Here is a 230,686-nt window from a genome sequence, read left to right on the forward strand (position 1 = left end):
ATCGGGTGCGGTTGCCGGTCCAGACGGGTATCGGTGCTGTTCCGGCGTGCATGGCGAACGCGGCCGAGGACCGGAACCTGGCGGCGCCGGCGGTCCGACGCCCGCGCCCTCGTGGCATACGCCGGATCGGCGCCAGTCACGCGCGCCTCGGGGCGCAGCATCTCCATCACCCGCCGAATCGTCAAGAACGACCGGCTCAACGCCCTGGGCTTCCTATGGGCAATGGCGAACCTTCCCAGGAGCGGGCCAGTCCGAGATCACTACGACAACCGTCGCGCCCGAGGCGACCGGCACGCCGCCGCCCTGCGGCACCTGTTCAACCGGCTGCTCGGACAGCTCTACCACTGCCTACAAACCGGACAAATCTACGACCCGATCAAGGCATTCGGAACACCGACAATGACTGCAAAGCCCACCGCAGCTTGACACTTCGCGAGATCGGAGGTCTTCTTCGACCTCGATTGAGCCTTCAGCCTGCGGCTCGTTCCCGGGTGAGGTCCAGGCGGGTGTTCATATCGAGCCGGAATCGACCGTAAGGATTGATATTCGACCAGAACAGGGGGCTCAGCGCGCGGCGTTCGTTGTCGCCGATCAGGTCGTGAAATTCCGAATTCTCCAGGACGGTTTGTAGCAGAAGGGTATTGATGTGCACGATCGCCGATTGGAGCAGGTGCAGCGCGAGCATCGACACCTCCGTGTGTTCGCGGTCGGCCCCGGTGAGCTGGGAATCCTTGCCGTAGAACACGACGGTGTTGGCGGAGTTCCAGTTCTCTACCACTTGCAATCCGCTGTTGATCTCCCGCCGCAGTTCTTCCGGGGCGAGAAAGCCGCAGGCGAAGATTGTGCGCACTGCCCTTCCCAGCTCTTCGAGGGCCTGATAGGTGGGGTGTTTCGGGCCGCCGCGGGTGAATCGCCGCAGGATCGATTCCGACTCGGCCGTTCCCAGGCACAGCGCGGGATGAAGCAGGTCCGCGAGCCCGGCTACCCGAACTCGATCCGTTCCTGCGCGGCCTCGACCAGGACCACGGGCTCCGATCCTCACCGTTTCCGCAGGTCGATCTCTGTGGTTAGCGCATGTGTCCCCCTGGGGTTCGGTGCCCCAGGTCTGAGTGTCTGCGGTGGTGGTTGTAGTCGGATTTCCAGTCGCTGATCACGACGCGGGCGTGGGTCAACGACCAGAAACTGTTGATGTTTAAGCATTCGTCGCGCAAGCGGCCGTTGAACGATTCGATGTAGCCGTTGCGCCAAGGCTGACCGGGCGGGATGAACGCCAAATCGACACGCTCACCGGCCGAATCCCGCATGCCCGCGCACGCCAGTTCCGGTTCGTTGTCGCAACGCAACGCCGCCGGGTAAACCCGGCCGACGGGCGATCCGGTCGAGTTTCTCGTCAATCGATCAGCGGTGATCGAACGCTCTACCAACCCGGCCAAGCATTCGCGAGTGTGTTCGTCGACGATCGAGACGATCTTCATCGGGCGCCCGTCCTGCGTCGCGTCGAACTGACACAACGGATCAGCTGAAGTGGTTCCCGAACAATCCACCACTGGAAACCGAACGGAATAGAACCACCACGTATGCCGACCTCCACCGAGATCCTGATCTTCATCGGACTGGTTCTGCTGGCGATCATCGCCGGGCACATGGCCCATGCCGATGGCGCCACCATCCGCGCTGGCGCCATCGGCTTCGCCGGTACGTTGACACTGCTGCTGGCGATCTACACCGCCTACATCGTGGTCTGGCCCGAACTCTCGATCCGGCCGCGCCGTCTGCACCTGTAGCGGCGCGGCCGCTCGACTCGGCTGTGCAGCGGCAGGCAGGAGATCGAGGCGAGCCTGTCTCGCCCGGGCGGGCATGTGCAGCAACGTCTGCTGCGGTTCCCGGCCGAGTTCTTCACCTCGGCCAAGCGCGCGGATTTGTCGTCAGCCAGTGTCGATGTGGTTGCCTTCTTCAGCCGCGCCAGCTCGGCCGAATCCGCCGGGCCGGGATAACTGAGCGCACTCAGCGCCTACCCTGCGCGCGACAGCCGCTTGCGTGCAGGTGCTGCTGGATGACCAGCAGCCAAGGGACCGCTCACGGTCCCTTGGACCAACGCCACGAAATCTCGCATCCGGCGAGACTGATTCGCCGAGTGGTTGCTGGACCGGCAAACCGGCTGGCGTGTCGCTCGGGGACACGCCGAGGCGGCCATCGCTGCGAACGCGCTCCCAAACATATCAATCCTGAACGTCCGTGCAGCCGACCTCTGCAACGGTCGGGATCCTCGACATCACAGCGATGGTCGGAATCTCGGAATCGCTTGCGACCACGATCGCGCCGTCTCGTCCTCCGCAGACCGCTGGGCGTAGCTCGATATGGCGCCGGGCCCATAGCCAACGCGAAGTTTTTGTCGGCGGCCTCCTGATTTATCACGACACTTCATGTCCGCACGCCACGACCGTACTCATCAAGGATGGCGGCAGCCATCGGCGCTGGTAGGGCATCGCTTTCTGACACCGACCGCATTTTCCCGCATGTGACCGTTTTTGTGACCGTTTTGAGCGTGACAGGCCGGTATCCAAGCTGATCTCCAGTGATAACAGAGGCCTCTCACCTGGTGTTCCAGGTGAGGGGCCTCAAATCGAAAAGAGCTGTCAGAAGCTACTTTTCAATCACTGAACATCACTCACTTGCACGCGGCCTTGGCCTCACGACGACGCCGGTGCAGGATCGGCTCGGTGTAGCCGTTCGGCTGCTTGGTGCCCTCGAGCACCAGCTCCTTGGCCGCCTGGAACGCGATGCTGCTCGCGAAGTCCGGCGCCATCGGCCGGTAGCTCGGGTCGCCCGCGTTCTGCTTGTCGACCACCGGGGCCATCCGCTCCAGGCTGGCGAGCACCTCGTCGGCGCTGACCACGCCGTGGCGCAGCCAGTTCGCCATCAGCTGGCTGGAAATGCGCAGGGTGGCGCGGTCCTCCATGAGGCCGACGTCGCGGATGTCGGGCACCTTGGAGCAGCCGACGCCCTGGTCGATCCAGCGCACCACGTAGCCGAGGATGCCCTGCGAGTTGTTGTCCAGCTCCTGCTGCTTCTCCTCGGCCGACCAGTTCGGGTCAGCGGCCAACGGGATCTCCAGGATCTGATCGACGGTGGCGCGCGGGCCGCCCTTGGCGATCTCCTGCTGCCGCTTGAACACATCCACCAGGTGGTAGTGGGTGGCATGCAGGGTGGCGGCGGTCGGCGACGGCACCCACGCGGTGTTGGCGCCCGCCTTCGGGTGGCCGACCTTCTGGACCAGCATGTCGGCCATCAGATCCGGCATGGCCCACATACCCTTGCCGATCTGCGCCTTGCCGGGCAGGCCCGCGGTCAGACCGGTGTCGACGTTCCAGTCCTCGTAGGACAGGATCCACTGCTGGGCCTTCATATCGGCCTTGCGGACCATCGGCCCGGCCTCCATGGAGGTGTGGATCTCGTCGCCGGTCCGGTCCAGGAACCCGGTGTTGATGAAGACCACGCGCTCGGCGGCGGCCTGGATGCAGGCCTTGAGGTTCACCGTGGTGCGGCGCTCCTCGTCCATGATGCCGACCTTGAGGGTGTTGCGGGGCAGGCCGAGGACGTCCTCGACCCGGCCGAACAGCTCGTTGGTGAAGGCGACCTCGTCCGGGCCGTGCATCTTCGGCTTCACGATGTAGACCGAGCCGGTGCGGCTGTTCTTCAGCTCGGTGTCGCCCTTGAGCGAGTGGGTGGCGATCAGCGAGGTGATCAGACCGTCCATGATGCCCTCGGGAACCTCGTTGCCCGCGGAGTCGAGGATGGCGTCGGAAGTCATCAGGTGACCCACGTTGCGCACGAACAGCAGCGAACGGCCGTGCAACACGAGCTCACCGCCGTCGAGCGCGGTGTAGACGCGGTCCGGGTTCATGGTGCGGGTGAAGGTCTTGCCGCCCTTGCTGACCTCTTCGGCCAGCGAGCCCTTCATCAGGCCGAGCCAGTTGTGGTAGCAGAGCACCTTGTCCTCGGCGTCGACCGCCGCGACCGAGTCCTCGAAGTCCATGATCGTGGTGACCGCGGACTCCAGCACGACATCCTTGACGCCCGCGGTGTCGGTGCTGCCGATCGGCGAGGACGGGTCGATCTGGATCTCGATGTGCAGACCGTTGTGCTTCAGCAGGATCGAGGTCGGCGACGCCGGGTCACCGAGGTAGCCGACCAGCTGCGAGGCGTCGGCCAGGCCGATGCTGGTGCCGTCCTCGAGGCCGACCTCCAGCTCACCGTCGACGATCGTGTACGAGGTGGAGCCGATATGCGAACCGGTGATCAGCGTGACGGAATCGTCGAGGAAGTTCCGAGCCCACTCGATCACCTTGTCGCCGCGGACCTTGTTGTAGCCCTTACCCTTCTCCGCGCCACCGGTCTCCGGGATCGCGTCGGTGCCGTACAGCGCGTCGTAGAGCGAACCCCAGCGCGCATTGGCGGCGTTGATCGCGAAGCGCGCGTTCATCACCGGCACCACGAGCTGCGGGCCCGCGGTGGTGGCGATCTCGGCATCCACGTTCTGGGTGGCGATCTGGAAATCGGCCGGTTCCGGGCGCAGGTAACCGATCTCGGTCAGGTAGCTCTTGTAGGCGGCCTTGTCGTAGTTCGCGCCGGGGTGCTCGGCGTGCCAGGCGTCCAGCTTGCCCTGAATCTGGTCGCGTTCGGCCAGCAGGGCACGGTTGCGGGGCGCCAGATCATTGATGACCTGTTCGGCACCGGCCCAGAACGCGGCGGAATCTACGCCGGTACCGGGGAGCGCCTCGTTCTCGATGAACTCGTGGAGAACGCTGGCCACCTGCAGCCCGCCGACCTGAATCCGCTCTGTCATCTACTGCCTCACTTTTGAGAAAGCCGGGTGTGAAAAGACGGGACCGATGTTACCCGTCGGTAGTACTCGCATCGTGCGAAGGGTGGCGCAGGCCGATGCGCGTGGGTCAACGCACTGCCAGCACATTCTGTTCCGCCACGCCGATAGCCAGGGTCATTCGCTCAGCGCGTCGCACGGGTCGTCGGCGGTCGGCCGAACATCCTCTTGATCCTATCGTCCCGCGCATTTAATGTACTGATCGGAACATTTAGCGAGTCAGACGGGAGTTCACGTGTCGCTCACCGACAAAGTCGTCGTGGTCACCGGCGGCAGCCGGGGCCTGGGCCGGGAGATGGTGCTGGCATTCGCCGCCGCGGGCGCCGACGTCGTCATCGCCAGCCGCAAGCTGGACGGATGCGCGGCACTCGCGGACGAGGTGAAGAACACCCTCGGCCGCCGTGCGCTGCCGGTGGCCTGCAATGTCAGCGACTGGGGGCAGTGCGACGCACTGGTGGAGACCGTGTACGCCGAATTCGGGCGGATCGACGTGCTGGTGAACAACGCGGGCCTGTCCCCGCTCTACCCCAGCCTCGAGCAGGTCTCCGAAGCCCTCTTCGACAAGGTGATCGGGGTGAACCTCAAGGGACCGTTCCGGCTCTCCGCGCTGATCGGCGCCAGGATGGCCGCGTCGGGCGGCGGGTCGATCATCAATATCTCGTCGATCGAGGCGGCGAACCCGGAGCCGTACGCGGTTCCGTATGCCGCGGCGAAGGCCGGACTCAACGCGCTGACCGGCGGTCTCGCGCAGACCTATGGGCCGACGGTGCGGGTCAACACGATTCAGTGCGGGCCATTCGCGACGGATATATCCACGGCGTGGCCGGATGAACTGCGCGAAGCGCTCACCGAACACAATGCGCTGCGCCGGGTCGGTGAACCGAACGAAATCGTCGGCGCCGCGATGTTCTTCGCGACCGACGCATCGGCCTTCTGCACCGGTGCCACGCTGGCCCTCGACGGCGGATGGCGGTGACGGCGGTGATGGGCAATCGCCATTCCGAGCCGGTGGGCGCGGGACCGGCCCTACGCACCGGCCACCCCGGACGAGCGGGCGGGGTCTGGCTCGAGCGACGGCCGAGCGGCGCGACGATCTCCGGGAACGGCGGTGGCACGCGATGAAAGCACTGACCTACGCGGGGCCGCAGCAGATTTCGTTCGGCGAGATCGCCGATCCGGTGCTGCCCGGCCCGGACGGTGCGATCGTCCGGGTCACGGCCGCCGGAATCTGCGGCAGTGATCTGCACATCTACGCCGGACACGGGTTCGCCCAGGGCATCGGGTACGGCGTCGGGCACGAGGCGGTCGGCGAGATCGTCGAACTCGGCCCGCAGGCACACGGATTCGCGATCGGCGACCGGGTACTGGTACCCGCCTCGGCGGGCTGCGATCGGTGCGGTAACTGCCGGGTCGGCATCGTCGCCGCCTGCGAGCGGCAGCCGCTGCCGGTCGACGCGTGCTACGGACTGGGTGGATCGCTGCCCGGCGCGCAGACCCAACTGCTCGCGGTCACGCACGCCGCCGGGAACCTGGTGCGGCTGCCCGACGCGGTGAGCGACGAGGCCGCGATCGTACTGACCGATAACGCGCCCACCGCATGGTACGGCGCCAGGCGCGCGCGCATCGCGCCCGGTGAGACCGTCGTGGTGATCGGACTCGGCCCGGTCGGACTGATGGCGGTGCAGTCCGCCTTCGCCATGGGCGCGGCACGGGTGCTCGGCGTGGACCTGGTCGATGATCGCCGCGCGCGGGCCGCCGAACTCGGTGCGGAGCCGGTCGAATCCGACGATCCGAAGTCCGCCGTGCGCGACCTGCTCGGTGGCGGCGCCGATGTCGCGATCGAGGCGGTCGGCGCGGACGCCACCATCAAGCTGGCGACAAGCGTGGTCGGGCATCGCGGGCGGGTCAGCGTGGTCGGAGTCAGCCAGAACCGCGCCTACCCGTTCCATATGCCGCTGGCACAGGTGAAGGAGCTGGAGTTCCATATCGGCCTGTGCTCGATCCAATACGAGCTGCCCGCACTGCTGAAGCTCACCGCCGCGGGCCGGTTGCGTCCGGAAGCGGTTGTCTCACATCGCTTCCCGATGTCGGACGGACCCGATGCCTATCGCATGTTCGCCGAGCGGGCCGACGGCGTCTGCAAGGTCGTCCTGGACCCGCGGCAATGACAGCGGCGGCGCGCGACGATTCGACGCGGGGCGGCGACGCGTGACGGGCGGGCCCGATATGGCCCCCGCGCGCAGACGCGGCCGACCGCCCGCCTCGGAATCGACGGCGGGAGATACCCGCGGGCGCATCGTGCGGGCCGCGGTGGAACTCTTCGCGGAGAAGGGTTTCCACGGCACCGGTGTCGCCGAAATCGGCGATCGCGCCGATGTGCAGCGCGGGGCGCTGTACTACCACATCGGCTCCAAGGAGGAACTGCTCTGGCAGATCCTGCGCGACTACATCCAATTGATGCTGATCGACGCGGAGCGGATCGCCGACGGCGCCGACGACCCGATCACCAAACTGCGCATGCTGATCCACAGCCACGTGCGGCTGATTGTCGAACACCGCCGCGAGGTGGCGATCCAGTTGCGCGATGTGACCGCGCTGACCGGCGAACGCGGCGCCGAACTCCAGGAACTGCGCGACCGGGTGCAGCACTGCTGGCAGCGGGTGATCGATACGGGTCACGCCGCCGGCCTGCTGCGCACCGACGACCACGTGGTCACCAACAGCGTGCTGGGCATGCTCAACACGGTGACCTTCTGGTACCGGCCGCACGGCGGCCACTCCCCCGACGAAATCGCCGCCATTCTGGCGGCCACCATCCTCGATGGCGTCGTCACCACGACCGATACGAAAGGCTGATCATGGCTTGGGATTTCGAAACCGACCCGGAGTTCCAGAGGAAGCTGGACTGGGCCGCGGAATTCGTCCGCACCGAGGTGGAACCCCTCGATCTGATCTACCCGAACCCCTACGACCGCACCGATAAAGAGGCCATGGCGCTGATGCGCCCACTCAAGGAGCAGGTCAAGGCACAGGGCCTGTGGGCCTGCCACCTCGGCCCCGAACTCGGGGGACCCGGTTACGGACAGCTCAAACTCGGTCTGCTCAACGAGGTGCTCGGCACCTCGGTCTGGGCGCCGTCGGTATTCGGCTGCCAGGCACCGGACTCCGGCAATGCGGAGATCCTGGCGCACTACGGCACGCCGGAGCAGAAGGCGCAGTACCTCCAGCCACTACTGGATGGGGAGATCGGCTCCTGTTACGTGATGACCGAGCCCACCGGCGGATCCGACCCCACACTCTTCAAGACCCGCGCGGTGCGCGACGGCGACCACTGGGTCATCAACGGCGAGAAGTGGTTCAATTCCAACGCCCAGTTCGCCAGCTTCCACATTGTCATGGTCGTCACCAACCCGGATGTCAGTCCCTACCAGGGCATGTCGATGTTCATCGTGCCCGCCGACAGCCCCGGCCTGGAGATCGTGAAGAACTTCGAGGTGCACGGCTTCAGCGAGCACGAGGGCCACCTACGTTTCACGGACGTAAGGGTGCCCGCCGACCATCTGCTCGGCGAGGAGGGTATGGGCTTCATCGTCGCGCAGACCCGCCTCGGCGGCGGCCGGGTGCACCACGCCATGCGCACGGTCGCCCTGGTGCGCAAGGCTTTCGACATGATGTGCGAGCGCGCCGTCTCCCGTCCCATGCGCAAGGGCCCGCTCGGCGGCCTGCAGATGACCCAGGAACGCATCGCCGACAGCTGGATCGAGATGGAGCAGTTCCGTCTGCTGGTGCTGCGCACCGCGTGGCGTATCGACAAGGAACAGGACTACCTGAAGGTCCGCAAGGATATCGCCGCCATCAAAGTGGCCATGCCCAGGGTCATGCACGATGTCGCCCAGCGCGCACTGCACCTGCACGGCGCCATCGGTGTCAGCCAGGACCTCCCCTTCGTCGACATGATGAACTACGCCGAGGTCATGGCGATCGCCGACGGCCCCACCGAGGTCCACCAGATCACCCTCGCCAAGGAAGTCCTGAAGGACTACGCCCCCGGCGACCCGGTGTATCCCTCGGGCTACCGCCCCGCGCTGCGCGAGCAGGCACGGGAACTCCTCGCTCGCCGACTGGAACATATCGTCGGGAATCTGTAGTCCGCCTACGCCGAGGCTTTCGCGAATTCGCGCGACGGCACCGAATCCGAGTACGGAGCAACGGGACTCAGCTTCAGCACGGCGGGCATGCGGCGGGTCAGCGCGGACGGGCCGAGGAATTGCACCCGGCCCGTGCGCAGGGCGTGCGGCACCGGGATCCGTCCCAGCCAGATCTGGTACAGCGAGCCCACGTCGGAGTTGATGGTGACGTCGACCGGGAAGCCGGGGTCGGTGATGCATACCGAGGGGGAGCCGGATTCGACGACGATCCAGTAGCGGCGGACGTCGTCGGTGAATCGGATGGCGAGGACCTGACGTTTGCCGGGGAAGGATGAGGTGTCGAGGCGGGTATGCATCCACCAGACCAGAAGGTCGGCGTCGAGTTCGGCGGGGTCGGGGGCGCCGAATGTCCAGCGGGCGCCCCAGGCGCCGAGGCCGAACAGGATCGGCTCGAGGTCTCGGCCCGCCTCGGTCAGCAGGTAGCTGCCGCCGATTTTCTCGATGAGCCCGGCCCTCTCGAATTGGCGCAGACGCTTGGTGAGCAGGCTGCGGGACAATCCGGGCAGGCCGCGGGCGAGGTCGTTGAACCGCGTGGTCCCGGCGGTCAGGTCGCGCAGGATGAGTAGCGACCATCGCTCACCGAGGATGTCGAGCGCGCGGGAGATCGGACAGTACTGGCCGTAGCCCTGGGTCGTTGCCGACACGGTTACCTCCGGGAACCGAGGTCCAGTCTCTGGACCGGGTGAGTCCACTTTCTGGACTATTCGGTTATCGCGAGGATTCGTAGCTTCGAAACATGACCACATCCACTGTTCCCCAGACCACCGCCGACCGAGTCGCCCTGGCCCGCCGGATCGGCACGATGCTGCGCCCCGAGGTCGCCGAACGCGACCGTACCGGGGAGATCTCCGTGACCGCCTTCGACACCCTGCGCGAGTCCGGCCTCTCGGCCGCACTGGTTCCCGCCGAGTTCGGCGGTGGCGGCGCGACGCACCGCGAGATGGGCGAGATCCTGCGCGAACTGGGCAGGCACGATCCGTCCACGGCGGTCACCTTCGCCATGCATTCACATCTGGTCGCCACCCAGGTGTGGCGGCACAATCACGGCAACGATGCCTCCGCCGTCTTCGAGAAGGTGGTGGCCGGGGCGATCCTGGTGAGTACGGGCGCTTCGGATTGGGTCGGCTCGAACGGACGGGCCGAACGGGTCGAGGGCGGCTACCGCGTCCATGCGCGCAAGGCCCCTGCCAGCGGCTGCGAGGTGGGCACGGTGCTGGTGACGAGCATCCGCTGGGAGGCCGCGCCGGGTGGCCCGCAGGTGCTGCACTGCGCGATCCCGATGGCCGCCCCGGGCGTTCGGATCGAGAAGACTTGGGACACCCTGGGTTTGCGTGCCAGCGGGTCGCATTCGGTGGTGCTCGAGGATGTCTTCGTGCCCGATGCCGCGATCTCCCTGGCCCGTCCCGCCGACCTCTGGCCGCCACTGCTGAATGTGGTGATCGGCGCCGCGCTGCCGCTGGTGATGGCGGCCTACCTCGGCATCGCCGACGAAGCGCTGTATTTCGCCACCGCATTGGTCGCCGGACGCACCGACCCGCACATCTTCCAGTTGGCGGGCGAACTCACCAATGCCCATACCGCGGCCGCCGACCTGATCGAGGCCATGTTCATCGGCTCGGACAACCTGCGTTTCGCCAATACCGACGACTATGCCGCCCGGACCCTGAGCCGCAAGACCGTGGCCGCGGAGACCCTCATCGAGACCGTCCGTCTCGCGATAGAAACCGTTGGCGGCGTGGGCTATTCGCGCACCTGCGAACTGGAGATGCGGTATCGCGACGTGCACGGCTGCCTGTTCCACCCGCTGCCGCGGGCGAAGCAGACCCAGTTCACCGGCCGCGTGGTGCTCGGATCGGGTCCGCTCGGCTGATCCGCGAAACCATGACGGAACGGTGACCGTCGGCGATAAGACGAGACGCGGACCGCATCGGCGGGGTTGGATGGTCTCGAGAGTCGTCACACAGTCCCGGAGGTAACCATGGTGTCCGCAGGCAAGGTAGCTCGGTCTCCGTTGACGTGGCTCGTCACGGCGGTGGTCCTGATCGCCGTGGCGGGCGCGCTCGCACTGTTCCAGCCGTGGAAGCTGTTCACCGATACGACGGTGAACGAGGCGGCGCCCACCGTGGTGCCGTCCGCCGCGCCGAACGGAACACCCGCCGCCGACCCACCGCGGCCGGAAACGCTGAGCCAGGGCACCTTGATCTCGCACGAGCACGCCACCACCGGCACCGTGCACATCCTGCGACTCCCCGACGGCAGCCGTGTCCTGCGCCTGGAGAATCTCGATACCTCCGACGGCCCCGACGTGCACGTGTGGCTCACCGACCAACCGGTGACCGACAGCGCCGCCAGTTGGACCAGCTTCGACGACGGCGATTACGTCGATCTCGGAAAGATGAAGGGCAACAAGGGAAGCCAGAACTACACCATTCCCGCCGAGGTCGACCTGTCCAGGTTCCGGAGCGTGGATCTGTGGTGCGACCGTTTCAATGTGTCCTTCGGGGCGGCCACACTGCACGGCCTCTGAGTTCGATCGGCGCACCCCGAAAAAAATGGGCCGACAGCGGTAGGCCCCCTGTGCCACCATGTAATTCGATGATGATCACCCCGAATCGCGGGGTGATCCTTTTGAGCATCAGGAAAGGAGGAGGTGGCCTGTGAATCCGCAGAACCCGATCGCGATCGGCGCGCTCGGACGGCCCTCGCGCGTAGCGAGTGTCGATACCGCATCCGGCCACCTCCCGGCCGGTCGCTGACCCGCCGTAACCGCCTTCCGGACGATTCCGCTCTTTCTTCACGAAACATGGTGATCCCCATGATATTCCGCCGTGCCACCGATTCGGTGGTCTTGACCGTAGACAACTGGATACACACCGGCGTACTGGTACTGAACGCCTCGTACGAGGCGCTGGACGAGATCGGCGCCGATCGGGCCGTCGTACTGCTCATCAGCGGCGCCGCGGAGTCCGTCGCCGACCGCGAACCGTACTTCCCGATCCGATCCAAGCAACTGGAGATCGCGCTGCCGGAAACCATCCGGCTGTTGCGCTATGTCTACATCGAGCACGCCGCGCTGGTGCATGACGAGAGCCGCGCGACCCTCGCCGGCGTGCTGCGGCGCGATAACCATCGCTGCGGTTACTGCGCGAGCTGGGCTCGCACCGTCGACCACATCCGGCCACGCAGCCGGGGTGGCCCGAACACCTGGAGCAATCTGGTCGCCTGCTGCGCGCCGTGCAACTCGACCAAGGCCGACCGCACGCCCGAGGAGGCGGGCATGCGCCTGCTCTGGCAACCGAAGGCACCCGACCACCTGGCGAAGCGACAACGCCGCATCTGGAAGCAACTGGCCACCACCTGACCGCCGAGAGGAGAAGATCAATGACCGTCCAAACCACACTGTCCGCCGTCGACGAGTTGACGCTCGTCGACCTGCTCCCGCTCTCGGACAGCCGAGAGTGGCACCGCGCCGCGTGCCGGGGTGATCCGAACCACGAGGCGTGGTTCCCGTACCCGTCGCAGGACTTCGACTACGCGCGAAAGATCTGCGCCGGATGCCCGATCCGGGTGGCCTGCGCCGAATTCGCCTCGAACACCGGACAGTCCGGCGTCTGGGGTGGGCACGAATTCGACCGCGGTCGCATGATCCGGGAGTGAGCGGGCGTCGCCGGGACGCCCACACCGGTCGGTGTGGGCGACTCGCCGCGCGCTCGAATCCAGCGTGAACATACACTGACCGTCGTGGGCACTCATCGCAGCGGAACCAGATCCCGGGGCGTCAGCAAAGGTCCGGTTATCGCAGCGGTAGCAATTGTGCTGCTAGTGGTGGCGGTCTTCGCGTGGTTCCAATTCCGGGACCGCGCCGACGCCAGGGACAGCGCGGCGGCGGCGGAATGCGTCGAAGGCGAATCGACGCTGTTCGTCACCGTCGACCCCGACATCGAAGCACCCGTGCGGGCGATCGCGGACAAATACAACGCGGGTAAGCCGCAGGTACGCGATCACTGCGCGAAAGTGCTGGTCACGGCCCGACCGTCCGCCGCGGTCGTCGCGGGATTCACCGCGGGCGGCGCGTGGAACAGCGCACTGGGACCGCAGCCCGCGCTGTGGATCCCGGAATCCTCCCGTTCCATCGAAGCCACCCGGGTGCCCGGCCTGATCGAGGGTGATCCGACACCTATCGCGGCCAGCCCCATTGTGTTGGCGGTCACCGAGGAGCTGCGTCACTCTCTCGACGAGGCGAAGGTCACCTGGGCCGATCTGCCCCGACTCCAGCAGGGTTCGCTGAGCGAGATCGGCCTGTCGGGCTGGGGCGGGCTGCGCATGGCGTTGCCGCCGGGCGACCCGACCCTGGCCACCGCGACCGCGGTCGGTTCGGCGGTCTCCGGCGCGGATCCACTCGGCACCGAGGCGGCGCAGTCCGGTCAGGTGGTCGCCGCGGTCTCCGGACTCGCCGCGGGCGCACCGGAGGCGGCGACTATCGGCGCTGCCCTCGACACCATCGCGACCGCGCAACAACCGGCGGATGCGACCATCCACGCGGTGGCGGCTACCGAGCAGCAATTGAATTCGCATGTGGGACTTGTGGCTTACCATCCGGCGGGTACCACGCCGGTCGCCGATCATCCGGTCGCGATGATGTCCGGCGCGTGGGTCGATCAGACGCAGAACCTGATCGCCAGCGTGTTCGCCGAATACTTGCGCGCGCCCGAGCAGGCACAGCTCTTCACCGCCGCGGGGTTCGCCACCAATCCGCCCGTCACGGGTCCCGGCGCCTCCCGCGCCGCACTCGAGAAGGTGAGCGCGACCCTCGCGAACCCGATACTCGGTGTGCAGTCCACGGTGCTGCTCGACATCTCCGCCTCGATGTCCGACACCAACACTTCCAGCACCCGGCTCGCGAATACCCTCGGCGCGCTGCGCTCCACCATGAATGTGATGCCGCCCGACTTCGGCCTCGGCGTCTGGACCTTCGCCAAGAACCTGGACGGCACCAGCCCGTATCGGGTGCTCGCGCCCACCGCACCGCTGAGCACCACGCAGCGCAGCGCCATCGACACCGCGCTGACTTCGGTGCGCGCCACCGAAACCAAGCCGGACCAGGCATACCCGACCCTGCTCGCGGCATACCGGAACGCGGTCTCCAATTACGCCGCGGGCCGCACCAATTCGATCCTGCTCATCACCGACGGCCCCGACGACGACTCCACGCTGACCGGTGCCGAATTGGTCGCCGGTATCACTGCCGCGACCGATAAAGCACGCCCGGTCCGCATCGACGTCATCGTCATCGGCGGAACCGGCTCGGGCGCTCAAACCTTGCAGGGTCTGGCTCAGCAGACCCACGGCACCTACACCCGCGTCACCACCTCCGACGACCTCACCTTCGGCACCGCCATGGTGCAGGCGCTGACCAGTCCGTAGGCCGGCCTCGCTGGTCAGCCGATCTGCTCCACTTCCCGTTGCATCCCCCGGAATCGACCACGCAGCGCGCGATCGTGGGTCACCACGACCAGCGCACCGGCATAGTCGCGCAGCGCCGACTCCAACTCCTCCACCAGCGTCAACGACAGGTGGTTGGTCGGCTCGTCCAGCAACAGCAGGTCGTATTCCTCGGCGAGCAGCCGGGCCACGGCCAGCCTGCGCCGCTGCCCCTCGGAGAGCGCACCCATTCGCAGATCGAGGGCATCGCGGTGGAACAACCCCGTCGACATCAGCGCCGCCCGCCCGTACCCGTATACCTGCGCGACCGTCTGTTCGGGATCGAGGGCGATGTCTTGGCGCAGATAGCCGACCCGCCCGCGAGCGCTGGCGTAGATCTTGTCCAGCAATGTCGATTTGCCCGCGCCGTTGGGCCCGTGGATCAGCAGCCGGTCCCGGGGACCGAGGGTCAGGGACCCGACCTCGAACGAACCGGGACCCCCGCCCGTCCCGAAGCGGCCGGTGAACCTCAACGGTTTCGGCGGCTCCGGTACCGGATCCGCCCGTAGCCTGCGCAGCCGCTCAGCGGACTGGCGCACCCGTGAGGACACCGAGTTCTGCACCCGCCCCGCATTCCGGTCATAGGCCATTTTGTTGTTGTCTTTCATTGCCCGCCCCGCCGCGACCCGGTGCGCGGTGGTCTCGGAGAACTCCTCCAGTCGCTCGATCTCCTCCCGCCACTGCGCGTAGGCCTGCTCCCAGCGCTGGCGGGCCGCCGCCTTCGCGGCACGGAACCCGCTGTAGCCGCCGCCGAACCGGGTCACCCCACCGTCGTCCACCTCGATGATCGCGGTCGCGACACGGTCCAGGAACGTCCGATCGTGCGAGACCACGACGACGGTCTCATGATGGGACCGCAGCCGGTCCTCCAACCAGGTCAGCGCGGATTCATCGAGGTGATTGGTCGGCTCGTCCAGCAGCAGCACCTCCGGTGAGGCCGCAAGCAGGCAGGCGAGCCCGAGCCGGGCCTGTTCACCGCCGGACAGACTCGACAGCGGCCGGTTCCGCGCGATATCGGCCAGACCGAGTCCGTGCATGGATTTGTCGACCCGGGTCTCCGCGCCGTAGCCGTCCCTGGCCTCGAAGGCGGTCAGCAGCTCACCGTAAGCAGCCATATCCTCGGCCTCGGCGGCCGCTTGCATCCGCCGTTCGATATCCCGCAGTTCGGCGAGCGCCAGATCGATCGTGTCGGCGACGGTTCGACCCGCTAGAGTCTGCGCCAGATGCCCGAAACCGCCGGGCGCCGACCGCGTGACCACGCCATCGTCCGGCGCGTCCAGTCCCGCCATGATCCGCAGCACAGTGGACTTCCCGGAACCGTTTTCGCCGACGATGCCCGCCCGTTCGCCCGGGCGGATGGACAGCGTCACGTGGTCGAGCACGGTGCGCTCGGCATAGGACTTCGAAACTCCCCGAAGGGTCAGCTGTGTGGTCAGGCCGAACTCCAATCACTACTTGAGTAGACTTAAGCTAACAAGTTCTCGAATCTAATGCAACAGGAGTTGTCTTTGGAGATTCAGCGGCGCCCCGGTGGGCGTAGCGCCCGCGTCCGCGACGCGGTTCGGCAGGCGACCCTGGTCGAGCTGACCCAGCACGGCCACCAGGGCCTCACCGTGGAGAATGTCGCGAAACGCTCCGGCGTACACAAGACGTCGATCTACCGGCGCTGGGGCAGCCCGGAGGGCCTGATCGCCGACGCGCTGGAATTGGCCGCCTCCGAACCGTGGCCGATCCCGGACACCGGCACCCTGGTCGGCGACCTGCGCGCCATCACGGAGTTGGTGCGCGCCGGATTCGCCGATCCACGGGGCGGACCGGTCGCCTCGGCCTTCATCGTCGCCGCCATGCAGAACAGCGCCGCCGCGGACGCCATGCGGATCTTCACCACCTCCCGCCGCACCCAATCGGCCGAGCTGGTCCGCCGCGCCGTCGCGCGCGGCGAGCTCGCGGCGGAGGTCGACGCGGAGGAACTGGTGCGCTACGCCGTGGCGCCGATCTACTACCGGCTGTTCATCACGCACGAGCCGGTGACCGCCGAGGATGCCGTCAAAGCCGCCGACGCCGCACTGGCAGCGGCACGCGCCGGAGTGCTCTGATCGTCCGATACGCCACCGCCCAGCGGGTATCCCACTGGGCGGCAGGCGGTTACGGCGAATTCAGTCGGTGTAGGCGTCCAACGGCGGGCAGGAGCAGACCAGATTGCGGTCACCATACGCGCCGTCGATGCGACGAACCGAGGGCCACACCTTGGCCCGTGCGTGCGCCGAACCCCGCGGATAGACAGCGGTTTCGCGGCTGTAGGGGTGCTCCCACTCCTTCACCAGGCTGGCCGCGGTGTGCGGTGCGCCGCGCAGCGGGTTGTCGGTGACCGGCCAGACGCCCGCAGCGACCTGGTCGATCTCCTTGCGGATGGCGATCATCGACTCGATGAAATCGTCGATCTCGGCAAGGTTCTCGCTCTCGGTCGGCTCCACCATGAGCGTGCCCGCAACCGGGAAACTCATGGTCGGCGCGTGGAATCCGTAGTCCGCCAGCCGCTTGGCGACATCGTCGACGGTGACGCCGGTCTGCTTGGTGATTTCGCGCAGATCCAGGATGCACTCGTGCGCGACCATCCCGTTCTCGCCCGTGTAGAGCACCGGGAAGTGCTCGTTGAGCCGCCGCGCGATGTAATTCGCCGAGGCGATGGCCGACAGGGTGGCCCGGCGCAAGCCGTCGGCGCCCATCATCCGGATGTAGGCCCAGGTGATCGGCAGAATCGAGGCCGAACCGTACTTCGCCGCCGAGACCGCGTGCGAACCGGTCTCGAGCGGATCGCCCGGCAGGTACTGCGCCAGGTGCGCGCGCACCGCGACCGGCCCGACCCCTGGACCGCCGCCGCCGTGCGGGATGCAGAAGGTCTTGTGCAGGTTCAGATGGCTGACATCGCCGCCGAATCGACCCGGCCGAGCCAGGCCGACCAGGGCATTCAGGTTGGCGCCGTCGACGTAGACCTGGCCGCCCGCTTCGTGCACCAGCCCGCACAGCTCGGCGACCTCGTGTTCGTACACGCCGTGTGTGGACGGGTAGGTGATCATGATGCAGGCCAGCCGATCGGCGTGGTCGGCGATCTTGGCGCGCAGATCGTCCAGGTCGACGTCGCCGTTGTCGCGGCACTTCACCATCTCGACCCGCATGCCGACCATGGCGGCGGAGGCGGCATTGGTGCCGTGCGCACTGGACGGGATCAGGCAGGTATCGCGGTGCGAGTCACCGCGATCCAGATGGTAACGCCGGATGGCGAGCAACCCGGCGTACTCGCCCTGGCTGCCCGCGTTCGGCTGCAGGCTCACCGAATCGTAGCCGGTGATTTCGCAGAGCCAATTCTCCAGATCCGCAATGACTTTCAGCAATCCGGGGGCATCCTCGACCGGCGCGTACGGGTGCACCCGCGCGAAGCCGGGCCAGGTGATCGGCTCCATCTCGGCGGTCGCGTTCAACTTCATGGTGCAGGAGCCGAGCGGAATCATGCTGCGGTCCAGCGCGATATCCCTATCCGAGAGCCTGCGCAGGTAGCGCAGCATTGCCGTCTCGGTGTGGTAGCTCGTGAATGCCGGGTGGGTCAGGAATTCCGAGCTGCGCGTTTCGATGCCGGCACTGGCCGGGGCCGAATTCGACGTATCCAACGAGCGCGCGGTGCCGAAGGATTCGAGTACCGCCGTGACGTGTGCTTCGGTGGTCGCTTCATCGCAGGCGATGCCGACGTGGTCGGCGTCCACCAATCGCAGATTGATGCCGCGCGACTTCGCCTTCGCGACAACGGCTTCCGCACCACCGGGGACATGCGCAAGCACGGTGTCGAAGAAGGTGTCGTGCACCACCGCACCGTCCAGCCCCGACGCGATGGCGGCCGCGTGTCCGTGCACCCGGCGCGCGATCGCACGCAAACCGTCGGCGCCGTGGTAGGAGGCGTACATTGCGGCCACGATGGCCAGCAGCACCTGCGCGGTGCAGATATTGGAGGTGGCCTTCTCTCGGCGGATGTGCTGTTCGCGAGTCTGCAGCGCGAGCCGGTAGGCCAGATCACCGTCCGCATCCACCGACACACCGACCAGCCGGCCGGGCAACTGACGCGCGTGCGCCTGGCGCACCGCGAGGTAGCCCGCATGCGGCCCGCCGAAGCCGAGCGGCACGCCGAAGCGCTGGGTGGTGCCGAAACAGGCATCCGCACCCTGCTCGCCCGGCGCGGTGATCAATGTCAGCGCCAGCAGATCCGCGCCCACCGCGACCAAGGCGCCGCGCTCGTGCGCCGCCGCGATCACCGCGGTCCAGTCGACGATGCGACCGGAGGCGCCGGGGGCCTGCAGGAGCACGCCGAAGAACTCACCCTCGGGCAGTTCGCCGGTGGCGAGATCCGCCTCGACGATCTCGATGCCCAGCGGCTCGGCGCGGGTGGTCAGCACGGTCCTGGTCTGCGGGAACAGATCGGAGTCGATGAGCAGCCGCGCGGATTTGGAGCGGCCCGCACGACGCAGCAGCGTCATCGCCTCGGCCGCCGCGGTGGCCTCGTCCAGCATGGACGCGTTGGCGACCTCCATACCGGTCAGGTCCGACACCATGGTCTGGAAGTTGAGCAGCGCCTCGAGCCTGCCCTGACTGATCTCCGGCTGGTACGGCGTATAGGCGGTGTACCAGGCCGGGTTCTCCAGCAGATTGCGCACCAGCACCGGCGGGGTCAGCGTGTCGTAGTAGCCGAGCCCGATCATCGACGTGGCCACCGTATTGGAGTGCGCAAGGGCCGCGAGTTCGTTGAGCACCTCGTGTTCGGTTGCCGCGGGCGGCAATCCGGCCAGCGGTGCGGCCTGGGGATGGAGGTCGGCGGAGCCGGCGGGGTGGGTAGGCACGGCGTCGTCCAGGATGCTGGCCGGGACCGCGGCGGTCGCGAGTTCGTCCAGCGACCCGACGCCGATAACGGGCAGCATCCGGGCGAGTTCGCCCAGGTCCGGTCCGATGTGGCGGTCGGCAAAAGATCGAGTCACGGCAGCTCCAAGGTCGGGCGGGTCGACCACGGGGGTCGATGGGTACCAGCCCTCCCCCTCTGTCGTGGAGCCTGAGAGATTCGGGAGTTGTCATCCCTTTCCCCATGGGCGGGCGGCACGCGACCACCACTTTCCAGAGGCGCCGAAGCCCGTACGGTCCCTGTTGCCTGAGAGATTGACGGGGAGGTGCTGCTCCTTCGGCGCCCGATCTCATTTCGAGTCCGGAACTCTCCCGCACGGCGGCGACGCACCGCCCAGTTTATGCGGAGTGCCCCCCGAACAATGGCACCAGGTCGGTGTCGCCCTCGTCACTTACCGTCCCTCGGCGCATCGACCGCGCCGCTCAGATCGGCATGCCGTCCCGGAGCCAGGTCGCGGCGAGGACGATCGCCCTCGCCTGAAGCGTCACCAGCCGATCCACAGGCATCAGTTGCTTCCGCTCGGCGCACCATTCCTCGAGGATCACCCCGAATCGCGCGCTCCTATTCCAGCACCGGCAGGGGTTCGCGAGCGGCCTCCGCATCGGGCATGCGCAGCAGCATGCCGCCGATCCGCGGGCGCACCGTCGCGAGCCAGACGTACCGCTCGGTGAAGGTCTCCCCCCAACGGCCGCGAGCCGGTCCGAATCGGCCCCACCGCCTCGGCCGCCGCCATTCGCTCGAGATCCTCCAGGGAGGCCCGGACCGAACGTTCGAACGGTGTGCGTCCACCCGAGCTACCGGCCACCCGATCCAAAGCCTCGCCGACGATCCGCGCCGTCTCGCGATAGGCCGCCGCAGGCCGCGAACACCTCACGCAACGATTGCGCACCGGGTGACCGATCGGCGATGCGAGGATCGACCAGGAACGGCAGTTGCAGACCGACATCGCGGCCCCGTACGGCGCCCCGCAATCCTGGCTGCCGCCTCCGCCGAGCGACGCCGCCAGATCCACGCTCTGCCCGCTCGAATGCCTCCGCCATCGTCGCCCACGGCACGAAATGCCAAGTGGCCCCGCAGGTCAGCGTGTCGTCGGCGGCGAATCTGGTGAGCTGATGGCGAATCGTCGCCATGCCGATGGGTTTCGTCGAATCCGAGGGCAACGAAAAGGCCGCCCCGGATATACCGGGACGGCCGGGGCCGATGCCTAGCCGGTCTTGGCGTTCATCCGAGCCTTGCGCCGGTAGGCGAGTTCGTCCTCGGGCCGCTCGGTGGCGGCGGAGGCCCGCTCGGCGGGGAAATTGGCGATGGCGCCGGTCAATTCACGCATGGCACCGCTGACCGCTATACCGAACACTCCCTGTCCGCCCTGCAGTAAATCAACGACCTCCTCGGGCGAGGTGCACTCGTAGACCGAGGTGCCATCGGAGAACAGGGTGATCCCGGCCAGATCCTGCACGCCGCGGCTGCGCAGGTGGTCGACGGCGATCCGGATGTTCTGCAGCGAGATACCCGCGTCGAGCAGTCGCTTGACGATCTTCAGGACCAGGATGTCCTTGAACGAGTAGAGCCGCTGACTGCCGGATCCCGCGGCGCTGCGGATCGAGGGCACGACCAGTCCGGTACGCGCCCAGTAGTCGAGCTGCCGGTAGGTGATTCCGGCGACCTGGCATGCACTGGGAACGCGATATCCGACGAGATCGTCGGGCACCGAGTCGTCCGGGAACAGGCCTGGCTGTACCACATCCTGCGATTGCTCTGCCACTGACCACTCCCTTGCTTCGCCGACGCCTTGCCTCATCGATGACCCGGCTCCGTAACGACCATCAACCCGCCGTAACGGACGTGGCCCAACTATCGAGGTTACTCCCACTGATTCTCCCGGGAGCAGCATCATCGATCCAAACGCGACGCGCGGTAAATGTCTCGACCTGTACTTCAGGTACAGAAATATGCTATAGCGCGCCGCTATAGCATTTTGGCGATCAGCTATCGGTCGCCTTGAAGTCGTCCGGGGAGACCGACTCCAGGAACTCCTTGAACTTCTCCACTTCGTCCTCGCGTTCGTCCGGCATGACCAGCCCGGCTTCCTCGAGGACAGCCTCCTCGGCATAGATCGGGCAACCCACCCGCAAGGCGATCGCTACCGAATCCGAAGGACGCGCCGAGATCGTCAGCTCGTTCTCGAATACCAGATCCGCGTAGAAGGTGCCCTCCTGCAGATCGACGATCCGCACCTCCTTGAGGGTATGCCCCAGCTCGGTGATCAGGATCTTGATCAGATCGTGGGTCAACGGGCGGATCGGGGTCACCCCCTCCTGTTCCAGCACAATCGCGGTGGCCTCGGCCTGTCCGATCCAGATCGGTAGGTACCGATCACCGGACACCTCGCGGAGCAAGAGCACGGGCTGGTTCTGCGGCTGCTCGACACGAATGCCGATTACGCGCATTTCACTCATCGCACTGCCTCCCATACTCGCCGGCCGCCCGGCATGACCGCTGCGGAGCTCGCCGTACCACGAGTCTAAGCGAACTCGGAGCAGTGCTGCGATCGGTGTGCACAGCCGAAATCAGCGTGTTGCCGCGGTGGAATACGAACGCCGGTCACGGTGTCGGATCCGACCGCGGGCTCAGTTGCCCAGCGAGTTCCGCACCGACGCCTTGACCAGGCAGGTGTGCAGGGTCAATGACAGGGCCGCGAGCTCACGCACCATTTCCTCGGCCCGCGCCCGCGCGCCCGCGTCGCGACTTTTCGCGATCGGCGCGGCGATCTGCGCGACCAGCGCGGCCTCGCGGTCCGCGGCGAGCTTGAAGGCGCGCAGATGCCGTGCCTCCAGGCCGAATTCGGCCATCGCCTTGGCCGTCCTGGCCAGGGTGACCGCATCGGCGTCGAAAAAGCCCGCGGCACCCGGGGTGATGAGGTTCGCCCGAATCAGATCGTTGAGGAACTTCTCGTCGATCTCGGCCTGCGTCAGCAGATCCGCTCGGGTGAGCCGGATTTCGTGATCGAACCGAAGCTCGTCGGGTGAGATCTCACCGGGCACGACGCCGAGCCTACGGGGCGCGACGGCTCCCGCAACCCGACCGGCGCGACCTGCGGATTCCACAACGGAATCGGAGTCGGCGACGAGTGCAGGCTCCGCACCGTTGCGGCCGGAGACCGCGCGGGCGCGCGCCTCGCGCACGCCCAGCGTCGCCGCACCACTGTCGATCGCCTCGAGCTGTTCCTTGATCACCTTCAACGGCAGGTACTGGTCACGTTGCGCGGTCAGGACGAACCTCAGCCGTTCGCAATCCGCGATCGAGAACCTGCGGTACCCGGAGGGTGTGCGCTCCGGGCGGATCAGTCCCTCGGCCTCGAGGAACCGGATCTTCGAGATGGTGATATCCGGAAAGTCGGGGCGCAGCAGGTCGAGCACGGAGCCGATCGACATGCCTCCGCGTGCCCACTGCGCCGCGCCCGTCACAGCGCCGAGCCGTTCATGATCGTCGGACCGTCCTGCTCATGCCCGCACCGCACACTCGGCTTCGGCATACGCACCGCGGACTGGCACATGATTCACTCGCCGCGCCCGCTCATAGGCTGCCGGCACCCGCCGACGGCTCGTTCACCTGTGCGCGCGGTCCGGTCAGGAACACGAGCCGGAACTTACCGATCTGCACTTCGTCGCCGTTCTGCAGCTCCGAGGAGTCCACCGGCTCCCGGTTCACGTAGGTGCCGTTCAAGCTGCCCACGTCGACCACCTGGAACGTATCGTCGTCCTGCCGGAATTCGGCGTGCCGACGGCTGACGGTGACGTCGTCGAGAAAGATGTCACTGTCGGGGTGGCGGCCTGCCGACGTGGTCGGCTGGTCCAGCAGGAACCGCGAGCCCGCGTTCGGGCCGCGTTTGACGACCAAGAGGGCCGCGCCAACCGGCAGGCCCTCGACCCCTTGGACCGGCTGTTCGCCGGTCACCTCTGCGGAGCGCGACGCGTCGACCTCGTTCAGGAAATCCGCGCGGAAGACCGACGTCGTCTCGGCCGCGGTCTCCTGGTAACCCGGGTCTTTGTTCTCGCTCACCGTTTCTCTCCTCCTCGAACCTGATTATCCATGCAAGCTGGTGATGCCTTCACCGACACGACGCGTCGTACCGGTGGAACACCGGCATCGACCGCCGGACATCTGTTGGCATTGACCGTACCCTGCCGGGGCGTGCCCGTGCAGGTAGAACTGGGAAGGCTGCCTCAGCCCCCGATAACTCCTTGATAACCTGCGGCATCCAGCAGTTCACCGAGCGTCGAATCGAGGCCGCCGGCGTCGGCGACCTCCAGCTCGAACAGCCAGCCCGCGCCGTACGGATCGGTATTCAGCGTCTCCGGGGCCTGCACGAGTTCCTCGTTCACCGCAACAACTTTCGCGGTCAGCGGGGCATAGATATCGGAGACACTCTTTGTCGACTCCACCTCGGCGATGCTGTCACCGGAAGCCACGTCCTTGTCCGAGTCCGGCAGCTGCACGAACACGACGTCACCGAGTTGTGACTGGGCGTAGTCGGTGATGCCGACCCGGACCGTGGTCGGACCGATCCGGCGCACCCATTCGTGCTCCTCGGTGTAGCGCAGATCCTCGGGGGTCTGGGTCACAAGGCCGTCCTTTCTTCGTGAAGGTTGCACGCAACTCTATGCGAGGGTCGTCCGTGTGTCCGACCCGACGTCTCCGCTACGGGGAGCGCTGCGGCACAGCCGGTATCGCGCGCGCCACCGCGATGGCCTTACCCAGGTACAGGACGCCCGTCCAGACGTAGACCGCCGTACCCCAGACCAGGAATGCCCCACCGAAGGCCCGCCCGAAACCATCCAGCGGCCAATCCATCTGACCCGCCAGCAGCCAGGGCAACGCCGACATCAGCGCGAACGTCGCGGCCTTCCCCAGGTAGATCACCTCGGGCGGGTCCAGCTCCCGGCGCTTGTAGACCCCGAGGGTGAGGGTGAGCACCAGATCGCGGCCGATAAGAATGACGGCCACCCACCACGGAATCAGCCCGCGGATGACAAAGGCCAGCAATGTCGTCACCAGGTACAGCCGATCCACGAACGGATCGAGTAGCGCGCCCAACCTCGAGGATTGGTCGAGCAGCCGCGCCAGCTTTCCGTCCAGGAAGTCCGTGACGCCGCTGGCGACGAGCAGGGCGAACGCCCAGCCGTCGGCCTGCACCACCAGCAGCAACCACAGGAACAGCGGAACACCCAGCAGACGCAGCACGCTCAGCACGTTCGGGACGGTCAGGATGCGGTCGGCGAAGATCGCCCGTACGCCGGTTTCGGCGCCGGAGTCGGCTCGCCCGTCCGGTCCGGTCGTCCCCGATTCGGTTGTCACAGCCCAGTGCTTACCGCACAAACCCCCGACAACGCCATCCGGGCACGCCGATGTCCGCGACGCGAGCCGCCGATCGATCGGGTTATGTCACATCCCACCCGATGAAAGAATGACTATGAAACCATCTCATCTGTCGGCACGGTGAGCGAGAGGAAATCATGCCCGCATTCGACTACGACGTGGTGGTGATCGGTTCCGGGTTCGGTGGCAGTGTGAGCGCCCTGCGGTTGACCGAGAAGGGATATCGAGTCGGCGTGCTCGAGGCGGGCAGGCGCTGGACGGCAGCGGATCTACCGCGGACCAATTGGAATGTGCGCAAATCCATCTGGGCGCCGCGCCTCGGTCTCACCGGCACCCAGCGGATCAGCATTCTCGGCAAATGCGCGGTCTTCTCCGGTGCGGGCGTCGGCGGCGGCTCGCTCATCTACGGCAATACGCTCTACGAACCGCTGCCGAACTTCTACACCGACAGGCAGTGGGCGCACATCACCGACTGGCGCGCCGAGCTGGCTCCCTACTACGACCAGGCCCAGCGCATGCTCGGGGTGGCGCCGAATCCGCGGATGACCCCGGCCGACGAGGTGATCCGGGAGATCGCCGATGACCTCGGCGTCGGCGACACATTCCACCCGACGAAGGTCGGGGTGTTCTTCAACGAGGCCGATCCGGGTACCGAGGTCGACGACCCGTACTTCGGCGGCGCCGGTCCGCGCAGGCGCGGCTGCGTGCATTGCGCGCAATGCTTCACCGGCTGTCCGCACAACGCCAAGAACACCACCCCCAAGAACTATCTCCACCTCGCCGAACAGGCGGGCGCCGAGGTGCACCCGCTGACCACCGCGACCGCGGTGCGACCACTCTCCGGTGGCGGCTACGCCGTGGAAACCGCCCGATCGGACCGTTGGATCCGCAAGCAGCGCAGGACCTTCACCGCCGAACAGGTGGTATTCGCGGGCGCCGCGCTCGGCACCCAGAAGTTGCTGCACAAGATGCGTGACAAGCGGGTCCTGCCCCATCTGTCCCCGCGGCTCGGCGAACTGACCCGGAGCAACTCCGAGGCGATCCTCAATGTGGTGAGCCGCTCGCGCAAGGATTTCGCCGAAGGTATCGCCATCACCTCCTCCATCCATCCGGAGGCCGACACCCACATCGAGGTCTGCCACTACGGAAAGGGCCAGAACGCGCTGTTCCCGATGTCGGTGCCGATCGTGGACGGCGGCGCATTCCGCTTCCTGCGCTTCCTGCTCGCGATGGTGCTGCACCCGATCGTCTTCTTGCGCAGCCTCGATGCCAGACACGCGTCGGAGAAGTCGGTCATCCTGCTGGTGATGCAGTCGCTGGACAACTCGCTCACCTCGTTCCGCAAGCGCGGGCAGCTCAAAACCAAGGCGGGCACCGGCGAGCCGAATCCCACCTGGATTCCCCTGGCGCACGACATCGGGCGGCGATTCGGCGCCAAGGTGAACGGTGACACGCACGGGCTGATCATGGACGTCTTCAATATCCCGGCCACCGCGCATTACATCGGCGGCTGCGTGATCGGCGAAACCGCCGAGACCGGCGTGGTCGACCCGTATCAGCGGATCTTCGGACATCCGGGGCTGCATGTGGCGGACGGGTCGGCGGTCACCGCCAATCTCGGCGTCAATCCGTCGCTGACCATCACCGCCCAGGCCGAGCGGTCGATGGCGTTCTGGCCCAATAAGAACGAGGCCGACCCGCGTCCGGAACTCGGTGCCGCCTACCGGCGGATCGAACCGGTCGCACCGAATCGCCCGACCGTCCCCGATGCCGCTCCCGGCGCGCTGCGGCTGCCCATCACCCCGGTCGACCCCCCGGTACCGGCGGTCTGACATCCCGACCGTCATCCGGACGTGGCGTAGACGACAGCCCACGCCACATCCGGGCACGCTAGCGTGAGCGCTGTGTCAGACAGTGGTATCGATCTACGCACCTACGTCGCGGCCGACGAGGTGCGGGCCCGCGGACGCGCGCTGCGCGACCGGGTCCCGGTCACCGTGCGCGACCGGGACGCCACCGGCGAGCGGCGACCGGACGTGCTGGAATTCATTCGGGCGAGCCACGCCGACCGGCTGCCGCACCTGGTGCCGCTGCGCGTCGGCCGGATGATGTCCGGGCCGTTCACCTTCTACCGTGGCGCGGCCGGGTTGATGGGCGCCGATCTGGCGGGCGGGCCGGTCAGCGGGTTGGACGCGCAGATCTGCGGTGACGCGCATGCCGCGAATTTCGGCCTGTACGGCACACAGCGCGGCGAAATCATCATGGATATCAATGATTTCGATGAGACCATCGTCGGCCCGTGGGAATGGGATCTGGAGCGTCTCGCGGCCAGCCTGGTGCTGGCGGGCCGCGAGTCCGGTGTCGACGAGGACGGGTGCCACAAGGCGGCCCGCGACGCCGTCACCTCCTATCGCCTGGCCACCGACCAGCTCGCCGATTTGCCGTTCATGGAGGCGTGGACGGCGCTGCCGGACGAATCGGTGCTCAGCCGAGCCAAGGCACAGGACCTGCTCGACGATTTCAAGAAGGCCGCGAAGAAGGCGCGCAAGAACACCAGCGCGAAGGTGGCGGCGAAGTGGACCGAGCATATCGACGATCACGAGACCGGAATCCGCAAACATCGATTCGTCAGCGACCCACCGGTTCTCGCCGCCGTCGACGCGGGGGTGACCGAGGCGGTCATCGACGGCCTGGAGCGCTACACCGGCACCCTGCGCGAATCGCGACGCAATCTGGTGGGCCGATTCGCGGTGTCCGACGTCGCTTTTCGCATTGTCGGCACCGGAAGTGTCGGGCTGCACAGCTATGTGGCGCTGCTGCACGGCAATGACGGCGAGGTGCTCGTACTCCAGCTCAAGCAGTCCATCGCCTCGGCGTTGGCGCCGTATCTGTCCCCGCGGCCGGTCCGGCACGAGGGTGAGCGAATCGTGCAGGGCGCCAGACTGGTTCAGTCCGAGACCGATATCCTGCTCGGGTGGACGACGCTGCGGCTGGGAACGCGGGAGCTACCGTTCATCGTGCGCCAGTTCCGGAACTTCAAGGGCAGCATCGACCCGGCCGGGCTCAGCGCGGACGATCTCGACGACTACGGCAGGCTCGCGGGCTCGCTCTTGGCGCGGGCGCATTCCCGTTCCCTCGATCCCCGCCTGATTGCGGGCTATCTCGACGGCGACGAGGCCTTCGATGACGCGGTCGCCGCCTTCGCGGTGCGGTACGCCGACCGCACCGAGGCCGATCACACGGTATTGGTCGAGGCCGTGAAGGCGGGCAAGCTCGCCGCCGAAGTGCCGCAATAAGAATCCGATGTGTCCCGGACACGGAACAACACGCCGTGTCCCGCCGCAGGCACGGCGAATCCCGCCCGCTTGCTCGTATCCTGTCCACTGTCGAGTGACGACGTGAAGGGCGGTCGCGAATGCTCGTACGAGTACAGAACCCCGCAGGCACGAATGCCGAACGGGCACTGATCGACTGGCTGCGCACCTGGAAGGATCCGGCCAGTCCGCACGGCGTGGCCACGATCAACTGCAGTCTGTTCCACCAAGATCGGCTGCACCAGTTCGATGCGGTGGTCTGGACCCCCACCAGCTGCGTGGTGATCGAGGCCGAGGCGTTGGTGGCCCGTCAGGACGGGGTGCTGGATATCCCGCTCAACGGTCCGTGGACGATCAACAGCGAGCCCGCCGCGATGGAGGGCCGGGACCGGCGCACGCCGCTGGACAAATCCCGCGAGCACACCTTCGCATTGCAGAACTGGCTGTCCGCGCGCGGCCTCGGCCAGCGCGCGGTGCACGGGGTCGCGCTCATCGTGCCGCTACGCGGTGCCGAGCTGAAGATCCAACAGGAGTGGAGCGACCCGAGTTTCGATGTCATCCTGGGCAACGACCCGGGGCGGCTGCGGCACTATTTCGACGCACTCGCCGAGTCGGAGAAGCATCTGTGGACGGCAAACGATATCGCGGTGGCATTCCGCGGGCTGGGCATCCTGCCGTATCTGCCCGCACCTCAGGAGCTGCTCAACGAGGGCTTCCTCGGGCCGATCGACATCACGCTGTGGCACGGCGGCCCACAGCAGGCGCAGGCCGAGGCCTACGCCGAGGAACTGGCCCAGGCCGAGAAGGAGGCGCACACCCCCGCGTACGCCATCGAAGCGCCCTGGTACAGCCCGTGGAAGCTGTACCCGCGCGAGACCGGCGACATCGATATGGGCCGCGCCTTCATGCGGGCCGCGCTGACGGTCGGCATGGTCATCGCGTTCGTCTGGGCGATCTGGTTCGTCGTCACCGCGATCACGACCTACGGCCCGGGCTGAGCGACAGGCGCCGGTGGCTAGGCTGCAGGACGTGATCGCTGCACCGCGCGCCTTCGGCACCATACGGCTCACCGTGGTCGCGCTGTGTGTCGCCATCGCGGCAGCGGTACCGCTCAGTTTCCCCGCCGACGGTGGGGCGACGGATGTGGACCGCGGCGTGTCCGCGCCGATCCACGAGGCCCTGGACCGGCACCACAACCTGTACCACGCGTTGGTCGTCCCGAGCGACGCCTACATCCTGCTTCCACTGCTGCTGGCCGCGGGCGCCTGGTTCGCCGCGCACCTCCGATGGTGGCGTGCCGTGACGATGGTTGTGGTGCCGGAGCTGGTCGTCGCGATCAATACCTGGGTTCTGAAGCCGCTGTTCGACCGGCCGCTGCACGACTACCTCGCCTACCCGAGCGGACATACCGTGCACCTGATCGCGATCGCGACCACCTTTGCGCTGCTGACGGATTCGGCCGCGGTCCGCTACTCGGTCGCTACGGTGACGGCGGCGGCGCTCGGGGCGGTCGCCGTCGGCATGATCGGGCTCGGCTACCACCTGCCGACCGATATCGTCGGCGGGGTGAGCGCCGCGATCGCCATGGTCGTCATTCTGTGCTGGGTCGCCCAGCGGATAGCGCACCGGATCCAGCGGGCCCCGGGGTAGGACCCAGCGACCGGCTGGGGCAAGCTCTCCCGGACGGTTCGCCACCGAGTGCGGCGGGCCCGCGATCCCAGGAGCTACCGCCGTTCGACCGGGTCGCCGACCCGAGCGGGCGTTCAGGACGGGCGGCGGGCGGGGAATTCGGCGGCGAGTTCGGCGAAGACCGCGGTATTCAACGCGAACGCCCGTTGCCCCTCGTCGAGTACGCGACGGCGTTCCAGCTCGTCCACCGCCAGGCGGTCGAGCAGGCCGCGGTACTCGCGCTTGAACGCGGCCGGATTGCCGATGTCGTCGAAGACGTAGAAGCGCACCCCGTCGCCGCGGCGCGGCAGGTCCCACAGCTTTTCGGCGGTGCCGCGGATGACCTGTCCACCGGAGAGATCGCCGAGGTAGCGGGTGTAGTGGTGCGCGATGTAGCCGGCGGGCCACTCGCGGGCGCACTTCTCGATGCGCGCGGCGTAGGCGGCGGTCGCAGGCAGCGCGGTCAGTTCGGTGCGCCAATCCGGTCCCACCAGGTGGGCGAGATCGCTCTCCAGCGCGGCGGTCCTGGCCAGCTCGGTCCGGATGAACGGACCCGCGATGGGATCCGCGGACAGCGTGTCCCAGCGGGATTCCAGGGCGCGGTAGATGAACCAGAGCTGGCCGGTGTAGCGCCTATAGGAGTCGATGCCGAGTCCGCCGCCGAGCATATCGCTGATGAACGAGGAGTTCTCGGCCTCGGCGTGCTGGCGTTCCGTCGCGGTCCGGATCTGGGTGGAGAAGGGCTGGGTGGAGAAATATCCTGCATCCGACATTCCGAATCACCTCGCCATCGCCCGCGAGCAGCCATCTTGTTTGGCTACCCTAACTAGTCGCACCGACCATACCGGCTCCCCCTCCACGATGCATCCGAGTCGGACCGTTCGGCTCACTGAACGGATGGGCCACGCCGACGACGACGCACGATCGTCGGCCTGCGCAGCGAGCCGAAACGGCGCAGGATCCGCGGACGCAATTGGGTGCGGGCGAACCATTCGCCGAGGGTGACACCCGCCGCGAGCGCGCATCCGACACCGAACGCCGCGAGCAACTGGTTCATACCGAGCACCAATTCGTCATTGAGTACGGCATAGAGCCCGCGGTACACATTCAGGCCGGGCAGCAGCGGCGTAATGCCCGCGACCGCGACGACCAGCGGCGGCGTCAGCGACCGCCGCGCCATCAGACCACCGGCCAGACCGACGACGGTGGCGGCGACGCCGGAGGAGACGACCGGACCGAACCCGGCCTCCTGCACCAGCAGAAAACAGATCGTGCCCACGGCGCCGCCGAACGCCGCCGCGGCCAGCGCCCGCTTCTCGGCGTAGCAGGCCAGCGCGAAGGCGAATGCCGCGACCGCGCCCGCCACCAGCTTCAGCGGCAGGTCGGTGATATCGCGACCGGAGGTCATCTCGATCGACGGCACCGTCGCGTCCACCGCCAGCGCCAGGCGCAGCGCCAGAACGATGCCCGCGACAATGCCACCGGTCATCATCACGACCTCCAGCAGGCGGGCCGTCGCGGTGATCGGCGCACCGGTGATGGCGTCCTGTACCGCACCGACGAGCTGTAAGCCACTGAGCAGCACCGTGATTCCGGCCGCGATGATCAAGGTCGGGTCGACCTCGATACCGAGCGGCCCCGCCAGCGTGGACAGTGCGATCGCCGGTGTCGCCGCGATGGCGCCGCCGGCCATGTGCTGGAAGAAGAAGGGAAGGCCATAGCGATTGAACACCCGGTTCACCCGGTCGATCAGCGCGGTGGTGCCGAAGCTGACAGCGGCGACCAGCCAGCCGCCGCCGAGCAGCGCTCCGATGGCCGCCGCGAGCAGCGACCAGCCGAAGGTCGCGGTCCAGCGGTGATACGGGTGCGGCGCGGTGGTGATGGCGTCGAGCGCGGCGCGCGCGTCGTCCGGAGCGACCAGCTGGGTGCGGATGCGCCGGGTGAGCCGGTCCACCGCGGCCAGCCGGGTGAAGTCCAGCGCCCGGTAGTGCACGACACGCATGGTGCTCGCGGGCGGGAGCAGCGGACCGCGATCGGCCCAGATGCGGATCGCGTCGTAGGTGACATCGATATCGCAGCGCGCCAATCCGTAGGTGGCGGCGATGAACCGGACCTGGGCGGTGGTATCGATGACGCCGGTACCGGAGGCCAGCACCACCTCGCCGACCCGGACGGCGAGATCGAGTACCTCGGCGACCCGGGCGTCGTCGGCGAGGTCGATCGGTTGCAGTGGCGTCGGCGCCGCGACGATGGTGTCCGCGGTCGCCTGCCGATCCGCGACCAACATCCCGACGGCCTGGGTCACCACCGGTACCCGCAGTGGCTTGCGTGGCCACAATCGACCGCGCTGGCCGACGTGCTCGGGAGGTGGATTCGTCTGGTCTGCTCCCGAAAGTGCGTCAAGACCCATGGCCGCGAACGTAGTCACCTACCCCGGGCTCTCGCATCCGCACTTGTCAGGCGCGTGTCGGCACGACCTCACCGGCGTCCGGCGTCGACGCCGCTTCGAACGACTGTCGATCGCGGGCGGCGGTGTGCGAAACCTTGGTACGAACCGCGATCCGTGATAGAACTTGTTCTAATTTCGGCGATGGGAGCGCGTACAGTGCGGTACGGAATTGTCTTGTTCACCAGCGATCGGGGCATCACCCCCGCCGTCGCGGCCGCCACCGCCGAGCGGGCCGGCTTCGATTCGTTCTACGTGCCCGAACACACCCATATTCCGGTGGTGCGCGCGGCCGCGCATCCCACGACCGGGGATGCCACCCTCCCCGACGACCGCTACCTGCGCACCCTCGATCCCTGGGTGGCACTGGCCACCGCCGCCGCCGTCACGGATCGGATCACCCTGTCCACCGCGGTGGCGCTGCCCGCCGAACACCACCCGATCACCCTCGCGAAAACCATCGCCTCACTCGATCACCTGGCCGGCGGACGGGTCAGCCTGGGCGTCGGATTCGGTTGGAACACCGACGAACTCGCCCATCACGGCGTTCCGGCGAATAAGCGCCGCACCGTATTGCGTGAGCACCTTGACGCCATGCGGGCCCTCTGGACCACCGAAGAGGCAAGTTTCGACGGCGAATTCGTGCGATTCGGGGCAAGCTGGTCGCGGCCGAAGCCGACCCAGAAGACCATTCCCGTGGTGCTCGGGGCCGCGGGCGGCGAGAAATCCTTCACCTGGCTCGCCCAGCACGCCGACGGGTGGCTCACCACGCCGACCGAGGGCGTACTCGACACCAAGATCGCACTGCTGCACCGCATCTGGCGCGACCACGGCCGCGAAGGTACCCCGCAGATCATCGCGCTGGCCGGGCGTCACGACGCCGCCCAGCTCGCCGAATGGGCCGAACTCGGCGTCACCGAGGTCGTTTTCGGCTTGCCCGACAGCGGCGCCGATACCGTCCGAAGCTACCTGCACAAGCTCGCGGGCAAACTCGGTCTCACCACATACGACGGACCGGAGCGGCGCTGGGCCGAATACGCACCCGAACCCGACTGAGCCATGGACGCCGGTGCCCCGCCCGGAGTCCGGGCGGGGCACCGTTGTCTGTCAACGCAGATCGCGACGGCGGAAGGCGACGATGCCGACGGCGAGCAGCCCGCCCGCGATGCCGACCAACCAGAGTATGGGCTGCCACTGGAACGGCGCGCCGGGCAACTTGGGCGGGTGCGTGAACGGCACGAAGTCCACCAGCCACTGCGGCAGGCCGTCCAATGCCCCGAGGAAGTAGATGACCAGCATGCCGCTGAGCACGCCCCAGGCGACCGGGGTGAAGCGCGGAGCAATCCCGAACATCGCCATCGTGATGCCGGTCAACACCCAGATCGCGGGCACCTGGACCAGCGCGGCGCCGAGTGAATCGCCGAGCTTACCCACCAAATCACCGTCCATCGCACCGTAGACCACGCCCAGCGCCGCACCGGCGATCAGCAGCAGTACCGCCGGACCGAGCAGCGCGAAACCGAGGTGGCTCAGCGCGTATCGCTCGCGGCTCACCGACCCGGCCAAGGTGGTCTCGGCGCGCTGGGTGGACTCCTCGTCATGCAGCCGTAGCACGGCCGAGATGGAGTACGCCGCCGCGGCCATCGCCAGGAAGGACACCGCAAAGGTGATGAAGGAGTTCTGCAACACCTCGGTGCCGCCCATCCTGGCCAGCATGTCGAGGATCTGCTGGCTGTCCTCGAGCATCTCCCCCACGCTATCGATGGCGCCACCCATCAGTAGTCCGTAGAGCAGGAACCCGATGGACCAGGCCAGCAGGGTGCCACGCTGTAGACGCCAGGCCAGGCCGGCCGAACCGGACAGGCCGGATGCCGCGACCGACGGGCCGGGCCGTTCGGCGAGCAGACCCGATCCGGTATCCCGGCGACGCAGCAGCGCGTAGGCGGCGGCGACGGTCACCGTGGCCACGGCGAACAGCGGCAGCAGCACCCACCAGCGCTCATCCGCGTACGGTCGCATATTGATACACCAGCCGAGCGGTGAAAACCAGGACAGCACACCGTTTCCCGCGTCACCTACCGCGCGCAGCGCGAATGCGGTGCCCAGCGCGGCGAATGCCACCCCGCGCGCGACCCGCGCGCCGGTGCTCAGCTGCGCCGCGACGGCGGCGACCCCGGCCCAAGCCATTCCGGACAGCGCCAGGGTGGCTCCGTACGCGACCGATCCCGCGGCGGGTAGATCGCTCCCGTACAGCGCGCCCGCGGCGAGGACGCCGACGAACAGGCAGCCCACCATGGTCAGCACCAGGGCGGCGGTCAGTCCGGCGAAGCGGCCGATGCTGGTGGCGCCCACCAGCTCCGCACGTCCGGTCTCCTCCTCGACCCTGGTATGCCGGACAATGGTGAGGATTGTCGCGATCGCGATCAGCGCGTAGAACGGCCCGGCCTTCCACAGGCCGATCGAACCGGCCTCGGTGCCGAATACCGGTCCATACATCGCGATCAGAGCCGGGCTGTCCATAATGGACTTCGCGTAATTGTCCAGTTGGGCCTGGGTGTCGTAGAGGCCCGTGGTGCTCTTCACGTAGAAGGACGGCAGAAGCCCGAAAGCCAGCACCCACAACGGCAGGACGATTCGATCCCGCCGCAGATACAGCCGCAGCAGCTGTCCGGTACCCGCGAAATCACCCCCACCGCCGAAAGCCGGTGCGGCAAAAGCGCGATCGGCGGTTGCGGTGGTCATGCCCGCACCTTCTCCCCGGATGCCCCGACGGATTCGGGGGTCGCGCCGTCGACGTGGTAGTGCCGCAGGAACAGCTCCTCCAGGGTCGGCGGCGCACTGGTCAGGCTGCGCACCCCCGTGTCGCCGAGCACCCGGATCAGTTCGCCCAGGTGTTCACCGTCGACCTGGCAACGCAGAGTGGCTCCATCGCGCTCGATATCGTCAACCCCCGCGATGCGGCTGAGATCGCCGGGGTCGCCGAGCAATTCGGCGGTGATCGAGGTGCGCGACAGATGCCGCATTTGCGCCAGCGACCCGCTCTCCACGGTTCGCCCGGCGCGGATGATGGTCACCCGATCGCAGAGCACCTCCACCTCGGACAGGATGTGGCTGGACAGCAGCACCGTGGTGCCGCGCTCCTGCGCCTCCCGGGTGCATTCGCGAAATACCTGCTCCATCAACGGATCCAGACCCGAGGTCGGCTCGTCGAGCAGCAGTAGCCGCACGTCCGAGGCGAAGGCGGAGACCAGCGCGACCTTCTGCCGGTTGCCCTTCGAGTAGGTGCGTGCCTTTTTCCGCGGATCCAGGTCGAACCGTTCGATCAGCTCGGCGCGGCGCTCGGCGTTGATGCCGCCGCGCATCCTGGCCAGCAGGTCGATGGTCTCACCGCCGGACAATGACGGCCACAGCGTGACATCGCCGGGCACATAGGCGAGTTCGCGATGCAGATCGACCGCGTCGGTCCACGGATCGCGGCCGAACAATGCGGCGCGACCCGCGGTGGCGCGCAGGATGCCGAGCAGGACTCGGATGGTGGTGGACTTCCCCGCGCCGTTGGGGCCGAGGAAGCCGTGGATCTCGCCCTCTTCGACGGAAAGGTTCAGTCCGTCGAGGGCCTTGACGTGTCCGAAAGTCTTATGGAGATCTGTGATCTCGATGACGGGCTGGGTGGCTCGATTGGCCATCATTGCTCCTCGATCAGTGCGTCCAGCAGAGTCGAATCGGTCAGCATTCCCTGGGTGTAGAGCTCCAGTGCCGGGAGGGTGGTCTCCTCGGCGAGGTCACGAATGGCCTTGCGGTAGTCGATTTTTCCCTCGCGCTGTACGCGCAGTTGCAAATAGAGGTTCATGGCTCCGACGTGGCAGAGCACGAGGTAGCGGGCACGGGCCGCGTGATCACGGCTCGGCTTGAACTGTCCGGCGTCCACGGCGACCTGCATGTATTTTTCGGCGTCGTCGATCATGTGCTCGAGCAGCGATTCCGCCAAGGCGCCGCCTGCCTGGAAGCTGCGCAGCATATAGGCGACCACCGGGGCGTAGACCTCGATCTCGGCGAGCGCGTTGATCATGCCGGTCGGCCCTGGCGAGTTGATGGCCTTGACCTTCTCGACCCGGATGATCTCGAGCACCCGCTCGTCGCAGACGGCGCGCAGCCCCTCCTTGGAGCCGAAGTGGTGATTCACCAGCCCCGGAGAGACACCGGCCGCCGCCGCGATGGCACGGACTCCGACCTGGAATCCGTGTTCGCCGAACACATCGATCGCGGCATCGCGGATGCGTGCGGCGGTCGTCAGGTCCGAGGCGGTCATCTCTTCGGCGGGTCCTTGCGATACGGCATCTCGGCTAAACACATGTTCAACATGTTAAACACTTGTTCAGCCCGCGGCAAGGGGTTCACTGCACTTGTCGCGTCGATCGGTCGCGGTCGAACCCGACTTCGGTCGATCACCGGACACGGTGCCGCACGATGTCTACGCTTCTCAGGTGTCGGCGCCGCCACCGACCGGAGTTCGAATCGTTCGTCTCGGGAGGAGCTGGTCATGCCACAGATGCGTTCGTACGAGCCGGGGGTTCCCTGCTGGGTGGATCTCGCCACGCCGGACCTCGAATCCGCCAAGGCGTTCTACGGCGATCTGTTCGGATGGCACGCCAATGTGTCGCCGGATCCGCAATACGGCGGGTACACCATGTTCACGCTGGAGGGCACCGAAGGGCACGAGGTCGCTGCCGCGATGCCGGCGATGAACCAGTCGCAACCGCCCGCGTGGACCACCTATGTCAGCGTCGTCGACGCGGACGCCACCGCCGAGGCCGTGCAGACGGCGGGCGGCCGGATCTACGCGGAGCCCATGGATATCCCGAAACAGGGCCGGATGGCGGTCTTCGCCGACCCCACCGGCGCGGTGCTCGCCGCCTGGCAACCGTACGACTTCGCCGGCGCCGGATATGTGAACGATCCGAATACATACTGCTGGAGCGAACTCAACAGCCGTGACGTGGACGCCGCGAAGGATTTCTACGGTGCGGTATTCGGCTGGGAGGGCGCCACCAGCGAGTTCGGTACCACGACCTACACCGAATGGAAGGTCGGCGGCCGATCCATCGCGGGCATGGTGCAGATGGACGATCAGTGGCCCGCCGACCTACCGGCGCACTGGATGGTCTACTTCGCGGTCTCCGACACCGACGCGTCCGCGGCCAGGACATCGCAACTGGGCGGCACCGTCTCGGTGCCGCCGACCGATATCCCGATCGGGCGCTTCGCGGTGCTCGGCGACCCGCAGGGCGCCTACTTCTCCGTCATCCGATTGAACGGCTGATCCGGCCGCCTCGATGCGGTAACCCGCAGGTCGGCGCCGAGACAAGATTCGACGGCTATGGTCGGGAGTATGGCCACCGGCAGCTCATCGACGGCAGATCATCTTCGTGCGGCGCTCGACGGACCCTGGCGGGACGTGCGGGACAAGGCTCGGATCCAACTCGCGGAGGACCGGTTCACCGGGGATCCGTACCTTGACTACAAGGCGGCGCGGGCCCGGGTTCTGGACCAGATGCGGGTCGTCGCGACCATGGGTTACGCCGAACGCGGGTTCCGGAGGGAGAACGGCGGCACCGGTGAGCCCGGCGCGGCGGTGACGGGGCTGGAGATGCTGGCCTACGCCGACCTGTCGCTGTGGGTGAAGTCCGGGGTGCAGTGGGGATTGTTCGGCGGCGCGGTGGAGAACCTCGGCACCGAACGGCACCGCGACTACATCAAGCGTCTGCTATCCCTCGACCTACTCGGCTGTTTCGCGATGACCGAGTCCGGACACGGCAGCGACGTCGCGCATGTCGAGACCACCGCGACCTATGATCCGGCCAGCCAGGAATTCGTCATCCACTCCCCGACTCCGTCGGCGCGCAAGGACTATATCGGCGGCGCGGCCGAACACGCCAGGATGGCAGCGGTTTTCGCGCAGCTCATCACCGGCGGCGAGAACCAGGGCGTGCACTGCCTGCTGGTGCCGATCCGCGACGAGCAGGGCGCGGACCTGCCCGGCGTCACCACCTTCGATGACGGGCTCAAGGGCGGACTGCCCGGGGTCGACAACGGGCGCATCGTCTTCGACCACGTCCGAATTCCGCGCGAGAATCTTCTCAACCGCTACGCCGACGTCGCGCCGGACGGGACCTACAGCTCCGAGATCGAGAACGCGAGCCGCCGATTCTTCACCACCCTGGGCACTTTGGTGCGCGGGCGGGTCAGCGTGGGCGGCGCGGCGGCCGCCGGCGCGCGGGTCGCGCTGAGCATCGCGGTGCGTTACGCGCTGAAGCGGCGTCAGTTCTCGGATCCGGATACCGGCGCGGAGACATTGCTGCTGGACTACCGCAGTCACCAGCGCAGACTGCTTCCCTTGGTCGCGCGTTCGTTCGCGCTGGCCTTCGCGCAGAACGACCTGGTACGCCGAATGCATCTGGTGCAGACCGGTCAGGATCTCGATCCGAGTGCGCAGCGCGCACTGGAGAAGCGGGCCGCGGGTCTCAAGGTGGCCCAGACCCGGCATGCGACCCGGGCCATCCAGGAGTGCCGCGAAGCCTGCGGCGGCGCGGGCTATCTCACCGAGAACCGGCTGGTGACACTCAAGGCCGACACCGATGTATTCACCACCTTCGAGGGCGACAATGTGGTGCTCACCCAGTTGGTGGCCAAGGAACTGCTGACCGCCTACTCGGACGAGGTGCGTGACCTCGATGCGCTCGGCTGGGTGCGCTTCGCCGCGACCATGGCCGGTGATGTGGTGCGCAAGCGGTCCGGGGTGCGTCAGATGATCCAGACCCTGCGCGACCGCTCCGACGAGGGCGTCGATGAGGGCGATCTGTCCCGGCGCTCGGTGCAACTGCAATTGTTCGCCGACCGGGAGGACTATCTGGTCCGCACCGCCGCGCACCGGCTGCGGGCCCGCGCCAGGGAAACCGGCCCGTTCGAGGCGTTCAACAACGCACAGGACCACATCCTGGCCGCGGGCACCGCGCATATCGACCGCCTCGTCCTCGAGGCGTTCATCGACGGCATCGCCGGTATCGAGGATGTGGACGCGCGCGCCCTCGCCGAGGCGGTGTGCGATCTGTTCGTCTACTCGCTGGTGGAGGAGAATTCGGCCTGGTTCATCATGCACCGGTTCATGTCGGTGGAACGCGCCAAGGCAGTCCGCCGCGGCGTCAACGAACTCGTCGACCGTCTCCGCCCGCAGGCGTCGACCCTGGTGGAGGCGATGGGTGTACCTGAGTCGATGCTGCATGCGGCCATGCTGGAGGACGCAAGCGTCTACGAGCGGGACTGAGTATCGGGCGGGGGCGTCAGTAGGCGCCCTCACCGCGGGCCACCGCGCCGATGGTCTTGGCGATCAGCAGCAGATCCAGGACCATGGACCAGTTTTCGACATAGGACAGGTCGAGGCGCACGGAGTCCTCCAGGGACAGGTCGGAACGTCCACTGACCTGCCACAGGCCCGTGACGCCGGGTTTCACCAGGAGCCTTCGGCGCATTTCACCGTCGTAGGAGTCGACCTCTCGTTGAACTTGGGGTCGAGGTCCGACGACGCTCATCTCGCCGCGCAGTACGTTCAGGAACTGTGGCAGTTCGTCCAGGCTGAACTTCCGGATGAAGCGGCCGACCGGGGTGACCCTGGGATCGTCCTTCATCTTGAAGAAGACGGGATTGCCGCCGTTGCGTTCGATGAGTGCGACGACGCCGCGGTCGGCGTCGGTGTACATGCTGCGGAATTTGATCATCTGGAATGGTTTGCCGCCCCGGCCGATTCGCTCCGATAGATAGAACACCGGGCCCGGACTCGTCAGTTTCACGGCCACCGCGATACCCACCAGGACGGGTGCGATCGCGATCAGTACGCAGGTCGCGAAGCAGAGGTCGAAGACGGCCTTGCCGGTCGACTTCGCCCGGTCGTATTGCGGCTTGGCGATATGCAGCATCGGCATGCCCGCGACCAGCCGGTTGGTCAGGCGCGCGCCGGAGATGTCGACGACGCCGGGGGCCACGACGAGTTCTACTCCGAGCGGATCGAGTTCCCATGCCATGCGACGCAATTCGACCGGACCGAGGTAGTCGGTCGCGGTGACCGCCACCGTATCGGCGCCGCTGCGCCGCACCGCGTCCAGCACCGAGCGATCGTCGCCGACGACCGAGAATGTCCGCCCCGAGGCTTGCAGACCGCGGCCCGCTTTTCCGAGTATTCCATCCGGAATACACACGCCCACAACGCGATAACCGGCATCCGGATCGCGCGAGAAGGCGGTTGCCATTGCCTGCGCGGCCTCCGGCGGTCCGACAACCAGCACCGCGGTCAGATACTGGTCGCGGATGCGACGCCGCGCCCGCGCGTGCAGCCGCCAACCCAGCCTGCTGAGCATCAGACCGAACAGGCCGAGCGGAAGCGCGATCGCCAGATACCCACGCGCGAACTCGATCTGGAAGATCAGCGACACGATCGCCAGTAGCCCGAACAACCGTAGTGTCGCGGAGACCAGTCGCCGGTATTCCTCCGAACCGCTCCCGACCACCTGGGGTGATCGGCTGTTGCCGACGGCGAGAATCACCACCCAGACCAGTGCCAGCAGGACCGAGACACCGGTGTAGCCGACCTCATAGGGCAGCGCCCACGCCAGTGGGGGCGCCACGGGCCCACCGAACCGGATGATCTGCGCCAGCAGCACCGCCGCCGCGATCACCATCGAATCCGTTGTACCCAAACGTTTTACGTACTCGGCCTGCCAGCGTTCCCGTTCAGAACGCGGCAAGACATGGGACGGACCCGGAAGATCCAGATCGTCGCCATCGGTGAGCTCGTAGCTCATGAACACGCACCTCCCCCTGGGAGAGAATTTGTCACCCCCGATCCCCATCGACCGGTCCCCGCGGCAAGCATTGGCCGCCTCGGGTGTTCGGTCATTCGGCGCCCAACAGAAGATTGTTACAGAACACAATCCTTTTCACATATCGAATCGCAAGGGCCGCAAAGTATTCCACGAAATAGCCGACAGAGGGACGGTTGGTTTCATTCCCTTAATCCGACGGATACACAATCGAGAAGCATGCTGGTGGCACATATCCCGCCACACGAGTCCCTCACTCCCGGAAGGGGAGATACCACCAAGCATGTCGATAACCCGTTGGATGCCGCCCCCCGGAAACCCCGCGAACTCGTCCGGAAACCGCTACTACACAGCCGATTTCGGCAGCGGCACGCAGGCGCTTGGTTGTAACGTCTCCCTGGATCGTGTCGACGTCAGGGGCGTGCCGGAGGACGTCCGGCCGATCAACTCTCGGCAGAAGGTGGGGCCACATGCGTTGTCGATTGTGCGATTCGGAGCGATTGTCGAGCGTGCTCGATCTCGGAGCGACACCGCCGTGCGAGAAATTCCTCGCGGCGGACGAACTCGATCTTCCCGAACCGACGTATCCGCTCCACCTACGGCTCTGCGACGACTGCCTCCTGCTCCAGATCCCCGCGTTGATCACGCCGGAAGAAACATTCACCGAATACGCGTATTTCGCATCATATTCCGAAAGTTGGGTGCGCCACGCCGAATACTTCATTCTGCAAGCCATCGATAGGCTCGGTCTCGGATCGGAGTCCCTCATAGTGGAGGCCGCGAGCAACGACGGGTACCTGCTGCGGCACGCGGTGGCCGCGGGCATCCCATGCCTCGGCATCGAGCCGTCGGTGAATGTCGGCGCGGCAGCGCGCGCTGCGGGGGTGCCGACCGAAACCACCTTCCTGGACGAGGATTCGGCCGCGAAGGTGCGCGCCGCCTATGGACCGGCCGATCTGGTGGTCGCCAATAACGTCTACGCGCACGTGCCCGACCTGCGCGGCTTCACCCGGTCGCTACGTACCCTGATGGCCGATGACGGCTGGCTCTCGATCGAGGTGCATCACGCGCTGAATCTGGTGCGGCTCGGGCAATTCGACACCATCTACCACGAACATTTCCAGTACTACACGGTGCTGTCCGCGCAGCGCGCTCTGGCCACCGCCGGGCTGGCCGTGGTGGATGTCGAGCTGCTGGCGACCCATGGCGGCTCCATCCGCGTATGGGCGCGCCGGGAGGCGATCGCGGGCACACCGACCGCTCGGGTCGCGGAGGTGCTGCGCCTGGAATCCGAAGCGGGACTGCACCATCGGGATGGTTACCTCGATCTGAAACCACGCGCCGAAGCGGTGCGACAGGAACTACTGCGGTTCCTGCTCGACCGGCGCGCCGCAGGCAAACGCGTCGTCGGCTACGGCGCGCCGGGCAAGGGCAACACACTGCTCAACTATTGCGGTATCCGTCCCGACCTGCTCGAATACACGGTCGACCGAAATCCCTACAAGCACGGCAGATTCACACCCGGCACTCGGATTCCGATCCATCCGCCGGAGCGTATCGATGCGGACCGGCCCGATGTGGTGCTGGTGCTGCCGTGGAATCTCGAAGCCGAGATCACCACGCAATTGAGTCATCTCACCGAGTGGGGCGGCGAACTCGTCTACCCGCTCCCGACACTGCACCACGCCCACCTCGGCGACGCTGCCGAATCGGTCGATGCCGACCGCGATCCCGGTGCCGGGTCCACCGGAAATCCCGAAACACCTCACGCAAACCTCACGGGGAGGGAACCCCAATGAAAGTTGTGCTGTTCTGCGGCGGCTACGGCATGCGAATGCGCGACGGCTCCGACGACATCATCCCCAAGCCCATGCAGCTGGTCGGTCCGCGACCGCTGATCTGGCATGTGATGCGCTACTACGCGCACTTCGGTCACAAGGACTTCATCCTGTGCCTCGGCTACGGCGCCGAGCACATCAAGAACTTCTTCCTGACCTACGAGGAATCGGTCTCCAACGATTTCGTGATCCGCGACGGCCGGGTCGAGCTGATGCGCGAGGACATCAGCGACTGGTCGATCACCTTCGTGGACACCGGCGTCGAATCCGCCATCGGGGAGCGCCTGCGCCGGGTGCGCCAGTACCTCGACGACGACGAGATCTTCCTGGCCAACTACGCCGACGTACTCACCGACGCACCACTGGACACCATGGTCGACCGATTCACCGCCTCGGGCGCGGCCGCGTCGATGCTCGTGGTACCGCCCCAGCAGTCGTTCCACTGCGTAGATCTGACGCCGACCGGCGAGGTCAAGGAGATCCTGCCGGTTTCGCGCATGCCGCTGTGGGAGAACGGCGGGTATTTCGTGCTCAGCCAGGAGGTTTTCGATCTGTTGCCGCCGGGCGGGGATCTGGTCGCCGACGCCTGCGGCACCCTGGCCGGACAGGGCAGGCTCTTCGGCTATCAGCACCTGGGCTTCTGGAAGCCGGCCGACACCTTCAAGGAGCGCGCCGAACTCGACGCGGGGTACCGCAGCGGCGACCGACCGTGGATGGTCTGGGAGCACGCGTGATCCGACTGACCGCCGCGGCGGTGGCGGAGATCGCGGTGATCGGCGCGCACTGCGACGATATCGCGATCGGGATGGGCGCGACATTGCTCGCGCTCACCCGCACCCGCCCGGGACTGCGGGTGCGCGCGCTCGTGCTCTCCGGCGCGGGCACCGCACGGGAAGACGAGGAACGCGGGGCACTGGCCGCGTTCTGTCCGGACGCCGATCTCACCGTGACGGTGCTCGACATCCCGGACGGCCGCGCACCCGCGCACTGGGATCGAATCAAGAATGCGCTGGCCGACTTTCGCCGCGGGACCGAACCGGATCTGGTGTTCGCACCGCAGCGTGGGGACGCGCACCAGGATCACCGGCTGCTCGCGGAGCTGGTGCCCACCGAATTCCGCGATCAGCTGATACTGGGCTACGAGATCCTCAAGTGGGAGACCGATACCCCACGGCCGACCATATTCCACCCGGTGCCAACGGAACTCGTCGAAGAGAAGTCCCGGCTGCTGCACAAGTACTACCCGTCGCAGATCGGACGCGACTGGTTCGACGAGCAGGCGTTCATCGGGCTGCCCCGGCTGCGTGGGGTGCAGTGCCGGACCGGGCACGCCGAAGCATTCGTTCTGGAGAAAGCCATCATCGAGCTGGGAGGAAGCTGAATGCGGGTACTCGTCACCGGACACCAGGGGTATCTCGGCACGGTCATGGTGCCGGTGCTGCGGGCCAACGGCCACCAGGTGGTCGGCCTCGATATCGGATATTTCGCCGATTGCGTACTGGGCAGCTTTCCCGGCGATCCCCCGGGCGTCGTCGTCGATCTGCGCGATGTGACGGTCGAGCAACTGCGCGGCTTCGACGCGGTGATCCACCTGGCCGCGCTGTCCAATGATCCGCTCGGCGCGCTCGCGCCGGAGATCACCTACGACATCAATCACCACGCGTCGGTACGGCTGGCTCGGCTCGCCAAGGAAGCCGGCGTTCGGCGTTTCCTGTACGCGTCGACCTGCTCGGTCTACGGGGCGGCCGGGGACGAGCTCGTGACCGAGGACGCGCCGCTACGGCCGATCACGCCGTACGCCGAGAGCAAGGTGCGAGTCGAGGACGATGTCGCGGCGTTGGCCGACGACGACTTCTCCCCCGTATTCCTGCGCAATGCCACGGCATTCGGTTTCTCGCCGCGGCTGCGCGCCGATATCGTGCTCAATAATCTGGTCGGCTATGCCGTGCTGACCGGCGAGGTCAGGGTGCTCTCCGACGGCACGCCGTGGCGGCCGCTGGTGCATGCGGGCGATATCGCGTGGGCATTCGCGACCTGCCTGACCGCACCCGAGGCCGCGATCCACTGTCGCGCCTTCAATATCGGCACCGAGCAGAACAATCTGACCGTCGCCGAGATCGCCGAGGCGGTGGTCGCCGCGGTGCCGGATTCGACGCTGGTCATCACCGGGGAAAGCGGTCCGGATCCGCGTTCCTATCGCGTCGATTTCACGGCCGCGCGCCAGGCCATCGGGTTCCGGGCCTGGTGGAGCGTGCCCGCGGGCGCGACCCAGCTGTACCAGGAGTACGTCTCGAGGGGGCTCACCAGCGCCGAGTTCTTCCACCGTTTCACTCGCCTCCCGCATCTGGAGCGGCTGCGCGATACGGGGGTGCTCGACGCGTCGATGCGCCGGACGGGCTCGGTCAGCGACCCTGCCACACGATTCTGAGCAGATGCTCCCAGCTGCCCGCGGCCGCATCCCTGGCCGAGACGACGCTCGGCGGCAACGGCCACTCGATGCCGAGATCCGGGTCGTCGTAGGCGACGCCGATATCCTCGGCCGGGTCGTGCGGGCGGTCGATCCGGTAGCACACGTCGGCGGTCGCGCTCAGCGCCTGGAAGCCGTGCAGAAATCCCGGTGGTATGTACAGGTGCCGGAATTCGGTGTCGTCGAGCCGAAACGCCTGCTGGCGTCCGAAACTCGGCGACCCCGGCCGGATATCGACGAGCACGTCGTGCACCGCACCGTTGGCGCAGCGCACCAGCTTCGCCTCGCCGCGCCCCGAGCGCCCGTGCATACCGCGGATAACCCCGCGCACCGAACGGGATTGGGAGTCCTGGACGAACGCCGCGCCCACGCCCGGGGCGCCGAGGTACTCGTCGAAGAGATCCGCATCGAAGGTCCTGGTGAACAGACCGCGGTCATCGTGGAAGGGCCGAGGAATCAGCAGCAGGACATCGGCGAGCTCGGTCTGCTCGATACGCACCGGGTCATCGTGCCATGAAGCGAGGAGTGTCGCCATGACCGAATCCGCACGCATCCGGTGCCGTGGCTGTCGGGGCACGACCATGACGACGGTGCTCGATCTCGGAAAAATGCCTGCGGCCGACCACTTTCCGTCGATCGTTACACCCATTTCGGCGTCCGAGACCGGCCATTCGCTCCGCATGGATCGCTGCTCCGGCTGCGGTCTGGCACAGTTGGCCCAGGACGATACCCGCGCGGCGGAACCGCACGGGGTCGAGCCACAGGCGCTGCGCGACCAGGCCGCCGACGCGGTGGCCAGGGTCGCGGCCGCGGGATTGCTGCACGGGGGCACCGTTCGCGAGTTCGGCAGTCCGCACGGCGGAACCTGGCTTCCGTTGCTGGCGCGGCGGGATTTCACCGTCGCCGCCGCGGGCGCCGCCGATGTGGTGCTGGACTGCTTCGGGATCATGCACGAGCCGGATCAACGTGCCGCATTCCGGGAGCGGGCCGCCGCGACCGCCGAGAACGGCCTATTGCTGATCCAATACCACTCCCTGGCCACGATCGTCGCGTCCGGTCAGTGGAATGCGCTGCGGCACGGCCACTTTGCCTACTATTCGCTCTCGTCGCTGCAACGGTTGCTGGCCGATGCCGGGATGACCGCCGTTTGGGCCTGGCGGTTCGACCTGTACGGAGGCACGGTGCTGGTAGGCGCGGTGCACGGCCCCGCTCAGCCGGACGACTCGGTCGGCGCCGCACTCGCCGCCGAGGCACCGCATGTGCATCCGGCCGCACTGCGCGGATTGCAGCGCACCGCCGACCAGCATGCCGCGGCGCTGCGCGGCTGGTTACACACCCAAGCGGGGCGTGGCCTCCGGGTCTACGCCTACGGTGCCGCGTCCCGCGCGGTGGCGTTGTTCAGTCTGGCGGGCGCGCACCGCGGCGTGCTCACCGCGGTCGCCGACGCGTCGTCCGGCAAGCACGGCCACCGGATGCCCGGTACCGATATACCGATCATCGCGCCCGCCGAACTCATCGCGGCCCGACCGGATTTCGTCCTGTTGACGCTGGCCGATCTGCTGCCCGAGGTGCGAGCGTGCTACCCCGAACTCGATGGCCGCTGGGTCGTTGACGATCCCCACGGACCGAGGAAAGGAGATTAGCCGACAGACCCGAATTCACTGCGCCACAGCGGATTTACTGCTGAAATTTACCAGTAGCCTTCCCACCCTGGACGATTGAGTAGCTTGTCGGCCCCCCGGTCCAGGGGGCCGGACGCCGAGCCTGGCAGGGCGCTCGACAGGGTGCGGGGAACAGAGGGGAGAATTCTGATGAGGGAAACCAAACGGCTCCGATCTCGGGGCGTACGCATTTTCGCCATGGCCTCGGCGGTGGCCTCCGGCCTGGTGTTCGGGAACGGGGCGGCCGCCGCGGCGATCGACAGCAGCACCACCATCGTCGACCGCGGCGATCGAACGATCGAGGCCATCCAGGCCGACACCCGCATCGATTTCGTGCCACCGCTGGACGGAAACCCGTTGACCCGTGAATGGTTCCACCACGGCGAGGCGGCGTTCAAGATCTCGGGACCGCGCGCCGAGGACTGGAGCGGTCATATCACCATCGGCTACCAGGTCGGGTACCCGGCAACCCTGAACGGCAAGATCCGATTCGAGTACTCGACACCGGGACTCGGGCTGGATCTCGGCGGCTCCGACGGCGGACTGCTCAAGCTGGACGGCCTCATTCCTCGGGCGGGGATCCAACTCGAGGTCGGCTTCGGCCCCGGCATTCAGACCATCGAATGTGCGGGCGGCGACATCTCCGGCACCGATGGGTTCATCCGGATGTCGGGATTCCACGGAACTGTCACCGGGGTGCTCGGCCAAACCAATATCCGGCCGTTCGTAATGATCGTCAGCTCCAGCGGTGACACCGTGATCACCTACGGCAAGCTCTGGACCATCTGAGCGGCCGGCCCGACCGCCACCGCCCGGATCTCACACCACGAGGTCCGGGCGATTGCGTACCGTGGCGACAGTCCGCACGCGCAACCGGTGCAGCGCCGCCTTGGCCAGCCGAGTGTCCCCGGCCAGCACGTCGCCGCGACTCACCAGATCCGGGTAGTCACCCGCGAGGCGATGATGGAACCGGTACATATCGGTCAGCTTGCTCACCGTCGAGGTCTGACTACACAGGTTGAACGACGAATTCCGCCAGGCCGCCAGGATTTCCGTCATCCCGAAGAAGACGCCGAACGACGCGACCCTGGCGAACAGATCCACGTCCATCGGGAACACCAGATCCCCGCGCAGCCCGCCGACCCGATCGAAGTGTTCGCGGTAGAACATCGCCGCCGCGGTCGGGCCGAAATCCGCGGGACCGCGCCGCACGATGGTGCCGGCCAGCGCGCGCGGGGTCTGCCTGCCCTCCAACCCGGCCAGCCCGAGTCCGCTTTCCAGGACCTCCCCCGCTTCGTCGATCACCTCGAACCGGCTGGAGGAAATCGCGATGGATCGGTCGGCCATCACCGCGAGCTGGGTGGTGAGCGCGTTGGGGCGCAGCACGTCGTCGGCGCAGACGACCTTGACAAGGGTGCCGGTACAGGCCCGGATCGCGGTGTTCCAGTTGGCGCCGATCGGTAGGACGGTGTCATTGCGCAGAATTCGGATCCGTCGATCGTCGAAGGAGTGCGCGATCTCCCCCGTATCGTCGGTGCTGGCGTTGTCGAGTACCAGCAATTCGAAATCGACGTCCTGCGCGAGCACCGAGCGCAGCGTCGTGGCCAACGTGCGGGCCGAGTTGTACGCCGGAACGCATACCGACAGTGACGTCATGGCCTAACCCCCTAGCCGTCTGACCGGCCGAACCGGTCCTTTCTCCACCAATCCGAATACTCGCTCCAGCCCCGCCCGGCTGGCATCGATCTGCTCCATGGCCTTCTGCTGCAAGGGATCCCGCAGCGCGGGCGCGGCATCCCACAGTTCGCCCACCGTTCTGCTCAGCCGCGCGTCCAGATCCGGATCGTCCAGGTGTACGACTCGCAGTCCGGTGCCGAACATGCCTGCCAGGCCGTGGAATTTGTCGTCGTAATACTCCGAGGCGGTAACGCCCACCGCCGGAATGCCCTGGGACAGCGCGAAGACCGCCAAGTGGTAGGCGCTGGTCACCAGCACCCGGCAGTGCGCGACCTGCCTGGCCACATCGTGTGCCGTCGCGCCGCGGCCGACCGGGGGCAGCGTCCGGTCCGCGCCCGCCAGCAGCGGCAGCGTGGACAGCCGGTCCTCCGAGGCGTATTCGGAGATGATCAGCGGCACCACCCGGGCATCCCGTTCGGCGGCACGGTCTCGGACCACCCGACCGAGCGTGTCCTGCGCCGCGGCGCTGACCCGCGAATAGTCCGCGACGCGCAGGCACACACCGATATCGGTGCCGATCCTGGCATCGCGCAGGCGATAGCCGAACTCGACCGCGTCATCACCGGTGACCATCATCTGGTCGGGGGAAACACCGAGCTGCGCCAGCAATTCCGGCCCACGGCGGCCCTCGCGCAGTCCGACGAAATCGACCCCGGGCAGCACCTCGGCGGCCCGGCGCCACAGCCGCGCATCCCGCAGCGGCCCCATTCCCTGGCCGACCAGCGCGGTCGGAATGCCGAGCCCGCGAGCGTATTCCAGCAGATTCAGCGTGCGATGGGCCTGGTAGCGGTCGACGTCGGTCATATAGCCACCGCCGAGCGCCAGGACCAAATCGGCCCGGCGCACCGCCTCGGGAATCTCCACCGGGAACTCGATCGTCTCGGGCTCGGCGATCGACTCGGCCACGGCAGTGGATCGGGCGCCGGTGCGCATGGCCCGCAACCGATCCTTCGGACCGTCGGTCGCGGCCCGCCACCGTAGCGCGGTGGGACCGACCAGTTTCGTTGCGGCGGAACGAGATAGCCGACCGGACCAGCCATCGGAGCCCCAGCACCAGTCCGGGCGGCAGATCGGCTCCGCCTCCGGCAATAGTCCCCGCAGTACCGCGGGCTGGTGCGTGAGCACCCCGATGCGCGCCCGCAGCCACCGCGCGCGAATCCGCTCCACGGTGACCGCCATCATCGCGATATCACCGCGGTTGCGCAGCCAGTACTCACCATTCTCGACGAGCACACGAATTTCACGCTCCGCGGCGTCGGTACGCCCGGCCACGGAACTCCCGATCCCCACAGTCCTGGTCCTCCCGCTGGTCCCCCCGCGGGTCGGCTCGTGCCGAGCACGAACTCGCTGGCAAATCTACCCCACCCGACCGCCCGAGGGCCAGGATTCGGTTGCCCGTCACGGCGCGCCACCGTGACCTACACTGTTGCGCGGGAAGCGAGTTCGGGTGGAAGGGCTCGCACGACCTGTGGGTAGGGATTAGGGGGCCGGGTGACGGCAGAGCCGGGATCGGTTCGTGTGCACATGACGGGATCCGAATGGTTCGCGTCGGCCCCGGGCGGTCTCAACCGCTATTTCACCGAACTATTCCAGGCGCTCACCCGGCAATCCGGGGTATCGGTCTCGGCGGCCGCGTTCGGCTCGGTCGCCGAGGCAGCGCTGCCAGGCGCCCTTTCCTGGGGCGGACCGGGCGGATCGACCATGCGCCGGGCCCGCACCGCCTTTCTCGATCGTGCCGCGCTGCGCGAGGCGACGGTGCTGGACCGCCACTTCTGCCTGTACGGTCCCGCGGCGGTGAATCGGCGTGGCAAGCTGCCGCTCGTCGTGCATTTCCACGGGCCGTGGGCCGCCGAGAGCAGACTCACCGGAGCGCCCGAATTCGCCGCTCGTGCAAAGTATTTGATCGAACGCGTGCGCTACGCGGGCGCCGACCGCTTCGTGGTGCTCTCCACGCACTTCCGCGATGTACTGAGCAGCGACTACCGGGTACCCGCGGACCGGATCGCGGTCATCCCGCCGGGGGTCGATCTCACCCGATTCCGCGCCGCGCCGATGCCGACCGGCCCGACGACCCGCACCGTACTGTGCGTGCGCAGGCTGGAGCGCAGGATGGGGATCGATACCTTGTTGCGCTGCTGGCCGGAGGTGGTCGCCGAACATCCGGACGCGCGGCTGGTGATCGTCGGAACCGGTACCGCGGAAGGTGAATTGCGCCTGCGCGCAGCAGGTGCCGGGCTCGGCGATTCGATCGTCTTCGCCGGGCACGTCACCGACGCACGACTGACCGAACTCTACGAACGGTGTGAACTCACCGTCGTTCCCACCATCGCTCTGGAAGGCTTCGGCCTGATCGCATTGGAATCGCTGGCCGCGGGCAGGGCGCCGATCGTCACCGACTGCGGCGGGCTGCCGGATTCGGTACGCGGACTCGATCCCTCACTCGTCGTGGCATCCGGCGACCCGGATGCGCTCGGGGCGCGGATCAGTGCCGCACTGCACGGTAACCTGCCCGCGCCCGCGCAGTGCCGGGCCCACGCCGAAACCTTTTCCTGGGATGTCACAGCGACACGCCATGTGGCGATGTACCGGGATATCGGACGATGACCCGGGTTCTGTTCCTGGCGCATACCGCCGCCCCCTCCGGTGCCGAATTGGCAACCTTGCGGCTGGTGTCGGCGCTGCGCGACCTCCGGCTCGTCGACCCCACCATGATCTATACGGAGGACGGCCCGATGGTCGAGCGCATGCGCGCACGCGGAATCGAAACCCGTGTGCTGCATGGCGATTTCGACAGCCGGGCGATGACCATCGGCTCCGGTCCGCTGCGGCTGCTCGCCGGTTTCGTCGCGCTGCTGGGTATGGGCTGGGCGCTCGGCGCCGTCGCCCGCGACTCGCGCGCCGAGGTAGTGGTCGCCGAGAGCACCAAGGCACTGGCGATGGGCGCGGTCGCTGCCCGGCGCGCCCGGATTCCGCTGGTCTGGCAGGTGCACGACCGCGTAGCCGTGGAGTATTTCGGCAGACTGCCCACCCTGGTCATCCGGCTGCTCGGACGGCTGGCCGCACACGGGTACCTCGCCAACAGCCGCGCCACCCTCGCCACGCTGCGCACCGGGCGCGGACCCGCCGTGGTGGCCTACCCGGGGGTCGAGCTCGGCGACCACCCGGCCGGGCGAGCCGAGCAGCGCCACCCCGATCACACGGTCATCGCGGCGGTCGGGCGGCTGAGCCCATGGAAGGGACAGGATCTGTTGCTGCGGGCGATCGCCGATACGAAAGTCCGCCCGCACCGGATACTCCTGATCGGCGGCACCTTCTTCGACGAAGAGCCCTATCGCGCCGAATTACTGCGGCTCGCCTCCGAACTCGCGTTGCCGGTCACTTTCACCGGGCATGTCGACGATCCCGATACCTATCTGCGCGACGCCGACATCCTGGTGCATTGTTCGGTGCTGCCCGAGCCCTTCGGTCAGGTGGTCGTGGAGGGTATGCACGCGGGCTGCGCGGTCATCGCCAGCGGGCCCGGCGGGCCGACCGAAATCGTCGACCCCGATATCAACGGGCTCTTGGTACGCGGCGGCGATCGCGCCGAACTCACCGCCGCACTGGACACTCTCATCGGCGATCCGTGCCTGCGGACCCGGCTGGCCGACGCGGGACGTACGCGCGCGGCCGACTTCGATATCACCGTCACCGCCCGCGTCGTCGGCGACTTCCTGCACGAGTTGGTCCGAACCACCCGAACCGCTGGACAGCGTGGTCCGCGAGAGCGAGCACCCCATGCCTGACCGCAGACACGCCGCGGGCCACACCACACCCGTCGACCCACCCGTGCCGACCGGCCCGGGCGGCACACATCGCAGACACGACGGCGCCCGCGGACCTGCGGGCGGCGGCGCCCACCGATCCCAGGGCATTCTCGGGGTGCTGCGCGATATCGGCTACGTCAGCTTCGGCAAATACGGCCAGTACGTCATCACCGTCGTGACGGTGCCGCTGATCGCCCGCGTACTCGGCGCACACGGCATGGGCCTGCTCGCGATCGGTATGTCGTCCTACTTCATCGGCTCGCTGCTCGTCGATCTGGGCATCACCTCCTTCCTCGCGGCGCACGTGCAAGGACAGCATCGGCCGGGCGCCGAGCAGAGCGCCGAGCGCCTACGACACGTCAATCAATTGCGCGGCGACTATCTGGCGATCCGAGCCACCGGCCTCGGAATCATCGGGGCGGCGCTGTTGATCAGCCTGCTGGCGCAGGTGCCGGAACTCGGTCTGTCGGTGGGGATTCCGGAGTGGGTGGAAATGATCCTGCTCGGACTGTTCGCCGGCGGATTCTGGTCGGTCTCGGAGGACTGGCTGCTGATCGGGCAGGGCCGGTTCGGTACCTCCACCGCGTACCAGGCCGTCGGCCGGATCGGCTATCTGATGCTGTTGGTCGGACTGCTGCCACGGCTGCCGAGCGCGCAGGTCGCACTACTGTGCCTGCTCGTCTCCTCCATCCCGACCGTCGCGCTGACCTGGTGGGACTCGCTGAAAACCTTCGGTCGGCCGTCTCGCCCCCGGCTGTTCAGGACGGTGCTGCGCACCGGTGCGCCGATACTCACCTCGCGGCTGCTCATCACGCTCTACGGGCAGGGCGCTGCGGCGATCTACGCCGCGGTCCTCAATGCGGCCGCGCTGGGCCTCTACTCGGCCAGCGATCGGCTGGTGCGCGCCATCCAATCCACGTTGGACCCCATCGGTTTCGCGTTGCTGCCACGGATGGCTCGGCGCAGCGCCGATCATCGGTTCTGGCGCCACGCCATGACGGCATTGCTCGCCTGCGTCTGTGTCGCCACCCTGGCGGCGGCCGCGGTGTGGGCGGCGGCGCCGGTGTTGATCCGCCTGGTCTTCGGCGACGAATTCACCACCGCGGTGGGACTGCTGCGGGTCGAGATCTTCATCCTGCCCGCCACCACGGTTACCTCATTCGTCACCACCGCCGTGTTGCCGGTACGTCAGGACACCACAGGCGTGCTGATAGGGGCGGTGCTCGGCACCTGCGTGGCGCTCGGCGCGCTCGTCGTCGCCTTTCGCACCCACTCGGTATGGACCCTGGTGTACGGCACCGTCATCATCGAATTCACCGTTGCCGCCTGGTATCTGCTGCGCGTGCGCCGTCTTGTGGTGCGGGAGCGGCGGCTACCCCCGGCGATGAGCCCCGCGGTCGCGCTGATGCGTGAGGACGGGTAAGCATGAGAATTCTGTTCGTCGGCGACGATTGGGTGGGCAGCAATGCGCGCTCGCTGGCCGACGGGTTCCGGCAGGCGGGCCACGACGTGGTGGTGATCGACTCGACGCCGGTCACCCTGCCCGCCCGGCTCTCGCCGCCATGGGTGTATTCGAAGGTGGCCCGGCGCCGCGCGCCGTGGCGGATCGAGCGGGTGCACGCCGAGATAGAGCGGGCCGCCGCGGCTTTCCGGCCGGACGTACTGTTCGCGTTCAAGAGCGTGTACCTGGACCAGCGCAGGCTTCTGGACACCCCGGCGCGCACGTATGTGCACTACAGCCCCGACGACGTCGCCAACCCCGCGAATATCAGCGCGGACTACCTTGCCCATGAAGCGGACTGGGATCTGGTGGTGACGACCAAGCGGCACAATGTGACCGAGCTGTGCGAACGTGGCGTCCGCGCCGTGGGTTTCGTACGCAGCGCCTACGATCCGGCGTGGCACCATCCGGCCGCACGGCGCGGCGGCCGGGAGTATCTGGTCGGTTTCATCGGTGTGTGCCGCCCAGACCGGCGCGATGACCTGGTCGAACTGGCCCGCGTCTACGGGGAACGCATGCTGATCCGCGGCCCCGGGTGGCGGCGGGTGCCGGAACTGCGGGCCACCGCGGCCACGGTGGCGGGACCGATCTACGGGCAGCACTACTCCGCGGTGATCGCCGATATCACCGCCAACCTGGTTCTGCTCAATTCCGACAACCGTGACACCCACACCTGTCGAAGTTTCGAAGTACCGGCGGCGGGCGGACTTTTCGTCGGCGAACGCACCGACGAACACGCCGAACTGCTACGCGATACGGTCGAGTGTTTCCTGTATTCCGATCGGGCCGAACTGCGCGAAATCCTGGACTGGTGCGCGGCACACCCCGAGAAGGCCTCAGCCATCGCCGCGGCCGGATATGCGCGCATCACCACCGACGGTCACCGCTACGTCGATCGGGCGCGCGAAATCGTGACCGCCATCGAGACACTCATATGACCGCAACCACCGAAGTCCTGTCGATCACGGGCGCACTGGCCACGCTAGTCCTCGCGGCGGCCTGGATACCCGGCGTCGCACGGGTTTTCCTCATCGCGCAGGCGGCGTTCTGGTCGCCGTCCTATGTGGCTCGGCCACTGGTGCTGCTGTCGGTGCAGCCGCAGCCACACTACGGCGACAATGTGCCCGACCCCCGGCTGGCCGAACTCGGCTATGACCGCGGCATCGGGCTGGTATTGGATCATGTCGTCTTCGGCCTGTGGATCTACGCGGGACTCGTTGTCGCCTACGCGATCTGGTCGCGACATCGGCGCGTCGAGAATGTGCCGGCGATGCTGTCGGATCCGGATTTCGTGCCCACCCTCGTCACCATGTACGCGATCGGGTTGCTCGGCCGCGCCGCCTCGGTCGCGACCGGCTCCCTGGGCAACGCGGGCGATGTCGACAGCGCCAATCCGATTCTCAACTTCTTCGCGATCCTCGCCACCATCGCCGCGCTCGGATTGATCATCTTCCTTCGGTTACCGCGCCCGCAGACCACGGCGCTGATCATCGCCGGGCTACTGGCCGTGGAGTTGATGTGGACCGTCGCGGTCGAATCCAAGACTCCGATCACGGGCGCCGCCATGGCGGTCGCGGTGCGCTTCGCGCTCGTCGGCTGGACCAAGGCCAAGGCATTGGGGGTCGCGGCCATCGGCGTCGTCGGCATCGCGGGATTCGGCTGGTTGCAGTCGTTCAAGGTCAGTGAACTCGCCAAAAGCGAATCGGCGCTGATCGATTCGGACTATCCATTGGCCGTGCGACCCTTCCTGAGCATCCTTCGGCGTTTCGATCTGCTCGAGGCGGCCACCGACGCCTATTTCCATGGCCCCGGCGACTGGCTGACATCCGGCGAGGTATTCCACCACGCCGCCTTCAGCCTCATTCCGGGACAGCTGCTCGGCACCCAGAAGTTCCAGTCCGGCACCGCGTGGGCCGATGACGTGCGCGGCGCCTCGGTGGATATGACGCGGGTCTCGGTATCGCTGGCCGAGGGAAATCTCAACGAGGGCTATGTTCTCGGCGGCTACCCCGGCGTGGCGATCGGCGCCGTCTTCACCTTCGGTCTGCTGCTGGCCTGGGCCAGGGCGCTGTACTCGCACTACTTCCCGGTCGTGGTGCTCGGCTTGGCCATGACCGGCGCTTCGGCCCTGTTCGAACGCGGCATCCTCGGCAGCATGGAGAACCTCGGCAAATTCCTCCAGGCCGCGGTGCTGGCGTGGTTGATCTCGCTGGCGGTCAAGGAATTCCGGCGACGCGCCCACCCGCGGGCCCCGGGGAAGAAACAGTCCGGGCCGTACGGCGATGCACCAGTAACAGGGGGCGGTGGCCGGGTGCTGGTCCGTACAGCCGAGGAGAAAAGAGGGTCCGGGCAATGGGATTGACCGAGTACTGGCGTATCGCACGCAGGCGCTGGCCCGTCATCGTCGGGGTCGTCGTGCTCTGTGTGGTCGCGGCGGGGCTGTATCTGCGCACACTACCCACCACCTATGCCGCATCCAGCAGTATGTATGTCTCCATGGCAACCGGCACCTCGGTGAATGACTCGTATCAGGGCGGGCTCGCCGCGCAACAGCGGGTGCGTTCCTATCTCGACGTGGCCACCAGCGCCACCCTGGCCAAGCGGGTCATCGACGATCTCAGCGTCACCATGTCCGTCGGTGAGTTGCAGGGGAAGATCACCGCGGCCGCACCCCCGGCCACCACGATCATCTTCATCACGGTGACCGATGACAATCCGCAGCTGGCCCGTGATCTCGCCAATACCGTGGTCGCCCAATTCCGCCGTCTCATCGGTGAATTGGAGACCATCGAGCGCGACGCCGCACCCGCGGCCCGTGTCGAGGTCATCGATAGGGCCGAGGTGCCGACCGACCCCACCGGACCGCAGTCCTCGCGGATCCTCGCGCTCGGACTACTGGCGGGACTCGCACTCGGCTGCCTGGCCGCCTTCCTTCGCGATCGCACCGACCGCACCCTGCGGACCTCGAACGATCTGGAGGCGGTACTTCCGGTGCCGATTCTCGGCATCATCGATGAGGGCAGGCCGGGCGCGGTGGACGAGATCCGCCGGATGCGCACCAGGCTGCTGCGTGACGGAGACGCGAGCACCGTGCTCGTCACCGGCCTCTCCCCCGACTCGGAACCGGAAGTCGCACTGGGACTGGCGAAATCATTCGCCGACACCGGCCGCGATGTGGTGCTGATCGATGCCGATACCTCCGGCGGTGGCGGCACCCAGCGATTCGCGAGCGAACGCAATCCCGGACTGGCGGGCGTCCTGCGCGGTTCGACCCCGGTCGCCGAGGCACTGACCGGCTGGCCGGAGACCGGCATTACCGTACTACCGCTGGGCAATATCGATCTGCGGACCGCCGACCTGCTTGCCTCCGAGCGCTTCGTGGACGTTATCGCCAAACTGCGCACCGATTTCGAGCACATCGTGGTGCAATCCGCTCCGGTCGCCAGCGCCGCGGACGCGATCGCGCTGGCTCCACAGTTCGAGCACACCATCGGCGTCGTCACACTCGGCACCACGACAATCCCCCAATTGCGCGGTGCGCTGGCCACATTCGGAGACAGCCGGCTCACCGGCGCGGTAGCGTACAGCAGGCCGGGCAATCGGCTGCAACGCTTGGCCGGGAGACTGCGCAAATGAGTGGTGCATCGCACAGCGATTCGTTGGGGGGTGGTGGTCGGGCGACGGGTGGGCGTGGTGCATCGCAAAGCGATTCATTGGGGGGTGGTGGTCGGGCGACGGGTGGGCACGATGACGCCATCCGCCGACGAGGACTTCTCGCCGCATCCCTCGGCATCGCCGCCGCGCTACCGCTCGCCGCGTGCACCACGGCCGACGCACCCGGCGTCGAATTCCGGTCACCGCATGTGACCGACGCACCCTCGGCCCGCAATGTACGGGACTTCGGCGCGGTCGGCGACGGCACCGCCGACGACACCGCCGCGATCGCCGCGGCTGCCGCCGTGGGCAACGGTCCGTTGGTGCTGTACATCCCCGCGGGCAAATACAAGGTCACCGCCTTCCCCGAACTGCCCGACTTCGCTACCGTGCTCGGCGACGGTGCGGATGTCTCGGTGCTCGTCTGCGAGGCCGAGACCACGCTGATCGCGCTGCGCACACGCAATCGCGTGCGATTCTCGCGGCTCGGCATCTATATGTCCGGGCCCCGCTCCACGGCCGTGGACCTGTCCGAATGCTTCCGCTGCTCGTTCGAGGCGGTGGTGATCCGCGGCAACCATCTCAGCATCAACCACCCGCGCTATCTTCCGCAGCGCGGGGTGGTGCTCCGGGACAACACCGGCGGCACCGCATTCATCAACTGCGATATCAACAACTTCGGCGTCGGCCTGGTTACCTCCTGCATTCAGAACTACGTGACCTCGTCGAAGCTCACCAGCAATTACATCGGCGTACTCGGTACCGGCAACGACCACAACGCCGGATTGGCGCTGACCAATGTCGAATTCGTCTCCGATCACGACGCACGCACCACCGATAAACACATAGCCATCGACGGCGCCGCCAACGACTGGTGGCTGACGAACGTATGGTTCGAGGGCGCCGATATCGCGGTGTCGGTCGGAGATCGCGAACGCGGTGGACCCGCCCAGTTCGGCATGATCAACTGCAAGATCGCGGCCCGGTCGATCGCGTTGGACCTCGTGTACTGCCGCCAGCCGTATCTGGCGAACGTACAGTTCGACAAGGACCTCGACCGGCACCCGACCGAATTGCGGATCGACCCCATCGGTTGTCCAGAAGGCACCGCCATCAACCTGATCTCCAGCGCCAGCGACGATTTCCCACCCGGACGGTTCCCGGACGGCTGGCACATCATCAGTCGCGACAGCATGCGCGCGCCCCGCTTCGACGGCACCATCATGGGCCGAGCCGGACGCGGCGATGCGGATATCTTCCAGGCCCAAGGGCCCGACGGCGCCGTTCGTGCGGCCGTATTATCGAGTGGAGCATGGTTTTCCGACCGTCAGGACGGCGGGGTTGTGTTGAAGGATCCGGCCGGGGGCTACTGGCGGCTGACCGTATCCACCGACGGCGCCGTCAAGACCACCTCTCTAGGCCGCCAGCGACCCAGGGAGTAGCCATGCACGACCACCCGACCACCCTGTCTCAGGTTCGGCTCGGACCGGTCACCCTGCACGGCGTCACCGTCATCCTGCGTCCGCCGCGCATCGACGACTACCCCCGGTGGCGTCGGATCCGGTTGCACGACCGTCGCTATATCGAACCCTTCTGGTCGAGTTCACCGCTGGACTGGACCGCCCGGCACAGCGGAAAGCATTGGGTGCACGAATGTCTCGCCGGACGCGCCGACGCACGGGCCGCGCGCAGGCTACCGCTGGTGATCGAGGTCGACGGCCGCTTCTCCGGTCAGATCGAGCTCGACCACATCGATGTCGGCACGGGCAGTGCCGAAATGGGGCTCTGGATGCACTCCGCGGTGGCCCGGCTCGGCATCGGCGGCCTGGCCACCGCGCTGATGTTGGATTTCGGCTTCGGGGAGGCCGGGCTCCAGCGCATCACCGCCCCGATCTCCCCCGCGAACGCGGCCACCGCGGGCGGTGCGGCGCAGCTCGGATTCCAGCGCGAAGCCACGATGACGCGGTACTTCGATGTCGGTGGCGCGCCGCGCGACCATGAATTGTGGGCGGTCACCGCCGCCGCTATGCCGCCGGAAGGATTTGCCGCGCAGTGGATCCGGCGACGTGACGGGCGAAGTTCCGGAGATGCGCCGCAGACGACGACCGTATGCGAGGACAGGCCGCTGACCCGCGTCGAGGTACTCGGCGCGATCGCCAGATACCACGCGGGCCGGATCCGGCATCTGGCCGATCCGCTGCGCCGCCCGTATCGCATCCGGCTCACCGATCCGGAAAATCCGGCGGTGGTGGCACGATGCCGCAGGCTCACGGATCGGGTACCGCGTCAGGCGGCGTGGTTGCGACTCTCCTCGAATTCCGCAGTCCCCGAATCGGTTCACGGCCAGGGCGCCGACCGGGTCCGGTGGGTCCGCGAACTCTTCCGGACGTGGCCCGGACTGTGCTCGGCACCGGGTCTGGTGCTCGCGGTCCAGATCGACGGCGAATACGCCGGCGAGATCAGGCTCTTCGAGGCGGACCTGTTCAACCGGCACGCGCGGGTCGACGGCTGGATCGATCCGGGGCTCGCCGGACAGCGACTTCGGGTCGCCGCCACCCGGCTTGTGGTGGACTACGCCTTCACCACCCTGGGTTTGGTCCGGATCGCCACCGCCATCGAACCCGACGATATCGACGCGGCCGAGGTCGCCGCCCTGGTCGGTATGGTTCGCGAGGGGCGTATGCGCGACTTCGTCGGCGTCACCGGACACCGCGCCGACCACGATCTCTGGGCCGTCACGACACCGCGGTGACCGCCGTGACGAGTGCTCCGCTCGCGAGGACACCTCCGCCCAGGCGACGTACAGTTGTGCGGAGAATCCCTTGCGCACAGTGCGATTCGTGACTGGTGCGCTCTGTGCGCGTGCGTTTTCCCATCCCCCAGGAGCCCACCATGGCCGATATCCCGGTCGAAGGACCGCCATCCCGCCAGCGCAGCTTCACCCACAGCAATGAACTCCAGTCCCGTTTACACGATCTGGTCCCCGGCGGCGCCCACACCTATGCGCGCGGCGCCGACCAGTATCCCGAATTCATGGCGCCGATTCTGGTGCGCGGCAGCGGTTGCCGGGTCTGGGATGCCGATGGCAACGAGTATGTCGAGTACGGGATGGGTCTGCGTTCGGTGACCCTCGGGCACGGATTCGCGCCGGTGCTGGAGGCGGTTCGCCTCGCCATCGCCGACGGTGTCAGTTTCAGCCGCCCGACGGAGCTGGAACTGCTCGCCGCACAGGACTTCCTGAAGCTGGTGCCCGGTGCGGATATGGTGAAGTTCGCCAAGAACGGGTCCGACGCCACCACCGCCGCCGTCCGCCTGGCTCGGGCTGCCACCGGGCGGACGGTCATCGCGGTCTGCGATCAACCGTTCTTCTCGGTGGACGACTGGTTCATCGGCACCACCGCGATGGATAGCGGTATCCCCGCGACCTCCGTCGCAGGCACCATGCGATTCCGCTACAACGACCTGCCGTCCTTGGCCGCCGTCCTCGACACCGGCGCGATCGCCGCGGTGGTGCTCGAAGCCGCGACCGCGCTCGCCGAGCCGGAACCCGGCTTCCTGGAAGGAGTTCGGGATCTGTGCGACCGATACGGCGCACTGCTCGTCTTCGACGAGATGATCACCGGATTCCGCTGGTCCGCGGGCGGCGCCCAGGCCGTATACGGCGTCCGGCCGGATCTGTCCTGCTGGGGTAAGGCCATGGGCAACGGCTTCCCCATCTCCGCGCTCGCGGGTAAACGCGAGTACATGGAACTCGGCGGTCTGCGCACCGATCGGGACCGGGTGTTCCTGCTGTCGACCACGCACGGTCCGGAATCGGGCTCGCTGGCCGCCTTCCGCGCGGTGGTCCGCGAGTACACGACCGGCGACCCGATCACCCGGATGGAACATGCGGGACGGCTGCTCGCGGACGGCGTCAACGCGATCGCCGCCGACCTGGGCATCACCGAGTATTTGCAGGTCCTCGGCCGCCCCTCCTGCCTCATCTTCGCCACCCGCGATCCGGAAGGCCGGCCGTCCCAGCCCTTTCGCACCCTGTTCCTGCAAGAACTCCTCGACCGCGGTGTGCTCGGCCAGTCCTTCGTCACCTCCGCCGCCCATACCGAGGCCGATGTCGCCGACACCATCACGGCCTGCCGGGAGGCGGCGATCGTGTACCGCAAGGCGATCGAACAGGGCAGCGTCGATGGTCTGCTGCACGGCCGCCCCGTCGCGCCCGCCATCCGCAGACATGCGGCCCCGCGCCGCATCGAATCGGACGGCGCATGAACGCGATCCGTCGCGGCCGGGACAACGACAGGGGGTATCTCAGGTGAGCGAACCACGCGTAGCGGTGGTACACGAGCGGTTCACCGAATTCGGCGGATCCGAGGCCGTTGTCGGCGAGTTCGTCGAAACCTGGCCGGATACACAGGTATTCGCGCCCATTGTCGATCCCGCGGGCGTGCGTCCACCGCTGGCCACCGTGCACGACACCTGGCTCAGCCGGGCGCATGCGGCCACGGGGCGCCGTTCGCATGCGCCGCTGTTGCCCTTCGTCCCCCGCGCGCTGCGTGGGCTGCCACTGCGCGACGGCTACGACGTGATCCTCATCAGTCATCACGCCTTCGCCACCCAGGCCGTCTTCGCCACGGACGCGCCGGCCATCGCCTACGTGCACAGTCCGGCCCGCTGGGCCTGGGATCCCGAATTCCGGGCGAGGGAGGCGGGCGGGCGCGCCGGTCAGCTCGCGCTCACCGCACTGGGTCGCCTCGCCCGCCACGCGGAACTCCGGGCGGCTCCACACCTGACGCATATCATCGCCAACTCCCGGGCCGTCGCCGATCGGGTCCGCGACTGCTGGGGGTTGTCCGCCTCGGTCGTGAACCCACCGGTCCGGATCGACCGCTTCACCCCCGATCCCACGGTCGAGCGTGAGGACTTCTTTCTGTGCGCGGGCCGCCTCGTCCCCTACAAGCGTCCCGACGTCGCCATTCTTGCCGCTCGTAAGGCGGGCTGCCGCCTGGTGATCCTCGGTGACGGCCGGTTCCGGCCCCAGCTCGAGGCTCTTGCCGGGCCCGAAACCACTTTCCTCGGCGGCGCGCCCCACGACGTCCTGCTCGATATGTACCGCCGCTGCCAGGCCCTGCTGATGCCGGGCGTCGAGGATTTCGGCATCGTCCCCGTCGAAGCCATGGCCTGCGGCACCCCGGTGCTCGCGGTCGGCACCGGCGGTTCGCTCGACACCGTCCGCCCCGGCGTGACCGGCGAATATGTCGATCATGGCCCGGACGCGGCGGTCGTCGACGGTTTCGCGAAGGCCATGCGGGCATTCGCATCCACCGCGTACGACCCCGGCGTCATACGCGCCCACGCGGTCACCTTCTCCCCCGACGCCTTCCGCATTCGCATCGCCGAGACGGTGACCGAAGTTCTGTCCCGCTGACCGCCCTATCTGCCGATGGTGAGGGTCGGACAGTAGTGCCGGATGGTCGCCATGATCGCGTCGGTCGAGGTGCGCAGTTCGGCGGCGTCGATGGTGTAGGGATCGAGCAGCCCCGGAATGACGACCAGTTGCCCGTGGCTGCCGCCGATGACTCGGATCAGCGCGATCTCCGACCAGGCGAAACCGGTGTGGAACCCGCCCCGGGAATGGATCAAACCGTCCGGGGTGATGACCAGCCGGGCGGTCGCGCGTCGAATTTCCCGGGCCACCCACAGACCGCCGCCGCCGATACCGCACCAGAGCAGTCCCAGGGCCAGCCCGTACAACGCGGCCGCGCGATCATCCGAGGCTCCGACCGCGGGCAGTGCGGAGAGCACGACGACTATTCCGACACCACTGAACACCAGCCCCGCGAGCAGGCAGAACCATCCGCCCCACCACTCCGTCGGCGGTTGCCGATATGTTGTCGACGACATCGGGACCCACCGTCACAGCCGAAACGAATCACCGCACCCGCGTCGGGCCGAAACCCGGCCCAACGCCCCTCAGTCTACGGCGATACGGCCCTTCGAAAAGCTCTCGCGGGCACCGACGATCGGATGCGTATTCCGCCGTCGCGTGGGAAAGTCTCGACTATGAGCGCGCACCGTCGCATAGCCGTCGTCCTCGCGGGGCTGCTCGGCCTCGGTCTCCTCACCGGATGCGAGACCAGTGCGGACAATGCCGGGTCGACCGCCTCCACAGCACCGGGGGTGATTCCGCTGATCTCGACCGACAATCTGGTGGGCGCCAGGCCCGACGAGGTGCATTTGTTCGGGCTGAACGATCTGCACGGGAATCTGCAACCACCCGGCGGGTCGACGGGCAGAATCGCCGGGTACGAGGCAGGTGGCGCGGTCTATCTCGCGACGCATATGGCGCGGTTGAAGGCCGCCTATCCGGCGAGTGCGGTGGTCGCGGCGGGCGACAATGTGGGGGCGAGTCCACTGATATCGGGGCTGTTCCACGATGAGCCGACGATCACGTTCATGAATTCGCTCGGGGTCGCGGCATCGTCGGTGGGAAATCACGAATTCGACGACGGAGTACTGGAATTGGCGCGGCTACAGCGGGGCGGCTGTGCGTATGACGCCTGCTCGCCCGGTGCGCCGTTCACCGGCGCGGCCTTCCCCTACCTGGCCGCGAACGTCACCGATGCGAGCGGGCAGCTGCCGCCCGGGCTGCGGCCCTGGACCATGCTGAATGTCGGTGGACGCAAGATCGGCGTGGTCGGCACGGTCACCCCCGATACCGTGAATATCGTGATGCCGGAAGGCATTCGGGGTTACACCTTCGGCGACGGGGTGGCGGCGATCAACGCCTACGTTCCGGAGATCCGGGCGGCGGGCGCGGAGGCGATCGTGGCGCTCGTACACGACGGCGGCATGCAGCGGGTGCCCGCGAACGTTACGGCCGACTACAACGGATGCGCCGAGATCGGCCCGGAGGTCACCGCGCTGGCGACCCGCACCGACCCGGCGGTTCGAGCCGTGATCACCGGCCACACCCACCAACCGTATGTCTGCGCCATCAACGGCAAGGTGGTCACCCAGGCCGCGTCCTACGGCAGGCTGATCACCGATATCACGCTGCGCTTCGGCGCCGACGGCGTACAGGCCTCCGCGGTGAACCGGGTGGTGACCCGCGAGGTCACCCCGGACGCGCCGACAGCCGCACTGGTGGACTTCTACACCGCGCAGGCCGAACCGCGCGCCGACCGGGTGGTCGGCGCCGCCACCACCGCACTCCCGCACAGTCCCGCTCCGTCCGGTGAGTCACCGCTGGGCAGCGTCATCGCCGATTCGATGCTCGCGGTCACCGCAGGCGAACCCGCCGCCGCCGTCGCGGCCTTCATGAATCCTGGCGGCGTCCGCACCGACCTCAAACCCGGCCCGATCACATTCGGCGATATCTACACGGTTCAGCCCTTCGGTAACCAGGTGGTCACGGTCACACTCACCGGACAGCAGGTGCTGCGCCTGCTGGAACAGCAGTGGAGCAACGCCGCCAAGTCCACCGTGCTGTCCCCCGCAGGCCTCACCTACACATACGTGGACACCGCGCCGAAGGATCACAAGGTGGTCGCCGACAGTGTCCGGATCGCGGGCCGACCACTGAATCCGGTCTCCACCTATCGGATCACCACCAATAGTTTCCTGGCCTCCGGCGGCGACGGTTTCACGGTCTTCGCCGAGGGGACGGATAAGACCGTCGGACCGACGGATCTCGATGCGTTCGAGAATTTCCTGACATCCCGTCCGCCGTTGCAATCCCCAGCCGCCCGGGTCGAGAAGAAGTAATTACAGTCCGGCCGCGGGAAACACTTTGTGGCGCCGGTCTCACGAATCGTGATGCCCCGCCTCGGATATCATCACACCCGCGGTAGGACTCGCGTTCGGCGTTCTCCGGAGATTGATGTACGCGATACCCGCGTTCACCTGGCCCACCCGCGACGTTAACTGAAAACTGTTGTAACACACAAAATTCACCAATACCCCTTGGTGACGATTCACACATCACACTCGGATCGTCGCAGCTTGCCCAGTCCGAGCCGCACCCATTACAGTTCCCTATCAGTCAGGACGAAGGTGTTCCTACTTTCGGCCCGACGGCTGTCACATCGCTGCGCGGTGCCGAATCGTTGATACCCGCATTCACCGCCGCATGCCGGATCAATGTTGTGCGACAACAAGGTTCGAGTGAACAGCAGGAGGGACGATGGTTTCCTACATCGTGACAGGTGGTACTGGATTTCTGGGTCGGCGGGTTGTCCAGGGACTGCTCGATCGGGACCCCGAAGCAATTGTCCATGTGCTGGTGCGCGCCGAATCGCTTACCAAATTCAATGAACTCGCCACCGGCTGGCGAGGCAGCGAGCGGGTCTTCTCCCTGCTCGGTGATCTGACCATCGAGGGACTGGGCCTGCTCGGGGAGCCGCCGCGGGCCGATCACGTGATCCACCTCGGCGCCGTCTACGACATGACCGCCGACGAGCACACCTCGCACGCGGCCAATGTGACGGGCACCCGGTCGGTCATCGACCTGGCGCGCACGCTCGGCGCGGTCCTGCACCACGTCTCCTCGGTCGCCGTCGCCGGCGATCACCAGGGGAAGTTCTTCGAGGAGGACTTCGACCTCGGCCAGAACCTGACCTCGCCGTATCACCGCACCAAGTTCGCCGCGGAGAAGCTGGTCCGCGAGTCGGCGGGGGTGCGCTGGCGGGTCTACCGGCCCGCGATCGTGGTCGGCGATTCGCGCACCGGCGAAATGGACAAGATCGACGGTCCGTACTACTTCTTCGCCGCGATCGCCAAGCTGGCCGCGCTGCCCGCCGACCTGCCGATGCCGCTGCCCGACCTTGGCTGCTCCAATATCGTGCCGGTCGACTACGTCGCCGCCGCCATGGTGGAACTGGTGGGCCGCGCCGGGCTCGACGGCCGCACCTTCCACCTGGTCAACCCGAGTCCGCAGCCGTTCGACCAGATCTACGGCGCGCTGGCCACCGCCGCGGGCGCGCCGACCGGGATCGGCGTCGTGCCCGGCAGCAAGTTCGCGCTCAGTGGTCTCGCACACCTGCCGGGCGTGCCCACCTTCCGCGATTTCTTCCTGGAGCAGATCGGCATTCCCGCCGCCGTCGCACCGCACGTCTCGTTCGCGTCCGAATTCGTCTCGGAATCGACCGAGGCGCAGTTGCGCGGTACCGGCATTTCGGTGCCGTCCTTCGACAGTTACGCCGCCACGCTGTGGCAGTACTGGCGGGAGAATATGGATCCGGATCGCAAGCGGCCGGTCACCGATCCCTTCCAGGGCCGCACCGTCCTGATCACCGGCGCCTCCTCCGGCATCGGACTGGCCACCGCACACGCCGTGGCCCGCCGCGGCGCTACCGTCCTCATGGTCGCGCGCGGCATCGAGGACCTCAGCGCCGCAGCGGAATCCGTCCGCGCCGAGGGCGGGACCGCGCACACCTACCCGTGCGATATCACCGATCCCGACGCCGTCGACACCCTGGTGAAGACGGTGCTCACCGAGCACGGCCACGTCGACTATCTGGTCAACAATGCCGGACGCTCGATCCGTCGTTCGGTGCTGAACTCCACCGACCGCATGCACGACTTCGAGCGCACCATGGCGGTGAACTACTTCGGCGCGGTCCGCCTCATTCTGGGCCTGCTGCCGTCGATGCGGGCGCGCCGCTTCGGTCATATCGTGAATATCTCCTCGATCGCGGTGCAGACCAAGGTGCCCCGATTCGCGGCGTACGTCGCGAGCAAGTCCGCGCTGGACAACTTCAGCGAGATCGCGGCGGTCGAAAACAAGGACGCCGGAGTCACCTTCACCTCGGTCCGGATGCCGCTGGTGCGGACGCCGATGATCGCCCCCACCGATCTCTACCGCTCGCTGCCGGTACCCGACCCAGACCAGGCGGCCGTCATCGTGGTGCGGGCGCTGGAGGATCGGCCGGACCGGATCGATACCCCCGTCGGTACCTTCGCCCAGGCCGTGGACCTGCTGATGCCGTCGGTCAAGCGGACCATCATGCACCAGGGCTTCCGGTGGTTCGGCGAGTCCCATGCGGCACAAGGTAAATCGGAAGCGTCCGCCACCTCCGACCCCGCCGAGGCCAAGGACAAGTCCTCTGTTCCGGTCGGCGCGGCGCTGTCGGTGATGGCTCCGGTACTGCTGCCGCTGATGGCCCTGCCCAGCCCGGCCGCCCGGATGGCCCGGATGGTCCCCGGGTTGCACTGGTAAAGAACGGTCTACCCCGGCCTGCGCGCGCATTCGGCCCGCGCAGGCCGGATCTCACCGCACCCTGGACAGCTTCTCCGGGTTGGTCACCGAATAGATACCGAGGACCTTCCCCTCCACCGACACATCCAGTACCACCGCGGCCAGTGGCGAATCACCGTCGAAGACAACGGCACCCGGATCGCCGCTGACGGCGCGATAACGCACCCGGTAGTCCTGGCGACCGCCGCGCGCGATCTCCAGGAACACTCGCGCGACCTCGGCCCACCCGTGCACCGGCTGCAGGCTGGTGGCCGGTCCCCGCTCCCCGCCGTCGGTCCACAGCGTCACCTCGGGTGCGAGCACCGCGAGCAAACCCTCCAGGTCGCCGCCCAGCGCGGCCGCGACGAACCGCTCGGTCACCTCGCGCCGCAGCTTCGGATCCGCGTGCTGCCGGGGACGCCGGGCGTGAACGTGCTGCCGAGCCCGGTAGGCGAGCTGGCGGACCGCGGCCGGGCTGCGGTCGATCATCTCCGCGATCTCGGTGTGCGCGTAGCCGAATACCTCGTGCAGCACGAAAACCGCCCGCTCCAGCGGTGTCAGCGCTTCGAGCACCACCAGAAGCGCCATCGAGAAGGATTCGGTGCGGACCACCGCGTCGGCGGTGTCCGGGACCGCGGCGGATTCGGTGACGACCGGTTCGGGCAGCCACTGACCGATGTAGGTCTCCCGGCGGCGGACCATCACCCGGCGGCGAGCGAGCGCCTGATTCACCGCGATCCGGACCAGATAGGCGCGCGGATTCTCGATCTGCTCGGCCTCCGCCCCGGTGCGCGGCACCCAGGCCAACCAGGTTTCCTGTAGTACGTCCTCGGTGTCGGCCACACTGCCGAGCATGTTGTAGACGACCGAGAACAGCAGTTCCCGGTGCCCGAGGAATACCTCGGTCGCGGCATCGGTCGCGCGCCCGGCGGGCGGCCGCTCAGCGTCGATCATCACAGGCTCCTGTTCCATATCGAGTACAAGCATGAGAGAACCGCGACGCGCGTCGATGTGACGCACTGTGATTCACCTCACTTCGACGTCACACTCGGCGCTTCGCCCGACCTCCTGATCTCCGTATGCGGCATCACCGCCGCCCGAGAGACCGGGAGAACTTCCATGCGCACCATCATCCGCGACGTCCGCCTGTTCGACGGTGAACGGACCACACCCCGCGCCACCGTGCTGATCGTCGACGACCGAATCACCGAATACGACGGCGGCGGCGCTGATCTGGAGATCGATGGCGTGGGCAAAACCCTCCTGCCCGGCTTGATCGACGCCCACACCCACACCTTCGACGCCGGTGACCTGGCCAAGGCGCTGGCCAATGGCGTCACCACCGAACTCGACATGTTCTGCCTCCCCGCGAATCTGGCGACCCAGCGCGCACAGGCCGCCGCACGTGACGACATCGCCGACTTCCGCAGCTCGGGCACATTGGCCACGACGCCCGGCGGGCACCCGAGCCAGCTCATGTCCGCCCCCGGTATCGAGGAACTCGGCATCGAACCGATCGAGACGATCGCCGACCCCGGCCACGCCGTCGATTTCGTCCGAGCCCGGCTCGCCGAGGGCGCCGACTACCTCAAGATCGTCATCGACGACGGCGCGGTACACGGCACCGAACTCCCGGTCCTGTCCGCGGAGACGGCCACGGCGCTGGTCGAGGCCGCACACGCCGCGGATCTGCGAGTCATCGCGCACGCCATCACCGCGGCCGAGGTCCGCATCGCGGTGGACGCGGGCGTCGACGGCCTCGCGCACGTCTGGACCGATACCTCCGCGGCCTCCGACGAACTCGTGGAACGGATTGCCGCCCAGGGCATTTTCGTGGTCAGCACGCTGGTGTATTTCGAGGCGATCACCCAGCGGACCATCGAGGTCCCCGATTGCGCGGAACCCGGTACCGCGGTGGGCGCACGGGCCGTCGCCCGCGCGCTACACCGGGCGGGTGTGCCGCTGCTGGCGGGTACCGACGCGACTCCGTTCGTACCCGTCCACGGCGCCGACCTGCATCGCGAACTCCTCCTGCTCACCGACGCGGGCCTCGGCAACGAACAAGCACTCGCGGCGGCGACCAGCCTGCCCGCACGGTATTTCGGACTCGCCGATCGCGGCCGGATCGCACCGGGCCTACGTGCCGATCTCCTCCTCGTCGACGGCGACCCGACCACCGACATCACGGCCACCACGGCGATCGCGGACGTCTGGCGGCGCGGTGTCCGCCACACGCACTGATACCGAATCCGATGCGGGACAGCAGAAAGTAGAAGAGATGACCGGATCGATGGCGCGGGCCGCCACGTGGCCGCTGATGTTGTTCCGCGGCACCGCCACCCTGGCGGCGCTGCTGGTGCTGAGCCAGGCGGTACTCGCGGGCGGATTCCTTTCCGGACGGTACGAGGCACTGGCCATGCACGGACGCAACGGCGGTGTCGTCGCGATCGTCATGCTCTGTCAGACCATCGCGGCGGTGCTGTTGTGGCGCTTCGGCTCCGGACCGTCCTGGCCCGTACGGACCGGCCTCATCCAGCTGGTGATCGCGGCCGCGCTGATTCCGCTCGGCGAGGAACGGGTGCTGGCGGTGCACGTGCCACTGGCGGTCGGGCTGGCCATCGGCACGGCGATGCTGATGTCGTGGGCGTGGCGGTGGCAGCGATGAGCGGGAGGTTGAGCAGGCGCGGATTCCTCCGGGTGAGTGCCGGAGCCGGGGCCGGGGCGGCGCTCGGCGCGGCCGGATGGCGCACCGGTGGCCGCCTGCTGGAGCCAGGGCAGCCAGGGTTGTTGCTGCCCAGTTCGATTCCGTTGCCCGAGGCGTTCCGGGTGCGGCTTCCGGTGCCCGGGGTGCTGGCTCCGGTGCGCAGTGACGCGACCACCGATTACTACGAAATCGTGCAGCGCGAAGCGGATCTCGATATCGTGCCCGGCCTGCGCACCCGGGCGTGGACCTATCACGGCAGCTTCCCGGGGCCGACGATCCACGCTGGATCGGGTCGCCGCACGGTGGTGCGGCATCGCAACGAGCTGCCGCATCCGGTCGTCGTGCATCTACACGGTGGCCACACGCCCGCCGACAGCGACGGCTATCCGATGGATGTCATCCTGCCGCAGGATTCCACCACCGCCGCGACAGACCCTGGCGGACACGGCATCCCGCCCAGCGCAGGCCACGGTAGGCCGCCGATCCCGGACCATGCCGGACACGGCGGCATGTCCATGGCGGGCAATATCGCATTCGGCGAGCGTGACTACATCTATCCGAATGTCCAACGTGCGGCCACATTGTGGTACCACGACCACCGACACGGATTCACCGGTCCGGCAGTCTGGCAGGGCTTGGCGGGATTTCATCTGATCACCGACGATGAGGAGGCAGCGCTGCCGCTGCCCACCGGCGACCGCGATATTCCGCTGATGATCACCGACCGCTCCTTCGCCGCGGACGGTTCCTTCGCCTATCCACTCGCGGACCCGGCCCTGCGCACCCCCGGCGTCACCGAGCCGTACATGAACGGGGTACTCGGCGATGTCATCCTCGTCAACGGCGCCCCGTGGCCTACCCTCGAGGTCGACCCGGTGCGCTATCGCCTGCGCCTGCTCAACGCATCCAACGCCCGCCGCTACCGCCTGACGCTCGACCCCCCACCTCCCGGCGGTGGTGGACTCGTTCAAATCGGTAGCGACGGAGGGTTATTGGAGCGACCCGCCGCACACGACACACTGGATATCTCCCCCGCCGAACGCTTCGATCTCATTGTCGATTTCGCGCGCTACCGGCCGGGGACGCGGGTGCGCCTGCGGAACACGCTCGGCGCCGGCCGCACCGCCGAGGTAATGCGCTTCGACATCACCGGATCCGCGGTCCACGACGACAGCGCCATTCCGGACCGTCTGTCCCATATCGACCGGCTCGACCCCGCCGCCGCGGTCGCGATGCGCACCTTCCACTTCCAACTCCGCGCACACGGCTGGACCATCAACGGCCACCCGTACCAACCCGGCCGCGCACTGGCCCGCCCAACCCTCGGCGCCACCGAAATCTGGCGTTTCATCACCGATTTCCACCATCCGGTGCACGTCCACCTCGACCCGTTCCAAGTCCTCACCCGCAATAACCGTGCACCGGGCCGCTACGACCTCGGCTGGAAGGACACCGTCGACGTCCGCCCCACCGAGGCCGTCGAGGTAGCCGTCCGCTTCACCGACTATCCGGGGTCGTTCATGCTGCATTGCCACAATCTCGAACATGAGGATATGGCGATGATGGCGGATTTCGTCACCGGGTGATTCGGCCCGGAGGTGGCGGACGGATCCCACACAGCACTGGGGGCCGACCCGTGGGTCGGCCCCCAGTTCCCGGATTTCCCGGCCGATCTCAGACGCGGTCGGCCGCGTACCACGCGGCGGGCCAGATGGCCCATCCGTAGTTGGTGTGGGCACCGGGATCGATGCCCGCGCCGCAGATCGGATCACCGCCCGCGCAGTAATTCGCTGTGCGCCAAGCATACAAACCCGGCACGTTCCAGCCGATCAGCCGGAGCGGATCTCCGAACAGCAGCACCGCCGCCACCTTCGATTCGAGATAGACCGGCAGCGTGTGGATGCCGGGCAATATGGTGACGATGCCGGTACCGAGGACCCCGTGGGTCACCGCCGCACCCTGCGAGTAGCCGACCAGGATGAACCGCTGATCGGGGCAGCGCGCCGCCTGCCCGATGATGTGGTTGGTCATATCCCTTGTGCCATCGGCGAGCGACGAAGGCACCAGCAGATTCGCCGGGTAATTCACCGCGTACGCGGTCGAATCGACCGGAAGTGCCTCTGTCAGTGCGCCATACAGTGAATCGCCGATAACGTTGCCGAGCCACCCGGGTTCCCCGGTGCCCCGAGCAACGACGACGTCCACCGCCGCGCACTCATTCGCCCACGCGTTCGCGCCTAGGCTTGCCGCTCCCGCGACCAGCACCACTACCGCGAATGCTCGTACCAGACGCCACTTCTCGTAGCGATCTACCCTTCGGATTGCCATCGTGATCACCCACTCACGCCGTTGTGAGAAGCCGAGTGACGCTTGTCAGTGACAAGCGCCACTCGGCTATATCCGCGAAGGTAAGAACGGCGGGAGGGACCGTCAAGCAACTCGACCCAAGCGAGACCTTGTCAACGCATAATCGTTGTGCGCGTGGCCTTTCCTACGGAACGAGAACCGCTGCGCCGGCGAAACGTCCGTGTGCGAGATCGGCGAGCGCGCGGTCCGCGCTATCGAGGGAGTACCCCCGCGCAGTCACAGTTATCCTCTGTTCGCCCGCGAAATCGAGGAATTCACGGGCATCGGCGCGGGTATTGGCAGTCACCGAGCGAATCTCGCGCTCCTGGAACAGATGCCGTTGATAATTCAGGACCGGGATATCGCTGAGATGGATCCCCGCGATCGCCAGCACCCCACCCCGATCCAGCGCTGCCAGCGCGGGTGGCACCAACTCCCCCACCGGGGCGAACATGATCGCCGAATCCAACGGCACCGGAGGCGAATCCGCGGCGCCCTGCACCGAGGCCGCGCCGAGTTCCCTGGCCAGTTCACGCGCGGCCGGATCGCGGGTCATCACGTGCACCTCGGCGCCGCGCGCGAGCGCGACCTGCGCGGCGATGTGCGCGCTGCCGCCGAACCCGTAGATCCCCAGTCGTCCGCCGGGCGGCACCGACGCACGCTGTAGCGCGCGGTACCCGATGATGCCAGCGCATAGCAGCGGCGCGGTCTCCACATCGGCGTATCCCGCGGGCAGTCGCAACGCGTAATCGGCTGGTACCGTGGTGAATTCGGCGTATCCGCCATCGGCATCCCAACCGGTGTACGCGGAGTTCGGGCAGAGGTTCTCGGCTCCGCGCACGCAGTATCGGCACACCCCGCAGGTGTGCCGCAACCATGCGATGCCGACCTTGTCACCGATCGCGAATCCGGGCTGGGGTACCCCACCCCGATCCGGCCCGCTCGCACCACGCCCCACTGCGCTGTCGGCCCCACCCGTATCGTGCGGACCCGCTGCCGTAGGGGTGTCGACCGGGCCGTCACGCCCGGGGACGCCGGGCCCGACCGCCACCACTTCCCCGACCACCTCGTGCCCCGGCACCACCCCGACGCGGTGGACCGGCAAATCCCCCTCTGCCACGTGGAGATCCGTGCGGCACACGCCGCAGGCCGACACGCGCACCAATAGTTCGCCGACGCCCGGCTCCGGCACGGATTCGCGCACCACATCCAGCGGCGCGTCATCGATCGGTCCCGGCCGACGCACACGCCAAGCCGTCATCGTCCCGCCGTGTCCCGCGTCCATCGCATCCCTCCGCTCGGATCCGCACCATCCGGTGCATGCCAACGCCGCGTGCCCAACATGCTCGGCATCGAAACACGTCGGACCGCACACGAACGCCACGCCGACCCGCATCGCCGACCGCGCACCGCGCCAGCGAACCGGTGGCGACCGCCGACATCTCATCATGCGCCGAGATCCGGCCCCGGGACGTGCGACAGGCGCGGAGATCGGCGAGAACCGCGCCGATTCGGACCGCGGATTACTTCCCGCACCGTTTCGACATCGAGCGACCCGGTTTCTGATACATTTCTGTATCGAATACATTGCTGTATCAAACGGGCCGAAATGTCCGTTTCCATGGAGGAGGCGCGGACTGCCGTCATCAACCGCCCCAAGTACGCCCCGGCGCATCACCCGCAGGCGCACCGAGACGCGCAACCGCCTGCTCACGGCCGCCTACGAGGTATTCGCCGAGGAGGGGTTCGGCCACGCGTCGGTGGAACGGGTCTGCGAGCGCGCCGGTTTCACCCGGGGCGCCTTCTACTCCAACTTCAGCTCGCTCGACGAACTGTTCCTCGCCATGTGGGAACAGCGATCCGCCGCCATGCTGACCGATGTGCGGATGGCACTGGACGGCATCGCCGCCGACGGCGTCCGCGATATCCGCGACGCCGTCGACCGGCTCGAACACGCCGTACCGCTGGATGAGGCGTGGTACCGCATCACCGCCGAATTCACCGCGCACGCGCTGCGCACTCCGGAGCTGCGGCGCGCCATGGCGACCCGCGAGGACGCGATCGTCGCGGCGCTGATGCCGACCGTGGTCGACGCACTGTCCCGCATCGGCCGCACCGTCCCCGACCCCGTCGCGCTCGGCCAGGCGATCGTCGCCGTCCACGACGGCACCACCGTGCAGGTCCTGATGGAACCCCGCAGTAGGCGGGTGCGCCGCAGACGCACCGACCTGCTGATCCACGTCGTGGTGGCCTACAGCGTGCCGGATCCCGGCGTAACCCCCACCCCCACCGAAGGATGAATATGACCAACTGCAGTCCCGAATTCGCGCGTACGGCCGATGTCATCGTGGTCGGCGCGGGCCTGGCCGGACTGGTGGCGGCATACGAACTCGCCAAGGCAGGCCGCAAGGTTCACCTGCTGGATCAGGAGAACCGCAACAACCTCGGCGGACAGGCCTTCTGGTCGCTGGGTGGACTGTTCTTCGTGGACAGCCCGGAACAGCGCCGCCTCGGCATCAAGGACTCCTACGAGCTGGCCATGCAGGATTGGCTGGGTTCGGCGGGCTTCGATCGCGACGACGAGGACCATTGGGCGCGCCAGTGGGCCGAGGCGTATGTCCGCTTCGCCGCCACCGAGAAGCGGGACTACGTGCACGACTTGGGCTTACGGGTTACCCCGCTGGTCGGCTGGGCCGAACGCGGCGGCGGCTTCGCCGACGGGCACGGGAATTCGGTGCCGCGCTTCCACCTCACCTGGGGCACCGGCCCGGAGGTGGTGCGGATCTTCGCCGAACCCGTGCTCGAGGGCGAGCAGCGCGGCCTGGTCGGGTTCAGCTTCCGGCATCGCGTGGACGAACTGATCGTCGAGGACGGTGCGGTGGTCGGCGTGCGCGGCAGCGTGCTCGAGGACACCGATCTCGAACGTGGCCGGGCCTCCTCGCGCACCGTGGTCGGCGATTTCGAATTCCGCGCGCAGGCGGTGGTGGTCACCTCCGGCGGCATCGGTCACAACCACGAGCTGATCCGCCGCAACTGGCCCACCGACCGGCTCGGCCCGTGCCCGGAGACGCTGATCTCCGGCGTGCCCGCCCACGTGGACGGCCGGATGCTCGGCATCACCGAGGCCGCGGGCGGCGCCATCGTGAATCGGGACCGCATGTGGCATTACACCGAAGGCATCATGAACTGGGATCCGATCTGGCCGGACCATGCCATCCGGATCATACCCGGTCCTTCCTCGCTGTGGTTCGATGCGAATGGAAAGCGTTTGCCCGCACCGTGTTTCCCGGGGTTCGACACCAATGCCACGATGAAGGAGATCCTCGCGAGCGGATACGATTACTCCTGGTTCGTGCTCACCCAGTCGATCATCGAGAAGGAGTTCGCGCTGTCGGGCTCCGAGCAGAACCCGGATATCACCGGCAAGGATCTGAAACTCACCCTCAAGAGCCGCCTCGCCAAGGGCGCGCCGGGGCCGGTGGAGGCGTTCAAACAGCACGGCGTGGACTTCGTCGTCGCCGATACCCTGCGCGAACTCGTGGAGGGCATGAACAAGATCGCCCGCGGCCCGCAACTGGACTTCGAAACCTTGGAGCGCCAGATCATCGCGCGCGATCGCGAGATCGGCAATAAGTACGGCAAGGACAGCCAGCTGATGGCGATCACCAACGCGCGCCAGTACTTCGGCGACAAAGCGGGCCGGGTCGCCAAACCGCACCGCATCCTGGATCCGTCGCACGGCCCGCTCATCGCGGTCCGGCTGAATATCCTGACCCGCAAGACCCTCGGCGGCCTCCAGACCAATTTGGACTCCCAGGTGATGCGCGCGGATGGCACGCCGTTCCCCGGGCTGTACGCCGCGGGTGAGGTCGCCGGCTTCGGCGGCGGCGGCGTGCACGGCTACAACGCGCTGGAGGGCACCTTCCTCGGGGGGTGCATCTTCTCCGGGCGGGCCGCGGGCCGAGCGTTGGCGGGTGTGCTCGCGGCGCGTTGAATCCCGTACTCCGCTAGGTTCTACAGCCGGACAGCGTGGTCTGGTTCTCGTCGTACTGCGTCGGTATCTCCGCGGGCGCGGGCGGGGCAGGCGGGGCGACCGTGTAGAGGCGGATACCGGTCATCCCCGTCTCCGACCCGGGCGTGATGCCCCACAGCTCGGCCTCGTGCCCGTAGATATCGGTCACCCGCACCACGAACGGGCCCGCGCCCGCGCCGGCGATCGTCCAGTAGTTGTCCATGCCGCGGATGAGCTGTCGCCACGCCCCGCCCGCCGCGGCACGAATGGCGACTTGGCGGAGCGGATTTCCGGTGCCGGAGAACAGGATCGCGAGCCATTCGGCCGAGGAGTCCGGCTTCACCGCATAGCTCAGCTCGGGCGCCGGAATGGGGTCGCGTACCGCCGAGTAGCGGATGTCCGCGACGCCGTGGGCGCGTTCGGCGATCTGATCGAAGGCCGCGGTACTCAGATCCAGTTGTCCCGGAGCACATCCCGGGCAATGGTCGGCGATGAGCACCCGGACCGCACCGTGCGGACCGCGCACATCGAGGTAGCCGCCGCACAGATCACCGTATCCGTACTCCTCGGTGGAGATGCCCACATAGAACCCGTCCGGCGGCAGCCCCGGGAACGAACACGCCACCCCGGAGCCCAAAGAGTAGTAACGCGCCTCTCCGGGCACCGACGGCCCGGACGTTTGTCTTGCGAATCCGGAACTGCTGGTGGCGAAGGGAATCCGGGTCGGCGACGGCTCCTCGGATATGGTCGGCGTAGCATCGCAGGTGGGCGGGTCGGGCTGGGTCGCCCACACCACGATCCCCACGACGGCCAGCGACGCGCCCAGAGCGGACCACAACCACCCCGAGCGGAAATGATGTTCCTGCATCGGTATTCGGTGCACCGCAAACCCCGACTTCCGGCTCACCCAACTCGCGGACTCTCCATCCTGACCCTCTCAGGAAAGCAGCAGAAGTGCGCGCCCATGCCGTGAACGAAAATTCTCCGCAGTGAAACAGTCAATCTTCGGCAATCCGGCGGCAAATACCCCGCATTCGCCGTGGAGCGGGTCGGGGTTCGCCGGAAAAGATCCGACCGGCCGCTATGACGACACGCGCTCCAGCACCTCATCGACCTCGGACAGCTGATGGTCCATCCGGTCCCGCTTGGCACGCAGGTACCGGATATTGTGCTCGGTCGGCGTCGACTGCAATGGGATCCGCTGCACCACCGCGATACCGCGCTCCTCGAGCCCGGCCTGTTTGGCGGGATTGTTGCTCAGCAGCCGCACCGACCGGACCCCGAGATCGGCCAGCACCTGCGCACCCGCGGTGTACCGCCTGGCGTCCACCGGCAGACCCAATGCGAGATTCGCCTCGACGGTGTCGGCGCCGCGATCCTGAAGCTGGTAGGCGCGCAACTTGTTCAGCAATCCGATCCCGCGCCCCTCCTGCCCGCGCAGATACACGACAACGCCGCTGCCCGCCTCGGCGACCGCATGCAGCGCGGCGTCCAGCTGATCACCGCAATCACAGCGCAGCGAGCCGAGCGCGTCGCCGGTGAGGCACTCCGAATGCAATCGAGCCAGCACGGCATCGGCACCGAGCTGTCCGTAAACCAGTGCCAGGGTTTCGGTTCCGGTGACCTCATCGCGGTAGCCGACCACCCGGAACTCGCCGAATCGAGTGGGAAGCCGGGTCTCGACCACCCGGGTCACGGTGCGCTCCACCCGCCGCCGATAGTCGATCAGGTCGGCGATGGAAATGATCGGAAGCCCGTGCGCGCGGGCGAAGTCCAGCAATTCCGGCAGCCGCGCCATGGACCCGTCGTCGCGCACGATCTCGGCGATCACGCCCGCGGGGCGCAGTCCCGCGAGCCGGGCGAGATCGACCGCCGCCTCGGTGTGGCCGGGCCGGCCGAGCACCCCGTCGGGGTTGGCGCGCAACGGGAAGACGTGTCCGGGCCGGGTCAGCTCGCCGGGACCGGTGCGCGGATCGGCCAGCACCTGTACGGTGCGGGCACGATCGGCGGCCGAGATACCGGTGCTGATTCCGGTCGCCGCATCCACCGAGACGGTGTACGCGGTGCCCTTCGGGTCCTCGTTGATCGGGGTCATCGGTGGCAGCCGCAGCCGGTCCAGATCCTCGCCGGCCATCGGCGCGCACAGCACGCCGCTGGTGTGCCGGACCATGAAGCCGATGGTCTCCGGTGTCGCCTTCGAGGCGGCGAGCACCAGATCGCCCTCGTTCTCCCGGTTCTCGTCGTCGACGACGACAACCATGCCGCCCGCCGCGATCGCGGCGACCGCCGCCTCGATCGTGTCCAGCGAACGCTGCTGCGCGAATTCGGTACGCATGACCACCTCCTATATTTCTAGTAGAAATACTTCTAATAGAAATAAGAAGCGGCAGTCCCGCTCAGCGGACAGGCCTCAGGACGCGCGGCGACCCTTACCCTTCGGCGATCGTTTCGGCTGCTCCCGCGCCAGCTTGTCGACATCGGCGAGCAGTTCCCTTGCGAAATCGCGCTCGGCCTCGTAGTGGCGCACACACCAGCGCAGCACCGCGCCCGGATAGGCCCAGTCCGGATTCTCGTCGGCGCCCTCGGCATCCACCTCGGCCAGTTTGCGCATCCGCTCCGCATACCCGATGTGCTCGGTCAGAATCTCCCGCAGTCGGTCCGGCTCGGCCAGATGACCCAACCAGGCCCGCAACATCACGCTGTGCTTGAGCACGGGAGCCTCGACGGGAGCGTGGTTGACCCACTGCGCCGCCGCCGCACGCCCGCTCGCGGTAATCGCGTACATTCGCTTGCCGCGCACGCCGTCATCCTGCAGGACGGTGCGCGAGGTGGCGTAGCCGTGCTTCTCCAGCCGCTTCAGCTCGGCGTAGATCTGGCTGAACGATGGGCTCCAGTAGAAGAACTGCAGGCTCCAGTCCGCCCACTTCTTCAGGTCGTAGCCGGACAATTCCTCGGCGTGCGAGAGCATTCCGAGCACGGCCCAGCTCGTGGTCGGCAGGTCGGGTACCCCGCTACCCGCCGCGGCAGATTTCGCATCACTCACGGTTGGACTATATCGCCTAGGCATATTCCGGGAGAGAAAATCTCGCTCAGCGGGACTGTCGCGCGGGCAGACCCGGCTATATACCGGGTAGGCATATACCTAACGCAACGTCCCGTTGAGTGAGATTGGCGCGGTCCGATTCACACCCCTTTGTGACAGGTTTCACAACACCATCTCGAACACCCCGAACGCAGTTCCCGAACACCGCGAACGTAGTTCCCCGATCAACGGAGCGTGGCAATGTCCACCATTCCCAAGGACCCTGTGACGGCCGAGAGTTCCGGCACGGCAACGGAACCGGCCGACGACACCGGTCGCCTCGACGGCGCGTCGCGCGCCCGGATCTTCGCCGTACTCGCGGTCATCGTGCTGTTCACCGAGGTCGCCCCGATGCAGTACACGATCGTCGCGGCCGCACTGCAGAAGATCGCGCCGACATTTCCCGGCGTCGGCGCCAATATCAACTGGGCCATCATCGTCTTCGGCCTGATCGGCGCCGCCGCCTCGCCGTTGATCGGCAAGATGAGCGATGTCTGGGGCAAGAAGCGGATGTTCCTGGTCTGCGGCGTCCTCTTCATGCTCGGCTGCGTACTCGACGCGGTCACCTCGAACTGGGCCATCTTCCTGATCGGCCGCGGGCTCCAGGCCACCGCCATCGCCACCGCGGTCATCGCCTACGGCCTGATCCGAGATCTGATGCCGCGCAAATATGTCCCGCTCGGCCTCGGCATCACGGCCACCGGCCTCGGACTGTCCGCGGTGGCGGGTCCGCTGCTGGGCGGATATCTGGTCGACAACTACAGCTGGCGCGCCATCTTCTGGTGCCTGGCCGGATTCACCCTGCTGATGCTGCCGCTGGTGGCGATCGTGGTCCCGGAGTCCAAGCTGCGCGTTCCCGAACGCATCGACGTGATCGGCGCCGTCCTGCTGTCCGCGGGCGCCGCGCTCACCCTGATCTATCTGGACAAGGGCCAGGACTGGGGCTGGAGCAGGCCGGGGACGTTGATCTGGCTGATCGGCGGCTTCGCACTGCTCGTCCTGTTCGTGGTGGTGGAGACCAGGGTCTCGCGGCCGATCATGGATATGAAACTGCTCTTCCACCCCCGGGTCGCGCTGGTTTTGGCGGGCGCGCTGTTCGCCTCCTTCCTCATCGGCGTCCAGTCCTACGCCATGGGCTATATGACCCAGACGCCCGACGAGGCGACCATCGCGGGCAAGGTACACGAGGGCACACTGGTCCAGCTCCAAGCGCAGACCGGTCAGCCGCTGCCACCGGAGGCGGTCCAGGTGACACTCGATCCGGGCTACACCTACGGAAACGGTTACACCCTGCTCGAATTCGCGATCCGCATCGCGCTACTGCAGGCGGTCCTCGCCATGATCTGCGGCGCACTGGCCGGCGTCCTGGCTCGCCGGATCGGCGCCCGCCTCCCGCTGGTCTCCGCGCTGACGCTATTCGCCGCCGCCGGTGTCTGCTACGCCGTCCTCCCGCACACCTCGGCCGTATTCCTCTGGGTGAGCGCCATTTTCGGCATCGGCTTCGGCTTCTACTACGCCTCCATGCCCATCCTCATGGTCGAGGCGGTACCGCAGGAACAGCAGGGCATCAGCCTCGGCATGCTCGGTGTCATGCAATCCATGGGCGTCGCCGTCGGCCTCGCCATCGTGACCGCCTTCCTCACCGCCAACCCGATGTCCGCACTCGTCAGCGTCGCGGGCCAACCGGCCCAACCCGCGCCCGTGCCCGGAATCTTCGGCGATCACGGCTACGAAATGGGCTTCTGGTTCGCGGCGGGCGCCTCTGTCCTCGCCCTGCTCATAGCCCTGGCCATGCGCCACGGTCGCACACCGGCCACCGGTGGCACCGCCCACTGACCCGGAGCGGGCCGGTGACCACATCGCACCGGCCCGCCGTCGCGTGCCGCGCACCCGATGCCGCGCCGAATGGCGGTGCGAGTAATGTCGCCGCCATGTCGCGTACGCGCATCATTCGCATCGCTACCCGTTCCAGCCCGATGGCCCTGGCTCAGGCCGAGCACGTCGCCGATCTACTCGCGGGGCTCGGGGTGGGCAGCGAGCTCGTCAAGGTGACCACCGCCGGGGATCGGTGGATGGGTGATCTGTCGAAGCTCGGCGGTAAGGGCGCCTTCGTCAAGGAAATCGATCTCGCGCTGCTCGCCGACGAGGCCGATCTCGCCGTGCACTGCCTCAAGGACATTCCCGGGGATATCCCGGTGCCGGAGGGCCTGGCGTTCGCCGGGTATCTGGCCCGCGAGGACGTGCACGACGCGGTGATCACCCGCACCGGCGCACCGCTGGCCGAACTACCTGCGGGCACGGTGGTCGGCACCAGCTCGGTGCGGCGCACCGCCCAGCTGCGGCTGCACCACCCGCACCTGGCGGTGAAACCATTGCGCGGCAACGTGAACACCCGGCTGGCACGCCTCGAAGAGGGCCATGTCGACGTGCTCATCGCCGCGGTCTCCGGTCTGCACCGGGTCGACCAGGCGCACCGCATCACCGAAACCCTCGACCTCGAGACCATGCTCCCGCCGATCGGCGCCGGTGTCATCGCGCTACAGTGCCGCGCGTCCGATACCCAGCTCCTGGATCTCGGCGCGCAACTCGATCACGCCGAGACGCATCGGCACGCCGACGCCGAACGCGCGATGCTGCACGCCCTACAGGGCCACTGCAATTCCCCCATCGCCGGCTACGCCACCACCGACGCCACCGGCCGACTCACCTTGCACGGCAAGGTCTTCAACCTCGACGGCACCCGGTGGCTGGATGCCCAGCACTGGGGCGTCCCCGAAGACCCCCAGGCCCTCGGCTTCTTCGTCGGGGCCGATCTGCTGCGCCAGGGCGCACGCGGACTCATCGACTCCATTCCGCACTGATCCGGGCCGACCGCGGGTGCGAGACCCGCGGAGGCGATTACCGGGCGAATTCAGCGCCAGCGGGCGTGACGGGGGAACAGCGCGCGACCCGCTTCGTGAGCGACCTCGACGAGCACGCGCGCCAAACGAGCGGTGTCCAATGCGGGGCGCTCGCCGGTGATCTGACCGGACAGCGACAGTGCGGCGACCGCCGCACCGCGACCGCGGACGGGCACCGCGACGCAGGCGATGCCGGTCACCGACTCCTCGTTATCCACCGCGATACCCTGCCGGTGCCGGATTCGAGCCAGCTCGCGATGCAATTCCGCTCTGTCGCAAATGGTTCGGGGTGTCAGCTGCGGTAGCCGGTCGCGGAAGGACGCCTCGACAATGCTCGGTTCGAGCGAGGCGAGCAGCGCCTTGCCGAGCGCGGTGCTGTGCGCGGGCATCCGGCCGCCGAGGCGGGTCGGGACGTGCACGGTACAGCGGCCGCCCGCCTTGTCCAGGTACAGCACCTCGCGGCCGTCGAGCACGCCGAGATGTCCGACCATGCCGGTGCGCTGGCTCAGATCGTGCAGCAGCGGGCTCACCACATCGCGAATCTCGTTGTGGTCAGCCGCGAGTCCGCCCAATTCGAGGGTCCGCAGCCCGAGCCGGTAACCGCCCGGGGCGTGTGCCAGCCACCGTAGGCGGATCATCTGGTCCAGGATGCGATGCACCGTGGAGCGCGGCAGACCCGTGCGCTCGGCCAAGCCGAGCAGGGTCAGAGTCGGCGTCGCGCCGTCGAAGGCATCCAGGATCAATGTCATTCGCTCGATCATGGACACCGGCGGCTGGGCCGGCCTGGCGGCCGCTCGACCCGTCCCCGTCCACAACTCTCCGGACTCGGGATGGGTCAGCACCTCGACCGTCATGGCTCACCTCCATTGTGTAGCGCATCCAGCTTAAGAGTATTTCGATTAGGCATGCGCCATTTCGGCACGCATGCTTGTGTCACCAATCACAGTGCCGTCGCCGCGTCGAGCCCGAATCCCGGAAACTACGTAGATCGCTACGGATCTTCTCGGTAGCCGGAATCCATCCTTGACACCCCCTCGACAGCACCGCTTACCGTCATGGCGAAACGGAATATTTCTAGTAGAAACTAGGAGCGTCATGGCCGTCGATCTCGACTTCAAGGCCGTCCTCGGCCGGTTCTGCACCGGAATCACCGCGGTCACCGCGCTGGCGGACGATCAACCGCTCGGCTTCGCCTGCCAGTCCTTCTCCGCACTGTCGCTGGACCCGCCCGCGGTCGCCCTGTTCCCGGCCCGGACCTCCACCACCTGGCCGCGCATCCGCGAGGTCGGCCGGTTCTGCGTGAACATCCTGGCCGCCGATCAAGAGGATGTCTGCCGACAACTCGGTCGCAGCGGACCGGACAAATTCGCCGACCTCGGCTGGGACCGCTCCCCCAACGGCTCGCCATTGCTGGCCGGGGCCATCGCCTGGATCGACTGCACACTCGAGCGCGAGGTGGACGGCGGTGACCACACCATCGTGGTCGCGCACGTCAGCGGGCTCGGCGAGCAGCGCGACGCGCCGCCGCTGCTGTTCTACCGCTCCGCCTACGAACGCCTCGCGGTGGTGTGACCCGCGTCTCCCGATCAGTGGGACGTCACCTTTCCGGCGTCGACCCGCCGACTCAGCATCGACATAGCCCCGCACGTAATACGCCTGACCGAAATAGCCCTGAGCGATATACCCCGAACGTGGAGGAACCGACATCATGAGCCCGGCGAACACCGACGACCAGGTGCGCGTGATCGACACCGGCGCCCCGCCCGCCCGCTATGCGCGCGGGTGGCACTGCGTCGGCCTTGCCGATAGCTTCCGGGACGGGAAACCGCACACCATCACCGTGTTCGGCACCGAACTCGTAGTCTTCGCCAGTGCCGACGGCACCCTCAACGTGCTCGACGCCTACTGCAGGCATATGGGCGGCAACCTCGGCGACGGCACCATCAAGGGCGATACCCTCGCCTGCCCGTTCCACGACTGGCGATGGAAGGGCAATGGCCGTTGTGCCGCGATCCCCTACGGCCGCCGGGTGCCGCCGCTGGCCCGTACCCGGGCCTGGACCACCCTGGAGCAGAACAAGCAGCTGTTCGTCTGGAACGACCCGGAAGGCAATCCGCCGCCCGAGGAGATCACCATCCCGCGCATCGACGGCGCGTTCAGCGACGAGTGGAGCGACTGGACCTGGAACCAGATCGTCATCGAGGGCGCGAACTGTCGCGAGGTCATCGACAACGTGGTCGATATGGCGCACTTCTTCTACGTGCATTTCGCCTTCCCCACCTACTTCAAGAATGTCTTCGAGGGCCACGTCGCCAGCCAGTACATGACCTCGGTCGGCCGCGACGATGTGCAAGGCGAGACGGCGAAGGAGGTGGGCGGCAAGAACGTCCTGAACTCCGAGGCGCATTATTTCGGTCCCTCCTACATGATCGACAACATCGTCAGCGAGGCGGGCGGACAGCGCGTCGAGGCCGTATTGATCAACTGCCACTACCCGGTGACGCCGACCGAATTCGTGCTGCAATACGGCGCGATCGTCAAGAAGCTGCCCGGACTGTCGCCGCAGGACGCCAACGATATGGCGGTGAAGTTCGCGGGCAGTCTCGGCCGCGGCTTCGAGCAGGATGTGGCGATCTGGGAACGCAAGACCCGCATCGACAATCCGCTGCTGTGCGAGGAGGACGGGCCGGTGTACCAGCTGCGGCGCTGGTACGAGCAGTTCTACACCGATGTCGCCGAGGTCGACGAAAAGATGACCGCCCGTTTCGAATTCGAGGTCGACACCACCCGCGCGGTCACCGCGTGGGAGGCCGAAGTCGCCGAGAATCTGGCCGCCCAGCGCGCGGACGCCTGAGCGGGACCGCCATGGATGCCGTGCTCTGCCAGGACTGCGGAAACCGCGTCGCGGTAGTCAAATTCAGTCCCGCGCACACCAGCGTGCAGTGGACCGCGGACGCCGCGCGGCACTGTGCCGAGCTGTGTGGTGACGGCGGCGGACCTACTCGCGGATGTCTCGCATTGCGCCGCAGCATCGACAACGCCGTCACCGCGGGGGCGCTCCGGCTCAGCACGCGAGAGCAGGATCTGCTGTGAACCCGGGCATCCCCCTGCGGGTGGTCGGCGTGATCGCCGAAACCGCCGACGCCGTCTCGATCCGGCTGGTCGCCGACTCGGGGCAACCTGTCGCCTACCGGCCCGGCCAGTTCCTGACCCTGCGGATCCCCAGCGACCGCACCGGTTCGGTGGCGCGCTCGTATTCGCTGTCGAGCGCGCCACACGAGGACGGCCCGTTGCAGGTCACCGTCAAACGCACGGTGGCCGGTTACGGCTCGAACTGGTTGTGCGACAACGCCACCGAAGAAATGATCATCGACAGCCTGCCGCCCGCGGGCATCTTCACCCCGGGTTCGCTCGACGCCGACCTGCTGCTGTGCGCGGCGGGCAGCGGCATCACCCCGGTGCTGTCCATCGTGAAATCGGTGCTGGCCCGTGGTACCGGCCACTGCACACTGATCTATGCCAACCGGGACGAGCGGTCGGTGATCTTCGCGGACACACTCGCGGAACTGGCGGCGGCGCACCCGGATCGGCTGACGGTGGTGCACTGGCTGCAAGCCGTGCAGGGCCTGCCCACGGCCCGGCAGCTGGCGGCGCTCATCCGGCCGTGGTCGCAGCGCGAGATCTTCGTGTGCGGCCCAGTACCTTTCATGGACGCGGTGGAAGCAGCCGCAGACGCGCTCGGCATCGAACGGACGCGGGTGCACTCCGAGAAGTTCCTCTCGCTGTCCGGCGATCCGTTCGCCCCGGTCGCGGCCGCACCGCCGGAAACGGCCGACGGCGCGGCCGTCACGGTCGAATTCGACGGCGCCACCCACGAATTCGCCTGGCCGCGCGAGACCGTCCTGCTGGACGCACTGCTGGCGCGCGGCATCGAGGCACCGTACTCCTGCCGCGAGGGCGCCTGTAGCGCCTGCGTCTGCCGGGTCGCCACGGGCGAGGTGAAGCTGCTGCGCAATGACGTACTGGAGAAGGAAGACCTGGCCGACGGCTATGTGCTGGCCTGCCAGGCGGTGCCGGTCACCGACACGGTCCGGATCACCTATGACTGAGGAGAACCATCCTATGCCCGTCATCAGCTCGCTCGGATATGTGAAGGTCGCTGTCGCCGACCCGCAGGCCTGGCGCACCTTCGCCTTCGATGTCATGGGCTTCGCCCAGGGCAGTGGACCCGATCCCGACGCGATCTACCTGCGGATGGACGAACGCGCGGCCCGGCTGGTCCTGGTGCCGGGTGCGGCCGACAAGGTGCTGGCCATCGGCTGGGAGGTGCGTGACTATCGCGCGCTGGCCGCGGTGCGCGACGCCGTCGAACAGCACGGAATCGCCGTCACCACGCTGTCGCTCGAGGAGGCGGACGCCAGGGCCGTCGAGGAGGCCATCACCTTCGTCGACCCCGCCGGCACCACGGTCGAGGTCTTCCACGGCCCGGTACTCGACCACAGCCCGGTCGTCTCGCAGCACGGAAACCGGTTCGTCACCGACGGTCTCGGCCTCGGTCACGCGGTGCTGCCGGTACCGGACCTGGATGTCGCTTTCCGCTTCTACACCGAGGTGCTCGGCTTCCTGCCGCGCGGCGCCTTCCGGATTCCGACCCCGCCCGAATACGGTCCGATGCGAGTGCGCTTCCTCGGCGTCAACCGGCGCCACCACAGCCTCGCGCTCATTCCGTCCGGCGGCAAGGAAGGCTCCGGGCTGGTGCACATCATGGTCGAGGTGGACAGCCTCGACGATGTGGGCCGGGCGCTGGACCGGGTCGGGAAGGTGGGCTATCACCTCTCCTCGACGCTGGGCAGGCATACCAACGACAAGATGATCTCCTTCTACGTCCGCACCCCGGGCGGCTGGGATCTCGAATTCGGCACCGAGGGTCTGCTGGTGGACGAATCCTCCTACACCGCGGAGGAGATCACGGCCGACAGCTACTGGGGCCACGACTGGTCCCGCTGAGCCGACCCCAGTCGTCCCGGCACACCCGGGATTCGCTGCGGACGCCGGTTCGCAGCGCACCACTGGGCCGCGGCACACGTCGCGCCGGTGGGGTGATCGCCGCCCGCACCCACCCACCGGCCGAACCCGCGCCGGGGCCCAGCACCACAGTGAGGACAACTGAATTGAGCGATAACGAGCAGTACGGGCCGTCCCGGTTCGGATTCTTCATCGCGCCCTACCACCCGCTCACCGGCAACCCCACCCTCCAGCTGCACCGTGATCTGGCCCTGGTGGAACTCGCCGATCAGCTCGGCTACGCGGAAGCCTGGATCGGCGAACATCATTCGGCCGGTTTGGAGATCATCGCGGCGCCCGAGGTCTTCCTGGCCGCCGCCGCACAGCGCACCCGGCGCATCCGGCTCGGTACCGGCGTGAATTCGCTCCCGTACCACCAGCCGATGATGCTGGCCGATCGGTTGTGCCTGCTCGACCACCTGACCATGGGTCGCACCATGATGGGTGTCGGCCCCGGCCAGCTCGCCACCGACGCCGCCATGATGGGCATCGACCCGGTGCGCCAGCGCGACATGATGCACGAATCCATGGGCGTGCTGGTGCGCTTGCTGCGCGGCGAGACGGTGACCGCGGAATCGGACTGGTACCACCTGAGCGAGGCCCGGCTGCAGCTGCTGCCGTACCAGCGGGACGGCCTGGAGATGGCGGTGGCATCGACGATTTCGCCGTCCGGCGCGGTACTGGCCGGGCGGCACGGTGCGGGCCTGCTCTCGCTGGCCGCCTCGGATCCGAGCGGATACGAAGCGCTGCTGCCGAATTGGAAGGTCTACGAGAAGACCATGGCCGAACACGGCCACACCGTGGACCGCTCGCGGTGGCGGCTGGTCGCGCCGATGCATCTCGCCGAGACCCGAGAACAGGCCATGCGCGAAGCCGAATGGGGCGTCGGACATCTCGTCGACTACATCGAGAAGCTCAGCGGCCGCGACGCGCCGTGGAACTCCTCCGCCCGCGCCGCCGTCGAACAGTGGGTCGGCGAGGGTTTCCCGGCCTTCGGCCGCGCCACCATCGGCACCCCCGATGACGCCATCGCCACCATCGAGAAGCTCGCAGAACAATCCGGCGGCTTCGGCACCTTCCTGCTGCTCGGCCTCAATATCGCGAACTGGGAGGCCACCCAGAACTCAGCGCGCCTGTTCGCCGAATACGTGATCCCGCACTTCACCGGGGCCAACCGCAATCGGGTCGCTTCGCTGGAGTGGGCGCACGCCAATAGCGCGCGCATGATCGGCGGACTGACCGCGGGCATCCAGAGCGCGTTCAACAAACACGGCCGGACCCTCGCCGAGGCGCTGGGCGCGAACGAGGAGGCGAACTGATGCGCGCGGTGGTGATGCGCAACGGCGGATTGGTCGTCGACGAGGTGCCCGAGCCGGTACCCGGTCCCGGTCAGGTCCTGGTCGAGACCGTGGCCTGCGGGATCTGCGGATCCGATAAGCAGGCACTCGACTACACCGACGACTTCCTGCGGGCCTCCCGCGACAGCGGGGTGCCGACCTTCGAATTCGATCCACATCGCGATGTCGTGATGGGCCACGAGATCGCCGCCCGGGTCGTCTCGGCCGGTCCGGACACCCCGCATATCGAGGGTCAGCTGGTGGTGGCGCTGCCATGGGCGGTGGATCATGCGGGACAGATCCACGGCGTCGGCTTCTCCAACGAATTCCCCGGCGGCTACGGCGAGCGAATGGTATTGCAGGCCATGGCCCTGGAGCCCATTCCGAACCATGTACCGCCGCACGTCGCCGCCCTCACCGAACCCTTGGCGGTCGGCTTCGGCAATGTGGCGCGCACCGGGATCGGGCCCGGCGGTACCGGGATCGTGATCGGTTGCGGTCCGGTCGGTCTGGGTGCGGTCGCCGCACTCGCCGAGCGCGGCGTCGCGCCGATCATCGCCTCGGATCCGTCGAAGCTGCGACGCGAGACGGCATTGCGGCTCGGCGCGCACCGCGTGGTGGATCCGGCGGTCCAGGACCCCGTCGAGGTCTGGCGCGAGGCCGCGTCATCCGGGCAGTTGCTGCACGTGTGGGTCTGTGCGGCGGTGCCGGGGATGATCAACGACCTCATGCACAAGGTGCCCCGCCAGACCACCATTCTTCAGGTGGGCGCGGTGATGACCGAGGATGTGATCCGCCCGATCGTCGGCATCTACAAGGACATCTCGCTACAGATGTGCATGGTGTACCCGCACGAGGAATACGCGCGGACCCTCGGGCGCATCGCGGACGGCACCGTCGACGCGGCCTCGCTCATCACCGACCAGGTCGGACTCGACGGGGTGGCGGGCGCCATCGACGCGCTGCGTCACCCGGATGACCACATCCAGATTCTGGTCCGGCCGGACCGTTAGCCGGGCCGTTTCTGTTCCTCGGCCGCGGCGCGTAGCCACTCCCGGGTGTAGCGCTCGGCGAGCAGCGGCAGGAAGTGGTCGAGATTCGCGTGGTCGGCGACGTGGTCGTAGGCGGCGTGCAGCAGGCCCTCGATGGCGGCGTCATCGGCGACGCCATCGAACTCCTGCGCCAACCGAGCGGCCGCGGCGCGCAGCGCGACCTGCTGATCCAGGGACGGTTCCCGGGATTGATGGCCGTGTACCGGGCTCTCGGTCAAGGTGGGCTCCTCAACGTGCCGGATAGCTGCTCGGGTGCGGTGGGGATCCGCACCCTCCCGTGGGGTACCCACTCGGGCGGTTTCGATCGGCACGAATATCGGCGAGCCACAGAAATAGAACACGTTCTTGTGCGGTTGTCCGGCGCGTGCGACGCTGAGCGAATGGACCTCGCCGCCCTCGAAGCCATCCGCCAGCTCAAATACCGCTACTTCCGCACCCTCGACCTCAAACAGTGGGATGAATTCGCGGATACGCTCGCGGTGGACGCGGAGGGCCGGTACGGCACGCATGCGCTCGGTGAGCCATTGGTGCTGGACGGTCGCGAGGCCATCACCGCGTTCATGCGAGAGAACCTGGGGCCCTCGATCGTCACCACGCATATCGCGAACCACCCGGAGATCACGGTGGCGGGCGCGACGGCCACCGGCTCGTGGGCCTTCGAAGACACCGTGATCGCCACCGAGTACGGGGTGCTGATCCGCGGCGCCGGGTACTACACCGACAGCTACCGACTGGACGCCGACGGTCGCTGGCGTATCACCGCGACCCGGTATCAGCGCATCTACGAGTCGTCCCAGGCACTCGCCGATACGCCGAGCTACCAACTTCTGTCCAATATGTGGGCCTCGCCGACCCGGTAGGCCGCCACCGCGCGGAGATGTCCATCCTGGTCGAAAACCGATGCGGCGGTGGCTGTTCCGAGCGCGATGGGTGGCACAGGCATGGGCGCCGAGGGTTGGGAGATATGTCATTCGCCACCGCGACCTGTTGCGTCCGTAACGATTCCGCGCAATAGTGGCCACTTGCGCTTGCACACGGAAAGGTCCTGGAATGGCATTCAGGTCTATCGCGGCCGTACTGGCCGCGGTCGGGCTCACCATATTCGCGCCGAGCGCGGCGGCCGACCGGACCGGTCCGCTCGCCTACATCCCGGTGTCGGGTGAGGGCGCGGTACTCGTCGTCGATACGGCCGCCGACCGAGTGGTGGACCGGATCGACGGTGCGGGCATACACGCCTCCTCGGTGGCCGCGTCACGCGACGGGCGCCGCCTCTACGTCCAGGCCTTCAATCCGCCGTTCATCGGCCCCGACGATATAGCTGTCATCGACCGTGAATCGCATGCCGTTACCACCCGCATCCCGATCACCGGCACCGACGGGGTCACCCAACTCATCTCCGACCCGGTCCGCGATCAGATGTACGTCTTCACCGCGCGACCGTCGATCGATGTCCTGAATACGGTGACGAATACGCTGGTGCGCTCGATGCCGTTGCCGTCCATCCCGCTCGCGGCCGCGATCGCACCCGACGGCGGACGCATCTACAGCGTCTTCGCCGACTCCACCGCCGCGGCCTTCGACCCCGAGTCCGGATTCCAATTGGGACAACGGATTCAGATCGACGGCTCGCTGCCCTTCTCCGCCGCGGTCTCCCCCGACGGCCGCAAGCTGTATTCGATGAATGTGCTCGGCGACAATGTCTCCGTCATCGATACGGCGAGTTGGCAACGCACCGGCGCGATCCCATTCGGCGCGGGCAGCGCCCCGGTTTCGGGCGCGGTCAGCCCGGACGGCACCAAACTCATGGTCGCGACACTGGGCGCCGACGCCGTGCAGATGATCGATATCGCCACCGATCGGGTGGTCGGGACGGTACCCGTCGACGCACCGCTGTCGGTCGGCTTCACCGCCGACGGCGCGAAGATGTATGTCGGCAGCCTCGGCCCGCAGGCTCGGCCCCTGTTCGCCACGCCGGTCGCCGGTTTCGAGTCGACCTCGGTGCTGTCCACCTTCCTCCAGGCCAACGCCCACCCCAGCGCACTGGTCCCCTACACCGCCGATGACTTCCATCCGGCCGGTTCGCCGATCGGCATGGGCTCGAGCCCCGGGTTCGGCGCGTTCCTGCGCTGAGCCCACCCCCTCCCGCCACTGCCGCCGGAACCCCTCGCGGGCAGCGATATCGGTCCAGTTTCGGATCGGTGGCGCTGGACGCGGGAGAACCGTCGCCAGCATGCTGGAGCCATGTCATCGCTCGTACCCGCGGAATTCGCCCCCGAGACCGTCTATCTCAACACCGCATCCTACGGTTTGCCGTCCGCGCGTGCCCTGACCGCGGTGGCGCAGGCCAATGCCCAGTGGGCCGCCGGACAGGGCGGCCCGATGACGCACGAGGGTTCGGTCGAGGAGCTGCGGGCCGCCTTCGCGCGGCTGCTGGTCGGCGCCACCCCCGATGACATCGGATTGGGCAGCACCGCCGCGGGTTTGATCGGTCCGGTGGTCACCGCGCTGCCGCCCGGCGCCGAGGTGCTGCTGGCGGAGGGCGAATTCTCCTCGGTCTCTCTGCCGTTCCTGCATCGGGGCGATCTCGCGGTGCGGTTCGTGCCGCTGGAGCAATTGGCCGAGGCGGTGCGACCGCAGACCGCGTTGGTCGCGGTGAGTGTGGTGCAGTCCGCGGACGGCCGGGTCACCGATCTGGCGACCCTGCATGCCGTCACCAAGGCCAACGGCGCGCGGCTGCTCGCGGATGCCACCCAGGCCGCCGGGTGGCATCCGTTGCACTTCGCCGACGCCGATTATTGGGTGTGCGCCACCTTCAAATGGTTGATCGGCGCCCGCAGCGTCGCCTTCTTCGCCGCGGCGCCGGAGGCCGCCGCGCAGGTGCGACCGGTCTCACCCGGTTGGTACGCGGCCGCCGATCGATGGGCCGAGCTGTACCGCCCGGTGGGGCTGGCCGAGTCCGGCCGCCGGTTCGACGCGACACCGGACTGGCTCGGTGTCATCGCCGCGCACGCCGGGCTGCGGCTGCTCGAGGAGCTGACCATCGACAAGATCAACGCCCACAATCTCGAGCTCGCCGACCGGTTCCGCGCGGGACTGACCGATCTCGGCTACGCGCCGCTGCCCGGGCCGTCGGCGATCGTCGCGGTGCCCGGCGCGGGGGACGCCGCGCCGCGATTGGAACAGGCCGGTGTGATCGCCTCCGTCCGGGCCGGTGGACTGCGCTTCGCCTTCCACCTCTACAACAGCGCGGCCGATGCCGACCGGGCGCTGGAGGTCCTGTCCGATCGGTAGGACCGGGCGATCATCGCCGGGTGGCGGGTGCGGTGATCAGCGGCAGGTCCAATGCCGTCCGGATACCCGGCTCGGCCCGGACGACGGCGGGAACCGCGTTGACGATCCGCATGGCGGTGGCGAGCAACGTGGCGTGATTGTGATCGCCATTCGGACTCGATGTCACCACATCCATGGCGTAGCACGGGTCCCCGGTGATCTCGATCCGGTAGGAACCCTCCCGGTGCGCCGGTTGCGGCCAGTCCGGGCACAGATCGGGGCGCAGCCGGGTGACATGTTCCAGCACCGTCACCGCTTCGTCGCCGACCATGCCGCGCACCTCGAAACGCAGTGCGGCGGCGGTACCTTCGGCGATATGACCGGTCGCGATATCGAACGAGTCCGGAGCCGGGATCCGCTCGTAGACCTCGGTCACGCGGTCCAGTGTCACACCGATACCCGCGGCCAACTGCCGCACGGTGCCGCCCCAGGCCAGCGACAACACGCCCGGCTGCAGCAGCATCGGAGTATCGTCGAGCGGTTTGCCGAATCCCATGATGTCGAACATGACCGTGCGATTGTCGTAGCTGGCGTAGTCGACGATCTCGAGACAGCGCAGCTGATCGATGCGCAGGCAGGTGCCCGCGAGCGCCAGCGGCAGTAGGTCATTGGCGAATCCGGGATCGATGCCGTTGACCCACAGCGACGAATTGCCCTCGCGGGCCGCCTCTTCGATCGGCCGCAGCAGTTCCTCGGGCAGCACACCGTAGGGGTACTGGAAGAAGACCGGCGCGCAGGCCACGACATTGATACCCGCGCTGAGCAATCGGCGCAGGTCCTCGACGGCCTCCATGAGACGGTTGTCGGTCATCGAGCAGTAGACGACGCAATCCGGCGCGGCCGACAGAATGGCGTCGGCGTCGTTCGTCGCGCTGACGCCGACCGGATGATCCAGTCCCGCGAGCACTCCCGCGTCCTGCCCGGCCTTCGCGGGTCCGGACACCCACACACCCGCCAGTTCCAGCTCGGGGTTGGCGATGATGCCCGCCAACGCGTGCCTGCCCACATTCCCGGTGCCCCACTGCACCACGCGATAGGTCATGACAGATCCGGAACCGGCAGGTCGAGGTTCGGGGTGATCAATCCGCCGTCGGGTTCGAGTACCTTGCCGGTGAGATATTTGCCCGCCGGGGAGACCAGGTAGAGCGCCGCGGCCGCGATATCTTCCGGATCCCCGATGGTGTGCAGCGGCGTCTTCGACTCCAGTTCGTTGCGCATGGCGTCATTGCTCGCGACGATCTCCAGTGCCGAGGTGAGGATGGAGCCGGGTGCGATGGCGTTCACCCGGATGCGCGGATTCAGATCCAGCGCGGCCAGTTTCGTGTAGTGCGCCAGCGCCGCCTTCGCGGTGCCGTAGGCCGCGAAGGCGCGGCCGGGCAACCGCCCCATGGTCGAGGTGATATTCAGAATCGATCCGCCACCGGCGGTTTCGAGTATGCGCGGCACCGCGGCGCGGACCAGCGCGTGCGCATTGGTGACGTTGAAGTTGAATGCCTCGACCAACGCCTCCGGCGTGGTGTCGAGCAGCGGACAGGGCAGTGCGCCGCCGACATTGTTGACCACGATATCCAGCCTGCCGAACCGTTCGACGGCCGTCGCCGCGAGTGCGGCCGTGGCCTCGATATCGCTCAGATCGGCGGGCACCACATGCGCGCGCCGTCCGAGCGCCGCGATCTGTTCGGCCACCTCGTCCAGCTGGCTCTTGGTGCGCGCCGCGATGACGACATCGGCGCCGGCCTCGGCGAAGGCGATGGCGATCGCCCGGCCCAGTCCGCGACCCGCCCCGGTGACGACGGCGACCTGGCCGTCGATCCGGAATCTGTCCAGAATCATGCGCTCCACCCATCCCGTACTGTCGAATATTCGACAGTACGTGTCGTATATTCGTCATCGTAGAGTTGGTCGCCGAGATCGCACAAGGGGTTCGCCGATGGAACAGAGCAGTACCGCGCCCGGCGCGACCGCCGACCGCGACCGGTCGCCGTCACCGCCAACGCGCCGAGTCATCGACATCGTCTCGCTGCTGGCGACCGAACCGGAGCCGATCCCCGTCGCGGTCCTGGCCGACCGCCTCGACATCGCGCGCGCCACCGCCACCGCCGTACTGGCCGAACTGGATTCGGCGGGCTGGGTGGTCCGGGTCCCACAGCGCGGATACCGCATCGGCGCCGCGCTGACCGGTCTCACCGATCCGCCGCTCCCGCACGGCGTCGGCGATATCCTGGCCGCGCTCACCACCCGAACCGGTTGCGGCGCAACGCTGAGCCGTATCGATCCCGACCGTCTCACCGTGCTCGACGTCCGCCACGGCCCCGACCGCGTGGTCCCCGGAATCCCCGTCGGTCACCGCATCCCGCTGCAATTCCCGGCGGGCGCCAGTGTCATGCCCTGGCGGTCCGCCGCCGAACAGAACACCTGGCTCACCGCCGCCCCCGAAGTCGAACGCCGCACCGCCAGTGCGCTGCTCAGCCTGGTAAGGGAGCGCGGCGTCGCGCTGTTCCGTCCCCGCGCCGACGATACGGGCCTGGTCGATCTACTCGCCGATCTCCTCACCGCCGCGGGAACCGAACTGCTGCAATCGAATCTGCGCACCCGCGTCCTACGCCAGCTGGCCGAGCTCACGGCCCGGCCCTTCACCAGGGCGGAACTCGACTCCGACACCGTGCTCCCGCTGAGCTACCTCGCGGCCCCGGTTTTCGACGCCAGTGGCACCGCCGCCTACGAAGTCCAACTGGGCCCGCTGCGCGCGAGCACGACCAAGGACGAACGCGATGGCTACATCGCCGCCGTCCGCGACGCCGCGAACGCGCTCACCGCCGCATCGAAACCGGGGCACTAGGCGCACCGGCGCCGCGACGGCGGAATTTGTCGGCCCCCATGTCGCCAAAGCCTCCGATCTTGGACCGGCCCGTTGGTATCGTCTCGCCATGTCGGATACGTGGGGCGCTCACCCGGATCTCGAGCAGCCCCTCGCGGATCCGGTGGTGCCGGAGAAACTCGAGGTCGACGACGAGGAGCGGCCGGCTCGGGAACTGACCGGGTGGCCGGAGCGAGTGGTGGCGACCGCGGCCTTCGCGGTCGCGATTCTGGCGCTGTGGCAAGTCTTTCGGCCATTGCCGCAGGGCAGCCAGTACTACCTGGTGGTGTTCCTGTCCGGGACGCTGCCGTTGATATTCCTGGCCTATCGGTCCGGGGTGCGGCGACTGGATCGCGCCACGGGACCCGGGCCGCTGGACTGGGCGCTCGCGGCCGTGGCGCTGGTCGCATGTCTGTATCCGGTGCTGCCGATGCAGATCGGTTCCGGCGGTGGCGGATACGACGCCTTCCTGGATCGGCAAGGGCTACTGAATCCGGTCGATATCGCCATGGGCACCCTGCTGCTGGTACTGGTACTCGAGGCCTGCCGCCGCACCACCGGGTGGGTGCTGCCGGTGGTCTGCCTGGTATTCCTCGGCTACGGGTATTACGGCGGGCTGTTGCCGCAGCACTGGACCATTGCCCATGCGGGACTGGACTTTTCGCAGATCATCGATGCGCTGTACAACTCGGGCAGCGGGTTCTACGGCACCCCGCTGGACGTCGCGGCCACCTATATCGTGCTCTTCACGCTGTACGGCGCGGTCCTCGAATTCTCCGGGGCGGCACAGTTCTTCGTCGATCTGTCGGTCGCCGCGTTCCGCCGTTCACGCACCGCGGCCGGACGCACCACGGTGGCTTCGGGATTTCTGCTCGGTACGGTATCCGGTTCGGGCACCGCGACGGCGGTCAGCGTGGGCGCGGTGACCTGGCCGATTCTGCGCCGGGCCGGGTATCCACCGGAGCAGGCGGGCGGCATGCTGGCGGCCGCGGGCGTCGGCGCCATTCTGTCACCACCGACGCTCGGAGTCGCGGCATTCATTGTCGCCGAATATCTGGACGTCTCGTATGTGAGCGTACTCGGCTGGGCGCTCATTCCGACGGTCCTGTACTACCTGGGCATTCTGCTCGCCGTCGAAATCGACGCGCGCAGGCTCGGCACTCGGCCGGTGGAGGTCGCGAGCACCTCCGTGTGGCGATTGCTGGCGCGGTTCGGCTACCACTTCCTGTCGCTCATCGCGATCGTGGTGCTGCTGCTGCTCGGCGTCAGCGCGACCCGGGCGGTCGTCTACGCGACAGCACTCGCATTCGTGCTGGCGTTCTTCGATTCCCGCACCCGCGCCGCGGCACGCTCGCCGCGCCGGATATTCCGCACGCTCGGCAGCGGGGTGCGGTCCGCGCTGCCGGTGGTCGCGGTCTGCACCTCGGCGGGGGTGATCACCGCGATGACCACCAAGACCGGCCTCGGCGCGCAACTGGCGGCACTGTTGGTGCGCGCGGCGCGGGCACTATCGGACAATCACACCGTAATACTCGCCTGCACAGTGGTTTTCGCGGCGATCGCATTGGCCCTGCTCGGACTCGCGGTACCGGTCACGGCATCGTTCATTATCGGCTGGGCCATTATCGGACCCGCGCTGCTCGCGCTGGAGGTGTCCGCACCGGCGGCCGCGATGTTCGTCTTCTACTACTCGGTGCTCTCCGAGGTGACGCCGCCGACCGCACTGGCCGCGGTGGGCGCGGCCGCCATTACCGGCGGACGCACGGTGCCGACCATGTGGCAGGCCCTCAAATACGCGCTACCCGCATTCCTGGTGCCCGTCGTCTTCGTACTCACCGAGCCGGGCGAATATCTGCTCGGACGCGGTCCCGCGCTCGGGGTGCTGTGGACCACCGCGGTGGCCTGTCTCGGCGTGGCCGCGCTGGCCGCCGCGACCGGTGGCTGGATTCTCGGCATCGGCCGCGCCGGGACCCCGGCGCGGGTACTCGCCGCGGTAGGCGGGCTGGTGTTGTTGTACCTGGAGCCGGGCGCGATCGTCGCCGGGCTGGTCGTGTTGGGCGCGGCCGTCGGGGTCACTCTGCTCTCCCGAAGGAGGAAGACATGAGAAGAGTCGCAAGGGTTTCGGTGCAGCGCGGCGGCGGTACCGTATCTCCATCGCGTCGCCCGATGCGTCTCGCGGTGGTACTGACCGCCACCGTGGTGACCGCCGGGCTGCTCGCCGGGTGCGGCGGCCGTCGCGATGCGCCGCAGACCGACGCGGGTGGCGCGGTGACGTGCGAGGTGTCGCAGGAGACCCGTGTCGGGATCGCCACCGGCAATGCGACCGGTGTGTACTTCGCACTCGGAAATGCCTACGCCGAGCAGATCTCCCAGGCCACCAACGGCACCGTCAAGGCCACCGCCGCCGAGACCGGCGCCTCGGTGCAGAATATCCAGCAGTTGGTGGCGGGCACATACCAGGTCGCCTTCTCACTCGCCGACACCGCGGCGGACGCCGTACTCGGCACCGGGAGTTTCGACGGCAAGAAACAACCGGTGCAGGCACTCACCCGCCTCTACCCCAACTACACCCAGGTCGTGGTGCGGACCGGCGCGAATATCAACTCGGTTGCCGATCTGCGCGGCAAACGCGTCTCCACCGGATCACCCAAGTCCGGCACCGAGGTCATCGCCCACCGCGTGTTGCAGGCGGCGGGCCTCGATCCGGAGTCCGATATCTCCGCCCAGCGACTGGATCTCACCAAGACCGTCGACGGTATGAAGGACGGCTCCATCGATGCCATGTTCTTCTCCGGCGGCCTGCCCACCCCGGGCATTACCGACCTGTTCACCTCGGCCAGGGATAAGGTCCGCTTCCTCGACATCGCCGACCTCACGCCCCGCATGCGCACCGTGAGCCCGGTCTACGAGGAAGGCGCCATCCCGGCCGCGACCTACGGCCTTTCCGCCGACGCCAGGACCATCGTCGTCCCCAATGTGCTGCTCGTCCGCGACGATCTCGACGCGAACCTCGCCTGCATCCTCACCGAGACCGTATTCGACCGCAAAACTCAACTGGAACAGGCTAATTCGGCCGCCAAGGGCATCAGCCGCGACGCCGCCCAGAACACCGCTCCCGTTCCCCTGCACCGCGGCGCGGCCTTCGCGCTCACCCGATGACACAGGGTATTGCGCGCGGAGTCGGCGGTCGCGGTCACCGGTCAGGAATGGCTCCAGATGGCCGCACCGCGATTATCCGGTGCGGCCCATTCGCGGTCGAAGAGCCAGACCAGGCCGTCACCCGCCTCGGCCAGCCGGAAGGCGATGATTTCACCGAGTACCGCGCCGATACCCTTGGCGTCGGTGCCGCCCATTTCCAGGTAGACGACCTGGCGGGTTCGGGCGAGTTGAGCGCGGACCCGGTCGGGGCCGGGGCCGGTGGCGGCGGGGAGGCGGTCGGTGAGGACCTCGGCGATATCTTTCTCGGCCGCGGAACCGGAGACAGCGCGGATCTGGAGCGGACGGCCCACGGATTTCCAGTGCACCTCGATCTCCGCGCCGTATCGCTCGATCCGAAGGTATTTCGTCGCCATCGCGACCGCGTCGGCTGCCGCCTCGTCGGTGTCGTAGACCGCCTCCGCCAGGGTCAGCAGGTCCGCCATCGCCAGTTCGTCACGCAGTTGCTCCACGTCGAGTTCGACCTGGCTCCCGCAGTACACGCTGATCCACTCCGCCACGGGCTCACCGTAACCCCGCACGGGTAACCATGGCGGCTTCCGTGATCAACTCGTATACCCCTATCGCCCAATGGAATTCATCCGACGGATGCCCCGCACACGATCGCGTGCGGGGTCCGCGGACGGGGCGTTCGCGACGGGTCTCTACCCGTTTCGACGATCTTGACCAGCAAGAATCGCGAAAAAATGTCCATCAACGGTATTGCTCCGAAGATCGACCGGGACGGCCGAAAACCCGTGCGATTCAGCCCATCGGCTCGTAAAGAACTACGGTCCAGGGGGATTGACGATCGAGACGAACCGATACCCGGCGTTCGTGCGGACCGATGACGGGATCAGCGACGGCGCAGCCCGTCTCGCGGAGCCGATTCAGTGTCGCATCCAGATCGGTCACCTTTACCGAAAGGGCGGCGGCCTCCCCCTCACGATCGGTACCCGCAACGCTCACCCTGACGGGTCCGATATCGAATTGCGCCCACCGGTCGCCGTCGACGAAGGTCGCGGGGGTCCTGAGCACCGCCGTGAGGAAGTCGACGGCGGCAGGCACATTGTCGGCGGGCAGGATGGTGCCGATACGTTCCACGCTCACCGCGCGACCCCCAGGAATCGGCGCAGCGCGGAACATATCTCGGCACATGCGGCCTTCGCATCCGCCAGCTGATCGGCCATGCTGACGAAGCCGTGGAACTGCCCGTCATAGCGGATCACCTCGGTCTCGACACCCGAGGCGCGCAATCGCTCACCGTATGCCTCCCCTTCATCGCGCAACGGGTCGAATTCGGCGGTGACGATATGGGCGGGCGGCAGATCGGTGAGATCCGCCGTGCGCGGCGGGGCGGCATACGGGTTGTCCTCGTCGCCGTCGGGGCCCAGGTACTGCTCCCAATACCACCGCAGGTGATCATCGGTGACGAAGTATCCCCGCGCGTTCTCCCGGTATGAGACGGTATCGCGGGCGGGGTCGAGCATCGGGTAGATGAGCGCCTGTCCCGAGATGCCGGGGCCATTGCGGTCACGGGCCATGAGGCTGGTGACCGCGGCCAGGTTGCCGCCGGAACTATCCCCGGCCACGGCGATTCGGCGCGGGTCGCCGCCGAACGCGTCGGCATTCTCGGCGATCCAGCACAGCACCGCGTAGGCGTCGTCCGCGGCGGCCGGGAAGCGGTGCTCCGGCGCCTGCCGATAGTCGACCGACACCACGACCGCACCAGCGCCGTCGGCCAATGTCCGGCACAGCTGATCGTGGCTGTCCAGCCCGCAGATGGTGAAACCACCACCGTGGCAGAACATCACAACCGGGAGCGCATCGATGGAGTCGGGCCGGTACACCCGGACCCGCACCTCGGGCGCACCCGCGGGACCGGGTACCGACAACTCCTCCACCCGGCCGACCGGGATCGGGTCGATCGGCGCCGCGGGACGGGCCGCGAGCATTCGGCGGGCCTCCGTGGCATCCAATACCTCGGTGCCCAGCTTCGGAAATGCCGCGGATGCCGCGTCGACAATCGCCTGCGCTTCGGGCTTCAACGGCATCGCGGGCTCCTCCGCTCGGTGATAGTGAGCACCGGCGCGGACGAAATAGCCACGCGCGGTGCGATATTCGTCCGCATCGGCAAATCCCTACGGTGCGCCGGGCGGGACGAACGGGCCCGCCGAAAGTCCGCCGTCCACGGCGAGTTCCGCACCCGTGATGAACCCGGCCGCATCCGAGGCGAGGAAGGCGACCAGGCTGCCGACCTCGTCGGGTAGCCCGACCCGGCCCAGCGGCAGCGTCGGGAAGCTACCCGCGCCGTGGCCGAGGCCGAGGTGTCCGATCATCGGGGTGTCGATCGGCCCGGGGTGCACCGAGTTCACGCGGATGCCGACCGGACCCAACTCCAACGCGGCGGTCTTGGTGAGACCGCGCAGCGCCCATTTGGACGCGCCGTACGCCGCGTGACCCGGCAGTCCCTGCAAACCGGCCTGGGACGAGATATTCACGATGGATCCACCGCCCGCGGCCACCATCGGCGCGACCACTGCCTGGATGCCGAGAAAAGAGCCGACCAGATTGACGCGCAGGATCCGTTCCAGCTCTTCGGCGCTCGTCTCGGTCAACGGCTTGGCGGTGTAGATCGCCGCATTGTTCACCAGCACATCGAGGCCGCCGAACTCGTCCACCGCGGTCCGCACCGCGGCCGCCCACTCCTCGGCACTGCTCACGTCGTGCCGGACAAAACGCGCCGACGCACCGATGGATTCGGCCACCGCCTTGCCGTCGGACTCGAGTACGTCGGTGAGTACCACGCGCGCACCGAGTTTCGCGAACAGGCGAGCCTCGGCGGCGCCCTGTCCGCGGGCCGCGCCGGTGATGAGTGCGACTTTGCCGTTCAGATCGGTCATCTCAGGCCTCGTTCTTCCGGCTGTAATGTCCGTTCCGGCTCGCTGCGCTCGACCGGAAGTGCGGGATCACCGTCTCGCCCCAGTGCCGGATGGTTTCCAGGCAGGCCTCCTGCGGCACGGTGCCCATCTGGATCAGGCACAGGATCTCGTCCGCGCCCGCCGCCTTCAGCCGCTCGACATAGGCGATGGCGTCCTCGGGGCTGCCATAGGCGTGCTCGACATTGAAGACCGAGGTGGCGCCGGCTTTCACCGGAATCTTCGCCTCGTGCAGGTAGGCCACGTGCTCCTCGGCGGCGGATTTGATCTTCGCGACCTCGTCGGCATTCGGGTCGACGGCCTCATCCGGCACCGGGCCCGCGCCATACCAGTGCTTGATGGATTGGGCGAAGAAGCGCTGCCCACGAGCACCGATCTGCTGGGCCTTCTCCCGATCTTCCAACACGATGGTCGGGCACAGCGCGGCGAAATGATCGTTGACAACGGTGGAGACGAACTTCTCTCCGGTGCGCTCGGCGATGGCCGCGTCATAGGTGCGGCGCAGCTCGGCGATCTCCTCCACACCCGCGAAACCCAGGACCAGCGCGCCGATACCGTAGTCGGCGGCCAGCTTCAGGGTGTCCTTCTTGGTGCACGCCATGAACAGGGGCGGGTGCGGCAACTGGATCGGGCGCGGCAGCATCGGATGCGGGTCGATATCGAGCAACTCACCGTGCCATTCGAATTCGCCCTCCGGGTCCTGCCATGCCTTGCCGATGATGCGCAGCGACTCCTCGACCTCCTGATAGGTGCGGTCCGGATCGACGCCGCACATGGAGGTCTCCTGCGGGGTCGCGCCGCGGCCCGCGCCCAGGTTCACCCGGCCGCCGGAGAGCACGTCCAACATGGCCGCGCGTTCGGCCGCGCGGACCGGGTGGTTGAAGTTGAAGGGCATGCACACCACACCGTGGCCGATGCGGATACGCTCGGTGCGCGCGGCGACCCAGGTCAGGAAGATCTCCGGGGCGCTCATATGCGCGTACCACTTCAGGCCGTGGTGCTCGACCGCCCATACGGTGTCGAAGCCCATCTCCTCGGCCAGTACCGCCTGCTCGACGCAGTCACGCAGCACCTGCTGTTCGTGATCGGCGGACGGATTGGTCATCTGTGCCTCGAAGATCATCGAGAACTTCATGCATTGCCTCCACTGTGTTCATCCCACCCCTCCGGCTTCGCCGGCTGCCATCCCCCACGTTCGATATGCCTAGTAGAAATATTTCCGATGCTTCCGTGGAGGTCAGGTGCTTGTCTCGGTGGATGGGACTATTCCCGCTCACGCTCCGACCGCGCCCCTAGCGTTCGAAGGGACGCTGGAGGAAAGGATGGAGTCAGTGGGTCGACTCGAAGGCAAGGTCGCGCTGGTCACCGGTGGGGCACGCGGGATGGGCGCCGAGCACGTGCGGCGTTTCGTCGCCGAGGGCGCGCGGGTGGTGTTCGGCGATGTGCTCGACGAGGAGGGCAAGCAACTGGCCGCCGAACTCGGCGCGGACTGCCACTACGTGCACCACGACGTCACGAGAGAGTCGGACTGGGCGGCCGCCGTCGCGGCGGCCCAGACGTACTACGGCAGACTCGATGTGCTGGTCAACAACGCGGGCATCCTCCGCTTCCGACGCATCGCCGATATGTCGGTGGAGGATTTCACGGCCATCATGACCGTCAATGTCACCGGCGCCTGGCTCGGCATCAAGACCGCCGCGCCCGCGCTCAACGCCGCGGGCGGCGGATCCATCGTGAATATCTCCTCGGTGGAGGGCTTCATCGGAGCCGCCGGACTTTCCGCCTATGCCGCAAGCAAATTCGCCCTGCGCGGTCTCACGAAGTCGGCCGCCCGCGAGCTCGGCGCGGACGGCATCCGGGTCAATTCGGTCCATCCGGGCGGTATCGCCACGCCCATGACCGCGTCCGCGGGTTCCGGCGTCGACGGCAACACCTTCTTTGCCGCACTGCCGATTCCGCGCTGGGGACAGCCCGCCGAGGTCACCGAGGCGGTGGTGTTCCTGGCCTCGGATGCCGCGAGCTATTGCACCGGCACCGAGGTTGTCGTCGACGGCGGCATGCTGACCGGCGCCGGTTACTGATCATTCGTGAACGAGAGGGCAGAGATGTCGCAGGAACACACGTACGACGTCGTAGTCGTCGGCTCCGGCGCCGCCGGGATGACCGCGGCGCTGACCGCCGCCTACCGCGGGATGTCGGTGGTGCTGATCGAAAAGAGTCGCAGCTTCGGCGGATCCACCGCGCGCTCCGGCGGCGGGGTGTGGATTCCGAACAATCCGGTCCTGGTGCGCGAGGGTGTGCCCGACAACCCGGATCTCGCCCGGGTATACCTGAAATCCGTTGTCGGTGACCGGGTTCCGCAGACCAAACAGGACGCGTTCCTGGACAACGGGCCCTGCATGATGGCCTATCTGAGCAAGCGCACCCCGCACCTCGAATTCGTCTACGACCGCGGCTACTCCGACTATCACCCGGAACTCCCCGGCGGATTGGCCCAGGGCCGCAGCATCGAGCCCGCGATCGTCGACGGCAGGCTGCTGGGTGCGGACCTGGCGCTGATCAATCAGCCCACCATGTCCGGTCCGAAGGGAATCGCGTTCACCGTCAGCGACTTCCACGATCTCAATATGATCGCGCGCACCTGGAAGGGTAAGCGCACCGCGATGAAGGTCGGCGCCAAGGCGGTCATGAACAAGCTGCGCGGACGACTGCCGCTGAGCCTGGGCAAGGCGCTGGTGGCGCGATTGTGGCTGGCACTGCGCGACGCGGGGGTGCCGGTATGGCTGAATACCCCACTGACCGAACTGATCACCGCCGACGGCGTGGTAATCGGTGTGCGTGCCGAGCGCGACGGCCGTCCGATCACCATCCGGGCCCGCCGCGGCGTGGTGCTTGCCGCGGGCGGATTCGAGCACAACCTCCAGATGCGGCAACAGTTCTTCGCCGAGCCGGTGAGTACGGAGTGGACCGTCGGCGCGACCGAGAATGTCGGCGACGGCATTCGCGCGGGCGAGAGTATCGGCGCCGCACTCGATCTCATGGACGACGCCTGGTGGGGGCCGTCGGTGCGCAACCCCGACGGCCCGCCCTTCTTCTGCCTGGCCGAGCGTTCGCAGCCGGGCGGCATCATGGTCAACGACGCCGGTGAGCGATTCACCAACGAATCCGCCAGCTACGTGGACGTGGTGCACACCATGTACGAGCGAAACGCGTCCGGGATCGGCCACGTGCCCGCGCACTTCATCATGGATCAGCGCTTCCGGGACCGGTACCTGTTCCTCGGCACCTTCCCGAAGCGGCCGATCCCGGAGAAGTACTACGAGGCCGGAATCATCAAGAAGGCGGATACGCTCGCCGAACTGGCGGCGAAGATCGGCGTACCCGCCGATGCGCTCACGGCAACGGTTCAGCGGTTCAACGGATTCGCCCGCGCGGGCCGCGATGCAGACTTCCACCGCGGCAAATCCGCCTACGACCGCTACTACGGTGATCCGACGGTACAGCCCAATCCCTGTCTGGCCCCGATCGATCAGGGCCCCTTCTACGCCGTGGAGATGGTGCCGGGCGATCTCGGCACCAAGGGCGGTCTGGTCACCGACGAGAATTCCAGGGTGCTGCGCGCCGACGGCTCGGCGATCGCGGGACTCTATGCGGCAGGCAATAATTCGGCCGCCGTCATGGGCAATAGCTACGCGGGCGCGGGCGCGACCATCGGACCCGCGATGGTCTTCGGCTATATCGCCGCCAATCACCTCGCGGACCTGGATCGGGCCGCCGAATGAAGGAGCAGGGCGTGAGCAGAGTCAACGGTAAGACCGTCATCGTCACCGGCGGTGCCCGCGGCATGGGGGCGGCGTTCGCCCGCAGGCTGATCGCCGAGGGCGCGTCGGTGGTCATCACGGATGTGCTCGTCGACGAAGGCAAGGCGGTCGCGGCCGAACTCGGTGCGCGGGCCATGTTCCTGCCACTCGACGTCACCGACGAAACCGCGTGGGCCACCGTGGTCGCGGAGACCGAACGCGCCTTCGGACCGGTCTCCGGGCTGGTCAACAATGCGGGCATCGTGCACGTCGACCCGATCGAGCGGCTGGCCGAGGCCGACTACCGCAAGGTCATCGACGTCAACCAGGTCGGGGTGTTCCTCGGGATGAAAGCCGTTGTGCCGTCGATGCGTACAGCGGGCAACGGGTCGATCGTCAATATCTCCTCGATCGGCGGCATCATCGCCTTCAGCAATATCCTCGGCTATGTCGCCTCCAAGTGGGCGGTGCGCGGCATGACCAAAGCCGCCGCCCAGGAGTTCGGCGCCGACGGCATCCGGGTCAACTCGGTGCATCCCGGGGTGGTCGCCACCGAAATGACCTCCGAGTCCGAGCGTTCGAACTCGATGGTGCACGACCAGCCGCTGCCGCGGGCGGCCACGCCGGACGAACTGGCCAATGTCGTGCTGTTCCTGATCTCCGATGAGTCGAGTTTCTGTACCGGCTCCGAGTTCGTCGCCGACGGCGGCTACACCACCAAATAGAGGACTACTGCTGTGAAGAACTTCCAGGACAAGGTCGCCGTCATCACCGGCGCGGGTGCGGGCATCGGACGCGCGCTTGCCATCGAATTGGCACACAATGGAGCGCGTTTGGCATTGTCCGGTCGAAATCTGGCCAATGTGAGTGAGACCGCCGCGCTGTGCGAGCAGCAGGGTGCCAAGGCCCGCGCCTACAGGCTCGACGTCACCGATCGCGATGCCGTCTACGCGCACGCGGAGGAGGTCCGATCCGATTTGGGCCCGGCGAATCTCGTGGTCAACAATGCGGGCGTCTCACTCACGGCCACCGTCGAAGAACTCACCTGGGAGGACTTCGAGTGGATCGTGAATATCAACTTCTGGGGCGTCATGCACGGCACCAAGGCGTTCCTGCCGCAGGTCATCGCCTCCGGTGACGGCCATATCGCCAATGTCTCCAGTATGTTCGGCCTGGCCGCCTGCCCCAGCCAAGGCGCCTACAACGCCACCAAATTCGCCATCCGCGGCTTCACCGACGCCCTTCGCCAGGAAATGAAGATCGCGGGCCACCCCGTCGGCGTCAGCAGCGTGCATCCCGGCATGGTCAAAACCGAGATCGCCTGGAAGGCCCGCGCGGGTGGTGACCGTGACCGCGACGCCCTCGCAGCCAACTTCGACCGTCTCGCCAAGACCACCCCCGAAAGCGCCGCCACCACCATTCTCAAGGGCATCCGCAAGGACAAGGCCAAGATCCTCATCGGCACCGACGCCCGCGTCATCGACCTACTCCCCCGCCTGTTCGGCTCCGGCTATCAGAAGATCATCACCGCCCAGATGAAGAACGAGGTCGCCTGACCCGAAACCCGCGACCGGTCGCTGGTATGACCAGCCCGCGGCGCCGCGCAGCCGGGACGGCAAGACTTGCCGGAGTTCCACCGAGGGCACGGGCGACGGACTCCTCGACTCCCGCGATGGCTCCCTGGGCCGCGCCACGCAGCCCGAGGACTTCCTCGTCGTCGAACAGCAACGGCGGCAGGGCGGTACCCGCCTCCAGCCGGTAACCGCCGACCGAGCCGAGACCCGCACGCACCGGATCTCAGAGCTCGCGCACGGCGCATTTCAGTGGCAGCTCTTCGCCGAATCCGGACTCTTCGACCCGGACAATCCAGTACGGGACTACACACCCGATGAATGGCGGCTGCTTCTGAGCGGCAACGGATTTCGGGCTATTCGACTGAACCGCACCGATTCGACGGGGCATAACGCCTACGACGGACTGCTCCCGCGGTTAGACCGGCTGTACATCAAACGGGATCTCGGCGGCCTGTTGGAGAAGAACCGGGCGGCGGCGAAGGCGGTGGTCAGCGCACAGATCTGCCCGGCGTGCGGCGGCGCGGGCCTCGATGCGGCGGCGCCGGCAAGCCGCATCGATGGACTCGGCATCGCCGACTGCGGGCGGATGGAGGTCGCCGAACTAATCGACGTGCTTGCCGCACTGGATGATCCGGTGGCCGCACCGATCGCCCCGTCGGCGGTGGACCGGCTGCGACGGATCGAGGAGGTCGGGCTCGGATAGCTGTCGATGGATCACGAGACGTCGACGCTCTCCGGCGGAGAAGCGCAGCGCCTCGAGGTTGTTCGACACCTCGGCTCCAGCCTGACCGGCATCACCCATATCTTCGACGAGCCCAGCGTCGGCATGCATCCGCGGTGTCGGCAGACTGAACAACCTGCTGATCCAGTCGCGGGACCGGGACAATTCGGTGCTGGTGGTAGAACACTCCTCCGATGTCATCGCCATCGCCGACCATATCGTGGATATAGGTCCCGGCATCGACGGCGGGCGGGTGGTCCTCCAGGGCTGCATCGAAAAGCTGCGCACCTCGGGCACACTCACCATTGTGAACCTGCGCCGGGCGCGGCCGGTCAAGGCTCGCACACCCACCGGCTGGCTCACCATTCGCGGCACTCGGCACAACCTGCGCGACGTCACCGCCCGGTTCCCGACCGGCGTACTCACCGTCGTAGCGGGCTCCGGTAAGAGCACGCTGATACTCCTGCCCGCAGCGGGTAACACGGTGATCGCCATCGAGCACGACCTAGAGGTGATAAACCGTGCCGACTGGATCATCGATCTCGGGCGCGACGTCGGAAAGCACAGCGGCGACATCGTTTTCACCGGTACACCGGCGACCATGCTCGCGGATCCGGGCTCGCTGACCGCGGAGTAATAGTAGCGACATGGTGTGAGCGGACATTCTTCGTGACTTTCCGGCGGGTTCCGGCGATTCGGGCCGAATGATGTCCGCGCAGACCGGTCGCGAACTCCTTCCACCCCGGGGCCGGTCAGGCGTGGGATGACCACGAACCCTGCCGGTGATCAACAGTAGAAGCGCGATGCGGCCGGTGATGTCGGGGCCTGCGCCAACCGCCCCATCGACATCGATGGCAACCAGGTAAAAGCACTTCAGGCGGCGTTTCGCCCAGACGGGCCAGCCCATATGTCCACACGTGAGTCGCGGCGACCACCGCAGCGTCGGGAGGTAGCGCAATGGCGCGGGCTGCCGACGAGGAGCTCGACATCAAGGTGCTGCTGTTCATCCCCTAGCATGGAACGGCGGGTCTTCCGGACGCTGGCGGAGTCCGGATACGCCGATATCGCGGGTCGCGCAGGGTGCAGCGGATCGGCCCGGGTGGACCCGGCTCACCGATCTCGCCTAACAAGCCCAGGTCACCAAGCAGATCACGGGTTTCCTGAGCGACCAGCTGGAGTGAGCGGGCTACATCGAGCGTGTACCCGATCCGGCAGACGGTCGCGCCCGCCTATCCGTCCGACCGCACGCGGCCGCGACACCACCGCACACGCCAACGAAACCGCCGTCCAGGTTCCGACCGAGTGGGCTGACCACCACGGCCAGCTCCACCGCGCGCACACCGAACTCCGCGAGCTCACCGACCCGTACGCCTGAGCACGGATAACCCCGCGTACGCAACGCTCCGGTCGTACCGGCACGACGGCGCGTACATCCTGCTGACCGGGACGTCGGGTACTCCGTCGCGGCATACCCGGGCAGTCTGGAATCCGCGCCGAAGCTGCGCCATTCGTCAGGGCGATCGAATGCCGGGGTCTGCGACCGGCAGATCGGCGATCAGCCCCCGTCATCCCGCCGTGCGCGAGGTGGCCGTTCGACAACGTGACAACGAAGGAGTGACATGACGACCGGAGTGGAGCCTGTGGAGCGACCGGATCGCGCCGCCCTGGAGAGCACCGCACCGCACGTTGCCGAACTCGACGGCACCTGCACACTGACCCGGGAGCGCATCGGCGGTAAGGCGTGGAGCGTGAACCACATGCGCGCCCTCGGTCTTCCGGTACCGCCCGCCTTCGCGCTGACCACCGAGGCCTGGGCCGAATTCGGCGCTAACGGCGGGATGCTGGACGAGCAGATCTGGGCGGGGGTGCGGGCCGGGATCAGGGCGCTGGAGCACGGCACCGGTAGGCGGTTCGGGTCGAGTACCCACCCGCTGCTGGTCTCGGTGCGCTCCGGCGCGGCGGTGAGCATGCCGGGCATGATGGACACGGTCCTCAATCTCGGGATGAACGCCGAGGTCGAGCGGGCGCTGATCGCCGAAACCCGCAGCCCCGGCTACGCCCGCGACACCCATCGCCGCTTCCTGGAGCAGTACCGCGACATCGTGCTCGACGATTCGAACGGCGTGGTGCCGGAGGATCCCTGGGAGCAACTGCGGGGCGCGACCACCGCGGTGTTCCGCTCCTGGGATTCCGCCCGCGCCAAGACCTATCGGCGCAGTCGCGGCGTTTCCGATGCCCTCGGCACCGCGGTCACGGTGCAGGCCATGGTGTTCGGCAATCTGGATGCGCTCTCCGGCACCGGCGTGCTGTTCAGCCGCAACCCGAATACCGGTGCGGGACCGGTCTTCGGCGAATGGCTGATCGGCGGACAGGGCGAGGATGTCGTATCCGGGCGTACCACGCCCCGGCCGCTGAACGATCTCGCCACCACGCTGCCCGATCTGCACCGCCAACTCATCGACGCGGCCGAACTACTGGAACGCGACGGCCGCGATATCCAGGACATCGAATTCACCGTCGAATCCGGCAGGCTCTGGCTGCTGCAGGCGCGGCCCGCGAAACGTTCGGCGCGCGCGGCGGTCCGGGCCGCGGTGGCCATGGTCGACGAGGGTCTGATCGATGCGGATACCGCGCTGCGCCGGGTCGACGCCGATCAGTTGGTGACCGTCCTGCGTCCCGCTTCCGGCGACGACAGCGGGCAGCCACCGCTCGCGCGAGGCGAATCCGCTTGTCCCGGGCTGGCTTCCGGTGTCGTCGTCACCGATCCGGACGAGGCCGAAACACGAGCCGCGGCGGGTGAACATGTGATCCTTGCCCGGCCGACCACCAGCCCCGACGATCTGCACGGCATGATCGCCGCCCGCGCCATCGTCACCGAACTCGGCGGCGCCACTTCGCATGCCGCGCTGGTCAGCCGCGAACTCGGCCGCCCCTGCGTGGTCGGGTGCGGGCCGGGTGTGGTGGAGGCGCTGGCCGGACACACCGTGACGGTGGACGGCGGCGCGGGCGCGGTATTCCTCGGTGAAATCACCGGAAAGCCGGTGGACCCATCCGTAATCGAGGACGTGCGGCAACTCGCGAACTGGGCCGGGGTCGATGCCGCCGACCTCGCGGATACCTTCGCCGCTCGCGACCGCGCGATCGACGAAAGCCATTCATCGGCAACGGTATCGGCCGACAATGGACTGATGTATGCAGGAACCCCGCCTGCGCCTGATATCGCTCTGCCGCGCCTCACCCCGCACGACAGCCAGACGCAGCCGCACACCCCCGCCGACGGCCGCACCGGCACCGAGTCCGCAACCGCGGCACACCCGCTGTCCGACCTGGATCTGCTCCGGCTCATCGGCATCAAGGGCCGGGTGCAGCCGGACGCGCTCGCCATCAGCCTCGCCGTCCCCGTCACCGAAACAACCGGTCGCTGTGATGATCTCGTCGCGCGCGAACTCTGCGCGAACACCCCGGCCGGGGTGCGCCTGACACCGAGCGGCCGCGACCACCTCACCCGACTACTCGAGGAGGAACGCGGCGGGGTCGATTCCACCGTCATCGCCGCCGCCTACGACGAATTCTGCGGGTTCAACGGCGAATTGAAGGATGTCATCACGGCTTGGCAGATGAAAGACGCTGCGACCGTGAATGATCACGCGGACGCCGAATACGACGGCACGGTCCTGACGCGTCTCACGGATCTGCACCGGAGGGTCGTGCCGCTGGTCCGGCACATCGGCGGCCTCGCGCCGCGACTGTCCCGCTACGCCGCCCGGCTCGATCACGCGGTCGCGCGGATCGACGAGGGCGACCACCTCTGGGTGGCCCGCCCCATCATGGACAGCTACCACACCGTGTGGTTCGAACTGCACGAAGACCTCATCGGGCTGTGCGGCCTGAGCCGAGCCGAAGAGGCCGCGGCGGGACGGGCGCACTGAGACCATGCGTACCGACAGCGCCCCACGGCGATGGGTGGAATTCGCCGAGATCGACAATGTCCGTGACCTGGGCGGACTACCCGTGGCGGGCGGCGGCACCACGCGCTTCGGTGTCGTCTACCGCGCCAGCACCCCGCAGCACCTGACCGACGCCGACCTCGGCCTGCTGATCGGCCCCGTCGGCCTGCGGACACTGATCGACCTGCGCAATCCCGACGAGATCGAACGTGAGGGCTACGGCAGACTGGGCGCGGCCGCGATCGACAAGGTCAACCTCCCGGTCCGCAAGGCCACCCGGACCGCGGCGACCCCCGCCGACCTGGTCCCCGACGGCAGGCATTACGACCTGGTTCAGCTGTATCGCGAACTGCTTTCCGGCAGTAGTGAATCCGTAGTTTCCGCGGTGCGGCTGGTTGCCGACAGCGCACGGCATTCGGTCGTCTTCCACTGCGCCGCGGGCAAGGACCGCACCGGCCTGCTCGCCGCCGTACTGCTCGACGCGGTGGGGGTACCCGCCGCGGAGATCGCGGCCGACTACGCACTCACCGGCGAACGTCTCGAACGCATCAGGGCCCGGCTGGACGCGCTGCCCTCTTATCACGGTCTACCGCCGGTGCGCACCGGCATCCTGGCCGTCGATCCCGAGGTGATGTCCGCCTTTCTGGACGGTCTCGCGACCGAGCACGGAGGCGCCGCCCGGTGGCTGCTGGCCAACGGCCTCACCGAATCCGAACTCCGACGTCTGCGGGAGATCCTGGTCGAACCCGCCTGACGGGTATTCGCAGCCACGGCAAGGCCCCGGTAACGGGAGTAGGGTGCTTGACGTGGACGATGCCAACAAAGTGGCTACACCTGCGGAAAGGCAGACCTGGGCCACGCGGAACAACCTCGTGTACGGCGGGCTCATCGCCATCGGGGTGGTGATCCTGCAGGGCTTCCTCACCGCGGATGCGCTCGGCGTATCCGGCAAGATCTCCGTCATCGGCTTCGCCATCGCCCTACCGCTGCTCGCGGTGCTCATCATGATCGGTGAACTGCACGGCGAACAGGCCGCCGCACCCAACCTCACCGATGAGGCCGCCAGGGTGGTGGCGCTGCTGAGCTCGGTGGCCGGTGTGATCGCGGCGTTCTGGCATATCGACTGGGTTGCGGGCGTCGTTGTATTGATCGCGGGCATCCTCGGTCTCGGCGTCTACGGCTCGCATTTCACCGGCGCCCGATTCGGCCAGGTGGCACGACGCCGAACGCGTCCCGCCGGACCGCTCCCCGGGCCGGGTGGCCCGCCGCCGGGAGCCCCCGAGGGCCACTTCCCACCCGGGCCCGGTCACCCTGGACACTTCCCACCCGGCCCCGCTACACCGAGCAACGGCCCACTCGGCGTACCCGCACCCGGCCATACCATTCCCGACCACCCCGCGCCCGGCAACCCGGCCCCGGGCAACCCCGACCAGGGCGGCCAGACCCCTTGGGGCGGCCCCGGCAACTAACCCGGCGTGGCCGAAGTGGCGCGTCGGGGGCCGCGGTACTCACCCGCGGCACCCCGGCAACGGCGATACGCCGCCGACCGACAGCGCCGCGATCCGATCACCATGCCCGCGACAGTTCGGAGGACGAACCGAGGGCGCGCCGGAATTCCGGGTCGGACCCGCCGCTGGGCGCACGGCGGGATCATGGTGACCATGGTGACGCGCGAAGAGGTGCGAGCGGGGGCGTTCACGCGAATCTACGACCCTACGGTCGGCGCGGACCGGCCTTGGTACATCAACGATCACACCGTTGTTCGCGACGATACCGGGCGGTGGCATCTGTTCGGGATAACCCATCCCGAACCCGCCGATCCATTTCACGAGGTCGAATTCGCCCACGCCACCGCGCAGGAGTTGCGGGGACGGTGGACCAAACGCGCTCCGGCCCTCACGGTAGCTGCCGCATACGGCGAAACGCACCTCTGGGCGCCGCACGTGATCTATTCCGGCGGACGGTATTTCATGTTCTACGCGGGAGGCGGCCCGGACCGCACCCGCGCCGCGATCAACCTGGCGACGTCGCCGGACCTGTTCAGATGGACCCGCTCCCCCTCGGGCCCGCTGTTCCGCGACGGCTACGACGCCCGCGATCCCATGGTGCTGCGCATCGGCGAGAAGTGGGTCCTCTACTACTGCGCTACCAGCGCACCGCAGGGCGGTCACCACGTCGTCGCCTACCGGCTCAGCACCGATCTGCACCATTGGGGTGAACGGCACATCGCCTACACCGACCCCACCGTCGGCACCGACGCGGGCAACACCGAATCCCCCTTCGTGATGCGGCACAACGGTTCCTGGTACCTGTTCATCGGACCCCGCCCCGGATATGTCGGCACCGATGTCTTCCGCAGTGACAGCCCCTTCCGCTTCCGCATCGGGGACAAGGTCGGCCATATCGCCGCGCATGCCGCCGAACTCGTGCACGACGGGCAGCGCTGGTGGATCACCCACGCCGGGTGGGGACAGGGCGGGGTACATCTGGCGCCCCTCACCTTCCCTCGCCCACGTAGCATCACCGGCGTTCCCCGGTGACTTGCACGCCACTTGCGCTGTCCGGCAAGGATTTCGATCGCCCGACCGGGCGCGCATCGACGCGTCCACCGCCGCCTCGTCGCGGACCCCGCGGTCCGACGATGCGGCGACTCGCCGACGTTTCGGCGAATCGCACCACCCGGCGCCGAGCCGCCTGGTATCTGTTGTTCGAGTCGAGGATCCGACCAACCCAGCGACGGGGAGGACCGGCATGGCACGTATCGGCGTTATCAGCGTCTCCGACGGCCGCGACTATGTGCACGCGGGTATCGCGGACTTCATCAGGGGCACCGAGGACCACCTGGTTGCCGCGTTGACGGCCGCGGGACACCGGGTGGTGCGGGGCAGCGACACGATCAGCGATAACGCGCTGGCCGGATCGGTGGCCCGCGAGGTCGCCGCGGCCGGGGTCGATCTGACGGTCCTGCACTACGCGGTGTGGGCGTTCCCGCATTTCACCATGCTGGCCGCGGGTGCCACACCCGGACCGCTGTTGCTGTTGTCGAATATCGATCCGGTGCAGCCCGGGATGGTCGGGATGCTCGCCGCGGGCGGCGCACTGGATCAGATCGGCCGCGCGCACGCCCGGCTATGGGGCGATCCGGCCGATCCGGCGCTGATCGAGGCGATCGGGGCGCGCGCCACCGCTGCGGCGGCCGTATCCGGGCTGCGCGGCAGCACTTTCGGACGCTTCGGCGGGCGGCCGATGGGTATGAACACCGCGGTAGCCAATACCGATCAGTGGCAACGCCTTTTCGGGATCGACGTCGAGGAGATCGACCAATGGGAGATCGTCCGGCGCGCCGAACGGGCCGATCCGGGCGAGGCGACGGCGGCGCGAGAGTGGTTGGAGCGCAACGCCACCGTCCACTATGACGGATCCAAGCTGACCCCGGAGCTACTGGAGCGTCAGATTCGCTCATATCTCGCGGTGCGGGAGCTGATCGCCGAGTGGCGGCTGGACTTCTCCGGCATCAAGGGCCAGCCGGAACTGACCCAATACTTCGCCACCATGGATATCACCGAGGCCTTCCTCAACGATCCCTACGACTGGAACGGCCCCAAACAGCCACATGTATGCGCCACCGAAGCCGATATGGACGGCGCGCTCACCATGCAATTGCTCAAGCACATCGCCGACACCCCGGTGCTTTTCGCCGATGTGCGTCACTATCACGCCGATCGCGATATCTGGGACCTGTGCAATTCGGGGCAGCACGCGACCTGGTTCGCCGCACGCAGCGACGACCCGGCGGAGAATCTGGCCAAGGTACACCTGTACCCGGAGGTGTTCTTCTTCCCCGCGGGCGGAGCCTCGGTGCACCACCTCGCCGCACCGGGCACGATGACGCTGGCCCGCCTCACCCGCAAGGACGGCGACTACCGAATGCAGCTGATGCTCGGCGACTTCGAGAACTACGACGAGCAGACCAATGAATCGCTCATGAAGCAGTCGACCAGGGAGTGGCCGCACGCCTTCGCCCGGCTCGACGCCCGCGCCGAGGATTTCCTCACCCGCTTCGGGGCCAACCACATCCACGCCGTGCCCGGCGATCACCGCGCGACCGTACGGACGGCATGCGAGTTGCTCGGGATCTCGCTCGACGAATTCACTCGCGACCGGTGATCGAATCCGCATCACAGAGTCACCGGCACAACCACATTCGGGGCGGTAGGTGAACCATGTTCCTCGGCATCGATATCGGAACCGCGAGCTCCAAAGGCGTACTCACCCGGGCGGACGGCGTCATCGTCGCCAGAGCCGAACGCGCGCACGGTGTCTCCACGCCGCACCCCGGCTGGGTCGAACACGATGCCGAGTCCATCTGGTGGGCCGACTTTCTCGCGATCACCCGCGAGCTGCTCGATGCGGCCGCGGGCACGGCGCTCGACGGCCTCGCGGTCTCCGGCATCGGCCCGTGTCTGCTGCCCGCCGACGCCACGGGCGCCGCGCTGCGCCCGGCCATTCTCTACGGCGTCGACACCCGGGCGACGACCGAAATCGCTGAACTGAACGCCGAATTCGGCCCCGACGCGGTACTCGCCCGCGCCGGAGCCCCGCTGACCAGCCAGGCCGTCGGACCGAAACTACGCTGGCTGGCTCGGCACGAACCGCATATCGCCGACCGCACGGCCATGCTGTTGATGGCGAGTTCATTCCTGGTGTACCGGCTGACCGGCCGCTACGTGCTGGACCATCAATCGGCGAGCCAATGTGTGCCGCTGTACGACCTGCACCGGCGCGCGTGGGCGGCGGACTGGGCCGCGACCGTCGCGCCCGGTCTGCCATTGCCCGAACTGGCCTGGCCCACCGAGACGATCGGCCGGATCACCGAACAAGCCGCCGCCGCAACCGGATTGCCCGCGGGCCTGCCGGTCACCACCGGAACCATCGACGCCTGGGCCGAGGCCGCGAGCGTCGGCGTCCGCGAGCCCGGCGACGCGATGGTCATGTACGGCACCACCATGTTCCTGGTGCAGGTGCTCACCGATCCGCGTCCGCATCCCGGGCTCTGGGGCACCTGCGGAACCTGGCCAGGGACATACACCCTGGCCGCGGGCATGGCCACGTCCGGCGCGGTCACCGACTGGCTGCGCAAGCTGGTGGGCGGTGATTTCGCGGAGCTGGTCGACGCGGCCGCCGAGGTACCCGCGGGCAGCCGCGGATTGCTGCTGCTCCCGTACTTCGCGGGGGAACGCACCCCGCTGTTCGACCCGGACGCGCGCGGCATGATCGCCGGTCTCACCCTCGGGCACGGGCGCGCCGAGCTGTACCGAGCCGCGCTCGAGGGCATCGCCTACGGGGTCCGGCACAATCTGGAGGCGATGACCGAGGCAGGCGGGCAGGCGCGCCGCCTGGTCGCGGTCGGCGGCGGCACCAAGGGCGGGCTGTGGACCCGGATCGTCTCCGACGTGACCGGACTGCCCCAGCAGCTTCCGGCCGAGACCATCGGCGCCTGTCTGGGCGATGCGCTGCTGGCCGCCACCGCCGCGGGTGTCGATACCTCCAACTGGAATCCCGTGGTCGACACAGTCGAACCCGATGCCGAGCGGTCCGCGCGCTATGCGCCCTACTATCGGCATTACCGCGAGTTGTATCGCAGCACCGAGGCCACCGCACATTTCCTCGCGGACGCACAGCGCCGGGCCGAACCTCCTTCCTGAACCGGCCACAGCGTGCGAAGATTCGGGGTTGTTCGGAAAAGCCCAGAGATTGCATGCGGCGATTCGGCTCCCGCGAACCGAAACGCCCGGGAGGACCCCATGCCGACAGTGACCCTGACCCAGCACAACTTCCAGAGCGTCGTCACCGGTAATAACATCGTGCTGGTCGACTGGTGGGCGGGCTGGTGCGGCCCCTGTCGGCAATTCGCGCCGGTCTACGAAGTCTCCTCGGACGAGCATCCGGAAATCGTGCACGGCAAGGTCGATACCGAGGCCGAACAGGAATTGACCGCCATGGCGAAGGTCGACCGCTTCCCGACCCTCATGGCCTTCCGCGAAGGTCTGCTGGTGTTCTCTCAGCCCGGATTCTTGCCTCCGGCCGCACTGGAAGAGGTTGTGCAGCAGGTCCGGTGGCTCGACATGGACGCGATGCGCGCCGAAGCCGCGGCGGCCGAGAAGGCCGTCGCCGCCTCCTCCGGGACCTCCACCGCCGCCGGGCAGCGGCTCGCCGGCCCGGCGGCCGGGCCCGCCCGGTACGGCTGGCCCGGGCTGTGACGGGCTCCGCGCCGGACCTCTGGCGGCTCGACGCCGCGCGCACCCGATCCATCAGCGCGGAGAATCCCACCGGTGCGCGCGGCGCGGGCGCACGGGCGCTCGAGGGCACCGGCGCATATGCGGCCCGGCACCTGGGCGCGGGGTGGAAGATCTCACCCTCGATCCAGCTCGCCTCCGGTGAAACCGCCACGCTGGCAGATATTTCCGGTCCCGGTGTGATCCGGCACTGTTGGCTCACCACCGATCGCACCGTGCTGCGCCGACTGATGTTGCGCGTGTACTGGGACGCCGGACCGGATCCCGCGATCGAACTGCCGCTCGGCGACTTCTTCTGCAACGGCTGGGATGAGATGGCGCTGGTGGACTCCGAGATGGTCGTGGTCGCACCCGCGGGCGGCCTGAACAGCTACTGGCCCATGCCTTTTCGCCACGGGGCGCGAATCACCCTGCACAATGGCGGCGACAGCGCGGTCCCGGTGTATTACCAGATCACCTATACCGAAGAGCAGGTTCCGCACGACGCGGGGTATCTGCACACCCAGTGGCGGCGCAGCAATCCGCTCGGCGACCCTGCCGTGCACACGATCCTGGACGAGACGGCCGGGCCGGGCCGCTATGTCGGCACCTACCTCGCGATTCAACCGGGCGACCCGGGTTGGTGGGGCGAGGGCGAACTGAAGTTCTACCTCGACGGCGATACCGACTACCCGACGCTCTGCGGCACCGGCACCGAGGACTACTTCGGCGGCGCGTGGAATTTCGACCTCGACGGGACGTACCGGACCTACTCCACGCCGTATCTCGGGATGCATCAGGTACTTCCGGCCGACGAGATCTACCGGGCGCATCAGCGCTTCGGCATGTACCGGTGGCATGTGCGCGACCCGATCTGCTTCCAGCAGAACCTGCGCGTCAGCATTCAGGCGCTCGGCTGGGGCGACCCCGAAACGTATCTGCCGCTGGAGCGCGCCGATATCGCGACCACCGCGTGGTGGTATCAGCGCTGATCGGTCAGCGACGCGGGGAATCCTGATCGCGCGGGCCAACAGTGTAGAACGAGCCGCCGCCAGCGGAATCCGGATCCGCGGGAGCGGTTCCGACACCGTGCGCCGCACCCACGTCGAGCGAGTCCGACTCGGTTGCGTCCCGGTCTCCGCCCGACACCGGTGCGGCAGGGTGCGGCGCCGTCGGACCCTCCGCGTCGGCGAATGCGTCCAGATCCATCGCGAGCAGTTCCTCGACCCGCGCGAACGGATCATCCAAGGCCGCATCGAGATCGAACGCGGCTCCCATATCGATCGGCGCGAATCCGGTGGTTCCCCGGTCCGTTCCACCGAACGATATCTCGGCGCCGCCTTCGATCCCGTCGGCGACCGCGTCCGGATCCATGGCCAGCAACTCGTCGGCGCGCGCGAGGGCGTCGTCCATGGTGCCGGTGATCGCGTCGAGCACGGTGAAACCGTCCAGCAGGCCCGTCAGTTCACTGCGGACGGATTCCAGTTCCTCGATGGCGGGATCGACGCGCGACCACGCGACACTGTCGGACCACCACGGGTTGTCGTCGATCCACGCGAACACGATGTCGCGAATCAGCACCGGGTCGGTGGTGTACAGCTCGAATACGTCGGCGACGGAATCGGTTCGGTGGGTCAGCTGGTACGCCTGATCCGGTAGGTAGCGTGCCCGTATCCACTCGTGCTCGCCGCGGGCGACCTCGAGGAAGGGGCGTTCGGCATGGGCCGGGCCGCCCATGAGGCCGTCCAGCACCGGATCCGTCAGCGCGGGCACGGTGGCCCCATCGCCGGTGCGGATGCGGATGCCGGATTCCTCGTCCGGGTCTTCGCTCACCGCGCCAGTGTGCCCGATGCCGCGCCGCGCCGCCCCGCCCGCCGTCGAAAATGCGCCGGAAGACCCGGGTGCGGGTGCAAGGTAGACGTATGCGCGCGGTGCTCATCGAGACGCCCGGTCGGTTCTCTGTGCAGGAGGTGCCGGATCCGGTGCCGAAGGCCGGGGAGGTGGTGCTGCGGGTGGATGCCGTGGGGATCTGCGGCACCGATGTCCACATCGTGGACGGCGAGTTCCCGCCGACGCCGTACCCGATCGTGCCCGGGCACGAATTCGCGGGCGAGATCGTGGCAGCCCACGGTGGTGAGCTCACGGTCGGCGACCGGGTCGCGGTGGATCCGTCCTTGTTCTGCGGCGCCTGTCACTACTGCGCGATCGGGCGGGGCAATCTCTGCGAGCGCTGGGGCGCGATCGGCGACACCGTCGACGGGGCCATGGCCGAATACGTCGCGGTGCCCGCGGCCAACTGCTACCGGCTGCCCGACACGCTGTCCACCCCGCACGGCGCGCTGGTGGAGCCGCTGTCGTGTGCCGTGCACGCATTCGATGTGCTGCCTCGGGCCCTCGGCGCGCACTACCTGCTCTACGGTGCGGGCACCATGGGCCTGCTCATGCTCCAGTTGGCCCGCTCGGCGGGGGCGGCGTCGATCTCGGTGGTCGACATCAATGCCGCCCGCCTCGAGGTGGCCACGAAACTGGGCGCCGACGCCACCGCCGCCCACGCCGACGAGTTCGACCGACCGCAGGGCTGGGAGATCGTCATCGATTGCACCGGCGCCATCGCCGCCATCGAGGACGGCCTCACCCGCGTGCGCCGCGGCGGCGTCTACCAGCAGTTCGGGGTCGCCCCCGGCGCCGCGACGGCGGCCATCTCACCGTTTCGCGTCTACAACGACGAAATCACCATTGTCGGGTCCATGGCCGTCCTGCATTCCTTCGGCCGGGCGGTGGAACTCATGGGCAAGGGTGTGATCGACGCCGACACGATGATCACTCACGGCTTCGGGCTCGACCAATTCGCCGATGCCCTACGGACCTTCCGCGACGGCAGCGGGCGCAAGATCCAGATCCGGCCCGGTGAGCTGACATGAACCAGGTCCTCGGTACCACGAGCCGTCCGAGCGCGGTCCGATGACCCGGGTCGCCGGGGTGGACAGTTCCACCCAGACCTGCAAGATCGTCGTCTGCGATGCGGAGACGGGCACAATCCTCGAGCGCGCGCGGGCACCGCACCCCGACGGCACGGAAGTTCCGGCCGAGGCCTGGTGGGCAGCGCTGTGCGCGGCGGGTGACGGCCTGCTGGATCGGGTGGACGCGATCGCGGTGGCGGGACAGCAGCACGGGCTGGTCACACTCGACCGCGATGGTCGTCCGGTTCGGGATGCCCTGCTGTGGAACGATATTCGATCGGCCGGGGCAGCCGAGGAGTTGATCGCCGAGCTCGGTTCCCCACTGGCCTGGGCAGAGGCCGTCGGTAGTGTCCCGGTGGCCGCCTTCACCGTCGCGAAGCTGCGCTGGCTGGCCGATCACGAACCCGAGAATGCCGATCGGACGGACCGGGTGCTGCTTCCGCACGACTACCTGACCTGGCGGCTGCGGGGTGGTGGCGACACCGAGCCGACCACCGACCGCGGTGACGCGTCGGGGACCGGATACTGGTCCCCGGTCACCGGGGAATATCGGAACGATCTCCTGGCACTTGCCTTCCGGGACCGAATTCCGCGGCTGCCGCGTGTCCTCGCTCCCGCGGAGCCCGCCGGTCACACATCCGCGGGCGTACTCGTCGCGGCGGGCACCGGCGACAATGCCGGGGCCGCACTGGGACTCGGTCTCGAACCCGGCGACGCGGTGATCTCACTCGGTACCAGCGGCACCGCCTTTGCCCGGTCCACGACATCCAGTGCCGACGACACCGGCGCGGTGGCGGGCTTCGCCGACGCGACGGGCGCGTTCCTCCCGCTGGTCTGCACGCTCAACGCCGCGCGGGTCCTGAATCACGCCGCGGATCTGCTCGGCATCACCATGGATGAGTTCGAATCCCTTGCCGCGCAGGCGCCTCCGGGCGCCGACGGTCTGGTCCTGCTCCCCTACCTGGCCGGTGAGCGCACCCCCAACCTGCCCCATGCGACGGGTAGCCTGCACGGTCTCCGCGCGGAAACCATGCGCCCCGGTCACCTCGCCCGGGCCACCTTCGAAGGCATGCTCTGCAATATGGCGGACGCGCTCGATCGGCTACGCTCCACCGGCGTACCGACCCGCCGGGTCCTGCTCATCGGCGGAGCCGCCCGTTCCGCGCTGGTCCGCACCCTCGCCGCCCAGATCTTCGACACCACCGTCACCGTCCCCGAGCCGGACGAATACGTCGCGATCGGCGCCGCCCGCCAAGCCGCATGGGCGCTCACCGGCACGCCTCATCCACCGCGATGGCCCGCCCGCACCGCCGCCGAAATCACCCCCGCACCGGACCATGCGGTCGGCCGCGGAATCCGCGCCGAATATCAACGGGCACAAGAACTCCTGTACGGCGACTGAGCCGCGGGCGCCTCGGTGGGGCCCCAGTTCGGGTGGCCCGCCTTCCGAGGTCTGTTCGCCCGCTGCCGCGGCCCGATACCGTCTCCGGCTGCGGCACCCCTCGCCGCGCGAAAGGAAACAGGATGCGTAACCACCTCCGTGCCGGAATCCTCGCCGGCACGATCATGCTGGCTCCCTTGGCCGCAGCCGTACCCGCGTCTGCCATTCCGCTGCAGCCTGCCGAACCCGTCGAGAAGTCGGAGCCGGTCGCCAGCCCCGGCTGCCCCGGCGGCGCACCGCACTGGGGCTGCCTGCTGGAGTCGCTGTCGGCCAGCGGTTCCGCCAAGTAGGAACTCGCGAGGCGGTGCGGGGTTCAGTACCCGCGCCGCCTGGCGCCGATCGGTGAAAACCCGGCCGGTGCGGTACGGCAGCCTCCGGATACGGCCGGTCGTCGATCCGCGGATGTTCTCCCGTGCGGGTCGGCCAATAGCCGTGGTCGACGGGTTCTGCGGTGGCACGGGTGAATTCACGGACATCGGTGAGACCGATATGCGACAACCTAGGCATCCCCGCCCCCTGCCGATTCACGATGGCAGGCCCGGCCCCACCGTCGCGATGATGGCACTCAACAGGGTGATGGTCCCGTCGATGCCGCCGCGCGGTGGCTTCGAAGGGACGCGAACGCGCGGCGGCGCCCCACTGGGACACCGCCGCCCTCCGAACAACGGTCTCAGCGCTTGTTCAGCAGCTTGCTCCGCAGCGCCTCCAGCGTTCCGCTGTCCACGCCGAGCCCCTCGCTGACGAACCGCTCGAACGAACCATAGGACTGCTGCACCTGATCGAACGCGGCCTTCAGGTAGTCGCGCTGCACCCCGAGGATCGGCGCGAACAGCGCCCGGTCGGTAATGAGACCGCGCGACTCGAGCCCGGCCAGCGTGGCCTCGTTCTTCGCCGCCAGGTTGTCGTTGGACTGCAGGAAGTCCTTGTAGATCTGTCCCTTGGCGACGCCGAGCGCCTCCATGATGATGGCGGTCATCCAGCCGGTGCGGTCCTTACCCGCGGTGCAGTGGTACAGCACCGGTCCGGGCGCGGTGGCGATGGCGCGCAAGGCCGTCCCGAACTGATCGCGCGCGGCCGGATCGGTGACGAACCAGCGGTAGTAGGTCCGCATGATCTCGGCGCCCTTGCCGTCGCCGAGCACTTCCTGCTGCTTGGCCGGGCCGCCGCCGATCACCTGGGAGATCATGATGAAGAAGTCGTTGGCCGGATCGTAGACCGGCAGCGCGGTGACCGGAATCGAGGCGGGCACCTTATCCGGCGCCTGCCGCGATTCGGTCGGGCTGCGGAAGTCGATCACCGCGCCGATGTTGTGCGAGACCAGCTGCTGCTGCTCACCGGCATCGAGCTGATCGAGCGCGTCGGCACGGTAGACCTGACCGAATTCGACCTTGCCGCCGTGCGCCCGATAGCCGCCGATATCGCGGGCATTGGGCACGTGCGGCAGGCCCATCGGCCGGTCGGCCTTGCCCGGTGCCTGGAGAACGGGCGCCGCCGGCCCGGCGAGCGCCGGGGCGGAGGTGAGAGGCAGGACGCCGAGGCAGATGGCTGCCGAGGCCGCTATGGCACCGCGAAGTGCGCGCGAGAAGGTCACTGGGTGTTCCTTTCCTGGTGGGCCAGGGAATTCGAATGGGTCCGGCCCGAGTTCGGTCGAGACATCGGGGTGGATGGTCGCGCCCGCGTCTCTGGTCGGTCCGGATCCTGTTCCGGACCGAAAGTTCCTCGCCCGCACCGATACACGGCGCGCAGCTCGTCAGGCGTCGGCGGTGGCCAGCAGTGTGACCGTGCCCGCGGCGCCGTCCACTCGGATCAGCTGTCCGTCGGACAGACTGGTGGTGGCGGATTTGGTGTCGACGACGCACGGGATGCCGAATTCGCGCGCCACGATGGCGGCATGTGAGGCGGAGCCGCCGATATCGGTGACCACGGCGGCGGCATAGGCGAACATCGCGGTATGCCCGGTATCGGTGACCGACGCCACCAGGATGTCGCCCGGTTCGATGTCGTCGTCCAGCGAAAGCACCAGTTTCACACGGCCTTCCACCACGCCGGGGCAGACGCCGATACCGGTCAGGCTCTCCTCGGCCGCCAGCGCACCCGCATCGGGTACCGGTTCCCACTGTCCCGCAATGACATCCGGCATCCTGATCTCCCGCAAGCGGATGCGTTCGGCCCGTCTGCGGGCTACCTTCGCGGCCGCATCGGCGGGCAAACAGAAGATTTCGTCCAGGGTCAGGAAGCAGACATCGTCGATGTCGCGCAGCCACCCGGCCTGGATCAGCCGGTCGGCCCGCTCCCGAACCGTCATCCGCAGGCAGTGGTTGATGCGTACCACCGCGTCGCGGGCGCGTTCCCTGGCGACGGTCGCGCCCGCGGCCATCCGCGCGGTGCGACCCGGTGCGGGGTCGACGGATTCCCGCTCGGGGGCTGGCATTTGCGCGGCGCGAGCGGCCGCCGTCACCAAAAGCGCGGGGCGATCGGCGAAGGTCGGATTGATCACCTCGCATTCGCCGGGACCGCGGTGCCCGATCCTCGCCAGTTCCTCGTCCAGCGCCGCCACGAAGGCAGGCGAAGCCGCGCGTGCGGCACCGACATCGCCCGCGCGGGCGACTTCGTAGAGATCCGGATCCGCCCGGCAGATCGCGGCCAGGCGTTCCACCGCGAGCATCGGCTTCGCCGATTCCAGGCGGGTCAGGTCGATGGGTACGTCGACCGCATCCTTGCCGCGCGCGTGGATCGCGGTGGCGGCGCCGGTCATCATCACGCCGATGGAGGCGGTCTGCCAGGCCTGGTGGAGCCGGTCACGCCAGAGCAGCGCGCGCACGTGCAGTTGCTCGTCGGACAGCGCGCGAATCTCGTTCGCGCTCAACGCTTCCGCCTTGGCCGCCGCGTTGACCAGCTCCGCGGACTCGCGGAACCGGCGGGCGGTGGCGATCACCCGGGAGGTGGCGCGCCAGGTCGCCACCGTGCTGGCCGCACCGGTCGGCATTGGCGGCTTGCCGTGCGGCTGCAACGCGATCTCGTCCGGAATATTGCCGTAGGCGTCACGGCGAATACTCTCCTCGTCCCAGCCGGGCATATTCTCCGCGGCCAGCACACCGATCGAGGCGTTGATATAGATGTGGTGGCCGAGCACGGTGGTCACGCGACTCGTCCAGTGCTCCAACGCGATTCCGTCCAGCGCGATCATGGTGCCCATCGCCTCGTTGGCCAGGCGGATGGCGCCCGCGTGCAGGTCGATGGTGAGCGGAGTCAGCGGGCCAGGCAGCGCTTCGGAGGTATTCGTCGCGGTGTGCACCGGATAGCGCGGATCGACGCGGTCGTCGAACTCGCCCTCCAATCCCGCGGGCGCGACGTCGGCCAGCCGATGGTTATCGGAGGTGGCGGCCCGGGCCGGAATCACGTGGGACGGCAGCGGGATCGCGCCGCGGCGAGTACGGAAGCCACCGCCGTCGGGCTTGCGGCCGACGAGCCCGCGCACCAGATCAGCGGCCGCCTCCGATGCGGTCCACCCGCATCGGAAACCCCATTCCTGCTGCACCACAGTCGGATCCAGCAGCGGCCTGCGCGACGACCAGCCGGGCACCCACGCCGAGTAGCGGACGCCCGCGCCGCGCAGCATGCCCTTCATCTGATCGGCGGTGACGACACCGGGCGCGGCGAGTTCGACGACACCGACGCGCGGCGACGTCACGGCCATGACCAGGAAACGATCCAGATCGTCGCTGTGCAGCACCTGGAACCCGTCGGCGGAGCGGGTGCCGAGAATGGGTTCGAGGGCGCGGCGGGTCTCCGGACCGATGCGTCTCCCGACCACCAGCGCGGTGCGCACCAGTAGATGGTCCGCACCCGAGTCCTGCAGTTCCCGCGAGATCTCGGCCTCGCTCACCCCGGCGGATCGGGCCCCGGCGATCACCGGAACGACGAGGCGCGCGTCGGCGCTGCGCGCGGCCTCTGCGATGGCCGCGACCCCGGCGCCCGCCAGGTGCAGGACGGTGGAGCAGCCGACGACGGCGCGCGCGCAGGCGGCGGCGTCGGTGGGATCGCCCGCCGTGAACTGCACGCGCGGGTCGACGAAGCGATGCCACCGGTGGTCCAGCCCATCCACATCGTGCCCGGCGGCCAACAGCATGCGCGCTACCGCGCGGCCGCTAGGTTCGGTGATTCCGGTGATCAGGACCCGCATCGATATCCTCTCCTCGCTGGCGCCGATGCTCTATCGGTAGTGACGCCGTTCACACACCTTCACCAGTGCGTCGGGTGGCGATCCGCTCCAGTCCCACTCAGCGGGAGCCCGCAATCGGCCAGCGAGATGGCACGTACCGGTGCATTGCCGCTATCGGCGAATCTCGTACCATGACCGGAATTCCTTCGACCGGTAGATCGGTCACTCCACGCTCGGCAACCGAGATCCGGCAGTACGACCTCGAGACCGATGTGGTGATCGTCGGCTACGGCTGCGCGGGAGCCGCGGCGGCGTTCGAGGCGGCCACGACCGGGGCCGAGGTGGTCGTCCTGGATCGGACGAGCGGTCCCGGCGGCGCCTCCGCCATGTCCGGCGGCGAGATCTACCTCGGCGGCGGCACCCCGATCCAGCGGGCGTGCGGATTCGAGGACAGCCCCGAGCAGATGGCCGCGTTCCTGCGATCCGCGCTGGGTCCCGGCGCGGACGCGGAGAAGATCGCACGCTACTGCGCGGACAGCGTCGAGCACTATCACTGGCTGGTCGCACGAGGCGTCCCGTTCAAGCCGAGTCTGTGGGACGCCCCCGCCTGGGTGCCCCCCACCGACGATGGGTTGATGTGGTTGGGCGAGAGCAGCAGGCCGTTCACCGAGATCGCCGCCCCCGCGCCGCGCGGACATCGGCCCACCGCCCATGATTTCGGCGGCAAACTGCTGATGGAGGTGCTGGTCGCGGCCGCCGAAACCGCTGGCGCGATGGCGCATTTCGACACCACGGCGACGAATCTCCTTGTTGCCGAGGACGGCACGGTGGTGGGTGTGGCCGCCCGCCGCTACGGCCGCGAACAGACCATCCTGGCCCGCCGCGGCGTCGTCCTGACCACCGGCGGATTCGTGGACAACGACGCCATGCTGGCCGCGCACGCGCCCCGCCTCCGCGGGCACACCAAGGTCAGCGCGGGCACCGACGACGGCAGCGGCATCCGGATGGCGCAGGCGCTCGGCGCCGCGGTCCGGCATATGTCGGCGGGTCAGGTCGGCATCTCACTGATCCCGGGCTTCGCCGCCCGCGGCATGGTCGTCAACGACCGGGGACAACGCTTCGTCAACGAGGACACCTATCCGGGCCGCATCGGCCAGGCCGCGCTGTTCCGACAGGAGATGAATGTCTGGGTGGTGCTCGACGAGGAGGGCTACGAGGCGGTGCCGGAGCCGCAGCGCTGGGGTGTGCGACCCACACACGTCGCCGAAACCGCCGATGAATTGGGCGAACTCATGGGCCTGCCGCCCGGCGCTCTGACGGCCACCGTCTCGCGTTACAACGAATTCGCCTCGCGCGGTATCGATCCCGACTTCCACAAGGCCGAACGCTGGCTGCGCCCGCTCACCGCGCCGCTGGCCGCGATCGATGTCAAGGCCGGGGTGCGCCCGCCCGCGGAGTCCGGTGACCGCCGCGGCACCGGAGCCTCGGTATTCACCCTCGGCGGCCTGCACACCACGGTCGATGGCGAAGTGCTCGACCTCAACGGTGACCCCATCCCCCGCCTGTACGCCGCGGGACGCGCCGCCTCCGGCCTGCACGGCGAGGGCTACATCAGCGGCACCTCCCTCGGTGACGGCACCTTCTTCGGCCGCCTGGCCGGGCGAGCCGCCGCCCGCACGTGATCGTCACGCGCCGGACGTTCCCCGCACCGGCGCGCCAACCGTTCCGATCATCGGGATTGGAACGGGTCGGCTGGGGCCGTCGGCCCTAGCTTCGTAGGTATGGGTCGGGTCGGCACGCTGGGCGTTGCCGATGGGAGAGCCGCACCGCGGCGGTCTCGGGCCCCGAGAAGACAGGAGGACACCCGTCATGACCAATAAGGTGCTCGATCGGGTCCGGGATCTGCTGCCGGCGATCCGGGAACGCGCCGCGGAGACCGACCGGCAACGGCGGGTCCCGGTGGAGAGCATCCGGGAGCTGACCGAAGCCGGGGTGTTCCGGATGCTGCAGCCGTCCCGGTTCGGTGGTGACGAAACCTCACCGGTCGCCTTCTACGAGGTGATCCGAGCCATCGCCTCGGCCTGCCCCTCCACCGGCTGGGTCTCCTCGGTGCTCGGCGTGCACCCGTGGCAGCTGGCGCTGTTCCCGCTGCAAGCCCAGGAAGAGGTGTGGGGCGCCGATTCCGACACCCTCATCTCGTCCTCCTACGCGCCCACCGGCAAGCTCACCCCCGTCGAGGGCGGATACGAAGTCACCGGGCGCTGGAGCTTCTCCTCCGGATGCGATCACGCGCAGTGGGCCTTCCTCGGGGCGCTGGCTCCCGACGAGAACGGTAATCCCAAGGACTACTTGACAATTCTGGTGCCGCGCGCCGACTACCTGATCGATGATGTGTGGCATGTGGTCGGCCTGTCCGGCACCGGCAGCAATGACATCGTCATCGAGAAGGCGTTCGTACCGCACCACCGCGCCTACAGCGCGACCGAACAGTCCCAACTGCGCGGACCCGGCCAGGAAGCCAATCCCGCCGCGCTGTACAAGATCCCATTCGCCGGGGTGTTCTCCAACACCATCACCGCGCCGATCATCGGCGCCGCCCAGGGCGCGTACGAGGCCCATATCGAGCGAATGCGCGAACGGGTGCGCCTGTCCTACGGCGGGCAGAAAGTGGCCGAGGACGGTTTCGCGCATGTGCGGGTCGCTCGCGCGGCCTCCGAAATCGACGCCGCGATCCTGCAGATGGAGCGCAATATCTCCGAGCAGCTGCGCTATGCCGAAGCAGGACAGGAGATTCCGGACGAGGTGCGGCTACGCACCCGCCGCGACCAGGTGCGCGGCACCGAACGCGCGATCCAGGCGATCGAGCTGCTGTTCGACAACTCCGGCGGGCACTCGATCCGCAAACCCAATCCGATCGAACGGCATTGGCGCGATGCGCATGCGGGCAGCGTGCACGTGATCAACGATGTGGAGCGCGCGCTGGCCATGTTCGGCCGCGGCGAATTCGGTCTGTCCGTCGAAGACCGGATGGTGTGATGAGCGCCGAGCTCACCGCCGAATCCACCACCCGCTGGGTCACCGTCGACGGGCTGAAACTCCGCTACCACGAGGCCGGTTCGGGTCCACCGCTGGTACTGCTGCACGGTTCCGGTCCCGGCGTCTCCGGTTGGGCGAACTTCGGCGCCAACCTGCCGGTGCTGGCCGAGCACTTCCGCTGCCTCATCCTGGATCAGCCCGGATTCGGGGCCAGCGGACGGCCGGAAGTCTACGACCGCAACTACTTACGCATCGCCGCCGACGCGGTGATCGGCCTGCTCGATCAGCTCGAGTTGCCCAGCGCGCATCTGCTCGGCAATTCGATGGGCGGCGCCGTCGCCACCCTCGTCGCGCTGGAGCACGGCGCGCGCGTCGACCGGCTGGTGTTGATGGCGCCCGGCGGCGTCGGTGTGAATGCGCTGGGACCAGAGCCGTCCGAAGGGATTCGGCGCCTGCTGGACTTCACCGTGGAACCCACCCGGGAACGGGTGCTCGCGTGGCTGCGCACCATGGTCTTCGACGAGCAGATCCTCACCGACGAACTCATCGACAACCGGCTTGCGGCAGCAAGCGACCCGGCCGCCATCGCCGCTCTACGCGACGCCTACGCCACCTTCGCGAATCCCGCTTTCGCCGAACAGGTTCCACTGTGGGCCCGGCTGCGCACCCTGCGAAACCAGGTGCTCATGCTCTGGGGCCGCGACGACCGCGTCACCCCCGCCGAAGGCGCTCTCCTCCCCTCACGCCAACTCCCCAACGCGGACCTGCGCCTGTTCGGCCGCTGCGGGCACTGGGTCCAGATCGAACGCAAAGCCGCGTTCGAGCGGGCCGTCACCGACTTCCTCACCGACGGACTCTGACGGCGTAGCACGAACATGGTCGCGGGGCCTTCCCGGCCGTAACCGCGACCATGTCCCCACACCCGGAAATCGAGACGATCGACACGGCGGAGCGCGGTACAGTCGGGCCGATGACGTGGATTGCTCCCGACATCGACAGGGTCCGTGCGCCGCTCGTGGCCGACGAGCGTTCCATGCTGCAGGGCTGGCTCGATCGACACCGGCAGACCCTATTGACGAAATGCGCGGGCCTCGACGGAAATCAACTCGAACAGCGTTCCGTCGAACCATCCACCCTCTCCCTACTCGGCCTCATCCGGCACCTCACGGAATGCGAGCGCGGCTGGTTCCGCATCGCCGCGGCGGGCGAGCCCCTCGACTATCTCTATTGCTCCGAAACCAACTGGAACGGCGACTTCGACGACACCGCCGACGCCGACCCCGAAGCCGACTTCACCGCCTACCTGCGCGAAATCGAAGCCGCCGATGCCGCCGTCGCCCCACTCCCGACCGACCACACCTTCCACTTCCGCGACCAGCAGTACAGCCTGCGCTGGGTCTACGTACACATGATCGAGGAATACGCCAGACACAACGGACACGCCGACCTCCTCCGCGAGCGCATCGACGGAAAGACCGGCGACTGACCGGAACTTGGCTGGAGAGTGGCCTGAAACTCGCCGCAGGGACAAGGGACCCTGTTTGCTTACAACGTGCTGGCGTGGATCAGGTGCGGTCCTGAATCCATTGGGCGAGTATTTGTTCGGATGCCGTAGGTGGCCAACAGCTGTGTCGCGGAATGGTCTTGAACCTGATCGAAACCGAAAGACAGTAACTTGCTTCGGATTTCGTCTACGGTGAAGAAACTGAGCCATGGTTCGCCCACTGCGGCGACGCCATCCACACGTGCTTGTTGTTGTTGGGCCGCGGGATCGTGCCGTGTCGAGGAGACCGGGTACAGGTAGTCGAAAACCACCTCCGAGGGTTCGCCGTGGCCCGCGATGTAGCGAAGGGCGTCGTCGACCGATGGTTCGGTCAGGTACATGGTGACGCCGAGCCAGAGGAACAGGGCGCTGCGAGTGCGGTCGAGACCTGCCTCCGCCAACCCGGCTGCCAGGGTGGACTGTTCGAAATCAATCGGGGCGAAGGTCAGCGATGACGGTATCGCGATCCCGGTGTCGGATAGTCGGCGCCGCTTCCACTCCTGGGTATCGGGGTGATCCACCTCGAAGAATCGCACATCCGCGCGGGTATTGCGGTAGGCGGTGGTGTCCAGTCCCGCCCCGAGGATCACTACCTGAGCGGTTCCGCGGGCGACCGCGGCCGCCACGGTGTCATCGGCGAAACGGCTGCGCGCCGAGATGAACAACCGTCGGCGACGAGCCAGATCCTGATCGAGATCTTCATCGAATTCATTTGCCCGCGAACCGGATTCGCCGACGATCCGCAAGGCCAAAGAATCGGTGAACACCCGTGGCTCGTCGGCGACCTGATGGTAGGCCCTCGCACGCGCTACCGCCATCGCAGTTCTACTCGGTTGTCCGACCTGCATGCCCGCCACCTTACCGACTCGGCCCGGAAGCCCGGTCAGCCCGCGGGCGAGGGAGACTGGCCGGTAACCGATCTCGTCCCGTGTGTTCAGTCGACGCGGATCACGATGGCGGTGGCGTTATCGCTTCCACCCGCCGCGTCGCTGGCAGCCAGAAGGTCGCTGACGACGGACTGTGGATGCGCATCACGACCGAGGAAGGTATGGAGGTCGCCGTAATCGACCTGCTCGGATACACCGTCGGTGCACAGCAGGTACCGGTCGCCCGGTCTCATCGTCACGCTGAGCACATCCGGTTCCGGTGCGCCCCCGTGCCCGATGTAACGGGTCAGCTGATACCGCGCCGACGCGGCCTGCGCCGAGTCGAACGGATACCAGCCGTGTACGGCCCCCAGCCACGCCATGGTGTGGTCGGTCGTCAACAGTTCGAGCAGCCCGTCACGCAGCCGGTACACACGGGAGTCACCGATCTGCACGAGCCAGCAGCCCTGCGGCGCGGCGACCATGGCAGTCAGCGTGCACCCGGCCAGTGTCCGCAATTCGTTGCCGATTCGGCTCACCCGGGCATGGGCCGCCGCCACCGCATCGCGCAACATGTCCGGCCCGGGTTCCGGCGCACGCGTGACGTAGTCGACGAAGACATCCACGGCGGTCCGCCCCGCGGCCGCACTACCCGGTCCATCGCCCATGCCGTCGGCCAGCACCGCCAGCAACGGTTGTCGACGAAGGTAAGTGACATCGAAGTTTGCCGAATAGCGTTTGCCGGTATCGCTGCCCACCGCAACGTCGACCACGGGACTGCGCACCCGCGAATTCTGGCATACCGAATCAGCGCAGGTTGGCGACGACGCCGCCGCCCCGTGCAGGATCAGCTCGCCCACGATCGGGTGGTGCAGCGAATACGCCCGGGACCGGACCTGCGTGGCCGGGTGCTCCGCCCACATCCGCGCGAAATCCGCGTTCAGGTCCCGAATGTGATCGACATACGCCACGAGCGCGGAGTCCCCGCGATACCGTCCGAGCAGGACGCGCAGGTGCGCCACGGAGTGAAAGAGTCGGGAACCGCTCCGCTCCCGGGCGGGCACCCCGGCGCAAAACCAGGATGGGGGACCGAACCGGGGCCGCCCAATCGCACCCGAAGCCGTTGGCGTGAACGCACGTCAACACCGGTCCTGCGGCACTGCCGCGCCCCTCCGGGGCTTGCCACCCAATTGATGCCAACTGCCGCTCACTGGCATCGTTGCGCCCCGTGATTACCGCATCGACCGTGGAGACGGGAGGTGTCGTTGTTGCTATAGCGTGGAACGATGTCCAGGGTTTCCGAGCTGCTGTGTGACGGCGCGCGTCGTGTAGCCCGAGCGTTCGGACATTTTGCGGAGCATGACTCGTCCTCGGTTCGGCGCCCTGCCGACGAACTCTCCAGATATGCCAGGACAATCGAGGGAAAGGACGATCAGATCGCGAAGACGATAGACCGTATGGGTAATAAGGCGGATCGTGAACTGGGCCGGATCGAACCGGATGGCCGTTCACGGACCGCTGGACCCGATCTATCGTCGGTACCGGGCGTGGACGAACTGCTGCGCGTCACAACCTTGGACAACCGACGGCTTCGTGAGCAGCTGTCCGGATTGGAACAGCAATACGGCCCCTATCGCCTGCGGCTCACCGACGCAGCCTACTTCGGCCCCACGGGTTCTGGGGCGGGGCCTGCGGTCAGCGGCTTCAGGTTCAACGGTGAGATCATTGATGGTGCCGGGAAGCGTGTCGGCAGACTCGAACGGCATATCTACACAGAGCATGGCCGGACAGTCGCATTCAACGCACATATGCGCTTGGAACAGCCAGCTCGCGGCAAGGGTTTTTCGAGCGCCTTCACTGCTGCGATAAACGACTACTACCGCCGCTCGGGCGTCGACCGGATCAAGATCTTCGCCGTTCAAGACGGCTCCGTCGCTTGGGCGCGAGCGGGTTTCGACTTCGACCGGGATCCGGAAAAGCTGGCGCGGGCGGTGTCCAGCATCAAAGAACGAGCCGCCGCGATCTATCCCGATTGCTCACCAGCCGACCGAAAACAACTCAACGAGATCATGAGACGGTTCAAGGGGGCCAACTCGAGATACCCGACGGCCAGCGAACTCATCGAATTGACCGGTGATGACCCTGAACTCGGCGTCAACCTGATGAAAGGTACGTCCTGGCACGGTGTTCGGATGCTGTCCGCCTAGCACGTACTCTATTAGTGAGTGAGGGCGGCTCGGTTCTTCTGTTGCCCGCTTGGCCGTCGCGGCAGGTCTGGAGGTTGTCCTCAGCAATTCACGAGGCCATGAGGTACTCGCCGATCTTGTCACCGACCTGGGCGGGCGCGCCCGAGCGGCCACACCGGTCGACGCGGCACGCGCCGGAGACCTTGTGGTGGCGGCTATTCCGCTGAAGGCCTACGAACAGCTGCCGACTGGCGCTCTGGCCGACAAGACGGTGCTGGACACGGCGAACTACTACCCCGAGCGGGACGGTCACCTGGCCGAACTGAATGCGGTGAACTCACCTCCAGCGCCCTGCTGCAACGTCACCTCCCGGACTCGCAGGTGGTCAAGGCATTCAACAACATCACCCCGCACCAGCTGTTCTCCCCCGCCCGGCCCGCGGACGCGCCGGACCGCAGCGCCTTGCCCATCTCAGGCGACGACGCGCAGGCCAAGGCGGAGGTTGTCCGGCCGCTGGACCTCCTCGGCTATGACGCGGTGGATATCGGAACGCTTGCCGACAGCTGGCGCAGTGCACCGAACACACCGGTCTACGCGGACTAGGTCGACGCCTGGCCGAGGACCTCGCGGGGGCGCGCGGCAAAAGCACCGTGCGCGTCCGCGTAGGAGTACTCATGATCCGATCGCCCGATCGGAGAACACTCGGAGCCGGAAATGAGGATCCGAGCGCGAGAGGGCGCAGCAATGGGTGGGGCGAGGATGTGGACGAGGATCACAGGGGTCGCGCTTCTGATGATTCCAGCGGTGGATGTGGCGGCAAGGTCCCTGGCGACACCGGGATGGATCTTCGCCTTCGTGTTCCTTCTGGGTGCGCCGGTGTGGCTGCTCAGCTTCGTCGCGCTGGTCTGGATAGCGTCCGACATGCTCTCTGCGGATAGCGCTTTCGCGGCAGCGCCTAAGGCGCATCGGATGATCGTGCTGGGGTTGCTGTGGGCGTACCTGGTGGGTCTGACGATCTTCTGCTGGTTCATGTCGGACGGCGGGGATGCCGACGATTGGCAATCACCGGCCGGACGGGTGCTCGGGGCGGACGGATACAACAGCGCGACGCCCGAGTATCTGAACGAAGCCCAGGAGTTCGCCATGCCCGCCTTGGTGACAGCCTTCGCGGCGCTGCTCGCCGCGGTGATCGGCTACGCCATCGTCATCGGGCGGCAGCGCCGCTCGGCGTCGCGACACACGAGTCCGTAACTGAATAGTTGCCGATTCCTCGATCGAGTCGCATTTTTCCGCTGCGAGCGCGCGATAGCGCGAGTTATTCTCCATCCAGCACATGGACAGCAATCTCAACCACGATCGAGGTGCGCTATGGCGACCGATTTCAAGGGCAAGATCGAGCTGGACATCCGCGACTCCACACCGGATTGGGGCCCATACGCGGCCCCGACCGCGCCGGAGGGGGCACCCAATGTGCTCTACATCGTCTGGGACGACGTCGGCATCGCGACCTGGGACTGCTTCGGCGGTCTGGTCGAGATGCCGAATATGACGCGGATCGCCGACCGCGGCGTGCGGTTGTCGCAGTTCCACACCACCGCGCTGTGTTCGCCCACGCGCGCGTCGCTGCTCACCGGACGCAACGCCACCTCCGTCGGCATGGCGACGATCGAGGAATTCACCGACGGCTTCCCCAATTGCAGCGGCCGGATTCCGTTCGAGACCGCGCTGCTCTCGGAGGTGCTCGCCGAACGGGGCTGGAACACCTATTGCGTCGGCAAGTGGCATCTGACGCCGCTGGAGGAGTCGAATCTGGCGTCCACCAAACGACATTGGCCGCTGAGCCGCGGCTTCGAACGTTTCTACGGATTCATGGGCGGCGAGACCGACCAGTGGTACCCGGAACTGGTCTACGACAACCACTCCGTCGCGCCACCCGGCACCCCCGAGGACGGCTACCACCTGTCGAAGGACATCGCGGACAAGACCATCGAGTTCATCCGCGACGCCAAGGTCATCGCGCCCGACAAGCCGTGGTTCTCCTACGTGTGCCCGGGTGCGGGCCATGCCCCGCACCACGTGTTCGCCGAGTGGGCCGACCGCTACGCGGGCCGCTTCGACATGGGCTACGAGGCGTACCGCGACATCGTCCTGGAAAACCAGAAACAGATGGGCATCGTCCCCGCCGACACCGAGATGTCTCCGGTGAACCCGTATCTCGACGCCAAAGGCCCCAACGGCGAACCGTGGCCGTTGCTGGACACCGTGCGCCCGTGGGACTCGCTGAACGCGGACGAGAAGCGGCTGTTCACCCGAATGGCCGAGGTGTTCGCGGGATTCCAGAGCTACACCGACGACCAGATCGGCCGGATACTGGACTATCTCGAGGAGTCGGGCCAGCTCGACAACACCATTGTCGTGGTGATCTCCGACAACGGCGCCAGCGGAGAAGGCGGACCCAACGGCTCGGTCAACGAGGTCAAGTTCTTCAACGGCTACATCGACACCGTCGAAGAGAGCATGCGGTTCTACGACCAACTCGGCGGCCCGCAGACCTACAACCACTATCCGATCGGCTGGGCGATGGCATTCAACACGCCCTACAAGCTCTACAAGCGGTACGCCTCCCATGAGGGCGGCATCGCCGACCCCGCGATCATCTCCTGGCCCAAGCAAATTCGCGCGCACGGCACGGTGTGCGACACCTACATCAATGTCTGCGATGTGACCCCGACCGTCTACGACCTGTTGGGCATCACTCCGCCCGACACCGTCAAGGGCATACCACAGCAGCCGCTGGAAGGCGTGAGTTTCGCGGCGGCGCTTACCGATCCGACGGCCGAGACCGGTAAGGACACGCAGTTCTACACGATGCTCGGCACCCGCGGCATCTGGCATCGCGGCTGGTTCGCCAACACCGTGCACGCCGCAACGCCGTCCGGCTGGAGCCACTTCGACCAGGACCGCTGGGAGCTGTACCACATCGAGCAGGACCGCAGCCAGAACCGCGATGTGGCCGCCGACCATCCGGAGAAACTCGAGGAACTGAAGGCATTGTGGTTCTCCGAGGCCGCGAAGTACAACGGTCTGCCGCTGGCCGATCTCAACATTCTGGAGATGCTGGACCGCTGGCGGCCCTACCTGGTGGTGGACCGGACGAACTTCACGTACTACCCGGACACCGCCGAGGTCGGCATCGGGGCTGGGGTCGAGATCCGCGGCCAGTCCTATTCGGTGCTGGCCGAGGTCTCCATCCAGTCCCCGACCGCCGAGGGCGTGCTGTTCAAACAGGGCGCGGGCCACGGCGGGCACGTCCTGTTCGTCCAGGGCGGCCGGCTGCACTACATCTACAACTTCATGGGAGAGGACGAGCAGCGGGTGTCCGCGCCGGACCCCCTCCCGCTGGGCAGCCACCTGTTCGGCGTCCGCTACGACCGCACGGGCACTGTCGACGGCAGCCACACCCCGCTCGGCGACCTCTCGCTCTACGTCGACGAAGCCGTCGTCGCGTCTCGCCACGACCTGCGCACCCATCCGGGTACCTTCGGGCTAGCAGGCGGCGGAATCGCGGTGGGGCGCAACGGCGGACAATCGGTGTCGAGCGCGTACTCGGCGCCGTACCCGTTCACCGGTGGCGCCGTCGAAAAGGTCATCGTCGACACGTCGGGTACCCCGTACATCGACGTCGAGCGTGAGCTCGCCGCGGCGTTCTCCAGAGACTGACCGCCACGGCTCGAGACCCGACATCGGCCGAACCTGGCGGCCGGTGTCGGTCCGTCGAAAGACCCCCCAACTTCTAGAACATGTTCTACAGTCGCAGGACGTCGGCACGGTGATCCCGGACCCACGCGCGGGCCGCGCCGACCCGGTCCTACGAGGAGTGCATGTGCAGTTCAACCTGGCCGATGTCTTCGAGACGGTCGCGGCCGCGGTCCCCGACCGCATCGCACTGACCTACGAGGGCGAGCACATCACCTACGCCCGACTCCATACCGAAGCCGACAAGGTTGCGCGACTGTTGTCGCAGGCGGGTATCGGCGCGGGGGAACACGTGTCGTTGTTCCTGAAGAACAGCGTCGAGCACGTCACTTCCCTCCTCGGCCTGATCAAGATCCGCGCGGTGCCGATCAACATCAACTACCGGTACACCCCCGCCGAGCTCGAATACATCTTCACCAATTCGGACTCCGCCGCCGTCGTCGTCGAGCTGCCCGATCACCAGCGGACGCTGGCCGGTCTCCTCGAGGCGTGCCCGCGGGTGCGGACCGTCCTCGTGGTCGGCGAGATCGACGGCGAACTGCGCTCCGCCGCGGCGGCTCGCTCGATCACTGTTGTGCCATTCGCCGATGCCGAAACATTGCCTCCCGCAGTGGAGTTCGCGCCCCGCACGGGAGACGAGCTGTATGTGCTCTACACCGGTGGCACCACCGGATACCCGAAGGGTGTGATGTGGCGGCACGACGATTTCTTCCGCAAGCCCCTCTCCGGCGGCAACCCCTACGGTGACAATGCCCGCCAGGATCTCGCCGAAATCGCCTCCGCCGCAAAAGAGTTCCCCGAACTCTCCTTCCTGATCGCCGCGCCGTTGATGCACGGAGCCGCGCTGTACTCACTGTTCACCTTCTTCACCCTCGGCGCGCGTGTCGTACTGATGCGCGACTTCGACTCGCGGCACGTCGTCGAGGCGATCGAACAGGAGAAACTGCAAGTGATCCTGATCGTCGGCGACGGCATGGGGCTTCCGCTGGTCGACGAGATGGAGCGACGCCGAGGCGAGATCGACTTCAGCTCGCTGTTCTCGATCACCTCGGGCGGCGCGATCTGGTCGGTCGGGGTGCGCGAACGCATGCTCGCGATCAAGCCGGATCTGCTGCTGCGGGACAATTTCGGCGCCTCGGAGTCCGGCAACGACGGCGCCTTCACCGTCGACGAGCACGGCAATCTGCGCATGCCACCCTCCCCCACCATGCTGCTCGTCGACGAGAACCTCGATGACATCCCTCCGGGCAGCGAACAGATCGGGTACATCGCCCGTGTCGGCAACGTCCCACTCGGGTACTACAAGGACGAGGAGAAGTCCGCCCGCACCTTCCGCACCCGCGCCGACGGCACGCGCATGTCGGTGCTCGGCGATATGGGGCGCGTCGAGGCGGACGGCACCATCGTATTTCTCGGACGCGGCTCGCAGTGCATCAATACCGGCGGTGAGAAGGTCTTCGCCGAGGAGGTCGAGGCCGCCCTGCACGCCCACCCGTCGATCGCCGACGCCCTCGTGGTCCCCGTGCCCGACGAGCGCATGGGTCAGCAGGTCGCCGCCGTCATCGCGACCTATCCGAATGCGCCGGTGCTGGAACTGGACGAAGTCCAACAGCACTGCCGAAAGTCGCTGGCCGGTTACAAGATTCCGCGCTCGATGGTCGTGGTGGACGAAGTCAAGCGCACGCCCGCGGGCAAAGCGGACTATCGGTGGGCGGCGGCGATCGCGGCGGGATAGGCCGACGCTTATCCGATCGCGTCGATCAACAACTTCGCTGCCACCGTTGCCCCGTCGGCGCGGATCATGCCGGCCACTTCGCGCGCACGCGCTCGGGTGGTAGACGTCAATGCCATGTCGAGAGCGGCCGACAATGACGCTTGGTCAGGAACGGTGTCTTCACACGCCGTGCCAATGCCGAGACCGGCCACTCGGCTCGCCCAGTACGACTGGTCCATCATCTGGGGTACCACCACTTGAGGTACGCCGGCCCGGGCCGCGGTCGTTGTCGTGCCCGCACCGCCGTGGTGGATGACGGCAGCGACCCGGGTGAAAAGCGCCTGATGGTTGACCTCGCCAACCGCCATGCAGTCGGAGAGGTCGTCGATCAAGGCCAACTCGGCCCAGCCCCGGAAGAGGAGCGCACGGCGGTTGTGCGCGCGGATTGCTTCGATCGCGACCCGGGCGATGTGGTTGCGCACCGGCATGCTGCCGAAGCCGATATATACCGGGGGTGTACCCGCGTCCAAGAACGCCTCCAACTCGGCGGGGAGGGGACGTTCGTCGGGAACGATCCAGGCACCGGTCTGTACGACGTCCAGACCGGGTGATTCCGGCCATGGCCCCAGAACCGGATCCGCTGCCAACCACGGGCGGTCGGTGATGACATGGTCGCGCACATTGCCCACCGATGGCAGCCCGAGCGCCGCCCGGCGGGTATCCAGCGCCTCGCCGTACTCCGCGTTCCAACCCTGGGCGTCGATCTCCCACTGCAATTGGTTGCCGATCGCCTCCGGCGCGGGCCGCTCGCCCGGCCTCCGCGGCATCGGCGGGTGATGCGGCGAGGGCAGGCTGGTCGGCTGGTAGCTCGCGTACTGGTAGTGGATTCCCAGCTTCTCAGCGACCGACCGGGCGGCGATCTCCGTAATGCCGGTTGCTATTACCGCATCGCATCCTGCGGCTGCTGTGGGGATCGTGTCGAACTGAACCGCGGGCCACTGGTCCGCGTAGTCCAGCAGATCCGCCATCGAGGCTTTTGCGCGATGCGAACCCGGTATCGGCGGCCCCAACGGCACCAGCGGCACGCCCAGCTCGGTGAAGCGCCTCTCGAAGTTCGGCGGCGCGCACACCCGCACCTGGGCTCCGAGCTCCCTCAGCTGCAGCGCGAGCCCCAAGGCCGGCTCGATATCGCCGCGCGTCCCGCTCGTCGACAAAAGCACCTGCACGCCGTCACTCCTTGTTCGCGTGTTCCGGCGTGGACCGTAGTCGGCCAGAGGAAGTCCGGCGGTCAAAGTGTCCCCACCGGTGGATGGCTTCGGTGTGATGACTCGTCCACACTCGCAGAGTCTGTGACGTGGGGCTTCACTCGGCCCGAATGTGCCCTGGAACCGCGAGCAGATGCTGCAAACTGCCCACCTCGTCCACCACCGGAGTGCCGTTGCAGTACAAATACTCCAGCCGCAGTTTGTGATGTTGCATCTGTCTTCGCTGGTAGTGGGCCTGTTTGGCGCGGTGTTGATGTCTTCGTCGCCAGGTCGACCAGCGGCGCACGGTGGTGAGGTTCGGGATCGGGGGTGATCAGGTGTGCCAGGAGACGCTTGATTTCACCGAGCGTGAGTGGAATGAGGTTGCTGCCAATACTTTTGGGAAAATCGCGGCGGTGACGGCGAGGTAGGTGTGGGCGAGCATGGCCAAGGTGATGTGGCGGTACCAGGCGTCGTAGCGGCGGACTTGGTACTGGTCGAGCCCTACTTCCGGGCAACGTGGCGACCGCCCAATCGAACAACCTTGGGCCTTTCGCGCCATCGCCACAGCTCAAACGCTTCCACGCGTCCGACGGTGCGTCCGCGACGAGACGGTCATTCGTCTGGCCGCGTCCTACGCGGCAACACGCTGCCGTCCGTGGCTTATTCGCGTACCAGGTCCTGCGCAGGATCACGCCCACCAGCTATGTGAAAGCCGCGCCGATCGACGTCACCCGGGTGGCGTTGTCCATCGTCGCTGGTGCCCGCGCGGGAGAGCGGGGGCGACGCCCGCCATGCCATCAGGCGGATCGTTCGCCTCCGAAGTAGCCGTGGCGCAACTGAAACCGCATCTGGTCGGTGCCGTCGGCGTGAATGTGGTCGATCAGGATCGACCGCACCGGTTCGGGCAACTGCCTGCCGTGCGCTGTTACCCATTCGTAGGAGGTGAACAGCCCCGCCGCTCCGTCGAGCTGAGCCGCAGTCGGCACCTGCACGGTGAGCGCGGTGAGAACGGTGTCGGGGGCCTCGGCCAAGAGCAGACGCTGCACCGCCAGGTCGTACCACATCAGACCCCCGCTGGCCTCCCGCGACGGGATCCCCGCCCATGCCAGCAGGATGCGCACGCGGTCGATCTCGTCGGCATAGCGCTGCCGGACAAGGGCAGCGAGCCGCTGCTGAGCTTCTTGCAGTCGATTCGACCAGCCGATGTCGTCACGACTCGACGGTTCGGCTACGTCTGCGGCGACACCGGCCAGTCCCACCGGCGCGGCCTGGCGCCACCGCATCCGCCGCTGCTCGGCTTTGACCTCCTGAGCAGCCAGTTCCGTCTGAACCTTTTGCGGTCCGGTAAGACCGTGCTGCGCCAGCCATTCGGTCAGGCCGGGCCCATCCCGCAGATCGGCGTCGCAGTCGCCGACGCCCCGCAGAGCGGACTGGTGATGCAGTGTCCAGCGGGCGATCAGGTCACCGTGCGAGTCGTGCACCAGGATGGTCGGCCAGCCCGGGCACAGGCAATGGCTGCCGGTTCGGCCGTCCACGATGGCCAGCCGCTGGGCCAAGTCCGCGATCTCGATGCCGGTCACCACGATTCGTCTCCGGTCGGTGGCATCGACTTCGTCGGGGGCCCCCTCGACAATCACGACGGACGCCGCACGGTCGAGCACCTCACGTAGCCGAGAGGTGGTCGACGAACCCTCTGCTGCGCGCGCCGCCCCCTTGTTGCTCACGACCCGAAGGTACCCCGCGCCCACCTGACGCGCCACCAGGGGTTGCGCAGAAAGGACGCAGGAAAGGACTGCGATGTGGGTCACCAGCTCTCGACGAGGGGGCGATGGGGTCCGGCCGCCGCCCACCGGCGCGTGATGCGTTCCAATTTGTCGGGGTTGACCTGGAGATGGATCGCCGTGACGCCGTCGGGGGTCGCATCGAGGCAGATGATGCCGTAGACCCGCTCGGCGCCTTGGATCAGCAGGGCGGGACCGCCGTTGACGACGACGGCATACAAGGCGGCATTGCCACCGGCGATGGCTCGCTTGGCGTCGGTCGGCCGGAACAGGCCACGCAGGTATCGCGCGATATCGAGCGCACCGACGATCGGGGTCTTGCGGGCATGCATCCGGCCACCGCCGTCGGCAATGCTGACCGCGTCGTCGGTCAGCAGCCGGATCAGCGGCTCGGTGTCACCGCTGAGGGCCGCGGCGAGAAATTCCTCGACGATTTTGCGCGCGGCGACCGCGTCGACCTCGGTGCGGGACCGGTCTGTGGTGACGTGCTGCTTGGCACGGCGGTAGATCTGCTGGCAGTTCGACTCGGTGAGGTCGAGGATTTCCGCGATCTCGCGGTGCGAGTACCCGAATGCCTCGCGCAGCACGTACACCACGCGTTCATTGGGCGATAGCCGCTCCATGACCGTGAGCATCGCGATGGAGATCGACTCGCGCTGCTCGACGGTGTCCGCCGGGCCGAGCATCGGGTCTCCGGCCAGGACCGGCTCCGGGAGCCACTGCCCCACATAGGTTTCCCGCTTGGCCCGCGCCGAGGTGAGCTGATTGAGGCAGATATTGGTGAGCACCTTCGTCAGCCACGCCTCGGGCGTCTCGATCCGTTCCCGGTCCGCCGCATGCCATCGCAGAAACGTATCCTGCACCGCGTCCTCGGCATCGCCGGCCGACCCCAGCAGCCGGTAGGCAATCGCCTCCAAGCGGCCCCTGCATGCCTCGAACAGATCGGCCTCGTGCGTACTCAGCAACATCAGCCTATGGTCGGCCATCCGTGCAGGCCGCGTCCACCCGCACCGTGATCGGGCCCGCGCGGGTCGACCCGGTACCGCCGCCGATCCGGCTCGGCGAGCGCCGAGGTGTTTGCCGACGCCCTGCCTCCGCCGCGAGGCAGGGCGGCTTCGACCTCGACCGGATCAACGGCCTTCGTCTGCGCCTCCCGAGACTCGTCCTGCGGCAACACTCAGGTGCGCGCGGGCACCGCCTGATCGGTCGGGTCGGCTTCGAGGTCGGTGCACAGCGATGTGATAGCGGATTTCACGCCGTATGCGAGCGCGGTGATCGTCGCGGGATCCCACAGCGGTGCGGCGTAGCGGATCTCGCCGTGGATGCCGTCCGGTTCGCCGCCGGTTCCGATGGTCTCCCTGAGCTGGATCAGCATCTCGAATTCGGCGCGCTGGGGCGGCAATTCGCGCATCCGGACCTCGATATCGCCGACGACTCCCGTCACCGGGATATCGCGGAAGAACGTGGTAACGATCTGCGGCAGCGGCCGATCCGGTCCGGTGTGCGCGGCGATTGACCGCTCGAACGAAAACCGCTTGTTCTCATGAGCCTCCAGAACCCGATCGCGGATCTGACGAATCAGTTGCCGAGCGGTCGGTGCGGCGGTGAGGTCGGTACGGATCAGCACGATATCGGCGGCGCAACCGAGCATTGTGTCGAGTTCTGGGCGATCGCGTCCGCTCAGCGCGGTGCCGATGACCAGGTCGGGCCCGGCGCCCAGGCCGGTGAGCGCGCACACCAGCGCCGCGTGCAGGACGGCGTAGGTGGTCGCACCGCACCGGCGGGCAGTGTCCAGCAGACCTGCGTGGGCGTCCGCGTCGAGCGTGAACGGCAGTGCCGCCGTCGGATATCCACCGGTGGCCGACCGCGTATGGTCGACGGCCAGCGGCGGGGTGTATTCCAATCCGGCCAGCGCGTCACGCCAGTAGCGCGCCTGTGCGGACCGGTCATCGGCGGGATCACCGACGTGGTCGCGCAGCCATCGGGCGTAATCGGCGAACTGGACCGGGGGTGTCGGCCAGCGAGGTTCCGCGCCCTCGGCGCGTGCCAGATAGGCGAATTCGAGGTCGCGCAGCAGCATCGCCAGCGACTCGGCATCGCCCGCGCAGTGATGCAGAACCACCAGCAGCACATGATGTTCGGGTGTCAGCCGGTACAGCCGCACCCGAATCGGCGCTTCGGTGAGCAGTGTGAAACCGCGGGCGATCTCTTGTTCCAGCGACCAGTTCAGATCCTCGGCGTCGGTGACCTCCCGGTAGTCGACGGCGTCCAGGTCGAATGCCGCAATGCGCTGTACCGGTCCAGCGGCGGTGAAAGGCAATGTGGTCCGCAATATCTCGTGCCTGCGCACGACATCGCCGACCGCCGACCGCACGGCCGCGGCGTCGAGTGGGCCGGTCAGGTCCACGGCGGCGGGCATCAGATAGTCGGCCTCGCCCTCGCTCAGATAGTTGACCGTCCACAGTCGCTGCTGGCTCGGAGCGAGCGGAATCCCGTCATCCGGCAGGGAGGCGTTTCCGTCGCTGTCGCGGTGCGAGATGCCCAGCTGTTCACGGCCGACGGCGGCACTGTCGCCGTGACCGCCCCGACCGGCGATGCGCTGTTCCAGCGCGGCGACGGTGGGTGCGTCGAGCAGATCGCGCAGGGTCACCGCGATACCGAAGGTCCGGCTCGCCGACGCCGTGAGCCGGATCGCGGCCAGCGAATTCCCGCCGATACGGAAGAAATCGTCTTCCACGCCGACCCGCTGCTGTCCGATGGCCTCCGCGAACAGTCCGGCCAGAATCTGCTGGCGCGGTGTCCGCGGCGGATGCGCGGCCGCGGAAGCTGGTACGGTCAGCGCTTTCCGATCGATCTTGCCGTTGACGGTGAGCGGCAGCGCGGGAATCTGCACGAGCACGGCGGGCACCAGGTAGGCAGGCAGGATCCGCGCCAGCCGCGTCCGCATGACCGCCGTATCGATCTGCTCGTCGGCGACCAAGTGCGCGACCAAGGTTTTGCCCGCGGCCATCCGATGCGCCGTGACGACCGCCGCGGTGACTCCGGGCATACCGCGGATCGCGTGTTCGATCTCGCCGGGTTCCACGCGGATGCCGTTGACCTTGACCTGCCGGTCACCGCGGCCGAGGAACCGCAAAATGCCGTCGGCGCCCCAGCTGCCGTGATCGCCGGTGCGATACATCCGTGATCCCGGTGCGCCGAAGGGGTTGGCGGTGAAAGCCGTCGCGGTCCGGCCGGGCATCCGGTGATATCCCTGCGCCAGCCCGGCTCCGGTCATATAGATTTCGCCGACCATGCCCGGCGGCACCGGGCGTAGCAGCGCGTCGAGGACGAGTACCTCGGTGTGGTCGACCGCCCGGCCCACCGGAATCGCCTCGTCCGGGCGCGGTCCGGTCGGAATCGAATAGGCGGTGGCGTACGCGGTCGCCTCCACCGGCCCGTAGATATTGACGATGGAGATTCCGGGCGCCGCCGCGCGCATCGCCCGCACGGTATCGGGAGCCAGGATGTCACCGGCACTCGAGAGCGTGCGCAGCTGCGCAAGGCTATCCGGAATGTCCTCGACCAGCACCTGGAACAGTCCGGCCGCCAACAGCATCGCGGTGACCTCGCCCGCCCGCAATACGTGGCGGAAATCCTCGGCCCCGAGCCGGTCCGGTGTCGCGATCACCGCGGTGTGTCCCTGCAACAGCGGCATCCACAGCTCCCAGACGACCATGTCCCAGGCATACGGCGAATGCATCAGCATCCGTGCGTATTCCGGGCCCGCGGCGATCCGGTCGATCGCGCGCGTCACCATCGCGCGGTGCGTGGCGAGCACGCCCTTGGGTGCGCCGGTCGACCCCGAGGTGAACATCAGCCATGCCGTCGCGTCGGCGGGCACCGAGTCCGGTGTCGTCAGGACCGGTCCGTCGGAATACGCGACGGCGCGCACCTGCGCGATATCGTCGAGAACGAGTTCGGTGCCGGTGTGTGCCAGCATCCAGGCGACTCGCTCGGGCGGATCCTGTTCGTGCAGCGGGACGCAGATCGCGCCGAGCCGCATCAGCGCCAGCGCCGCGACGACCATATCCGGTGTGCGCGGCAATCGCACACCGACCGGTGTGCCGAGGCGGACGCCGTGCCGGTGGGCGAGGTGGTAGGCGAATCGTTCGGCGCGGACCTCCAATTCGCGGTAGGTGATGTGCTCACCCTCGTACCAGAGCGCATGACGTTCGGGGAACCGGCGAGCGACCGAACGAAAGACCTCGGCGATACCGCGATCGGTGGCGCCCGTCGGATCCTCGTGCGGGCTGCGCGACTCGGAGACGGCCACGGGCGTGAGCCGTCCGGCGGGGGTGTCGGACGCGGCCGCGGCCACCTCGTTCAAGGCGGTCAGGAATCGGGTGTGCAGACCGGCCAGGGACGCGGCATCGCACCGTTCGGCATCGGTGTCCATATCGATGCGCGGCGCACCGTCCCCGAGGTAGACGCCGATGCCGAATACCTCGGTGTTCCCGGTGGATTCCGGGATCGGCCTCGCGGGTACGTCGCCGAAATGGATATCCGCGGGAATCGGCAGGATATTGAGCATCGGACCGGTGATCCGGTGCTCGCCACCGGGGGATGTGCCGTCCGCGAGCAGATCGAAGCGCCGATAGTGCTGATGGCGCAGCACCGTTCGCATCTCCGCCTGCGCCTGCCTCGCGAGTGTGCCGATCGAAGCGCCGGGATCGACCTCGAGTCGCAGTCCGACGACATTCGAGGTCATGCCGAGCGCACGCCAGGATCGTTTGGCCGGAACCGGCAGTCCCAGGACCACGGTCCGCGCACCGGAGTCCGCGTGCAACAGCAGCGCCGTGGTCGCGGCCAGCAACGCGGGCCATTCGACGCCGAATCTTTCTGCGGCGCAAAGGAAGTCCTGCCAGTCGTCGTCGCCGGGACGACCGGAGTGCCGGATGGGCCCGGACGCACTCGTGGCGACGGGCGGATGGGCGAACATCGGGGCGTCGGGCAGTCCGGCCAGCCGTCCGGACCAGAACGCGCGGTCGTCGGCGAATCGGCCAGAGGCGCGATACCGCAGGTCCTCGTCGATGTATCCGGCGACGGTATCGGACAATTCCGGCGCGGGCTCGCCGGTGAGCAACGCGGTATAGGCGCGCGCCACCGCCCGGATGAACGCCAGCGACGCACCGCCGTCGAAGACGATGTGGTGGGCTCGTATGCCCCAGAGATAGCCCGACGCACCGAGATCGAGCAGATGGTGGTCGAAAAGTGGTGCGACGTTCAGGTCGTAGCTGCGCGAGGTGGCGCGCAGATGCGCGAGCGCGGCGGCGACCGGATCGGATTCGTCACCGAAATAGCCTCGGTACAAAGGCCATTCGGCACACTCTTCGACTACCTGCCGTGGTTCGGGGCCGTCGGTGTCGAGCCGGACGCGTATGGTCTCGGTGGCGGCGACGACACCACGCAGCGCGCGTTCGAACAGACCCGGATCGATTCGGCCGCGCAGGTGGACGTAACCGTCGATGAGATAGCGATGGTCGGTTCCGTACAGGGTGCTGTAGGCCCAGATCTCCTGCTGGGCGACGGTCAGCGGCCAGCGGGTCGGCTGATGTGGCATCTCCGTCATATCCTCACACTCCATTCGCGCCCGCGCCGTCGGCGGGCAGGGTCGCGAGCAATTCGAGTTCGGCTTCCAGCCGGGTGACCACCCGGCGCAGGAGATCGTCGTCGATCAGATCGCGGTGCCAGTTCAGTGCCACCGTCAGTTGTTCGCGTGGCCACACCGTCGCGGTGAGCGGAAACAGGGTGATCTCCCGCGACCACAGATCGGTCAGCACCAGTTCGCCCACCGTGACCGGGGTCGGCGCGATGTCGACCGGATACGACTCGAAGACCAGCAGGGTGTCGAAGTAGCCGCGCACGCCAACGCCTGTCGCGTCCTCGATCTCGGCAAGGCCGAGATGGTGGTGGTCGAGCAGCGCCGCCTGTTCGGCCTGCACCGCGCGTACTCGCGCGCCGATCGGATGGTCGCGGTGGCGGCGCACCCGCACCGGGACGGTGTTGATGAACGACCCCACCATGGTGTCGATGCCGGGGATGCTCGCGGGCCGCCCGGAAACGACCGTGCCGAACACGATGTCGTCGTTGCCGGTCAGATCACCCAGTACGGACGCCCATACGTATTGCAGGACGGTGTTCAAGGTGACGCCCGATTCGGCGGCGAAGCGGGACAGCGCACCGCTCCGTTCGGCCGTCAGCGTTATCACGTGTTCGGCGTGGGAACGCACCGGATCGCGCGGTACGGCGCCCGGCGCGGCGACGAGGGTCGGCGTGGCGAGATCGTGCAGGGCAGCCCGCCATGCCACGGCGGCGGGTTCGCGGTCTTGCCCGGCCCGCCAGCGCAGGAAGGTGGCGAATCCGTCGTCCACCTCGCTGGGTGCGTCCGTGCCGAGCGCGAAGGCGCTCAACAGATTCCGCATCAGGATCGGCGCGGACCAGCCGTCCAACAGGAGCCGATGGTTGGTAATCGACAGCACCCATCGGCGATCCTCCATCCGGATCAGCAGGAACCGGATCAGCGGCGGCGTCTCCAGGTCGAACGGGCGCACCTGTTCCTCGGCCAGGATGTCGTCGAATTCCGTTCCGCGCTCGCGCAGGTCGACTTCGCGGACCTCGATCGGCGCTGTCGCGGTGACGAGCTGACGCCACCGGCCGCCACCGTCGCGGACGAATGCGGCCCGCAGCGAGGAGTGCCGGTCGACGACGTACTGGGCGGCGGCGCGCAGCCGCGCGAGATCAGGAGTTCCGGTGCAGGTCAGCACCACCTGGAGGGTGTGGATCTCGGCGGCACCCGGGTCGGTGGGCGCGAGTTCGGCGAACTTCTCCTGGATCGGTGTGAGCGCCCGGATATCGCTCAACCGGCCGTATCGGCGCTCCCAGCGGTCGATCTCGGACTGACCCAAGCCGGTGGGCGCGAAATCCGACGGCGTCCACCCGCCCGCGGCGGGATCGGCGGCGTGGCGCCCGAGGGTGCGCAGAACCGTCCCGAAGAGGTCGGCGAAGGCACGGACACGCTCGTGTCCGATCAGGGTGTCGGGGAAGGAGAAACCCGCCGTGAGCCGATCACCGATCACCGCGGTATCGATGGCGATGGACGCGTCGGCGGGAAATCCGGAATCGACCGGATGCGGCGTATTCGTGAGTGCGGCGGGCAGCCAGGGACCGTTCGCCGCCGATATCGCGCCCAGATAGGTGAAGGACAGTTGTGTGGTCTCGGCGGGCAGCTCGGACGCGGCGTCGGTACCGAAATAGCGCAGCAATCCGTAGCCGATCCCGGCTCCCGGCACCGAAAGTACTTGTTCCTTCACGGTTTTCACCGCATCGGCCAGCGCGGGCCCACCCGCGATCGCATCGACGGTGTCGATTCCGTCCAAGTCGATGCGGCACGGGTAGGCCGCGGTGAACCAACCGACCGTGCGTGAGAGATCGGCGCCGGGGACGAGATCGGGGTGCCTGCCATGCCCTTCCATCCGGATGGGTACCGCCGAGGAGCTGTGGCCGCGCCATGCGACCATCGCCACCGTCACCGCGGTCAGCAGGATGGTGTTGGTGTCCGTGCGGTAGCGCGGCGGCAATGCGGTCACGACCGCGGAGGTTGTCGTCTCGTCGAGTTCGACGGTGATGCGCCGCACCGTGGACGATACGTCGATGCGCGGGTCGAGTGGACGATCGGTGAAGAGCGGATCGGGCCCACGCAGCAGTGCTCGCCACTGTTCGACCTCGGCGAGACATTGTGCGCCGTCCGCCTGTTCGCGCAGCGAGTGCGCCCACCGCCGCATGGAGGTGCCCGCGGCGGGCAGCCGCGGCGACCGGCCCGATTCCAGCTGCGCCCACGCGGCGACGAAGTCCGGTATGAGGACGCGCCACGAGACGCCGTCCACCGCGATGTGGTGGATCACGACAACGAGCCGTCCACCGCGTTCTCCGGCACCGCGATCGAGCCAGACACAGTGCAGCACAGTGCCGTTCGCGGGATCGAGGCGGTCAATCGCGGCTTCCGTCTCGCGCGCGAGGATCGCGGCCTCTTCGGCATCGTCGGCGGTCGAGATATAGACGCGGCTGAGTACCGCAGCCGGGTCGAAGGATTCGGGGGCATCGGCGAACAGCCGCCACTCGCCGCCCGCGTCGCGATACAGCCGGGCGCGCAGCATATCGTGATGTTCGGCCACCGCACCGATCACCCGCCGCAGCGTGATCTCGGTGATGCCCACGGGCAGGTCGAGCACCATATGCTGGGCGTACCGGTCGAACCGCACACCGCCGGATTCCGCGCGCTCGACGAGCGCGAGCACGGCCGGAGTCGGCGGCATCTCCCCGACGCCGCCGCCGGGAAGTTCGGCGAGCACGGCCCTATCGGGAGCTCCGGTGGTGGCGATCGCGGCCAGTCCGGCGACCGTGCGCTGTTCGAAGACCTGCGCGGGGGTGAAGTACACGCCACGCGACTTCGCCCGGGATACAAGGAGAATCGACATGACGCTGTCGCCTCCCAGTGCGAAGAACGATTCGTCGACGCCGACCCGTTCCCGGCCGAGTACCTGCGCGAACACCTCGGCCACCGTCTGTTCCACCGGCGTCGACGGCGCACGATACGGCGTATGCGGCTGTACCGGTTCGGGCAGCGCCGCCCGGTCCACCTTGCCCGCCGCTGTGGCGGGGAACGCGTCGAGTACGACGATGTCGTCGGGGATCATGGCCGCGGGCAGAGCACGGGACAACTCCGTGCGCAGTGTCTCGGCGGTGCAGGTGGCTCCGGCTACCGGGACCACGTAACCGAGGAGCCTGCCGTCGGGACGCAGCGTCGCGACCGCCTGAGCGACCGTGGCGCAGGCCGACAGCGCGGCCTCCACCTCACCGAGTTCGATGCGCACGCCGTGACGTTTGACCTGGAAATCGGCTCTGCCCTGGTATTCCAGCAGTTCTGTCGCCGCATTCCAGCGCACGATATCGCCGGTGCGGTACAGCCTCGCGCCGCGGTCGAAGGGGTCGGCGACGAAGCGGTCGGCCGTGCGTGCCGGATCGCTCTGATAGCACCGCGCCAGTTGTGCGCCCGCCAGATACAGTTCGCCGGGTAGGCCATCGGGCACCGGGCGCAGCCGGGAGTCGAGCACGTACGCCCGCGTAGTGGATGCGACCGAGCCGATCGGGATCGACACCGAATCCCGCACGCTCACCGGATATTCCGTGACCGCGCCGGTGGCCTCGGTCGGTCCGTAGAGGTTGTGCAGGCGCGCGGGGGTGGCCGCACCGAACCGGTGCGCCAGGGCAGGCGTGAGGGTTTCGCCGATGGTCAGCACGCGACGAACACAGGCCGGGAAGTCGGAGACCACATTGAGGTGGTTGCTCAGTGTCGAGGGCACGAACTGGAGGGTGCTCACCGCGTGCGCGATGATCACCCGGGTCAGTTCGGCCGGGTCGGTGTGCGCCGACGGCGGCGCGATGGCCAGCGTCGCCCCGATACCCAACGGCCAGAACAGCTCCCAGATGGAGACGTCGAAGGTGACCGGCGTCTTCTGGAGGACGGTGTCGCTCTCGTCGAGGCCGATGTGCTCGCTCATCCACCCCAGGTGATCCACCACCGCCGCGTGGGGCACCGCGACGCCTTTGGGCACGCCGGTCGACCCGGAGGTGAACATCAGATAGGCGATATTGCCGGGACGCAGTGGAGCGCGTCGCTCGGCATCGCGCAATGGTGTGCCGTCGCCGTCCTCGTCCCCCGGTTCGCCGAGGTAGTGGACGGGAACCATGTCGCTGGTGAATCCGTCGTCCCGCGTGCTCAACACCAACACCGGCCGGGCGACCGTCAGGATGCGCTCGAGCCGCTCGGCCGGGTGGCCCGGTTCCAACGGTAGATAGGCGCCACCGGCCTTCAGCACCGCGTACACCGCGACGATGGCCTCGACCGAACGCGCCATCGCCACACCAACCACGGTGTCGGGCGCCACGCCGTGACGGATCAGACCGCGCGCCAGGCGATTCGCGCGGATGTCGAGCTCGCCGTAGGTGACCGACTCCGCGCCGCACACCAGCGCGACCGCCTCGGGCGACCGGCGTGCGACCGCCTCGAAACCGGTCAATGTGGTGGCGTACGCGTCGCGATCACGTCCCGGGCCGCCACGGCGCAGGATCCGCGCGCGTTCCTCATCGGTGGTGAGATCGACGCGGGCCACCGGGGTGGCGGGTTCGGCGACGAGCCGGGTGAACAACCGTGTGAATACGGGCAACTCGGCCTCGGGCACTCCGATCCGCCAGCCGTCGTCGTGCTGAACGGCGGTCGGACACTCCCCCGCCCCACCGGGTGTGCGCTGCCGCAATCGCGCCCCGACCTGTGCCACGATCGCGCGGAAGTCGTGCCCCGCCGCCACCGTCACGCGGATCTCGACAGTATTCGTACCGGACCGGTAACCGACGGTCACCTCGGCCGCGCCCGTGCGGCGATGCGTGTACACCGCCAGCCCGGCCAGCACGACCGCCGCTGTCCCGCCTCCGCTGCGCCGAGCCAGCGGACCCAGTCCGGGCGTCTTCTCCAGCGCGTACTCGGACGCGCTCGCCTCACGGGTAGGCATGGAACCCCCGTCCCGACTTGCGACCCAGATGTCCGTCCCGGACCAGCCCGGCCAGCGCATCCGGCACGCGGTAGCGGCCGTCGCCGGTGGCATCCCGCAGGACGGCGAGTGTGTCGGCCACATTGTCGAGGCCGATCAGATCCGCGGTACGTAATGGCCCCATCCGATGTCCGAGACAGCCCTCGAACAATGCGTCGACAGTGGCGGCGTCGGTACCGGATTCGGTGATCGCCGCGGCCTCGGCGATGGCGAGCATGAGCACCCGGTTGATGACGAATCCGGGACCGTCGCCCACCACGATGCCGCGCTTGCCGAGTGCGCCGAGGAAGTCGAGCGCGGTGGTCAAGGTGCCGGGCGCGGTGTGTGCGGTGGTGATCACCTCCACCGCCTCGGTCAGCGGCGCCGGATTCATGAAATGCAGTCCCAGCATCCGCTCTGGCCTGCCGGTGCGGTCCGCCAGATCAGCGATGGGGATGGCCGAGGTACCCGAGGCGAATATGACCGACGGTGGACACATCCGGTCGAGTTCGGCGAATACGCGGTACTTGAGTTCGACTCGCTCCGTGACGGATTCGATGACGAAGGTGGCATCGCGCAGATCCTCGACGCGCTGCGACCATCGGATACGGTCGATGATCTCGGCGATCTCGCCGGGGCGCGGACCCCGGCCGAGCAGCACGCTCGACCGCAGCGACACGCGGATACTCCGTCGCGCGCGTTCGGCGGCCGCGGGGTCGGGGTCGACCACGATCACGGGCATCCCGGCCTCGGCCACGCACTGGGCGATGCCCGCGCCCATCGTGCCCGCACCGACCACGCCGACCCGATATTGTGCGGTCACGGGTGGATCTCCTGTTCTTCCATGAAGGATTCGACGCCCAGTACGGTGTCGTGTACCAGCTCGTCCGGGCTGCCGAGCGCCGCCAGTGCGACGAGTTCGTCGGCGATGGCCTCGGCCGAGGACCGGTGGAACAATTCGGTCGCGTAGCGCAGATGTAGCTCGGCGGGGTGCCGCGTCCACGAGAGCGCGAGTTCGGTCGCGGTATCCCCTACGGAGGGCCCCGAATCCGATGTGCGGCCGAGGTAGCGCAGTGGCGCCGCGCCGTCGCCCGGCACCGAGGTTGGCGGGTTGTCGCGCAACCTCCGCCACGTAGTGTCCGGCCGGATGGTCACGATGCCGTCCCGGTGCCCGCCCTCGGGAGAATCGGGCAGGCCGATGCGCAGCCGATCGCCACCGCTGTACCAGGTGAGCAGCACCGCGTAGGCGTCGAACAGCGCGGCGTCGACCTGCGCATCGAACTCGGCGGTACCGAGCGGAGCGGTGTCGGACAGGGCGCGGTTCGGCGCGGCAGCGTCGCGTCGCTCAGCGAGCGCATCTACGAGATCAACTGCGCGCGTGATTGTTTCGTAGTTGTAGACCACGTTTCCGGAGCGTGGACGGTCGGTGGGGATCGCCGTCGCATACCGCCGCGATCCGGCGATCAGCGCCTCGACCGGTGGCGCGCCCACATCCGCCACCATTGCCGTCAGGATCTCCAGGAAGGCGTCGCCGATCGCGGCCACCGTCTGTGTCGTGAATAGTTCGGTGCTGAATTCGAGGCACGCGCCGATATCGCGCGGTACGTCGTCGGTGTATTCGAAGGTCACCAGAGTGAGGTCGAATTTCGCGGTGCCGGTGGGCAGCCCGCCGAATTCGTTACCGGCCGCATGATCCAGGTCGAACAGTTCCGCCCCGGCCTCGTCGATGCGTTCCATCCGGGGCGCGACCTGGTGGATGTAGAGCACATCGAACAGCGGGGTCCGCGACAGATCACGTTGCGGCACCAGAGCATTGACCACGCGGTCGAACGGGATCTCCTGGTGTTCGAGCGCGCCGAAGACGACCGAACGCACCCGAGCCAGCAGATCCGGCAACGCCGTATCGTCGGTGAAGTCGGTGCGCAAGGCGACCGTGCTGTTGAAATAACCGATCAGATCCTGGAATTCGCGTCTGCCGCGTCCGGTGGTCGGCGTGCCGACGACAATGTCGCGCTGTCCGCTGTACCGCGCGAGGGTCAGATAGAAGGCGCTGAGCAGGACAACGAACAACGAGACCGATTCGCGGCCTGCCAGCGCCCGTAGGTCGGCAAGCAGCGCCGCTGGGATGGTGAACGGGTGCAGATCGCCCACATAGGTTTTGCGGTCGGGCCGTGGGAAATCCGTCGGCAGCCGCAGCAGTGGGGCGGCGGCGAGTGTGTCGCGCCAGTATTCGAGTTCGTGGTCCAGTGCCGAACTCCCCAGCAGCGCGCGATGCCAGGCCGCGTAGTCGCGGTAACGGATGGGCAGCGGCGGCAGGCGGTGTGGCCGGCCTTCGCGCCGTGCGGCATATAGTTCGGGCAGTTCGCGACTGAGGATCACCGGCGTCGCACCGTCGGTGACGGCGTGATGGCAGGTCAATTGCAGCACATGGGTATCCGGACCCACGGTGATGACCAGTACTCGCAACAGGGAGTCTTCGGCGAGATCGAACGGTTCCTTGGCCGCGGCGTGCACGAGGGCGCGGGCCGCGCCGAGCGGATCGGGTTCGGCGGAGACATCGACACGGCGGACGTAGTCGTCCAGCCGATCGCGGATGCGCAGCACCGCGACGCCGTCCACTTCGGCGAAGTTGTACCGCAGGGTCTCGTGGCGCTGGACGAGATCGTCGAAGGTGCCGTGCAGCGCGTCCAGGTCGATCGGTCCGCGCAGCAGTTGGACGACCGGGTAGTTGTACAGCGTCGTCCGGGGATCGAACTGGTGGTGGAACCACATCCGTTCCTGCCCCGAGGACATGACCGGTTCGTCGTGGGCGACCAGCGCCGGGATCGGTGCGCGCTCGGCGCCGCCGACGCGGCCGGTGGTGAGAAGTTCCGCGAAATCGGCCAGCCGCGGGCGCTCGTACACATCGAGCAATTTCGGCCGGAAACCGTAGGTCTCCTCGATTCGATCCACCAGCTGAACCGCGATCAGCGAATTGCCACCGAGAGCGAAGTAGTCGGCGTCCTCGCCGATCTCGTCATCGGTGTACAGCAACTCGGCAAGGGTTCGGCGCAGCCAGCGCACCGGATCGGCGTCGTCGCGCGGTATAGCGGTCGCTGCCGCCCGCGCCAGCGCGGGAGCGGGAGTGCGGGGCAGGTCTACCCAGCAACGGGATTCGCGCATCGGATGCCCGGGCAGACGAACCCGCCGAGCATCGACCGGCGCGACGGCCGACCAGTCGATATCGACACCGTATTCGTACAGTCGGCCGAGCAGTTCGTCCAGATCGGCGGTATCGGTTGCGGCGGAAACAATATCGGCTTCCGGCACGGCATCGGCGATGAGCGTGGCCAGCCTGCCGTCCGGGCTCGGTTCCACGAACACCACCGGCCCCTCGGCCATGAGTGTCCGTACCACGTCGAGGAGTCGGTCGCTGTCGATCGTGGGCGGCGCGGCCGCGAGTTCGGCCGGGTCGACCCGGTCGCGGGAGCCGAGCAGATATCGGGCGGCGAATCGTGACGAGCCCGCGCTCAGCAGCGCCGCGAGCGGGATTCCGGAGGCGGTCAGCCGCTCGTGCACCGCGATCTGCCCGGCCAGCACTGTCGCCGTCGTGCCCGTGGCGGGCAACTGGGCGGGTAGTCCTGTGGGCTGTGCGGCCGGTGCCGCGCCGGGCGCGACCGGGACGGCGTCGGGAGATAACAACAGCACCACGCGCGGCGCGGTCGGCGCGCGATGGACGCGCACGGCGGCCTTGTCCAGCGCATCGGCGAGTTGCGCTGTGTCGGAAGCGATCACGGCGACGCGGTACTCGTAGTGGTCGCGGCCGAGCGCGAGCGTCGCGGCCACCTCGTCCAGAGATGCGGTGGTGACGCGCGCCGCTTCGGCGAGCCGGGCGCACAGCTCGCTCAGTGCCTCGGACGAGCGCGCGGAGACGCCGATCAGCCGGGCGCGGTGCGATGGCGACGCGGCGGGGACGGGCGGAGCCTGCGCCACCACACAGTGCGCGACACTGCCACCGAGACTGAACGAGCTCACCCCGGCGGCGCGAACCGTCTCACCGATCCACGGACGGGCCTCGGTGAGCACTTCGATACCGGCGGCCGCCAGATCGACGCCGCCGGTCGGACGGGTGAAGTGCAGTGACGGATACAGCTGCGCCTCCGACACGCTCAGCACCGCCTTGACCAGACCCGCGATACCCGAGGCGTGGTCGAGATGACCGATATTCGTCTTCACCGAGCCGATAGGCACGCCTGGGCCGCCGCCGAAGACGGTGGTGATCGACTCCAGTTCCACCGCGTCACCGAGTCGTGTACCCGACCCGTGGGTTTCGAGGTAACCCGCCTCTCGGGGGTCGAGTCCGGCTGTCTCCCAAGCCTTCGCGATCACGGCGCTCTGAGCGGTGGCGCTGGGTGTGCTGAGGGTGGCGGCGGCCGCACCGTTGTGCCGGGTCGCGCTGCCGCGGATCACGGCGTGGATCGGCGCGCGGTCGGCCAGTGCCCGGCCGACCGTGGTGAGCAGCAGTATCGCACCGCCCTCACCGTTCACGGTGCCGTCGGCATCGGCGTCGAAGGCGCGGCAGACGCCGCTGGGCGACATGATCTCGGAGAAGATCGACCCGCCCCAGGACGGGGAGCCGTGCACTCGCACGGTCACACCTCCGGCCAGCGCGTAATCGGCGTCACCGCTGCGTAATTCGCGGCAGGCCTGGTGCACCGCGACAAGTGCGCTGTTACATCCGCTGTCGACGCCGAAGCAGGCTCCGGTGAATCCGAACCGATGTGCGATCCGCGCCGGGCCCGCGAAGGTGGCGTTGCCGAGCAGACTCAACGGGCCCGGATCCACCGCGGCGGAGTGATAGCTCGACTGCGCGGCGCTCAGCGCGACGGCGGTGACCGCCCGAGCCAGCCGGTCCGCGGTGTATCCGGCGTCCTCGATCGCGCGCTGTGCCAGCATCAGGGCGAGCCGCTGCTGCGGGTCGATGACACACGCCTCCCGTCGGGAGAGATCGAAGAAGCGGTAGTCGAATCCGTCGATCTCGGCGAGGTGTCCCATCGGCAGATACGTCACGGTGTCGTCCAGACCGGTGGCCGCGATCCGTTCGGGCGGCATCGGCCCCACCGAATCTCGAGCGGCGGCCAGGTTGGCCCGGAATTCCGCGAGGTCGGCGGCATCAGGGAAACGCGCGCCGATACCGACGATCGCGATGTCGGTCTCACGCGCGAAGGCGATGTCGGGGGTGCCGGAGTCCGGCAAGGTGTGCTCCTGAGGGGTCACAGCTCGAACGTTCGAGTGGAAACGGATACGGAAGATTCGGCGAGGTCCGTGGACACGGCGGGGACGGCGGCGCTTGCCGCGAGCGCGTCGGCCTGGTCGCGGATCGTGCGCAGATCGAACAGCTGCCCGACGCGCACCGCGCCCGGCCTGTGCTGCTCCAGCAGCAGATGCAGCACGACCACCCGGTGCGAGTTGCCGCCGACCTCGAAGAACGAGTCATCGAGCTCGAAGTCGTCGTCTTCGAGTGCGGTGGACCATAATTCGGCGATCTCGCGTTGCCCGGGTGTCCAGTCATGGCGCGACGGACCCGGCAGCGGCGGATCGTCGGCTCGAACCAGCAGGGCGGCTTCGTCGAGCTTGCCCGCCGCGGCGATCGGAATCGTGTCGATCGGCACGAACCGGCTCGGCACCTCCAGCGGCGACAACACTTCGGCGCAATGCCGAGCCAGATCTCGGCGGCCGGGAGGCACGGCGCCGGCGGAGGGCACGATGAACGCGATGAGTTCGGCGATCTCGTCGCGGCCGGTGCGGACCACCGTCACGGCATGCGCGACTGCGGGATGGGTCTCCAGCGCCGCCTCCACCGCAGAGCGTTCCACCCGTGCGCCGCGGATCTGCACCTGCCCGTCGGCGCGGCCGAGGTAGTCGATGTCGCCCGCGGTGGTGAGCCGCGCGAGATCGCCGGTGCGATACATCCGTGCGCCGGGTTCGGCGGCGAACGGATCGGCGACGAAACGGGAGGCGGTCAGCCCGGGACGCGCGGCATAGCCGAGGGTGATCTGATCCCCGCCGACATACAGTTCACCGACATCACCGTCGGTCAGGGCTGTCAGCTCCGGCCCGAGCACCCACGCGGTATTGCCCGGCAGCGGTCTGCCGATCGGCACTGCCCCGCTATCGGTGACGACGTGCCACACGCAGGTCACGGTCGCCTCGGTGGGACCGTACTCGTTCATCAGCACGGTGTCGGGGAGCAGTTCGCGATGCCGGGCCGCCAGCGACGGGGATAACGCCTCCCCCGCGAGGGCGACCACTGTCGGCTCGCTGGGCGCTCCGGCCAGCCGGGGCAGCAGCAACCGGTAGTAGGACGGTGTAGCGACGAGATGACTGACCCGCGACCGGGCCGCGAGCGCGCCGACCGCCGCGACGTCGGGCAGTTCCCGATAGGTCGGCACCACCACGGTGCCACCCCGGGTGAGCGCCCACGGACCGAACAGCAGTGCGGCGTCCGCGGTGAGCGGACAAGTCGACAGGGTGACCAATTCGCCGTCGGCGCAGGGATAGTCGCGTCCGGAAATCATCGCGGCGAGATTGGCGCGGCTGACCAAGACAGCCTTGGGAACGCCGGTCGACCCGGAGGTGGTGATCACGTAGGCGGGCGCGGTCGCAGGCGGCGGTGCGGGCAACGGGCCGGTCGGTGAGGTCGTGCCGAGCGGAACCAGCGCGGGTCGGTTCGATGTGGGAGCGAGCAATGCTTCCACGTCGTCGATCGAGGTCTGCGGCGCGTACTCATCGAAAATGACTGCGGTGCACGGTATATCGCCCACCAGCGCGCTCAGCTGTGTCCCCGCCCGCCCCGGCTCGACCAGGCACCACGCCGCCCCAGCGCGCAGCGCGGCCAGCATCGCTACGACCGTCCACGCGTCCTGCCGCAGATGGCACAACACCACCTCGCCGGGACGCACACCGGCCCCGACCAATCGTCCGGCGAGATCCGCTGTGCGGATGTCGAGTTCGCGATACGTGAGAGTGTCGTCGCCGGAGATCAGCGCGATCCGGTCCGGGAACTGCGCGGCTCGGCGGAGCAGACCGCTGATCAGATCACCCGGCGGCGTCGGCGCATCGGCCGAACGCACAAGCACATGAGCGGTATTCGGCACCGCGGTCCGTCCGTCGTGGCCGAGCAGCACGCGCTCCGGACCCGGCTCCAGCACGACGAATCCGGCGAAGCGCAGCGTGACGAGCATGACCCGATTGACCTTGGTCGGTACGAATTCCGCGACACAGCGCTGTCCGCGTGCGCTCGCCCGGTCGATCAGATGCGCCAGCAGCGCGCCGCCGACCCCGCGCGACATCACCCGGCAGGACATGAGCATCAGCAGCAATACCGAATCCGTACCACGGAACTCACTGACCACGAGCCCGATCGCGCCGTACTCACCGAACCGGTCCCGTAGGGTCGCGATCAGCACTTCGTGCGAGGCGGAGGCGCTCAGCTCGCGCAACTGCTCGATATCGAAGGTGCGGCCGGTCGTATTGAGCTGATGGGTGCGCACTGTGAGTTCGTGCGCGCGTTCGAGATCCGCCTCGCGCGCCCGTCGCACGGTCATCACCAGCCCGAGACCGAGGAGGAATTCGGCATTCGACCCGGCGAAGGACTGCTCGCTGGTGCGTCGAAGCGCCTCGGCGCGGTAGCGTTCCCTGCGGTCGCGCGCATCCCGGGTGATCACCGCCGGGCTGAAGTCCGCGAGATCGGGCAGCCCCGCCAGATCCTCGGCGGCATAGCAGCGGACCTGCGGCAGCGCGGACGCCACCTCGGCGCGCTCGACCGGATCGTTGTCGACGAAGGCGATGGCATCCAGCCCGATATTCAATGTCTCCGCGATCCGGCGCACCGCCTCGGATTTGGCATCCCAGCCGATCTGCGTCGCGCAGAACATCTCCCCGAGCCCGTGCGCCGACAGATGCGCCAGAGCCGGAGCGGGCTCGCCGCGGCTCGCGATCGCGTGCACGATGCCGCGTTCGTCGAGCAGTCGCAGCACCCTGCGGGCTTCCTGACGCGGCGCGCAGGCATCGTCCTCCAGCACGACACCGTCCCACAGGGTGTCGTCCAGATCCCAGACCAGGCATTTCACAACCGTGTTCATGACGGCATCCCTCCGAGATCGCGGTCCGGCAGCCGCCGCAGCAGGCTGGTGCTCCAAGCCGCGACCGGACTGCTGTTCAGTAAGAGAACGTGATCCCCGGGTGCACGAGTCTGCGCCGCGAGGTCGAGGTTGACGAGCATGTCCGCCGATCCGAGGTGGCCGAATCCGGCGAGATTGCCGTGACAGACCGGATCGATGCCGATGCCGAGCGCCTCCTCCCAGAAGGCGAACGCACCGGCCGACAGGTTCTGCATCAGGACCGAACCCATATCGGCGAGACGTAATCCGTTGCGGGACAGCACCTCGGTATTCATCGCCGTGAGGCGGTTGCGACTCTCGACCGCCAGCCGGAAGCTGTAGGTGGCCTCGTCGGCGCAGCTCTCGCGCCATTGCGACCACGGCACGTCGCGGTAGTCGATCCGGAACAGGTCCGCGTAGCGTCCGTCGCTGCGCACCTCGTGGTCGACCAGCTGATACCGGCCGCCGCGCCCGGTACCGAGCAGCACGGCGGCGGCTCCGTCGCCGAGGATCGTCATCGGCGCGCGATAGCGGAACCGCGTCGGCGCGGTCGCCGCGGCCACGATAAGTACTGTGCGGCAACGTTCGTCGCCGCGCAGCAGTGCCGCCGCCAGCGTGAACGCGGCCGAGATCGACACACATCCGAGCTCGCCGATACCGGCGACGAACGCGCGATCCGCGCCGAGGCGCTGCTGAAGCCGCGTGGCCTCGGAGGCGAGCAGGTAGCGCGGGGCGCGCCCGCCGACGACCAGCATCGCATCGAGTTCGCTTGCCGCCAGCCCCGCGCGATCGAGGGCATCGCGCGCCGCTTCGGCGGCGAGGTCGTGCTCGGCGTCGTCCTCGGCGCAGCGCACGGTGGCGATACCGAGGGACAGTGCGTGCGCACGACGCGCGGGGGGCAGTTCCGATAGCTCGGCGAGATCGGCAATCGCGACGGAGGATTCGGGAAACGCGGTCGACACCGGACCCAAGGTGATCGAGGGCATCGATATCACCTCCCGACCGCTACAGCCGACACGGCGCGTGTCTCACCGACGGACCGCAGGACGAACTCACCCAGATCCTGTTCGGCGACCTCGCGAGCGCCTTCGATGATCTGCATGATCTTGGCGTCGCGGTAGAAGCGGCCCGCCCTGCTGCCAGGAGCACAGCCCGCGGCTCCCAGTATCTGCACCGCGCGCTCACTCGTCGCCGCGGCGGCTGCTGCGGCGGCGTATTTCGCCGCGATGGTGGTCAACTGCGCGGTCGGTTCGCGATCGATGCGATCACGGGCCGCGCGGGCGCACAGTGCGTCCGCGGCCTCCACGTCCACCCAGCCGCGCCCGAGCATGGCGCGCACCGAATGGTGGTCGGAAAGCCGGACGCCGCTCTGTATCCGGTCGTGCGCGTGCGCCGCGGCATCGGTCAGGCACGCCCGCGCCATACCGGAGCAGCCCCACGCGATCGTGTAGCGGCCGTGGTCGAGTGCGGTTCCCAGCACGTGCGAAAGGCCGAAACCCGGTCGGGCGAGGATGTCCTCGGCGGGCACGCGCGCCGCGTCGAAAGTCAGATGGGCGATGCGCGCACCGCGCATGCCCAGCTGATCGGTCACCGGTTCCACCTCCACGCCGGGCTGGTCCGTCTCCACCAGCGCGGCGACCGGACCGTCCTCGGATAGACCCGCCACCAACACGACATCGGCCAGCGCCCCGAAGGTGACCCAGATCTTGCGACCCGACACGCGGCGCTCGGGCCCAGAACCGGTGAACCGGGTGGTGATTCCCGAAAGATCGCTGCCCGCCCCGGCCTCCGTCGCCGCCAGACTCGCGACCAGCTCGCCGCCTGTCAACGCGGGCAGCCAGCGCATGCGCTGCTCGGCGGTGCCCCAGCGATCGACGGTCGCGGCGACCATGCCCTGCACCGTGAACAGCGAGCGCAGCGACGTGCACACCGCGCCGAGCTCCGCGGCCACCCGGCCGGTTGCCAGCGCATCCGCTCCACGACCGCCGTAGCGCGTCGGTCGGTCCATGCCGAGCACGCCGGCCTGTGCGGCGGCGGCCACCACCTCGCGCGGCATCCCCTTGCTGTCCCAACCGGCCGCAGCCGCACCGGCGCGGCGCAGCAATGTCGCTAGCTCGCTCACCTGCTCGTACCGAGGTCGACGGTGTGCCCGCACTTACGAGTGACGAAGGCGGCGGCCCGCCGCGCGGTCCGGAAGTTGTCCAGATCCAGGTCGTCCATGTCGATCTCGAAGTCGAACGTGCGCTCGAGATAGGCGACGATCTCCAGTGCCCGCAGCGAATTCACCAGGCCCATACCGAAGTAGTCATCGTCCGGCTCGAGTTGTGTCGCCGTGACCACACTGAAATGCCGTACCAGCCGCTCCACCAGCTCTGGATGCGGCGGGGTGCCTTGGTCGCTCATCTATTTGCCCCGTCCTCGCCGGATATCTCCTCCGGATACCCGGTTCGGAAAGCTACCGGCTAGCGGTAGGTCGCGAATGCCCCCAATTCGTCTGCCACCGGTGTCCCGGGATCGACTGTCGGCCGCAAGTTCGATGGCCGAAAGCGTTGTGGTATAGCACTTTTCGAGGTTCGACAGTCCCGCTACGACTTCGGTTCGCGCCGACCACGCCGACACGCCACGTCATCGGACAGTCGCCGAGCGGTCAGCGGTGATTGCCGACCGGACGAAGCGAGAGATCGCGTCGAGTCGTTTGGACACCACACGGTCCGACGTCATCGCCGCTCATCGATTGGGGTTGGACCACGGCGGGACCGCGGGTTCACCCCGGCAGTGTGGTCGATCCGCGGGTGCCGCAACCGTGGCCGCAGCCGAAGAAGGGTCGCTCGCCCTGGACATTCACTCACGTCATGTTTCCGCATCTCGTCGCGATCGTTGCGGGGACTGCGCTTTTCATGCTCGGACTGAGCGGAGCGTTCGGGCCGATCTGAGAAGGGTCGTGTGCGAGCCGAAACCCGCGGACTCGGTCCGACCGAATGTCAGCCGTTGCCGTAGACGCGATCCGGCACGACCAGAACGACCGCACGACGCTCGTCGGCCATGACCCTGTCGTACTCGTCCCAGTCCTCGTGAGTGCCACCGGCCGCGGTGAACACCTCGCGCAGCAGTAGCCGCAGCCGCTCGGCATCGATGCCGGGGACTGGATCGTCCGGACCGACGATCCACACCGGCCCCTCGGCGGCGGCCCACTCCCAACCGACACGGACCACGACGGTCATCCGCGCTCGGGCCCGCAGGTTGGCCAGCTTGCGTGTACCACCGCGCACCACCACCCCCACCACATCCACGCCGGTCGCAGGGTGCTGCAACACACCCGCGTTGACCAGTGACGACTGAATCGTGCCATCCGCACGCAGGGTCGAGACAACGCAGAGTCCGTGGTCGCCGGCGATCAGCCGCGCGAAGTCCGCCAGATCGGTCACATGAGGAGTCTACGTACCCAGATGTGCGCGCGACGAAGCCGACACAGCGGCGACTTGCACCGGCCGCAGGACGCAACGCGTGCTGGCTCCGGTATACGGGTGTGTCCGTTCCCCGCTACCGCGTAGACGCGGTGGTACCAGGGCGGTTCCAGCACGATCCGATGGGATGCGGGGCGGGCGGATCGAAGCCGATCATGGCGCAGGTTCGGTCGATTTCGTTGTGCGGGTATGCAATTCTTCGATCCTCTGTGTTTGTGACCTTTACCGGTAGGTGGCGGGAAATCTTCTACGTTGTTTGGCGGCCGGTGATTCGTCCTCATCGAACAAGCGGATGCTGTGCAAGCCCCGCAGCCCCTGGCAGCGAGGCACGAACGAAAACACCAATCGCCCACTGCGTCAATACCTGCCAAAAAACGCCGACCTACGCCAATTCAGTCAAGCCGACCTCGACACTATCGCTGACGAGCTCAACCACCGACCCGCAAGATCCACGGCTACCGCAGTCCCGCAGAGGTCTACGCTGAGCATCTGAACAGCGGTAATGCGCTGACCATTTGAGCGCAGCCCATGAGCCAGCGACTGTTGCAGCCCCATCCATGTGGAGCTGGCTGCGACATCTCGCCTCAGATCACATGGCCGCGCGAGCCCGAGCGTATGCCGGATACTTCTGCACCAGTGCCGCGTCGAAAACAGCTGCCCTCTCGACCGAATCTGTGGGGGTGAACTCTGTGCGACCCAGATACCAGCGCATCAACGCCGCAACAGCGTTCGGCTCGTTGTTCTCGATCCCTAGCACAGCGACGGCCCGCAGCCGCGTCGCGTCGGGGTTGACCTGGTCGAGAACCTGCATCGGATTGCCGCTCCTGGCGAGTTCTAACAGCTTTACCAGCGAATCTCGCTCAGCAAGCCACTCCGCTACCGGTCCGCGGACGTACCGCATGAACATCTCGACGTAGTAGTCACTCTCGTCGAAGAAGAACAACATACGATTTGGATCGTTCGGGTTGTCGAAGTGAGCGAATGTGACCAGTTGGAGCTGGTCATCGCCACTGAGTCCTCGCTGAGACACCAACCGCGCCATCTCACCCGCCGCGGCCGAACCTAGCCACACCTTCCCTCGAAAGCCCATACCTTGCCGCGACGACTCGGCCACGACAGCTGCGGTCATTCCCGCAACCCCGCTGTCCGGCAAGGTGAACCATGAGTTCCGCAAGCTGAGATGCTTGCCCTGGAATACCTCGGCAGGCCGCCCGTCCAGTGGCTCCGATGTCTCGAAGCCCGCTTCGGTCATGGCCGTGGTCAATCGCTCGGTGGTCTCGTTCATCAAACGCGAGACGCGATCCGCGCCAGCGGCGCGCTTGCCCGCTCGTGCTCGAAGCCGAGCGGACGCTGCAGCCTTGCTGGGCTCTTGTCCTGTCCGCAGCCGCACACCGGACTCGGGCTGCGCATTCGTCGTCCAAGCGCCCACGCGTACCACCCGAAACTGCCGTCCCGCCTGCGCACTCAGCTGCAGGAGTCGTTCCAAGTGTTCGACGTCGACGGCGGTCAGGCTGTAGCCGTCGGCGTCGAGCTCCAACGACAGCAGGGCAGAACCGGATTCGAGGCAGCGCTCCCCGATCTCCTCGAGCAGCGAGACGGTGTCGTCACCGGTGTCCCAGGCCGCGTTGTCTCCGACGAACCCCCTGAACCAACGCCATCCGAACTTGCGCGGAAACGTCCTCAGCGCTTCCAGGCTGCTGCGTATCTCGTCCGGATCGGACCGCCAGTCGATGTACGCGCTGAGCCCCGCATCATTCAGCGCCCATCGCAGGTCGTCGAACGGGTCGTCGTTTGTACCGCCAACAACCGCACTTACTACTGCGGCACGAGTCGGAGCGATACACCGAGCGACCTGCGCCCACGCTTCCCTGCGCTTCTCCAATTCCATTGCCGAGCCTCCCCATGCACGATGAAACCAGCAACTTACCGACCGGCACCGACAGCCTTCGACCCGCGACCCTTCGAGGCCGATGTCTTGTACTCGGCATTGCAGTGCGCTTGCCTACCTCCGACCGAGCATCAGGCGGCCAGAAGCAAGGCTTCAACCCTGCTGAAGAGCACTCCGCACATCGCTGAACGCGGCTTCGAGCATCGACAGTCCGGCCGGGTGTTTCCGCAGGAGCAGGCGTTCGACTTGGCGCTCGCGCTGGCTGAGGACCGCCGCCGCGCCATCGCCCGCAAGACCCGCGACGGCTTGGAATCCGCTGCCCGGCAGGGACGTAAGGGCGGGCTGGCCCCGCGTCGTCGACGACGACAAGCGACGCGCGATCCTCGTCCGCCACGCCGAGGGCCAATCACTGCGCGAGATCGCCCGCAGGTCGGCGTCAGTCTCGCCATGGTCCAGGGCGAGGTGAAAGCAGCCGCGGCAGTCATCCGTCCAAGCTGACCAAGCTCGAAAATTTGTCGGTCTGTGGTGTGAGACTTCGGATGTCATTTGCTCGCGGCGGGATAGGAAACGACATGGGCGATACCGACGACAGGCCCACGGTCAAACTCGTCACGCACTGTCGCCGCTGCCATGGCTGGCTGGTATCAGCCGCGTCGGTCGCGCAGGGCATCGGCCCGACCTGCGCGATCCGCGAGCGTGCCGAACAGTACTCGGCCACCACTCAGGAGCTCACCTTGTTCAACGTCGCAGCTCAATTCGGCCGTTCGCTTCCGCCCGTGTCTGCTGGTTGCCCCGATTCGAGTGCGCCGTCCGGGGACGCGGCCGATACCGACGCGGTGGACGGCACCCGAATCGGGTGATGCGGCAACGGGATTGAACGGCTTGTCCGACGCACAGCGAGAACAGGCCATGCAGAGGTTCGCAGTCCTGCGCCCGCACCTCTGGGGCGTAGCCGAATTCAGCACGGCGTTCAGTCGCTGATCGCTCAGCAATGCCAGCGCAGTGGAGACTCGGCTGTGGCGGGATCGTCGCACCGCGTCGGACATGTCGACAGGTTCCCCTCGTTGCGCCACGACCTCACCGTACGGGAGGCTCTACCGCAGCCACCGCCGTGCGGCGTCGGCGCTGTCCTCGGGGCTGGTGTTGAAGGCGATGGCCGCGCCGGGCGCATGCTGCCGGACCAGGTTGACCACCTTCTCGAAGAACTCGAGCAACGGCTCGGGCTTGCGGATACCGCCACCGATCACCACGCAGGCGTAGTCCTTATCGGTCAGCGCCTCCACGATCGCTCCTTCGGCGTTCTCGTCGAGGGCGACCAAGCACAGGTCGGCCTCGATGCCGTATTCACCGAAACGGGTCTGACCGCGGATTATCGCTGCCTCAACCGGTTCGGGATCCCAGCCCGGGATCCTGGCGGGGTCGAGACCGATCACCAGTACGCGCCCCAGTGCCATGCGTCCTCCTTCCGACCGAAGGCTACTCGGGTGGGGCCCTGCTGCGCGGTATCTCCCGCATCGACATCGCCCGGGCGAACCGCTACCGAAGTTGGCTCCTATGGCCAGGGCGATCTCAACAGAAACTCTGCCGTGTGTGGGGCACCCGCAACGGAGTCCACACCCGGCGATACGCTGACCCGACTCGCACCACGATGTTCGCCCAAGACAGTTCTCACTGCCCGAGGCAGTACTCGAGTCCGACGGCAGTCGCAATAACGCCGACCGAACAAGGCGGCCGGAGCCGACCGCGAAACACGCCACAACCACGCCGATCGGTCACCGGTGACATATGCGTGATCGATCACCGTTCGAGTGCTGAAAACGTTGACAAGGAATCACGTTCGGAACCGACGACCGCGGGAGGCCGGGAATGAGACTCGAATCGACTGCGGCACGCGAGCGGTTCGCAGCTCGCCGTGTCGCCCGGCTGGCGACGATAACGCCGGGCGGGCTCCCCCATATCGTCCCGATCGTCTACACCGTGGTCGGCGATATCGTCTACACCGGCATCGACGCGAAGCCGAAAACAACGACAAGCCTGCAACGGCTCGCGAACATCGCGGCCAACCCCGCGGTCGCCCTCCTGGCCGACCACTACAGTGACGACTGGACCCAGCTGTGGTGGGTTCGCGCCGACGGCACCGCCCGTATCGCGGATGCCGACGAGGCACGAACAGCCGAGCGCCACTTGGCCGCACGCTATAGCGCCTACGCGACGCAGCCGCTGATCGGACCCATCATCGCCATCGACGTCACACGCTGGTCGGGATGGTGCGCAAGCTGACCCGCGCCGTTCGGAATCGGCCCGGGTGTCGACGTTCGGCAATCATGGTGTGGATCCGTTTGCGCCGCAACAGGGACCGGTTCGATGCCGCCGAGTAGGTGCGGTCGGCGATCACCACGTCCGGGTTACGTCGCGGCGGCCCGCAGGCCAGGCGGGGCACCGCGACCGCGTCCAGCAGTGGTGGTAGCAGCAGCGAGTCGTTGGTTGCCCCGGCGTAACCAGCACGGCCAGCCCGCGACCGGCCCGCCGGTGGCCAGGTGAACTCTGGTGGTCAGCCCACCGCGGGAGCACCCGATGGCTCTACGGCCCACGCGGCCTTGCGATTTCGGGGCGAAACCTTTTCGGCCGCAAGATGCGTCGTCGTCTGCGACTGCGGCGGGCCTTGTCCCGGCGCGCAAAAAGGTCGGCGTTCCACTTCTCTCGGACGACGAAGCCGATAGTCTTCTGAATACCGCGATCTGTCACAGTCAATTTCCGACCAATGCCGACTACACACGTTTTATTGGTACCCAAGGGCATTTCGCACCCAGGCATTGAGACGGCCCGTCACCGGCCCTGGAAATGCCGAACACGCTGCGGTCCGGGGTGGGAAACGATGCCGACGCGCTTGTGCCAATGGGCCAAAACTCTGCCGACCAGACAGCATGGGAGACACCTGCCCGAGGTTACCGCGGCAATACATGGCCTTGGGATAGCCAACCGACCCGGGCCAAATGCAATGTCGGCGGCTCCGGGACCGGTACAACGACGCCGGCGGATACCCACGTCAATGGAAGAAGCTTCGAGGACCCGCGTTCCATCCAGGGGTAACAGACCGGACGACCGGCCGTTGAACCACGCGGTCATGGTAAACCAATCACGTTGCATTCCAGCCTACTTTGCGCTTCTGACCGCGGACAGTCGTTCTGGTGAGAACCGTATTTCCGGTGAGATCGAATGCGCTATCTTTATTGCGGAATACTGGTCAAACCTACATGGCGCAATCTCTCATCTCATGGCACATCAGGCCCGAGGAGGATTCGACTATGACGACGTACGCACCAGTCATCATCCAGCAGGCGCAGTTCCCGATCGTTGAATCGTTCACCCAGGACGCCGTGACCAACCCGCACTGGCAGTTGCTCGGCAGCGCTCGGCTGAACGGCGGCAGCCTGGAGCTCACCCCCAACGCCAATTCCCAGGCCGGGACGGCGTTCCTCGATCAGGAGTTCTCGTCCAAGCTCGGCGTCACCATCGACTTCGATTACTCCTGCGAAGGAGGATCCACGCTCGGCGACGGCTTCAGCGTCTACGTGATCGACGGCGAGCACACGACGCAGCCCGGCGGCATCGGCGCCGCACTCGGCTACTCCTTCACGAAATCGTCGCAGGAACAAATCGTCGCGCCGGGAGTCACGGCCGGGTTCGTGGGCGTCGGCTTCGACAATTACGGAAACTTCGCCACGCCGCTCGCCGGTACGGGCGGCGGCACACAACGGCCCAACACCGTCGGGGTACGCGGACCCGGCAGTCTGCGGGAGGGGTTCCGCTGGCTCACCGGCGTGCAGGTGCCGGGCGGATTCCGCGCGGCATGGGAGCGCGGCGCCCACATCCAGATTTCCATCATCGGCGGCCGACTGACCGTACGCCACGCGGACAAAGCAAACCCGAACGGCACCCTGCTGATCGACAACTTCGATCTCGTCAGCACCAACGGTAAGGCACCGGTGCCCGAGACCTTCAAGCTGGGGTTGGCGGCCGGAACGGGCGCCGCGACCGCGTCTCACCGGATCAGGAACCTTACGGTGACCCTGCCCGCGGACATGCCGCTGGAGATGACCGGCCCGGAGAAGGCGAAGTCGGGACATCGGATCACCTACACCATCAACGTGCAGAATCTCGGCCCCAACGACACCCCTGACGCTGTGTTGGAGGGAGCAATTCCGACAGAACTGACCGATTTGGAGCTGACCTGCCAGCCCGAGAACGGGGCCGTCTGCGGCACCGGTTCGGTCCGGGACGGCTTGTACTTGCCGATCGACCTGCCCAAGGGCAGCAAGGCGACGGTCACCCTGTCCGGCACTATCGATCCGCAGTTCGAGGGCCGGCTCACCTGCACCAGCATGATCACGTCGCCGTCACGCGCCAATACCGCCAAGCAGCACTCCGGCTCGGTCACCACCGACGTGGAACGGCCTCCCGTCACAGTCACCCCCGAGATCGTCGGGCAGTGGGCCCAGACGTGGCCCGAGGACGCGAAGGGGTGGGTGATCAGCTACGAACTCACCCTGGCCGCCCACGAGCAGCGGGTGGTGTGGTGGGAGATCCGCTTCGACGTACCGCCGCGAACCCGTATCAATCCCCAGCAGACTCAGTGGTACAAGGTGATCAAGGACGGCACCGACGGATCCGTCATCATCGCTACGCCCGACGACACCCACACCATCGAGCCCGGCACGCCTCTGCCAGTGGCCGTGCAGCTGCTCTACCCGTCCCAGCACGAGGCCGGTGACGGCATCCTGCGCAACCTCCAGGCAACCGAGGTAACCCACCCATAGGTCCAGGGTCGAAGCAATCCCGCGAGCGGACCACGTGTCGGAACCTTGCCTGCTGTTGAGGTAGCCGACAGCACGCCGTGTCCGCAGGTGATGATCGGTATGACTGGGCCAAGCCTGGAAGCCTTTGCCCGCCGTGCCATTTCACCGAGAACCTGGCGGCCCGCCGGGGGTAAAGAACCAACCCCGGCGGACTGGTCGAGGCCAGCATCCAGCTACTGGGGCCCGGCTTCAACCTCGCGATAGGTTGGTCAGTACCTGACATCCCCTACACCCCCAGAGGCTCGGGCGAAGTTACGGCCCACACGGCCTTACGCCTTCGGCAGCAGCTCCCACTGCTTGTCGGCCAGAACCCGGTTGGATGACCGATCGCGGTCACCACGGCATGATGCACGACCGGCTCCGGACATGTGGCCGATCGATTCACGTCATCAGGAGACCAGAACCTAGTCGGCGCTGACCGCTTCGACGATCCCGATTCGTCCAGCCCGACGGGCGGGCGGGATCGCGCCTAGTAGGCACAGCCCCAGGGCGACGGCCGCGTACACCAGTGCCAACGGATGCACCGTGTAGGTCACTCGGATCGACGTGGTCGCCGACAGGATCATGGTACCGAGGTAGTGCAGACTCGCCCCGAACACCAGTCCTATTGCACCGCCGACGATTCCGACCGCACCGGCCTCGGCCAGCACTGCCCGGGTGATGAACCGCCGGGACGCGCCGATCGCCCGCAGTACCCCGATTTCCCGGCGACGCGCGAGTACGGACAGCATCAGGGTGTTCAGCAGTGCGATCGCGGTGACCAGAGCGATCACCCATTGGATGCCGATCGCCAGAATCCCGCTCTGCTCGATCGCCCCCCTGGCGCCGTGCAATGCGTCGGCTCCGGAATAGGCGAGCACCGTTTCGGGCAGCACGGCCCGGACCGCGGTCTGGGTGGCGGCGGGATCGGCCTGCGGCATGAAGTCGATCTCCAGGTAGGTCGCCCCGTCCCGGGCCAGCCACTGCTGCATCGCGGGCAGTCCGATCGCGATCAGCCCGGCGTCCATGGTGAGGTAGTCGACCGTGCCGAGGATCGGCGCGCGCCGCACGCCGGTCGGCGAGGGCAGTTCGAGCACCGCACCCACGCGCAGCCCGGTGGTCTTGGTGAGCTGGCGCGAAATGACAACGCCTTCACCGCGGCCGACCCGTTCACGCAATTGCGGTGACATCAGCCGGAACGCGGGTGTCGCCGACTCCGCGGGCGCGCCCTCCATCAGAACCCGTGCGCTGCCGACGGTCACGTAGGCGTATTGCACCGGGATTACACTCGCCACGCCCGGCACCGCCCGCACGGCCTCGCTCAACCCGGAGGGCAGGATGGGGCTGGTCGGAATCATGTCCTTCGAGGTGCCGGATACGTACATATCCGCATCGGCCAGCGAGGCGAGTGTGTCGGAGGACGAGTCGACCATATCGCGGAGCGCACCCTGGGTCGCGATGCCCGTCGCGACCGCTATCGCCACCGTGATCGCGGTCGCCCAGACCCGGCGCGGCGCCCGATGGATGGCGGTGGCGGCCAGTCGGCCCGGCGCCCCGAACCGCTGCGCGATCGCACCGGACGCCCGGTTGATCGGGCCGATCAGCACGTAACAGATCCCCAGCGCACCCGCCGTACCCAGCCCGGCCGCGGCCAGCGCCCACCGATCCTCGACCGTACTCGCGAGGACGACGGATGCCGCGATCGCACCGATGGACAGCACCGGAGCCAGCAGCCGGGACGACCGGCGCGCGTCTTCCTGCGTGACGACCTCCGCGGGGACCAGCGCTTCCACAGGTGATACCCCGAACACCGTCCGCGCCGCCAGCGCCGAGGCGGCCAGACATGCGACCACGCAGGCCAGCAGGGTCGCGGGAATCGCATACCAGGGCAACAGATATTCGATCCTGGCGTCGATCGCCTGCACCAGGAACGGTGGCAGCATGCCGATGATGAACCAGCCCGCGGCCATGCCCGCGGGTACCCCGAGTGTCGCCCCGACCAGTCCGATGAGGGCGGCCTCGACCAGCAGATCCCGGACCAGCGCCGAACGCCGCCCACCCAGGGCGCGCAGCATCGCCACCGTCGGTTTGCGTTGCGCCACCGCCATATTCATCGAGTTGAACACCAGGAACGCGGCGACCACCAGCGCGATCGCGGCCACCATGAGGGTGGCGTCACGGGTCAACCCGGTCGCGCTCGCGGTCTGTTCGGCGCGAAATCCCGGTTCGGCTACCAGCGCCTGACCACCGGTGGCGGCCACCAGGTCGGTGCGCAGCGCGTCGACATCGGTGTCCGGATCGGCAAGCACCAGAATCGAATCGAGGCGATCGGGGCGTTCGGCGATGCGTTGCGCCTGTGCGATGGTGGTGACGACGAAACGGCCGCCGTTGAGTCGGGCCGCGGCCGGATCGTCGATGACGAGCGCCACCGTCGCGCGCTCGGGACCGAGTGCCAGCGGCGCACCTTTCACGGCGTTCATACCGGGACCGGCCAGCACGCCATCGATCGGCAGTCCGCCCGCGGCCAGCTGCCGTTGCAGCGTCTGCTTCAGATCGCTATCGATACTCAGGATGGATGCGTCGACACCGAGCACCAGAACGCGGGCATCACCCACTCCGAGCTGGGCGCGCACCGTCGGCACCGCGACCCGGACCCCCGGGGTCGCGACGATGCGCGGCAGCAGGTCTCGGCTCAGTCCGCTGTCGGCGACCGCGGTCACCTCGAGATCGGCATTGCCCGCGATGCCCGACGCGAGCCGCTGGACCGATCCGGTCATCGAACCGTAGATCCCGAGCACCGCCACCAGCAATGCCGCCGACACCGCGATCACCCCGACGAGTACTGCGGAGCGGGCCCCGTGTTTGCGCAGTTCGGTGATATTGACGACGCGAAATCGGTCCAGCCCGGCCCGAATACCCACTTACCGCCCCTTTCGATATCCCCGTTCCGGTCACCGTAATCGACGCACCGCGAAACATCGTGTGTGATAGTCCTAACCGGGGTTGATTTCGCAAACGAAAGGCCGAACCGCTCGTGAGTGCGACGCTGCCTGATCCAGTAGCCATCGCCACCGTCCTGCTCCTGCTGTCCGCCGTGACCGGCGGTATTGATGTCGTGCTCATCCACCTGGTCGTACTGCGTCTGCACAGTCGGCCCGAAACCTTCTACGAACATCAGCTGCACACCGTGCACGCCGCGATGGCGGTGGTCGCGGTGACCCTGCTGTTCTTGGTCAACCTCGGCGGTCTCGGCCTGTGGCTGGCCACCGCGGTCGTCCTCGGATGGTTCGCGGTCGAGGTGGCGGATATGTTGGCGGAGAAGAACAGTCGCGCCACACTCGGTGGACTGCCGAGCTATGAATACGCACTGCACCTGGTGACCTCCGGGCTGCGCTTCGCCTTCATCGCGCTGATGCTCGCCGCCAAACCGACTGCCGCGTGGTCGCTTTCCGCACCCACACTACTGGCCGAGCCACATCCGATGTGGGTGCGAGCGGCGACGCTGCTCGTCATCGTGCCGGGTGTGTTGATCGTCGCGGTGCACCTGTGGCTGATGCGCCCGGAATTCCGAATGAGCGCGGTCCCGGCGGCGCACCCGTGAATCCTCGATCATGTCGTGCCTGATCGCTCGGTGACGACACGTATCCGGTCCTCATCGTCGGTGCGGGCCCGGTCGGCCTGGCGACCGCCTACGTATCGGGCATCAGGAGTCGTTCTCCGACAGGGGAAGTCAGCCGAGCCGGTGCTCCTCGACCGACACGCTCAGGCTCGTACCGTTGAGGTCCAGGTACAGCAGGCGCTCGGTGATCGACAGGGTGGCGGTGTTGCGGCGTTCGACCGCGGCGGCGGCGGAATCAATGAAGGCGCGATCGAAGCTGTAGAGGGGAATCTCCTCGGCGCGATGAATCCGCTTGCCGACGAGCTGCGCGAGCACCTTGGCCGGGTCGCGATGGGTGTAGATGGCGGCCCGCCCGGCGAGTTTGCTGCCTCGATGCACGCGTTCCGCATCGGGGGCGCCGACTTCGATCCAGGCGGTGAGGCGTCCGGTGAGATCACGCACCAGCACCGCGGGCTCGTCGGTAGCCGAGACACCGCCCTCGCTGAAGGCGATGCCTTCCTGATATTCGAGGCAGTAGGCGAGTAGGCGCGTCACCATGAATTCGGCGGTTTCGGAGGGGTGACGCGCCAACCGCAACTGCAGATCCTCGTAGACGCCGCGATCGACGTCGGCCACTTGGATGGCGAAGGTGTGCAGTGTCGCGCTGAGAGCCATAAGGAGCATCAGCCTAATCGACCGCCGCGTTCCGCAGGCGTTCCGCCCTCGATGACAGGTACACCGCTCTCGCCCGCGACCTGGGCGAGGGCGGTGCCGCGTCGGGAAGCGCGCCCGCCGATCCGGCCGGGACGCCGAGGACGTGCTGTGGGATCCGGACCAGATCGACGACGACGTACTCGCGTTGATGTTCATCTCCTGTCACCCCGTGCTCTCGCGGAAGCCCGGGTGGCACTCACCCGGCGGGTGGTCGGCGGTCTGACCAGCGACGAGATCGCCAAGGCGTTTCTCGTCCCGACCGCGACCGTGCAGGCGCGGATCACCCGCGCGAAGAAGACCCTGGGGGCGGTGCGTCGCGCGGGTGCTGGCCCGGCTGGTGCCCAACGAGCCCGAGATCCACGGCCTACTGGCACGGCTCGAGCTGACCGCGGCCCGCTTCCCGGCACGAACGGGACCCGACGGCGAGCCTGTCCGGCTGGCGTACCAGGACCGCCGCCGCTGGGATCGAGCCGCGATAGGCCGGGGCAGGGCCGCTCTGGCTCGCGCGGAACAGGTCGGCCGGGGCCTCGGCGCCTACGGCTTGCAGGCCGCGACCGCCGAATGCCACGCCGTCGCACCGTCGGTCGACGCGACGAACTGGGACCGCATCGTGCTCATCTACGAGGCGCTCGGTCGACTCGCGCCGTCACCGGTGGTCGATCTCAACCGGGCGGTGGCGGTCTCCATGGCGCAGGGCCCGGCCGCCGCGCTGCCGATCGTGGACGAACTGGTGGCCGCCGAGTCGCTGGCGAACTCACACCTGCTGCCGAGTGTTCGTGGAGAACTGCTCACCCGGCTGGGCCGAACGGAGGAGGCGCGCACCGAGCTCGAATACGCGATCGGACTGTGTGGCAACGAGCGTCAGCGGGCGGTGCTGGAGCGCAAGCTGGCCGCCCTGGCATCGGAGAGTTCCGCGTAGGAATCAGATCGGGTTCTGGCTCACCCAGCCCGCGATCTGGGTGCGGGAGGTGAAGCCCAGTTTGGTCAGGATGTGGTCGATGTGGCTCTCGGCGGTGCGGACCGAGATCACCAGTTCGGTGGCGATGCCCTTATTGCTGTAGCCTGCCGCGACCAGACGGGCCACATCCTTCTCCCGCCTGGTCAGCACGTCGACGACGGCCGGTTTGGCGGCGGATGCCGCGGCGACAGGCTCGGTGCCGAGCGCGAAATCGACCGCCTCGTCGAGGCCGAGTGCCATTCCAGCGTCGAAGGCCGCGCGAAATTCCTTGTCGCCCATGGCCTCGACGACCTGGACGCGCACCTTATCGCCGACGGCTTCGGTCATGGCGTGGGCCAGCCGCTGGGTGCTGCCGCGTCGCACCGTCGCCGCCGCACCCATCAGCCGTGCCGCCCGGGGCAGATCCCCCTGGGCGGCGGCCGCCCAGGCCAATCCGTCGAATCCGGAGGCCGTCCACACGCAGCGGTCGAACAGGCGGAATTGCTCGATCGACCGGCGCAGGTCGCCGATTGCTCTGTCCTGCTCGCCTTTTCGCCAGTGGTCGGTCCCCACCGCCCAGTACGCGAGCCCACCGAGCAGATGCGAGCCGGTGGTGGCGGACTTCGCCAGGAAACGTTGCGCGATGGCCTCGGCGCGCGGGTCCTCCAGCACCAGGGCGCACACGTACGCGAAGGCCAGACTCTCCATTTCCGCCCCGTGGTGGGCGACCTCGCCGGCCCGATCAGCGGCCGACTCCGCGATATCGAGCGCGCCAACCGGATCGTTATCCGCGAAGGTCAGCAGGGCCGAGAGCAGAGTCGCTTCGACGAGCACCTCGGTCGCGTCCAATTCGGTCGCGATCTCGACGCATTCGCGGACGTAGCGGTTGGCCTCCGCGGTATCCGACAGCATGGCGGCGATGACGGACGCGGCGGCCAACGCCCGCGCGCGGTCGACGGTATGCACCAGATCCTTGCCGAGCGCGTCGATCAACCACCGGTAGCCCTCCAACAGGAACCGGTAGTGCTCCCAGAACGGGCGCAATTCGGTCGCGATTTGAAGCGCCCGGTGCGCTCCGCCCGGATCGGCGAGCGAAAATTGCAGTGCCGCACGCATATTCGCATGCTCGCGGGTGACATCCCGGAACCACGCGGCATCCTCACTACCCCAGTACGCCGTGCGGCCGCGGCGGGCGAGCAGATAGTAGTGGTTCCGGTGCCGCAGGCGGACGGCGTGTTCGTCACCGTGCGCGGCCAGCCGGGCCAGCGCGAACTGACGCAGTGGCTCCAACATGGTGTAGCGGCCGCTGCCGTCGGTATCGTGCCGATGCCCGAGCACGGATTTCTCGACCAGACCGGTGAGCGCGTCGAGCAGTGCGTGCGGCGGTTCGATGACGCACACCGCCTCGGCCGCGTCCAGATCGAATCCGCCCGCGAAAACCGACAGTTGCTCCCACAGCCGCTGCTCGTCGGGTGTGCACAGGTCGTAGCTCCAGCGAATCGCGGCCTCCAGCGTCTGCTGCCGCTCCGGCGCGGTACGCAACCCGGTGGTGAGCAGCCGCATGGCGTTGTCGAGCCTGCCGAGCACCTGGTCGGGGGTGAACATGCGCAGCCGAAGCGCCGCCAGTTCCAGCGCCAGCGGGATGCCCTCGAGCCGGCGGCAGATGGCGGCGAGCGCGCCGCGGTTCGCGTCGGTGACCCGGAATTCCGGATTCGCGGCAGCAGCCCGATCGATGAGCAATCGCAGTGCCTCACTATCCGCGCCCGCGACAACGTGGCCCGAATCGTCGTCGGCCACCGGGACCGGCAGCGGGGCGATCGGCATGACCTGTTCGCCGTCCACGCCGAGCGGTTCCCGGCTGGTCGCCAGGATGCGCAACTCGGTGGTCGCGGGAATCAAGCGGCTCACGAGTCCGGCGCAGGCATCGATCAGGTGTTCGCAGTTGTCCAGGATCAGCAGCAGGGACTTATCCGCCAGGAATTCGGTGAGCCCGGCCAGCGGCACACTGGTGTCGTCGCGCAACCCCAGCGCCTGCGCCACGCTCAACGCGACCAGCTCGCCGTCGTGCACGTGCGCCACCTCGACCAGCCACACCCCATCCGGGAACGCGCGCCGCACCGCCTCACCCACCCGCCGCGACAACCGGGTCTTGCCGACCCCGCCGGGACCGGTCAAGGTGAGCACGCGCGTGCTGGACAGCAGCCGCTTGGCGGTCGCGACCTCGGAACCCCGGCCCACGAAGCTCGTCACCTCAGCGGGAAGATTCCCTGTCACATGCCGCACCACGCCGAATACCCTTCCACGTCCCGGCGCTCGGCCGGGCATTTTGCCGAACATGTTCTCCGCATACATCATGTCCGCAGGTGGGCGGCGGTGCTCGGACGGGCGGGCGGCACCGAATGAACGCGGGCGGCACCGGGGTTCGAGCTAGCATTGCCGATATGGCCGCTCCGCAGGTTCAACGCCCCGATCTGCCCGAGTACATGACGTGGGAAGAGCTCGAGCGCCTCCCGGAGGAGATCGCGTCCCAGATCGAACTATGGGATGGGCGGGTGGTGTGGGTTCGACGAGGACCATTCGAGCACCAGGAGTACACCGGGCTACTGTGGAATTCCCTGCGGCGATGTGCGCGACAAGTAATGTCCGGCCAGCCGCAGCGCTGCTGGCGAGTCGCCATCGAAACGAATGTCTTCTTCGGCTCCACGGGAAAGTCCGACTTCGTTACGCCCGACTTCTCGATCTTCCGTTGCCTGGAATCCGACTATCAGGATGTTCGCGCCGCTGATGTGCTGCTTGCCGGCGAAGTATTGTCGCCATCCAACACACAGGCAGACATCGAAGCCAAGAAGGTCCGCTACGCACGTGCCGGAATCCACTGGTACTGGGAGGTCAGACTCGCTCGCGATCCGCGTGGAATCGAGGTTGTGCGCGCCTACGCGCTGGAAATCGGTCCCGCGGAACTCATCGACGGGGTCCAGCCGCTGTACCCCACCAACTACATTCTCGCCGCCGAGTGGAAGCCGTCGACCACGGAGGGGATCGAGATCGAATTCCCGTTCCCCATCCGTATTCCCTGGTCCGAACTCGACTACTGAACCCGGGGTGTGGCCCCCGGATAGGTGGCCTCGAACAGGTCCCGCAGCTCGGCGGCGGTGATCTCCCGGCCGGTGCGGTCGGTATGGGCCTGAACGTGGCGGGCGAAGTCGATTTGTACCTCGCGTGGCAGGTCCATGCCGTACTCGGTCTCCAACAGGTAGGCGATGCCGCCCTTGCCGGACTGGGAGTTGACCCGGATCACCGCCTCGTAGGTCCGGCCGATATCGGCCGGGTCGATGGGCAGATACGGGACCTGCCAGTCCAGTCGGCGCTCCGGCACTCCGGTCGCGGCGGCGCGAGCGCGGTGCTCTGCCAGACCCTTCTTGATGGCGTCCTGGTGCGTGCCGGAGAACGCGGTATGTACGAGATCGCCCACGTACGGATGTCTTTCGTGGATCGGCAGCCGGGTGCAGTACTCGACGGTGCGGCGAATCTCGTCGATATCGGAGAAATCGATCATCGGATCCACGCCCTGGGCATGCAGATTCAGTGCCAGCGTGGCGATATCGACATTGCCGGTGCGCTCGCCGTTGCCGAATACGCAGCCCTCCACCCGCTGGGCGCCCGCGAGTACGGCCAGTTCGGCACAGGCGATTCCGGTGCCACGGTCGTTGTGCGGGTGCACCGACAGGATCACGCTGTCGCGGCGAGCCAGATTGCGGTGCATGTACTCGATCTGGTCAGCGTAGACATTGGGCGTCGCGACCTCCACCGTGGCGGGCAGATTCAGGATGACCGGGCGCTGCGGGGTCGCGTCCCACAGGGTGGTCATGCTGTCGCAGAGGTCGAGCACGAAGTCGGGTTCGGTCAGGTTGAAGACCTCGGGCGAGAATTCGAAGCGCACGGCGGGGAGGTCGCCCGTGAACTCCAGCACATCGCGGCCGCCCGCTAGGATCAGGTCGCGCAATTGCGCTCGGTCCTTGTCCAGCACCATATTTCGCCAGGCGGGGGCGGTCGCGGTGTACATATGGATGACGACCTCGTTGCGGATGCCGCGGACGGACTGCACCGTGCGTTCGATGAGATCGCGCCGGGCCGGTGTGAACACCACGATGGTGACATCGTCCGGGGCGATGTCCTGCTCGGCGATCAGGCGTACGAAGTCGAAGTCGGACTGCGACGCCGACGGGTAGCCGACCTCGATCTCCTTGTACCCCATGGCGACCAGCAGTTCGAAGAATCGCCGTTTGCGGGCCGGATCCATCGGTTCGGCGAGGGCCTGATTGCCGTCTCGCAGGTCGACCGGCACCCAGAGCGGGGCCTTCGATATCCGTGCATTCGGCCAATCACGCTGGGTGAGCGGCACTTCCACGCGGTCGTAGATGTCGCGGTAGCGATGCGATGGCATTCGGGAGTGCCGCTGGCGGTTCCAGTCCGGGCCGGAGGTGGGGCCCGCCGGTGTGTCGATGGTCGGGAACATGCGCATGTTCACGATGTGCTTCCTGCCTGACGCAATAAACGGTGACCGGCCGCGACGAAGCCCCACGGCGGGCGGCCGGTCGATCAGGCCCCGCCGTGGCGGCTAAGCAGAAGCATGCGCGTCATGATGGGTAGACTATACACAACTCCTCAGACAAGTAGAGAGGTTTCGATGGTTGCCCAGGTCCGCCGCCACCCGCTGGCCGCGCAGGCCGCCGAGCTGTTACTGGCGCGCGTCCGGGCGGGTGAATGGCCACTCGGCCACCGTCTTCCCGGTGAGACGACACTCGCGGCCCAGCTGGGTGTCGGCCGCTCCACGCTGCGCGAGGCGATCCGCGAGCTGGCCGGGAAAGGCGTGCTGAGCAGCCGCCAGGGCGCGGGCGTCTTCGTCACCGCGCTGGATGTGACCGAGGACTGGGATGTGGTGCTGCGTCGCGCCACCATCGCCTCCGTCATCGAGGCGCGTATCGCCATCGAAGCCGAGGCGGCCGCCTTGGCCGCGCAGCGCCGCACCCCCGCCGACCTGCGCGCGATCCGCCGCGCCCTGGCCGCGAGGGAAGCCCGCGGCGAATCGGTCGCCGAACACGTCGACGCGGATATGGCGTTCCATCGGGCGATCATCGTCGCCGCACACAATGACGTACTCACCCAGCTGTTCGACGCCTTCCTTCCCCGCTTGCGCACCGCCATGATCGACATGCTGAAAATCCGTCCGGTGCAGTCGGAATCGGCCGACCACGACGCGCATATCCACCTCACCGATGCGATCGCCCACCGAAATCCCACCGCCGCGGCGGAATTCAGCAGATCGCATCTGACCGCGCTGAAGGGGGCGTTCGAATGATCGCCGGGTCGAGCTGGCCCAGCTGCGGCACTTCATCGGTCACGTGAATCCCCGCCATCCCATGCGCTATCCGCTCACCGTGCGCGAGGTCGTCCGCACCGGAATCACCGCGACCACCGATACCCCGATGCGCTGGACCCCGACCGCGGACGAGTCACGGCGCGCCGACGCGATGATCGAAACCGTCGGACTGAAGGGCAAAAGCCGACGCCACTTGACCCACCCTGTCGCAGGGAGAACGCGGGCGCACCCTGATCGCCAGGGCACTGATCGCAGAGCCCCGCCCGCTGCTCTTCGACGAGCCGACCACCGGCCTGGACGTCGCCGCTCGCGAACAACTCCTGGAGACCATCGACACCCTCGACGAAACCCACCCGAACGTCGCATCCGTGCTGGTCATCCACCACCTCGAGGAGCTTCCGAGCACCACGCACGCCCTGCTGATCGCCGACGGGCGCACGGTGGCCAGCGGTCCCGCCCGCACCACGGTCACCGCCGCCACCATCAGCGCGGCCTTCGATCACCCGGTCGAGGTCGGTCACGATCGCGGCCATTGGACCGCCCGCGCCCGCGTCGATCGGCTGACCGTCCCGCACTGGCCGTGACGCGCGTCGGCTAACCGGACCTCTCCACGACTCGGAGGTGATCGGTGTTTCGGTGGGTATGCCCGATATGACGACCGGTGACGAGCAACAGCAGCCCGGCGGCGGGACCTTCGATGACGCGGCCCGCACCGGCGGACCAGGCGGCATCCGTTGCCACGAGACGATATCCGGCCCATTGTCGGCGGGCATGGAACGGCGCACCCATGGTCCACACGCGGTCGAGGGCCGATTCCGCAGCGGCGAGGGGCATTTCGCGGACAATGCCGAGCGGCACCGCGATGTCCTGGCCGTGCACGAGCAGGTCCATCAGCCGATCGGCGGGAGTCGTGCCGATCGCGGTTCGGCGCAGCTCGATGGTCGCGCGCAACTGCGCGAGCAATTCGCCCGAGGTGTCGCGCTCGGCACGCCGGATGGCCGTATCCCGGATCATTCGGTGGAGATCGCCGCGAGCACGCACGAGGTTGACCAGAATCGAGCCGACGCTGGTATGCGTGGAGAGCACGATGTGGGCGACGACATCGCGGACTCGCCATCCCTCACACAGTGATTCGTGATCCCAATCGGATTCGGGGAGCCGCTCGAGCAGATCGATCAGATCGGATCGCTCGGCGGCAACCGCCCGCCAGATCTGCTCGGTGGTGAGTATCGCGCCGTCGGCCATGGTGTTTCTCCTTCTCCGGGGGTGTTCCAGTACGGTAGGAACTCCACCGGGGTGGAGGTTCCAGCGATCGTGACGGAGAACACATCACGCCGCGACTTCTCAGCATCGGGGCGCTGTCGCGATCTACCGGCGTTCCGGTCCGCACCATCCGGTTCTATTGCGACGAAGGAATTCTGGAGCCGCGGCGCACCACGGGCGGACACCGCGTATTCGATGCCGACGAGGCCGTCGACCGGCTCGTACTGATCCGGCGATTGCGCGCGCTCGGCCTCGGCCTCGCCGCGATCGTCGACGTGCTCGCGGGCGCCGTGTCGATCGCGGAGGCCGTCGCCGCCGAACGCGCATCGCTGGATTCCGAACTGGCGCGGCTGACCTGGCGCCGCGCCGCGCTCCTCGCTGTCGAGCAGGCGCCACCGACCGAGCGCTCCGGCCGCTTGGAATTGCTTGCCACGGTGACCGATCGCCGACACGCCCAGGATGAAATCCAGACGTTCTGGCGGCGCATGCTCACCCCCATGCGCCCGGAGATATTCGACGGCTTTGTCTCGATGAATCTCCCGGACTTACCGCCCGAACCGGATCCACGCCAGATCGTGGCCTATGCCGAACTCGTCACCCTCATTACCGATGACGGATTCCGCACCGCGATGTCGGAGCAGATATGGCGTACCGAACCGGCCCTGATCCGTGACCGCGCCGCGCTACTGACCCATGTCGCGGCGGCCTGCGAATCCGCCGGGCACCGGCTACTCGAGGGGACTCCACCGAATCCGGGATCCGAACTCGACCGATTCGTGGACGCGCACGCTACGGCTCGCGGCCAACGCGATACGCCCGAATTTCGACGCCGCCTCCTGCTCAGCGGGACCGATTGCCGCATCCAGCGGTACTGGAAGGCGACCGGCGCAATCATCACCACCTCCACGTCGGGCGCAGCGCTCGATTGGCTGGACGAGGCGCTGCGCCGATCGGCCGAACCGCACTGAGCGCCGCCGCGGTCAGGCGCGGCGGATGGGTTGCCAGGTGTGTGGCGGTTCCGAGGTGAGAAAGTCGCCGACCTGGCGGTAGACCTCGGCGGGTTTTTCGACCACAAGCAGATGGGAGGTGCCGGGGATGATGGCGAGTTCGCTGGTCGGGATGGCGCGGTAGAGGGCGAGGGTGTGTTCGAGGCTCATGGCGTCGTCGTCCGCGACGAGGATCAGGGTTCGGCTGGTGATCCGGGCCAGGTCGTCGGTGCCAAGATTCGGTTCGGACTGGGCCATACGCAGCACCTTTTCGGCGACCACGGGGAAATGCGCCGCGCCGTCGGGTGAGACCTCGGCGTAGCGGGCGGCGAGGCGGGCCATGGGTTCCGCATGGCCGAAGCCGTCGAGGACACCGGGGAGCAGTCCGTCGCGGTGGAAGTTACCGCTGATCGAGACCAGTTTGCGGACCAGATCCGGGCGCCGGATGGCGACCATCAGGGCGACGATCGCGCCGTCGCTGTAGCCGACCAGGTGCGCGGCGCCCCCGACGACCTTGTCCAGGAATGCGATGGTGTCGCGCGCCATCAGGTCGTAGGAGAGCGGGCCCGCGACATCCGGGGTGCGGCCGTGACCGCGCCGGTCCATCCGGTAGACGTGGAAATGCTCGGCGAAGCCGGGGACGGCGGCATCGAAGGACCGGGAGTCGACGAAGCCACCGTGCAACAGCAGCACCGGCTCGCCCGCGCCCGTCTCGTCGTACCAGGTTCGGACATCGCCGAGCTGAACATAATTCGTCATGCGCCGATCATGCTCCGCCCCTCCATATCCGGCGCACGGGGTCCATTACCGGCGCTTCGCATCCTGTTCGGAGGCTTCTCGCTCGGCCAATTCCTTCAACGTCAGCAGCTGCTTACGCATCATCAACACATCACCGAAAGCCAATGCGCGGCCGATGATCCGGGGCATGCCGAACCGAGCTCGGACGACCAGGCGGGTGCCCGCGCCTTCGGGTCGCACGGCGTAGGTGACACAGACCTTCCCGGAGACCATGGTGAGGTGACGACCGAGTACGAAGGACACCAAGGCGAAGGCAAACATGAATCGTTGCCCGACTTCGAGTTCGGTCAGGCTGGGATCGCGGCGGTGTGGACTGCGACGGCCCAGATTGTCGAGGAGGTCGTAACTGTATGGCGCGATACGCAATTGGCACAGCCAGGCGTAGACCACGGTGGGCGGCGCGGCGATACTGATGGCCCGATCAGCCTGCACGCCACCGGGTTCCAGCGCGTCGCAGGGCAGCGGGTCCTCGCATTCGGCTTCGGTGGCGCCCCACACCAGGCCCGGGATCATGCCGCGGCCGCGATTCGTCGCAACATATTCCGGACCACGACCTTGTGACCGCCACTGCCGATGACCAGCGCCTTGTAGACGCGGCCGTGCGGACCGGGGAAGTCCGCCCAGCTCCGCGCCCGCACCCGGGTGGTACTCGGCCCCTCGTCATCGAGTTCGAAGACCAGCGCGTAGCGGGAGAACCAGTGCCTGCCCTTCAGCGCCAGCCTGCTCGGTTCCTCCGCCGAATCGAGCACGAAGCCGGTCGGAACCGTGCGCGGATCGGCGGGGTCCTTGCAGACGACTTCGAGCAACGCTTTCCAGGTCCGATCCCGATTCGCGTCGACCGATCTGGCATGCTCATCGATATAGGATAAACGCTCCATATAGAAGGAACGTACTAGTACATGGCACCACCCCGCAAGCACGACACCAACGTGATCCTCGACGCAGCGCGCACCCTGGTGCTCACCGACGGGCCCCGCGCCGCCAGCGTGGCGGCCATCGCCACCGCCAGCGGCGCACCGGTGGGCACGCTCTACCACCGGTTCGGCAATCGCAACGGCGTACTCATGGCGACCTGGCTGCGCGCACTCGAACGTTTCCAGGAACGCACCCTCGCGGCCGCCGACCGGCCGGATCCCGTCGACGCGGGAGTCGCCATGGCATCGGCGTGCATCGGCTTCGGGCGCGAATTACCAGAGGACGCAAAGCTTTTGCTGAACCTGCGCCCGAGCGATCTGCTCGACGGCGGACCCGACGACGAATTCCAGGCCCGCCGCGCCCGCATGAACGCGCCACTGATCGACCAGCTGCACCGCATCGCGCACGACCTGTTCGGTCGCGACACCGACCGCGAGATCGATGCCGTCAGCCGTGCCGTGGTCGACCTGCCCTACGCGGCCCTGCGCAGGCATGCGCACGCATCGGCCCTGCCGGACTGGCTCGACGCCGACCTGGCGGCTGCCACCCGCACCCTGCTCGAGTCGTATCGGGCCTGAACGGCCCCGTCAGTTCCCGTCGACGACCAATGCGGGCGTCAACTCGTCGAGTCCATCGATGACATGGGCGGCGAGCGCCCTGGCGTCCGGATCGAGCGGGTACTCCGGGCGGGGTGCGGCGATGACCCGCATACCCGCCGCATGTGCGGCCCGCAGCCCGTTGCTCGAATCCTCCACCGCCGCACAATCCGTCGATTTCTTGCGGAGGAAGGCGGCCACCGCCACGTAGACGTCCGGGGCGGGTTTACCGCGGTCGACCTCCTCGGTGGAGAAGGTGACGTCGAAGAACTCGATCAATCCGGTGCGGCCGAGCACGGTGTTGATCAGGGTGCGCGGCGACGAGCTCGCGACCCCCAGCGGCCAGCTCTCGCTCATCCGCTGCACCGCTTCGACCGCGCCCGGCAATAACGGCACCGACCGGTCGTAGTGGTCCGCCATCCGCTCGATCACCTCGTCGGCCACCGTATCCGGCGTCTCCCCGACCCCGAGCTCACCGCTGAGGTACTCCGACCACTCCCCCGTGCTCATCCCCATCAGCCGCTTCTGCGTATCCGGTAGCCACCGCCCGCCCTTTTCGGCGACGTAGTCGCGGCGCACCCGCTCCCACACCGGCTCGGAATCGATCAGAACGCCGTCCATATCGAAGACGACTGCCGTAATACGCATCGGTATAACGCCTTTCGCCGGCCACGGGCGCCGTTCACCCGGCCTGATGAGCCGGGCCGGTCACGGGCACCGCGGTGGTATTCGCAAGACCTGATGGATGAACGGGTACCCAGCGTAGGCCACCGCATCCGCCGCCGCCCAGCGCACCTCGGCACATCCGGCCGGTTTCGGGCGCGGCGAGCGTCGACCCGCCGATAGCCACCGCCCGCGGACTGTGACCGAAACGATGGGAGCCGAGCGCGAGCATTCCCCGGGCAACCGATAACTTGTTCTACATGAGTGAACAGCGGGCCGGTGCCGCGCTCCCCAGCCAGGAGCATCACGAGGGCGGTTTCCGGCCGATGTCGGAGCTGATCAATGCCCAACTCGACGGCCTCGATATCTCGCGTGGCGGGCCGCACTACGGCGCGTTCATCGAGCAGGTACGCAGCCTGATGGACCGCGCCCGGCTGGCGTGCCCCTCCGATGAGCTGGCACTGGAGACCATCGCCACCCTCAAAGAGCTCAACGACAAGCTGGACGCGGCGGTCGTCGACGAATGGTCGGCGCCGACCTGGACCCGGGTCGACCTTCCCGCCCGGGGCAACATCACGCTACCGCCGTACACGGTGGATAAGGCCGATCGGGACGGTGTCGAGGCCCGCATCACCTTCCGCACCTACCACCTGGGCGGCAATGCGGCCGCGCACGGCGGACAGATCGCCATCTGCTTCGACGATCTACTCGGCATGGCGGCCGCGGTGCATGCGGGAGGGGTGACCCGGACCGCCTCGCTCACCGTCGACTACCGCTCGATCACCCCGCTCGACACCGAACTGCGGGTCCGCACCTGGGCCGAGCGCCAAGAGGGCCGCAAGGTCTACGTCCGCGCCACCCTGCACGACGGCGACCGCCTGTGCGCCGAGGCGAACGGCCTGTTCATCGTCCTGAACCCCGGCCAGCAGTAGGTCACCCCGGCCCGAAATGGCGCGCTCTGCGAATATGCGCGACGCGCTCCAGCGGCATCGGGCCCGCCGATCGCCGGTACACGACCGGCGAGCCCGTCACGAATCACCTTCCGGGAAAGTGCTTCTCGCGATACTCCCCGAAGCGCGCATCCACCTGTTCGGCGGTCAACCCGAAATCGTCGAGGGTGTACTTGTGGACCGGTCGCGCCGCACCCGACGTACTCTCCGAATGCAGTGCCGACATCGCGGCTTCCGCCTCCGGACTCAGCGGCAGACCGAAGTGCCGGTAGATCGAGCCGACGGTACCGATGGGGTCCGCGACGAAATCGTCGTAGTACACATCGCAGAACTGGGCCGCGTTGTGGCGCTTGCGGTCCGCCAGGAACCGGTCCGCCCCACGCGCCCACAGATCCAGCTGCGTCGCGCCGACGACAGGGCCGCGGAACTTATCCGACCACCCGGCCGAGGCCTGCTCGTTCAGACTGCATACCGAGGCGATGATGGTGCGTGGATCGCGGTGCATCTGAATGACCAGCGCGTCCGGGTAGACCTCGAAGATCGCGTCCAATGCGAACAGGTGGCTCGGATTCTTGAGCACCCAACGGCGTTCGGCGTCCGGAAGCCCGATGAGCTGCAAGTTGCGACGGTGTCTGCGGTAGGCATCGGTCCAATCCTGCTCGCGCAGCCATTCGGAGTACCCGGGCAGATAGCCGAGACATTCGTAGGAGACCGACATGGCCGATTGCCGCAGCAATTGCCAGCACTCCTCCACCTGATCCGCCGAAATGTGGTGCACGCCCATGAACTCCGGATGCTCCACGTGATGCTTCTCGAACGCCGCCTCGATGCGCTGATAGATCGGGTTGTCCGCCCAGGTCTCGCGCGGCGGACGCGGCTGCGGCATCTCGGTCAACCACATCTCCAGACCCTGGTGCGCCGGATCCGCATTGAGCAACCGGTGTACAGCCGTGGTGCCCGAGCGCGGCAATCCGGTGACGAAGATCGGCCGCTCGATCGCCACCTCCGCATGGTGCGGGAAGCGCTGCCAGGCCGATTCGCTCAGCAGCCGCGCGATCAACGCGCCACGCAGGAAAGCGCGATTCACCTTGTTGCCGAGCGGCGTCAGCTCCGCGTCCTTCGCGTAGGACTCGAGCAGCACTCCCAGTCCCTCGCGGTATCCCGGGTCGCCGAAATCGTCCAGCCCGACGACCTTGGTGGCCGAGGCGTGCAGATCATCGATGGTGCCGACATCGTCTCTGCCGATCATATTCGCTATCTCCTCAGTAGTGTTGCCTACAGATCGATGCCCGCTAGTGGTGGTATTCGCCGCCATTGACATCCAGGCAGGCCCCGGTGATCGCCCGCGCCATGGACGAGGCGAAGAAGACCACCGCGTCGGCGATCTCGTCGGGCTCGGGCAGCTTGCGCAGATCGATGGTCTTCGCGGTTTCGGCGTAGACCTCCTCGGGGGTGATCCCGCGCTGTTCGGCCAGGTAGTTGAAGTACCACTTCAGGTTGTCGGCCCAGATATAGCCGGGCGCGATCGAATTCACCCGGATACCCTTGGGACCGAGCTCGGTGGCCAGGCTCTGCGCCAGCGCGAGCAGACTCGCCTTGGCCATCTTGTACGGGCCGAAGGTACGGCGGGAGTGCCGCAATACCGCCGAGTTGATCATGACGACAGAACCCTTCGTTTCGGTCAGCGCGGGCACGAACAGCCGCGTCAACCGCAGCGCCGCAAGCACATTCGTCTCGAAACCCGCCCGGACCCGGTCCAGGTCGACATCGGCCAGATCGGCGATCGGCGGAATGGCGAAGGCGTTGTTCACCAGCGTGTCGACCCGGCCGAACGCGCTCTGCGCGGTGTCGACCAGATTCGTCACCGCGGCCTCGTCGTTGATATCGGTCTGTACGACCACCGCGCGCCTGCCGAGTTCGGCGATTTCCTTGGCGACGTCGGTGAGCCGCTTCTCGGTACGCGCGGCGAGCACCAGGTCGGCGCCCGCCTTGGCGCTCTGCACCGCGATCGCCCGACCCAGCCCGGGCCCGACCCCGGAAACCACAACCACCTTGTCCTGCAACAACATCAGCCGAGCATCCTTTCCGCGACGGCCACCTGCCGGGCCGCGATCCGCGCCTGCCATTCCTTCGGGGTCACCTGCGCCTGCTCGTAGTACGGCAGTCGCTGCGGCAGCTCGTCGACCGAGACCACCTCCACCGTCGGCCCGTCCTCCGGCCCGAGGTCCCGCGCCAACCTCTGCCACCGGAACTGCAGATAGCCGCGGGCGTGGCCGTTGCGTTCGATCCAGTTCGTCAGTCCCGGATTCCGTTCACTGACGACCAGGCGGATCATCCCGTCCGGATCGACGTGCGCCTGGTCGGCGGTGAGGCTCGTCTGGTGATTGATGTAGTCCAGCGACAAGTACCACATGCTGCCGAGCTGGAAGCCCTGGTAGGGCGCATCGGACTTCGGCACCGTGATGATCATCGCCTGATCGTCGTCCAGCTCGTAATGCCCGGCCGAGGAGAACTGGGTGGTGAGCCCGCCCGGAGTGGAGCGCGGTTCGGTCATCGTGTTCACCGGCAGGTTCAGATAGAACCACTTCGGGAAGGCCAGGAAGGTATTGAGCCGTGAGACCAGCATCTTGCCCGCAACGCCGTACCGCTTGGTCAGCACATCCTTGGTCAGCGGGGGCGGCGCGTCACCGATCTTGTCGACGCGCTGGATGCGGATGGTGCCCGGTTTCTCGGTGGACCAGTCGCTGAAGACCTCGCGCACCACCAGCATCGCGGCGTCGGCCCCGAGCTGCACGTATCCCGGCCCGCTCGGGCCGGGACCGAAGCGGATCTCATAGGACCCGTCCGCGGCGATTTCCAGCTCGCGGTCGTCGAATGCGGTCAGGCTGTCGGGCACATCCACCGGTGAATAGTCACCGTTGAGCACCTGGAAGCTCAGGTCGCGGGTGGTGCCGCGCTTGCCGGTCACCACATATTCGGCGTCCGGACGCAGATACGAGTGGAAGTACAGGGTGTCCGGATTGTCCAACCCCATCTTCGTGTACGGCCCGGTGGACTGCACGAAGAACGGGAAGTCGCGTTCATAGGCCCACGCCATCTGGAGCGAGGCGCGGATGCTGCCCGCGAGGTAGTCGTAACCCTCGACGAGGTCCTGCTCGGTCCGGATGTGCGGGGCGCCCGTGATGATCTGCTCGGCGGCGGCGATCGCGTCCGCGAACGGTTGGGTCAGCAAAAGACTCTCCCGGTGTTCCAAATACGTACCACTCTGGTACATTTCGATACAGGAAAGATTAGAACGTGTTCTAGGAGTGGTCAATGGTCGCCCGTCGATCCGCCCCCACCGAACGGGTGGTGCAGGTGCTGGATTTCCTTGTCGAGCAACGGGGCAAACGCTTCGGGCTGTCCGAGCTGGCCCGCCAGCTCGACCTGGCCAAGCCAACCTGCCTCGGCATCCTCACCGAACTCACCGCGGGCGGATATCTGGTGCGCGATCCCCAGACCCTCACCTACGGCCTCGGACCAGCGCTGATAGCCGCCGGCCGGGTCGCACAGGAGAGTTTCGCGATCTCCGCCATCGCCCGCGCCGAACTGGAGGAACTCACCGCGCGGTACCGGACGACCTGCACCGCGTCCGCGGTGGTCGGCGAGCGCATCTCGGTGCTGGAGAGCACCGGACCAGGCATGGTCAAGGTGGGCGCGTCGTACGTATTCGCGCCACCCGTCGGGCTGATGTACGTGCTGTGGGATACCGAGGCCGCCTTCGACGCCTGGCTGGTCACCCCGCCGACGGTGCCGCTACAGCAGGACGAGGCCCGGTTGCGCCAGATCGTCGCCGACTGCCGGGAGCGCGGATACCTGGTGGAGAGCCTGACCGCCGCCGGCAGGCGGTTGTATTCGCTACTGGCCGGTGTCGCGGCCCGTGACCTGCCCGAAGAGCTGCGCGAGCTGGTCGGCGAGCTGGTCACCAGCCTCGGTGAGCGGGTGTACCTCGGGACCGACCTGCGCCCGCGCAAGGAGCATCCGGTGAGTCTGCTCGCGGCCCCCACCTACGACGCGGACGGCAGGCAGAGCATGGTGCTCACCATGTACGTCGGCGCCTCGATCACCGGCGCCGAAATCGACCGCCGCGGCACCGCGCTGGTCGCCGCGGCGGACGCGGTCACCGCCGCCGTGGGCGGAACCAAACCGGAGCGCGCCCGGTTCGACGACCTCGCGACCCGTTGACCAATGACCGAAACGTGTTCTAGTTTTGAAACGTGAGCCAGTACGCAAAGTCGACGGCGAGCACCTACGAGCTGCCTCATCTGGACGCGCTCGAGGCCGAGTCGGCACATATATTCCGTGAAGTGGCAGCAACTTTCGAACATCCGGTGCTGCTCTTCTCCGGCGGCAAGGACTCGGTGGTGATGCTGCACCTGGCGGCCAAGGCCTTCTGGCCCGCGCCGCTGCCGTTCCCGGTGCTGCACATCGACACCGGACACAACTTCGACGAGGTGATCGCCTACCGCGACCACACCGTCGAACGGCTCGGCCTGCGCCTGGTGATCGGCCGGGTGCAGGATGATATCGATGCGGGCCGGGTGGCCGAGGAGACCGGGCCGCGCGCCTCGCGCAACCGGTTACAGACCGCGACCCTATTGCGCTCTATCCAGGAAGGCGGCTTCGACGCGGTCTTCGGCGGCGCCCGCCGCGACGAGGAGAAAGCGCGCGCCAAGGAGCGAGTCTTCAGCTTCCGCGACGAGTACGGGCAATGGGAGCCGCGCAGCCAGCGCCCGGAGCTGTGGAACCTGTACAACGGCAAACACCGTCCGGGTGAGCACATTCGAGTGTTTCCCCTCTCCAACTGGACAGAGCTCGATATCTGGAGCTACATCGCCGCCGAGCAGATCGAGCTCCCGTCGCTCTACTACGCGCATCGCCGCCCGGTCGTGCAACGCGACGGAATGCTGTTGGCACACACCAGATTCCTGCAACTGCTGGATGGCGAGCAGCCATATGAGGCGACCGTGCGGTTCCGCACCGTAGGCGATGCGACCTGCACCGGATGCGTGGAATCCCATGCGACCACCCCCGCCGAGGTGGTCACCGAGGTCGCCGCCGCGCGGGTCACCGAGCGCGGCGCGACCCGCGCCGACGATCGAATCTCCGAGGCGGGCATGGAAGATCGCAAACGAGAAGGGTACTTCTGATGGCCACCACCCTGCTGCGCCTCGCCACCGCGGGTAGCGTCGACGACGGCAAGTCGACGCTGATCGGCCGGTTGCTCTACGACTCCAAGACGATCTTCACCGACCAGCTCGCCGCGGTGGAGCGGACCAGCCGTGACCGCGGCGACGAATATCCCGACCTGGCGCTGCTCACCGACGGGCTGCGTGCCGAGCGCGAACAGGGCATCACCATCGATGTCGCGCATCGCTACTTCGCCACGCCGCGAAGGAAATTCATCATCGCCGACACGCCGGGGCATATTCAGTACACCCGCAATATGGTGACCGGCGCCTCCACCGCGGATGTCGCACTGATCCTGGTGGATGCGCGCAAGGGCGTGGTCGAGCAGACCCGCAGGCATGCGTTCCTGGCCGGTCTGCTCGGTATCCCGCACCTGGTGCTCTGCGTGAACAAGATGGACCTGGTCGACTGGTCACAGCAGCGCTTCGAGGAGATCCGCGAGGAGTTCGCCGGCTTCGCGACGAAACTCCAGGTCTCCGACCTCGCCTTCGTCCCGGTCTCGGCGCTGCACGGCGACAATCTCGTACACCGTGGGGCCAGCATGCCGTGGTACGAGGGCACTCCCCTGCTGCACCACCTGGAGGAGGTGCATATCGCCTCCGACCGCAATCTCATCGATGCGCGGTTCCCCGTGCAGTACGTAACCCGCAGGCACGCACAGGATTTCCGAGGGTATGCGGGCACGGTCGCGGGCGGTGTGTTCAAACCGGGTGATGATGTGACGGTGCTGCCCTCCGGCTTCACGAGCACGGTCTCCGCCATCTGGGGTCCGGGCGGTACACCGGTCGCCGAGGCCTTTCCGCCGCAGGCGGTCACCATCCAGCTCACCGACGAACTCGATATCTCCCGTGGTGACATGATCTGCCGCCCGGCCAACCGTCCGCAGGTGGACCGCGATATCGACGCCATGGTCTGCTGGTTCTCCGAGGACACCCAACTCACCCCCGGCGCGACCTACACCATCCGGCACACCACCCGCACGGCCACCGCCGAGATCCGAAGCCTGGACTACCGGCTCGACGTCAATACCCTGCACCGCGACGAACACGCGGACGCGTTGTCGCTCAACGAAATCGGCCGCGTCCAGCTGCGTACCCGGCAGCCGCTGCTCTTCGACCCGTACCGGCGCAATCGCTCGACCGGCAGCTTCATCCTGGTCGACGAATCCACCAACAACACCGTCGCCGCGGGCATGATCACCGGTCCGACCCTGCCCTCGGCCCGCGTGGTCTGGCACTCCACCGCGGTGGAACGCGACGAACGCGCCACCCGAGGTCTCACGGTCTGGCTCACCGGGCTGTCCGGATCCGGAAAGTCCACCGTCGCCGTGGAATTGGAGCGCAGGCTGGTCGCCAGTGGACGTCCCGCCTTCCTGCTGGACGGCGACAACCTGCGCCACGGACTCAATGCCGATCTCGGGTTCTCGGCCGCGGACCGGGTGGAGAACATCAGGCGCGTGGGCGAAGTCGCGAGGCTGTTCGCCGAAGCCGGTGTGGTGGCAGTGGTTTCCTTGATCAGCCCCTACCGGGCCGACCGGGACCGGGTCCGGGACGCGCATCGGACGGCCGGCATCCCCTTCGTCGAAGTCTTCGTCGACACGCCACTGGAAATCTGCGAATCCCGCGATCCCAAGGGCATGTACGCCAAGGCCAGGGCCGGCGAGATCCGCGGTTTCACGGGTATCGATGACCCGTACGAGGCGCCGACCGATCCGGACCTGGTGCTGCGCCCCGGGGATGGCGACCCGGCCGCGATGGCATCGGCCATCCTCGCCAGGCTGGCCGACCTGGGCTGATCGACGCCCCGCACCCTCGGCCCGCATTCGACGATCCGCGGCCCCGGTGCGCTGAGCGACGCCCGCTCAGCGCACCGGTCGCGTGCGCAGCGCGGAGACGAACCAGGAGAGGACCGGCGCCAGACTCGGCGGCGCCTCACCACCGTCGATCACCGACAGCAGTTGCCAATAGCGTTCCACGCGAAGGTCACTCGCGACCTCGAGCCGGGTGAGCATCCACTCGCGCAGATCCGCGTCGTCGGCGCGGGCGAAGGTTTCGGCATAGCGGGCGGCGAGGGCATCGACCACCGGTGCCGCCGCCGCGGAATCCGGCGCGACGCCCGCCTCGATCGCACCGCCCACCGCGGCGAGCACGGCCTCGGTCAGCTCATGGTGCAGGCCGGTGGTGTCACCGTTCGCGCGTTCGGCGGCCTGATATTCGGCCATCCGTCGCACCGACGCACGGAAGTCCGGGTCCTGGGTGAGTTCGGCGAGCTCGACCCAGGCCGCCAGCTGTGCGGGCGCCGGGTCGTCCGGCAGTTCCGGCACGGTCGCGCGAATCAGCTCGACCAGCACAGGATTGGCGTCGGTGGTGCCGAAGGTGTCGTCCACGAAATCGTGGATGAGCGACCGACGTTGGTCGGCGGTCAGGCGGGCGAGTCTGTGCATGAGTTCCATCTCCTCGGGGGTCGAGCCCCGTTCGGCTACCGCGCGCAGGACCGTGCGACGCACCCGGAGCGTGCGGAGCTGGATGTCGAGAGCGGCCGCGTGGGCGGCCGCCACCTCGCGCAGTGCGCTCCGCCGCTCCAGGACCCGCTGGATCACCGGCAGCTCCAGGCCCAGCTCACGCAGGGACCGGACCAGGGCGAGGCGGGCCAGCGCGGCGTCGTCGTAGAGCCGATAGCCGGTGGGGCTGTAGGTGGTCGGCGCCACGATCCCGCGATCGGCATAGAACCGGACGGCTTTGACGGTGAGGCCCGTGCGTTCAGCCGCCGCGCCGATCGGATAGAGCGTGTCGTCGTCCATGCCCCCACCTTGGCGGCTCCCCCAGGAGGAGACTCAACTCCTTTTCGGGCCTGCAGGTAGGCGGCACAGGGGATACACCCGCCTCACAGAGGGTATATCCCCTGTGAGGCGGGTGGAACCTCTGTGGGAACTACCCGCAGGCCCTAGAGGTGGGTCAGAGGGTGCCGAAGAAGGCCCGGATGTCGCCGAGCAGCAGGTCGGGCACCTCCAGTGCCGGGAAGTGGCCGCCGGAGTAGAACTCCGACCAGTGCGTGATGTGGTGCGCCCGCTCGGCGAAGCGGCGGATCGCGTAGTCACCGTCCATGAATACCGCGACCCCCGTCGGTACCGTGCCCTTCGGCTTCGGCGCGAACATGGTCGCGTCGTGAAACCGCTCGTAGTAGAAGTTGGCGACGCTGCGGGCGGTGTCGGTGAACCAGTAGATGCTCACGGTGGTGAGGATCTTGTCCAAGTCGACGGCGTGTTCCGGCAGCTCGTGCGACCGGTCGGTCCACTCCCGGTATTTCTCCACGATCCAGCCGAGCTGCCCGGCGGGCGAGTCGGCCACCAGTTGCGCGATGGTGTTCGGGCGCGAACCCTTCAGATTCATATACGCCGAACCGTCGTCCTGGAACGTCTTCATCGCACCCAGTCGCTGCCGTTCGGCGTCGGTGAGGGCTGCCATATCGGCCGGGTCGCCGGTCGGGAAGGTGACCAGCGCGTTCACGTGCACGCCGAGCACATGCTCGGCATCGATCCGGCCGAGCGTGGGCGCGATGAAGGCGCCGTGGTCACCGCCCTGCACCCCGTACCGTTCATAACCGAGCCGGGCCATCAGTTCCGCCAGCGCCGCCGCCACGCGGCCGTCGTTCCAGCCCGGCTCGGTGATCGGGCCGGAGAACCCGTGCCCCGGCAGCGAGGGAATGACCAGGTGGAAGGCGGGTGCATCGGCGTCACCGTGCCCCGCGGGATCGGTCAGCGGGCCGATCAGATCCACGAAGTCCACCACCGAACTCGGCCAGCCATGGATCAGCAGCAGCGGCGTGGCGTCGGGCGCCGCCGATCGTATGTGCAGGAAATGGATCCGCTGCCCGTCGACGGTCGTGGTGAACTGCGGGTAGGCGTTGAGCGCGGCCTCCTGCGCGCGCCAGTCGAACTTCTCGGCCCAGTGGACGGCCAATTCCTTCAGATAGGACGCGGGCACACCGCGTTCCCAGCCGGTGCCCGGCAGGTCGTCGATCCAGCGGGTCCTGGCCAGGCGGTCCCGCAGATCGTCCAGGTCGGCCTGCGGGATTTCGATGCGGAAGGGGCGGATATCGGTGTTCGTCATGCCATTGATGCTTTCGGTAAAGAGGGGCTCCCCGAATCACGAGAATTCGTTATCTTCCGCTGCGGCCGCTGGTCCACCGGACTCCCGCCGTTGGCGGACGGAGAGCGCACGGGCATGATTTCGGGGGTGGCAAATGTTCCGGTCAGCAGCGTGTTCGTCGGGCGAGGCGGCGAGCTCGCCACGCTGCTGGAGGCCGTGACGGAGCCGCGGGTGCGGGCCGTACTGGTGACGGGAGAAGCCGGGATCGGTAAGTCCAGGTTGGTCACGGAGTTCGGCGCCCGCCTATCCGCCGACACGCTGGTGCTGATCGGCCGGTGCCCGGAATTCGGCAATGAGGGGGTGCCGTTCGCACCCTTCATCGCGGTCATGCGAGGGTTGATTCGGGCATACGGCGCCGATGCGCTCACCGCGCTGCTGCCCGGCGTGCATCCCGCACTCGCGCGCTGGCTACCGGACCTCGCCACCGAAACCCCCACGGTCGAGGACGAATACGATCGTCTGCGGCTCTTCGGTGAGCTACTCACCCTGATCGAGCGCCTCGCCTCGACCAGGCCCTTGGTGCTGATATTGGAGGACCTGCACTGGGCCGATGACTCCAGCCGCGAACTGCTGGCGTTTCTCGTCGCCAATCTGGCCGAACCGAATGTGCTGCTGGTCGCCACATTCCGCCCGGCGGGCCCACCCGCACTCCGCAGACTCGTCGCCGAATTGCGGCGCAGCCCGGCGGTTCGGGTCCTCGAACCCGAGCCGTTCACCAGGCACGAAGTGGGCAGGCAACTGGCGGCGCTGCTCGACCGCGAACCGGAGCCCCGGTTGACCGGCCGAGTCTTCGCCCGGAGTGCGGGAAATCCGCTCTTCGTCGAGGCCCTCAGTCACGCACCGGAAGAGACGCCCGCCGGGCTGACCGAGCTGCTACTGGCCGCGCAGGCCGGGCTCGGCGTCGACGCGCGCACGGCACTCCAGGTCGCGGCGGTCGCCGGATCCCCGGTCGAACACGACCTGCTGGAAGCCGCCGCGGATATCCCGGCGCCGCGCCTACGTGCGGCGCTGCGGGAGCTCATCTAGCAGCACCTGCTGACGGCGATCGGCACCGGATACGAATTCCGCCACATCCTCATCCGGCAGGCCGTCTACCAGGATCTGCTACCGATCGAACGACGCCGCCTGCACGCCGGGTTGTCCCACCTGCTGACCGCGCGGCCCTCGCTGCTGCCCGCGGAATCCGTCCAGGCGGAGCTGGCCCACCACGCCTTCGCCGCGGGCGACCTCCCGCGGGCGCTGACGGCCTCACTGGCTGCCGCGCAGGCCGCGGCGCAGGCGGGCGCCCAGCCCGAACGGCTGCGACATCTGGAGCGGGTAGTCCAGCTGTGGGATAAGACATCGCACGGCGCGGCGACGCCCATCGATCGACTGACGGTGCTCGAAGAGATCGTCGACGCCAGCTATCACGGCGCCGCCGTACGGCGCGGTATCGAAGCGGCCGATCAAGCCCTCGAATCGATCGATGCGACGAGGGCGCCCGCCCGGGCCGCGCTCCTGCACTACCAGCGGGCGCACCTGAGGAATCAGAGCGGTACCGGCGGGCAGGAGGATCTACGGCGCGCTCTCGACCTACTCCCCGAGCAACCCCCGACACTGCTCCGCGGCGAGGTGCTCGCCGAACTCGCCGTGACCCTGGCCTTCACCGGAGATTCGGCAGGCGCGCGACGCCATGCCGAAAGCGCGCTGGCGGTGGCCGAACAACTCGACGCGACCGCACTCGCCGCCAAGGCCCATTCGTATCTCGGTCTCGCCGAGCCGGATCCGGCCGTGGCCATCGACCATTTCGCGCGCGCACACGAGGCCGCGGCCACCGCGCACGACGCCGCGACCCTGCTCACCGTCGTCACCTGGGAGTCGGCCGCGCTCGTGGCCGCCGGCCACTTCGCCGCGGCGATCGATACCATTCACAGCGGTTTACGGATCGCGCACGACACCTTCCGATTCACCGAGCGCGGACCGATTCTCCTGGTGAAGTGGGCACAGGTGCTCACCGCGCTCGGCCGCTGGACGGAAGCGACGCAACTGATCGATGAGACTCTCGCAGAACCGCTGCCCGCGCTCGGCACCGCGGCACTGCACCTGTGCCACGCTCGAATCGCTATCGCCCGAGGGGATTTCCAGGTCGCTGAACTCGACGCGGATACGGCCGAGCGGAATCTCGGCGCGGGCAGGTGGGCCGGACAGTACCGGCTGGAGTTGGGCGGTATCCGGGCACGTCTGGCGCTGGCGCGGGCCGAGACGCAACAGGCGGCGCAGCACCTCACCGCAACGCTGGCCACCGGGGAGCCCACCGAATACCCGCACGACATTTGGCCGCTGCTGGTGCTCAGCGCCCAGCTTCCGGATCTCCCGATCGATCATGCCGCGCTGGCCGCTGCGCTGCCGTGGACATCCGTGGTGGACGCCGCGCACCGTGCCGTCTATACCGCGACGATCTCGGGCACCGTGTCCGACTGGCAGGCCGCCGTGGCCGCCTGGCAGCTCATCCCCCAACCCTACGAGCAGGCGCAGGCGCTACTCGGTTGCGCCACAGCAGAATTGGCCACAGGAGACCGCATCGCGGCGCGGGCGGCCCTGCTCGCCGCAGCCACCCGCGCCGCCGAACTCGGCGCGGCCCCACTGTTGGAGACGATCCGCCGCACCGCCGAACGCGCCCGCTTGCCCCTCGACACACCGGCCGACGACGACCTATCCCGTGCCACCCCCGCCGCCCCGCGCACCTTCGGCCTCACACCTCGCGAGCTCGACGTATTACGCCTGGTGGCACAGGGTTCGAGTAATCGCCAGCTGGCCGCGGAACTGTTCATCAGCGCCAACACCGCGGGCGTGCACGTCTCCCGCATCCTCACCAAACTCGGCGTCGCCACTCGCACCGAAGCCGCCGCCTTCGCCCACCGACACCGTCTGCTCACCGAGCCGGGCTGATCGAGCGCACGCGGCCCCAGCCGTCCGATCCGAATCCGCGTAGCTCCCGCCCGGCGGGTCAGGGTCCGGCGGCGACCAGGGCGTCCGCGGTTCGGGTGCAGAAGGCGTCGCTGTCCTCGAGTCCGTGGATCAGGCCGCGGGTTGGTGGCCCGGGGCTGACGGTGGCGCTTCCACCCGGTCACGGCGTGCTCGATCGTGGTCCGATGACCCGGGCCGGAAGCTCCGATCCTTGTGGATCTCGAAATCCATCGCTTCACCTGGATAGGCGGATTGCGACGATCGCTGGAACCGAAGGTGGATGGGGCTGCTGGTCGGCGTTGGTGCCGGCGACAGCGGGCCGCCCGCCGACCGAGCCGACCCGCCGCATTTCGACGGTAGCGCGGCTGGTCCCGGGACAAGGGTCCGCATTGTCGCGGATCCATGTGCCTGTCAAGAATTCGGTGGGGTCGGGTCCCGCATCGGACGGGAACAACTCCCAATGAAATGTCGCGTTGGTGTGCGGCTCGTACGATCCCGTGAAGCAGGGGTAAGGACTGCTGTAGCTGGTCCGCCATGCCCCGCCTTCGAGCACGAGCATCGGAGAAAAGACGGCGCGAGGATCTGTGCGAGGATCTGTGCGAGAGTCTGCCTGTGTCGTTGCGGCGCAGCGGTCGCCGCTGCGCAGGCAGATGGTGTCGTATCGTTGCCGGATCTTGTTGGGCGATGGGGGATTGAGAACATCCGGGGTCGCAGTGTAGGTGACGGTTACGTCGTAGGTGCCGCTGATCAGCGCGACGGGCCGGGTATCGACGCGGGCGGGAATGGTTTCGGGCGGGACGACGGCGACCTTCGGGTCGATCTCGCCGAGGCGGGAAAGCGTCATCCCTACCTCTTGGGTGTATGCGCAGGGCCCGCCGGCGAAGCCGGTGTAGGTTCCGGCCCACGACGGGTCGCCGGATCGGAATTGGAGTCGCTGCCACACCGAGACGATTTGGGGGGCGTTGGTAATCGGACTTTCGCAATCGCTATCAGGCTGGGGCGATAACTCTCTTGTGATCATCCACGTGCCGTCGCGATAGTCGGCGACGAACTGAGCCGGGTCTTTCTCTGGATCGACCGGGTCCTGGCTGGTTATCGAGGCTACGCAGCGTTCGCTGTCCGATGGGCAGTTCGATCGGACCGACCACATCCGGGTACTCGGGGGCCCGTCATCCGGCTTTCCATTCATAGTTCGGGGCGTGTAGGTGACCTCGTATTTGCCGTCGAAGGCAAGCCCGGGCTCCGAGCGGTGGGTTAGCAACCAAATCCCCGCCACCATCGCCGCAGCGGCCAACGCGGCGACCACGGCCACCGTTACCCGGATGAGGGGCCGTTTGCGTTGTGGCGGTGCGGTGCCGTCTCGTCGGATCCTCCACGATTCGGGTCGGATGAGCTGCATGGCACGGAGGTGCACGGGAGGTCCGGCGTTGATCGTGGACTCTTGCTCCGCGTTTGGTTCTGCGGAGAGGATCGGCGGCGGTGTGTCGGGCCGATCACTGTGACCTTCGAGGCCGGGCTTTGGGATTGATGTGGGGGTAATTCTGATGGTGCTTCCGGCGGTGTCTGCGGGGGCGGTGGTGAGGGCGTGGCCGGCGGCGGTTGCCAACTCTCCGGCGGTCGGGTAGCGGTCGTCCGGGCTCTTCGCCATGCCCCGGGCGACGACATCGTCGAACCCGACCGGCAGGCTGAGCCGTCGCAGGCTCGGTGCCGGAGGGGCGGCTGTCAGGTGCGCCGCGATCTGTTGTTCCTCGCTCCTGCTCGGGTAGGGCGGGATTCCGGTCAGACATTCACACAACACGCAGGTGAGGGCATATACGTCGGATCGAGCGTCGGCGACCCCGCTGGTGAATCGCTCCGGAGCCATGTAGGCCAAGGTTCCAATCATCGTGCTGACGCTGGTCAGCGGGGCATCGCCGGACGAGCGTGCGATGCCGAAGTCGATCAGATACACGAAGCCGCTGTCGGTGACCAACAGGTTGGATGGTTTGACGTCGCGGTGCACCATACTTTGGGCGTGTGCCGCATCCAGCGCCGCCGCGGCTTGGCTGATCACAGCAACCGCCGTCTCTGGCTGCATAGCACCATCGCGGTTGAGCAGGGTTCGCACGTCGGCGCCGTCGATCAGGCGCATGTCGAGGTAGAGGTGGCCATCGATTTCGCCGTAGCCGTGGATCGGGACCACATGTGGTTCGCGCAGTTGAGCGGTGTCGTGAGCCTCGCGTCGGAATCGCTCCCGGAAGCTGGGATCGACGGCGAAGTGTTCGGGCAGCAATTTGATTGCCACGATGCGGTCGGTGACGGTGTCGTAGGCCCGCCATACCTGGCCCATGCCGCCCTCACCGATCAGCTCCTGCAACCGGTAGCGACCGAACGCTGTGCCGTTCACCGACCACCTCCCGCACGGATCGCCTTCGCTATGAAGCGATTAGCATCGTGAAAAGGTCGCATATTGATGATATCGGCCCCGACATTCCTACTGCATCAGTTGTGGTCAACTCTATGACCCGCTCTCAACCGCCGCGCGCACTATACGACGGTCCCCCTCGTACTCGCGTGCCCGAAAACGCACCAGCCACCCAACCTCTCGTTTGTGCTCCTCCTTCCTTGTGGTCTCCGCTCCCCCTGCCGGACCTTCCCTGCTTTGTGTTTTGTGTCGGCTCCTGCCCTGCCCGCAGCTATAAGTACGGCCTGGTTTTAGCCGCTGAGCTGTCGTTTTGCGACTCAATCCAGGAATACTCGAATGCCCGTGAGCCGCGTATCCGCACTACGATCGATCATCGCGTCCATTCGCATTTCGAGATCGCATATGTCCCGAATGTCCGCACCCGGAGAGGCGCGAGACGGTGGCGTCCATCCCCCGCGGGGCATATCCCGCCGCGACGATTGTCGAGGGATGAATCTTCGAGAAGCGCCTGAACGACCTCATTGATCGGCTCGCCGAAGTCTTCACGCGAGTTCCCGCGATAGCCGGACACGCCGTGCCGCGGTCACGAAGCTTCGCAGTGCCGGCTCTGTTGGACCGGGAGCCGCCGGCGGTGTTTTACCTCGGCGACCCGGCGCGCCTGATCGGCCCGTAGGCGCCGCACGGGCGTGGGTTCGGCCGCCATCTCATCCACCTGTCGGTCGCTGACCTGCATGGATAGCGACGATAGTGGGAGTCCGGGCGCCCGGAATCCACGGCGAATCGCCAGTAAATCAGGGGATGTTATTCCGCCGGTCGATGGTCGGTTCTACCTGCGGGAATGGACCCTCGTTCGGCATTAACGCCACCCGAGCGGCTCACCCGGAGTTTCGTTCACGCAGATTCGAATGCGGCGGGCCGTGGCATCCGGCCCGCCGCCCGGCTTCAGAACCAGGAATCGCGCATGTCGAGGGTGGTGCGGTCCAGCGAGGCGAGCAGGTCGAGCTGCGGTCCGGTCTTCGGCAGTTCGTACCGGAAGAAGTACCCGGCCGCGGCGCGCTTGCCGTCGTAGAAGTCACCGGTCCCGGCCGCGGCAGCGAGCAGCTGTTCGAGCCAGATCCAGGCCACCACGATGTGCCCGAAGGCCTCCAGGTACACGCTGGAGTTCGCCATGGCGGCGGCCGGGTCACCGGCCGCGAACATCGAGCCGGTGACCGCCAGCAACCGCTGCCACGTCACGTCCAGCTGAGCGCCGAATTCGGCGGCCGCGCCCCCGATCGCGGCGGCGGCCGCCACGGTCTGCCCGATCCGCTCGCCGAGCAGACGCAGACTCGCCCCGTCGTGCTGGATCACCTTGCGACCGAGCAGGTCCAGGCCTTGAATACCGTGCGTGCCCTCGTGGATCGGGTTCAGTCGATTGTCGCGGTAGTGCTGTTCGACGTCGTACTCCCGGGTGTAGCCGTAGCCGCCGTGCACCTGGATGGCCAGACTGTTGGCCTCCAGACACCACTGGGACGGCCAGCTCTTGGCCACACCGGTGAGGATCTCCAGCAGCAGCGTGTGCTCCTGCCGGGCCTGCGGATCGGTGGCGGTGCGGCGCAGATCGACCAGGCGGTTGCAGTACAACAGCAGACCGAGCGCGCCCTCGACATAGGCCTTCTGCGCCAGCAGCATGCGCCGCACGTCGGCGTGCTCGATAATCGGAATCTGCTGTTCCGCAGGATCTTTGGCTGTGACAGCGCGCCCCTGCCTGCGTTCGCGGGCATAGTCCAACGACTTCAGGTATCCGGTGTAGCCGAGCGCCGTCGCGCCGAGACCGACCCCGAGCCGGGCCTCGTTCATCATGTGGAACATGTACGACAGACCCCGGTGCGGTTCGCCGACCAGATAGCCGACCGCACCCGGTGCACCGTCCGGGGTGTGCTTACCCTCGCCGAAGTTCAGCACGGTATTGGTGGTGCCTCGGTACCCCATCTTGTGGTTCAGTCCGGCGAGTACCACATCGTTCCGGTCGCCGAGCGAACCATCCTCGGCGACAAGGAATTTCGGCACGACGAACAGCGAGATACCCTTGACACCGGCCGGACCGCCGGGAATCTTGGCCAGCACCAGGTGCACAATGTTCTCGGTCAGTTCGTGATCGCCGCCCGAAATCCACATCTTCGAGCCGAAGAGCCGGTAGGTGCCGTCGGACTGTGGCTCGGCCCGGGTGACGATATCGGCCAGCGAGGAACCGGCCTGCGGCTCCGACAGGCACATGGTGCCGGTGAACCGGCCCTCCACCATGGGGCGCACGAAGCGGTCGACCTGCTCCGGGGTGCCGTGCGCGGCAAGGAGATTCGCATTGCCGACGGTCAGGAACAGGTAGCCGGTGGTGCCCACATTGGCGGCCTGGAACCAGCAGAATCCGGCGGCCTCGACCGTGGCGGGCAGTTGCAGTCCGCCGATCTCCTCGTCCATCGCCGCGCCGATCAGGTTGGCCTTGGTGAACGCCTCGATCGCGGCCTTGACCTCGGGGATGATAGTGACCCGCTCGCCGTCGAAGGTCGGCTCATTACTGTCGTTGCGCTTGTTGTGCGGTGCGAAGTGCCGGGTCGCCAGATCCTCGCACAGCTCGAGGAATCCGTCGAAGGTCTCCCTGGAGTGCTCCTCGAAGCGGGGCAGCGCGGTCAGTTCCTGCACCCGCAGCCATTCGAACAGCAGGAAGTCCAGATCCCTGCGTGAGATCAACGTCGAGCGCACGGGCACATCCTCTCGCGATGGTCATATCCGAGCAGAGGGCCCGGGACCATTTGATACGTTACTATCTGTGTGTCGCGATTAGATGCCGGGGCGGTCAGTCGGCCCTCGGTCCGTAGGTGTTCAGGAACAGCACCGGACCGTCGCCGAGCTCACCCCGGGCGTCCAGATCGACCAGGGCAGCCAAAGCCTTTGCCGTGTAGACGGTTTCCAACTCCAGCCCGACCTCTGCGGCGAGCCGCTGCGCAGTGACCGCGGCGGGGGTCTCGTGCCCGTATCCGGGTCCGAGCCAGTCACCGACCATGGTCACATCCTCCGGCCGCACCGATACCTCGCACCGGGCTCCGCGCGCCCGCAGCACGCCAGCGGCCCGATTCGCCAGACCCGCAATATGCGGCGCATCGAGCGGGAGGCTGTCGTTGACGACAACGCCGAGCACCCGGGTGCCCAGCCCAGCCAGCCGCAGCCCGAGCGCCAGCCCCGCCGCGGTGCCGCCGGAACCCACCGCCGTCACCACCCGCGCGGGCTCCGGCAACTCCCCCGCGGCGACCTGCGCCGCCAGCTCCAGCGCCACCTCCACGTAGCCGAGCGCCCCGATCGGCGAGGATCCGCCCGCGGGCAGCAGATACGGCGGTGTGCGCCCGCTCATATGCCGCAGCAGCAACCAGGGCGCGGCCAGTATGGTCCGCAGCTTGGTGTGCGTGAAATGCAAGGTGGCACCGGATGTTTCGAGCCGTCGCAGCTGCGCCAGGACATGATCGTCCACCGGCTGATCGACCAGCGCGAGGGCCGTCTCGAATCCCTGTTCCCGCCCGTACCTGGCCACCGCTAAACCCCAGTTGGTGCCGGTGCCCCCGACCGTCAGAATGGTCCGCGCCCCGCGCCGTCGGGCCTCCGGCAGCAGCCACTCCAGCTTCCGGATCTTGTTCCCACCCCACCCGCCGGACCCGTACCCGCTCTCATCCTTGCACCACACGGCATTTCGTGTGCCCAGCGCCAACTCCCGCACCGGTGTCGGTGCGACACCGAGCCGCAGGAACGGCAGCTGGTCCGCCAACCCGGGGAAGCGTCGGTGCAGAAGCGAATCACTCACCGGCTCACCCTAGCCGCACAACGCCCGGCACAGCCGCCACCGACGCAGGAGAGACCGGCACCTGCCCGCGACAGCGACAGCAGCCGTCGCCGCGGCAGCAGCGGACGCAGCAGCTGCGACAACGACAATGACAGCAGTCGCGACAGCGGCAGCCGTCGCGGCGGCAGCGACGATAGCAACAGCAACAACAGCAACGACAGCAACAGCGGCAGCGGCAGCGGCAGCGGGCAACGGGCAACGGCAGCGGCAGCGGGCAACGGCAGCGGCAGCGGGCAACGGCAGCGGCAGCGGGCAACGGCAGCGGGCAGCGGCAGCGGGCAGCGGGCAGCAGCAGCGGCGGCAGCGGCAGTAGTCGCGTCGGCAACGACAGCAGCAGCGGTCGCCGCGGCGGGAGTCGCGGCGACAGCGGCGATCGCGACGACGCAGCGGTCAAGCGCGATGCACACCGCGGCAACCGTTGTGGGCGGCAGCCGGTGACCACCAGAACGGTAGTCACCCGGTGTGCGTACCGGATACGCCGCGATGACCGCCGACTACGCGGCGTCGGCGATCACGACGACACCGCTCGATGCGTCCAGAAGCGGAATCGTGCGGGCGGCGGCATCATCGACGTGCACTCGCGGGTGGGCAGGCAGCTCCGACTCGTAATACGTTCCAGGGCCATAGAACTGGCCGTACTTCACCACGACACCGTCGGCGTCGAGCACCGCCGCCTCGTGCGCCGCGATGACCGCGCCACGACCTGCCGCGGGTTCCCAGGCAATGCTCTGGGCGAGAAAGCGTTTCGCACCCGCGGCCCGGGCTGCGGCCAGGAGGTTGCGAGTGCCTTCGGAGCGGATGCGGGCGTTCGCGTCGGCCAGTTCCCCAATGCGCGCGGCGTCGTCGGGCAGATCGGTGAGCTGATGCATCACCAGATCGGGGCGGAAATCCGCAACCGCGGCGGTGAGGGCGTCGAGGTCGTAGACATCGCAGACGACGGCGGCCGCGCCCGCCGCGCTCAGCTGATCGGATTTGGCGGGCGACCGGGTCATTCCGGCTACCTCGTGTCCCGCCGCGACCAGCAGTGGTACCAAGCGGATTCCGATGACGCCGGTCGCGCCGGCCAGGAAGATACGCACTCCGATCACCCTATCGCCCGACGCCCCGGCGGTCGTTGCCGGTCGTATGCTCTGCGGCCCGGCCCGTATCGAACGTCAACACGCGCAAAGGACAAGGCGGCGCAGCAGCCCGCGCTTCACGGTAGTCCAGCCCGTCCCGGACCCGGCACGGGCTGGACGGCCCGTCGGTACGGACCTCTGACACGGCTGTCGGGCCGGTGTGAGGCGCACCCGAGTGACCCGGAGTTTCATGTGCATTGGATGCGCAGCCCGGTGCGCCGGGTGTGCGTCCGGCACATGAACAGATACAGAGTTCCGACGTCACCCCATATCGCATCGGTGAGCTCACTCGGCCGGATTTGAAGCAGCAGCTCCATCGGCCGTCTGCATTCCGTGCAGACCGGCGTCTCGTCCCCACCGTTCGCCCAGTACGGGTAGCCGCCGATCGCCACCCCGGTATTGCGCATGTGCGGTCGTCGGGGGCGTTGCTGCGTCAGATGGAGTGCCGCACGGTCGACGACGTCCCAGTTCGCCCACGCTTCCCGGGACCCGCTGTCACCCGGCACGAGGGTCCACAGCTCAGGGCAGTGCAAGTGCATTCCCACCCCGTCGGGCAGCGACTTCTCCAGGCGTGGCACCGCATGGCGTTCCTCGAAGTCCGGCCCGGTGCCGTGCACGAGAACCTTGGGGCGCCGCAGTGCGGTGTAGGAACGCACGAGCCATCCGCCCCGTTCGCGTTCCCGTCCCCATGGGTGGCACCCCCAGCAGTAGAAGAACGTGAAGAACGAGATCGGGAGCCTGTCGTGCAGGCCGTCGCGGGAGTAGTCGACCTGCGCGACGAACGTGAGGTTCTCGGCACAGCCGTCGCACAGGGGCCAGGTCTCGCCCTCCTCCACTGTCGGGAACCCGCCGAACCGAGTGGCGGCGAACTCCCGTGTCACGTGGGGCTGCGCGGGAACGGGCGGAGGAACGGCGTGCCGTCGGCGGCGTCCACGCGCACGTGTCTCGGGCGGGCTTTGGGCTGGCTCGAGTACGGTGCGCGTCCGCAGCAGCGGCCGCAGCAGCCGCACGACGTGTTCTTCGTGAAGTGCGGGCACGCACGCATCGTATGCGGCGGACCATCACGACTGCCCGTCCATTCTTACGCTGATTGTGGGATGTCTTGTGCCACAGGGTCACACCCAGGTGGTCGCGAGCCAGACGGTCACGGCGGCTGTGAGAAGAAGGGTGATGTTGAGGGCGACTCTTCGGTCTCCGCCGGTCAAGTGGACCGGGATCGCACCGAGTTGCAGGAGCACGAAACCGATGGCTGCGGCCACGGCGAGCCAAGGCGTAAGGCCGGTCAGGGGTGGAAGGATCAGCCCAAGCGCGCCGAGCACTTCGAGCGCACCGACGATCCGGACGGCGGGTAGTGGTAAGCGGTCTACCCAGGTCATCATGGGCCGGAGTTGATCCCGGTTTCGGGTGATCTTCAGTGCGCCTGCATAGAGGTAGAAGAGGGCGAGCGGGCCTGCGGTGATCCAGAAAGCGATGTTCACAATTCCATCCGGTGGTGGCAGGTGCGGGCCGAGGCATAACGTATCTCGGCCCGCTCGGGTTCAGGCCGAGCCGGTGGCGTATCGGCTCATCACGTCCATGTTCACCTGGGGTGCCAGTTCCCGGCCGTCGGCGATCATGTCCTGTAGGTCGCGGAAGTACTGCACATACAGGTCGGGTGTGAAGGTGCTGAGCATGACGGCCGGTTGGCTGGTGATGTTGGCGAAGGTGTGCGGGGCACCGGGTGGGACCATCACCAACGTGCCTGCTGTCGCGTCGTAGTCGGTATCGCCGACGGTGAACCGCACCGTGCCGGAGATGATGTAGAACCCTTCGTCGTGCTGGGCATGTCGGTGCTGCGGCGGTCCCGGAGTGTATGGGGCCAAGACGGATTCGGCGACGCCGAGACGGTGCCCGGTGTTGCTGCCGTCCTCGAGGACGCGCATGCGTGTGGCACCCAACATGATCGTCTCACCCTCGTCGGGTCCAACCACCGAAACGGTTGCGCCGTAGTTCGTTTTGTCGTTCATTGTTTCGTCGGTCATGTTTCGATTGCACCGCCGAGACGTCGAGGCGTCCAAGACCTGTTCTGCCATGCCGATACCGGACGGGTATCGTGCCAGCGTGGAGCTGCGTACGCTGCGTTACTTCGTCGCTGTCGCCGAGGAACTCCATTTCGGTCGCGCCGCCGCCAGGCTGCACATGAGCCAGCCGCCGTTGAGCCGCGCCATCCAGCAACTGGAGTCGGAAGTCGGCGCCGCGTTGTTCGACCGATCGCCGACCGGCGTCGATCTCACCCGAGTCGGGGCGGTACTGCTGGACGACGCGCGCGCCCTGCTCGACCAAGCCGACCGGGTCAGCACACGGGTAGCCGCCGCGGCCGGAAATGCGAACATCACCATCGGCATCCTGGGTGACGCCACCGACCCCGGCATCACCAGGCTGGCCGCCGCCTACCGCCACAAGCACCCCGAGGTCGACATCCGCATTCGCGACACCGACCTCACCGACCCCACCTGCGGGCTGAAGGCGAGACTGGTCGACGTCGCGGTAACCCGTGCACCGTTCAACGACACCGCCTTGACCGCGCGTGAGCTGCGCGCTGACCCGGTCGGGGCGGTACTGCGCGCCGACGACCCGCTGGCCCACCGTGACCATCTGAAGCTGGCCGACCTGGCCGGCCGCCGCTGGTTCCAGTTTCCCGACGGCACCGACCCCATCTGGCAGACCTACTGGAACGGCGGCGAACCGCGTGAAGGCCCGGTAGTGCGGGTCGTCCAGGAATGTGTGCAAGCCGTGCTCTGGAACGGCACCGTCGGCATCACCCCCCTCGGGCACAAGGTGCCCGACGGACTGGCCACAGTCCCGCTGGTCGATATGGCACCGAGCAGTGTGGTGGTGGTGTGGAACGCAGGCGACACCAACCCCCTGATCCGATCGTTCGTGCAAATAGCAACGGCCGCATACGCAATTCCGAACCATCGGTAGCGAATCCCACCGGGTAGGGCTGTTGTCCAACTCGCTCGGCGACGACAGCTGTGCCGGAGTCGACCTGGACGAGATGTCGACCGAACCACCCGTCACCCAGCCCGCGCCGCGTGGCCTCGACGTCTGATTCAGACGACCGGCAGCCTGCGATGGCCGGAGGTCAGCGCGGCGCAGAGTTCGCCGTAGGCGATCTCCAACTCGGCCAAACGGGTCCAGGCCGCATACATCTCGTTGCTGCCCGGATCGATTGTCATCAGGAGATGGAAGGCCAGGTCCGAGGCCGCCGCCATCCGATCGATCGTCGTGCCGAGCGGCTCGGCGACGATGCCCGCCTCCGGCCGCGGCTCCGGAAGCCTGAGCCGCGTCCACTCGTCGATCTCGTCGATGAGTTCGTCACGGCACCAATCGATCTCGACGGCCCGCTCGGGATGATGGCGGCGCTGCCGGTGCAACTCCGCCAAACCGTAGGCCTGTGTGCACAACGGGCCGAGCAGATAATGCCCGCGCAATGCCGCCAGCAGTTGATCCTTGGACGGCAACACCTCGCGCACCGCACTGTGCTCCACGCCCATCAGCGAAAGCCCTCCCATCCTCGGCGCCCGGTGTCTCCCACGGAGTACCACCGCGGGACCTGGCTGACGCATCGAATCCGGGAAGCTTTTCCAGCTGTTATCCGGTGCGCTCCCCGACTATGGCGTCCAGCCGCGTGCCCAATGCGTTGACCTGGTCACGTAGCGCGATGACCGACTCCAGCGGCCAGTCCGTTGCCGCCAGTACCGATTCGATCATCTGCCGAGCCTGCCCTTGTAGCGCACGACCCGCCTCGGTGGCGCGCAGTTCGACCGCACGGCGGTCGTGTGGACTGCGCAGGCTCTCGACCAGACCGTGCGCCTGTAGCCGCTGGATGAGCGGTGAGACGGTGCCGTAGTCCAGGCGCAGCCGTTCGCCCAGTTCCTTCATGGTCATACCCGGCCGCTCCCACAGCGCGAGCAGCGCGAGGTACTGCGGATAGGTCACCTCCATCGCGTCCAGGAACGGCCGGTAGGCCGCCGTCATCGAACGCGAGGTGGAGTACAGGGCAAAGCACAGTTGGGCGGCGAGCGAGAGCAGGTCGGTTTCGGTTCCCCCGGAGGCCGCGGTAACGGCGCCGGAGGTCTCGGCCGCTTCGACACGCACCATTGGTGTGGAGTGCGCTTCATCGGGCATCCAGTCACTCTACTGCAGCGAGTTTGCTTGTGTTGACGTGCTGATACACCCGTTCTCGAGAACATCGGATCCCCGTACTGCCCACGTTGCTCGACGCGCACCGCTCCATCGGAGTCGACGCCACGGGCCGGAATGACTCCGCGGGAGGTTGTTTCGGCTTCTCGGCGAAATCTCGCGCGGCAACGGGTCGTGGACTGGTCGAACGCCCGCCTGTTCACCAACTCGAATCGGTAGCGGGGCAGACCGATTCGATGATCCAGCGGTGCGGCCCCCGCACCAGGCGGACCCGGTTGAGGGCTCGGCGCGGCATCCGACGCCGGACCGCCGTCTACGGCGACGAGCCGTCACCCTCCGAGGGGGCCGCGGCATCCCCACCGTCCTCCGGGTACGGCCCCGTCGCCGACGGCCGGGCGCCGGGATCGCGCTCCAGTGCGACAGCGCAGGCGAGTGCGTGCATCACGCCCGGAATCAATTCCACGCGCACCGACCCCTCGTATTGACACAGCAGACCGCCGTCGTAGCGCCGCACGGCATATCGAATCCAGCAGCGCTCTTCCCCGCCGCTGAGATCACGCTCGACCCGGGCGGCGAGTTCGGTGAGCGCCGCCGCCACCTGCGCTACGCTCCCGCTGTTACCGATCTGCCACCACACCGCATCGAATCGGTCCGGTTCGGATATCTCCACCAGATACATCAGGGGCGAGTCCGCGCCAGTTACCGCCACGGCCGCCACCCTGCCAGAAACCAACCGGCCGGTCCAATTATTTGGCACGGCCGCTTTCGACGGCATCGTCACCACGTCGCGTCCCGCGTGAAAACCCCATGGAAAACGGAGATTTCGCATACACGACGCCATCGGCATCCGCATATGCGACGAGCGCCGCCCGCGGAATGGATCCGCGGACGGCGCTAGGTTCGCTCGTCGATCCGGGCCGGCTCAGATCACCGCGTTCATGATCGTGCCCGCGCTGGTCGCGACGGCGCCACCGGCCATCGCGCTCGCCACCATCTTCGGAGACTGCAAGCCGCCGCCATTCCACTTTTCCCAGGCGAAGCGACCGCCGCCATAGGTAATAGCGGTAATTCCGGAGAGTTGGATGAGCCAGGTGAAGTACCGGCCCATCTGCAGCAGCTTGTCCGACAGCGGCGGCGCCTCCGGTGTCGGATTGCCGACCTGAGCGAGGACGGTGTCGTGTAGCGCGCAGAGGATCGTGCTCACTGTCATGCTCCTTCACGGATGCCGAGGTGATGCTGGGATCGGGAAAACACGAAGACCGAGCGCACGGAAAATCTCGTTGACCTCATCAATTGAACATCATCAAGATCATGTGATGTGACAGACACACCGAATTCGACATGACTCGACTCACACCTCCCGGTGGGTGCCGCGAACCGTGCACCGCTCTACGATTCAGGTAGTGCAGGGATTGATTCCGATCGGGGCGCGGCGCGGCGCCCACTCACCATCGACGCCGTAAAACACCCTATTTCGGGGAGGGCACCATGGGTTACCTCATTCCGCTGCTCATCGTCTTGCTCGCCGTCGCCGCCTCGGTCGTCGTGGCCTCGTACACCACCGTGATGGCCACCTATTGGTTCGAACTCCGGCACCGCGATCACACCGATCCACCGGACGTTTCCGCCGCTCGCTGAGGCCCGGAAAAGATGTTCCCCCGGCCGCGACGGCGCGTTCGCCCCGGCACGCGGCGATACCCGCGATCCGAGCCGTTTCGTTGCGGGATCCCGCCCTACCCGAGGTTCGCCACGCCTATGCTGAGCGGGCAAATCTCGCAGTTTCCGGGCCGCAGGCCATGTGGCCCGGCCGAAGGGGAATCTCAATGCCGGACAGCCAGGCGCATGCCGCCACCGGATTGCCGACCAGAATCGATACCAGCGTCGCCCACGAGGCCCGCGTCTACGACTACTGGCTCGGTGGAAAAGACAACTACCCGGCCGATCGCGCACTCGGCGACGCGATAGCAACCCATATCCCCGCCATCCGCGGTATGGCGCGCGCCAACCGGGCATTCCTCGGCCGCGCGGTGCGTTACCTGGTCGGGACGGCGGGGATCACCCAGTTCCTCGATATCGGTACCGGCATACCGACCGCGGGCAACACCCACGAGATCGCTCAGCATCTGGACCCTGCCGCACGGGTCGTGTACGTCGATAACGATCCGATCGTCCTGGCCCACGCCAGGGCGTTGATGGCGAGCACCCCGCAGGGCAGGACCGCGTTCATCCACGCCGACTTACACGAGCCCGACAGCATCCTGTCGGACCCCGCCCTGCTCTCGACCGTGGACCTCGACCGACCGGTGGCGATCATGCTGGTCGCGATCATGATGTACTTCCGGGACGAGGACGACCCCCACGCCATAATCGAGCGGTTGCTGGCGGCCGTCCCCTCCGGCAGCTGTCTCGTGATCACCCATCCCACCGCGGATTTCGACGAACGCGCCATGGCGCGCGTAGTGTCCTCCGCCGAACACGCCGGGATCACCTTCGCACCGCGCAGCCGCGCCCAGACCGAAACGCTCTTCGCCGGAACCGAACTCGTCGAACCCGGCGTGGTACCCGTGGTGACCTGGCACCCCGAACTCACCGGCGGACTCGCCCCGACCGTCGTGGCCGATCCCGAATCCGCCTGGTACTGGGCCGGTATCGGCCGCAAGTCATAACGGCGTAGCCCCGAAGGGATCGCCCGAATCACCGGATAGCGCGGCCTACCCGACCCTGACGACCAGCTTGCCGAAGTTCCGTCCCTCGAGGAGTCCGATGAATGCCTCGGGGGCGTTCTCCAGTCCCTCGACGATGTCCTCCCTATAGCGGACGCTGCCATCGGCGATCCAGCCCGACATATCGCGCAGGAAATCCTTGTACATCTCCTTCACGAATTCGCTCTGGATGAAGCCGCGTACGGTGACGCTCTTGGTGAGAATCCGAGAATAGAAGGCGGGCAGGCGATCCGGGCCCTCGGGAACATCCGCGGCATTGTAATTGGCGATCAGACCGCAGACGGGAACCCGGGCGTAGGTATTGAGCAGCGGGTACACCGCATCCGCGACAGCGCCGCCGACATTCTCGAAATAGATGTCGATGCCGTCGGGTACCGCGGCGCGCAGTTGATCGGCGAAATCGGGGGCGCGGTGGTCGATCGCGGCATCGAAGCCGAGGTCGTCGCGCACATACGCGACCTTGTCCGGGCCACCCGCGATACCGATCGCCCGCGCACCCTTGATCCGGGCGATCTGACCGACCGCCGAACCGACCGGGCCGCTCGCCGCGGCGACCACCAGGGTCTCGCCGGCCTTGGGCTGCCCGATCTTCAGCAGCCCGGAGTAAGCCGTGAACCCCGGCATGCCGAGTACGCCGAGCGCCGTCGAAATGGGAGCTTTGTCCGGGTCGAGTTTTCGCACCGCCCCGGCGGGCACCACCTGATGGCTCTGCCAACCGGAGTAGGCCAGCACCACGTCACCCTCGGCCAGACTCGGATCCCGCGACTCCAGTACCTCGGCGACGGTGCCGGCGACCATCACTTCATCGATCTCGACCGGTGACGCATACGATTCGGCGGCGCTCATCCGGCCCCGCATATACGGGTCCAGCGACAAGTACAGCGTCCGCAGCACTACCTCACCCTCGGCGGGCGGAGGCAGTTCGACGGTCTCGATCCGGAAGTTCGCCGGGGTGGGGGCGCCCACCGGGCGGGAGGCAAGCACGATACGCGTCGACTCGACCATGTCCCCACCCTAGCCGCACACTCCGGGCCGGCCAGCAAGGTCGAGGCGGCGCCCGGCGCGCCGAACGCCTTCAGGACCGTCGACGACCGACCGCTTCCCGCACCTCGATCGTCAGCACCACCGCCACCAGCGCGACCACACCGAGTTGGATGCGCCAGCCCAGGCCACCCGCGATATCGGTCGAGAACAGGAAGGCGGCGATACCGGTTACGCTGCCGATGACACCGAAGACCGTGAACAGGTCGAGGGTGACGCCGAGCCTGCGTTCGCGTCGGCTGGAGGCCCGGGAAAGCTGTGTCTGACAAGCACTCTGGAGCATATCGAGCTTGTCGTCGCTGGTGGATCATTACCACCAGGATACTGCGCACGGCCGCACCGCGATCCGGATCACGCACTGCCGCAACGATTTCAGAGATAGCTACGGCGCGAACGATATCCGCGTATCTACAGGCACTCCTCCAAGGTGGCGCCGGCGAGTTCGTCGACCACGTCTGTGATCTCGGCGCGGCGGTGCAGGGCAGCCAATTGCCGATGGGCGCCATTGCCTCGGTGCAGTACGGCCGCGAGTGTATCGTCGACAAACGCTTGTTCGCCGAGTTCTTCCAGGGCAGGCCGGAGGTAGCCGAGCAAATCCGCCACCAGCATTCGTGCCGGTGCGACGCGGCGGGCCACCGGGTCCAGGCCATCGCCGTCCAAACCGAAACGGGCGGCATTCCAGTACGCTGCGCGCAGTACCTCGGCGGGCACGCGGGGCGCGGGCCGCCCGTGCTCCCGCGCATCCTGCGCCATCATCACCGTGGCTCGAACCAGCGTCGCGAGCAGAGCGGTTTCGGTGACCGTCGCGGGGATGTCGCTCACGCGGACCTCGACCGTGGGAAACGTCTCCGACGGCCGGACATCCCAGTACACCATCTTGGTATCGAGGATATTGCCGCTGGACATCATCATGTCGACCATGGCGTCGTAGTCATTGTGGGAGGCGAAGTACGGCGGCGGACCGGCGCTCGGCCAGCGCCGCCAGAGGATGCTGCGCCAGCTGGCATATCCGGTCTCGACACCGCGATAGACCGCCGAGTTCGCGGTCAACGCCAGATATACCGGCAGCCACGGGCGCAGGTAGTTGCTCACCTGTACCGCCGTCTCGCGATCCGGAATCCCGATATGCACATGACAGCCGCAGAGGCCCTGCTCGTAGGCGAGCATCCCGAATCGGTTCTCGATGCGTTGATAGCGCGGGGTGTCGGTCACCGGAAACCGCTCCGCCATGGTCGGCGGTATCGCCACCGCCAATATCCGCGCGCTGTTCTGCTCGGCGCATGCGGCGACATCGCGGCGCAACTTGCTGAGCTCCTTCAGCAAATCCGCGGTGCCGGTGTGCACGCCGGTATTGGTTTCGATCTGGCAGCGCGTGAGTTCGAGCTGCAACTCCACTCCGATCGCCTTCGCGGTGCGCGCGACCTCCAGATTCTTCGCGACCGGCGACCCGGTTCCGGGATCGACCAAGATGAACTCTTCTTCGACACCGACTGTCGCCGAGGTTGCATCCATCGCGAAGCACGCTCCCTTCTCCGGACCGGAGACCGGCCGTGTGGCCCTTAGACCGAGCGGTTCCGATACGGGCGTACCCAATCCCGCGCCTTCATCCCAGCCGCTTCGGCCAGTTGCGGGCCACGATCCCTGACGATCTCGGCCAACTCGACGCCACGTTCCCTGGCCACCTCGGCAAGCTGCGGACCGCGATCCTTCACGATCTCGGCCAACTCGACGCCGCGTTCCCTGGCCACCTCGGCAAGCTGCGGACCGCGATCCTTCACGATCTCGGCCAACTCGACGCCGCGCTCCCTGGCCACCTCGGCCACCTCCGGCGCGCGCACCTTGGCGACATCGAGCAACTTCGCCCCGTTGACCTGCGCCACCTCCGCGAATTCGGCACCCTTGGTCGCCGCGACCCCGGCCAAGCCGCGACCCCGGACCGCGGCCTCGTGCAGGTGTTCGCGCACCGAGTCCCCGGTACCACCATCCGCTGCCGCGCCGAGAGGGAGCGCCGCCGCCACCGCCGCCGCGGCTCGACGGGCCGCCCGCCTGCCACGCCAGCCCAGCGAGGGTTTGCCCGCGGTATCGGCGCTGGCGATCAGCAGTCCCCCGAGCAGACTGACGTCCTTGACGAATGCCGTGCGTTTGGCCGCCCGGCGCTCGGGATCCTGTTCCGCCCAGAAATCCTGGTCGGTGACCGTCGACGGCACCACCGTCGCCGCCAACGCGAGCGCGGCGACCCGCGGTGCTTTACCGGTGGCCAGCAATACTCCGCTCGCACATTGCACCCCGGCATTGACGCGTACCAGCGTCGCCGGATCGACTCCACTCCCCCTGCGCCCTTCCAGCAGCGCGTTCGCCGCCTTCACGCGCTGTTCCGGGTGCAGCAGAGTGTCGATTCCCCCCACGACGAACGCGGAGGCCAGTAAGGGACGTGCAAGTCGGCGCATCAACATGAGACCCCTTCTTCGATAGACGTCGATTGGACCGGGCGAGGTTCACGAATTCGAGTCGGACGGCGTCCCGCCCTCGGGTGGCCGGGCACCGAGCCGGTAGGCGTCGCCTGCTACCTGGTCAATGTGTGTTTGGCCTTCTCGGCCACATCTTCGACCGCGTCCTTCACCTTCTCGGCCATATCCTCGACCGCTTTCTTCACATTTCCGGCGGCATCCATCAGTGCGGCTCTGATCTGGTCGGTCTTTCCTTCGGCACGCAAGTCGTCATCGCCGATGATTTTCCCGACGGCTTCCTTGGCTCTGCCCCCGAGCTCATCGGTTTTGTTGCTGATCCTGTCGGCGAGCGACATCAGAAACACCTCCGCATCGTGAGTCGTCCAGGATAGGTGAGTCCAATAGGACCTCAGGCTAACACTCGGCAAAAAGCACCGCGCAGGAACGAATTCCGATATGGCCATTCGGGACATTCACGACCAGCCGGAGGCGTCGCGCCACGTTCCGACACGAGCCGGGGCCCACCCCGCAACTGCCGGATCGACCTCGGGAATGCGGCTGCCGTAGCGGTGGCGCTGACCCGATAGCCGTGGTCGAGGCCACCGGCACACCCGGCCGAACTCCGCGCCTCGCCGCGACCGCGCGCTACCCCCGAAGCATGCCAGGTCCGGGCAGCGACACCCCGAATTCCCTTATTCGTAACCCATCTGTGCCTTGCTCAGCAAACGATTTCCGATTTACGGTTCAGCAACGGCAAATAGTTAGCGACCATACGAGGCTACGAGGCATCCACGAGACGACTCGGGCTCGCCACAAACTCGCCCAATCAGCGGGAGCAGGTCATGACACGTGCGACATTTATTGCCGCTACGGCGGGAATCATCCTGGCCGGGGCCGGGGCAGTCGATATTCTCGGGGATCAGTCCGTCCCCGTCGACACCGTGCGCATCACCACTGTCTCGAAGAATGCTTCGAGCTCACCCGATGTCGGCAATACACGCGCGGAGGTCCCGCGCACCGTGAGTTGTCCGATCGAGCCCGCCGCCCTCGGCGAGCCCGAACCTTAACGGAACACCTCGATTCCGATGCCGAGGTGTGCCTCCGCACGGGCCATGATGCGGCCTGACCGGAGGCGATGAATGCCGCGGTGCGCGCGACCTCGGTTGGGGCGCTATAGAAACGGCACCCCGCGAGAGTGGCCTCAGTCCAGGTAGACCGGCAGGCTGCGGTGACCGTTGGACACGAAGCTGCCGACCGGCTCCAGCTCCGAGGGGTCGACGGCCAGTTTCATATTCGGGAAGCGCTCGAAGATGGCCGGGAGGGCAATGGCCGCCTCCAGCCGGGCGAGCGGCGCGCCGAGGCAATGGTGGGCGCCGTGACCAAACGAAAGATGGTCCTTATCGGCACGGTGGACGTCGAATTCGGCGGCGGTGGCGCCGTGCAGCCCGGGATCGCGGCCCGCGGCGGCGTAGGAGGCAAGAATGGCCTCGCCCTTGGGGATTCGGATGCCGTTCACATCGATGTCCTCCACCGCGTAGCGCAGCGGGAGGTGCGCGACAGGAGCCTCGTAGCGCAGGGTCTCCTCGACCAGATCCGACCACGGAACCCGGCCCTCGACCACGTCGGCACGCTGCTCGGGGTGGGTCAGCAGCGCGACGATGGCTTGATCGAGCAGGTTGACGGTGGTTTCGTGGCCCGCGTTGATAACCAGCATCAGGGTGTCGACGAGTTCCTTTTCCGACAGCGCCGAGCCGTCGTCGTCGCGGGTGGCGATGAGCACGCTGGTCACATCGTCGCCGGGGTTGTCGCGCCGGTAGGCGACGAGTTCGCTGATCAGCCGGTACATTTCGAGGTAGTTGGCCTGGGCTTCCTCGGGACCGAACGAGGTATCGAAGAATCCGTCGACACATTTATGCAGGCCCGGACCCAAATGTTCCGGCACGCCCATCATTTCGGTGATCACCTGAATGGGCACCGGGTAGGCGTAGAGCGGGCGCAGGTCGGCCGCCTCCCCCGGCGGGGTCGCCGCCAGCCGGTCCAGCAGGTCGGCGGTGATGGCCTCGATGCGCGGGCGCAGCGCCGTGCTGCGTCGATGGGTGAAGGCCGGCGCCACCAGCTTTCGCAGCCGCCGGTGGTCGGCGCCGTACGCGGTGAACATATTGTCCACAGCGACCCACGGATGCAACGGCCAGGCCTCGGTGATCTCACCGTTGATGAAGGCCGACCAGTGCTGCCGGGGATCCTTGGACACGCGGGGGTCGGCAAGTAGATTCTTCAGCACGACGGCATCGGTCACCGACCATGCGGGCACACCGCCTGGCAGCTCCACCACCGCGACGGGCCCACGCGCCCGGATCCGGTCCGACTCGCCTTGGATATCGGCGCCGGTCAGGTCCAGGGCTATCGGTTCGTACTCCATCAAAGACTCCTTACACCAGGTTCATCGGAGGGGACGAGGTGAAGACAACCGGCAACGCCGCCATCGCGCGGTGGAAAGGCCCTGGCCGCCACACCAATTCGCCCGCCGGGACGGCCAGCTCCATCTCGGGCAGCGCATCCAACAGCTGATCGATGGCGTCCTGCACCACCAGGTAGGCCACCGACTTGGCAGGGCAGGCATGGGGTCCGCCGCCCCACGCCAGATGCGAGCGGTTGCCGGTGCGATCCCCGCCGCGGATCGCGGGATCGTTATTGCATCCGCTGAGACTGATGAGCACCGGCTGGTGCGCGGGTAGCCAGGTGTTGTCGATCAGAATCGGCTGACGCGGGTAGGAGGTGCAGAAGTTCGCCATCGGCGGGTCGTTGAAGAGCACCTCGTCGAGCGCGTCACGCGTCGAAAGACTGCCACCGAGGACATTGCCGCCGAAACGCTCGTCGGTGACCATCAGCAACAGGGTGTTGGCGATGAGATTCTGCTGCGGTTCGATTCCCGCGCCGTAGAAGCTGATCAGCTGGCTGAGCATCTCGGTGTCATCGAGGTTGGCCGGGTGATGGGCTAGTCGCGAGGTGACATCGTCGCCCGGTTCCGCGCGGCGCAACGCGATCAGCTCCAGCAGCGCGGCACTGAGCATCTCCATGCCGCGGGCGGCCTCGACGGTGTCGAACAGCATGGCCATACCGGTGGCCACCCGCTGCCCCAGTTCCGTTGAGCAGCCGACCATCTGGTTCAGCACCTCGAAGACCAGCGGGAACGCATACTGCGTCACCAGGTCGGCGGAACCGGTTTCGCAGAAGGTATTGATCAGCGGAACGGCGATCTTCTCGACGGTGGAATGCAGAGCGTGCAGGTCGATTCCGTCGATGGCCGCGGTGTACGCGTTCCGATACCGCGCATGCGCGACACCGCTGTTGCGTAGCGCGTTCGGGTACCACTCCATCATCGGCTTGATCGGTGAATCCGCCGGAACGCTGTCCTGCCAAGCCCGCGGATCGGCCGGAAAGTGCTCGGGGTCGTTGAGAATTCGCAGCGCCGTCTGATATCCGAGCACCAGGGTCGCGGGCACATCCGGCGCCAGTTCGATCGGCACCATCGACCCGTGCTGACGGCGCATCTCGCGGTAGGCGTGATGCGGATCGGCGGCGAACTCCGGAGTGTGCAGCGGCGCCCGGGGTCCGTCGGAATCGACCGGTGATCCGTGCTGAACGGGGCAGACTCCGGGCGCGGCGGACCGAGGCGTGGACGCGGATGACTGTGGCGTGCTCAAAGACATGACTCCCGGTGGTGGAACAGGAATTCGCCGAGGGCGATCGGTGGGCTCGGGCATAAGCCTCTGGTCACGTTGCCGGGCTCCGAACTCATAGCCAACTGCCACAACGTTTTCGCTCAGCCTTCCGCACAACACCAACCTGGTGACCCCGCGTGGAGGTCTGCGTCGCGAACCCGGCGACTCACCCACGTTAGCAGCAATGCGATGAAGTCTCTCTCGCCGCATCAACCCCTTTCGGGCCTGTCCGGCGGGCCCGCATACGCCGCCGAGGAGCGGCTCAGGTTGGCTCGGAAGGCTCGTCGATGGTGGCTGGATGTCGTTCCCGCAGCGCCTGTACCAGGGCGGCGGTATATTCCGGCGGGGCGGCGTGGACGGATAGCCCATCGGCGACGGCGAGGTAGGCCTCGATATCGGCGGAGTCGTTCAGGAACACTCCCCTGGTCAACTGCTGGAGGTAGACGAGGTCGGGAAGATCGCCCTCGGCGAAACGCAGGACGGTGAAGGAGCTCTGGGTGAGTGCGGGGCCGCCGACGTGATCGGCCAGCACCTGGACCGCGATATTCGGCGCCTCTGCGGCGTGCAGGAGATGCTCGAGCTGGGCGCGCCAGACGGCCGACCCACCGATCGGGCGACGCAGCGCGGATTCCTCGACGATTACCCAGAGCTGGGGCGGATCGGGTCGGGTCAGGATGCGCTTGCGACGCATTCGCAGTGCGACCCGACGCCGCAGCATCGCCTCGGAGTCTCCCGGGTGCGCCAACGACAGCAGCGCGCGGGCGTAGTCGGCGGTCTGTAATAGCTCCGGTATTGCCCTGGATTCGTAACAACGCAGCATTCGCGCCGCCTGTTCCAGGCGCAAGTAGGCGCCGAACCCCGGCGGCAATTGGTCCGCATCGCGCTCCCACCAATCCGCCCCACCCGACCGGCGCCTCGCTTCCGCGACCGTCTCCGGATCAGCGGCTTCGCTCGACTCGCGTATCTCCCGAGCGCCCATGCTCCGAGTCTGCCACGCGAACCGGGCGCGACGCCACGCCCCCGAATGCCGAAATACGCTGTCTTGCTTGACCAGTCACCACTTGTCAGACTGGAGTCGCGTCGGACCGAGCGGCACAACGCGAAAGGACGGAACGTCACGATGACATCGGACGAGACGATCGAGGCTTCAATTCCCCTGGACCGGCCTACGTCGGCGCGGGCCTACGGCTGGATGCTCGGGGGAAAGGATAACTACGCGATCGACCGCGAAATCATCCTCCAGGTGCTGCGTGGATTCCCGGAGTGCGTCGACATCGCGCGCCAGAATCGCCAATTCCTCTATCGCGCGGTGCGGTATCTCGTCCAGGACGCGGGCATCAGCCAGTTCCTCGACCTCGGCTGCGGCCTGCCCACCGACAACAACGTCCACCAGGTCGCCCAGCGATTCAACCCGGACGCGCGCGTCGCCTATGTCGATATCGATCCCATCGTGCTCGCGCACGGGCGCGCACTGCTCGCCGATCACCAGCGCACCACGGTGATCACCGCTGATATGCGCGATCCCGATGCGCTGCTCACCGATCCGGATGTCCGCCGCCTGATCGACTTCTCCGAGCCGGTCGCGGTGCTGTTCCTATCCGTCGGGCATCACCTCAAGGATGTCGACGCCGTCGGCGAAGGCGCCCGGCACGCGTTGCGGCACATCATCGATACCGTCGCGGCGCCGGGCAGCCACCTCGCCTTCTCCCAGGTCGTCAGCGATGACGCCGAGGTCGGTTCCGCATTCGCCGCTCAGCTCGACGGCGCCGGAATCCCCTGGCAGAACCGCACTCCCGCCGAGGTGGACGCGCTCTTCGTCGGTCTGGAGCCGGTCGATCCCGGCCTGACCAACCTCATCGACTGGCGTCCCGATCCGGACCAGCCTCCGCTGGAGCCGGTGCCCGAGCAGCTGTTCCCCTACGTGGGCGCCACCAAACAGCGCACCGATGTCTACGAATACGGCGGGATCCTGCGTAAACCGTGATCCTGATGCTCAGTTCGGCGGCCTGACCGGGTTCGTCACGCAGTCATTCGGTGCCGGTACACCGCGCAGGCGCTGATCGAGCCAGTCGATGGACCCGGGGAAGCCACTGAACAGGGCGATGATGTGCTCGCCGCCCAAGGTGCGGAAGGTGACGGGGACGCCGCGCGCACACTGTGCGCGGTAGATATCGATGGCACCCTCGAGCGGGATCCAGAAATCGTGCACGCCATGGTAAATGTACAGTGGGACAGCGGATCTCCTATTGGTCAGATCCGTCCTGCGGAAGATCCGCTCGGCCAGATCAGTGCCGAGTGGATCGGCGACGGTGGCCGCGACCTCGATCGGGATGCCGACGACGCCGAGCGGGCCGTTGGTTTCGCCACAGCTGTCCTTCACCGATGAGGTGGCCACCCACTGCGCGAGATTATTCATATACGTGAGGATCTCGGGGTATTCGCGCCCCATTGCGAGGCTGACCACCAGCAGAATGCCCGATGCGGAGCTGCCGTTGAATTGGCGCGCTACGGTGCGGTAGTCGGCGGCCAGACCACCCATACTCGCCCCCACCAGGACACCGTTCAGCTCCGGCGCGTACTCGGCCACCAGCATGGCCGCCGCGTACGAGGCGATGGCGCCGCCGGAATACCCGCCGACGGCGAAGCGACTGCCGGTGAACTCGTTCGATGAATTGCGCACCGCGCGAATGGAATCGAGCACGACATGCCCGGCCACATTCGGCTCGGCATAGGACATCCACGGGCCTTCGTGGTCGGGGATCAGCACGGCGAAGCCGCGACTCACCGACGACCAGGTGGTCGGCGGAAACAGGTCGCCCGCGTTGAACTTACTGTGCAGTCCGTGCGCCATGGCATAGCTCGGGGTGCAGCTCAGTCCCAGCGAATTGATCGGCAGCGCGTTCACCAGCACCGGCCTGCCGCCGGGCCCGGTCCATTCGGCCGCGGGGATGACCAGCGTCGCGGTACCGAAGGACGGTGCACCCAAGGCATCGGTGGTCCGGAACTTCAGCAGCATGGCGCGTTGGATCGGGACCACCACCAGCGGTGCCGATGTCGCCGTCACATCGCGCCATTCCACGATCTGGCCGGGCGCGAACCGGCCGAGGTCGGACGGCCATACGTCGAAGATCGGATCGCCCGAGGGCGTGGACCGGACCGCTTGCCACAGTGCCGCGAGCTCCGGCGTGAGGTTACGTGACGGCGGTGATGCGGCGGGCGGGATCGTCGGCGGCGGAACATTGGTATCGATCCATTGCTGGAGTTCCGACGGTGACGTCGTCCCATTACCGTCGGAAACGGGTTCCGCGCCCGCGGGCGACCAACCCATCGGCAGCAGGCACCCGATAGCCATCGTGACGACCAGGGCGCGGAAGGACCACATCCCCTTCATGCTCGAGCTCGATTCGACATCCAGACCTCTACCCTTCGGGATTCGATGTCGTCGCTGTGCAGAGTCAGCGTAGGGTACCCCGCTACTTCTCAGCACCGCGGTCGGGACACCTCACCAGCAGGTCAGGCCGGAGATTCCCATCGAGCACAGTCGGACCGGCAGCGTAGTCGTGGCGGCATTCGATCAGCATTGAGCCCAATCCGCGTCAACACAGCCTCTACCCGATGTGATCGCGGATACCCGAGAGCACTATCGAGATCGGACCGCGGGAGCTGGTAGCTTCGGGACAGCAATGCCGCCGACCGGGACAGCAATCACCCGGCAATCGATTCCGTCATTCAGGGAGTTCCATTGGCACGGCCACGTCGCATACACCACATGTCCGGAACGCACCGCCGCGGCGCGTTGACGCTGTCCGCCGTCGCGGTGGGCATCCTGCTGACCAGCGGCACCGCCGGCGCCCGTCAAATCGGGCCCTTCGAGGTGGGCGGCGCGATCGAGGTCGAGTACGACCAGCAGGGCGGCCCGGCCGCGTTCGGCGATCCGATTGCCCCGGAGGCCGATTCCGGCCGCGGCGGCCGGTACCAGGCGTTCGCACGCAATGCCTCGATCTACTGGCAGCCCGAGGTCGGGGCGCATTCGGTGGGCGGAGCGATCCGCGACAAGTGGGCCGAGTTGGGCTCGGAAAACGGTGTGCTGGGCTATCCGGTGACCGCCGAGCAGGTGACACCGACCGGCTCCGGCCGCTACAACCACTTCCAGGGCGGTTCCGTCTATTGGTCCCTGGGCACGGCCGCACACCAGGTCGGCGGCATGATCCGGGATAAGTGGGGCGCCTCGGGATGGGAGGGCGGGCCGCTCGGGTTCCCGCTCACCGACGAGGCCTCTGCCAAGGGGAACGGCCGCTACAACCTGTTCACCGGCGGTGCGATCTACTACTCGCAGGGCACCGGCGCACACATCATCTGGGGCGCGCTGCGCGACGACTGGGTGCGGGCGGGCGCGGAGAACGGCCGCTACGGCTACCCCACCAGCGACGAGTACGACTACGAAGGCGGCAAGGCGCAGAACTTCCAGGGCGGCCGCATCACCTGGCGTCCCTAGGTAAAAATTTCCGTGCGGGAATAGCTGCGACACGGATACGTTCGTTCGAGTTGGTTAGTCGAACGAACGAAAGGGGTTGCCGGTGGCGACCGATGCAGCGGAATCGGCCGTCGGACTCCGATCGGAACGGGGAGCGATCCTCGGGTCGCTCATGTTGGCCACCGGCCTCGTCGCCCTGGATTCGACGATCATCGCCACCGCGGTACTCACCATCACCGACAGCCTCGGCGGATTCGCGCAGTTCCCGTGGCTGTTCTCGATTTATCTGCTGGCCCAGGCCGTCACGGTGCCGATCTACGGCAAGATCGCCGACACTGTCGGGCGCAAGCCGGTGATCCTGTTCGGGATCGCGGTCTTCGCGCTCGGGTCGCTACTGTGCGGTCTTGCCTCCAGCATGCTCGCACTCATCATCTTCCGGGCGGTGCAGGGCATCGGCGCGGGCGCGATCCAGCCCATGACCATGGTGATCGCCAGCGACCTCTACACATTGTCGGAGCGGGCCAAGGTGCAGGGCTACCTGGCCAGCGTGTGGGCGATGTCCTCGGTGGTCGGCCCGTTGCTCGGCGGTCTCTTCTCAGAGTACGTCAGCTGGCGGTGGATCTTTCTGGTGAATCTGCCGCTCTCAGCGGTGGCGAGTTGGATGCTGCTGCGCAATTTCCGCGAGAGCGCGCCGCGTCGCAGCCAACGCATCGACTATCTCGGCGCCGCCCTGCTCACCGTCGGCGCCGGGGCCCTCATCCTGGGCCTGCTGGAGGGCGGGCAGGCATGGGCCTGGTCCTCGCCGACGAGCGTCGCGATCTTCGCCGGCGGGCTGTTGGTGCTGCTGCTGTTCGCCTTCGCGGAGCGGCGGGCCGAGAATCCGATCCTGCCGCTGTGGGTGTTCACCCGCCGGGTGGTGATCGCCAGCAGCCTCGTATCGGTCCTCGTCGGCGCCATCCTGCTCGGCCTCACCTCTTACGTTCCGACCTTCACCCAGGGCGTCCTCGGCACCGGCGCGCTGGTCGCCGGTCTCACCGTGGGTGCGCTCACGCTGGGTTGGCCGTTGGCCGCCTCCCAGGCCGGAAAGGTCTACCTGCGCATCGGCTTCCGCAGGACCGCGCTCATCGGCAGCGGTTTGGCCGCCCTCGGTACCGCCACCACATTACTGATCACCGAGGATTCCACCCTGCTTCAGGTCGCGGTCTCCTGCTTCGTCATCGGCGCGGGCATGGGCCTGGTCGCCACCCCCACCCTCATCGCCGCGCAGACGAGCGCCGAATGGACCGAACGCGGCGTCGTCACCTCCGCCAATATGTTCGCCCGCTCCATCGGCAGCGCCGTCGGCGTCGCGATCTTCGGTGCCGTCGTCAACTCCCGCATCGGCGACACCGACCACCCCACCCCCGGAACCCTTTCCGGCGCGGTACATCTGGTGTTCATCGCGGTGGCCTTCATGGCCGTCGTCATGGTGATCGCGTCGGCGATGATGCCGGGGCGCAAGACCGCGGCCTGAACCGAAGAACTCCACGGGATGCGGTTCGCAAATATGCCTCCCCGCCCGAAAACGCACCGCCTGAGTTCTCTCCGCTGGGGATAGTGATGGTCGGAGCTACGCACCCAATCGGCGCTCACCGAGCCGAACGACTTCGCGCACTCGGCCTTCCGATCACTCCGGACCAGGTGAAAATGATGGCGCCCGAATAGATGTCGAGCCTCGAGCCGTGGTTCAGTCGATCCAGTCGGCCAGGAGCCGATCGGCTCTGCCGCTGCGGATTTCGGTTTCCAGCCAGAGATCGACCACCGACGCGAACATGGCGTCGTCGCGTGGGAGCAGGTAGGCCTTCGGGGCCGAGTCGAAGGGGGTGTTCGGATGCAGCACTTGGAGGTTCGGATGGGTGCGCTGGCGGTAGCGGCCCTCGACCGAGTCGGTGACGAGGACATCGGCGTTGTTCAGGTCGAGCTGGTCGTAGATGGTGAGATTGTCCGGCCAGAGGGTGAGCTGGGCGTCGGGGAAGTTGGTGCGGGCGAAAGCCTCATTGGTGCCGCCCGGGTTGACGATGACGCGCACATGCGGCTGATTGATCTGCGCGACGGTGGCGTAGGCGTCGCCGTCGGAGCGGCGCGTCACGGGAGTCTTGCCGTCGAATGAGGTGGGAATCGAGAAGTCGGCGGTGCGGCGGCGGGCGGCGGTATCGGAGATGCCGCCGACGGCGATATCGCATCGGGCGAGGAAGTCGTCCATCAAGGCACTCCACGTCGTCGGAATCCATTGCGGTACAACGTGCAGGGCCGCGGCGAGATCGCCCGCGAGGGTGATATCGACGCCGCGATAGGTCCCGTCCTCCGCGCGGAGCGTGTACGGCGGGTAATCGCCGGTGGTGCATACCCGCAGCACACCGGTCTGCCGCACCGTCAGCAGCCGCGACTGCTGCGCGGTGACGCCGGGAGCCGCCGCGACCAACCAGCTCATCCCGAACAAAATCAGCACCGGCAAGATTCGAAACGGTCTGCGCATCCGGACAGGGTAATCGGCCCGGCCACCGACTGATGTTCCCAGCGGACGGGAATCCTCCACAGCTCCGGATATCGTCACGGTTGGTTGACCGAATCGTCCCGAACCGCCAGCGGCCGTAGGATTTCCGTAACCCATTCGGTGAAATCCGTGGCGGTGTCCGGCCAGGAATCTTCGGTACGCAGGACGAGGAGGGCGCGCGCCGGGGTT

196 protein-coding genes, 9 pseudogenes and 1 riboswitch (2 of these 206 running past the window's edge) are annotated in these 230,686 nt (G+C 67.4%); of the genes and pseudogenes, 108 read left to right on the plus strand and 97 right to left on the minus strand.

The genetic code is table 11. From position 1 onward, the window contains the following. Positions 1-118 carry the 5' portion of a transposase gene (locus tag AB0H61_RS08170; RefSeq protein WP_357300676.1) on the minus strand. It extends 314 nt beyond the left edge of the window, so 118 of the gene's 432 nt are visible here — the first part of the coding sequence; its start codon is at positions 116-118; the stop codon falls past the left edge of the window. Between AB0H61_RS08170 and AB0H61_RS08175 the strand changes: the two are divergent. Continuing rightward, positions 82-426: pseudogene (locus AB0H61_RS08175) on the plus strand (transposase); the annotation flags it as partial. The gene AB0H61_RS08170 and the pseudogene AB0H61_RS08175 overlap by 37 nt on opposite strands. Positions 427-469: 43 nt before the next feature. On the opposite strand, the gene AB0H61_RS08180 reads toward AB0H61_RS08175, so the two are convergent. Together AB0H61_RS08180 and AB0H61_RS08185 are read right to left on the minus strand one after the other, a co-directional pair. Further along, a complete protein-coding gene (locus AB0H61_RS08180; RefSeq protein WP_357300677.1) occupies positions 470-1,042 on the minus strand; it encodes a Tn3 family transposase in 573 nt (190 codons plus the stop codon). Between the two features lie 25 nt (positions 1,043-1,067). Next, positions 1,068-1,505: pseudogene (locus AB0H61_RS08185) on the minus strand (integrase core domain-containing protein); the annotation flags it as partial. Between the two features lie 72 nt (positions 1,506-1,577). Here AB0H61_RS08185 and AB0H61_RS08190 point away from each other — a divergent pair. After that, positions 1,578-1,784 (plus strand): hypothetical protein, encoded by a 207-nt coding sequence (locus tag AB0H61_RS08190; protein ID WP_357300678.1) that lies wholly within the window; start codon positions 1,578-1,580, stop codon positions 1,782-1,784. A gap of 884 nt (positions 1,785-2,668) precedes the next feature. On the opposite strand, the gene AB0H61_RS08195 is transcribed toward AB0H61_RS08190, so the two are convergent. Continuing rightward, positions 2,669-4,846 carry a malate synthase G gene (locus AB0H61_RS08195; protein WP_357300680.1) on the minus strand — a complete coding sequence of 726 codons (2,178 nt, stop codon included), beginning with the start codon at positions 4,844-4,846 and terminating at the stop codon, positions 2,669-2,671. A gap of 271 nt (positions 4,847-5,117) precedes the next feature. Between AB0H61_RS08195 and AB0H61_RS08200 the strand changes: the two genes are divergently transcribed. From AB0H61_RS08200 to AB0H61_RS08215, 4 genes are all read left to right on the plus strand, one after another. Then, positions 5,118-5,858 carry a glucose 1-dehydrogenase gene (locus AB0H61_RS08200; RefSeq protein WP_357300681.1) on the plus strand — a complete coding sequence of 247 codons (741 nt, stop codon included), beginning with the start codon at positions 5,118-5,120 and terminating at the stop codon, positions 5,856-5,858. A 142-nt stretch (positions 5,859-6,000) separates the two neighbouring features. Beyond that, entirely contained in the window at positions 6,001-7,050 is a 1,050-nt protein-coding gene (locus tag AB0H61_RS08205) for an alcohol dehydrogenase catalytic domain-containing protein (RefSeq protein WP_357300682.1), read from the plus strand. 58 nt (positions 7,051-7,108) lie between these two features. Continuing rightward, positions 7,109-7,738, plus strand: coding sequence for a TetR/AcrR family transcriptional regulator (locus AB0H61_RS08210; protein ID WP_357301299.1), 630 nt, complete (start codon positions 7,109-7,111; stop codon positions 7,736-7,738). A gap of 2 nt (positions 7,739-7,740) precedes the next feature. After that, positions 7,741-9,030, plus strand: a complete 1,290-nt coding sequence (locus AB0H61_RS08215) for an acyl-CoA dehydrogenase family protein (RefSeq protein WP_357300684.1) — start codon at positions 7,741-7,743, stop codon at positions 9,028-9,030. Between the two features lie 5 nt (positions 9,031-9,035). Here the strand turns inward: AB0H61_RS08215 and AB0H61_RS08220 are convergent, their stop codons facing one another. Then, a complete protein-coding gene (locus AB0H61_RS08220; RefSeq protein ID WP_357300685.1) occupies positions 9,036-9,734 on the minus strand; it encodes a helix-turn-helix domain-containing protein in 699 nt (232 codons plus the stop codon). A gap of 92 nt (positions 9,735-9,826) precedes the next feature. On the opposite strand from AB0H61_RS08220, the gene AB0H61_RS08225 reads away from it, so the two are divergent. From AB0H61_RS08225 to AB0H61_RS08245, 5 genes are all read left to right on the plus strand, one after another. After that, positions 9,827-10,960 carry an acyl-CoA dehydrogenase family protein gene (locus AB0H61_RS08225; RefSeq protein ID WP_357300687.1) on the plus strand — a complete coding sequence of 378 codons (1,134 nt, stop codon included), beginning with the start codon at positions 9,827-9,829 and terminating at the stop codon, positions 10,958-10,960. A gap of 141 nt (positions 10,961-11,101) precedes the next feature. Then, the gene (locus AB0H61_RS08230; RefSeq protein ID WP_357300688.1) at positions 11,102-11,617 is read left to right on the plus strand and encodes a DM13 domain-containing protein; all 516 of its coding nucleotides are present in this window, start codon (positions 11,102-11,104) and stop codon (positions 11,615-11,617) included. A gap of 288 nt (positions 11,618-11,905) precedes the next feature. Then, complete coding sequence (locus tag AB0H61_RS08235) at positions 11,906-12,451, plus strand: HNH endonuclease (protein ID WP_357300689.1); 546 nt, start codon at positions 11,906-11,908, stop codon at positions 12,449-12,451. Positions 12,452-12,471: 20 nt separating this feature from the next. Further along, entirely contained in the window at positions 12,472-12,747 is a 276-nt protein-coding gene (locus AB0H61_RS08240; protein ID WP_357300690.1) for a WhiB family transcriptional regulator, read from the plus strand. A 156-nt stretch (positions 12,748-12,903) separates the two neighbouring features. Beyond that, complete coding sequence (locus AB0H61_RS08245) at positions 12,904-14,514, plus strand: substrate-binding domain-containing protein (protein WP_357300692.1); 1,611 nt, start codon at positions 12,904-12,906, stop codon at positions 14,512-14,514. 14 nt (positions 14,515-14,528) lie between these two features. Here the strand turns inward: AB0H61_RS08245 and AB0H61_RS08250 are convergent, their stop codons facing one another. Beyond that, positions 14,529-16,019 carry an ABC-F family ATP-binding cassette domain-containing protein gene (locus AB0H61_RS08250; RefSeq protein WP_357300694.1) on the minus strand — a complete coding sequence of 497 codons (1,491 nt, stop codon included), beginning with the start codon at positions 16,017-16,019 and terminating at the stop codon, positions 14,529-14,531. A gap of 60 nt (positions 16,020-16,079) precedes the next feature. Between AB0H61_RS08250 and AB0H61_RS08255 the strand changes: the two genes are divergently transcribed. Continuing rightward, positions 16,080-16,667, plus strand: coding sequence for a TetR/AcrR family transcriptional regulator (locus tag AB0H61_RS08255; RefSeq protein WP_357300695.1), 588 nt, complete (start codon positions 16,080-16,082; stop codon positions 16,665-16,667). Positions 16,668-16,727: 60 nt separating this feature from the next. Here AB0H61_RS08255 and gcvP read toward each other — a convergent pair whose 3' ends face one another. The 8 genes from gcvP to AB0H61_RS08295 form a co-directional block, all read right to left on the minus strand. Continuing rightward, complete coding sequence (gene gcvP / locus AB0H61_RS08260; protein WP_357300697.1) at positions 16,728-19,589, minus strand: aminomethyl-transferring glycine dehydrogenase; 2,862 nt, start codon at positions 19,587-19,589, stop codon at positions 16,728-16,730. A 144-nt stretch (positions 19,590-19,733) separates the two neighbouring features. Continuing rightward, positions 19,734-19,834, minus strand: a riboswitch (glycine riboswitch). A 98-nt stretch (positions 19,835-19,932) separates the two neighbouring features. Further along, positions 19,933-20,055 carry a hypothetical protein gene (locus AB0H61_RS08265; protein WP_357300699.1) on the minus strand — a complete coding sequence of 41 codons (123 nt, stop codon included), beginning with the start codon at positions 20,053-20,055 and terminating at the stop codon, positions 19,933-19,935. Between the two features lie 659 nt (positions 20,056-20,714). Then, the gene (locus AB0H61_RS08270) at positions 20,715-21,308 is read right to left on the minus strand and encodes a MerR family transcriptional regulator (RefSeq protein ID WP_357300701.1); all 594 of its coding nucleotides are present in this window, start codon (positions 21,306-21,308) and stop codon (positions 20,715-20,717) included. Positions 21,309-21,492: 184 nt separating this feature from the next. Further along, entirely contained in the window at positions 21,493-21,966 is a 474-nt protein-coding gene (locus tag AB0H61_RS08275) for a bifunctional nuclease family protein (protein WP_357300702.1), read from the minus strand. Between the two features lie 171 nt (positions 21,967-22,137). After that, positions 22,138-22,941, minus strand: a complete 804-nt coding sequence (locus AB0H61_RS08280) for a MerR family transcriptional regulator (RefSeq protein ID WP_357300704.1) — start codon at positions 22,939-22,941, stop codon at positions 22,138-22,140. A 142-nt stretch (positions 22,942-23,083) separates the two neighbouring features. Further along, on the minus strand, positions 23,084-23,569 hold the full coding sequence (locus AB0H61_RS08285) for an FHA domain-containing protein (RefSeq protein ID WP_357300706.1): 486 nt from the start codon (positions 23,567-23,569) through the stop codon (positions 23,084-23,086). Between the two features lie 164 nt (positions 23,570-23,733). After that, positions 23,734-24,132: a glycine cleavage system protein GcvH gene (gcvH, locus tag AB0H61_RS08290; protein ID WP_357300708.1), complete on the minus strand. Its 399-nt coding sequence runs from the start codon at positions 24,130-24,132 to the stop codon at positions 23,734-23,736. Between the two features lie 76 nt (positions 24,133-24,208). Continuing rightward, the gene (locus AB0H61_RS08295) at positions 24,209-24,793 is read right to left on the minus strand and encodes a CDP-alcohol phosphatidyltransferase family protein (protein ID WP_357301302.1); all 585 of its coding nucleotides are present in this window, start codon (positions 24,791-24,793) and stop codon (positions 24,209-24,211) included. A gap of 230 nt (positions 24,794-25,023) precedes the next feature. Between AB0H61_RS08295 and AB0H61_RS08300 the strand changes: the two genes are divergently transcribed. The 4 genes from AB0H61_RS08300 (at position 25,024) to AB0H61_RS08315 (ending at position 29,850) form a co-directional block, all read left to right on the plus strand. After that, positions 25,024-26,718, plus strand: a complete 1,695-nt coding sequence (locus AB0H61_RS08300; RefSeq protein ID WP_357300709.1) for a GMC family oxidoreductase — start codon at positions 25,024-25,026, stop codon at positions 26,716-26,718. Positions 26,719-26,790: 72 nt separating this feature from the next. Next, on the plus strand, positions 26,791-28,182 hold the full coding sequence (locus AB0H61_RS08305; protein ID WP_357300710.1) for a DUF2252 domain-containing protein: 1,392 nt from the start codon (positions 26,791-26,793) through the stop codon (positions 28,180-28,182). Between the two features lie 119 nt (positions 28,183-28,301). Further along, the gene (locus AB0H61_RS08310; RefSeq protein ID WP_357300712.1) at positions 28,302-29,198 is read left to right on the plus strand and encodes a nuclease-related domain-containing protein; all 897 of its coding nucleotides are present in this window, start codon (positions 28,302-28,304) and stop codon (positions 29,196-29,198) included. 31 nt (positions 29,199-29,229) lie between these two features. Then, a complete protein-coding gene (locus AB0H61_RS08315) occupies positions 29,230-29,850 on the plus strand; it encodes a phosphatase PAP2 family protein (RefSeq protein ID WP_357300714.1) in 621 nt (206 codons plus the stop codon). A gap of 113 nt (positions 29,851-29,963) precedes the next feature. Here the strand turns inward: AB0H61_RS08315 and AB0H61_RS08320 are convergent, their stop codons facing one another. Next, positions 29,964-30,641 (minus strand): biliverdin-producing heme oxygenase, encoded by a 678-nt coding sequence (locus AB0H61_RS08320; RefSeq protein ID WP_357300715.1) that lies wholly within the window; start codon positions 30,639-30,641, stop codon positions 29,964-29,966. 113 nt (positions 30,642-30,754) lie between these two features. Next, the gene (locus AB0H61_RS08325; protein WP_357301305.1) at positions 30,755-32,155 is read right to left on the minus strand and encodes a threonine/serine exporter family protein; all 1,401 of its coding nucleotides are present in this window, start codon (positions 32,153-32,155) and stop codon (positions 30,755-30,757) included. Between the two features lie 318 nt (positions 32,156-32,473). On the opposite strand from AB0H61_RS08325, the gene AB0H61_RS08330 reads away from it, so the two are divergent. Continuing rightward, positions 32,474-33,370, plus strand: coding sequence for a TIGR03619 family F420-dependent LLM class oxidoreductase (locus AB0H61_RS08330; protein ID WP_357301307.1), 897 nt, complete (start codon positions 32,474-32,476; stop codon positions 33,368-33,370). Between the two features lie 51 nt (positions 33,371-33,421). Here the strand turns inward: AB0H61_RS08330 and AB0H61_RS08335 are convergent, their stop codons facing one another. Genes AB0H61_RS08335 through AB0H61_RS08345 form a run of 3 tightly spaced genes read right to left on the minus strand, consistent with a single transcriptional unit; the run spans position 33,422 to position 36,623 of the window. Beyond that, the gene (locus AB0H61_RS08335) at positions 33,422-35,056 is read right to left on the minus strand and encodes an ABC transporter permease (RefSeq protein WP_357300717.1); all 1,635 of its coding nucleotides are present in this window, start codon (positions 35,054-35,056) and stop codon (positions 33,422-33,424) included. Next, positions 35,053-36,000, minus strand: a complete 948-nt coding sequence (locus AB0H61_RS08340) for an ABC transporter ATP-binding protein (protein ID WP_357300719.1) — start codon at positions 35,998-36,000, stop codon at positions 35,053-35,055. Before AB0H61_RS08340 ends, AB0H61_RS08335 begins: the two co-directional genes overlap by 4 nt. After that, entirely contained in the window at positions 36,000-36,623 is a 624-nt protein-coding gene (locus AB0H61_RS08345) for a TetR family transcriptional regulator (protein WP_357300720.1), read from the minus strand. The genes AB0H61_RS08340 and AB0H61_RS08345 overlap by 1 nt, the downstream gene beginning before the upstream one ends. A 231-nt stretch (positions 36,624-36,854) precedes the next feature. Between AB0H61_RS08345 and AB0H61_RS08350 the strand changes: the two genes are divergently transcribed. Both AB0H61_RS08350 and AB0H61_RS08355 read left to right on the plus strand, forming a co-directional pair. Next, positions 36,855-37,634 carry a VOC family protein gene (locus tag AB0H61_RS08350; RefSeq protein WP_357300722.1) on the plus strand — a complete coding sequence of 260 codons (780 nt, stop codon included), beginning with the start codon at positions 36,855-36,857 and terminating at the stop codon, positions 37,632-37,634. Positions 37,635-37,703: 69 nt separating this feature from the next. After that, entirely contained in the window at positions 37,704-39,635 is a 1,932-nt protein-coding gene (locus AB0H61_RS08355) for an acyl-CoA dehydrogenase (RefSeq protein WP_357300723.1), read from the plus strand. Between the two features lie 16 nt (positions 39,636-39,651). Here the strand turns inward: AB0H61_RS08355 and AB0H61_RS08360 are convergent, their stop codons facing one another. Further along, positions 39,652-41,166: a sugar transferase gene (locus AB0H61_RS08360; protein WP_357300725.1), complete on the minus strand. Its 1,515-nt coding sequence runs from the start codon at positions 41,164-41,166 to the stop codon at positions 39,652-39,654. A 488-nt stretch (positions 41,167-41,654) separates the two neighbouring features. Between AB0H61_RS08360 and AB0H61_RS08365 the strand changes: the two genes are divergently transcribed. The 4 genes from AB0H61_RS08365 to AB0H61_RS08380 are packed head-to-tail and all read left to right on the plus strand — an operon-like array spanning position 41,655 to position 45,450. Then, positions 41,655-42,983 (plus strand): class I SAM-dependent methyltransferase, encoded by a 1,329-nt coding sequence (locus AB0H61_RS08365; protein WP_357300727.1) that lies wholly within the window; start codon positions 41,655-41,657, stop codon positions 42,981-42,983. Further along, entirely contained in the window at positions 42,980-43,756 is a 777-nt protein-coding gene (locus AB0H61_RS08370; RefSeq protein ID WP_357300729.1) for a glucose-1-phosphate cytidylyltransferase, read from the plus strand. The genes AB0H61_RS08365 and AB0H61_RS08370 overlap by 4 nt, the downstream gene beginning before the upstream one ends. Then, entirely contained in the window at positions 43,753-44,403 is a 651-nt protein-coding gene (locus AB0H61_RS08375; RefSeq protein WP_357300730.1) for a PIG-L family deacetylase, read from the plus strand. Before AB0H61_RS08370 ends, AB0H61_RS08375 begins: the two co-directional genes overlap by 4 nt. Next, positions 44,404-45,450 (plus strand): SDR family oxidoreductase, encoded by a 1,047-nt coding sequence (locus tag AB0H61_RS08380; RefSeq protein WP_357300731.1) that lies wholly within the window; start codon positions 44,404-44,406, stop codon positions 45,448-45,450. On the opposite strand, the gene rfbC is transcribed toward AB0H61_RS08380, so the two are convergent. Continuing rightward, a complete protein-coding gene (rfbC, locus tag AB0H61_RS08385) occupies positions 45,425-45,988 on the minus strand; it encodes a dTDP-4-dehydrorhamnose 3,5-epimerase (RefSeq protein ID WP_357301309.1) in 564 nt (187 codons plus the stop codon). The two genes, AB0H61_RS08380 and rfbC, sit on opposite strands and share 26 nt — an antisense overlap. A gap of 34 nt (positions 45,989-46,022) precedes the next feature. On the opposite strand from rfbC, the gene AB0H61_RS08390 reads away from it, so the two are divergent. Next, entirely contained in the window at positions 46,023-47,132 is a 1,110-nt protein-coding gene (locus AB0H61_RS08390; protein WP_357300732.1) for a methyltransferase domain-containing protein, read from the plus strand. A gap of 168 nt (positions 47,133-47,300) precedes the next feature. After that, a complete protein-coding gene (locus AB0H61_RS08395) occupies positions 47,301-47,939 on the plus strand; it encodes an MspA family porin (RefSeq protein ID WP_357300734.1) in 639 nt (212 codons plus the stop codon). A 30-nt stretch (positions 47,940-47,969) separates the two neighbouring features. Here AB0H61_RS08395 and AB0H61_RS08400 read toward each other — a convergent pair whose 3' ends face one another. Continuing rightward, positions 47,970-48,806 (minus strand): glycosyltransferase family 2 protein, encoded by an 837-nt coding sequence (locus AB0H61_RS08400; RefSeq protein ID WP_357300735.1) that lies wholly within the window; start codon positions 48,804-48,806, stop codon positions 47,970-47,972. 3 nt (positions 48,807-48,809) lie between these two features. After that, entirely contained in the window at positions 48,810-50,177 is a 1,368-nt protein-coding gene (locus AB0H61_RS08405; protein WP_357300736.1) for a polysaccharide pyruvyl transferase family protein, read from the minus strand. 234 nt (positions 50,178-50,411) lie between these two features. On the opposite strand from AB0H61_RS08405, the gene AB0H61_RS08410 reads away from it, so the two are divergent. The 10 genes from AB0H61_RS08410 to AB0H61_RS08455 all read left to right on the plus strand — a co-directional run bounded on the left by AB0H61_RS08410 (position 50,412) and on the right by AB0H61_RS08455 (position 63,270). Beyond that, a complete protein-coding gene (locus AB0H61_RS08410; RefSeq protein WP_357300738.1) occupies positions 50,412-51,491 on the plus strand; it encodes a glycosyltransferase family 4 protein in 1,080 nt (359 codons plus the stop codon). After that, positions 51,488-52,672 (plus strand): glycosyltransferase family 4 protein, encoded by a 1,185-nt coding sequence (locus AB0H61_RS08415; protein ID WP_357300740.1) that lies wholly within the window; start codon positions 51,488-51,490, stop codon positions 52,670-52,672. Before AB0H61_RS08410 ends, AB0H61_RS08415 begins: the two co-directional genes overlap by 4 nt. Beyond that, positions 52,665-54,116: a lipopolysaccharide biosynthesis protein gene (locus AB0H61_RS08420; protein ID WP_357300741.1), complete on the plus strand. Its 1,452-nt coding sequence runs from the start codon at positions 52,665-52,667 to the stop codon at positions 54,114-54,116. The genes AB0H61_RS08415 and AB0H61_RS08420 overlap by 8 nt, the downstream gene beginning before the upstream one ends. A 2-nt stretch (positions 54,117-54,118) precedes the next feature. Next, positions 54,119-55,132, plus strand: coding sequence for a glycosyltransferase (locus AB0H61_RS08425; protein WP_357300743.1), 1,014 nt, complete (start codon positions 54,119-54,121; stop codon positions 55,130-55,132). Continuing rightward, positions 55,129-56,556, plus strand: coding sequence for a hypothetical protein (locus AB0H61_RS08430; RefSeq protein WP_357300745.1), 1,428 nt, complete (start codon positions 55,129-55,131; stop codon positions 56,554-56,556). Before AB0H61_RS08425 ends, AB0H61_RS08430 begins: the two co-directional genes overlap by 4 nt. Next, on the plus strand, positions 56,547-57,830 hold the full coding sequence (locus tag AB0H61_RS08435; RefSeq protein WP_357300746.1) for a GNVR domain-containing protein: 1,284 nt from the start codon (positions 56,547-56,549) through the stop codon (positions 57,828-57,830). The genes AB0H61_RS08430 and AB0H61_RS08435 overlap by 10 nt, the downstream gene beginning before the upstream one ends. Positions 57,831-57,907: 77 nt before the next feature. Beyond that, positions 57,908-59,290: a glycosyl hydrolase family 28-related protein gene (locus tag AB0H61_RS08440; RefSeq protein ID WP_357300748.1), complete on the plus strand. Its 1,383-nt coding sequence runs from the start codon at positions 57,908-57,910 to the stop codon at positions 59,288-59,290. Between the two features lie 2 nt (positions 59,291-59,292). Continuing rightward, on the plus strand, positions 59,293-60,600 hold the full coding sequence (locus tag AB0H61_RS08445) for a GNAT family protein (protein ID WP_357300750.1): 1,308 nt from the start codon (positions 59,293-59,295) through the stop codon (positions 60,598-60,600). 140 nt (positions 60,601-60,740) lie between these two features. After that, a complete protein-coding gene (locus tag AB0H61_RS08450) occupies positions 60,741-62,114 on the plus strand; it encodes a glutamate-1-semialdehyde 2,1-aminomutase (RefSeq protein ID WP_357300752.1) in 1,374 nt (457 codons plus the stop codon). A 43-nt stretch (positions 62,115-62,157) separates the two neighbouring features. Then, complete coding sequence (locus AB0H61_RS08455; protein ID WP_357300754.1) at positions 62,158-63,270, plus strand: glycosyltransferase; 1,113 nt, start codon at positions 62,158-62,160, stop codon at positions 63,268-63,270. A gap of 5 nt (positions 63,271-63,275) precedes the next feature. On the opposite strand, the gene AB0H61_RS08460 is transcribed toward AB0H61_RS08455, so the two are convergent. Continuing rightward, positions 63,276-63,746: a hypothetical protein gene (locus AB0H61_RS08460; RefSeq protein ID WP_357300756.1), complete on the minus strand. Its 471-nt coding sequence runs from the start codon at positions 63,744-63,746 to the stop codon at positions 63,276-63,278. 159 nt (positions 63,747-63,905) lie between these two features. Between AB0H61_RS08460 and AB0H61_RS08465 the strand changes: the two genes are divergently transcribed. Both AB0H61_RS08465 and AB0H61_RS08470 read left to right on the plus strand, forming a co-directional pair. Next, positions 63,906-65,609 carry a 5'-nucleotidase C-terminal domain-containing protein gene (locus AB0H61_RS08465; protein ID WP_357300758.1) on the plus strand — a complete coding sequence of 568 codons (1,704 nt, stop codon included), beginning with the start codon at positions 63,906-63,908 and terminating at the stop codon, positions 65,607-65,609. Positions 65,610-66,027: 418 nt separating this feature from the next. Next, positions 66,028-68,061, plus strand: a complete 2,034-nt coding sequence (locus tag AB0H61_RS08470; protein ID WP_357300760.1) for an SDR family oxidoreductase — start codon at positions 66,028-66,030, stop codon at positions 68,059-68,061. A gap of 51 nt (positions 68,062-68,112) precedes the next feature. On the opposite strand, the gene sigJ is transcribed toward AB0H61_RS08470, so the two are convergent. Continuing rightward, entirely contained in the window at positions 68,113-69,033 is a 921-nt protein-coding gene (gene sigJ / locus AB0H61_RS08475) for an RNA polymerase sigma factor SigJ (protein ID WP_357300762.1), read from the minus strand. 165 nt (positions 69,034-69,198) lie between these two features. Here sigJ and AB0H61_RS08480 point away from each other — a divergent pair, with 165 nt between their 5' ends. Genes AB0H61_RS08480 through AB0H61_RS08490 form a run of 3 tightly spaced genes read left to right on the plus strand, consistent with a single transcriptional unit; the run spans position 69,199 to position 72,369 of the window. Next, positions 69,199-70,320: an amidohydrolase family protein gene (locus tag AB0H61_RS08480; protein ID WP_357300764.1), complete on the plus strand. Its 1,122-nt coding sequence runs from the start codon at positions 69,199-69,201 to the stop codon at positions 70,318-70,320. A gap of 37 nt (positions 70,321-70,357) precedes the next feature. Continuing rightward, positions 70,358-70,744: a hypothetical protein gene (locus AB0H61_RS08485; RefSeq protein ID WP_357300765.1), complete on the plus strand. Its 387-nt coding sequence runs from the start codon at positions 70,358-70,360 to the stop codon at positions 70,742-70,744. Next, the gene (locus AB0H61_RS08490; protein ID WP_357300766.1) at positions 70,741-72,369 is read left to right on the plus strand and encodes a multicopper oxidase domain-containing protein; all 1,629 of its coding nucleotides are present in this window, start codon (positions 70,741-70,743) and stop codon (positions 72,367-72,369) included. The genes AB0H61_RS08485 and AB0H61_RS08490 overlap by 4 nt, the downstream gene beginning before the upstream one ends. 88 nt (positions 72,370-72,457) lie before the next feature. On the opposite strand, the gene AB0H61_RS08495 is transcribed toward AB0H61_RS08490, so the two are convergent. Together AB0H61_RS08495 and AB0H61_RS08500 are read right to left on the minus strand one after the other, a co-directional pair. Continuing rightward, a complete protein-coding gene (locus AB0H61_RS08495) occupies positions 72,458-73,111 on the minus strand; it encodes a cutinase family protein (RefSeq protein WP_357300768.1) in 654 nt (217 codons plus the stop codon). A 163-nt stretch (positions 73,112-73,274) separates the two neighbouring features. Then, positions 73,275-74,390: a zinc-binding alcohol dehydrogenase family protein gene (locus tag AB0H61_RS08500; RefSeq protein WP_357300769.1), complete on the minus strand. Its 1,116-nt coding sequence runs from the start codon at positions 74,388-74,390 to the stop codon at positions 73,275-73,277. A gap of 376 nt (positions 74,391-74,766) precedes the next feature. Here AB0H61_RS08500 and AB0H61_RS08505 point away from each other — a divergent pair, with 376 nt between their 5' ends. Together AB0H61_RS08505 and AB0H61_RS08510 are read left to right on the plus strand one after the other, a co-directional pair. Further along, positions 74,767-75,429: a TetR/AcrR family transcriptional regulator gene (locus AB0H61_RS08505; protein WP_357301312.1), complete on the plus strand. Its 663-nt coding sequence runs from the start codon at positions 74,767-74,769 to the stop codon at positions 75,427-75,429. Further along, positions 75,426-77,123, plus strand: coding sequence for an FAD-binding dehydrogenase (locus AB0H61_RS08510; protein WP_357300771.1), 1,698 nt, complete (start codon positions 75,426-75,428; stop codon positions 77,121-77,123). Before AB0H61_RS08505 ends, AB0H61_RS08510 begins: the two co-directional genes overlap by 4 nt. Positions 77,124-77,136: 13 nt before the next feature. Here AB0H61_RS08510 and AB0H61_RS08515 read toward each other — a convergent pair whose 3' ends face one another. The 3 genes from AB0H61_RS08515 to AB0H61_RS08525 form a co-directional block, all read right to left on the minus strand. After that, positions 77,137-78,009 (minus strand): expansin EXLX1 family cellulose-binding protein, encoded by an 873-nt coding sequence (locus AB0H61_RS08515; RefSeq protein WP_357300773.1) that lies wholly within the window; start codon positions 78,007-78,009, stop codon positions 77,137-77,139. A 213-nt stretch (positions 78,010-78,222) separates the two neighbouring features. After that, entirely contained in the window at positions 78,223-79,476 is a 1,254-nt protein-coding gene (locus AB0H61_RS08520; protein WP_357300775.1) for a bifunctional 3,4-dihydroxy-2-butanone-4-phosphate synthase/GTP cyclohydrolase II, read from the minus strand. A gap of 75 nt (positions 79,477-79,551) precedes the next feature. After that, complete coding sequence (locus AB0H61_RS08525; protein ID WP_357300777.1) at positions 79,552-80,184, minus strand: PadR family transcriptional regulator; 633 nt, start codon at positions 80,182-80,184, stop codon at positions 79,552-79,554. Between the two features lie 240 nt (positions 80,185-80,424). Between AB0H61_RS08525 and AB0H61_RS08530 the strand changes: the two genes are divergently transcribed. Next, entirely contained in the window at positions 80,425-82,059 is a 1,635-nt protein-coding gene (locus AB0H61_RS08530; RefSeq protein WP_357300779.1) for an MFS transporter, read from the plus strand. A gap of 14 nt (positions 82,060-82,073) precedes the next feature. Beyond that, complete coding sequence (gene hemC / locus AB0H61_RS08535) at positions 82,074-83,084, plus strand: hydroxymethylbilane synthase (protein WP_357300780.1); 1,011 nt, start codon at positions 82,074-82,076, stop codon at positions 83,082-83,084. 50 nt (positions 83,085-83,134) lie between these two features. Here the strand turns inward: hemC and AB0H61_RS08540 are convergent, their stop codons facing one another. Continuing rightward, positions 83,135-83,977 (minus strand): IclR family transcriptional regulator, encoded by an 843-nt coding sequence (locus AB0H61_RS08540; protein ID WP_357300782.1) that lies wholly within the window; start codon positions 83,975-83,977, stop codon positions 83,135-83,137. Positions 83,978-84,218: 241 nt separating this feature from the next. Here AB0H61_RS08540 and AB0H61_RS08545 point away from each other — a divergent pair, with 241 nt between their 5' ends. The 7 genes from AB0H61_RS08545 to AB0H61_RS08575 all read left to right on the plus strand — a co-directional run bounded on the left by AB0H61_RS08545 (position 84,219) and on the right by AB0H61_RS08575 (position 90,537). Beyond that, positions 84,219-84,695 carry a flavin reductase family protein gene (locus AB0H61_RS08545; RefSeq protein ID WP_357300783.1) on the plus strand — a complete coding sequence of 159 codons (477 nt, stop codon included), beginning with the start codon at positions 84,219-84,221 and terminating at the stop codon, positions 84,693-84,695. Between the two features lie 136 nt (positions 84,696-84,831). Then, a complete protein-coding gene (locus AB0H61_RS08550; protein WP_357300785.1) occupies positions 84,832-85,977 on the plus strand; it encodes a Rieske 2Fe-2S domain-containing protein in 1,146 nt (381 codons plus the stop codon). An 11-nt stretch (positions 85,978-85,988) separates the two neighbouring features. Continuing rightward, positions 85,989-86,216 carry a hypothetical protein gene (locus AB0H61_RS08555; protein WP_357300787.1) on the plus strand — a complete coding sequence of 76 codons (228 nt, stop codon included), beginning with the start codon at positions 85,989-85,991 and terminating at the stop codon, positions 86,214-86,216. Continuing rightward, positions 86,213-87,232, plus strand: a complete 1,020-nt coding sequence (locus AB0H61_RS08560; RefSeq protein WP_357300789.1) for a ferredoxin--NADP reductase — start codon at positions 86,213-86,215, stop codon at positions 87,230-87,232. Before AB0H61_RS08555 ends, AB0H61_RS08560 begins: the two co-directional genes overlap by 4 nt. A gap of 13 nt (positions 87,233-87,245) precedes the next feature. Then, positions 87,246-88,130, plus strand: coding sequence for a VOC family protein (locus AB0H61_RS08565; RefSeq protein ID WP_357300791.1), 885 nt, complete (start codon positions 87,246-87,248; stop codon positions 88,128-88,130). 164 nt (positions 88,131-88,294) lie between these two features. Further along, positions 88,295-89,506, plus strand: a complete 1,212-nt coding sequence (locus tag AB0H61_RS08570; RefSeq protein ID WP_357300793.1) for an LLM class flavin-dependent oxidoreductase — start codon at positions 88,295-88,297, stop codon at positions 89,504-89,506. Next, positions 89,506-90,537 carry a zinc-binding dehydrogenase gene (locus AB0H61_RS08575; protein ID WP_357300795.1) on the plus strand — a complete coding sequence of 344 codons (1,032 nt, stop codon included), beginning with the start codon at positions 89,506-89,508 and terminating at the stop codon, positions 90,535-90,537. Before AB0H61_RS08570 ends, AB0H61_RS08575 begins: the two co-directional genes overlap by 1 nt. Here the strand turns inward: AB0H61_RS08575 and AB0H61_RS08580 are convergent. Continuing rightward, positions 90,534-90,794, minus strand: a complete 261-nt coding sequence (locus tag AB0H61_RS08580) for a three-helix bundle dimerization domain-containing protein (protein WP_357300796.1) — start codon at positions 90,792-90,794, stop codon at positions 90,534-90,536. The two genes, AB0H61_RS08575 and AB0H61_RS08580, sit on opposite strands and share 4 nt — an antisense overlap. Positions 90,795-90,956: 162 nt before the next feature. Between AB0H61_RS08580 and AB0H61_RS08585 the strand changes: the two genes are divergently transcribed. The 3 genes from AB0H61_RS08585 (at position 90,957) to AB0H61_RS08595 (ending at position 93,867) form a co-directional block, all read left to right on the plus strand. Next, entirely contained in the window at positions 90,957-91,436 is a 480-nt protein-coding gene (locus tag AB0H61_RS08585; protein WP_357300798.1) for a nuclear transport factor 2 family protein, read from the plus strand. 190 nt (positions 91,437-91,626) lie between these two features. Then, the gene (locus AB0H61_RS08590) at positions 91,627-92,706 is read left to right on the plus strand and encodes a YncE family protein (RefSeq protein ID WP_357300800.1); all 1,080 of its coding nucleotides are present in this window, start codon (positions 91,627-91,629) and stop codon (positions 92,704-92,706) included. 111 nt (positions 92,707-92,817) lie between these two features. After that, positions 92,818-93,867 carry an aminotransferase class V-fold PLP-dependent enzyme gene (locus tag AB0H61_RS08595; RefSeq protein WP_357300802.1) on the plus strand — a complete coding sequence of 350 codons (1,050 nt, stop codon included), beginning with the start codon at positions 92,818-92,820 and terminating at the stop codon, positions 93,865-93,867. 10 nt (positions 93,868-93,877) lie between these two features. On the opposite strand, the gene AB0H61_RS08600 is transcribed toward AB0H61_RS08595, so the two are convergent. Then, positions 93,878-94,948, minus strand: a complete 1,071-nt coding sequence (locus AB0H61_RS08600) for a diacylglycerol kinase (protein ID WP_357300804.1) — start codon at positions 94,946-94,948, stop codon at positions 93,878-93,880. Then, on the minus strand, positions 94,945-95,739 hold the full coding sequence (locus AB0H61_RS08605) for an SDR family oxidoreductase (RefSeq protein ID WP_357300806.1): 795 nt from the start codon (positions 95,737-95,739) through the stop codon (positions 94,945-94,947). The genes AB0H61_RS08600 and AB0H61_RS08605 overlap by 4 nt, the downstream gene beginning before the upstream one ends. A 97-nt stretch (positions 95,740-95,836) precedes the next feature. On the opposite strand from AB0H61_RS08605, the gene AB0H61_RS08610 reads away from it, so the two are divergent. The 3 genes from AB0H61_RS08610 to AB0H61_RS08620 all read left to right on the plus strand — a co-directional run bounded on the left by AB0H61_RS08610 (position 95,837) and on the right by AB0H61_RS08620 (position 99,922). Beyond that, positions 95,837-96,745, plus strand: coding sequence for a helix-turn-helix domain-containing protein (locus AB0H61_RS08610; RefSeq protein ID WP_357300808.1), 909 nt, complete (start codon positions 95,837-95,839; stop codon positions 96,743-96,745). 88 nt (positions 96,746-96,833) lie between these two features. Next, positions 96,834-98,867, plus strand: a complete 2,034-nt coding sequence (locus tag AB0H61_RS08615) for a TRAP transporter fused permease subunit (RefSeq protein ID WP_357300810.1) — start codon at positions 96,834-96,836, stop codon at positions 98,865-98,867. A 62-nt stretch (positions 98,868-98,929) separates the two neighbouring features. Further along, positions 98,930-99,922: a TAXI family TRAP transporter solute-binding subunit gene (locus AB0H61_RS08620; protein WP_357301315.1), complete on the plus strand. Its 993-nt coding sequence runs from the start codon at positions 98,930-98,932 to the stop codon at positions 99,920-99,922. A gap of 41 nt (positions 99,923-99,963) precedes the next feature. On the opposite strand, the gene AB0H61_RS08625 is transcribed toward AB0H61_RS08620, so the two are convergent. From AB0H61_RS08625 to AB0H61_RS08645, 5 genes are all read right to left on the minus strand, one after another. Next, complete coding sequence (locus tag AB0H61_RS08625; RefSeq protein ID WP_357300812.1) at positions 99,964-100,479, minus strand: hypothetical protein; 516 nt, start codon at positions 100,477-100,479, stop codon at positions 99,964-99,966. A gap of 244 nt (positions 100,480-100,723) precedes the next feature. Beyond that, the gene (locus tag AB0H61_RS08630) at positions 100,724-101,068 is read right to left on the minus strand and encodes a hypothetical protein (RefSeq protein WP_357300814.1); all 345 of its coding nucleotides are present in this window, start codon (positions 101,066-101,068) and stop codon (positions 100,724-100,726) included. Then, the gene (locus AB0H61_RS08635; protein ID WP_357300816.1) at positions 101,065-102,012 is read right to left on the minus strand and encodes an alpha/beta hydrolase; all 948 of its coding nucleotides are present in this window, start codon (positions 102,010-102,012) and stop codon (positions 101,065-101,067) included. The genes AB0H61_RS08630 and AB0H61_RS08635 overlap by 4 nt, the downstream gene beginning before the upstream one ends. Positions 102,013-102,099: 87 nt before the next feature. Then, on the minus strand, positions 102,100-102,861 hold the full coding sequence (locus AB0H61_RS08640; RefSeq protein ID WP_357300818.1) for a glucose 1-dehydrogenase: 762 nt from the start codon (positions 102,859-102,861) through the stop codon (positions 102,100-102,102). A 1-nt stretch (position 102,862) separates the two neighbouring features. Further along, positions 102,863-104,032, minus strand: a complete 1,170-nt coding sequence (locus AB0H61_RS08645) for an LLM class flavin-dependent oxidoreductase (protein WP_357300820.1) — start codon at positions 104,030-104,032, stop codon at positions 102,863-102,865. Between the two features lie 187 nt (positions 104,033-104,219). Here AB0H61_RS08645 and AB0H61_RS08650 point away from each other — a divergent pair, with 187 nt between their 5' ends. Genes AB0H61_RS08650 through AB0H61_RS08665 form a run of 4 tightly spaced genes read left to right on the plus strand, consistent with a single transcriptional unit; the run spans position 104,220 to position 108,253 of the window. Further along, the gene (locus tag AB0H61_RS08650) at positions 104,220-104,978 is read left to right on the plus strand and encodes a glucose 1-dehydrogenase (RefSeq protein WP_357300822.1); all 759 of its coding nucleotides are present in this window, start codon (positions 104,220-104,222) and stop codon (positions 104,976-104,978) included. A 6-nt stretch (positions 104,979-104,984) separates the two neighbouring features. After that, positions 104,985-106,679, plus strand: a complete 1,695-nt coding sequence (gene kstD / locus AB0H61_RS08655) for a 3-oxosteroid 1-dehydrogenase (protein ID WP_357300824.1) — start codon at positions 104,985-104,987, stop codon at positions 106,677-106,679. Positions 106,680-106,690: 11 nt separating this feature from the next. After that, a complete protein-coding gene (locus AB0H61_RS08660) occupies positions 106,691-107,422 on the plus strand; it encodes a glucose 1-dehydrogenase (protein WP_357300826.1) in 732 nt (243 codons plus the stop codon). A 12-nt stretch (positions 107,423-107,434) separates the two neighbouring features. Then, positions 107,435-108,253 carry an SDR family NAD(P)-dependent oxidoreductase gene (locus AB0H61_RS08665; RefSeq protein WP_357300828.1) on the plus strand — a complete coding sequence of 273 codons (819 nt, stop codon included), beginning with the start codon at positions 107,435-107,437 and terminating at the stop codon, positions 108,251-108,253. Between the two features lie 45 nt (positions 108,254-108,298). On the opposite strand, the pseudogene AB0H61_RS08670 reads toward AB0H61_RS08665, so the two are convergent. Next, a pseudogene (locus tag AB0H61_RS08670) lies at positions 108,299-108,506 on the minus strand (transcriptional regulator); the annotation flags it as partial. Positions 108,507-108,725: 219 nt separating this feature from the next. Between AB0H61_RS08670 and AB0H61_RS08675 the strand changes: the two are divergent. From AB0H61_RS08675 to AB0H61_RS08720, 10 genes are all read left to right on the plus strand, one after another. Next, on the plus strand, positions 108,726-108,974 hold the full coding sequence (locus tag AB0H61_RS08675; protein ID WP_357300829.1) for a hypothetical protein: 249 nt from the start codon (positions 108,726-108,728) through the stop codon (positions 108,972-108,974). Between the two features lie 187 nt (positions 108,975-109,161). Then, positions 109,162-109,629 (plus strand): hypothetical protein, encoded by a 468-nt coding sequence (locus AB0H61_RS08680; protein WP_357300831.1) that lies wholly within the window; start codon positions 109,162-109,164, stop codon positions 109,627-109,629. 982 nt (positions 109,630-110,611) lie between these two features. Continuing rightward, a complete protein-coding gene (locus AB0H61_RS08685) occupies positions 110,612-112,921 on the plus strand; it encodes a pyruvate, phosphate dikinase (RefSeq protein WP_357300833.1) in 2,310 nt (769 codons plus the stop codon). A 4-nt stretch (positions 112,922-112,925) separates the two neighbouring features. Next, on the plus strand, positions 112,926-113,693 hold the full coding sequence (locus AB0H61_RS08690) for a tyrosine-protein phosphatase (protein WP_357300835.1): 768 nt from the start codon (positions 112,926-112,928) through the stop codon (positions 113,691-113,693). Positions 113,694-113,745: 52 nt separating this feature from the next. Then, positions 113,746-114,408: a hypothetical protein gene (locus AB0H61_RS08695; protein ID WP_357300837.1), complete on the plus strand. Its 663-nt coding sequence runs from the start codon at positions 113,746-113,748 to the stop codon at positions 114,406-114,408. 192 nt (positions 114,409-114,600) lie between these two features. After that, a complete protein-coding gene (locus tag AB0H61_RS08700) occupies positions 114,601-115,479 on the plus strand; it encodes a family 43 glycosylhydrolase (protein WP_357300838.1) in 879 nt (292 codons plus the stop codon). A 211-nt stretch (positions 115,480-115,690) separates the two neighbouring features. Continuing rightward, positions 115,691-117,106: an L-fucose/L-arabinose isomerase family protein gene (locus AB0H61_RS08705; protein WP_357300840.1), complete on the plus strand. Its 1,416-nt coding sequence runs from the start codon at positions 115,691-115,693 to the stop codon at positions 117,104-117,106. 56 nt (positions 117,107-117,162) lie between these two features. Next, a complete protein-coding gene (locus AB0H61_RS08710; RefSeq protein ID WP_357300841.1) occupies positions 117,163-118,644 on the plus strand; it encodes an FGGY-family carbohydrate kinase in 1,482 nt (493 codons plus the stop codon). A gap of 99 nt (positions 118,645-118,743) precedes the next feature. Next, the gene (locus AB0H61_RS08715) at positions 118,744-119,199 is read left to right on the plus strand and encodes a thioredoxin domain-containing protein (protein ID WP_357300843.1); all 456 of its coding nucleotides are present in this window, start codon (positions 118,744-118,746) and stop codon (positions 119,197-119,199) included. Continuing rightward, positions 119,196-120,206, plus strand: a complete 1,011-nt coding sequence (locus AB0H61_RS08720) for a glycoside hydrolase family 172 protein (RefSeq protein WP_357300845.1) — start codon at positions 119,196-119,198, stop codon at positions 120,204-120,206. Before AB0H61_RS08715 ends, AB0H61_RS08720 begins: the two co-directional genes overlap by 4 nt. A gap of 4 nt (positions 120,207-120,210) precedes the next feature. Here the strand turns inward: AB0H61_RS08720 and AB0H61_RS08725 are convergent, their stop codons facing one another. Continuing rightward, positions 120,211-121,047, minus strand: coding sequence for a hypothetical protein (locus AB0H61_RS08725; RefSeq protein WP_357300847.1), 837 nt, complete (start codon positions 121,045-121,047; stop codon positions 120,211-120,213). An 89-nt stretch (positions 121,048-121,136) separates the two neighbouring features. On the opposite strand from AB0H61_RS08725, the gene AB0H61_RS08730 reads away from it, so the two are divergent. The 3 genes from AB0H61_RS08730 to AB0H61_RS08740 all read left to right on the plus strand — a co-directional run bounded on the left by AB0H61_RS08730 (position 121,137) and on the right by AB0H61_RS08740 (position 123,905). After that, entirely contained in the window at positions 121,137-122,135 is a 999-nt protein-coding gene (locus AB0H61_RS08730; protein WP_357300849.1) for a zinc-dependent alcohol dehydrogenase family protein, read from the plus strand. A 40-nt stretch (positions 122,136-122,175) separates the two neighbouring features. Beyond that, a complete protein-coding gene (xylB, locus tag AB0H61_RS08735) occupies positions 122,176-123,576 on the plus strand; it encodes a xylulokinase (RefSeq protein ID WP_357300851.1) in 1,401 nt (466 codons plus the stop codon). 122 nt (positions 123,577-123,698) lie between these two features. Next, positions 123,699-123,905: a hypothetical protein gene (locus AB0H61_RS08740; RefSeq protein WP_357300852.1), complete on the plus strand. Its 207-nt coding sequence runs from the start codon at positions 123,699-123,701 to the stop codon at positions 123,903-123,905. Positions 123,906-124,285: 380 nt separating this feature from the next. Here AB0H61_RS08740 and AB0H61_RS08745 read toward each other — a convergent pair whose 3' ends face one another. Together AB0H61_RS08745 and AB0H61_RS08750 are read right to left on the minus strand one after the other, a co-directional pair. Further along, entirely contained in the window at positions 124,286-125,206 is a 921-nt protein-coding gene (locus tag AB0H61_RS08745) for a tyrosine-protein phosphatase (RefSeq protein WP_357300854.1), read from the minus strand. A 159-nt stretch (positions 125,207-125,365) separates the two neighbouring features. After that, positions 125,366-127,798 (minus strand): PEP-utilizing enzyme, encoded by a 2,433-nt coding sequence (locus AB0H61_RS08750; protein ID WP_357300856.1) that lies wholly within the window; start codon positions 127,796-127,798, stop codon positions 125,366-125,368. Between the two features lie 170 nt (positions 127,799-127,968). Here AB0H61_RS08750 and AB0H61_RS08755 point away from each other — a divergent pair, with 170 nt between their 5' ends. From AB0H61_RS08755 to AB0H61_RS08770, 4 genes are all read left to right on the plus strand, one after another. Next, positions 127,969-129,459, plus strand: a complete 1,491-nt coding sequence (locus AB0H61_RS08755; protein ID WP_357300858.1) for an FAD-dependent oxidoreductase — start codon at positions 127,969-127,971, stop codon at positions 129,457-129,459. Positions 129,460-129,646: 187 nt separating this feature from the next. Beyond that, positions 129,647-130,813: a 3-hydroxy-9,10-secoandrosta-1,3,5(10)-triene-9,17-dione monooxygenase oxygenase subunit gene (hsaA, locus tag AB0H61_RS08760; protein WP_357300860.1), complete on the plus strand. Its 1,167-nt coding sequence runs from the start codon at positions 129,647-129,649 to the stop codon at positions 130,811-130,813. Continuing rightward, on the plus strand, positions 130,813-131,673 hold the full coding sequence (locus AB0H61_RS08765) for an alpha/beta fold hydrolase (RefSeq protein ID WP_357300862.1): 861 nt from the start codon (positions 130,813-130,815) through the stop codon (positions 131,671-131,673). Before hsaA ends, AB0H61_RS08765 begins: the two co-directional genes overlap by 1 nt. A gap of 110 nt (positions 131,674-131,783) precedes the next feature. After that, a complete protein-coding gene (locus tag AB0H61_RS08770; protein ID WP_357300863.1) occupies positions 131,784-132,299 on the plus strand; it encodes a DinB family protein in 516 nt (171 codons plus the stop codon). A 59-nt stretch (positions 132,300-132,358) separates the two neighbouring features. Here the strand turns inward: AB0H61_RS08770 and AB0H61_RS08775 are convergent, their stop codons facing one another. Both AB0H61_RS08775 and AB0H61_RS08780 read right to left on the minus strand, forming a co-directional pair. Continuing rightward, the gene (locus AB0H61_RS08775; protein WP_357300865.1) at positions 132,359-133,174 is read right to left on the minus strand and encodes an SAM-dependent methyltransferase; all 816 of its coding nucleotides are present in this window, start codon (positions 133,172-133,174) and stop codon (positions 132,359-132,361) included. A gap of 116 nt (positions 133,175-133,290) precedes the next feature. Next, on the minus strand, positions 133,291-134,244 hold the full coding sequence (locus tag AB0H61_RS08780) for a protein phosphatase 2C domain-containing protein (protein WP_357300867.1): 954 nt from the start codon (positions 134,242-134,244) through the stop codon (positions 133,291-133,293). A 264-nt stretch (positions 134,245-134,508) separates the two neighbouring features. Between AB0H61_RS08780 and AB0H61_RS08785 the strand changes: the two genes are divergently transcribed. The 6 genes and pseudogenes from AB0H61_RS08785 (at position 134,509) to AB0H61_RS08810 (ending at position 140,899) form a co-directional block, all read left to right on the plus strand. Continuing rightward, positions 134,509-135,429: a hypothetical protein gene (locus AB0H61_RS08785; protein ID WP_357300868.1), complete on the plus strand. Its 921-nt coding sequence runs from the start codon at positions 134,509-134,511 to the stop codon at positions 135,427-135,429. 49 nt (positions 135,430-135,478) lie between these two features. Continuing rightward, a pseudogene (locus AB0H61_RS08790) lies at positions 135,479-135,640 on the plus strand (NAD(P)-binding domain-containing protein); the annotation flags it as partial. 149 nt (positions 135,641-135,789) lie between these two features. Then, the gene (locus tag AB0H61_RS08795; RefSeq protein WP_357301346.1) at positions 135,790-136,011 is read left to right on the plus strand and encodes a hypothetical protein; all 222 of its coding nucleotides are present in this window, start codon (positions 135,790-135,792) and stop codon (positions 136,009-136,011) included. Positions 136,012-136,200: 189 nt separating this feature from the next. Further along, complete coding sequence (locus tag AB0H61_RS08800) at positions 136,201-136,659, plus strand: hypothetical protein (protein ID WP_357300870.1); 459 nt, start codon at positions 136,201-136,203, stop codon at positions 136,657-136,659. 117 nt (positions 136,660-136,776) lie between these two features. Further along, positions 136,777-139,128 carry an arylsulfatase gene (locus AB0H61_RS08805; protein WP_357300872.1) on the plus strand — a complete coding sequence of 784 codons (2,352 nt, stop codon included), beginning with the start codon at positions 136,777-136,779 and terminating at the stop codon, positions 139,126-139,128. 163 nt (positions 139,129-139,291) lie between these two features. Further along, positions 139,292-140,899 (plus strand): AMP-binding protein, encoded by a 1,608-nt coding sequence (locus AB0H61_RS08810; protein ID WP_357300874.1) that lies wholly within the window; start codon positions 139,292-139,294, stop codon positions 140,897-140,899. Between the two features lie 8 nt (positions 140,900-140,907). Here the strand turns inward: AB0H61_RS08810 and AB0H61_RS08815 are convergent, their stop codons facing one another. The 13 genes and pseudogenes from AB0H61_RS08815 to AB0H61_RS08875 all read right to left on the minus strand — a co-directional run bounded on the left by AB0H61_RS08815 (position 140,908) and on the right by AB0H61_RS08875 (position 166,097). Continuing rightward, complete coding sequence (locus AB0H61_RS08815) at positions 140,908-142,104, minus strand: glycosyltransferase (RefSeq protein ID WP_357300875.1); 1,197 nt, start codon at positions 142,102-142,104, stop codon at positions 140,908-140,910. Between the two features lie 352 nt (positions 142,105-142,456). Further along, positions 142,457-142,733 (minus strand): annotated as a pseudogene (locus AB0H61_RS08820) (hypothetical protein); the annotation flags it as partial. A 189-nt stretch (positions 142,734-142,922) separates the two neighbouring features. After that, complete coding sequence (locus tag AB0H61_RS08825) at positions 142,923-143,849, minus strand: hypothetical protein (RefSeq protein WP_357300876.1); 927 nt, start codon at positions 143,847-143,849, stop codon at positions 142,923-142,925. Between the two features lie 80 nt (positions 143,850-143,929). Beyond that, positions 143,930-144,874, minus strand: a complete 945-nt coding sequence (locus AB0H61_RS08830) for an RNA polymerase sigma-70 factor (RefSeq protein ID WP_357300877.1) — start codon at positions 144,872-144,874, stop codon at positions 143,930-143,932. Positions 144,875-145,083: 209 nt separating this feature from the next. Continuing rightward, complete coding sequence (locus tag AB0H61_RS08835) at positions 145,084-149,517, minus strand: amino acid adenylation domain-containing protein (RefSeq protein WP_357300879.1); 4,434 nt, start codon at positions 149,515-149,517, stop codon at positions 145,084-145,086. 4 nt (positions 149,518-149,521) lie between these two features. Then, positions 149,522-154,513 carry an amino acid adenylation domain-containing protein gene (locus tag AB0H61_RS08840; RefSeq protein ID WP_357300881.1) on the minus strand — a complete coding sequence of 1,664 codons (4,992 nt, stop codon included), beginning with the start codon at positions 154,511-154,513 and terminating at the stop codon, positions 149,522-149,524. After that, positions 154,500-155,354: a 3-hydroxyacyl-CoA dehydrogenase family protein gene (locus AB0H61_RS08845; RefSeq protein WP_357300883.1), complete on the minus strand. Its 855-nt coding sequence runs from the start codon at positions 155,352-155,354 to the stop codon at positions 154,500-154,502. The genes AB0H61_RS08840 and AB0H61_RS08845 overlap by 14 nt, the downstream gene beginning before the upstream one ends. Continuing rightward, entirely contained in the window at positions 155,351-159,787 is a 4,437-nt protein-coding gene (locus AB0H61_RS08850; RefSeq protein ID WP_357300884.1) for a condensation domain-containing protein, read from the minus strand. Before AB0H61_RS08850 ends, AB0H61_RS08845 begins: the two co-directional genes overlap by 4 nt. Further along, entirely contained in the window at positions 159,784-162,654 is a 2,871-nt protein-coding gene (locus tag AB0H61_RS08855; protein WP_357300885.1) for an HAD-IIIC family phosphatase, read from the minus strand. Before AB0H61_RS08855 ends, AB0H61_RS08850 begins: the two co-directional genes overlap by 4 nt. After that, complete coding sequence (locus AB0H61_RS08860) at positions 162,651-163,658, minus strand: 3-oxoacyl-ACP synthase (RefSeq protein ID WP_357300887.1); 1,008 nt, start codon at positions 163,656-163,658, stop codon at positions 162,651-162,653. The genes AB0H61_RS08855 and AB0H61_RS08860 overlap by 4 nt, the downstream gene beginning before the upstream one ends. A gap of 5 nt (positions 163,659-163,663) precedes the next feature. After that, entirely contained in the window at positions 163,664-164,794 is a 1,131-nt protein-coding gene (locus tag AB0H61_RS08865; RefSeq protein WP_357300889.1) for an acyl-CoA dehydrogenase family protein, read from the minus strand. Further along, positions 164,791-165,075, minus strand: a complete 285-nt coding sequence (locus tag AB0H61_RS08870; protein WP_357300890.1) for an acyl carrier protein — start codon at positions 165,073-165,075, stop codon at positions 164,791-164,793. The genes AB0H61_RS08865 and AB0H61_RS08870 overlap by 4 nt, the downstream gene beginning before the upstream one ends. Positions 165,076-165,653: 578 nt before the next feature. Continuing rightward, a complete protein-coding gene (locus AB0H61_RS08875; protein ID WP_357300892.1) occupies positions 165,654-166,097 on the minus strand; it encodes a TIGR03618 family F420-dependent PPOX class oxidoreductase in 444 nt (147 codons plus the stop codon). Between the two features lie 337 nt (positions 166,098-166,434). On the opposite strand from AB0H61_RS08875, the pseudogene AB0H61_RS08880 reads away from it, so the two are divergent. After that, positions 166,435-166,655 (plus strand): annotated as a pseudogene (locus AB0H61_RS08880) (IS30 family transposase); the annotation flags it as partial. A 70-nt stretch (positions 166,656-166,725) separates the two neighbouring features. Here the strand turns inward: AB0H61_RS08880 and AB0H61_RS08885 are convergent. Then, the gene (locus tag AB0H61_RS08885; RefSeq protein WP_357300894.1) at positions 166,726-167,673 is read right to left on the minus strand and encodes a hypothetical protein; all 948 of its coding nucleotides are present in this window, start codon (positions 167,671-167,673) and stop codon (positions 166,726-166,728) included. Between the two features lie 923 nt (positions 167,674-168,596). Here AB0H61_RS08885 and AB0H61_RS08890 point away from each other — a divergent pair. Then, the gene (locus AB0H61_RS08890) at positions 168,597-168,884 is read left to right on the plus strand and encodes a DUF6011 domain-containing protein (RefSeq protein ID WP_357300895.1); all 288 of its coding nucleotides are present in this window, start codon (positions 168,597-168,599) and stop codon (positions 168,882-168,884) included. A gap of 234 nt (positions 168,885-169,118) precedes the next feature. Here AB0H61_RS08890 and AB0H61_RS08895 read toward each other — a convergent pair whose 3' ends face one another. Next, complete coding sequence (locus tag AB0H61_RS08895) at positions 169,119-169,478, minus strand: hypothetical protein (protein WP_357300896.1); 360 nt, start codon at positions 169,476-169,478, stop codon at positions 169,119-169,121. A 412-nt stretch (positions 169,479-169,890) separates the two neighbouring features. Here AB0H61_RS08895 and AB0H61_RS08900 point away from each other — a divergent pair, with 412 nt between their 5' ends. Both AB0H61_RS08900 and AB0H61_RS08905 read left to right on the plus strand, forming a co-directional pair. Beyond that, the gene (locus AB0H61_RS08900; protein ID WP_357300897.1) at positions 169,891-170,304 is read left to right on the plus strand and encodes a TIGR03668 family PPOX class F420-dependent oxidoreductase; all 414 of its coding nucleotides are present in this window, start codon (positions 169,891-169,893) and stop codon (positions 170,302-170,304) included. Between the two features lie 1,025 nt (positions 170,305-171,329). Next, positions 171,330-172,841 carry a hypothetical protein gene (locus AB0H61_RS08905; protein ID WP_357300898.1) on the plus strand — a complete coding sequence of 504 codons (1,512 nt, stop codon included), beginning with the start codon at positions 171,330-171,332 and terminating at the stop codon, positions 172,839-172,841. Positions 172,842-173,284: 443 nt separating this feature from the next. Here the strand turns inward: AB0H61_RS08905 and AB0H61_RS08910 are convergent, their stop codons facing one another. Beyond that, the gene (locus AB0H61_RS08910) at positions 173,285-175,780 is read right to left on the minus strand and encodes an FtsX-like permease family protein (RefSeq protein WP_357300899.1); all 2,496 of its coding nucleotides are present in this window, start codon (positions 175,778-175,780) and stop codon (positions 173,285-173,287) included. A gap of 113 nt (positions 175,781-175,893) precedes the next feature. Here AB0H61_RS08910 and AB0H61_RS08915 point away from each other — a divergent pair, with 113 nt between their 5' ends. Continuing rightward, on the plus strand, positions 175,894-176,460 hold the full coding sequence (locus AB0H61_RS08915) for a hypothetical protein (RefSeq protein ID WP_357300901.1): 567 nt from the start codon (positions 175,894-175,896) through the stop codon (positions 176,458-176,460). Positions 176,461-176,589: 129 nt separating this feature from the next. Here the strand turns inward: AB0H61_RS08915 and AB0H61_RS08920 are convergent, their stop codons facing one another. Beyond that, positions 176,590-177,132: a YaeQ family protein gene (locus AB0H61_RS08920; RefSeq protein ID WP_357300903.1), complete on the minus strand. Its 543-nt coding sequence runs from the start codon at positions 177,130-177,132 to the stop codon at positions 176,590-176,592. A 26-nt stretch (positions 177,133-177,158) separates the two neighbouring features. On the opposite strand from AB0H61_RS08920, the pseudogene AB0H61_RS08925 reads away from it, so the two are divergent. Beyond that, positions 177,159-178,090 (plus strand): annotated as a pseudogene (locus tag AB0H61_RS08925) (DUF6596 domain-containing protein); the annotation flags it as partial. Positions 178,091-178,093: 3 nt separating this feature from the next. On the opposite strand, the gene AB0H61_RS08930 reads toward AB0H61_RS08925, so the two are convergent. After that, complete coding sequence (locus AB0H61_RS08930; RefSeq protein WP_357300904.1) at positions 178,094-180,382, minus strand: LuxR C-terminal-related transcriptional regulator; 2,289 nt, start codon at positions 180,380-180,382, stop codon at positions 178,094-178,096. Between the two features lie 167 nt (positions 180,383-180,549). Here AB0H61_RS08930 and AB0H61_RS08935 point away from each other — a divergent pair, with 167 nt between their 5' ends. Then, positions 180,550-181,203 (plus strand): Uma2 family endonuclease, encoded by a 654-nt coding sequence (locus AB0H61_RS08935; RefSeq protein ID WP_357300906.1) that lies wholly within the window; start codon positions 180,550-180,552, stop codon positions 181,201-181,203. Between the two features lie 20 nt (positions 181,204-181,223). Here the strand turns inward: AB0H61_RS08935 and AB0H61_RS08940 are convergent. Continuing rightward, positions 181,224-182,552, minus strand: a pseudogene (locus AB0H61_RS08940) (2-isopropylmalate synthase); the annotation flags it as partial. A gap of 243 nt (positions 182,553-182,795) precedes the next feature. Here AB0H61_RS08940 and AB0H61_RS08945 point away from each other — a divergent pair. Together AB0H61_RS08945 and AB0H61_RS08950 are read left to right on the plus strand one after the other, a co-directional pair. Continuing rightward, entirely contained in the window at positions 182,796-183,467 is a 672-nt protein-coding gene (locus AB0H61_RS08945; RefSeq protein WP_357300907.1) for an FCD domain-containing protein, read from the plus strand. A 4-nt stretch (positions 183,468-183,471) separates the two neighbouring features. Continuing rightward, positions 183,472-184,072 (plus strand): annotated as a pseudogene (locus AB0H61_RS08950) (ATP-binding cassette domain-containing protein); the annotation flags it as partial. 10 nt (positions 184,073-184,082) lie between these two features. Here the strand turns inward: AB0H61_RS08950 and AB0H61_RS08955 are convergent. Further along, positions 184,083-184,733 (minus strand): maleylpyruvate isomerase family mycothiol-dependent enzyme, encoded by a 651-nt coding sequence (locus tag AB0H61_RS08955; protein ID WP_357300909.1) that lies wholly within the window; start codon positions 184,731-184,733, stop codon positions 184,083-184,085. 113 nt (positions 184,734-184,846) lie between these two features. Between AB0H61_RS08955 and AB0H61_RS08960 the strand changes: the two genes are divergently transcribed. Continuing rightward, positions 184,847-185,719 carry a MerR family transcriptional regulator gene (locus tag AB0H61_RS08960; RefSeq protein ID WP_357301318.1) on the plus strand — a complete coding sequence of 291 codons (873 nt, stop codon included), beginning with the start codon at positions 184,847-184,849 and terminating at the stop codon, positions 185,717-185,719. Positions 185,720-185,731: 12 nt separating this feature from the next. On the opposite strand, the gene AB0H61_RS08965 is transcribed toward AB0H61_RS08960, so the two are convergent. The 3 genes from AB0H61_RS08965 to AB0H61_RS08975 are packed head-to-tail and all read right to left on the minus strand — an operon-like array spanning position 185,732 to position 187,413. Beyond that, positions 185,732-186,496, minus strand: a complete 765-nt coding sequence (locus AB0H61_RS08965; protein WP_357300911.1) for an alpha/beta hydrolase — start codon at positions 186,494-186,496, stop codon at positions 185,732-185,734. A 45-nt stretch (positions 186,497-186,541) separates the two neighbouring features. Beyond that, on the minus strand, positions 186,542-187,048 hold the full coding sequence (locus AB0H61_RS08970) for a hypothetical protein (protein ID WP_357300912.1): 507 nt from the start codon (positions 187,046-187,048) through the stop codon (positions 186,542-186,544). Beyond that, positions 187,045-187,413, minus strand: a complete 369-nt coding sequence (locus AB0H61_RS08975; RefSeq protein WP_357300913.1) for a hypothetical protein — start codon at positions 187,411-187,413, stop codon at positions 187,045-187,047. Before AB0H61_RS08975 ends, AB0H61_RS08970 begins: the two co-directional genes overlap by 4 nt. A 21-nt stretch (positions 187,414-187,434) precedes the next feature. On the opposite strand from AB0H61_RS08975, the gene AB0H61_RS08980 reads away from it, so the two are divergent. Continuing rightward, positions 187,435-188,028 carry a TetR/AcrR family transcriptional regulator gene (locus tag AB0H61_RS08980; RefSeq protein ID WP_357300915.1) on the plus strand — a complete coding sequence of 198 codons (594 nt, stop codon included), beginning with the start codon at positions 187,435-187,437 and terminating at the stop codon, positions 188,026-188,028. Between the two features lie 9 nt (positions 188,029-188,037). Here AB0H61_RS08980 and AB0H61_RS08985 read toward each other — a convergent pair whose 3' ends face one another. Then, positions 188,038-188,694: an HAD family phosphatase gene (locus AB0H61_RS08985; protein WP_357300917.1), complete on the minus strand. Its 657-nt coding sequence runs from the start codon at positions 188,692-188,694 to the stop codon at positions 188,038-188,040. A 275-nt stretch (positions 188,695-188,969) separates the two neighbouring features. Between AB0H61_RS08985 and AB0H61_RS08990 the strand changes: the two genes are divergently transcribed. Continuing rightward, positions 188,970-189,641, plus strand: a complete 672-nt coding sequence (locus AB0H61_RS08990) for a PaaI family thioesterase (RefSeq protein WP_357300919.1) — start codon at positions 188,970-188,972, stop codon at positions 189,639-189,641. A 103-nt stretch (positions 189,642-189,744) separates the two neighbouring features. On the opposite strand, the gene AB0H61_RS08995 is transcribed toward AB0H61_RS08990, so the two are convergent. The 3 genes from AB0H61_RS08995 to AB0H61_RS09005 are packed head-to-tail and all read right to left on the minus strand — an operon-like array spanning position 189,745 to position 192,891. Beyond that, positions 189,745-190,908, minus strand: a complete 1,164-nt coding sequence (locus tag AB0H61_RS08995) for a sulfotransferase (protein ID WP_357300920.1) — start codon at positions 190,906-190,908, stop codon at positions 189,745-189,747. Positions 190,909-190,951: 43 nt separating this feature from the next. Next, the gene (locus AB0H61_RS09000; protein WP_357300921.1) at positions 190,952-191,728 is read right to left on the minus strand and encodes an SDR family oxidoreductase; all 777 of its coding nucleotides are present in this window, start codon (positions 191,726-191,728) and stop codon (positions 190,952-190,954) included. Beyond that, entirely contained in the window at positions 191,728-192,891 is a 1,164-nt protein-coding gene (locus AB0H61_RS09005; protein ID WP_357300923.1) for a hypothetical protein, read from the minus strand. Before AB0H61_RS09005 ends, AB0H61_RS09000 begins: the two co-directional genes overlap by 1 nt. A gap of 83 nt (positions 192,892-192,974) precedes the next feature. Between AB0H61_RS09005 and AB0H61_RS09010 the strand changes: the two genes are divergently transcribed. Genes AB0H61_RS09010 through cysC form a run of 3 tightly spaced genes read left to right on the plus strand, consistent with a single transcriptional unit; the run spans position 192,975 to position 196,683 of the window. Continuing rightward, positions 192,975-193,883 (plus strand): helix-turn-helix domain-containing protein, encoded by a 909-nt coding sequence (locus AB0H61_RS09010; RefSeq protein WP_357300925.1) that lies wholly within the window; start codon positions 192,975-192,977, stop codon positions 193,881-193,883. A 32-nt stretch (positions 193,884-193,915) separates the two neighbouring features. Then, positions 193,916-194,848: a sulfate adenylyltransferase subunit CysD gene (gene cysD / locus AB0H61_RS09015; protein ID WP_357300926.1), complete on the plus strand. Its 933-nt coding sequence runs from the start codon at positions 193,916-193,918 to the stop codon at positions 194,846-194,848. Beyond that, positions 194,848-196,683 carry an adenylyl-sulfate kinase gene (cysC, locus tag AB0H61_RS09020; RefSeq protein WP_357300927.1) on the plus strand — a complete coding sequence of 612 codons (1,836 nt, stop codon included), beginning with the start codon at positions 194,848-194,850 and terminating at the stop codon, positions 196,681-196,683. Before cysD ends, cysC begins: the two co-directional genes overlap by 1 nt. Positions 196,684-196,749: 66 nt before the next feature. On the opposite strand, the gene AB0H61_RS09025 is transcribed toward cysC, so the two are convergent. Continuing rightward, positions 196,750-197,688 carry a MerR family transcriptional regulator gene (locus AB0H61_RS09025; protein WP_357300929.1) on the minus strand — a complete coding sequence of 313 codons (939 nt, stop codon included), beginning with the start codon at positions 197,686-197,688 and terminating at the stop codon, positions 196,750-196,752. Between the two features lie 154 nt (positions 197,689-197,842). Beyond that, entirely contained in the window at positions 197,843-198,997 is a 1,155-nt protein-coding gene (locus tag AB0H61_RS09030; protein ID WP_357300931.1) for an epoxide hydrolase family protein, read from the minus strand. A gap of 126 nt (positions 198,998-199,123) precedes the next feature. On the opposite strand from AB0H61_RS09030, the gene AB0H61_RS09035 reads away from it, so the two are divergent. Continuing rightward, positions 199,124-200,062, plus strand: a complete 939-nt coding sequence (locus tag AB0H61_RS09035; protein WP_357300932.1) for an AAA family ATPase — start codon at positions 199,124-199,126, stop codon at positions 200,060-200,062. A 111-nt stretch (positions 200,063-200,173) separates the two neighbouring features. After that, positions 200,174-201,964, plus strand: a complete 1,791-nt coding sequence (locus tag AB0H61_RS09040; protein WP_357300934.1) for a LuxR C-terminal-related transcriptional regulator — start codon at positions 200,174-200,176, stop codon at positions 201,962-201,964. A 253-nt stretch (positions 201,965-202,217) separates the two neighbouring features. Here the strand turns inward: AB0H61_RS09040 and AB0H61_RS09045 are convergent, their stop codons facing one another. From AB0H61_RS09045 to AB0H61_RS09080, 8 genes are all read right to left on the minus strand, one after another. Next, positions 202,218-204,368 carry a serine/threonine-protein kinase gene (locus tag AB0H61_RS09045; protein ID WP_357300935.1) on the minus strand — a complete coding sequence of 717 codons (2,151 nt, stop codon included), beginning with the start codon at positions 204,366-204,368 and terminating at the stop codon, positions 202,218-202,220. Between the two features lie 960 nt (positions 204,369-205,328). Then, positions 205,329-207,125 (minus strand): acyl-CoA dehydrogenase, encoded by a 1,797-nt coding sequence (locus AB0H61_RS09050; RefSeq protein WP_357300937.1) that lies wholly within the window; start codon positions 207,123-207,125, stop codon positions 205,329-205,331. Between the two features lie 94 nt (positions 207,126-207,219). Beyond that, a complete protein-coding gene (locus AB0H61_RS09055) occupies positions 207,220-208,215 on the minus strand; it encodes a pyridoxal-phosphate dependent enzyme (protein ID WP_357300939.1) in 996 nt (331 codons plus the stop codon). Continuing rightward, positions 208,212-208,661: a hypothetical protein gene (locus AB0H61_RS09060; protein WP_357300941.1), complete on the minus strand. Its 450-nt coding sequence runs from the start codon at positions 208,659-208,661 to the stop codon at positions 208,212-208,214. The genes AB0H61_RS09055 and AB0H61_RS09060 overlap by 4 nt, the downstream gene beginning before the upstream one ends. Before the next feature lie 87 nt (positions 208,662-208,748). After that, a complete protein-coding gene (locus tag AB0H61_RS09065) occupies positions 208,749-209,333 on the minus strand; it encodes an NAD-dependent epimerase/dehydratase family protein (RefSeq protein WP_357300942.1) in 585 nt (194 codons plus the stop codon). A gap of 227 nt (positions 209,334-209,560) precedes the next feature. Then, positions 209,561-210,409 carry a DUF1963 domain-containing protein gene (locus AB0H61_RS09070; protein ID WP_357300944.1) on the minus strand — a complete coding sequence of 283 codons (849 nt, stop codon included), beginning with the start codon at positions 210,407-210,409 and terminating at the stop codon, positions 209,561-209,563. Between the two features lie 78 nt (positions 210,410-210,487). Beyond that, a complete protein-coding gene (locus tag AB0H61_RS09075) occupies positions 210,488-210,850 on the minus strand; it encodes a DoxX family protein (protein ID WP_357300945.1) in 363 nt (120 codons plus the stop codon). A 60-nt stretch (positions 210,851-210,910) separates the two neighbouring features. Continuing rightward, positions 210,911-211,393, minus strand: a complete 483-nt coding sequence (locus AB0H61_RS09080) for a cupin domain-containing protein (RefSeq protein WP_357300947.1) — start codon at positions 211,391-211,393, stop codon at positions 210,911-210,913. Positions 211,394-211,472: 79 nt separating this feature from the next. Here AB0H61_RS09080 and AB0H61_RS09085 point away from each other — a divergent pair, with 79 nt between their 5' ends. Then, positions 211,473-212,336, plus strand: a complete 864-nt coding sequence (locus AB0H61_RS09085; RefSeq protein ID WP_357300948.1) for a LysR substrate-binding domain-containing protein — start codon at positions 211,473-211,475, stop codon at positions 212,334-212,336. A gap of 128 nt (positions 212,337-212,464) precedes the next feature. Here AB0H61_RS09085 and AB0H61_RS09090 read toward each other — a convergent pair whose 3' ends face one another. The 4 genes from AB0H61_RS09090 to AB0H61_RS09105 all read right to left on the minus strand — a co-directional run bounded on the left by AB0H61_RS09090 (position 212,465) and on the right by AB0H61_RS09105 (position 214,761). Continuing rightward, on the minus strand, positions 212,465-212,926 hold the full coding sequence (locus AB0H61_RS09090) for a DUF4254 domain-containing protein (RefSeq protein ID WP_357300949.1): 462 nt from the start codon (positions 212,924-212,926) through the stop codon (positions 212,465-212,467). Positions 212,927-213,005: 79 nt separating this feature from the next. Continuing rightward, positions 213,006-213,542 carry a MarR family transcriptional regulator gene (locus tag AB0H61_RS09095; RefSeq protein ID WP_357300951.1) on the minus strand — a complete coding sequence of 179 codons (537 nt, stop codon included), beginning with the start codon at positions 213,540-213,542 and terminating at the stop codon, positions 213,006-213,008. A 328-nt stretch (positions 213,543-213,870) separates the two neighbouring features. Next, entirely contained in the window at positions 213,871-214,266 is a 396-nt protein-coding gene (locus AB0H61_RS09100) for a hypothetical protein (RefSeq protein ID WP_357300953.1), read from the minus strand. A 213-nt stretch (positions 214,267-214,479) separates the two neighbouring features. Further along, positions 214,480-214,761, minus strand: a complete 282-nt coding sequence (locus tag AB0H61_RS09105; RefSeq protein WP_357300954.1) for a hypothetical protein — start codon at positions 214,759-214,761, stop codon at positions 214,480-214,482. Between the two features lie 284 nt (positions 214,762-215,045). Between AB0H61_RS09105 and AB0H61_RS09110 the strand changes: the two genes are divergently transcribed. Then, positions 215,046-215,195, plus strand: coding sequence for a hypothetical protein (locus AB0H61_RS09110; RefSeq protein ID WP_357300956.1), 150 nt, complete (start codon positions 215,046-215,048; stop codon positions 215,193-215,195). Between the two features lie 185 nt (positions 215,196-215,380). Beyond that, entirely contained in the window at positions 215,381-216,223 is an 843-nt protein-coding gene (locus tag AB0H61_RS09115; RefSeq protein ID WP_357300958.1) for an SAM-dependent methyltransferase, read from the plus strand. A 45-nt stretch (positions 216,224-216,268) separates the two neighbouring features. Here AB0H61_RS09115 and AB0H61_RS09120 read toward each other — a convergent pair whose 3' ends face one another. The 5 genes from AB0H61_RS09120 to AB0H61_RS09140 all read right to left on the minus strand — a co-directional run bounded on the left by AB0H61_RS09120 (position 216,269) and on the right by AB0H61_RS09140 (position 220,124). After that, positions 216,269-217,285 carry an NADP-dependent oxidoreductase gene (locus tag AB0H61_RS09120; RefSeq protein ID WP_357300959.1) on the minus strand — a complete coding sequence of 339 codons (1,017 nt, stop codon included), beginning with the start codon at positions 217,283-217,285 and terminating at the stop codon, positions 216,269-216,271. Positions 217,286-217,355: 70 nt separating this feature from the next. Next, positions 217,356-217,604: a hypothetical protein gene (locus tag AB0H61_RS09125; RefSeq protein WP_357300961.1), complete on the minus strand. Its 249-nt coding sequence runs from the start codon at positions 217,602-217,604 to the stop codon at positions 217,356-217,358. A gap of 125 nt (positions 217,605-217,729) precedes the next feature. After that, positions 217,730-218,833, minus strand: coding sequence for a glutamate--cysteine ligase (locus tag AB0H61_RS09130; RefSeq protein ID WP_357300962.1), 1,104 nt, complete (start codon positions 218,831-218,833; stop codon positions 217,730-217,732). Between the two features lie 47 nt (positions 218,834-218,880). Next, entirely contained in the window at positions 218,881-219,768 is an 888-nt protein-coding gene (locus AB0H61_RS09135; RefSeq protein ID WP_357300964.1) for a DoxX family membrane protein, read from the minus strand. 116 nt (positions 219,769-219,884) lie between these two features. Further along, complete coding sequence (locus tag AB0H61_RS09140; RefSeq protein WP_357300966.1) at positions 219,885-220,124, minus strand: CsbD family protein; 240 nt, start codon at positions 220,122-220,124, stop codon at positions 219,885-219,887. Positions 220,125-220,610: 486 nt separating this feature from the next. Here AB0H61_RS09140 and AB0H61_RS09145 point away from each other — a divergent pair, with 486 nt between their 5' ends. After that, positions 220,611-220,835, plus strand: coding sequence for a hypothetical protein (locus AB0H61_RS09145; RefSeq protein WP_357300967.1), 225 nt, complete (start codon positions 220,611-220,613; stop codon positions 220,833-220,835). Positions 220,836-220,969: 134 nt separating this feature from the next. On the opposite strand, the gene AB0H61_RS09150 is transcribed toward AB0H61_RS09145, so the two are convergent. The 3 genes from AB0H61_RS09150 to AB0H61_RS09160 form a co-directional block, all read right to left on the minus strand. Further along, on the minus strand, positions 220,970-222,187 hold the full coding sequence (locus AB0H61_RS09150; protein ID WP_357300969.1) for a cytochrome P450: 1,218 nt from the start codon (positions 222,185-222,187) through the stop codon (positions 220,970-220,972). Between the two features lie 10 nt (positions 222,188-222,197). After that, positions 222,198-223,478 carry a cytochrome P450 gene (locus AB0H61_RS09155; protein WP_357300971.1) on the minus strand — a complete coding sequence of 427 codons (1,281 nt, stop codon included), beginning with the start codon at positions 223,476-223,478 and terminating at the stop codon, positions 222,198-222,200. Positions 223,479-223,752: 274 nt separating this feature from the next. Further along, the gene (locus AB0H61_RS09160) at positions 223,753-224,469 is read right to left on the minus strand and encodes a DUF5753 domain-containing protein (RefSeq protein WP_357300972.1); all 717 of its coding nucleotides are present in this window, start codon (positions 224,467-224,469) and stop codon (positions 223,753-223,755) included. Positions 224,470-224,610: 141 nt separating this feature from the next. Between AB0H61_RS09160 and AB0H61_RS09165 the strand changes: the two genes are divergently transcribed. After that, a complete protein-coding gene (locus tag AB0H61_RS09165; RefSeq protein WP_357300974.1) occupies positions 224,611-225,474 on the plus strand; it encodes an SAM-dependent methyltransferase in 864 nt (287 codons plus the stop codon). A gap of 9 nt (positions 225,475-225,483) precedes the next feature. Here AB0H61_RS09165 and AB0H61_RS09170 read toward each other — a convergent pair whose 3' ends face one another. Further along, positions 225,484-226,881, minus strand: coding sequence for a lipase family protein (locus tag AB0H61_RS09170; RefSeq protein WP_357300976.1), 1,398 nt, complete (start codon positions 226,879-226,881; stop codon positions 225,484-225,486). 378 nt (positions 226,882-227,259) lie between these two features. Between AB0H61_RS09170 and AB0H61_RS09175 the strand changes: the two genes are divergently transcribed. Together AB0H61_RS09175 and AB0H61_RS09180 are read left to right on the plus strand one after the other, a co-directional pair. Beyond that, on the plus strand, positions 227,260-227,985 hold the full coding sequence (locus tag AB0H61_RS09175; RefSeq protein WP_357300978.1) for a hypothetical protein: 726 nt from the start codon (positions 227,260-227,262) through the stop codon (positions 227,983-227,985). 82 nt (positions 227,986-228,067) lie between these two features. After that, positions 228,068-229,477, plus strand: a complete 1,410-nt coding sequence (locus tag AB0H61_RS09180; protein WP_357300980.1) for an MDR family MFS transporter — start codon at positions 228,068-228,070, stop codon at positions 229,475-229,477. A 213-nt stretch (positions 229,478-229,690) separates the two neighbouring features. On the opposite strand, the gene AB0H61_RS09185 is transcribed toward AB0H61_RS09180, so the two are convergent. Together AB0H61_RS09185 and AB0H61_RS09190 are read right to left on the minus strand one after the other, a co-directional pair. Further along, positions 229,691-230,452 carry a transporter substrate-binding domain-containing protein gene (locus AB0H61_RS09185; protein WP_357300982.1) on the minus strand — a complete coding sequence of 254 codons (762 nt, stop codon included), beginning with the start codon at positions 230,450-230,452 and terminating at the stop codon, positions 229,691-229,693. A 101-nt stretch (positions 230,453-230,553) separates the two neighbouring features. Further along, positions 230,554-230,686, minus strand: the end of a protein-coding gene (locus AB0H61_RS09190) for a hypothetical protein (protein WP_357300983.1). It continues 1,469 nt past the right edge of the window; the window shows 133 of its 1,602 coding nt (coding positions 1,470-1,602); its start codon lies off the right edge, out of view; its stop codon occupies positions 230,554-230,556.

It is taken from the genome of Nocardia sp. NPDC050710, from assembly GCF_040654375.1.
Classification (GTDB): Bacteria; Actinomycetota; Actinomycetes; order Mycobacteriales; family Mycobacteriaceae; genus Nocardia.

Coding starts and splice junctions, on each gene's coding strand:
- AB0H61_RS08520 (WP_357300775.1), bottom strand. CDS start 79,476: ATGCGTACCGAATTCGCGCAGCAGCGTTCGCTGGACACGATCGAGGCG.
- AB0H61_RS08645 (WP_357300820.1), bottom strand. CDS start 104,032: ATGAAGTTCTCGATGATCTTCGAGGCACAGATGACCAATCCGTCCGCC.
- AB0H61_RS08890 (WP_357300895.1), top strand. CDS start 168,597: ATGGGCGATACCGACGACAGGCCCACGGTCAAACTCGTCACGCACTGT.
- sigJ (WP_357300762.1), bottom strand. CDS start 69,033: ATGATCGACGCTGAGCGGCCGCCCGCCGGGCGCGCGACCGATGCCGCG.
- AB0H61_RS08945 (WP_357300907.1), top strand. CDS start 182,796: ATGGTTGCCCAGGTCCGCCGCCACCCGCTGGCCGCGCAGGCCGCCGAG.
- AB0H61_RS08325 (WP_357301305.1), bottom strand. CDS start 32,155: ATGTTGGTCGCGGATCGGCAGGCGACCGCGGACACCATCGTCGCGGCG.
- AB0H61_RS08410 (WP_357300738.1), top strand. CDS start 50,412: ATGACGGGATCCGAATGGTTCGCGTCGGCCCCGGGCGGTCTCAACCGC.
- AB0H61_RS08380 (WP_357300731.1), top strand. CDS start 44,404: ATGCGGGTACTCGTCACCGGACACCAGGGGTATCTCGGCACGGTCATG.
- AB0H61_RS08215 (WP_357300684.1), top strand. CDS start 7,741: ATGGCTTGGGATTTCGAAACCGACCCGGAGTTCCAGAGGAAGCTGGAC.
- AB0H61_RS08310 (WP_357300712.1), top strand. CDS start 28,302: ATGCTCGTACGAGTACAGAACCCCGCAGGCACGAATGCCGAACGGGCA.
- AB0H61_RS08370 (WP_357300729.1), top strand. CDS start 42,980: ATGAAAGTTGTGCTGTTCTGCGGCGGCTACGGCATGCGAATGCGCGAC.
- AB0H61_RS08240 (WP_357300690.1), top strand. CDS start 12,472: ATGACCGTCCAAACCACACTGTCCGCCGTCGACGAGTTGACGCTCGTC.
- AB0H61_RS09090 (WP_357300949.1), bottom strand. CDS start 212,926: ATGGGAGGGCTTTCGCTGATGGGCGTGGAGCACAGTGCGGTGCGCGAG.
- AB0H61_RS08540 (WP_357300782.1), bottom strand. CDS start 83,977: ATGACGGTCGAGGTGCTGACCCATCCCGAGTCCGGAGAGTTGTGGACG.
- AB0H61_RS08750 (WP_357300856.1), bottom strand. CDS start 127,798: ATGCGGGTCCTGATCACCGGAATCACCGAACCTAGCGGCCGCGCGGTA.
- AB0H61_RS08970 (WP_357300912.1), bottom strand. CDS start 187,048: ATGATCCCGGGCCTGGTGTGGGGCGCCACCGAAGCCGAATGCGAGGAC.
- AB0H61_RS09110 (WP_357300956.1), top strand. CDS start 215,046: ATGGGTTACCTCATTCCGCTGCTCATCGTCTTGCTCGCCGTCGCCGCC.
- AB0H61_RS09080 (WP_357300947.1), bottom strand. CDS start 211,393: ATGACCGACGAAACAATGAACGACAAAACGAACTACGGCGCAACCGTT.
- AB0H61_RS08205 (WP_357300682.1), top strand. CDS start 6,001: ATGAAAGCACTGACCTACGCGGGGCCGCAGCAGATTTCGTTCGGCGAG.
- AB0H61_RS08435 (WP_357300746.1), top strand. CDS start 56,547: ATGGGATTGACCGAGTACTGGCGTATCGCACGCAGGCGCTGGCCCGTC.
- AB0H61_RS08805 (WP_357300872.1), top strand. CDS start 136,777: ATGGCGACCGATTTCAAGGGCAAGATCGAGCTGGACATCCGCGACTCC.
- AB0H61_RS08485 (WP_357300765.1), top strand. CDS start 70,358: ATGACCGGATCGATGGCGCGGGCCGCCACGTGGCCGCTGATGTTGTTC.
- AB0H61_RS08955 (WP_357300909.1), bottom strand. CDS start 184,733: ATGGCCGACGGCGCGATACTCACCACCGAGCAGATCTGGCGGGCGGTT.
- AB0H61_RS09165 (WP_357300974.1), top strand. CDS start 224,611: ATGACATCGGACGAGACGATCGAGGCTTCAATTCCCCTGGACCGGCCT.
- AB0H61_RS08730 (WP_357300849.1), top strand. CDS start 121,137: ATGCGCGCGGTGCTCATCGAGACGCCCGGTCGGTTCTCTGTGCAGGAG.
- AB0H61_RS08690 (WP_357300835.1), top strand. CDS start 112,926: ATGCGTACCGACAGCGCCCCACGGCGATGGGTGGAATTCGCCGAGATC.
- AB0H61_RS08350 (WP_357300722.1), top strand. CDS start 36,855: ATGCCACAGATGCGTTCGTACGAGCCGGGGGTTCCCTGCTGGGTGGAT.
- AB0H61_RS09030 (WP_357300931.1), bottom strand. CDS start 198,997: ATGACGAACACCGATATCCGCCCCTTCCGCATCGAAATCCCGCAGGCC.
- AB0H61_RS08400 (WP_357300735.1), bottom strand. CDS start 48,806: ATGACGTCACTGTCGGTATGCGTTCCGGCGTACAACTCGGCCCGCACG.
- AB0H61_RS08460 (WP_357300756.1), bottom strand. CDS start 63,746: ATGTCGTCGACAACATATCGGCAACCGCCGACGGAGTGGTGGGGCGGA.
- AB0H61_RS08870 (WP_357300890.1), bottom strand. CDS start 165,075: ATGAGCGACCAAGGCACCCCGCCGCATCCAGAGCTGGTGGAGCGGCTG.
- AB0H61_RS08860 (WP_357300887.1), bottom strand. CDS start 163,658: ATGCCCTCGATCACCTTGGGTCCGGTGTCGACCGCGTTTCCCGAATCC.
- AB0H61_RS09150 (WP_357300969.1), bottom strand. CDS start 222,187: ATGGAGTACGAACCGATAGCCCTGGACCTGACCGGCGCCGATATCCAA.
- AB0H61_RS08990 (WP_357300919.1), top strand. CDS start 188,970: ATGAGTGAACAGCGGGCCGGTGCCGCGCTCCCCAGCCAGGAGCATCAC.
- AB0H61_RS08360 (WP_357300725.1), bottom strand. CDS start 41,166: ATGAGCTACGAGCTCACCGATGGCGACGATCTGGATCTTCCGGGTCCG.
- AB0H61_RS08785 (WP_357300868.1), top strand. CDS start 134,509: ATGTCCAGGGTTTCCGAGCTGCTGTGTGACGGCGCGCGTCGTGTAGCC.
- AB0H61_RS08275 (WP_357300702.1), bottom strand. CDS start 21,966: ATGAGTGAAATGCGCGTAATCGGCATTCGTGTCGAGCAGCCGCAGAAC.
- AB0H61_RS08985 (WP_357300917.1), bottom strand. CDS start 188,694: ATGCGTATTACGGCAGTCGTCTTCGATATGGACGGCGTTCTGATCGAT.
- AB0H61_RS08715 (WP_357300843.1), top strand. CDS start 118,744: ATGCCGACAGTGACCCTGACCCAGCACAACTTCCAGAGCGTCGTCACC.
- hsaA (WP_357300860.1), top strand. CDS start 129,647: ATGACCAATAAGGTGCTCGATCGGGTCCGGGATCTGCTGCCGGCGATC.
- AB0H61_RS09000 (WP_357300921.1), bottom strand. CDS start 191,728: ATGTTGTTGCAGGACAAGGTGGTTGTGGTTTCCGGGGTCGGGCCCGGG.
- AB0H61_RS08415 (WP_357300740.1), top strand. CDS start 51,488: ATGACCCGGGTTCTGTTCCTGGCGCATACCGCCGCCCCCTCCGGTGCC.
- AB0H61_RS08895 (WP_357300896.1), bottom strand. CDS start 169,478: ATGGCACTGGGGCGCGTACTGGTGATCGGTCTCGACCCCGCCAGGATC.
- AB0H61_RS08565 (WP_357300791.1), top strand. CDS start 87,246: ATGCCCGTCATCAGCTCGCTCGGATATGTGAAGGTCGCTGTCGCCGAC.
- AB0H61_RS08480 (WP_357300764.1), top strand. CDS start 69,199: ATGCGCACCATCATCCGCGACGTCCGCCTGTTCGACGGTGAACGGACC.
- AB0H61_RS09025 (WP_357300929.1), bottom strand. CDS start 197,688: ATGGACGACGACACGCTCTATCCGATCGGCGCGGCGGCTGAACGCACG.
- xylB (WP_357300851.1), top strand. CDS start 122,176: ATGACCCGGGTCGCCGGGGTGGACAGTTCCACCCAGACCTGCAAGATC.
- AB0H61_RS09095 (WP_357300951.1), bottom strand. CDS start 213,542: ATGCCCGATGAAGCGCACTCCACACCAATGGTGCGTGTCGAAGCGGCC.
- AB0H61_RS08685 (WP_357300833.1), top strand. CDS start 110,612: ATGACGACCGGAGTGGAGCCTGTGGAGCGACCGGATCGCGCCGCCCTG.
- AB0H61_RS08550 (WP_357300785.1), top strand. CDS start 84,832: ATGAGCCCGGCGAACACCGACGACCAGGTGCGCGTGATCGACACCGGC.
- AB0H61_RS08830 (WP_357300877.1), bottom strand. CDS start 144,874: ATGTTGCTGAGTACGCACGAGGCCGATCTGTTCGAGGCATGCAGGGGC.
- AB0H61_RS08445 (WP_357300750.1), top strand. CDS start 59,293: ATGCACGACCACCCGACCACCCTGTCTCAGGTTCGGCTCGGACCGGTC.
- AB0H61_RS09120 (WP_357300959.1), bottom strand. CDS start 217,285: ATGGTCGAGTCGACGCGTATCGTGCTTGCCTCCCGCCCGGTGGGCGCC.
- AB0H61_RS08640 (WP_357300818.1), bottom strand. CDS start 102,861: ATGACCGATCTGAACGGCAAAGTCGCACTCATCACCGGCGCGGCCCGC.
- AB0H61_RS08470 (WP_357300760.1), top strand. CDS start 66,028: ATGGTTTCCTACATCGTGACAGGTGGTACTGGATTTCTGGGTCGGCGG.
- AB0H61_RS08615 (WP_357300810.1), top strand. CDS start 96,834: ATGTCGGATACGTGGGGCGCTCACCCGGATCTCGAGCAGCCCCTCGCG.
- AB0H61_RS08935 (WP_357300906.1), top strand. CDS start 180,550: ATGGCCGCTCCGCAGGTTCAACGCCCCGATCTGCCCGAGTACATGACG.
- AB0H61_RS08555 (WP_357300787.1), top strand. CDS start 85,989: ATGGATGCCGTGCTCTGCCAGGACTGCGGAAACCGCGTCGCGGTAGTC.
- AB0H61_RS08835 (WP_357300879.1), bottom strand. CDS start 149,517: ATGACGGAGATGCCACATCAGCCGACCCGCTGGCCGCTGACCGTCGCC.
- AB0H61_RS08605 (WP_357300806.1), bottom strand. CDS start 95,739: ATGATTCTGGACAGATTCCGGATCGACGGCCAGGTCGCCGTCGTCACC.
- AB0H61_RS08585 (WP_357300798.1), top strand. CDS start 90,957: ATGGACCTCGCCGCCCTCGAAGCCATCCGCCAGCTCAAATACCGCTAC.
- AB0H61_RS08450 (WP_357300752.1), top strand. CDS start 60,741: ATGGCCGATATCCCGGTCGAAGGACCGCCATCCCGCCAGCGCAGCTTC.
- AB0H61_RS09175 (WP_357300978.1), top strand. CDS start 227,260: ATGTCCGGAACGCACCGCCGCGGCGCGTTGACGCTGTCCGCCGTCGCG.
- AB0H61_RS09160 (WP_357300972.1), bottom strand. CDS start 224,469: ATGGGCGCTCGGGAGATACGCGAGTCGAGCGAAGCCGCTGATCCGGAG.
- AB0H61_RS08465 (WP_357300758.1), top strand. CDS start 63,906: ATGAGCGCGCACCGTCGCATAGCCGTCGTCCTCGCGGGGCTGCTCGGC.
- AB0H61_RS09125 (WP_357300961.1), bottom strand. CDS start 217,604: ATGCTCCAGAGTGCTTGTCAGACACAGCTTTCCCGGGCCTCCAGCCGA.
- AB0H61_RS08700 (WP_357300838.1), top strand. CDS start 114,601: ATGGTGACGCGCGAAGAGGTGCGAGCGGGGGCGTTCACGCGAATCTAC.
- AB0H61_RS08855 (WP_357300885.1), bottom strand. CDS start 162,654: ATGAACACGGTTGTGAAATGCCTGGTCTGGGATCTGGACGACACCCTG.
- AB0H61_RS08390 (WP_357300732.1), top strand. CDS start 46,023: ATGACCGAATCCGCACGCATCCGGTGCCGTGGCTGTCGGGGCACGACC.
- AB0H61_RS08395 (WP_357300734.1), top strand. CDS start 47,301: ATGAGGGAAACCAAACGGCTCCGATCTCGGGGCGTACGCATTTTCGCC.
- AB0H61_RS08530 (WP_357300779.1), top strand. CDS start 80,425: ATGTCCACCATTCCCAAGGACCCTGTGACGGCCGAGAGTTCCGGCACG.
- AB0H61_RS08775 (WP_357300865.1), bottom strand. CDS start 133,174: ATGGCGGTAGCGCGTGCGAGGGCCTACCATCAGGTCGCCGACGAGCCA.
- AB0H61_RS09140 (WP_357300966.1), bottom strand. CDS start 220,124: ATGTCGCTCGCCGACAGGATCAGCAACAAAACCGATGAGCTCGGGGGC.
- cysC (WP_357300927.1), top strand. CDS start 194,848: ATGGCCACCACCCTGCTGCGCCTCGCCACCGCGGGTAGCGTCGACGAC.
- AB0H61_RS09010 (WP_357300925.1), top strand. CDS start 192,975: ATGGTCGCCCGTCGATCCGCCCCCACCGAACGGGTGGTGCAGGTGCTG.
- AB0H61_RS08595 (WP_357300802.1), top strand. CDS start 92,818: ATGTCATCGCTCGTACCCGCGGAATTCGCCCCCGAGACCGTCTATCTC.
- AB0H61_RS08965 (WP_357300911.1), bottom strand. CDS start 186,496: ATGACGAATTATGTTCAGCTCGGCGATGTCCGAACCTGGTACGACGAG.
- AB0H61_RS08800 (WP_357300870.1), top strand. CDS start 136,201: ATGATTCCAGCGGTGGATGTGGCGGCAAGGTCCCTGGCGACACCGGGA.
- AB0H61_RS08545 (WP_357300783.1), top strand. CDS start 84,219: ATGGCCGTCGATCTCGACTTCAAGGCCGTCCTCGGCCGGTTCTGCACC.
- AB0H61_RS08610 (WP_357300808.1), top strand. CDS start 95,837: ATGGAACAGAGCAGTACCGCGCCCGGCGCGACCGCCGACCGCGACCGG.
- AB0H61_RS08575 (WP_357300795.1), top strand. CDS start 89,506: ATGCGCGCGGTGGTGATGCGCAACGGCGGATTGGTCGTCGACGAGGTG.
- AB0H61_RS08340 (WP_357300719.1), bottom strand. CDS start 36,000: ATGGCCAATCGAGCCACCCAGCCCGTCATCGAGATCACAGATCTCCAT.
- AB0H61_RS08650 (WP_357300822.1), top strand. CDS start 104,220: ATGGAGTCAGTGGGTCGACTCGAAGGCAAGGTCGCGCTGGTCACCGGT.
- AB0H61_RS09130 (WP_357300962.1), bottom strand. CDS start 218,833: ATGGATGCAACCTCGGCGACAGTCGGTGTCGAAGAAGAGTTCATCTTG.
- AB0H61_RS08495 (WP_357300768.1), bottom strand. CDS start 73,111: ATGGCAATCCGAAGGGTAGATCGCTACGAGAAGTGGCGTCTGGTACGA.
- AB0H61_RS08920 (WP_357300903.1), bottom strand. CDS start 177,132: ATGGCTCTCAGCGCGACACTGCACACCTTCGCCATCCAAGTGGCCGAC.
- AB0H61_RS08635 (WP_357300816.1), bottom strand. CDS start 102,012: ATGCCGTTGAAGCCCGAAGCGCAGGCGATTGTCGACGCGGCATCCGCG.
- AB0H61_RS08270 (WP_357300701.1), bottom strand. CDS start 21,308: ATGAGGCAAGGCGTCGGCGAAGCAAGGGAGTGGTCAGTGGCAGAGCAA.
- AB0H61_RS08335 (WP_357300717.1), bottom strand. CDS start 35,056: ATGACCACCGCAACCGCCGATCGCGCTTTTGCCGCACCGGCTTTCGGC.
- AB0H61_RS08210 (WP_357301299.1), top strand. CDS start 7,109: ATGGCCCCCGCGCGCAGACGCGGCCGACCGCCCGCCTCGGAATCGACG.
- AB0H61_RS08365 (WP_357300727.1), top strand. CDS start 41,655: ATGCGTTGTCGATTGTGCGATTCGGAGCGATTGTCGAGCGTGCTCGAT.
- AB0H61_RS08195 (WP_357300680.1), bottom strand. CDS start 4,846: ATGACAGAGCGGATTCAGGTCGGCGGGCTGCAGGTGGCCAGCGTTCTC.
- AB0H61_RS08190 (WP_357300678.1), top strand. CDS start 1,578: ATGCCGACCTCCACCGAGATCCTGATCTTCATCGGACTGGTTCTGCTG.
- AB0H61_RS08320 (WP_357300715.1), bottom strand. CDS start 30,641: ATGTCGGATGCAGGATATTTCTCCACCCAGCCCTTCTCCACCCAGATC.
- AB0H61_RS08840 (WP_357300881.1), bottom strand. CDS start 154,513: ATGCCTACCCGTGAGGCGAGCGCGTCCGAGTACGCGCTGGAGAAGACG.
- AB0H61_RS09115 (WP_357300958.1), top strand. CDS start 215,381: ATGCCGGACAGCCAGGCGCATGCCGCCACCGGATTGCCGACCAGAATC.
- AB0H61_RS08420 (WP_357300741.1), top strand. CDS start 52,665: ATGCCTGACCGCAGACACGCCGCGGGCCACACCACACCCGTCGACCCA.
- AB0H61_RS08280 (WP_357300704.1), bottom strand. CDS start 22,941: ATGTCGATCGGCTCCGTGCTCGACCTGCTGCGCCCCGACTTTCCGGAT.
- AB0H61_RS08755 (WP_357300858.1), top strand. CDS start 127,969: ATGACCGGAATTCCTTCGACCGGTAGATCGGTCACTCCACGCTCGGCA.
- AB0H61_RS08980 (WP_357300915.1), top strand. CDS start 187,435: ATGGCACCACCCCGCAAGCACGACACCAACGTGATCCTCGACGCAGCG.
- AB0H61_RS08515 (WP_357300773.1), bottom strand. CDS start 78,009: ATGCAGGAACATCATTTCCGCTCGGGGTGGTTGTGGTCCGCTCTGGGC.
- AB0H61_RS08600 (WP_357300804.1), bottom strand. CDS start 94,948: ATGACCTATCGCGTGGTGCAGTGGGGCACCGGGAATGTGGGCAGGCAC.
- AB0H61_RS08345 (WP_357300720.1), bottom strand. CDS start 36,623: ATGACCGCCTCGGACCTGACGACCGCCGCACGCATCCGCGATGCCGCG.
- AB0H61_RS09155 (WP_357300971.1), bottom strand. CDS start 223,478: ATGTCTTTGAGCACGCCACAGTCATCCGCGTCCACGCCTCGGTCCGCC.
- AB0H61_RS08430 (WP_357300745.1), top strand. CDS start 55,129: ATGACCGCAACCACCGAAGTCCTGTCGATCACGGGCGCACTGGCCACG.
- AB0H61_RS08995 (WP_357300920.1), bottom strand. CDS start 190,908: ATGATCGGCAGAGACGATGTCGGCACCATCGATGATCTGCACGCCTCG.
- AB0H61_RS08490 (WP_357300766.1), top strand. CDS start 70,741: ATGAGCGGGAGGTTGAGCAGGCGCGGATTCCTCCGGGTGAGTGCCGGA.
- AB0H61_RS08770 (WP_357300863.1), top strand. CDS start 131,784: ATGACGTGGATTGCTCCCGACATCGACAGGGTCCGTGCGCCGCTCGTG.
- AB0H61_RS08620 (WP_357301315.1), top strand. CDS start 98,930: ATGCGTCTCGCGGTGGTACTGACCGCCACCGTGGTGACCGCCGGGCTG.
- AB0H61_RS08765 (WP_357300862.1), top strand. CDS start 130,813: ATGAGCGCCGAGCTCACCGCCGAATCCACCACCCGCTGGGTCACCGTC.
- AB0H61_RS08710 (WP_357300841.1), top strand. CDS start 117,163: ATGTTCCTCGGCATCGATATCGGAACCGCGAGCTCCAAAGGCGTACTC.
- AB0H61_RS08225 (WP_357300687.1), top strand. CDS start 9,827: ATGACCACATCCACTGTTCCCCAGACCACCGCCGACCGAGTCGCCCTG.
- AB0H61_RS08425 (WP_357300743.1), top strand. CDS start 54,119: ATGAGAATTCTGTTCGTCGGCGACGATTGGGTGGGCAGCAATGCGCGC.
- AB0H61_RS09170 (WP_357300976.1), bottom strand. CDS start 226,881: ATGAAGGGGATGTGGTCCTTCCGCGCCCTGGTCGTCACGATGGCTATC.
- AB0H61_RS09145 (WP_357300967.1), top strand. CDS start 220,611: ATGACACGTGCGACATTTATTGCCGCTACGGCGGGAATCATCCTGGCC.
- AB0H61_RS09135 (WP_357300964.1), bottom strand. CDS start 219,768: ATGCGCCGACTTGCACGTCCCTTACTGGCCTCCGCGTTCGTCGTGGGG.
- AB0H61_RS08740 (WP_357300852.1), top strand. CDS start 123,699: ATGCGTAACCACCTCCGTGCCGGAATCCTCGCCGGCACGATCATGCTG.
- AB0H61_RS08355 (WP_357300723.1), top strand. CDS start 37,704: ATGGCCACCGGCAGCTCATCGACGGCAGATCATCTTCGTGCGGCGCTC.
- AB0H61_RS08975 (WP_357300913.1), bottom strand. CDS start 187,413: ATGGAGCGTTTATCCTATATCGATGAGCATGCCAGATCGGTCGACGCG.
- AB0H61_RS08590 (WP_357300800.1), top strand. CDS start 91,627: ATGGCATTCAGGTCTATCGCGGCCGTACTGGCCGCGGTCGGGCTCACC.
- AB0H61_RS08705 (WP_357300840.1), top strand. CDS start 115,691: ATGGCACGTATCGGCGTTATCAGCGTCTCCGACGGCCGCGACTATGTG.
- AB0H61_RS08905 (WP_357300898.1), top strand. CDS start 171,330: ATGACGACGTACGCACCAGTCATCATCCAGCAGGCGCAGTTCCCGATC.
- AB0H61_RS08900 (WP_357300897.1), top strand. CDS start 169,891: ATGAGACTCGAATCGACTGCGGCACGCGAGCGGTTCGCAGCTCGCCGT.
- AB0H61_RS08510 (WP_357300771.1), top strand. CDS start 75,426: ATGAATATGACCAACTGCAGTCCCGAATTCGCGCGTACGGCCGATGTC.
- AB0H61_RS08235 (WP_357300689.1), top strand. CDS start 11,906: ATGATATTCCGCCGTGCCACCGATTCGGTGGTCTTGACCGTAGACAAC.
- AB0H61_RS08500 (WP_357300769.1), bottom strand. CDS start 74,390: ATGACGGCTTGGCGTGTGCGTCGGCCGGGACCGATCGATGACGCGCCG.
- AB0H61_RS08300 (WP_357300709.1), top strand. CDS start 25,024: ATGCCCGCATTCGACTACGACGTGGTGGTGATCGGTTCCGGGTTCGGT.